The sequence below is a fragment of the Clostridioides sp. LIBA-2809 genome (assembly GCF_056688965.1).
In genome coordinates, this window is the sequence record NZ_CP197004.1 from 1,925,316 (window position 1) to 2,156,001 (window position 230,686).

General features: G+C 27.8%; 220 protein-coding genes, 1 riboswitch and 2 other annotated features (2 of these 223 only partly in view). Of the genes, 139 read left to right on the forward strand and 81 right to left on the reverse strand.

The features are described from left to right. A protein-coding gene (locus ACTG44_RS09250; RefSeq protein WP_479918664.1) for a YjjG family noncanonical pyrimidine nucleotidase crosses the window boundary here: on the reverse strand, positions 1–23 show its beginning. The gene continues 664 nt to the left of window position 1, outside the view; 23 of the gene's 687 nt are visible here — the first part of the coding sequence; the start codon lies at positions 21–23; the stop codon falls past the left edge of the window. A 13-nt stretch (positions 24–36) separates the two neighbouring features. Next, positions 37–582: a helix-turn-helix domain-containing protein gene (locus ACTG44_RS09255; protein WP_021384563.1), complete on the reverse strand. Its 546-nt coding sequence runs from the start codon at positions 580–582 to the stop codon at positions 37–39. Between the two features lie 231 nt (positions 583–813). Here ACTG44_RS09255 and ACTG44_RS09260 point away from each other — a divergent pair, with 231 nt between their 5' ends. From ACTG44_RS09260 to grdF, 5 genes are all read left to right on the forward strand, one after another. Beyond that, positions 814–2,061: a GntP family permease gene (locus tag ACTG44_RS09260; RefSeq protein ID WP_479921624.1), complete on the forward strand. Its 1,248-nt coding sequence runs from the start codon at positions 814–816 to the stop codon at positions 2,059–2,061. An 83-nt stretch (positions 2,062–2,144) separates the two neighbouring features. Beyond that, a complete protein-coding gene (locus tag ACTG44_RS09265; protein ID WP_021384532.1) occupies positions 2,145–4,139 on the forward strand; it encodes an ATP-binding protein in 1,995 nt (664 codons plus the stop codon). Next, positions 4,139–5,461 carry a sigma-54-dependent transcriptional regulator gene (locus ACTG44_RS09270; RefSeq protein WP_479921625.1) on the forward strand — a complete coding sequence of 441 codons (1,323 nt, stop codon included), beginning with the start codon at positions 4,139–4,141 and terminating at the stop codon, positions 5,459–5,461. Before ACTG44_RS09265 ends, ACTG44_RS09270 begins: the two co-directional genes overlap by 1 nt. Before the next feature lie 280 nt (positions 5,462–5,741). Beyond that, positions 5,742–7,028: a sarcosine reductase complex component B subunit alpha gene (grdG, locus tag ACTG44_RS09275; protein ID WP_479918668.1), complete on the forward strand. Its 1,287-nt coding sequence runs from the start codon at positions 5,742–5,744 to the stop codon at positions 7,026–7,028. A gap of 85 nt (positions 7,029–7,113) precedes the next feature. Continuing rightward, positions 7,114–8,421 carry a sarcosine reductase complex component B subunit beta gene (grdF, locus tag ACTG44_RS09280; RefSeq protein ID WP_479921626.1) on the forward strand — a complete coding sequence of 436 codons (1,308 nt, stop codon included), beginning with the start codon at positions 7,114–7,116 and terminating at the stop codon, positions 8,419–8,421. A gap of 692 nt (positions 8,422–9,113) precedes the next feature. On the opposite strand, the gene ACTG44_RS09285 is transcribed toward grdF, so the two are convergent. Continuing rightward, a complete protein-coding gene (locus ACTG44_RS09285; RefSeq protein WP_021384566.1) occupies positions 9,114–9,338 on the reverse strand; it encodes a FeoA family protein in 225 nt (74 codons plus the stop codon). Between the two features lie 97 nt (positions 9,339–9,435). Next, a complete protein-coding gene (locus tag ACTG44_RS09290; protein ID WP_021384560.1) occupies positions 9,436–10,689 on the reverse strand; it encodes a sodium/glutamate symporter in 1,254 nt (417 codons plus the stop codon). Positions 10,690–10,941: 252 nt separating this feature from the next. Here ACTG44_RS09290 and add point away from each other — a divergent pair, with 252 nt between their 5' ends. From add to ACTG44_RS09315, 5 genes are all read left to right on the forward strand, one after another. Continuing rightward, complete coding sequence (gene add / locus ACTG44_RS09295) at positions 10,942–11,931, forward strand: adenosine deaminase (protein ID WP_479921627.1); 990 nt, start codon at positions 10,942–10,944, stop codon at positions 11,929–11,931. 72 nt (positions 11,932–12,003) lie between these two features. After that, positions 12,004–12,744, forward strand: a complete 741-nt coding sequence (locus tag ACTG44_RS09300) for an EcsC family protein (RefSeq protein ID WP_021384533.1) — start codon at positions 12,004–12,006, stop codon at positions 12,742–12,744. A gap of 207 nt (positions 12,745–12,951) precedes the next feature. Beyond that, positions 12,952–14,103, forward strand: coding sequence for a double-cubane-cluster-containing anaerobic reductase (locus ACTG44_RS09305; protein WP_021384521.1), 1,152 nt, complete (start codon positions 12,952–12,954; stop codon positions 14,101–14,103). A 24-nt stretch (positions 14,104–14,127) separates the two neighbouring features. After that, complete coding sequence (locus tag ACTG44_RS09310; RefSeq protein WP_021384549.1) at positions 14,128–14,883, forward strand: acyl-CoA dehydratase activase; 756 nt, start codon at positions 14,128–14,130, stop codon at positions 14,881–14,883. 190 nt (positions 14,884–15,073) lie between these two features. Next, a complete protein-coding gene (locus ACTG44_RS09315) occupies positions 15,074–17,461 on the forward strand; it encodes a cell wall-binding cysteine protease Cwp13 (protein ID WP_479921628.1) in 2,388 nt (795 codons plus the stop codon). 214 nt (positions 17,462–17,675) lie between these two features. Here ACTG44_RS09315 and ACTG44_RS09320 read toward each other — a convergent pair whose 3' ends face one another. Further along, complete coding sequence (locus ACTG44_RS09320; protein WP_021384535.1) at positions 17,676–17,909, reverse strand: hypothetical protein; 234 nt, start codon at positions 17,907–17,909, stop codon at positions 17,676–17,678. Positions 17,910–18,186: 277 nt separating this feature from the next. On the opposite strand from ACTG44_RS09320, the gene ACTG44_RS09325 reads away from it, so the two are divergent. The 13 genes from ACTG44_RS09325 (at position 18,187) to ACTG44_RS09385 (ending at position 28,761) form a co-directional block, all read left to right on the forward strand. After that, positions 18,187–18,777, forward strand: a complete 591-nt coding sequence (locus ACTG44_RS09325) for a TetR/AcrR family transcriptional regulator (protein ID WP_479921629.1) — start codon at positions 18,187–18,189, stop codon at positions 18,775–18,777. A 114-nt stretch (positions 18,778–18,891) separates the two neighbouring features. After that, entirely contained in the window at positions 18,892–19,737 is an 846-nt protein-coding gene (locus tag ACTG44_RS09330; protein WP_021384544.1) for an ABC transporter ATP-binding protein, read from the forward strand. Beyond that, positions 19,734–20,417 (forward strand): fluoroquinolone export ABC transporter permease subunit, encoded by a 684-nt coding sequence (locus ACTG44_RS09335; RefSeq protein WP_021384546.1) that lies wholly within the window; start codon positions 19,734–19,736, stop codon positions 20,415–20,417. The genes ACTG44_RS09330 and ACTG44_RS09335 overlap by 4 nt, the downstream gene beginning before the upstream one ends. Further along, on the forward strand, positions 20,414–21,130 hold the full coding sequence (locus tag ACTG44_RS09340) for an ABC transporter permease (protein WP_479921630.1): 717 nt from the start codon (positions 20,414–20,416) through the stop codon (positions 21,128–21,130). Before ACTG44_RS09335 ends, ACTG44_RS09340 begins: the two co-directional genes overlap by 4 nt. A 96-nt stretch (positions 21,131–21,226) precedes the next feature. Further along, positions 21,227–21,481 carry a helix-turn-helix transcriptional regulator gene (locus tag ACTG44_RS09345; protein WP_021384505.1) on the forward strand — a complete coding sequence of 85 codons (255 nt, stop codon included), beginning with the start codon at positions 21,227–21,229 and terminating at the stop codon, positions 21,479–21,481. After that, entirely contained in the window at positions 21,462–21,917 is a 456-nt protein-coding gene (def, locus tag ACTG44_RS09350; protein ID WP_021384513.1) for a peptide deformylase, read from the forward strand. The genes ACTG44_RS09345 and def overlap by 20 nt, the downstream gene beginning before the upstream one ends. Positions 21,918–21,968: 51 nt before the next feature. Then, the gene (locus ACTG44_RS09355) at positions 21,969–22,430 is read left to right on the forward strand and encodes a pyrimidine dimer DNA glycosylase/endonuclease V (RefSeq protein ID WP_479921631.1); all 462 of its coding nucleotides are present in this window, start codon (positions 21,969–21,971) and stop codon (positions 22,428–22,430) included. Positions 22,431–22,466: 36 nt separating this feature from the next. Further along, positions 22,467–23,369, forward strand: a complete 903-nt coding sequence (locus ACTG44_RS09360) for an SPL family radical SAM protein (RefSeq protein ID WP_021384524.1) — start codon at positions 22,467–22,469, stop codon at positions 23,367–23,369. Positions 23,370–23,722: 353 nt separating this feature from the next. Then, entirely contained in the window at positions 23,723–24,553 is an 831-nt protein-coding gene (locus ACTG44_RS09365) for a class I SAM-dependent methyltransferase (RefSeq protein ID WP_044213380.1), read from the forward strand. A gap of 249 nt (positions 24,554–24,802) precedes the next feature. After that, a complete protein-coding gene (locus ACTG44_RS09370; RefSeq protein WP_479921632.1) occupies positions 24,803–26,029 on the forward strand; it encodes an RtcB family protein in 1,227 nt (408 codons plus the stop codon). A 568-nt stretch (positions 26,030–26,597) separates the two neighbouring features. Beyond that, entirely contained in the window at positions 26,598–27,359 is a 762-nt protein-coding gene (locus tag ACTG44_RS09375) for an EFR1 family ferrodoxin (RefSeq protein ID WP_479920203.1), read from the forward strand. Positions 27,360–27,390: 31 nt separating this feature from the next. Beyond that, the gene (locus ACTG44_RS09380) at positions 27,391–28,173 is read left to right on the forward strand and encodes a PhzF family phenazine biosynthesis protein (RefSeq protein WP_021384550.1); all 783 of its coding nucleotides are present in this window, start codon (positions 27,391–27,393) and stop codon (positions 28,171–28,173) included. Between the two features lie 168 nt (positions 28,174–28,341). After that, complete coding sequence (locus tag ACTG44_RS09385) at positions 28,342–28,761, forward strand: YjdF family protein (protein WP_021384509.1); 420 nt, start codon at positions 28,342–28,344, stop codon at positions 28,759–28,761. A 101-nt stretch (positions 28,762–28,862) separates the two neighbouring features. Here ACTG44_RS09385 and ACTG44_RS09390 read toward each other — a convergent pair whose 3' ends face one another. Next, a complete protein-coding gene (locus tag ACTG44_RS09390) occupies positions 28,863–29,129 on the reverse strand; it encodes a DUF1294 domain-containing protein (protein WP_021384565.1) in 267 nt (88 codons plus the stop codon). Between the two features lie 225 nt (positions 29,130–29,354). On the opposite strand from ACTG44_RS09390, the gene ACTG44_RS09395 reads away from it, so the two are divergent. Then, positions 29,355–30,056 (forward strand): B3/B4 domain-containing protein, encoded by a 702-nt coding sequence (locus tag ACTG44_RS09395; RefSeq protein WP_021384539.1) that lies wholly within the window; start codon positions 29,355–29,357, stop codon positions 30,054–30,056. 77 nt (positions 30,057–30,133) lie between these two features. Further along, positions 30,134–30,742: an NUDIX hydrolase gene (locus ACTG44_RS09400; RefSeq protein WP_044213383.1), complete on the forward strand. Its 609-nt coding sequence runs from the start codon at positions 30,134–30,136 to the stop codon at positions 30,740–30,742. 140 nt (positions 30,743–30,882) lie between these two features. Here the strand turns inward: ACTG44_RS09400 and ACTG44_RS09405 are convergent, their stop codons facing one another. Then, complete coding sequence (locus ACTG44_RS09405; RefSeq protein ID WP_479921633.1) at positions 30,883–32,253, reverse strand: MATE family efflux transporter; 1,371 nt, start codon at positions 32,251–32,253, stop codon at positions 30,883–30,885. A 944-nt stretch (positions 32,254–33,197) separates the two neighbouring features. Here ACTG44_RS09405 and gap point away from each other — a divergent pair. The 21 genes from gap to ACTG44_RS09510 all read left to right on the forward strand — a co-directional run bounded on the left by gap (position 33,198) and on the right by ACTG44_RS09510 (position 59,854). Next, positions 33,198–34,214 carry a type I glyceraldehyde-3-phosphate dehydrogenase gene (gene gap, locus ACTG44_RS09410; protein ID WP_021384519.1) on the forward strand — a complete coding sequence of 339 codons (1,017 nt, stop codon included), beginning with the start codon at positions 33,198–33,200 and terminating at the stop codon, positions 34,212–34,214. 383 nt (positions 34,215–34,597) lie between these two features. After that, positions 34,598–35,767 (forward strand): CD0519/CD1768 family membrane protein, encoded by a 1,170-nt coding sequence (locus tag ACTG44_RS09415; protein WP_479921634.1) that lies wholly within the window; start codon positions 34,598–34,600, stop codon positions 35,765–35,767. A gap of 378 nt (positions 35,768–36,145) precedes the next feature. Continuing rightward, on the forward strand, positions 36,146–40,399 hold the full coding sequence (locus tag ACTG44_RS09420; protein WP_021384527.1) for a 2-hydroxyacyl-CoA dehydratase: 4,254 nt from the start codon (positions 36,146–36,148) through the stop codon (positions 40,397–40,399). Positions 40,400–40,537: 138 nt separating this feature from the next. Then, positions 40,538–41,032 carry a methylated-DNA--[protein]-cysteine S-methyltransferase gene (locus ACTG44_RS09425; protein WP_021384502.1) on the forward strand — a complete coding sequence of 165 codons (495 nt, stop codon included), beginning with the start codon at positions 40,538–40,540 and terminating at the stop codon, positions 41,030–41,032. Between the two features lie 115 nt (positions 41,033–41,147). Continuing rightward, positions 41,148–41,525 carry a C-GCAxxG-C-C family (seleno)protein gene (locus ACTG44_RS09430; RefSeq protein WP_021384548.1) on the forward strand — a complete coding sequence of 126 codons (378 nt, stop codon included), beginning with the start codon at positions 41,148–41,150 and terminating at the stop codon, positions 41,523–41,525. A gap of 220 nt (positions 41,526–41,745) precedes the next feature. After that, the gene (locus ACTG44_RS09435; RefSeq protein ID WP_021384520.1) at positions 41,746–42,189 is read left to right on the forward strand and encodes a hypothetical protein; all 444 of its coding nucleotides are present in this window, start codon (positions 41,746–41,748) and stop codon (positions 42,187–42,189) included. Between the two features lie 561 nt (positions 42,190–42,750). Then, the gene (locus tag ACTG44_RS09440) at positions 42,751–44,058 is read left to right on the forward strand and encodes a YopA family protein (protein WP_479921635.1); all 1,308 of its coding nucleotides are present in this window, start codon (positions 42,751–42,753) and stop codon (positions 44,056–44,058) included. 85 nt (positions 44,059–44,143) lie between these two features. Beyond that, positions 44,144–44,406, forward strand: a binding site (T-box leader). A gap of 126 nt (positions 44,407–44,532) precedes the next feature. After that, complete coding sequence (locus ACTG44_RS09445; RefSeq protein ID WP_479920207.1) at positions 44,533–45,336, forward strand: amino acid ABC transporter substrate-binding protein; 804 nt, start codon at positions 44,533–44,535, stop codon at positions 45,334–45,336. A gap of 37 nt (positions 45,337–45,373) precedes the next feature. Next, positions 45,374–45,985, forward strand: coding sequence for an amino acid ABC transporter permease (locus ACTG44_RS09450; RefSeq protein WP_021384590.1), 612 nt, complete (start codon positions 45,374–45,376; stop codon positions 45,983–45,985). A 31-nt stretch (positions 45,986–46,016) separates the two neighbouring features. Further along, positions 46,017–46,688 carry an amino acid ABC transporter ATP-binding protein gene (locus ACTG44_RS09455; protein ID WP_021384575.1) on the forward strand — a complete coding sequence of 224 codons (672 nt, stop codon included), beginning with the start codon at positions 46,017–46,019 and terminating at the stop codon, positions 46,686–46,688. 286 nt (positions 46,689–46,974) lie between these two features. Then, on the forward strand, positions 46,975–47,337 hold the full coding sequence (locus tag ACTG44_RS09460; RefSeq protein WP_021384572.1) for an arsenate reductase family protein: 363 nt from the start codon (positions 46,975–46,977) through the stop codon (positions 47,335–47,337). 634 nt (positions 47,338–47,971) lie between these two features. Next, positions 47,972–48,673 carry a DUF4253 domain-containing protein gene (locus ACTG44_RS09465; RefSeq protein WP_021384578.1) on the forward strand — a complete coding sequence of 234 codons (702 nt, stop codon included), beginning with the start codon at positions 47,972–47,974 and terminating at the stop codon, positions 48,671–48,673. Positions 48,674–49,060: 387 nt separating this feature from the next. Then, a complete protein-coding gene (larE, locus tag ACTG44_RS09470; protein ID WP_021384585.1) occupies positions 49,061–49,864 on the forward strand; it encodes an ATP-dependent sacrificial sulfur transferase LarE in 804 nt (267 codons plus the stop codon). Between the two features lie 53 nt (positions 49,865–49,917). Then, complete coding sequence (locus tag ACTG44_RS09475; RefSeq protein ID WP_021384593.1) at positions 49,918–51,066, forward strand: THUMP domain-containing class I SAM-dependent RNA methyltransferase; 1,149 nt, start codon at positions 49,918–49,920, stop codon at positions 51,064–51,066. 137 nt (positions 51,067–51,203) lie between these two features. Further along, positions 51,204–52,583, forward strand: coding sequence for a hypothetical protein (locus ACTG44_RS09480; protein WP_021384577.1), 1,380 nt, complete (start codon positions 51,204–51,206; stop codon positions 52,581–52,583). 28 nt (positions 52,584–52,611) lie between these two features. After that, on the forward strand, positions 52,612–53,310 hold the full coding sequence (walR, locus tag ACTG44_RS09485; RefSeq protein ID WP_021384573.1) for a cell wall metabolism DNA-binding response regulator WalR: 699 nt from the start codon (positions 52,612–52,614) through the stop codon (positions 53,308–53,310). Positions 53,311–53,312: 2 nt separating this feature from the next. Further along, the gene (walK, locus tag ACTG44_RS09490) at positions 53,313–54,746 is read left to right on the forward strand and encodes a cell wall metabolism sensor histidine kinase WalK (RefSeq protein WP_021384580.1); all 1,434 of its coding nucleotides are present in this window, start codon (positions 53,313–53,315) and stop codon (positions 54,744–54,746) included. A 21-nt stretch (positions 54,747–54,767) separates the two neighbouring features. After that, entirely contained in the window at positions 54,768–55,505 is a 738-nt protein-coding gene (truA, locus tag ACTG44_RS09495) for a tRNA pseudouridine(38-40) synthase TruA (RefSeq protein ID WP_021384584.1), read from the forward strand. A 113-nt stretch (positions 55,506–55,618) separates the two neighbouring features. Further along, positions 55,619–55,826 (forward strand) — a binding site (T-box leader). A gap of 258 nt (positions 55,827–56,084) precedes the next feature. Then, complete coding sequence (locus tag ACTG44_RS09500; protein WP_479918685.1) at positions 56,085–57,284, forward strand: argininosuccinate synthase; 1,200 nt, start codon at positions 56,085–56,087, stop codon at positions 57,282–57,284. Between the two features lie 245 nt (positions 57,285–57,529). Continuing rightward, positions 57,530–58,582, forward strand: a complete 1,053-nt coding sequence (locus ACTG44_RS09505) for a BtrH N-terminal domain-containing protein (protein ID WP_479920208.1) — start codon at positions 57,530–57,532, stop codon at positions 58,580–58,582. Between the two features lie 108 nt (positions 58,583–58,690). After that, on the forward strand, positions 58,691–59,854 hold the full coding sequence (locus ACTG44_RS09510) for a MerR family transcriptional regulator (RefSeq protein ID WP_479920209.1): 1,164 nt from the start codon (positions 58,691–58,693) through the stop codon (positions 59,852–59,854). A 125-nt stretch (positions 59,855–59,979) separates the two neighbouring features. Here the strand turns inward: ACTG44_RS09510 and ACTG44_RS09515 are convergent, their stop codons facing one another. From ACTG44_RS09515 to ACTG44_RS09535, 5 genes are all read right to left on the reverse strand, one after another. After that, positions 59,980–60,360 carry a DUF4363 family protein gene (locus tag ACTG44_RS09515; RefSeq protein WP_021384574.1) on the reverse strand — a complete coding sequence of 127 codons (381 nt, stop codon included), beginning with the start codon at positions 60,358–60,360 and terminating at the stop codon, positions 59,980–59,982. A gap of 2 nt (positions 60,361–60,362) precedes the next feature. Beyond that, positions 60,363–61,022, reverse strand: coding sequence for a DUF421 domain-containing protein (locus ACTG44_RS09520; protein ID WP_021384595.1), 660 nt, complete (start codon positions 61,020–61,022; stop codon positions 60,363–60,365). A 106-nt stretch (positions 61,023–61,128) separates the two neighbouring features. Continuing rightward, complete coding sequence (locus tag ACTG44_RS09525; protein WP_479920210.1) at positions 61,129–62,100, reverse strand: 3'-5' exonuclease; 972 nt, start codon at positions 62,098–62,100, stop codon at positions 61,129–61,131. A gap of 39 nt (positions 62,101–62,139) precedes the next feature. Then, positions 62,140–62,487 (reverse strand): hypothetical protein, encoded by a 348-nt coding sequence (locus ACTG44_RS09530; RefSeq protein WP_021384581.1) that lies wholly within the window; start codon positions 62,485–62,487, stop codon positions 62,140–62,142. 242 nt (positions 62,488–62,729) lie between these two features. After that, the gene (locus tag ACTG44_RS09535) at positions 62,730–63,689 is read right to left on the reverse strand and encodes an L-threonine 3-dehydrogenase (RefSeq protein WP_021384587.1); all 960 of its coding nucleotides are present in this window, start codon (positions 63,687–63,689) and stop codon (positions 62,730–62,732) included. 446 nt (positions 63,690–64,135) lie between these two features. Between ACTG44_RS09535 and ACTG44_RS09540 the strand changes: the two genes are divergently transcribed. The 3 genes from ACTG44_RS09540 (at position 64,136) to mrpB (ending at position 65,540) form a co-directional block, all read left to right on the forward strand. Next, positions 64,136–64,504 (forward strand): C-GCAxxG-C-C family (seleno)protein, encoded by a 369-nt coding sequence (locus tag ACTG44_RS09540; RefSeq protein WP_021384579.1) that lies wholly within the window; start codon positions 64,136–64,138, stop codon positions 64,502–64,504. Positions 64,505–64,932: 428 nt separating this feature from the next. Beyond that, positions 64,933–65,178, forward strand: coding sequence for an MrpA family protein (locus tag ACTG44_RS09545; RefSeq protein WP_479920212.1), 246 nt, complete (start codon positions 64,933–64,935; stop codon positions 65,176–65,178). Positions 65,179–65,276: 98 nt separating this feature from the next. Next, positions 65,277–65,540 (forward strand): DUF1883 domain-containing protein MrpB, encoded by a 264-nt coding sequence (gene mrpB, locus ACTG44_RS09550; protein ID WP_021384598.1) that lies wholly within the window; start codon positions 65,277–65,279, stop codon positions 65,538–65,540. A gap of 199 nt (positions 65,541–65,739) precedes the next feature. On the opposite strand, the gene ACTG44_RS09555 is transcribed toward mrpB, so the two are convergent. Together ACTG44_RS09555 and ACTG44_RS09560 are read right to left on the reverse strand one after the other, a co-directional pair. Then, positions 65,740–66,687 carry a 4Fe-4S dicluster domain-containing protein gene (locus ACTG44_RS09555; RefSeq protein WP_021384600.1) on the reverse strand — a complete coding sequence of 316 codons (948 nt, stop codon included), beginning with the start codon at positions 66,685–66,687 and terminating at the stop codon, positions 65,740–65,742. A gap of 2 nt (positions 66,688–66,689) precedes the next feature. Beyond that, positions 66,690–68,321: an FAD-dependent oxidoreductase gene (locus ACTG44_RS09560; RefSeq protein WP_479921636.1), complete on the reverse strand. Its 1,632-nt coding sequence runs from the start codon at positions 68,319–68,321 to the stop codon at positions 66,690–66,692. A 129-nt stretch (positions 68,322–68,450) separates the two neighbouring features. Between ACTG44_RS09560 and ACTG44_RS09565 the strand changes: the two genes are divergently transcribed. Next, positions 68,451–69,368 (forward strand): LysR family transcriptional regulator, encoded by a 918-nt coding sequence (locus tag ACTG44_RS09565; protein WP_021384601.1) that lies wholly within the window; start codon positions 68,451–68,453, stop codon positions 69,366–69,368. A 121-nt stretch (positions 69,369–69,489) separates the two neighbouring features. On the opposite strand, the gene ACTG44_RS09570 is transcribed toward ACTG44_RS09565, so the two are convergent. Beyond that, positions 69,490–70,071, reverse strand: coding sequence for a TerD family protein (locus tag ACTG44_RS09570; RefSeq protein WP_021384599.1), 582 nt, complete (start codon positions 70,069–70,071; stop codon positions 69,490–69,492). A 42-nt stretch (positions 70,072–70,113) separates the two neighbouring features. Then, positions 70,114–70,680, reverse strand: a complete 567-nt coding sequence (locus tag ACTG44_RS09575; RefSeq protein ID WP_479918691.1) for a TerD family protein — start codon at positions 70,678–70,680, stop codon at positions 70,114–70,116. 261 nt (positions 70,681–70,941) lie between these two features. On the opposite strand from ACTG44_RS09575, the gene ACTG44_RS09580 reads away from it, so the two are divergent. Beyond that, positions 70,942–71,352, forward strand: coding sequence for an SdpI family protein (locus ACTG44_RS09580; RefSeq protein ID WP_479921637.1), 411 nt, complete (start codon positions 70,942–70,944; stop codon positions 71,350–71,352). Between the two features lie 54 nt (positions 71,353–71,406). Here ACTG44_RS09580 and ACTG44_RS09585 read toward each other — a convergent pair whose 3' ends face one another. Then, positions 71,407–72,267, reverse strand: a complete 861-nt coding sequence (locus ACTG44_RS09585) for a YitT family protein (protein ID WP_479918693.1) — start codon at positions 72,265–72,267, stop codon at positions 71,407–71,409. 148 nt (positions 72,268–72,415) lie between these two features. Between ACTG44_RS09585 and ACTG44_RS09590 the strand changes: the two genes are divergently transcribed. Further along, on the forward strand, positions 72,416–73,306 hold the full coding sequence (locus ACTG44_RS09590; protein ID WP_479921638.1) for an MBL fold metallo-hydrolase: 891 nt from the start codon (positions 72,416–72,418) through the stop codon (positions 73,304–73,306). Positions 73,307–73,585: 279 nt separating this feature from the next. Further along, on the forward strand, positions 73,586–75,331 hold the full coding sequence (locus tag ACTG44_RS09595) for a cell wall-binding repeat-containing protein (protein WP_479921639.1): 1,746 nt from the start codon (positions 73,586–73,588) through the stop codon (positions 75,329–75,331). Positions 75,332–75,416: 85 nt separating this feature from the next. On the opposite strand, the gene ACTG44_RS09600 is transcribed toward ACTG44_RS09595, so the two are convergent. Then, entirely contained in the window at positions 75,417–76,019 is a 603-nt protein-coding gene (locus ACTG44_RS09600) for a flavodoxin family protein (protein ID WP_479918696.1), read from the reverse strand. A 460-nt stretch (positions 76,020–76,479) separates the two neighbouring features. On the opposite strand from ACTG44_RS09600, the gene ACTG44_RS09605 reads away from it, so the two are divergent. Then, positions 76,480–77,691, forward strand: coding sequence for a diaminopimelate decarboxylase family protein (locus ACTG44_RS09605; RefSeq protein ID WP_479921640.1), 1,212 nt, complete (start codon positions 76,480–76,482; stop codon positions 77,689–77,691). A 129-nt stretch (positions 77,692–77,820) separates the two neighbouring features. Here the strand turns inward: ACTG44_RS09605 and ACTG44_RS09610 are convergent, their stop codons facing one another. Next, on the reverse strand, positions 77,821–78,300 hold the full coding sequence (locus ACTG44_RS09610) for a DUF2798 domain-containing protein (protein WP_479921641.1): 480 nt from the start codon (positions 78,298–78,300) through the stop codon (positions 77,821–77,823). A gap of 242 nt (positions 78,301–78,542) precedes the next feature. Between ACTG44_RS09610 and ACTG44_RS09615 the strand changes: the two genes are divergently transcribed. The 21 genes from ACTG44_RS09615 (at position 78,543) to ftsH (ending at position 101,053) form a co-directional block, all read left to right on the forward strand. Beyond that, entirely contained in the window at positions 78,543–78,740 is a 198-nt protein-coding gene (locus tag ACTG44_RS09615) for a hypothetical protein (protein WP_021384623.1), read from the forward strand. Between the two features lie 33 nt (positions 78,741–78,773). Further along, positions 78,774–79,745, forward strand: a complete 972-nt coding sequence (locus tag ACTG44_RS09620) for an MFS transporter (RefSeq protein WP_479921642.1) — start codon at positions 78,774–78,776, stop codon at positions 79,743–79,745. 562 nt (positions 79,746–80,307) lie between these two features. Continuing rightward, positions 80,308–80,685: a BlaI/MecI/CopY family transcriptional regulator gene (locus ACTG44_RS09625; RefSeq protein ID WP_021384626.1), complete on the forward strand. Its 378-nt coding sequence runs from the start codon at positions 80,308–80,310 to the stop codon at positions 80,683–80,685. Positions 80,686–81,172: 487 nt separating this feature from the next. Next, a complete protein-coding gene (locus ACTG44_RS09630; RefSeq protein WP_479921643.1) occupies positions 81,173–81,832 on the forward strand; it encodes a histidine kinase in 660 nt (219 codons plus the stop codon). 421 nt (positions 81,833–82,253) lie between these two features. Beyond that, positions 82,254–82,595 (forward strand): LytTR family DNA-binding domain-containing protein, encoded by a 342-nt coding sequence (locus ACTG44_RS09635; RefSeq protein WP_021384618.1) that lies wholly within the window; start codon positions 82,254–82,256, stop codon positions 82,593–82,595. Between the two features lie 101 nt (positions 82,596–82,696). After that, entirely contained in the window at positions 82,697–83,155 is a 459-nt protein-coding gene (locus ACTG44_RS09640) for a DUF1653 domain-containing protein (RefSeq protein WP_479921644.1), read from the forward strand. A 197-nt stretch (positions 83,156–83,352) separates the two neighbouring features. Continuing rightward, entirely contained in the window at positions 83,353–83,994 is a 642-nt protein-coding gene (locus ACTG44_RS09645; RefSeq protein ID WP_479921645.1) for a histidine phosphatase family protein, read from the forward strand. 23 nt (positions 83,995–84,017) lie between these two features. After that, complete coding sequence (locus ACTG44_RS09650) at positions 84,018–85,271, forward strand: BaiN/RdsA family NAD(P)/FAD-dependent oxidoreductase (protein ID WP_479920223.1); 1,254 nt, start codon at positions 84,018–84,020, stop codon at positions 85,269–85,271. Between the two features lie 48 nt (positions 85,272–85,319). Beyond that, entirely contained in the window at positions 85,320–85,970 is a 651-nt protein-coding gene (gene cmk, locus ACTG44_RS09655) for a (d)CMP kinase (protein WP_021384609.1), read from the forward strand. Between the two features lie 48 nt (positions 85,971–86,018). Next, positions 86,019–86,615, forward strand: a complete 597-nt coding sequence (locus tag ACTG44_RS09660) for a lysophospholipid acyltransferase family protein (protein ID WP_021384627.1) — start codon at positions 86,019–86,021, stop codon at positions 86,613–86,615. Between the two features lie 12 nt (positions 86,616–86,627). Next, positions 86,628–87,467 (forward strand): 4-hydroxy-3-methylbut-2-enyl diphosphate reductase, encoded by an 840-nt coding sequence (locus ACTG44_RS09665; RefSeq protein ID WP_021384615.1) that lies wholly within the window; start codon positions 86,628–86,630, stop codon positions 87,465–87,467. Positions 87,468–87,714: 247 nt separating this feature from the next. Further along, on the forward strand, positions 87,715–88,860 hold the full coding sequence (locus ACTG44_RS09670) for a putative manganese transporter (protein WP_479918699.1): 1,146 nt from the start codon (positions 87,715–87,717) through the stop codon (positions 88,858–88,860). Positions 88,861–89,234: 374 nt separating this feature from the next. Then, the gene (gene ade, locus ACTG44_RS09675; RefSeq protein WP_479918700.1) at positions 89,235–90,932 is read left to right on the forward strand and encodes an adenine deaminase; all 1,698 of its coding nucleotides are present in this window, start codon (positions 89,235–89,237) and stop codon (positions 90,930–90,932) included. Between the two features lie 262 nt (positions 90,933–91,194). Beyond that, complete coding sequence (gene bcp, locus ACTG44_RS09680; RefSeq protein ID WP_021384605.1) at positions 91,195–91,659, forward strand: thioredoxin-dependent thiol peroxidase; 465 nt, start codon at positions 91,195–91,197, stop codon at positions 91,657–91,659. Positions 91,660–91,668: 9 nt separating this feature from the next. Then, positions 91,669–92,412 (forward strand): peroxide stress protein YaaA, encoded by a 744-nt coding sequence (gene yaaA, locus ACTG44_RS09685; RefSeq protein WP_479918701.1) that lies wholly within the window; start codon positions 91,669–91,671, stop codon positions 92,410–92,412. A 126-nt stretch (positions 92,413–92,538) separates the two neighbouring features. Further along, entirely contained in the window at positions 92,539–95,196 is a 2,658-nt protein-coding gene (locus ACTG44_RS09690) for a cation-translocating P-type ATPase (protein ID WP_479918702.1), read from the forward strand. A 53-nt stretch (positions 95,197–95,249) separates the two neighbouring features. Continuing rightward, a riboswitch (SAM riboswitch) is annotated at positions 95,250–95,352 on the forward strand. A gap of 107 nt (positions 95,353–95,459) precedes the next feature. Then, positions 95,460–96,725 (forward strand): O-acetylhomoserine aminocarboxypropyltransferase/cysteine synthase family protein, encoded by a 1,266-nt coding sequence (locus ACTG44_RS09695; RefSeq protein WP_021384635.1) that lies wholly within the window; start codon positions 95,460–95,462, stop codon positions 96,723–96,725. A gap of 21 nt (positions 96,726–96,746) precedes the next feature. Then, positions 96,747–97,637 carry a homoserine O-succinyltransferase gene (locus ACTG44_RS09700; RefSeq protein WP_021384614.1) on the forward strand — a complete coding sequence of 297 codons (891 nt, stop codon included), beginning with the start codon at positions 96,747–96,749 and terminating at the stop codon, positions 97,635–97,637. Positions 97,638–97,807: 170 nt separating this feature from the next. Beyond that, on the forward strand, positions 97,808–98,440 hold the full coding sequence (locus ACTG44_RS09705) for a TetR/AcrR family transcriptional regulator (RefSeq protein WP_479921646.1): 633 nt from the start codon (positions 97,808–97,810) through the stop codon (positions 98,438–98,440). 320 nt (positions 98,441–98,760) lie between these two features. Continuing rightward, the gene (locus tag ACTG44_RS09710) at positions 98,761–99,204 is read left to right on the forward strand and encodes a MarR family winged helix-turn-helix transcriptional regulator (protein ID WP_021384632.1); all 444 of its coding nucleotides are present in this window, start codon (positions 98,761–98,763) and stop codon (positions 99,202–99,204) included. A gap of 31 nt (positions 99,205–99,235) precedes the next feature. After that, positions 99,236–101,053 (forward strand): ATP-dependent zinc metalloprotease FtsH, encoded by a 1,818-nt coding sequence (gene ftsH / locus ACTG44_RS09715; RefSeq protein WP_021384628.1) that lies wholly within the window; start codon positions 99,236–99,238, stop codon positions 101,051–101,053. 154 nt (positions 101,054–101,207) lie between these two features. Here the strand turns inward: ftsH and ACTG44_RS09720 are convergent, their stop codons facing one another. Next, entirely contained in the window at positions 101,208–101,990 is a 783-nt protein-coding gene (locus ACTG44_RS09720) for a MerR family transcriptional regulator (protein ID WP_479921647.1), read from the reverse strand. Between the two features lie 110 nt (positions 101,991–102,100). Between ACTG44_RS09720 and ACTG44_RS09725 the strand changes: the two genes are divergently transcribed. The 18 genes from ACTG44_RS09725 to ACTG44_RS09810 all read left to right on the forward strand — a co-directional run bounded on the left by ACTG44_RS09725 (position 102,101) and on the right by ACTG44_RS09810 (position 125,568). Beyond that, positions 102,101–102,943 (forward strand): ATP-binding cassette domain-containing protein, encoded by an 843-nt coding sequence (locus ACTG44_RS09725; protein WP_479918705.1) that lies wholly within the window; start codon positions 102,101–102,103, stop codon positions 102,941–102,943. A gap of 1 nt (position 102,944) precedes the next feature. Then, on the forward strand, positions 102,945–103,598 hold the full coding sequence (locus tag ACTG44_RS09730) for a hypothetical protein (RefSeq protein WP_021384634.1): 654 nt from the start codon (positions 102,945–102,947) through the stop codon (positions 103,596–103,598). Between the two features lie 13 nt (positions 103,599–103,611). Then, positions 103,612–104,283, forward strand: a complete 672-nt coding sequence (locus ACTG44_RS09735; RefSeq protein ID WP_479918706.1) for a DUF4097 family beta strand repeat-containing protein — start codon at positions 103,612–103,614, stop codon at positions 104,281–104,283. A 255-nt stretch (positions 104,284–104,538) separates the two neighbouring features. Then, on the forward strand, positions 104,539–107,247 hold the full coding sequence (locus tag ACTG44_RS09740; RefSeq protein ID WP_479918707.1) for an ATP-binding protein: 2,709 nt from the start codon (positions 104,539–104,541) through the stop codon (positions 107,245–107,247). Positions 107,248–107,274: 27 nt separating this feature from the next. Next, entirely contained in the window at positions 107,275–107,973 is a 699-nt protein-coding gene (locus ACTG44_RS09745) for a response regulator (RefSeq protein WP_021384624.1), read from the forward strand. 342 nt (positions 107,974–108,315) lie between these two features. Further along, a complete protein-coding gene (locus tag ACTG44_RS09750; protein WP_021384658.1) occupies positions 108,316–109,272 on the forward strand; it encodes a magnesium transporter CorA family protein in 957 nt (318 codons plus the stop codon). A gap of 461 nt (positions 109,273–109,733) precedes the next feature. Continuing rightward, entirely contained in the window at positions 109,734–110,747 is a 1,014-nt protein-coding gene (gene aroF, locus ACTG44_RS09755) for a 3-deoxy-7-phosphoheptulonate synthase (RefSeq protein ID WP_479920232.1), read from the forward strand. Between the two features lie 21 nt (positions 110,748–110,768). Next, positions 110,769–111,833: a 3-dehydroquinate synthase gene (gene aroB, locus ACTG44_RS09760; protein ID WP_479921648.1), complete on the forward strand. Its 1,065-nt coding sequence runs from the start codon at positions 110,769–110,771 to the stop codon at positions 111,831–111,833. Next, a complete protein-coding gene (gene aroA, locus ACTG44_RS09765; RefSeq protein ID WP_021384661.1) occupies positions 111,833–113,146 on the forward strand; it encodes a 3-phosphoshikimate 1-carboxyvinyltransferase in 1,314 nt (437 codons plus the stop codon). The genes aroB and aroA overlap by 1 nt, the downstream gene beginning before the upstream one ends. Next, the gene (aroC, locus tag ACTG44_RS09770; protein WP_479918710.1) at positions 113,124–114,200 is read left to right on the forward strand and encodes a chorismate synthase; all 1,077 of its coding nucleotides are present in this window, start codon (positions 113,124–113,126) and stop codon (positions 114,198–114,200) included. The genes aroA and aroC overlap by 23 nt, the downstream gene beginning before the upstream one ends. A 52-nt stretch (positions 114,201–114,252) precedes the next feature. Beyond that, entirely contained in the window at positions 114,253–115,449 is a 1,197-nt protein-coding gene (pheA, locus tag ACTG44_RS09775; RefSeq protein WP_479921649.1) for a prephenate dehydratase, read from the forward strand. Positions 115,450–115,494: 45 nt separating this feature from the next. Next, complete coding sequence (gene aroE / locus ACTG44_RS09780; RefSeq protein ID WP_021384644.1) at positions 115,495–116,304, forward strand: shikimate dehydrogenase; 810 nt, start codon at positions 115,495–115,497, stop codon at positions 116,302–116,304. A gap of 11 nt (positions 116,305–116,315) precedes the next feature. Beyond that, on the forward strand, positions 116,316–116,849 hold the full coding sequence (locus ACTG44_RS09785) for a shikimate kinase (RefSeq protein ID WP_021384672.1): 534 nt from the start codon (positions 116,316–116,318) through the stop codon (positions 116,847–116,849). An 18-nt stretch (positions 116,850–116,867) separates the two neighbouring features. Next, a complete protein-coding gene (locus ACTG44_RS09790; protein ID WP_479921650.1) occupies positions 116,868–117,707 on the forward strand; it encodes a prephenate dehydrogenase in 840 nt (279 codons plus the stop codon). Between the two features lie 262 nt (positions 117,708–117,969). Continuing rightward, entirely contained in the window at positions 117,970–120,147 is a 2,178-nt protein-coding gene (locus ACTG44_RS09795; RefSeq protein ID WP_154106833.1) for an EAL domain-containing protein, read from the forward strand. Between the two features lie 32 nt (positions 120,148–120,179). Further along, complete coding sequence (locus tag ACTG44_RS09800) at positions 120,180–123,611, forward strand: sensor domain-containing diguanylate cyclase (RefSeq protein ID WP_479921651.1); 3,432 nt, start codon at positions 120,180–120,182, stop codon at positions 123,609–123,611. A gap of 79 nt (positions 123,612–123,690) precedes the next feature. Continuing rightward, a complete protein-coding gene (locus ACTG44_RS09805) occupies positions 123,691–124,374 on the forward strand; it encodes a YdcF family protein (RefSeq protein WP_479921652.1) in 684 nt (227 codons plus the stop codon). An 846-nt stretch (positions 124,375–125,220) separates the two neighbouring features. Continuing rightward, positions 125,221–125,568 (forward strand): cupin domain-containing protein, encoded by a 348-nt coding sequence (locus ACTG44_RS09810; protein WP_021384642.1) that lies wholly within the window; start codon positions 125,221–125,223, stop codon positions 125,566–125,568. A 174-nt stretch (positions 125,569–125,742) separates the two neighbouring features. Here the strand turns inward: ACTG44_RS09810 and ACTG44_RS09815 are convergent, their stop codons facing one another. The 3 genes from ACTG44_RS09815 to ACTG44_RS09825 form a co-directional block, all read right to left on the reverse strand. After that, the gene (locus tag ACTG44_RS09815; RefSeq protein ID WP_021384663.1) at positions 125,743–126,222 is read right to left on the reverse strand and encodes an ABC transporter substrate-binding protein; all 480 of its coding nucleotides are present in this window, start codon (positions 126,220–126,222) and stop codon (positions 125,743–125,745) included. Between the two features lie 46 nt (positions 126,223–126,268). Further along, complete coding sequence (locus ACTG44_RS09820) at positions 126,269–127,774, reverse strand: recombinase family protein (RefSeq protein WP_479921653.1); 1,506 nt, start codon at positions 127,772–127,774, stop codon at positions 126,269–126,271. 198 nt (positions 127,775–127,972) lie between these two features. After that, on the reverse strand, positions 127,973–128,827 hold the full coding sequence (locus ACTG44_RS09825; RefSeq protein WP_021384649.1) for an AraC family transcriptional regulator: 855 nt from the start codon (positions 128,825–128,827) through the stop codon (positions 127,973–127,975). 394 nt (positions 128,828–129,221) lie between these two features. Between ACTG44_RS09825 and ACTG44_RS09830 the strand changes: the two genes are divergently transcribed. The 3 genes from ACTG44_RS09830 to ACTG44_RS09840 all read left to right on the forward strand — a co-directional run bounded on the left by ACTG44_RS09830 (position 129,222) and on the right by ACTG44_RS09840 (position 131,081). After that, complete coding sequence (locus ACTG44_RS09830) at positions 129,222–129,503, forward strand: hypothetical protein (protein WP_021384660.1); 282 nt, start codon at positions 129,222–129,224, stop codon at positions 129,501–129,503. 156 nt (positions 129,504–129,659) lie between these two features. Then, positions 129,660–130,508 (forward strand): sialate O-acetylesterase, encoded by an 849-nt coding sequence (locus ACTG44_RS09835; RefSeq protein WP_044213426.1) that lies wholly within the window; start codon positions 129,660–129,662, stop codon positions 130,506–130,508. Positions 130,509–130,559: 51 nt separating this feature from the next. After that, the gene (locus tag ACTG44_RS09840) at positions 130,560–131,081 is read left to right on the forward strand and encodes a PadR family transcriptional regulator (protein WP_021384675.1); all 522 of its coding nucleotides are present in this window, start codon (positions 130,560–130,562) and stop codon (positions 131,079–131,081) included. A gap of 223 nt (positions 131,082–131,304) precedes the next feature. On the opposite strand, the gene ACTG44_RS09845 is transcribed toward ACTG44_RS09840, so the two are convergent. The 9 genes from ACTG44_RS09845 to ACTG44_RS09885 form a co-directional block, all read right to left on the reverse strand. Further along, a complete protein-coding gene (locus ACTG44_RS09845; protein ID WP_479921654.1) occupies positions 131,305–132,498 on the reverse strand; it encodes an integrase DNA-binding domain-containing protein in 1,194 nt (397 codons plus the stop codon). 15 nt (positions 132,499–132,513) lie between these two features. Further along, the gene (locus ACTG44_RS09850) at positions 132,514–132,663 is read right to left on the reverse strand and encodes a helix-turn-helix domain-containing protein (protein WP_079746985.1); all 150 of its coding nucleotides are present in this window, start codon (positions 132,661–132,663) and stop codon (positions 132,514–132,516) included. Position 132,664: 1 nt separating this feature from the next. Continuing rightward, the gene (locus ACTG44_RS09855; RefSeq protein WP_021384653.1) at positions 132,665–133,072 is read right to left on the reverse strand and encodes an RNA polymerase sigma factor; all 408 of its coding nucleotides are present in this window, start codon (positions 133,070–133,072) and stop codon (positions 132,665–132,667) included. 302 nt (positions 133,073–133,374) lie between these two features. Further along, a complete protein-coding gene (locus tag ACTG44_RS09860; RefSeq protein ID WP_479918722.1) occupies positions 133,375–133,875 on the reverse strand; it encodes a GNAT family N-acetyltransferase in 501 nt (166 codons plus the stop codon). 13 nt (positions 133,876–133,888) lie between these two features. Further along, complete coding sequence (locus ACTG44_RS09865; RefSeq protein WP_021384670.1) at positions 133,889–134,815, reverse strand: hypothetical protein; 927 nt, start codon at positions 134,813–134,815, stop codon at positions 133,889–133,891. 124 nt (positions 134,816–134,939) lie between these two features. Further along, positions 134,940–135,722 carry an aminoglycoside 6-adenylyltransferase gene (locus ACTG44_RS09870; protein ID WP_479921655.1) on the reverse strand — a complete coding sequence of 261 codons (783 nt, stop codon included), beginning with the start codon at positions 135,720–135,722 and terminating at the stop codon, positions 134,940–134,942. 155 nt (positions 135,723–135,877) lie between these two features. Beyond that, on the reverse strand, positions 135,878–136,498 hold the full coding sequence (locus tag ACTG44_RS09875) for a Crp/Fnr family transcriptional regulator (protein WP_009897384.1): 621 nt from the start codon (positions 136,496–136,498) through the stop codon (positions 135,878–135,880). 87 nt (positions 136,499–136,585) lie between these two features. Further along, entirely contained in the window at positions 136,586–136,879 is a 294-nt protein-coding gene (locus ACTG44_RS09880) for a conjugal transfer protein (RefSeq protein WP_021384657.1), read from the reverse strand. Positions 136,880–136,980: 101 nt separating this feature from the next. Next, complete coding sequence (locus tag ACTG44_RS09885) at positions 136,981–137,199, reverse strand: conjugal transfer protein (RefSeq protein ID WP_479921656.1); 219 nt, start codon at positions 137,197–137,199, stop codon at positions 136,981–136,983. 527 nt (positions 137,200–137,726) lie between these two features. Here ACTG44_RS09885 and ACTG44_RS09890 point away from each other — a divergent pair. The 4 genes from ACTG44_RS09890 to ACTG44_RS09905 are packed head-to-tail and all read left to right on the forward strand — an operon-like array spanning position 137,727 to position 141,167. Next, the gene (locus ACTG44_RS09890; RefSeq protein WP_479918723.1) at positions 137,727–138,242 is read left to right on the forward strand and encodes an RNA polymerase sigma factor; all 516 of its coding nucleotides are present in this window, start codon (positions 137,727–137,729) and stop codon (positions 138,240–138,242) included. Then, entirely contained in the window at positions 138,239–139,000 is a 762-nt protein-coding gene (locus ACTG44_RS09895) for a hypothetical protein (RefSeq protein ID WP_479921657.1), read from the forward strand. Before ACTG44_RS09890 ends, ACTG44_RS09895 begins: the two co-directional genes overlap by 4 nt. 38 nt (positions 139,001–139,038) lie before the next feature. Next, positions 139,039–139,905, forward strand: a complete 867-nt coding sequence (locus ACTG44_RS09900) for an ABC transporter ATP-binding protein (protein ID WP_479921658.1) — start codon at positions 139,039–139,041, stop codon at positions 139,903–139,905. 20 nt (positions 139,906–139,925) lie between these two features. Beyond that, a complete protein-coding gene (locus tag ACTG44_RS09905; RefSeq protein ID WP_479918726.1) occupies positions 139,926–141,167 on the forward strand; it encodes an ABC transporter permease in 1,242 nt (413 codons plus the stop codon). A 141-nt stretch (positions 141,168–141,308) separates the two neighbouring features. On the opposite strand, the gene ACTG44_RS09910 is transcribed toward ACTG44_RS09905, so the two are convergent. Next, entirely contained in the window at positions 141,309–141,875 is a 567-nt protein-coding gene (locus ACTG44_RS09910) for an ABC transporter substrate-binding protein (RefSeq protein WP_479921659.1), read from the reverse strand. A gap of 386 nt (positions 141,876–142,261) precedes the next feature. On the opposite strand from ACTG44_RS09910, the gene ACTG44_RS09915 reads away from it, so the two are divergent. Next, a complete protein-coding gene (locus ACTG44_RS09915) occupies positions 142,262–142,996 on the forward strand; it encodes a class I SAM-dependent methyltransferase (RefSeq protein ID WP_021384641.1) in 735 nt (244 codons plus the stop codon). Between the two features lie 115 nt (positions 142,997–143,111). Here the strand turns inward: ACTG44_RS09915 and ACTG44_RS09920 are convergent, their stop codons facing one another. Beyond that, entirely contained in the window at positions 143,112–143,603 is a 492-nt protein-coding gene (locus tag ACTG44_RS09920; RefSeq protein ID WP_021384645.1) for a prolyl-tRNA synthetase associated domain-containing protein, read from the reverse strand. Between the two features lie 351 nt (positions 143,604–143,954). Here ACTG44_RS09920 and ACTG44_RS09925 point away from each other — a divergent pair, with 351 nt between their 5' ends. The 3 genes from ACTG44_RS09925 (at position 143,955) to ACTG44_RS09935 (ending at position 145,531) form a co-directional block, all read left to right on the forward strand. Next, positions 143,955–144,338 carry a PBECR3 domain-containing polyvalent protein gene (locus ACTG44_RS09925; RefSeq protein WP_021384664.1) on the forward strand — a complete coding sequence of 128 codons (384 nt, stop codon included), beginning with the start codon at positions 143,955–143,957 and terminating at the stop codon, positions 144,336–144,338. A gap of 456 nt (positions 144,339–144,794) precedes the next feature. Further along, a complete protein-coding gene (locus ACTG44_RS09930; protein ID WP_021384651.1) occupies positions 144,795–145,178 on the forward strand; it encodes a YtxH domain-containing protein in 384 nt (127 codons plus the stop codon). 2 nt (positions 145,179–145,180) lie between these two features. Then, positions 145,181–145,531 (forward strand): hypothetical protein, encoded by a 351-nt coding sequence (locus tag ACTG44_RS09935; protein ID WP_021384646.1) that lies wholly within the window; start codon positions 145,181–145,183, stop codon positions 145,529–145,531. A gap of 141 nt (positions 145,532–145,672) precedes the next feature. Here ACTG44_RS09935 and ACTG44_RS09940 read toward each other — a convergent pair whose 3' ends face one another. The 5 genes from ACTG44_RS09940 to ACTG44_RS09960 form a co-directional block, all read right to left on the reverse strand. Continuing rightward, on the reverse strand, positions 145,673–146,455 hold the full coding sequence (locus ACTG44_RS09940; RefSeq protein ID WP_021384648.1) for an N-acetylmuramoyl-L-alanine amidase: 783 nt from the start codon (positions 146,453–146,455) through the stop codon (positions 145,673–145,675). A 139-nt stretch (positions 146,456–146,594) separates the two neighbouring features. After that, a complete protein-coding gene (locus tag ACTG44_RS09945; protein WP_021384638.1) occupies positions 146,595–147,032 on the reverse strand; it encodes a deoxycytidylate deaminase in 438 nt (145 codons plus the stop codon). A gap of 151 nt (positions 147,033–147,183) precedes the next feature. Next, a complete protein-coding gene (locus tag ACTG44_RS09950; protein ID WP_021384696.1) occupies positions 147,184–147,318 on the reverse strand; it encodes a hypothetical protein in 135 nt (44 codons plus the stop codon). A gap of 377 nt (positions 147,319–147,695) precedes the next feature. Next, positions 147,696–148,496, reverse strand: coding sequence for an ABC transporter permease (locus ACTG44_RS09955; protein WP_021384690.1), 801 nt, complete (start codon positions 148,494–148,496; stop codon positions 147,696–147,698). Positions 148,497–148,690: 194 nt separating this feature from the next. Further along, positions 148,691–150,289 (reverse strand): recombinase family protein, encoded by a 1,599-nt coding sequence (locus tag ACTG44_RS09960; protein ID WP_479921660.1) that lies wholly within the window; start codon positions 150,287–150,289, stop codon positions 148,691–148,693. 295 nt (positions 150,290–150,584) lie between these two features. Between ACTG44_RS09960 and ACTG44_RS09965 the strand changes: the two genes are divergently transcribed. The 24 genes from ACTG44_RS09965 (at position 150,585) to ACTG44_RS10080 (ending at position 172,433) form a co-directional block, all read left to right on the forward strand. Then, positions 150,585–150,761 (forward strand): hypothetical protein, encoded by a 177-nt coding sequence (locus tag ACTG44_RS09965; RefSeq protein ID WP_479921661.1) that lies wholly within the window; start codon positions 150,585–150,587, stop codon positions 150,759–150,761. A 158-nt stretch (positions 150,762–150,919) separates the two neighbouring features. Further along, a complete protein-coding gene (locus ACTG44_RS09970; protein ID WP_479921662.1) occupies positions 150,920–152,050 on the forward strand; it encodes a 1-propanol dehydrogenase PduQ in 1,131 nt (376 codons plus the stop codon). A 240-nt stretch (positions 152,051–152,290) separates the two neighbouring features. After that, positions 152,291–152,641, forward strand: a complete 351-nt coding sequence (locus ACTG44_RS09975; RefSeq protein WP_021384706.1) for a BMC domain-containing protein — start codon at positions 152,291–152,293, stop codon at positions 152,639–152,641. A gap of 7 nt (positions 152,642–152,648) precedes the next feature. Continuing rightward, positions 152,649–153,098: a EutP/PduV family microcompartment system protein gene (locus ACTG44_RS09980; RefSeq protein WP_479921663.1), complete on the forward strand. Its 450-nt coding sequence runs from the start codon at positions 152,649–152,651 to the stop codon at positions 153,096–153,098. Between the two features lie 130 nt (positions 153,099–153,228). Then, the gene (locus ACTG44_RS09985) at positions 153,229–153,804 is read left to right on the forward strand and encodes an ANTAR domain-containing response regulator (protein WP_021384697.1); all 576 of its coding nucleotides are present in this window, start codon (positions 153,229–153,231) and stop codon (positions 153,802–153,804) included. Beyond that, positions 153,797–155,206: a histidine kinase N-terminal domain-containing protein gene (locus ACTG44_RS09990; protein WP_479921664.1), complete on the forward strand. Its 1,410-nt coding sequence runs from the start codon at positions 153,797–153,799 to the stop codon at positions 155,204–155,206. Before ACTG44_RS09985 ends, ACTG44_RS09990 begins: the two co-directional genes overlap by 8 nt. A gap of 183 nt (positions 155,207–155,389) precedes the next feature. Continuing rightward, positions 155,390–156,823, forward strand: a complete 1,434-nt coding sequence (gene eutA, locus ACTG44_RS09995; RefSeq protein WP_021384700.1) for an ethanolamine ammonia-lyase reactivating factor EutA — start codon at positions 155,390–155,392, stop codon at positions 156,821–156,823. Positions 156,824–156,840: 17 nt separating this feature from the next. Beyond that, a complete protein-coding gene (locus tag ACTG44_RS10000; protein ID WP_479921665.1) occupies positions 156,841–158,205 on the forward strand; it encodes an ethanolamine ammonia-lyase subunit EutB in 1,365 nt (454 codons plus the stop codon). Between the two features lie 12 nt (positions 158,206–158,217). Further along, positions 158,218–159,099: an ethanolamine ammonia-lyase subunit EutC gene (gene eutC / locus ACTG44_RS10005; protein WP_479921666.1), complete on the forward strand. Its 882-nt coding sequence runs from the start codon at positions 158,218–158,220 to the stop codon at positions 159,097–159,099. 19 nt (positions 159,100–159,118) lie between these two features. Further along, entirely contained in the window at positions 159,119–159,772 is a 654-nt protein-coding gene (gene eutL, locus ACTG44_RS10010; protein ID WP_021384681.1) for an ethanolamine utilization microcompartment protein EutL, read from the forward strand. A gap of 9 nt (positions 159,773–159,781) precedes the next feature. Beyond that, a complete protein-coding gene (locus ACTG44_RS10015) occupies positions 159,782–160,471 on the forward strand; it encodes a BMC domain-containing protein (RefSeq protein ID WP_479921667.1) in 690 nt (229 codons plus the stop codon). Between the two features lie 2 nt (positions 160,472–160,473). After that, a complete protein-coding gene (locus ACTG44_RS10020) occupies positions 160,474–161,943 on the forward strand; it encodes an acetaldehyde dehydrogenase (acetylating) (protein WP_021384695.1) in 1,470 nt (489 codons plus the stop codon). A gap of 91 nt (positions 161,944–162,034) precedes the next feature. After that, positions 162,035–162,322: an ethanolamine utilization microcompartment protein EutM gene (gene eutM / locus ACTG44_RS10025; protein ID WP_003423991.1), complete on the forward strand. Its 288-nt coding sequence runs from the start codon at positions 162,035–162,037 to the stop codon at positions 162,320–162,322. A gap of 126 nt (positions 162,323–162,448) precedes the next feature. Further along, positions 162,449–163,210 carry a cobalamin adenosyltransferase gene (locus ACTG44_RS10030; protein ID WP_021384703.1) on the forward strand — a complete coding sequence of 254 codons (762 nt, stop codon included), beginning with the start codon at positions 162,449–162,451 and terminating at the stop codon, positions 163,208–163,210. 12 nt (positions 163,211–163,222) lie between these two features. Next, positions 163,223–163,852: an ethanolamine utilization phosphate acetyltransferase EutD gene (gene eutD / locus ACTG44_RS10035; RefSeq protein WP_021384702.1), complete on the forward strand. Its 630-nt coding sequence runs from the start codon at positions 163,223–163,225 to the stop codon at positions 163,850–163,852. Positions 163,853–163,893: 41 nt separating this feature from the next. After that, positions 163,894–164,619: a TIGR02536 family ethanolamine utilization protein gene (locus ACTG44_RS10040; protein ID WP_479918738.1), complete on the forward strand. Its 726-nt coding sequence runs from the start codon at positions 163,894–163,896 to the stop codon at positions 164,617–164,619. A gap of 12 nt (positions 164,620–164,631) precedes the next feature. Beyond that, a complete protein-coding gene (locus tag ACTG44_RS10045; RefSeq protein WP_021384701.1) occupies positions 164,632–164,904 on the forward strand; it encodes a EutN/CcmL family microcompartment protein in 273 nt (90 codons plus the stop codon). After that, positions 164,897–165,448 (forward strand): BMC domain-containing protein, encoded by a 552-nt coding sequence (locus tag ACTG44_RS10050; protein ID WP_479920255.1) that lies wholly within the window; start codon positions 164,897–164,899, stop codon positions 165,446–165,448. The genes ACTG44_RS10045 and ACTG44_RS10050 overlap by 8 nt, the downstream gene beginning before the upstream one ends. 11 nt (positions 165,449–165,459) lie before the next feature. After that, a complete protein-coding gene (gene eutH, locus ACTG44_RS10055) occupies positions 165,460–166,551 on the forward strand; it encodes an ethanolamine utilization protein EutH (protein WP_021384683.1) in 1,092 nt (363 codons plus the stop codon). Between the two features lies 1 nt (position 166,552). Continuing rightward, positions 166,553–167,026, forward strand: coding sequence for a cupin domain-containing protein (locus ACTG44_RS10060; protein WP_021384692.1), 474 nt, complete (start codon positions 166,553–166,555; stop codon positions 167,024–167,026). Between the two features lie 504 nt (positions 167,027–167,530). Beyond that, positions 167,531–168,052 (forward strand): MarR family transcriptional regulator, encoded by a 522-nt coding sequence (locus tag ACTG44_RS10065; protein WP_021384704.1) that lies wholly within the window; start codon positions 167,531–167,533, stop codon positions 168,050–168,052. A 398-nt stretch (positions 168,053–168,450) separates the two neighbouring features. Further along, on the forward strand, positions 168,451–169,620 hold the full coding sequence (locus ACTG44_RS10070) for a M20 metallopeptidase family protein (RefSeq protein ID WP_479921668.1): 1,170 nt from the start codon (positions 168,451–168,453) through the stop codon (positions 169,618–169,620). 40 nt (positions 169,621–169,660) lie between these two features. Beyond that, positions 169,661–171,199, forward strand: coding sequence for an AbgT family transporter (locus ACTG44_RS10075; protein ID WP_479918740.1), 1,539 nt, complete (start codon positions 169,661–169,663; stop codon positions 171,197–171,199). Between the two features lie 31 nt (positions 171,200–171,230). Beyond that, positions 171,231–172,433 carry a MalY/PatB family protein gene (locus tag ACTG44_RS10080; protein WP_021384689.1) on the forward strand — a complete coding sequence of 401 codons (1,203 nt, stop codon included), beginning with the start codon at positions 171,231–171,233 and terminating at the stop codon, positions 172,431–172,433. Between the two features lie 237 nt (positions 172,434–172,670). On the opposite strand, the gene ACTG44_RS10085 is transcribed toward ACTG44_RS10080, so the two are convergent. After that, complete coding sequence (locus ACTG44_RS10085) at positions 172,671–173,270, reverse strand: ABC transporter ATP-binding protein (protein ID WP_479921669.1); 600 nt, start codon at positions 173,268–173,270, stop codon at positions 172,671–172,673. A 169-nt stretch (positions 173,271–173,439) separates the two neighbouring features. Between ACTG44_RS10085 and ACTG44_RS10090 the strand changes: the two genes are divergently transcribed. The 3 genes from ACTG44_RS10090 to ACTG44_RS10100 all read left to right on the forward strand — a co-directional run bounded on the left by ACTG44_RS10090 (position 173,440) and on the right by ACTG44_RS10100 (position 177,236). Next, a complete protein-coding gene (locus ACTG44_RS10090; RefSeq protein WP_479918742.1) occupies positions 173,440–174,798 on the forward strand; it encodes a hypothetical protein in 1,359 nt (452 codons plus the stop codon). Beyond that, entirely contained in the window at positions 174,791–175,423 is a 633-nt protein-coding gene (locus ACTG44_RS10095; protein WP_479921670.1) for an OmpA family protein, read from the forward strand. Before ACTG44_RS10090 ends, ACTG44_RS10095 begins: the two co-directional genes overlap by 8 nt. A 655-nt stretch (positions 175,424–176,078) precedes the next feature. Then, a complete protein-coding gene (locus ACTG44_RS10100) occupies positions 176,079–177,236 on the forward strand; it encodes a ComEC/Rec2 family competence protein (protein ID WP_479921671.1) in 1,158 nt (385 codons plus the stop codon). Positions 177,237–177,350: 114 nt separating this feature from the next. On the opposite strand, the gene lexA is transcribed toward ACTG44_RS10100, so the two are convergent. From lexA to ACTG44_RS10150, 10 genes are all read right to left on the reverse strand, one after another. Continuing rightward, positions 177,351–177,986: a transcriptional repressor LexA gene (lexA, locus tag ACTG44_RS10105; RefSeq protein WP_009897067.1), complete on the reverse strand. Its 636-nt coding sequence runs from the start codon at positions 177,984–177,986 to the stop codon at positions 177,351–177,353. A gap of 102 nt (positions 177,987–178,088) precedes the next feature. Further along, positions 178,089–179,216, reverse strand: a complete 1,128-nt coding sequence (locus tag ACTG44_RS10110; protein ID WP_479918745.1) for a tyrosine-type recombinase/integrase — start codon at positions 179,214–179,216, stop codon at positions 178,089–178,091. Positions 179,217–179,544: 328 nt separating this feature from the next. Next, positions 179,545–180,384, reverse strand: coding sequence for a hypothetical protein (locus tag ACTG44_RS10115; RefSeq protein WP_021384750.1), 840 nt, complete (start codon positions 180,382–180,384; stop codon positions 179,545–179,547). 29 nt (positions 180,385–180,413) lie between these two features. After that, complete coding sequence (locus ACTG44_RS10120) at positions 180,414–180,785, reverse strand: ACT domain-containing protein (RefSeq protein WP_479921672.1); 372 nt, start codon at positions 180,783–180,785, stop codon at positions 180,414–180,416. A 152-nt stretch (positions 180,786–180,937) separates the two neighbouring features. Further along, positions 180,938–181,198, reverse strand: a complete 261-nt coding sequence (locus tag ACTG44_RS10125) for a stage V sporulation protein S (RefSeq protein ID WP_003424039.1) — start codon at positions 181,196–181,198, stop codon at positions 180,938–180,940. Between the two features lie 188 nt (positions 181,199–181,386). After that, the gene (locus tag ACTG44_RS10130) at positions 181,387–182,331 is read right to left on the reverse strand and encodes an acetyl-CoA carboxylase carboxyltransferase subunit alpha (protein ID WP_479918748.1); all 945 of its coding nucleotides are present in this window, start codon (positions 182,329–182,331) and stop codon (positions 181,387–181,389) included. Between the two features lie 20 nt (positions 182,332–182,351). Beyond that, a complete protein-coding gene (accD, locus tag ACTG44_RS10135; protein WP_021384748.1) occupies positions 182,352–183,206 on the reverse strand; it encodes an acetyl-CoA carboxylase, carboxyltransferase subunit beta in 855 nt (284 codons plus the stop codon). Positions 183,207–183,220: 14 nt separating this feature from the next. Next, complete coding sequence (gene accC, locus ACTG44_RS10140; protein ID WP_479921673.1) at positions 183,221–184,582, reverse strand: acetyl-CoA carboxylase biotin carboxylase subunit; 1,362 nt, start codon at positions 184,580–184,582, stop codon at positions 183,221–183,223. A 15-nt stretch (positions 184,583–184,597) separates the two neighbouring features. Beyond that, a complete protein-coding gene (accB, locus tag ACTG44_RS10145; RefSeq protein WP_021384752.1) occupies positions 184,598–185,050 on the reverse strand; it encodes an acetyl-CoA carboxylase biotin carboxyl carrier protein in 453 nt (150 codons plus the stop codon). A gap of 269 nt (positions 185,051–185,319) precedes the next feature. Continuing rightward, entirely contained in the window at positions 185,320–185,766 is a 447-nt protein-coding gene (locus tag ACTG44_RS10150; protein WP_021384732.1) for a hypothetical protein, read from the reverse strand. A gap of 271 nt (positions 185,767–186,037) precedes the next feature. Here ACTG44_RS10150 and ACTG44_RS10155 point away from each other — a divergent pair, with 271 nt between their 5' ends. Continuing rightward, entirely contained in the window at positions 186,038–186,316 is a 279-nt protein-coding gene (locus ACTG44_RS10155) for a hypothetical protein (protein ID WP_021384709.1), read from the forward strand. A gap of 131 nt (positions 186,317–186,447) precedes the next feature. On the opposite strand, the gene ACTG44_RS10160 is transcribed toward ACTG44_RS10155, so the two are convergent. The 9 genes from ACTG44_RS10160 to ACTG44_RS10200 all read right to left on the reverse strand — a co-directional run bounded on the left by ACTG44_RS10160 (position 186,448) and on the right by ACTG44_RS10200 (position 195,733). Continuing rightward, complete coding sequence (locus tag ACTG44_RS10160; protein WP_479920261.1) at positions 186,448–187,179, reverse strand: hypothetical protein; 732 nt, start codon at positions 187,177–187,179, stop codon at positions 186,448–186,450. Positions 187,180–187,323: 144 nt separating this feature from the next. Beyond that, complete coding sequence (gene trmB / locus ACTG44_RS10165; RefSeq protein WP_021384740.1) at positions 187,324–187,968, reverse strand: tRNA (guanosine(46)-N7)-methyltransferase TrmB; 645 nt, start codon at positions 187,966–187,968, stop codon at positions 187,324–187,326. Positions 187,969–188,106: 138 nt separating this feature from the next. Next, positions 188,107–188,427 (reverse strand): hypothetical protein, encoded by a 321-nt coding sequence (locus ACTG44_RS10170; RefSeq protein ID WP_003424083.1) that lies wholly within the window; start codon positions 188,425–188,427, stop codon positions 188,107–188,109. 366 nt (positions 188,428–188,793) lie between these two features. After that, positions 188,794–189,219, reverse strand: coding sequence for a VOC family protein (locus ACTG44_RS10175; protein WP_021384726.1), 426 nt, complete (start codon positions 189,217–189,219; stop codon positions 188,794–188,796). 169 nt (positions 189,220–189,388) lie between these two features. Then, on the reverse strand, positions 189,389–189,844 hold the full coding sequence (locus ACTG44_RS10180) for a VOC family protein (RefSeq protein WP_021384719.1): 456 nt from the start codon (positions 189,842–189,844) through the stop codon (positions 189,389–189,391). A 35-nt stretch (positions 189,845–189,879) separates the two neighbouring features. Continuing rightward, a complete protein-coding gene (locus ACTG44_RS10185; RefSeq protein WP_479921674.1) occupies positions 189,880–190,713 on the reverse strand; it encodes a helix-turn-helix domain-containing protein in 834 nt (277 codons plus the stop codon). A 241-nt stretch (positions 190,714–190,954) separates the two neighbouring features. Next, positions 190,955–191,641, reverse strand: a complete 687-nt coding sequence (locus ACTG44_RS10190; RefSeq protein ID WP_021384735.1) for an ABC transporter ATP-binding protein — start codon at positions 191,639–191,641, stop codon at positions 190,955–190,957. A gap of 13 nt (positions 191,642–191,654) precedes the next feature. Beyond that, entirely contained in the window at positions 191,655–194,132 is a 2,478-nt protein-coding gene (locus ACTG44_RS10195) for an ABC transporter permease (protein WP_479921675.1), read from the reverse strand. A 197-nt stretch (positions 194,133–194,329) separates the two neighbouring features. Then, positions 194,330–195,733 carry a sensor histidine kinase gene (locus tag ACTG44_RS10200; protein ID WP_479921676.1) on the reverse strand — a complete coding sequence of 468 codons (1,404 nt, stop codon included), beginning with the start codon at positions 195,731–195,733 and terminating at the stop codon, positions 194,330–194,332. Positions 195,734–196,121: 388 nt separating this feature from the next. Here ACTG44_RS10200 and ACTG44_RS10205 point away from each other — a divergent pair, with 388 nt between their 5' ends. Then, positions 196,122–196,982 (forward strand): YitT family protein, encoded by an 861-nt coding sequence (locus ACTG44_RS10205; RefSeq protein WP_021384736.1) that lies wholly within the window; start codon positions 196,122–196,124, stop codon positions 196,980–196,982. Positions 196,983–197,104: 122 nt separating this feature from the next. Here ACTG44_RS10205 and ACTG44_RS10210 read toward each other — a convergent pair whose 3' ends face one another. Then, positions 197,105–197,659, reverse strand: a complete 555-nt coding sequence (locus tag ACTG44_RS10210; RefSeq protein WP_021384710.1) for a GNAT family N-acetyltransferase — start codon at positions 197,657–197,659, stop codon at positions 197,105–197,107. A gap of 189 nt (positions 197,660–197,848) precedes the next feature. Then, positions 197,849–198,736: a LysR family transcriptional regulator gene (locus ACTG44_RS10215; protein WP_479921677.1), complete on the reverse strand. Its 888-nt coding sequence runs from the start codon at positions 198,734–198,736 to the stop codon at positions 197,849–197,851. A gap of 118 nt (positions 198,737–198,854) precedes the next feature. Here ACTG44_RS10215 and ACTG44_RS10220 point away from each other — a divergent pair, with 118 nt between their 5' ends. Continuing rightward, positions 198,855–200,054, forward strand: a complete 1,200-nt coding sequence (locus ACTG44_RS10220) for a coenzyme F420-0:L-glutamate ligase (protein ID WP_021384737.1) — start codon at positions 198,855–198,857, stop codon at positions 200,052–200,054. 172 nt (positions 200,055–200,226) lie between these two features. Here the strand turns inward: ACTG44_RS10220 and ACTG44_RS10225 are convergent, their stop codons facing one another. From ACTG44_RS10225 to ACTG44_RS10245, 5 genes are all read right to left on the reverse strand, one after another. Further along, positions 200,227–202,782, reverse strand: coding sequence for an ABC transporter permease (locus ACTG44_RS10225; RefSeq protein ID WP_479921678.1), 2,556 nt, complete (start codon positions 202,780–202,782; stop codon positions 200,227–200,229). Then, a complete protein-coding gene (locus tag ACTG44_RS10230) occupies positions 202,779–203,465 on the reverse strand; it encodes an ABC transporter ATP-binding protein (RefSeq protein WP_021384753.1) in 687 nt (228 codons plus the stop codon). Before ACTG44_RS10230 ends, ACTG44_RS10225 begins: the two co-directional genes overlap by 4 nt. Before the next feature lie 77 nt (positions 203,466–203,542). Beyond that, complete coding sequence (locus ACTG44_RS10235) at positions 203,543–204,451, reverse strand: sensor histidine kinase (protein WP_479921679.1); 909 nt, start codon at positions 204,449–204,451, stop codon at positions 203,543–203,545. Between the two features lies 1 nt (position 204,452). Beyond that, entirely contained in the window at positions 204,453–205,124 is a 672-nt protein-coding gene (locus ACTG44_RS10240; protein ID WP_021384738.1) for a response regulator transcription factor, read from the reverse strand. Positions 205,125–205,258: 134 nt separating this feature from the next. Next, entirely contained in the window at positions 205,259–205,903 is a 645-nt protein-coding gene (locus ACTG44_RS10245; RefSeq protein ID WP_479921680.1) for a TetR/AcrR family transcriptional regulator, read from the reverse strand. Between the two features lie 292 nt (positions 205,904–206,195). Between ACTG44_RS10245 and ACTG44_RS10250 the strand changes: the two genes are divergently transcribed. The 5 genes from ACTG44_RS10250 (at position 206,196) to ACTG44_RS10270 (ending at position 212,312) form a co-directional block, all read left to right on the forward strand. Next, positions 206,196–207,260, forward strand: a complete 1,065-nt coding sequence (locus tag ACTG44_RS10250; protein ID WP_479921681.1) for a 4Fe-4S dicluster domain-containing protein — start codon at positions 206,196–206,198, stop codon at positions 207,258–207,260. Between the two features lie 158 nt (positions 207,261–207,418). Beyond that, on the forward strand, positions 207,419–208,114 hold the full coding sequence (locus ACTG44_RS10255) for a response regulator transcription factor (RefSeq protein ID WP_021384717.1): 696 nt from the start codon (positions 207,419–207,421) through the stop codon (positions 208,112–208,114). Beyond that, positions 208,104–209,135 carry a sensor histidine kinase gene (locus ACTG44_RS10260; protein WP_021384733.1) on the forward strand — a complete coding sequence of 344 codons (1,032 nt, stop codon included), beginning with the start codon at positions 208,104–208,106 and terminating at the stop codon, positions 209,133–209,135. The genes ACTG44_RS10255 and ACTG44_RS10260 overlap by 11 nt, the downstream gene beginning before the upstream one ends. A gap of 81 nt (positions 209,136–209,216) precedes the next feature. Continuing rightward, a complete protein-coding gene (locus ACTG44_RS10265) occupies positions 209,217–209,882 on the forward strand; it encodes an ABC transporter ATP-binding protein (RefSeq protein ID WP_021384725.1) in 666 nt (221 codons plus the stop codon). Positions 209,883–209,894: 12 nt separating this feature from the next. After that, on the forward strand, positions 209,895–212,312 hold the full coding sequence (locus ACTG44_RS10270) for an FtsX-like permease family protein (protein WP_479921682.1): 2,418 nt from the start codon (positions 209,895–209,897) through the stop codon (positions 212,310–212,312). A gap of 61 nt (positions 212,313–212,373) precedes the next feature. Here ACTG44_RS10270 and ACTG44_RS10275 read toward each other — a convergent pair whose 3' ends face one another. The 15 genes from ACTG44_RS10275 to ACTG44_RS10345 form a co-directional block, all read right to left on the reverse strand. Then, complete coding sequence (locus ACTG44_RS10275) at positions 212,374–213,765, reverse strand: benzoate membrane transport family protein (protein WP_021384708.1); 1,392 nt, start codon at positions 213,763–213,765, stop codon at positions 212,374–212,376. Positions 213,766–213,931: 166 nt separating this feature from the next. Then, positions 213,932–215,230, reverse strand: coding sequence for an acyl-CoA thioesterase/bile acid-CoA:amino acid N-acyltransferase family protein (locus ACTG44_RS10280; protein WP_479921683.1), 1,299 nt, complete (start codon positions 215,228–215,230; stop codon positions 213,932–213,934). 313 nt (positions 215,231–215,543) lie between these two features. Beyond that, on the reverse strand, positions 215,544–216,419 hold the full coding sequence (locus ACTG44_RS10285) for a kinase (protein WP_479921684.1): 876 nt from the start codon (positions 216,417–216,419) through the stop codon (positions 215,544–215,546). Between the two features lie 181 nt (positions 216,420–216,600). Then, on the reverse strand, positions 216,601–217,287 hold the full coding sequence (locus ACTG44_RS10290) for a DUF554 domain-containing protein (RefSeq protein WP_021384712.1): 687 nt from the start codon (positions 217,285–217,287) through the stop codon (positions 216,601–216,603). Between the two features lie 49 nt (positions 217,288–217,336). Continuing rightward, entirely contained in the window at positions 217,337–217,876 is a 540-nt protein-coding gene (locus ACTG44_RS10295) for a prolyl-tRNA synthetase associated domain-containing protein (RefSeq protein WP_479921685.1), read from the reverse strand. Between the two features lie 51 nt (positions 217,877–217,927). Next, complete coding sequence (locus ACTG44_RS10300) at positions 217,928–218,560, reverse strand: cyclase family protein (protein WP_021384730.1); 633 nt, start codon at positions 218,558–218,560, stop codon at positions 217,928–217,930. An 87-nt stretch (positions 218,561–218,647) separates the two neighbouring features. Further along, a complete protein-coding gene (locus tag ACTG44_RS10305) occupies positions 218,648–219,730 on the reverse strand; it encodes an SIR2 family protein (protein ID WP_479921686.1) in 1,083 nt (360 codons plus the stop codon). Between the two features lie 114 nt (positions 219,731–219,844). Further along, positions 219,845–221,191, reverse strand: a complete 1,347-nt coding sequence (locus ACTG44_RS10310; RefSeq protein WP_479918763.1) for a M20 family metallopeptidase — start codon at positions 221,189–221,191, stop codon at positions 219,845–219,847. A gap of 68 nt (positions 221,192–221,259) precedes the next feature. Beyond that, positions 221,260–222,540, reverse strand: coding sequence for a methionine gamma-lyase family protein (locus ACTG44_RS10315; RefSeq protein ID WP_479921687.1), 1,281 nt, complete (start codon positions 222,538–222,540; stop codon positions 221,260–221,262). Between the two features lie 127 nt (positions 222,541–222,667). Beyond that, positions 222,668–222,931, reverse strand: coding sequence for an RNA chaperone Hfq (gene hfq / locus ACTG44_RS10320; protein WP_021384721.1), 264 nt, complete (start codon positions 222,929–222,931; stop codon positions 222,668–222,670). Positions 222,932–223,044: 113 nt separating this feature from the next. Further along, entirely contained in the window at positions 223,045–223,980 is a 936-nt protein-coding gene (miaA, locus tag ACTG44_RS10325) for a tRNA (adenosine(37)-N6)-dimethylallyltransferase MiaA (RefSeq protein ID WP_479921697.1), read from the reverse strand. A gap of 37 nt (positions 223,981–224,017) precedes the next feature. Then, positions 224,018–225,979 (reverse strand): DNA mismatch repair endonuclease MutL, encoded by a 1,962-nt coding sequence (mutL, locus tag ACTG44_RS10330; protein WP_479920419.1) that lies wholly within the window; start codon positions 225,977–225,979, stop codon positions 224,018–224,020. Positions 225,980–225,989: 10 nt separating this feature from the next. Further along, positions 225,990–228,833, reverse strand: coding sequence for a DNA mismatch repair protein MutS (mutS, locus tag ACTG44_RS10335; protein ID WP_021384739.1), 2,844 nt, complete (start codon positions 228,831–228,833; stop codon positions 225,990–225,992). A 165-nt stretch (positions 228,834–228,998) separates the two neighbouring features. Continuing rightward, entirely contained in the window at positions 228,999–229,733 is a 735-nt protein-coding gene (locus tag ACTG44_RS10340; protein WP_479920420.1) for an ABC transporter ATP-binding protein, read from the reverse strand. Next, positions 229,702–230,686: the 3' portion of an ABC transporter substrate-binding protein gene (locus ACTG44_RS10345; protein WP_021384723.1), read on the reverse strand. Its footprint extends 29 nt past the window's final position; the window shows 985 of its 1,014 coding nt (coding positions 30–1,014); the start codon falls outside the window, past its right edge — the gene reads right to left on this strand; the stop codon is at positions 229,702–229,704. Before ACTG44_RS10345 ends, ACTG44_RS10340 begins: the two co-directional genes overlap by 32 nt.

The following is a 230,686-nucleotide window of genomic DNA, read 5'->3' on the forward strand; positions in this document are numbered from 1 at the left end:
AATATAAATTTATATGTTTTCATAAGTTTTATTCCTTTATAAGATAACTGCAAAAATTACTTTGCTTTCACTATCTGAATTATTTTGCCATTTGTGTTTCGTTCCTAAAGGAACTTTAACACTATCGCCTTTAAATAGAGTAAATTCATCATCATCCATAAAAAGTTTGACTTCTCCTTCTAAAACATATGCAATCTCATCTCCATTGTGAGTAATTCTATCTACACAAGAAGAAGTATTTGGAGCTAAATCCATAATTGCAAACTCTAAATTACTACTAGAGTCTGGAATTAAAACTTCATATACAACATCATTGCTTCCAGGTAAAATAACTTTTTTTCTACTATCATGTCTTACTATTAAGCTTTTTTTGTCTACCTCAGATACAAAAAATGTAAATAGAGGAACATTTAGAGAAGAGGCTATAGACTTTAATGAATTTACAGATGGATTAGCAAGGCCTCTTTCTATTTGGCTTAATAATGATGGTGTAACATCAGCTAGTTTTGCTAAATCTCGAATACTTAAATTTTGTTTTTTTCGAACTTCAGCTATTTTTTCTCCTAAATTTAAATCATTCATATGAATATCCCTTCTTTTTCATTTTAAAAAATATTACCCTAAAATAATCAAATAAAAGATTATACAGTATGAAATTATTATAACATATTGAATGGATTTTTGAAAAAATAATGTTCAATCTAATTGAATAAATTAAAATATAATTGACAATAGGATACAGAATACTTAAAATATATTTAAATAAAATTAAATTAAGTAAAAAATAATTAACTTATGATAGGAGGGAGTATTATGCAAATAACAACTTTTGGAGCTATATTTGGCTTATTAGTAGCAATTATTTTAATTATAAAAAAATTTCAAGCTGTTTATAGTTTAATGTTAGGTGCATTTATTGGAGGAATAGTTGGAGGAGCAAACATAACACAAACTGTAGATTTTATGGCAACTGGAGCTATGAATATCTCACCATCAATTCTTAGAGCTTTAGCATCAGGTGTATTAGCTGGAAGTCTAATAAAAACAGGGGCAGTAGATAGGATATCAGAACAGATTGTGAAAATATTAGGTGAAAGGAGAGCTTTGCTTTCAATTGCTGCTTCAACTATGGTACTTGCTGGAGTAGGAGTGAATTTAGATGTATCTATAATAACAGTAGCACCTATAGGCTTATATATAGGTAGAAAATTAAATTATTCTAAACTATCAATACTCTTAGCAATGTTAGGAGGAGGAAAAGCAGGTAATATAATATCACCAAACCCCAATACTATAGCAGTGGCAGGAAATTTTTCTGTCAATTTATCTAGTGTTATGATTGCAAATATAATTCCAGCAATTGTTGGAGTTGTGATTACAGTTATCTTGGCAAGTATGTTAACAAATAAAGGTAATAAAATAGAATCATATGAAATCTTGGAGCAAAGAGAGGATTTGCCAAGTTTATTTAAATCATTATGTGGTCCAATTGTGGCAATCTTATTATTGTTTTTGGGAAATATATCTCCAATAGTCATAGACCCTATGATAGCTCTTCCAATAGGGGGAATAGTAACTTTAATTGTTACAGGAAATTTGAACAATTCAAGAGAGTATTTAGCTTTTGGATTATCTAAGATGCAAGGAGTTTGTATATTATTACTTGGAACAGGAACTATTGCAGGAATTATACAGGTGTCTGAATTGCAACAGAGTACGATAAATATACTACAATTTTTAAATATGCCACAATTTTTATTAGCACCAATTTCAGGTATACTTATGTCATTAGCAACAGCATCATCAACAGCTGGAGCTACTATAGCATCATCAACTTTTTCTGATGCTATAATAAATGGTGGTTTATCGCCTATTTCAGGTGCATCAATTGTAAATGCAGGTTCTAGTGTATTTGAGCAATTGCCACATGGTTCATTATTCCATACTAGTGCAGGAAGTATAAATATGGATATAGGAGAAAGATTTAAATTAATTCCATATGAAGCATTAATAGGTATAGTAATGACTATAGTTTCAACAGCTATTCAATTAATCCTATAATAAATACAAATATTTAATGAAAAAGTAGGATTTTGTTATTAAATATTGAATTTAATAATAAAAAAGAAGATTGGAGTTTTAAAGTGAATAAAAAAAAGATAGTTATTATGGGTATTATTTATTCTTTTTTAGTGGTATTTTCACTTACAAATATGTATGTAAATACGGAATATAATCTAGATGTATTTGAATATATTAAAAAATCACTGCCATTTACAAAAGAAGAAAAAGAATGGTTAGAAGGACATGAGAATTTGATGTATAGCTCTGACCAAAGTTCTCCTCCTTTGAGGTATAAAGGTAATGAAGATGGACAATATAAGGGAATTATTGTTGACTTAATGAATTCTCTGTCAATTCAAATTGGTAGAGACTTTTATTTTAAGCCAAATACTTGGTGGAAAGAATCTTTCGTAAATTCGGTAGATGATAGTATCAAATTCTTTGATTTAATTCCATCAAAGGAAAGGGAAAAGAAATTTATATTTACTGACCCAATATATACTTTGAGTGCAAATATATTAAAAGATAAGAAATCTCAAAATATAAATAGTTACATGGATTTAAAGGGAAAGACAATAGCAATACCAGAAGGTGACTATTCTATAAATTTTTTAAAGCAAAAAGTTGGAAATATAAATATAGTATTAACTCCAGATATAAAGACTGGGGTTAATCATTTAATGTCAGGAAGGGTAGACGCAGTTGTAGGTGATGAGCCAGTATTACAATATTATATAAGCAATTATGGACTTTCAAATAAATACAATATTTTAACTAGTCCTATTTATACTAAAAAGGCTGTTCTTGCTGTACCTAAACAATATGAAGAATTGGTCAGTATTTTAAATAAAGGAATTTTTAAACTTCAAAAAAATGGTGTATATAAAGACTTAAAGAAAAAATGGTATCCTACATATAATGATGTTGATGATGTATTGTATGAGAGAGGAATTGTACCAAGTATTTATCTTTTTATAGGTATAATCTTAATATCAATTTATATATTTTATAGCTATACATATTTATTAAAGATAGAAATAAAAAGAAAAACAGAAGAAGTACTGGAAAATAAAAAAACTTTAGAAGCTACATTTAATAGTATTACAGATATAATAATGCTTATAGATGAAAATTACAACATAGTAGAGTCTAATAAAGTTCTATGTGATTTTGTAGACGAAATAAGTTATAAAAGAGAAGATTTAATTAACATGATAAAGGGAATTATTGAAAATACATTTTCTGACAATGCACATAAAACAAATGAAATTGAATTACATAATAAGATTTTAAAGATAAATACTTTTCCTGTAGAATATAAAAAAAATAATATTGAGTACATAGTGGTTCTCATTAAAGATATAACGAATGATAAAATAGTAGATGCAAAATTACTTAGAGAAAATAAAATGATATCTATAGGGCAGCTAGCTTCTGGTGTAGCACATGAGATAAGAAATCCTTTAGGAATAATAAGAAACAATTGTTATCTTTTAAAAGATAATGTTACAATGGAGGAAGTAAATGACTGTGTAAAATCTATAGAAAGCAATGTAGATAGAGCAAGTAATATAATAACAAACTTGTTAAATTTTGCAAGGATATCAGACGATAATCTAGAAAATATAAATATAAGAAGTTTTATTGAAAATATAGTCAATCTTCAATATAAAATCTTACAGTTAAAGAATATTGAAGTAAAAATAGAGTGTGATAAGAATTTAGTATGCTATATAAATGGAGAATCATTGAAACATGTATTTATAAATTTGATTTCTAATGCAGTAGATGCAATACATGAAAGTGGGAAGATTATTATAGATTGTTATGTAGAAAATGGTTACTTGTTTATAGATTTTAAAGATAATGGTGAAGGAATAAAAGAAAATGCTTTGAAGGATATATTTAATCCTTTCTATACTACAAAGCCAATAGGTGAAGGGACTGGTTTAGGCCTATATATTACTTATAATGAGATTAAAAAGAATAATGGAGATATAAGTGTAAAAAGTAAATTGGGTATTGGAACTTGTTTTCATATAAAGATTCCACTAAATAAAGAGGTGACTATATAATGAAAATACTAGTAGTTGATGACGAGTTAGAGTATGGAACGGTAATGAAAAAAATTCTACAAAAGAATGGATATCTTGTAGATATAGCAATAAGTGGGGAAGAAGCTATAAATATCATTAAAAAAGATAAGAATTATGACTTGGTTTTATCTGATGTTATGATGAAAAATATGGATGGAGTACAGCTATTAGATAGAATTAAATCTATTAATAAAAGTATAGAAGTTATATTAGTTACAGGATATGGAAGTATTGAAAATGCAGTAGATGCTATGAAAAGAGGTGCTCTATCTTATTTTATAAAGAGTAATCCTATTGAAAATTTATTAGAAGAAATTGAAAAGGTAAAAGTAGTGAAAATGTCGTTTTCTACACAAAAGAATAATTTAGAGTTTACTTTAGAATCCAAAAATAGAAATTTTAATGATGTCATAAAAATAGCAGAAAAAGCTGCTTGTAAAGATGTTAATATGTTAATTTTGGGGGAGTCTGGTGTAGGCAAAGATATACTAGCTAGGTATATACATAGTATAAGTCCAAGACGAAATCAGATATTTGTGCCTGTAAATTGTTGTGCTTTTTCAGAAAATTTATTGGAGTCTGAGTTGTTTGGTCATGAAAAAGGTTCTTTTACAGGAGCAGTGGATAGTAGAAAAGGTAGATTTGAACTTTCGAATAAAGGAACTTTATTTTTGGACGAAATAGGAGATATACCTTTAAATGTTCAAGTAAAATTACTAAGAACACTGGAAGATAAATCTATAGAAAGAATAGGAAGTAATAAATCAATTAAAGTTGATTTTAGGTTAATTTGTGCAATGAATAAGGAACCAAAAGTAGAAATATCAAATGGAAGTATAAGAGAAGATTTTTTTTATAGGATAAGTACAATAACAATAACTATACCACCGTTAAGAAGTAGAAGAGAAGATTTAAATACACTTATAGAATTTTTCTTAAATAAGTACCAAATTGAACATGATAAAAAGGTATGTTCAGTTGATAAGGAAGTAATGGATTTTTTATTAAATTATAATTATCCAGGAAATATAAGAGAATTAAAAAATATAATAAATAGGCTTGTAGTTTTAAGTGAAGAAGGTAATTTATCAAAAGATAATTTAAATTTAATATCAAATAATGTGCATATAGATGATAAAATAAGTATTAGGCCTCTAAGGGAGATAAGAAAAGAATTTGAGTGTGAGTATATTGAAAAGGTTTTATCTTTATGTGGAAATAATGTTTCAAACACAGCTAAAAAATTGGAGATTAGCAGAAGACAATTAACTAATAAAATATCAGAATATAATATCAAGTGAGAAAAAAACTTCTCATTAAGTGAGAAAAAAATTTCTCAAACTTTATTAAAAGATAAGCAGAAAAATCTGTTTATCTTTTTTTATTATAATTTTTAAAATTAAGATTTACAATAATTATTGCTAAATTCAATACTTATAAAGATTAGAAATGAAAATATCTATGACATCAATATATATAATATAGATTTTAAATAATTGGCATAGAAAATGCTTTATATATGAATAAACATAATAACAAATACTTTTAATTGCGATTAAATATATTAAGGGGGATTTTCATATGAAGCTAGAGCTAGGGAATATATTTATAAAAAATGTTGAATTTGGAGAAAAGACAGAAGTAAAAAATGGAGTACTATATGTGAATAGTAAAGAAATAGAAAAGATAGCCTTAGAAGATGAAAGGATTGTAAGTGTAAATGTTGAACTTGCAAGACCTGATGAGTCAGTAAGAATAGCTCCAGTTAAAGATGTGATAGAACCTAGAGTTAAAATTGGAGATGACAGTAAAATATTTCCTGGAATTATAAACAAAGTAAAAACTGTAGGGAGTGGAAGAACGCATGTACTTTTAGGAGCCTGTGTTGTAACTTGTGGAAATATAGTTGGCTTTCAAGAAGGTGTAATTGATATGAGTGGGCCTACTGCTAAATATACACCTTTTTCAAAAACAAATAATGTATGTATTGTTATAAAGGCAAAAGATGGTATAGGTACTCATGATTATGAAGAAGCAGCTAGAATTGCTGGATTGAAAATAGGCGCATATATAGGTGAAGCAGGAAGAGAAGTTGAGCCAGATGAAATAATTGTATATGAGACAAAACCATTATTAAAACAAGTAAAAGAATATCCAAATCTACCAACAGTAGCATATGTTCATATGTTGCAATCACAAGGGCTTTTACACGATACCTATTATTATGGAGTAGATGCTAAACAAATAGTTCCTACTTTTATGTATCCAACTGAAATAATGGATGGAGCTATAATATCTGGAAACTGTGTAGCACCATGTGATAAGGTTACCACATTCCATCATTTAAATAATCCAGTTATACATGATTTATATAAAAGACATGGAAAAGATTTAAATTTTGTAGGTGTTATTTTGACCAATGAAAACGTATTCTTAGTTGATAAAGAGAGAAGTTCTGATATGGTAGCAAAATTAATAGAGTTTTTGGGTGTTGATGGAGTACTAGTTACAGAAGAAGGTTATGGAAATCCAGATACTGACTTAATGATGAACTGTAGAAAGTGTAGTGAAGTTGGAGCAAATGTGGTTTTGATAACAGATGAATTCCCTGGAAAAGATGGAAAGAGTCAGTCTATAGCAGATGCTACCAAAGAAGCAGATGCAGTTGTTTCTTGTGGTCAAGGAAACTTAGTGGTCCATTTTCCAGCAATGGAGAAAATTATAGGAACTTTAGAATATGTTGAAATGATGATTGGCGGGTATAAAGGATGCTTAAATGATGATGGAAGCATGGATGCAGAGTTACAAATAATAATAGCTTCAACTATAGCAAATGGTTATAATCATCTGACAGCAAGATATTATTAAATAAATGGTTGAATATAGAGTTTTGTTAGAGTAATCATTGGTCTAATTAATGTAATAACTATAAAGTGATTTGGAGGGTTAAGAGATGAGTAAAATCAGAGTGGTTCATTATATAAATAATTTCTTTGCTGGTATAGGAGGAGAAGAAAAAGCAGATATTCCGCCAGAGAAAAGGGATGGAGTAGTAGGACCTGGAATGGCATTTCAAAGTAAATTTGACGATGATGCAGAGATAATTTCAACTGTAATTTGTGGAGATACTTATTTTGGTGAAAATATTGAAAGTGCAACTCAAGAACTTTTAAAAATGATAAAAGACGAAAAACCAGATTTATTCATTGCAGGACCTGCATTTAATGCAGGTAGATATGGAGTAGCTTGTGGCGCTATTTGCAAAGCAGTTGAAGAGGAGTTAAATATTCCAGTAATTACAGGAATGTATAAAGAAAATCCTGGTGTAGATATGTTTAAGTTAGATTTACACATAATATCTACAGGAAATTCGGCAGCTAGTCTTAGAAAGGTAGTTCCAATAATGACAAAGCTAGGTCTTAAATTGGTTAGAGGAGAAGAAATAGGACCTCCTGAAGAAGAAGGATATATAATGAGAGGAATAAGAAAAAATTTCTTCCACGAACTCAGAGGTTCTGAAAGAGCCATTGATATGTTGGTTAAGAAGATGCAAGGAGAAAATTTTGAGACTGAGTATCCGATGCCTGAATTTGACAGAGTTACACCTATGAAACCTATTAAGGATTTATCTAAAATAAAACTTGCACTAGTAACTTCTGGAGGGATAGTTCCAACTGATAATCCAGATAAAATTGAGTCTTCAAGTGCTACTAAGTATGGAATTTATGATTTAACAGATATGAGTTCTATGTCAAATAAAGAATTTACAACTATACATGGAGGTTATGATAGAGCATATGTTCTTGAAAATCCTAATTTGGTTGTGCCATTAGATGTAGTTAGGGAGTTTGAAAAAGAAGGTGTAATTGGAGAATTAGCAAATTATTTTATCACTACCACAGGAACAGGAACAAGTGTTGGAAATTCTAAAAGATTTGGGGAATCACTTTCTAAGAAATTATTGGAAGATAATGTTGATGCTGTAATTTTAACATCTACATGAGGCACTTGTACTCGTTGTGGAGCAACGATGGTAAAAGAGATAGAAAGAGCTGGTATAGCAGTTGTTCATATTTGTACTGTTGTACCAATATCACTTACAATAGGAGCTAACAGAATTGTTCCAGCAGTAGGAATACCATACCCACTTGGAAATCCTAATTTAGGAGAAGAAGAAAGTAAAAAGATTAGAAAGAATATAGTTTTAAAAGCTCTAAATGCCCTAAAAGAGGATATAGAAACTCAAACAGTATTTGAATAATAAAAATATAACACAACACTTAGATTAAAAAGATATCATAAAATAGTTTTTGAAATTATTTTATGATATCTTTTTTATTATACAAATTGAAAATAGTAAAAATTATTTGTACTGCTTAAATTAAATTTATAAAATGATAAATTAATTTACTATAATCTTGATACACAAATTTAAATTAGATATACTATGAAAAGTGAGGTTATTACATTTCGGAACATCTATTCAACATATTAGAACAGATTAATTGAATAGAAAAAATTAACTTTATATAATAATTAGAATAATAACAAGAAAGAAGGTGTATATATTGATTTCAATTGCAATTTGTGATGATGAATTATATATGCTAAATCATCTAAAAGAAAATATACAATCATATATGAAGTAGAATAATCTATCATATAATATAGATATTTTTGATTAAAAAATAGCTACGCACACTTGTGACTTTAGTCGTGAGTTAGTCAATATAGTTTACTTATAAAAATAGTTTTTATTTTGTACTATTAAGGAATAATATCCATAGATATATTTATTTGTAATTAACATATCTATGGATATTTATATGTAGTTTTATAAGAGTATTATTTATAAGTCTGTATTAATAATTTTTATACTGATGTAGTATCAATTTAAGATTATCTATACACATAAAAAAAGAGATTTTAAAATCTCTTTTTTATTCTTATATATTAATTGTTTTTTAAATTTATATTCTTTGCATCGGATTTTCTAATAGCCAAATCAAATCCTCTAAATCTAATCACTATAGGGTCATTAAGAGGAGCTATCTTTTTAACTTCAACCTCAGTGCCATCTATTAATCCTAAAGCTAGAAGTCTCTTCATAAGTTTTTCATTACCAGCTATATTGTCTATAACTCCCTTTTGTCCAAGTTTCAAATTGTAAACAGTCATTATTAACACCTCCTAATGAAAATCATTATCAAATTCTATATTTATAATATATAACAAAAATAGCAAATTGTCAATATATAACAAAAAAATAAACATACTAACTTAGTATGTTTATGAAAAATAATATGCAGGGGATACTGATAGCATCTAGCAAAAATCCACTTACGAGTGGAACTACTAAAAATGCTTTTGGAGAATCACCATATTTTTGTGTCAAAGAGCTCATATTTGCTAAAGCATTTGGAGTAGCTCCTATCCCATGTCCAATCAAACCACTTATTATGATGGCAGAATCAAAGTCTTTTCCAAGAATTCTAAAGCAAATAAATACTGAAAATAGGATTATAAAAATTACTTGGCAAGTTACGATTAGGAGAATAGGAGGTAATAGTGTAGATAATTCAAATAAATCTATATTCATAAGAGATAAAGTCAAAAAAATTCCCAATGAAAGTTCTTTTAGAAAGTTTATAAGTTTAAAATTTAATTCCAATATATTTATCTTATCGTTTAAATTTCTAAAGATAACGGCTGAGAACATACAAGTTACAACAGAAGGTAGAAGAATATTAAACGTTATATAAAAGATTCTACTTATGATTTCTCCTGTATTTATACAAATAAATATGATAAGTACCTGTTCTAAAAATATAGTTGGAGTTATTGTTTGAGAAAAGTCATTGTTTTTTATTCTATTTTTGCTTCTAAAAAACTTATTACCTAGTCCATTTAATTTTCTGTTGTATTTAGAACTTGATAAATCTATATTTGTTGAGGGTTTTAATTTATATTTATTTATTAAAAATCTAGCTACAGGACATCCTAATATACCACCTATAATAAGCCCTATTGTTGCAGCAGACAGACCAACTCCAACTGCTCCATTTACACCAAGATTTTCTATTGTAAGTCCAAATGCGGCAGAATAACCATGACCACCTTCCATAGATACATTCCCACACATAAGTCCTAAAAGAGGTTCAAGTTTTATAATTTTTGATATTGTAATAGCTAGGATATTTTGACAAAATGCTAACACTCCACATAAAATCCAATATCTAAATAATACACTACCACCTTTTTTTATAAGGTTTATGCTTATTTCAAGTCCTATTGTTGTAAAAAAGAAGGTTATAAAATTTGGCATTAAATTTCCACTTACAGATATATCTGCTATATTAAAATATTTAAGAAACAAATTTAAAAAACAAAATAAAAGACCTCCTATTACTGGAGCAGGTATACAGAAATTATTTAAAAAGTTAATTCTATTCTTTAATAAATTACCAATTAAAAAAAATAACATAGATAGTGTCAGGGTTTGTACCATATCAAAAGTTAAGGTAAGCAAAATAAATCCTCCTTTGTAATTTGAAATATTTATTGTATAACTCAAATTCTTATGTATTAGTTTTTTTATTAAACGTATATTAATAAATGTATATTAAAAAAAATCAGTAGATATAATTAGATAATCATAAATTAAAATATTTTAAATAGATATAACTTTTTTAGCATGAAAAACCTTAGTATATTGATATAATAGAAATAAGATTTAAAAATATGTTGAGAATAGTATTTATAAGTATAGTAGGAGGATAAAATGTTTGAAAATTTACCTAAGATAGACTTACATTGCCATTTAGATGGAAGTGTCAGAGTAGAAACCATGTTTGATATATCTATTAAGGAGAAAATAGATTTACCTTCAAATAATATTGATGAAATAAAAAAACTAGCAAAAGTTTCTTCTAATTGTACCTCACTTGATGAATATCTAGAAAAATTTGATTTGCCTTTAAAAGTAATGCAATCTAGGGAAAATTTAAAAAGAATTGCTTTTGAACTTTTGGAAGATGCAGATAAAGAAAATGTAAAATACATTGAAATTAGATTTGCACCATTACTTCACACACAAAAAGGCATGAGTATTAAAAGCATAATAGAGAGTATAATCGAAGGAATTAGAGAAGCTGAAAGTATTTATGATATAAAAGGAAATTTAATATTAGGATGCATGAGAACAATGACTTCAAAAGAGGCATTATTAGTAATTGAAGAAGGAAAATCATTTGTAAATAAAGGTGTTGTCGCAGTAGACTTATGTGGACCAGAGAAAGAAGGCTTTTGCAAGGAATATGAGGATGCTTTTAAATTGGCAAGAAAATATGGATATAAAGTTACAGTACATGCAGGAGAAGCTGCAAGTGGAGAAAATGTTTTAGATGCTATAAATATTTTAAAAGCTGATAGAATTGGTCATGGTGTAAAAATTAATGAGCATAAAAAGGCGTATAATTTAGTTAAAGATAAAAAAGTATTACTTGAATTATGCCCAACTAGTAATGTACAAACTAAGACGGTAGATTCTTATGAGACACATCCATTTTATGATTTTTATAAAGATAATTTACATGTAAGTATAAACACCGATAACAGAACTGTATCATATATAAGTTTAAATTCAGAATTAAATGTTATATTTAATACATTTAAATTAGGAGTAGAAGATTATAAAATAATGTATAGAAATACAGTAGAAGCCAGTTTTGCAGATAAAGAAACTAAAAAGTATTTAAATAGCTTAATTTAATAGATTAAGCTATTTGAACTTTAAATCTACTTAAATGAATCAATAAAAATATATTAGAGTAGGAGAAAAAACGTGAAAAGTTATGAAGATGTCTCTTATATTAAACTAGCTAAAAAAGAACTTGAAGAATGGAAGAGAAATATATTAAAGAAACCTTCTATATTCGATAAGGCATCAAAGGGTATACAAAATAAATTTAATGGAGTATTGCCAGATAAATACCATGAAGTCATAACTTCTTCAATAAAGGGAATGACAAAGACTGTATTGTTTGGGTACAAATATGCTACAAAATCACCAATCATAAATATGTCATTAGAAGAAAGAGAAAAATTAGTTTTAGAAAAAGCAAAAAATTACAAAACTACAGCAATGATTGAAGGAGCAGGGACAGGAGCAGGAGGAATTCTTCTAGGTCTTTCTGATTTTCCATTACTTCTAGGAATTAAAATAAAATTTTTATATGATGTTGCTTCAATATATGGATATGATGTTAAAGATTACAGAGAAAGAATTTATATATTAAGCATATTGCAATTGGCTTTCTCTAGCCAACAACATATAAATGAAACTTTTAAATTGATGAGTAACTGGGATGAGTATGTAAAGTGTTTACCAGAAGATATCAACGATTTTGATTGGAGGACATTTCAACAAGAATACAGAGATTATTTAGATTTAGCTAAGTTTTTGCAACTAATGCCTGGAATAGGAGCATTTGTAGGATTTTATGTAAATGGCAAATTAATTGATAAATTGCATGAAACTGCTGTATATGCTTATAGATTGAGGATTAGAGAACTTAATTTATAAGTACAACAATAGATAAAAAAGAGATAAAATTGATTATACAATATATCTATATATACTTGGATTTGCATTGATAAAAACGATTATGGATAAAAGGTAAAGCATGATAGAATCTAATGTAGAGACTTGTATTTTAATGGAAAAATTTAGTTTTTACTGTTAAAAATACAAGCTAAACTATGAAGAAAAGTAATTGGGAGGAATATTTTCATGACAAATTTGCCAAAACAATTTGATAGCTTTAATGAAGCTAGACAAAAGGGATTTATAAATGCAAAAGAACTTAAGGAAAGTGGGAAAAAGATGGTTGGAGTTTTCTGTACCTTCACTCCAGTTGAAATTCCAATGGCAGCTGGAGCAACTGTAGTAGGTGTATGTGGAGTTAGTGAAGAGCCAATACCAGATGCAGAAAGAGTACTTCCAAGAAATCTTTGTCCTTTAATAAAATCAAGTTATGGACATGCAATAACAGATACCTGTCCATATTTCTATTTTTCTGATTTGTTAATAGGAGAAACTACTTGTGATGGTAAGAAAAAGATGTATGAAGAACTTGCAAAAGTTAAACCAACTTATGTAATGCATCTACCAAATACCTCAAAAGGTGAATTTGCCTATAAGCTTTGGAAGGATGAAATGATAAGATTAAAAGATGAAGTTGAGAAATCTTTAGGTGTGACTATAACAGAAGATGATATAAGAGCTGCTATAAAAGACAAAAATGAAGAAAGAGAACTTTTAAAAGAATTTTATGCACTTGGTAAATTACAACCATCTGCACTTACAGGACTTGAGCTACATAATGTTTTATATCAAGCAGGTTTTAAATTTGACCGTACAGAACTTAAGCAATCTTTAAGAAAAGTTATAGATGATATGAAAGAAAGATATGAAAAAGGAGAATGTCCAGTTAAAAAAGACAAACCAAGAATATTGATAACAGGTTCTCCTATTGGTGGAATAAGCGAAAAAATAGTTAAGACTTTAGAAGATGCAGGAGCTTCAGTTGTAGCGTATGAACTTTGTGGAGCTATTAGATCAAACGATTTATTGGTTGATGAAGAAATAGAAGACGTATATGATGCTTTAACACAAAAGTATATAAACATAGGATGTTCTTGTATGATGAATAATGATAATCGTATTGAATTATTAGATAGAATAATAGATGAATATAATGTAGATGCTGTAATAGACGTAGTTTTACAAGCATGTCATACATTTAATATAGAAAGTTATAGAATAAAAGAGTTCGTTACAAAAGAAAAAAACAAGCCATTTATGTCTCTTGAGACTGATTATTCCAAATCAGATACTGAACAATTGAGAACTAGATTTGAAGCGTTTGTAGAGATGTTGTAGGAATACATAAAAATAGGAGGAATTATGTTTAGTATAGGAGTGGACTCAGGGTCAGTAGCAACAAAAGGTGTATTATTCGATGGTGAAAAAATTATTAAGAAGATAATTATACCAACTGGATGGAGCCCTAAAAGTACATCTAAACAGGTCTATGAGTTGTTAAGTAGTGAAATTGATAAAAAAGATATAAAAAAAGTAGTAGGTACAGGTTATGGAAGAGGAGTAATGGATTTTGCTGACAAGAAAGTAACAGAAATAACTTGTCATACTAGAGGTGTTTATTTTTTAAATAGGAATATAAGGACTATTTTAGATGTAGGTGGTCAAGACAGTAAAGTTATAAACTTAGATAGAGATGGAAATGTATTTAATTTTATAATGAATGATAAGTGTGCTGCAGGAACTGGTAGATTCTTAGAAATTACTTCTAATCTTTTGGGAAGCGATATAGAAAGCATTGATACATTAGCTCAAGGACATAATCCAGTTAATATATCTAGTATGTGTACAGTTTTTGCTGAGTCTGAAATTGTAAGTCTCTTGGCTCAAAATATTTCTACTGGAGAGGTAGCAGCAGGGATACTTAAATCTATTGCAAATAAATCTACTTCAATGCTTGCAAGAGGTGAGATAATAGACGAAGTTGCATTTACTGGAGGACTTGCAAAGAGTAAAGAATTAGTAAAAATGATAGAAGAAATATTAGATAAAAAAATTTTTATTGCAGAAGATACTCAGATAATGGGAGCATTAGGGGCTGCTGTAATAGGATTTAGATAAAATATATTAAAAATAAAACAAAAACTGGATTTATTTGGTATAAATTCAGTTTTTTATTTTATTTTGTTTATTTCCAAAGGAGAACTTTGGTATAATTGATTTAAATGATTATATATTTATAAATAATTTATATTTAGTCATACATAACATTAAAGTTTTTAAAATTAACTCGAAGTAAGGGGGAGAAAGCGTGAAAAAATTTGCTTCAAAAAAAGCAGCAAGATTTGTTGCACTATTTTTAATATCTATTTTAGTAATGTCAACAATTCCTGTATCAGCTGACAGTAGTAATACATTGAATCAGATAAAAAAAGCAGAATACAGTGAAACCTATAAACAATATCTAAAAGATGCTAAAAATGGACGTACAGAAAAATATAATGGTATTATACCAAACCCATATCAACTGGAAGGTACTCAAATCCGAAGTAAAGGAAGAACAGCTCCAGCATCTTATGACCCTAGAAAATTAGGGATTATGACATCAGTAAAAAATCAAGAGAATCTAGGAATATGTTGGGATTTCGCTGCAATGGCAACTTTAGAGAGTTTCTTGAAGTTAAATAACTATGGAGATTACGATTTATCAGAAGAACACCTAAGATGGTGGGCTTCAGAGGGTGAATATGGATGGACTGTAAATGATATGGATGGTGCTTTAAATTATGAAGCTATGGGGTATTTAACATCTTGGTCAGGTCCTAAATTGGAAAAAGACATTCCATACAATGGTAAAGTGTCTAAAGCACAAGGAGCCACAAAACCAACTAATATGAATACAGCACCAACTGTTTTTAATGTGACAGATGCCGTGTGTGTAAGTAATGATATGAATTCTACAAAAAATGCTATATTACAGTATGGAGCAGTAACATCTGGTTACTATGAAGATATTAAATATCAAAGTGAAAATCAAAATTCATATTATTGCCCAACGAAAAGCTTTAATACTAATCATGCTATTTCAATTGTAGGTTGGGATGATAACTATTCTAAAGACAATTTTAATGCAAACATTAAACCCTCAAAAAATGGTGCTTGGCTAATAAAAAATAGTTGGGGAGATTACAATTCTGAGGATGGATATTTCTGGATATCTTATGAAGATAAAACACTTATGTCTGATATAGACAACTTTTCAATCAAAGGTGGTCAAAAACCAAATGATGATGAGAAAATGTATCAACATGACTATGCAAGTATTGTTCCTTTAATTTCAAATAAGATAACAGCTGCAAATGTATTTGATTTTAATAGAGGTGATGAAACTCTAAAATCTGTAATGTTTCTAACTGAAAGTATAGGCGCAAAATATGAAGTATATTATGCTCCAGTAGTAAATGGTATACCTCAAGAAAATAATATGAAAAAATTAAAAGAAGGTACTGCCCAATATTCAGGATACATAACAGTTCCAATTGATTCTTTTGATATACCAGCAGGAAAGGGAGCAATTGTAGTAAGCATAGAGGCAAAAAATGGAGAGTCAACTATAGGTTCTGAATCAAATGTACCAGGATATGATACATTTAAAGCAAAAGCTAATTTAGGTGAAAGCTATGTTATAGATAGTAGTGGAAAATTCTTTGATATAAATAGAGATAGCAACTTCTATCCATGTAATTTTACTATAAAAGCTGTTACAGAAAAGTCTTCTGGCGAGAGTATACCAAATGAGTCTTTAATTGGTAGTGATAGATATGAAACTGCCATCAAAGTTAGTCAAAATGGTTTCAATTCTTCAGAAAATGTGGTTTTAGTAAATGGAGGTTCAATAGTGGATGCATTGGCAGCAACTCCTTTTACATCTGCTATCAATTCACCAATACTATTAACACAAAAAGAAGCTTTGAATTCAAAGACTAAGGCTGAGATACAAAGATTAGGTGTTAAGAAAGTATACTTAATAGGTGGAGAAAATTCTATAAGTAAAGAAACTGAACAGCAATTGAAAAATTTAAATATATCAACAGAGAGAATATCAGGAAGTGATAGATACAAGACAAGCTTATTATTAGCTCAAAAATTAAATAGTATAAAAAGTGTTTCTCAAATAGCAGTTGTAAATGGAGTAAAGGGATTAGCTGATGCCATTAGTGTAGGTGCTGCTGCTGCAGAAAACAATATACCAATTATACTTGCAAATGAAAAAAGCGAATTGCAGGGAGCAGATGAATTTTTAAATTCATTAAATATAGATAAATCTTATATTATTGGAGGAACCGTATCTTTATCAAGCAATCTAGAGAGTAAATTGAAAAATCCAACTAGATTATCTGGTAGTAGTAGAGATGAAACTAATTCAAAAATAATAGATAATTTTTATAAAAAAGATACTTTAAAAAATGCATTTGTAGTTAAAAATGGAATTAAGAGCCAAAATGATTTAATAGATGGTTTGGCAGTTGGTCCTCTAGGAGCTAAAACTGGTTCACCAGTAATTTTAGTTGGTGATAAATTAGCTGACAGCCAAAAAGAAGTTCTTAAAAATAAGACTTTAGAAAAAGTAACTCAAGTTGGTGGTGGAGCAAATCAAAATGCATTTAAAGAGCTAGTAAAATTAAAGAGTGCTAAATAAAATACTTAAATATTAATATGTATTAGTAATTTTTATTAACAAGAGCTGAAAATAATTATTTTAAATTATTGATGAATAAAAGAATCAATAATTAGAAAATTTTATTTTCAGCTTTAAATTTGTACATTATATGTTTAAAGCACAAATAAAAAGGGTTATTTTATACAGAAAATCTTACATTTTATATATAAATAACCCATATACAATTAACTTTTTATAGTGTTCTAATAGATATTATTGAGCTTAATGGTAAATATAATGTGTAAGTTTCATTTAAAGTTGGATTAGATTCGTCTATATATCTTGAGCAAAGTGTAATTGATAAGCTGTCTGCTTCTATAATTTCACCATATAGAGGACAACTGCTAAAATAAGAATGCACTTCAACATATTTATTTAAGTTTTCTTGAACATAATCTTGAAAACGGTTCTTTGTAGTAGTAGTCATGAAATCAACTCCTTTATTTTTTATTAAAAATGAAATTTTTAAAAAGATGAATATGATTACTTCTATTAGAAACTAAGTTAAAAAATAAGCAAATAGATATGAAAATTAGAATAATATATTATTTATACTTATATTATAACACTATATAATAAAAAAGGCTATAAAAAATTCAGAATCTTCGAAGATTTTCAAGTATATCAATAAAGCTATTGACAGGTAATAAAAAAAGTACTATATTGACTGTATAAAGTATTTTAGTCAAAATGGAGGAGAAAAGATGCCTAAATCATATTCTGATAAAGAAAGAGAGTATATAATAAAAAGACTTAAAGAAGAAGCACGTTTATGTATGGAGCAATATGGTATCAGAAAGACTACTGTTGATGAGCTTGTAAGACGAGTAAAAATTCCAAAAGGAACTTTTTATTTATTTTTTCAATCAAAAGAATTGCTCTTTTTTGAGGTACTTAGAGATATACATGATTCTATACAGAAACAGATTGTGTACGAAATAGAGAGAATAGATGAAAACATTACATGTGAGCAATTGACAGACATATTTATGAAATTTTATAGACTGGTAGATAGAACTACAATTTTAAATATTATGGTAAATGGAGAACTTGAAATATTAATGCGAAAGTTACCAGATTCTATAATAGAAGAACATTTTAAACACGATGATTTTGAGCTTGGAGAGATTATATCTTATATACCAAATTTAAAAAATAAAGATATAGAAAGCTTTAGTGGAGCTTTTAGGGCAGTTTTTCTTACTATGTTATATAAACGAGAAATTGGAAGTGATTGTTTTGAAGATGCTCTAAGATTGATGATACATGGGTTAGTTATACAACTTATGGAGTAGAGTTTAACTTTTGTTTGCTAATTATTTTTGTAAAGAATAATTAACAAACAAAAAAATTGTATTTTATTGACTATATAATTAAAATAGTCAAAAAAGTAGAAAGGATAATATAAAATGATTAAAGTTGATAATTTATCATTTAGTTATACAGATAGAGATTTTTTACAAAATATTAATTTCAAAGTAGGAAAAGGAGAAATACTAGGATTCTTAGGTCCATCTGGGTCAGGAAAATCAACATTACAAAAGATTCTAATTGGTATGATAACTAATTACAAGGGGAGTGTGCTTGTTAATGGAATAGAAAGTAAAAAATGTTCAAATAAATTTTATGAAAACATAGGTGTTGATTTTGAATTTCCAAGTTTGTATGAAAAATTGACTGCAATAGAAAATCTAAAATATTTTGGTTCTTTATATTCAAAAAAATTACTATCTATTGATGAGTTATTAAAATCAGTAGGTTTAGAAAATGAAGCAAATAAAAAGATATCTGAGTATTCAAAAGGCATGAAATCTAGACTAAATTTTATAAAAGCTTTATTACATAATCCAGATATTTTATTTTTAGATGAACCAACAAGTGGTCTTGACCCATCAAATAGTAAAGTTATGAAAGATATAATTTTATCAGAAAAATCTAAGGGTAAAACCATTATCTTAACAACTCATAACATGTTAGATGCAACGGAGCTTTGTGATAGGGTAGCTTTTATTGTAAATGGAAGAATATCTGCACTAGATACACCACATAATCTTATTATGTCAAAAGGAGCTATAAAAATAAAATATACTTATTTTGATAATGGAGAAAAAACTTCTGAATGTTTTCTAAATAATACTAGTAATGATAAAAAGTTGAATATGCTTATTGAAAAAAATAAACTTTTATCAATACATAGTAGTGAACCAACATTAAATGATATTTTTATTGATATAACAGGGAGGAATTTACAATGAGACTAAAAAATCTTATCTTAGGAGATGTAAAGTTTCAATTTAAATATGGTTTTTATTTTTTATACATCATTTTAAGTCTTATATATATCTGTGTTATCAATGTATTTCCTACTTTTATGAGAGAAAAAATAGCTATAATTATGATTTATTCTGACCCAGCAGCAATGGGATTGTTTTTTATGGGAGCTATTGTACTCCTTGAGAAAAGTCAACGCGTTTTAAATTCTTTGGCTGTATCTCCAGTAAAAGTGTCAGAATATATTTTATCAAAGGTGATTTCACTAGGAATAATATCTAGTATTGTAGCTATGTTTATTGCTATATCAGTAAATTTAGATAATATTATAATATCGATTATAGGAACTTTTTTTTCTTCCGTTATATTTTCTTTGATTGGATTAATCGTTGCTAGTAAAGCATCTAGCTTAAATAAGTTTATTGTTTTAACTATTCCTATTGAGATTATATGTTTTATTCCACCAATACTAAATGTACTTATTGATACAAAAACATATGTAGATTTCTATCCTTTTAATATATGTATTTCTCTTATTAGTGGGGATAAAAGTTTTATAATAATTAACATTTTTATTTTAATATTAATGCTAATAATAACTTATTTTGTAACTTATTATTTTGTTCGCAGTAGTTGGAAAAAGGTAGGTGGAGTAAAATTATGACAAAAATTATGAATGCTTTCAAACAAGAGTTTGAGCAAATTAAAAGAGATGCTATGCTTTTTGTGGTATGTGTTTCTCCAATACTATGTGTAGCGCTTATAAGTTTCGGAATACCATTAATACAGGATATATTGTTTGATAAATTTTATTATCAATTAAATTTGAAGCCATATTTCTTAATGTTTGATTTACTTATGGGTTTTATTACACCATTTATGTTCTCTTTTGCTTCTACAATGGTCATACTAGGAGAAATTGATGACAATATTTCAAGGTATTTAATAGTAACTCCACTTGGTAAAACTGGTTATCTTATTTCACGACTTGGAATACCAGCTATTTTAGCATTTATTATTACAGTAGTTTTACTAATGTTTTTTTCTTTAACTAAAATTTCTTTCTTATCAAACTTATCAATTTCTTTAATATCTTTATTGCAAGGAATCATCATATCAATGTTGGTGATTTCTTTATCTTCAAATAAATTGGAAGGAATGGCTATTACTAAATTATCAGGTGTTTTTATAATGGGTATTTTAGCACCATTTTTTATTTTAAATAGAGTTCAATATATTCTATTTTTCTTGCCAACATTTTGGTTGTCAAAAGCGTTTAAAGAGAATAATTATATATATGTGTTTATTTCAATTTTTATATCATTAGTATGGATTTTTCTGCTATTTAAAAAATTTAGTAAAAAAATAATTAAATAAGACAATTTATTGAATGAATGTAAGGTTAACTTGACAGTGAGATTAAAAAATGTTACATTTGAAATGTAAGGTTAACATTACATGAATGGAGTATGTATGAAAAATAAAATAAAGATATTAAGAGAAAGATTAGGTTTAACACAAGAGCAACTAGGTATATTAGTTGGAACATCTAGGCAGGCGATAAATGCTATAGAAACTGGTAAAAACGAACCTTCAATATGGTTGGCATATGATATTTCAAACGTTTTTAATGAGCCAATTGAAAGTGTATTTTTATTTGAAGAAAGTGAAAGAAAATCAAGGGCACAGATAAGTAGGGGGGAACATTATGGCTCTAAGAGAGATTAGAACTTTTGATGATGAAATTTTAAGAAAAAAGAGTAAGTATGTAGAAAATGTAGATAATAAAATAAGAGAGATATTAAATGACATGGCAGAGACTATGTATAACACACCAAATGGTGGAGGATTAGCTGGATGCCAAGTAGGAGTATTAAAACGACTAGTTGTTATAGATTTAGGAGATGGTCTTATTAAGCTTGTTAATCCGGAAATTGTTAAAGAAGAAGGAGAACAAATTGTTGTTGAAGGGTGTTTAAGTTTTCCTGAAATATGGGGAAAATTAAAAAGACCCAAAAAAGTTATAGTACAAGCTTTAAACGAGTATGGAGAAAAAATAGAAATTAAAGGTTCAGGTTTCATGGCAAAATGCCTTTGTCATGAGATAGACCATTTAAATGGTATAGTTTTTACAGATAAAATTATTGAACGTGTAAAATTATAATATAGGTTTAGGATTAAACTTAGAAAATATTTTATAGTAAGGAGTTAAATTATGAGATTATGGCATAAGGATTTAATTGATGTATTACCTAAAAATCAATTAGTAAGTCAATGGAGAGAACTACTTGCTATAAAAGGTTCTATAGATAAAAAAGGTACACCAAATCATCTATTAGTTAATAAGGTGTTGAATTATAGTATAGATGAATTTAAGTTTTATACAAAAGTTATACATGGTGAAATGTTAAAGAGAAATTATAAACCTAATGAACTTAAATATATTAGCATATTAAAATGGGAAAATAACAATTTTTCAAATGATGTATCTAAGGTACATAGTTTAAATTTAGAAAATCTATATAATTCTTGGCATAATAAAATATATTTAAAACAGTGTTTATATAATTTAGAAGAAAAAGCAACCTGTGGAGGAATACCAATGAATGAATGGAATATATTACTTTATAAATACGGTGAAGATTATAAACTATGGTCTGGAAATTACCTACCTTAATTATTGTGATATTATTGTATATAAAGAGGTGATTATTTGTATAACAAGGTGAAATATATTCCAATAAATTGTGAAATAGCTTGTAATAAATTAAAAAGAAGTATGCCCTATAAATGGGATTTAAATATTTATCGAGGATGTGAGCATGGATGTAAATACTGTTATGCTATTTATTCTCATAAATATATTAATTCTAATAATTACTTTGAAGAGATTTATGTGAAAACGAATATAGTAGAAAAACTTGAGAAACAACTTAGAAGTAGTAAGTGGAATAGAGAAGTAATTAATATAGGTGGTGTTACAGATAGTTATCAACCAATAGAAGAAGATTATAAAATTATGCCAGAAATATTAAATCTATTAATAAAGTATAAGACACCAGCTATTATTTCAACAAAATCGGATTTAATCTTGAGAGATTATGATTTGATTGATAAATTGTCTAGGATTACATACATAAATATAGCATCTACAATCACAACCGTAAATAAAGATATACAAAAACTTATAGAGCCAAATGGTGTAGATTCAATGAGACGATTTAATATGTTAAAAGAGTTTAGAAAAACTAACGCATCAATTGGATTGCATATTATGCCAATTATACCGTATATTACAGATGATTTTGATAATATAAATTCTTTATTTACACATGCAAAAGAATGTAATGTACATTACGTTTTGCCTGGTACCTTGTACTTAAGAGGTCTAACTAGAGGTATCTTTTTTGATTTTGTTAAAAAAGAGTTTCCTGAATTATTTAATAAATTATCAACACTATATAGTACGGGGTCAGCTAATAGAGAGTATAAAAATCAACTGTATAAAATGGTCAATGAACTTAGAAACAAGTATTCTTTATCAAGCAGTTATTCTAAGGTAATGAATGAAAAATTAAAAAACTCACGAGATGTACAGTTATCTTTTTTTGATTAATTTTAGATATAAAAAATATTTTTAGTGAAATGATTGTAAACTATTTAAATTAAATTTTATTGACATATATAAATATTAAATATATAATTAATTCATAAAATAAAAATATGAAAGGATGATGTTGTTCGGAGATACTTGATATTATAAAATCGTTGATATAAGTATTTCTGGAAAAGAGTGAATAAAATCAAATTTAATAAGCAAACAAAGTGAAACTACAGTTTTATTGTTGTGCTTAAAAATATTTGGTTCTATTTTACTCTTATTTAAACTCATCTTTTTGAAGTTAAACCACAGAGTAAACTCTGTGGTTTTTTTATTTTAAAAATAAAAATTTTAAGGAGTGGTATGTTTTGTTAAACAAATTATGTATGTATTTAGAAAGACCAGAGCTTTACAAAAGAAGTGAAATTAATTTTTGGAATGACGAGTATATTTCAAAGCAATTATTAAAAGCTCATTTAGATGTTGACTTTGAAGGAGCAAGTAGAAATTTTAACTTTATTGAGGATTCTGTAAATTGGATAGTTACAGTTGCAAGTCCAGAAGAGTATCCTAAATTAATTGATTTAGGATGTGGTCCAGGATTATATGCAGAGAGATTTGCACAAAAAGGCTATAAGGTAACTGGAATTGATTTCTCAAAACGTTCTATTAAATATGCACAAAATAGAAATAAAGAAACAAATTTAAATATAAACTATTTATTTCAAAGTTATTTAAGTATGAATTACAATGAAGAATTTGATTTAGCTACTTTAATTTATTGTGATTATGGAGCTTTATCAACTGAAGACAGAAGATTGCTAATGGAGAAAATTTATAAAAGTTTAAAACCTGGAGGAAAACTGATATTAGATGTATTTACAATAAATAAATACAATGATTTTGAAGAGATTAAGAGCTGGGAAATAAATGAAGATGGGGGATTTTGGAGTAGTGAAAGATATATGTGTATACAAGATAATTGTAAATACAGTGATTATAATACACTCGAGCAAACTCTTGTGATAACAGAAAAACATGAAAATGTATTTTATATTTGGAATCACTATTTTTCAAAAGAAAGTTTCTTATTAGAAATTCAAGATATTGGATTTAAATCTGTTGAATTTTTTAGTAATGTCAAAGGTGAAGTGTATTCTGATGACAGTATGACTATGGGATTGGTTTTACAAAAATAATAGATATTTCTGAATGAATAAATAAAAACTTGAAACCGATAATAATAAAATACCATAAGAAAAGCACACATATTGAAAAATAGGAATTTTTATGTTACTTTTAATACATTATAAATTTACTTATACAAAAGTAAGAGTTAATATTTAGATTGTTATTTCTATATAAAGTTTATTTAGATATCTTTTAAAACAATTAATGCTATTAAAAGTAACATATAGCTTAAAATAGCTAAAAAGGATGTGATATTGATGTTAGAGGTTCAAGGGAAGTGTAATAAAGCAAAAATATTTACAGATAATGTAGATAGTACAACTATAAGTCAGATAATAGAATTATGTAATCAGGAGTTTACAACGAATTCTAAGATAAGAATAATGCCAGATTGCCATGCAGGTTCTGGTTGTGTAATAGGCACTGTCATGACAATACAAGATAAAGTTGTTCCAAACCTTGTTGGAGTTGATATAGGTTGTGGCGTTTTGTGTGTAAATCTAGGCAAAATTGATTTAGATTTAAAAAAAATAGATGATTTTATAAGAGAGAAAATACCTCATGGATTTAATATAAATAAATATAGTAAAGCAAATTATAAAAAAGAGATAGAATCATTATACTGTTTAAAAGATATAGGAAAAGCAACTGAGGAGTATAACAGAGCAATTGGAAGTCTTGGAGGAGGAAATCATTTCATTGAATTAGATGAAGATGATGAAAAAAATAAATATTTAATAATACACTCAGGTAGTAGAAATCTTGGAAATAGAGTAGCAAAATGTTATCAAAAAAAAGCTTATGATTATTATATAAGAGCTAACAATGACTTTGAAGAAGATAGCAAAAAACTTATAGAAAAATATAAAAAGGAAAATAGAGAAGATGAGATTCAAGATACATTGATAAAGCTTAAAAAAGAACATAACTTTACCCCTAAAATACCAAAAGATTTATGTTACTTAGAAGGAAAATTAATGGAGGATTATCTTCATGATATGGATATTATACAAAAATATGCCGAATTAAATAGATATACAATGGCTAAAAGGATAATTGAAGAGTGCATAGGTCTTAAATTTAATGATTTAGAATATTTTCAAACTATACATAATTATATAGAAATTGAAAATAAGATATTGAGAAAAGGAGCTATCGCAGCATATGAAGGTAGAAAATTATTAATTCCTATAAACATGAGAGATGGTGTTATTTTGGGAGTAGGCAAAGGAAATTTAGATTGGGTTAATTCTGCACCTCATGGTGCAGGACGCATACTTTCAAGAGGCGATGCAAAAAGAAGTATAAATATGAAAGATTATGAAGAGTCTATGAAAAATATATTTACAACAAGTGTAAATATTAAGACTATTGATGAAGCACCTCAAGCATACAAACCAATTGATGAGATTGTAGAAAATATAAGAGATACAGTTAACATAATTAATATATTGAAACCTATTTATAATTTTAAATCAAATTAATAATACTTAAGATTAAAATAATATATAAAAGTTAATGTATAGGAAGATTGGATATAAGGAGTACTATAAAAATAGTGCTCCTTTTTTATTAATAATTAATAATAAGACTTTATTTAATAATACAAATAAATTTTCAAATATTTTTTATGGAAAACTTGACAATTGATAAACAATGGGATATTATATAGTCTATTTTTAAAACAATTCATTTATTTAATCGAGAATCAATAAAAGTATTGGAAATAATGTTTTAGTTAATGATAATATTTCATTTATGACATTAGGTATTAAGATTGTAACTGAAATGTTTGCAACAATCATTACTATTACAATGTGGTTTAGAGAAAAATCATTAGAATTATCGTAGAAAAGCACTATCAAAAGAATTATATTGGCACTTTTCTTCAAAAGATGATTTAATAGCATATCTAGAATATTGTATTAAGATAAATAAAATAAAGCGTTTTATCATCTAAATTAATTGCTTAATTTAGATGATAAAATTGCAAATTAAAGAGTGAAACTTTTAAGAATAAAGCTATATAATCTTAGTTATAGGAGAAGATTGATGATAGGAATATATTTTAGTGGAACAGGAAATTCAAGATATTGTGTAGAAAAATTTTTACAAGAATATGATACAACAGCAAATTCTTACTCTATTGAAGATAGCGAACTTTTAAAACACATCCACAATCACGAAGATATTGTTTTTGGTTATCCTGTACAATATAGTAATGTACCTAAAATACTGAAAGATTTTATAATTAGTCATTCAAATTTGTGGAATGGTAAACGTATTTTTATTATTGCAACCATGGCTTTATTCAGTGGAGATGGCTGTGGAGTGTTATCTAGGATGCTTAAAAAATATGGTGCTACTACTATTGGGGGATTACACTTAAAAATGCCAGATAGTATCGGAGATGAAAAGGTACTAAAACATTCTTTAGAGTACAATAGAAACCTAGTAATAAAAGCAGAAAAGAAAATAAATAAATCTATTAAAAAATTGAAATCTGGGATACCACCAAAAGATGGGTTAGGTTTTTTTTGTCATATTGTAGGATTATTTGGACAAAGACTATACTTTATTAACAAAACGAATCTATATACAGACAAACTAAAAATAAATGCTGACGAATGTATTGTATGTGGTAAATGTATTGGTTTATGTCCAATGAATAATTTAGTAATTAAAAATGATAGTATTGTTTCCAATGGGCAATGTACAATGTGTTATCGTTGTATAAATAATTGCCCTAAACAAGCAATCACATTATTAGGTAAAATGGTTGTTGAACAGAGTAATCTGGAGAAATACATATAAGAAAATTTAAATTAGAAAGAGAGGATAAGGAATGGATTATTATATAGTTGATGCGTTTACAAGTAAATTATTTAAAGGAAATCCTGCTGGAGTTTGTGTTCTTGATAAGAAATTGCCATTGGAGTTAATGCAAAAAATAGCAGAAGAAAATAATCTTCCAGAAACGGCTTTTATAGTTAAAAATAAGGAAGGTTATGGATTAAGATGGTTTACTCCTAAAGCAGAAATTGATTTGTGTGGTCATGCAACTTTGGCAGCAGCTTATGTAATTTCAAATTTTATTGATATCAATGTTAAAAAGATAAATTTTTTTACTCAAAGTGGAAATCTTGAAGTTACACGAAATGGGAATCTATACGAAATGATATTTCCAGAACTAATGCCTACTGAAATAGAATTATCACCTCAACAAATTGATTTGATAAGTTGCATACCAAGTGCTATTTACTCTTCAAGGGATTTAATTTTGTTATTAAGTAATGAACAAGAAGTTATAAATTATACACCTAATTATGCAAAGTTACGTAAATTAACAGATTGGTTAGGTGTAATAGTTACAGCACAAGGAAGTAAAGTAGATTTTGTATCAAGATATTTTTGTCCAGAATTGGACTCAGAAGACCCTGTTACTGGTTCATCTCATTGTAATCTTATTCCATATTGGGCTAAAAAATTGGGGAAAAGCAAAATGATTGCAAAACAGCTGTCTAATCGTGGTGGTATAATTCAGTGTGAATTATTAGAGGATAATACTGTAAAAATTTCTGGTGAAGCAGTTTTGTTTATGCATGGAACAATAAAGATTGATATTTAGAGATTAATTGATACCAATGTTGACAAGTACCATTAAAAAATATAATATTTAATTTATAAAGATAAAAACACAGTCTGGTTGGTAGTCCAGACGCAGCAATTGCTGTCAGTAACCTGCCTCCTTGGTTGTCCGTTCTTTTAGAAAGTAACTAAATAGGAGGAACTAGCAATGGAAAAGATTAGTGGAAAATTGACAGTCTTATTTGAAGAACCATTTTGGATAGGTGTATTTGAAAGACAAGATGGTAAAAAATATGAAGCATGTAGAGTAGTTTTTGGAGCAGAGCCTAAAGAGGTAGAAGTATATGAATTTATACTTGAAAGATTTTTCTCGTTAGATTTTGGTAGTATTAAGTTAGAAAAGAATGTAAACAATGACAAAATTGGATACAAAAGAATGCAGAGAATAGTAAAAAAAGAACAAGAAAAAGAAACCATAGGGACTAAGGCTCAAAATGCTCTTAAGCTTCAATATGAAGAAAGAAAGCAGGATAAAAAAATTCTAGCTAAAGATAGGAAAGAAGAAGAAAAAGAAAGACTTTTTAATTTGAAACAAGAAAAGAGAAAAGCCAAACATAAAGGCCATTAATTTTAATTATATGTATTTTTATGAATTGCTAGAAAAAGGTGTATGAAATCAAAAGTTTCATACACCTTAATTTATTGGAAAAATAAAATTTTGTATTCCAATTACTTTAAAATACAAAAATATATTAATAATAATTGTAGAAATATTATAAATGGTATACCAAGCGTAAATTTAATATGCTTAGTTTTATGTCTAAAAGAATACATACCAGTTATAGAACCTATACTGCCTCCAATTACCGCCATAGAAATAAGAGTGGCTTCTTTTATTCTCCATTCATTTTTAATTGCTCTTTTTTTATCTACATACATTGAAAAGAAAGCAATAAAATTAATAACCATAAAATATATCAAAATAAAATTTTTCATAATCTAACCTCCATAAAAATATATTATACATTATAAAGTAAGAGTCATGTTTTTAAAAGCTAAATTTGTAATTAGTACATATAAGCTATTTGGGAAGAGTAAATATAATATTAATTGGAAAATTTAAAAAACTTAAACAATTGATAAATAGGGGGTATATTTATAAGACATAAAGTGATAAAATTTACTTAGAAAATAATGTAAATAACAGGAGGATAAGACAAAATGAAATTTATAGTAGAAAAAGAAGTCTTTGATAAATTAGAAAATGTATGTTTTGGGGTAGTAGTAGCAAAAGGGATAGATAATACTAAAGAAATTGAAAGAATAAGTAATCTTTTAGATATAAGTATAGATAGAGTAGAAGATTACTTTAAAGATAAAAAAGTGAAAGAATCAGAAGAAATCATACCATATAGAGAAGCCTTTAGAAGCTTGGGAATGAACCCAAACAAATTTATGAGTTCAATAGAAGCAATGACAACAAGAGTTGCTAAGAATAAGAAACTTCCTCATATAAATCCTATTGTAGATTTAGGAAATTCTATTTCTTTAAAATATTTACTTCCAATGGGTGCTCATGATATGGACTTTAGAAATGATGATGTGTATGTTAGATTTTCAAAAAAAGGGGATAAATTTGTTCCATTTGGAGAAAATGATGTTGAATTAATGGAAGAAGGAGAATTAATTTATTCTGTTGGAGATATGGTAAAAACTAGAAGATGGATATGGAGACAAGGAGAGGAAGGAAAAATAACTAATAGTTCAAAAAATATATTTTTCCCTATAGATGGTTTTACTGATGCTAATTTAGATAAAGTAATGGCTGCAAGAGAAGAATTAGCTAAGTTGTTAAAAGAAATTTTTGATTGTGAGATTAAAATAGGTTTTGTAGATAAAGATAATCCAGAGATGGAAATATAATAATATAAATTAAATATTTGTTAAGGTATTATATTTATATTTACTTAATGTATTAAAAAAGAGAGGTCGTAGTAAATTTGAAAAAAACTATAATAAAGAATGTAAATCCCTTGATTGAAAGTAAGTTTATAGGACTTTTTGAAATTGAGTATAAGAATAAGTTGAACGAAGATAAGGTCTGGATGGTAGCATCAAGAAAAAGTAATGAAGAGCTAGAACGTATCTATTTAAAGAATGAAGAAGATACTGCAGATGCAGTTGTAATAGTTGCACTTCATAAAAGTAGTAAAAAACTGATTTTAATAAAACAATTTAGAGTACCTATAAATGACTATATATATGAATTACCAGCAGGACTTGTTGATGAGGGCGAATCTATAGATATTTCTGTTGAAAGAGAACTTAGAGAAGAAACAGGACTTGCCCTTTTAGAAATTCAAAAGAATAAGAGTAGTGATAAGGTATATTTATCACCTGGAATGAGTGATGAATCTGTTGCATTTGTCTATTGTATATGTGATGGTGATATAACAGATGAATTTTTAGAACCAGATGAAGAGATTGAGGCGCTTTTAGTTTCACAGGAAGAAGCAAAAGAGATTTTACAGAGCAATCATAAGATAGACACAAAAGCATTTTTAATTTTACAAATGTTTGTAAGTTTAGGAACTAAATTATTTGAATAACTATGTAGACAAGAGATTATATAGATGAGTAAATTATTAAGGTTAATCTTTATGGAAGTTATGGCTAATTATACTAAAGAGGCTAAGAAAATAGAAAGTTGATAATTTTTCTACTTTCTTAGCTTTACACAATTTTGAAGTTATTGATTAGCTTTTATATTAATTAGTTTTTTGTGTATCCAAGATTTTCTCATAAAATAAACTAGTCCAATTATCATTGGTAAAACAGGAGAAAGAGCTTGTCCAAAATATACACCCATAAATCCAAAATTAAATCCAAATGCTAATAGCCAACTAATAGGAAGACGGACTACAGCAGCATCTAAAATAGCATTTATCATTGCTACATTAGCAGAACCAATTCCTATAGCAAAGGAATCAAGAGTATACATTACTGCATAAAATAGGCTATTTATAGAACAACAAATTCGTAGATATAAAATACCATCTCTAATGACATAAATGTTTTTGGGTTCAAACAACATAACAATCGGTTCTGCCAATATTTGCACCAAAATCACAACTTCAAGTGTAATAAAAATATTAAGATAAATACCTGTTTTTGTTATTTTTTTTACTCGTTCAATATTTCTAGCTCCCATGTTTTGACCTACCATAGCAGTAACCGCCTGCCCAATTGCCCAGCATGGCATACCAGCAAATGTATTTATTTTTAAGCCGACTCCAGACGCAGCAGCGACTGAAACACCAAAGTTATTTAACATACCTGTAATTAAAAGATAAGAAACATTTACTATGACCATCTGAATAACAGTAGGCAAACCAACTTTCAAAATGGCACTTAATTTATCTAACTTTATTGAAAAATTTCGTATTTTAAAGTCAAAAACAAAATTTTTATGTTTTAAGTGAATAATAGAAATTATTAGCGAAATTCCTTGTGAAAAAATGGTAGCGTATGCTGCTCCTTTTGTTCCCATTTTAAATGGCCCAACCAAAAGCAAATCTAAAATGATATTTGTAATCGTAGCTATTCCCACAAAATACAATGGGCTTTTTGAATCTCCAAATCCTTTCATAATGGAGCAAATTGAATTGTAACCAAAAACAAAAACTGTTCCATAACAGATAATATTCATGTAATCACAAGCATCTTGTATAGCATCATCAGGAACATTTAAAATACCGAAAAGTGGTTTATAAATAAGTAAACTTATAATGGTAACAATAATAGTGGAAATAAAAGATATTGAAAATAATGTGCCTATAGTTTCACTTTGCTCTCTTTCGTTATTAGCTCCTTTATATTGTGCTATCAGTACAGTTCCACCCATTGTGACACCAATGCAAATAGAATTTATTATAAAGCTAATCATTGAAGCATTGCTAATAGCAGCGAGTCCTGTTTCTCCCACAATTCTTCCAACTACTAACATATCCACAATGCTATAAAAAGATTGAAGTAGGTTTGCTAGCAGAAGTGGAAGAGCAAATAGAATTAGTTTCTTTGTCACATTTCCTGTTGTTAAATCATGTTCTTCTATTTTCATATTTTTCTTCCTCCTAACATTTTTATGTTTTTTCTTACTAAAAAAAGCAGAGAGATAAGCACTTAAAAAGTGTACCCTCTGCTTTGTGCGATATTAGTATTCGCATTCAAATAACAAAAGGCTATAGACAAAACATTGTCTATAGCCTTTTTCACACAATAATATACCTATGAAAAAGTAATATGAAAACTCAAAATAAACTCAGAATCAATTTTTCTTGAGAAGAATTACCATTTCATGAATTTTTATATCATATTAGGCTCCGTACAATGTTTTATAATATACAGCTGTTCGGAGCTATTTTCAATGCAAAATTTACCAAATAATCTCATTGTACTCACCCTTTCATTTTTACTTTTTATACACAATCATTATATTTGACTAGAATCAACTTGTCAATACGTGATTTGGCGTACGTATTTTACAATTTTCAAGTTATACTTGTCCTTTTCTAGTATTTCTGATAACTTCATTGAACTTGTATTCTCAGTTCTATCTTTATACATTCTATTTTTAAGGAGATAAAATAGCTTGTATGTCAAATATAGGGTCAACAAATCCTATATAAGTAAACCAATACAATTTTTTGTAACTTTAATAAAAGCTTGCATAAAGCAAATTATTTCCTAAAATAATTTTTATCAATCTTGTCTTATCATAAATGTACTATATTTTTAAATATAAAGATAGTTTAAAAATTCAAAAAAAAGATGGCGAAATATGTCCCAAGGGACATTGAGTAAAATAAATGACTTCAGACCTCGCATGATAAAAAGTATATACTAAATGAGGGTTAGAATAGATAAAAATGATACACTAATTCTCTTTTGACAATAAAAAAACATAGAATTTAATTATTTAATCAAGAAAAAGTATTGAACAAATGATTTATTTAGTGTACAATAATCATGTAAAAACATAGTAATGGAGGGAGACATTTCATAATGAAAATTAAGGTAGGAATGAACGGATTTGGAAGAATAGGAAGAGCTGTATTAAGAATAGCTCAAGAAGAATTAGGAGATAATATAGAAATTGTAGCCATAAACGCAAGAGCAACAACAGAGTCTTTGGCACATTTATTTACATATGATTCATGCTATGGAACTTTTAGAGGTGAAGTAGAAGCAAAAGATGAAGATACTTTAGTAGTAAATTCTAAAGAAATAAAAATATTAAGATATAATGACCCAGAAGAATTACCATGGAAGGAACTTGGGGTTGATATAGTAATAGAATCAACAGGGTTATTTACACAAAGAGAAAAGGCAGAAAAACATATTAAAGCAGGAGCAAAAAAAGTAATTATAACAGCTCCAGGAAAAAATGAAGATATAACTATAGTTATCGGAGTTAATGAAGAACAATATGATAATGAAAAACACAATATAATTTCAAATGCATCTTGTACTACAAATTGTCTAGCACCATTTGCTAAAGTATTGGACGAAAAATTTGGTATAGTAAAAGGTCTAATGACTACAGTACATTCATATACTAACGATCAAAGAATATTAGATAAGAGCCATAAAGACTTGAGAAGAGCAAGAGCGGCGGCTGAATCTATAATACCTACCACTACAGGAGCAGCAAAAGCTGTGTCAAGAGTATTACCACAATTAGAAGGAAAATTAAATGGTTTTTCACTTAGAGTGCCAACACCAACAGTTTCACTTGTTGATTTAGTGTGCGAACTTAAAGAAAACGTTACAGTTGAAGAAGTAAATTCTGCATTAAAAGATGCTGCTGAAGGAGAATTAAAAGGAGTTTTAGGATATTGTGACAAGCCACTTGTTTCTATAGACTTTAGAGGAGATTCTAGGTCGTCTATTATAGATGCTCTATCCACAATGGCTATAGAAGATAATATGGTTAAAGTAGTTTCATGGTATGATAATGAATGGGGATATTCATCAAGAACAGTTGATTTAGTAAAATATATAGCTGAAAAATTACAATAATACATAACTTTTTGAAAAAAATTTGAAAAAAATTCTATAAAACTAAGAAAAAAGATTATGAAAAATATTGAAGGAAAAATTTTTTCATAATCTTTTTTGTTTCCTGTAAAAGATACAAGTTACAACTTATAGGTGGATATTAGGTCGTTAGAGTAACTTGTGTATAATTAGTAAGGAATCATACTTTTTCTAAAATGAAGGATAAGATGTCGAAAACTTGCATAAATCTGAAAAATTTTTATTATTAAAATACTGATTTTCATTTTAATCATGATAAAAAAATGACAAATAAAGTTGCAAACAGTAATATTTATAAGTATAATTAAAAAGAGAAAAGGTTTTGTTAAACTTTACAACAAAAGAAAAAGAAGGGATGATTCAAAATGGAGAAGTTAACAGACAGGAGACAGGTTAAGGCAGTAAGCATGGAAACTTTTGTTTTCTTAATATTACTAGTAGTTGGTTTTGGGTATGTTGGTAGTATTATGGGAGCAGGAATGATGTTCAAAGTAATAATGAGTACAGCACATGCTTTACTATTAGAGACAGTTTTCTTAATTATGGCTATGGCAGTTCTTGCAGGTGCATTAAGCGCGCTACTTTCAGAGTTTGGGGTAATAGCATTAATTAATAAAATTTTCGCTATATTTATGAAGCCTTTATATGGGTTGCCTGGTGCTAGTATAGCAGGAGCTATAACAACTTATTTATCAGATAATCCAGCTATTATACCTTTTGCTAAAGATAAAACATTCACACAGTACTTTAAAAAATACCAAGTTCCAGCATTATGTAATTTAGGAACAGCTTTTGGTATGGGACTTATCTTAACAACATTTATGATTTCTCAAGGTACAGAATATGTACTTCCAGCGTTAATTGGTAATCTAGGTGCAGTCATAGGTAGTATAATAAGTGTTAGAATAATGTTGACATTTACTAAGAAGTTTTATAAATACAATCCAGAGGAAGATAAAGCAGCAGGAACATTAGAGAAAAAAGCTGAGTTTAGAGAAATCAGAGAAGGAAATGTGTTCCAAAGAGCTTTAGATGCAATTCTTGAGGGTGGTAAAATGGGAGTAGATATGGGAATGGCTATAATACCAGGTGTCCTAGTAGTATGTACATTAGTCATGTTGCTAACTTTTGGACCATCTACAGACCCTGTTACAGGTCAAGAGGTTTATACAGGAGCTGCATACGAAGGAATAAAATTACTTCCAGTTATTGGAGATAAACTTGGATTTATATTAGAGCCATTATTCGGATTTACATCACCAGAAGCAATAGCTTTCCCTATAACTTCATTGGGAGCTGTTGGAGCAGCAATGTCTTTAGTTCCAGAATTTATAAAATCAGGTGCTATAACTCCTAATGATATAGCAGTATTTACAGCTATGGGTATGTGTTGGAGTGGATACTTAAGTACACACATTGGTATGATGGATGCATTAAATGCTAGACAGTTAGCAGGTAAAGCGATTCTTTCTCATACAATAGGTGGTTTATGTGCAGGAGCTGCTGCCCACTTTATATTCATGCTCGTAGGATAAATATAATTAATTAAACAAAAGATAATATACAAAAAAATGGTTGCCAGTGTACAAGAAGGCTTGTACACTGGCAACCATTTTTTGATGAATGAAGATAATTTATAATATATAAATGTTAAGTCTATATTAGAGTTAAGTTATATTTATGTAAAAAGTAACAAAAATCTGTAGAAATTTATGACAAAATTTAGTACACTAACTATATGTTCTTATTTAAAATTTAAGGTTAGGATTAGGAATTACCTAGTAGAGTAAGCTTGATTAATAAAACAATCATAAAATAAAAATATTAGTCATAAAGATTATAGAATAACTTACTTAAAATAAAGCCATAGAACTTACAAAAATTAAAAAAGCATATAAGTATGGAGGGGTACAATGGATGAATTATTTCATATAGGAATTGATGTAGGTTCTACAACGGTGAAGGTTGTGGTACTTAATAATAGTAATAATATAATTCATAAAGAATATAGAAGACATTATTCTGATGTGAAAAAATCGGTTAAAGAAGTACTAAATGGTATATATGAAAAATTGGGAAATATAAATACTAAAATTGTAATAACTGGCTCAGGTGGAATTGGAATATCGAAAAAACTAGGAGTAAAATTTGTTCAGGAAGTCATATCTAGTACAAAATCAATAGAGTATTTCCATCCTGAAACTGATGTTGTTATAGAGCTTGGAGGTGAAGATGCAAAAATAACATATCTAAGTGGAGGAATAGACCAAAGAATGAATGGGATATGTGCAGGTGGTACAGGAGCATTTATAGACCAAATGGCATCACTTTTAAAGACAGATGCAAGTGGATTAAATGAATTAGCAAAAGAGTACAATGTTATATATCCAATAGCTTCAAGATGTGGTGTTTTTGCTAAAACAGATATTCAACCTCTTATAAATGATGGAGCTAAGCAGACTGATATAGCTATGAGTATCTTTAATGCAGTTGTCGTACAAACAGTAAGCGTTCTTTCTTGTGGAAGAAAAATAGAGGGGAATGTAGCCTTTTTAGGTGGCCCATTATACTTTTTATCTGAGCTTAGAGAAGCATTTAAAAGAGTATTAGATTTAAAAGATGAAAATATAATTTTTCCAGAAGATGCACAACTTTATATTGCTATTGGAGCAGGATTATTATCAGTAGATGAGGATAGCATAGAACTAGAATCTCTAATAGAAAAGCTAGATAATATAAAGAATATCGAAGATGGAGAAGTAAATTTATTAGAGCCTTTATTTAAAGATAAAAATGAGTACGAAGAATTTTCAAGAAGACATGAAAAAGAAAAAATAAATTATGTGGATATAAATTCAATCAAAAGTAATTGTTATTTAGGAATTGATGCAGGTTCCACCACTACTAAAGCAGCTCTTATTGATGAAGATGGAAGACTTGTATATTCTTATTACAATAGTAATGAAGGAAATCCATTAAAAACGACTATTAAGGTTATAAACGAAATATATGATATCTTACCAAAAGACATTAAAATATTGAGTTCAACTGTAACTGGCTATGGAGAAGCTCTTATTAAGAAAGCACTGAAAATAGACAATGGAGAAATAGAGACTATAGCACATTATAAAGCTGCTAAATTTTTCAATAAAGATGTAGATTTTATACTTGATATTGGTGGCCAAGATATGAAATGCTTAAAAATAAAAGATGGAGTAATTGACAATATAATACTGAATGAGGCTTGTTCTTCGGGTTGTGGTTCATTTTTAGAGACATTTGCAACTTCTTTATCTATGACAATAGAAGAATTTGCACAGGAAGGTATTTATTCTCAAAATCCTGTAGATTTAGGTTCAAGATGCACTGTGTTTATGAATTCTAGAGTAAAGCAATCTCAAAAAGAAGGGGCAAGTATTGGAGATATATCAGCAGGGCTATCTTATTCTGTAATAAAAAATGCTTTATTTAAAGTAATAAAAATTAGAGATTTGAATGAAATTGGTAGAAATATTGTTGTACAGGGTGGAACATTTTATAATGATTTGGTGCTTAGAAGTTTTGAAAAACTAATTGGAAAAAATGTAATCAGACCTAATATTTCAGGAATTATGGGTGCTTTTGGTTCAGCACTTATAGCAAAAGAAAAGTATGAAAGTGGGTATCAAACATCTTTATTATCTAAGGAAGAATTGAATAATATAAGATTAGAATCAAGTGTAACTAGATGCAAAGGATGCTCGAATCATTGTCTTCTTACTATAAACAAGTTTTCTGATAATGAAATTTTTATTTCAGGAAATAGATGTGAAAAAGGTGAAGCTATCTATGGTGATAAAAAAATAGGACTAGAAAAGAAAAAACCAATAAATTTATTTAAGTACAAATATGATAGGATTTTTAGATATAAACCACTGGAAAAAGAAGAAGCAAAAAACGGAGAGATAGGTATACCAAGAGTGTTAAATATGTATGAAGATTATCCGTTTTGGTTTACTTTTTTCAATACTATGGGATTTAGAGTTGTGCTTTCTGATAGGTCGTCAAAACGATTATATGAAACTGGTATAACTAGTATAGCTTCTGAAACAGTTTGCTATCCAGGGAAATTAGTTCATGGACATATAGAAAACTTGATTGAAAAAGGTATAAAAAATATATTTTATCCAAGCGTAACAAATGAAAATAAAGAGGATTCAAGTGCAGATAATTATTATAATTGTCCTGTGGTAATATCATATTCTGAAGTAATAAAAAACAATGTAGAAAATATAAGAAATAAGAACATAAACTACATAAATCCATTTATAAGTCTAAATGATAAGGAAAAATTGAAAAAGAGACTATATGAAGAATTATCAAGAAGTTTTTCTGATATAAAGATAACTAAAGAAGAAATTAATAATGCAGTTGATAAGGCTACTGATGAACAAAATTCATTTAAAATGGAGATGCAAGCTACGGGAGAAAGAGCACTTAAAGAAATAAAAGAAAGAAATATGAAGGGGATTGTGTTATGTGGTAGACCATATCATATAGACCCAGAAATAAACCACGGCATGCCGGAACTTATAAACTCATTAGATATGGCAGTACTTACTGAAGATTCTATATGTCACTTAGCAACTATACAAAGACCTCTTAGGGTTGTAGATCAATGGGTATATCATTCAAGATTGTATAAAGCAGCAAGCTTTGTGAGAGATAAAAACTATTTGGAATTGGTTCAACTTAATTCATTTGGATGTGGGCTGGATGCAGTAACCACAGACCAAGTTCAAGAGATACTTAATGAAAAATCGAAGATATATACTATTATAAAGATTGATGAAGGCAACAATTTAGGTGCTGCTAAAATAAGAATGAGGTCTTTAAAAGCAGCTATGTTTGAAAGAGAAAGCAAAAATATAGATGTTAGAGATATAAAGGTAAATAGGATACAATATGCTAAAAATAATCGAATAACGAACAAACATACTATATTAGCTCCACAAATGTCTCCTATACATTTTCAATTTCTTGAAAAAGCTGTAAACTTAAGTGGTTATAATATAGAAGTTCTAAAGGATACAGATAGTAATGTAATTGAAGAGGGATTAAGATATGTAAATAATGATGCATGTTATCCAGCTATAATAGTCGTAGGACAGTTAATAACAGCATTAAAATCTGGTAAATATGATTTAAATAACACTTCTGTTACAATAACTCAGACTGGTGGAGGTTGTAGGGCTACGAATTATATTGGATTCTTAAGAAAAGCTATGTATGATGCTGGATTCAAAGATGTTCCTGTAATCGCACTTAGTGTAAATGGAATAGAAGATAGTGGAATAATGGATAATATATCACTGAAATTAATAAATAGACTTTTTATGTCTGTTGTATATGGAGACTTATTGATGAAGGTACTTTATAGGGTAAGACCATATGAAAAAGTTACTGGAAGTGCAAATGCTCTATATGAAAAATGGGTTGATATATGCAAAACTTCTCTTATCAAAGCAAAAATTTCTGTATTTACTAAAAATATAAAAGATATAGTAAAGGAATTTGATAACTTAGAAATACTCGATGTAAAAAAACCAAAAGTAGGATTGGTAGGAGAAATTTTAGTGAAATTCCATCCAATTGCAAATAATAATCTAGTAGATATATTAGAACGAGAAGGTGCTGAAGCAGTTGTACCAGACCTTACAAACTTCTTCTTAAGTTGTGCTTTCAATACTATTTATAAACATACTCACTTAGAGGGAAGTAGAAAGAGTAGAATTATAGGAGAAGCATTTATATACATAACTGGAATATACCAAAAGGTATATAAAAAAGCACTTGATAAAAGTAAAAGATTTTATGCTCCAGGCAATATAAAAAATGTTGCAAAAAATACAGAACCAGTAGTGTCACTAGGAAATCAAACTGGAGAAGGTTGGCTTTTAACAGGCGAAATGGTTGAGTTATTAAATGAGGGTGTAGAAAATATTATCTGTATGCAACCTTTTGGATGTTTACCTAATCATATAATTGGTAAAGGTTCTATAAAAGAATTAAAAAGATTGTATAAAAATGCAAATATAATTCCTATTGATTATGACCCTTCTGCAAGTGAGGTAAATCAGCTTAACAGAATAAAACTTATGCTTTCTAAGGCCTTTAAAAATATATAAAATTGATATTTCAAAGGTTAATAAGTTTAAAAAATATTATATATTAAATAATTATAAATAAAGAGTTATCCTATTTTTAGGGTAACTCTTTATTAGTTAAAAAATTATATGTATACTAGTGTAAAGGGGGGAAGTTATATGAATCTAGTATATGATGTTTATCAATCAGAAATAGGAAATTTGTACATATTGAGTGAAGATGGTTTTATAGTTAGTATAGATATAGGAGATGAGAACTTTAACAAAGTAAAAGATGAATATATCAAAAAAGGAATTGACATAAAAAGAAGTAAGGAAGATTTAAAAGAAGCCATAAATCAGATAGACGATTACTTTAAGGGAAAAAGAAAAGTATTTGATTTAGATATTCGAATTGAAGGGACTGAATTCCAAAAATCGGTTTACAGAGAAATGTTAAAAATACCATATGGGGAGACATTGTATTATTCAGATATAGCACAAAATATAAACAATCCTAAATCTGTAAGAGCAATAGGACAAGCAAGTAAAAGCAATAAAATTCCAATAATAATACCTTGTCATAGAGTAGTTGGCAAAAATAATATTGGTGGATATATGGGAAATCATTCTGATTTAAAAGAGATATTGTTAAACTTAGAAAAAAATATATAATCTAGAAAAAAATGTTTTTATTGTTAATCTTTGATATAATAATGGTAAAAAGAAGTGTTTTTTACAAAAATAGTAAAAAATATATTCTAATTTACAAAGATGAGGAGGAATTTTAATGTGTAATAAAGTTATAGCATCAAAATATCATGAAAAAGGATTTAATTGTGCGGAATCAGTTATAAAAGCATATAATGAGGAATTTAATACAGACATACCAGTTTGTCTAGGAAGTGGACTAGGTTCAGGTTGTGGAGTTGCTAGTTTATGTGGTGCAGTAAATGCCTCAAATATAATAATTGGATATGTAAAAGGTAGAAACCATGAAGATGAAACTACTAAAGCTAAAGTTTATGCTAAGGATTTGACTACAACAGTAAGAAAAGAGTATGGTTCAGAATTATGTATAGATTTAAAAAAAGATTTAGTTGCATGTAGAGAAATAATGGATTTCGCATATGATAATCTAAAGGAAACTTTAAAAAAAGAATTATAAGAAAGAGAAGCTATCAAGTATAGATTATTTGATAGCTTCTTTTTATAGACATCTAAATTAATAGGTTTATAATGATTTTATAGTTATTGCTTGGAAATAAAAATTAAGTGACTTTAGAATAATCTTAGATTTTTATTTAATATAGATGCTTGTTTATATCTATTTTTAGATGTGTTATACTTATTTTTAATAGATGTTTGTCATGAGGGAGATGAGAAGATTGGAAAATATAAATTTACTTATTAATAAATTATATTCAAAAAATCATAATGAAGCATATAAAACTTTTTTGTTTTTAGAAAATGAAAGTCTGAAATCAAATATTACATATTGTTTTTTTGACTCATTCTTAGAGATGACTGATGATAGAAGCTCATATATTCGTTCAAGAGGATTGCTATTAATAGCTGCGAATGCTCAATGGGATATTGATAATAAAATTGAAATGAATATAAATTGTATTTTAAGTCACATCGTAGATAAAAAACCCTCTGTATCAAGAATGTTTATTAAGTCATTACCTAAGATTACAAAGTATAAAAAGAATCTTATACATCGTATACAAATGGAATTAAGTAATGCAGATACAAGTATTTATAATAATAATATGAAACCATTAGTGGAAAAGGATATAAGAGAGGTCTTATCTAATATTAAGGCTTGAGATTATTAAAAGTCTATTAATATAATAATGACATTTTATACATCAAAATAGAATATTTACAGTTTGATGGCAGTTTTGAAATAATAAATTAAAACTGCTATTTTTATTTAAAATACTATTTAGAGAAGGATAAGAGTATTAGTTTCTTAAGTAAATAGATTGCATATGAGGATGTATGTAATATGTTATAAGATATTTGATAAATTAAATGTTTTCTTTGACAATACATATATAGTGGTGATAATATCTAAAGGAATAAAAACTAAGGTAATAAATAGATAATATGAAATTATAAAACTATGCTATAATTACAAGGAAGGATGTAATAAACTGTAGAAATTGCAAGTAAGTAATATAAGTTTTGGAATAATTAAATTTAAAGAAAATACATAATGTATTAAATAAACGATGATACTAAAATAATGCTATTTTTATAGAAAATTATTAAGATACATAAGTAATAAAAATAATATACTAAATTATATAATAGATTGAGTTTTACTAAATAAAAAAGAACTACAATCCCTATGTTATTATACAAAAGCAAAGGTGGGAATAAAAATGAAAGCAATTGATGATGCTATAACATCAGAGTATTTAAGCTATGGTATCAATGAAGATATTAGTATCTATGAAGGTCGGTTTTGCATATACTTGGATAAAAAGTATAGATGTAATGGGAAAATTTATTATAAAATGACACCTCCAATAGCTATAAGTTTTAAGGCAGAGATAGGTTGTATTGAAGAAATAGAAAATGAAGATGAAAATTTAGTTTTGGATTATGACAATGCTATTCTTGAAGTTCACGGTTATAAAATTATTTCTATAACAATAAATACTCTAAGTGATGTTAATGTAGAAGGATATATCAATGATGACTGTATAAAATCTAAAAATTCTTATGTTGAGTATGTAGATTTTAATATAATAAATCTAGATAAAATACCTGGAAAACTCATTAAATATAATGATAAAGTATATGCAGGTAGAATCGAATTTGATATAAATGATTACGTTGTAACTATAGACAAAAGATATGATTATAGAAAAGAGCTTAAATCAGACTTAAGATCTAAATCTGGAGCAATAATAACTCATATAGGCAGAGTTAGAAGAAAAGATGGTAGAATTTTTAGAACAAACAATACAATAAATCTTTTAGATAGAATATCAACAGCGTTGAGTTTTATGTGTGGAAGATATGTTGGATTTTGTTTAGCCAAAGGATATAGAAGTGAAAATGAAGTCTATAGAATATGGAATGAAAATCAGATATCTCCCTTTAGATATGTGCCAACATGGTCTGATACACTTTCAAATTATCATAATATGGAAAAATATATAAGTCTTATGTGTAAAAGATTAGAAGATTTTTATTATGGTTCTGCTATAAAAAGTGTTATTGACTGGTATATAGAATCTCTTGGAAGTGTTACTATGGAAAATAATATAATATCTGTACAAATTGCACTTGAAACTCTATCATATGTAATTCTAGTGGAGCAAAATAAAATACTTACAGATGAAGCTTTTGATTGTAATTTAGCATCTAGAAATATAAGGCTATTACTTGATATATGCAAAATACCATATGGAAAATATGAATTAAATATATTTGACAATACAATAAAAAACAAGTTTGATGATGGGGTAGATTTAGTGATTTATTTAAGGAATAGTATAGTTCATCCGAGCAGGAGAACTCATAGAGCTGTGTTAGAAGTTGAAGATATTTGGAATATAATCTCAATAGGAACGAGATATATTGAGCTTGTTTTACTCTTTATTTTGGGATATAAAGGTGAGTATTCCAATAGATTAGTAGAAAGATGTTATGGTGAAGTAGAAGTTGTTCCTTGGAATTAGATTTTTATATTTATTTTAAAATATATATTGACAGATATTGCCTTATGCTATAAAATCAATATCATAATAACAATTCAAAACAACATTAAATGCTAAGAAAAGAAATAGTAAAAGTAGTTAATCTTAAACAGAGAGTTTCCGATTGGTGAGAGGAGCAATAGATTTTACTTTGAACACATCTTTGAGCAGAACTCTGAAAGAGTAAAGATACTTTATTAGGAGCTTTCCGGAATCCTTGCACCCGTTATAGTGCTAGAGTATAATTATTTTATTGTACTTAAAGAGGTTAGTGTCGTGAGGCATTAATGAACAGAGGTGGAACCACGAGAGTCAACTCCCGTCCTCTAGCAGAAGCTAGAGACGGGAGTTTTTTTTATATAATTTTTTAAGCGCGCAGAGAATTATATTGCAACAGATATACTTTTTAAAAAATAATCAAAATATTTAAAAATTTAAAAGACGAGGGAGAATATTATGAAAAATATATTAAAAAAATTAGGAATATTTACAATTATGTTAGGTTTAGTAAGTGGAATGGCAGGTTGTTCAAAATCGGATGATGAAAAGGGCAAAGATGCTTCAAAAGAAGCAAAAAAAGAAGTAATTGTAGGGTTTGATAATACATTTGTTCCAATGGGATTCTTGGATGAAAAGGGAGATACTGTAGGATTTGACGTAGATTTAGCTAAAGAAACATTTAAGAGACTTGGAATGGAAGTTAAGTTCCAACCAATAGATTGGTCAATGAAAGAAACTGAATTAAATGACTCAAAAACTGTAGATGTATTATGGAATGGGTATTCTATAACAGATGAAAGAAAGAAAATAGTATCATATACAGAACCATATTTACAAAATAAACAGATAATAGTTACTTTAAGTGATTCAAAAGCAAATTCAAAAGCAGATTTAAAAGATAAAGAAGTTGGGACTCAACAAGGTTCAACAGCACTTGATGCAGTAGAAAAGGATAAAGATTTTATGAATAGCTTAAAAGGTGGAGCACCAGTTCTTTATGATACTTATGATAAAGCACTTAGAGATTTAGAGATAGGTAGAACTAGTGCAGTTGTTGGTGATGAAGTTTTAATTAGATACTATATGGGTCAAAAAGGTGAAGATAAATATAAAGTATTAAAAGAAGACTTTGGATTAGAAGACTATGTTGTAGCTACTTCTAAAGAAAATCCAGAACTTTGTAAGAAAATAAATGAAACATTAAAAGAAATGAAAAAAGATGGAGCTTTTGACAAAATTTATGATAAATGGTTTAAGTAAAAGATAGATTAGCTGTTAAGAAGGGGGCACTAAAGGCATGTTACAAGGGTTAGAGATAGTTATAGCAATGTTTTGTATAACATTGATAGTATCAATTCCATTGGGAATTGCAGTTGCATTTTTAAGATTATCAAAAAATAAATTAATAAGTGGTATTACACAATGTTATATATTAATAATGAGAGGGACACCTTTACTTTTACAAATGATAGTCATATTTTATGGCTTACCTCTTTTAGGAATTGTATTTGACAGATTTACAGCTGGAATAGTAGCTTTCTTCTTAAATTATGCAGCATATTTTGCAGAAATATTTAGAGGTGGAATACAGTCAATCGATAGAGGACAATATGAAGCTTCGAAAGTACTAGGATTTGATAAATTTACAATGTACAAGAGAATAATCTTTCCACAGGTTTTTAAAAGAATACTAGCACCTATTTCAAATGAAGTAATCACATTAGTAAAAGATACATCTTTAGTATATATATTAGGATTAAATGATATTTTAAGGATATCTCAAATAGCAATGAACAGAGAAGCAAGTTTATTACCACTATTTGAGGCAGGAGCAATATATCTTATATTTGTAGCTATACTTACTAAGGGATTTGAATTACTTGAAAAAAAATATTCTTATTATAGATAAAGTTACAATATTATAGGAGGAGGTTTTTTATATGTTGAAAATCAGAAACTTAAATAAATCATTTAAAAAAAATAAAGTACTAAAAGATATTTCTTTTGAGTTAGAAGAAGGTCAGATTGGAGTTTTACTTGGCAAATCTGGTGCAGGAAAAACTACAATATTGAGATGTATAAATGGTCTTGAAGAATTTGATAGTGGAGAGATTATAATAGATAATGAGATAATAAAAAACAAGAAAGATATGTCAAAAATACGAGGCAAGATAGGAATGGTTTTCCAAAACTTTAATTTATTTCCTCATATGACAGTTCTTGAAAATATAATTGAGTCTCCAGTTAATGTTTTTAAAGTTCCCAGAAAAGAGGCTGAGGAGAGGGCTAGAGAACTTTTAAGATTAGTTGATTTAGAAGATAAATTAAACTCTTATCCATTTGAATTGTCAGGAGGGCAACAGCAGAGAGTTGCAATAGCTAGGTCATGTGCACTAATGCCAAAGGTTCTTTGTTTCGATGAACCTACTTCTGCACTAGATATAGATACTATTCAAAGGGTAGTCAATATAATGAACAGACTTAAAGATAAAGGCATGACTATACTAATAATTACACATGATGTTGTTTTCTCAAATAATGTTGCAGATAAGATTATAAGTATAAAAGATGGTATAGTAGAAAATGTTCAAATCAAAGAAAAAATTGTTTAATACTTTATAAATGGAAGTTATAGGAACATTTATAATATAAATAGGGGCTAAGTAGAATAAATACACTATGCCCTTTTTTTTATTTGAAAATTTAATCTAATATTGAGTGATTGAGTAGGTTTAATATATTATAAAAGAATAATTTAAATATCTAATATAATTTAATGGTCATTTTAAAATAGAATAATTTTTTATGTTGAAAGCTTAGAATGATTGTGATATAAATTGGTTATAATATACAAATTATGGGTATAAAAATAAAAAATTAGAAAGGATTTTTAACACAATGATTAAATTATATGGATATACAAAGTGTTCTACCGTTAGAAAAGCAAAAAATTGGCTTAAAGAAAATGATTTAGAATTTGAAGATATAGACATGGTTCAGAATCCTCCGAGTAAAGACGAATTGGAGTCAATTTACAAGATTAGTGGATATGATATAAAGAAGTTTTTTAATACAAGTGGTATGAAATATAGAGAATTAGGTCTTAAAGATATTGTAAAGACTGAATCTGATGATAAGCTTTTAGAAATATTAGTGAGCGATGGAATGCTTATTAAAAGACCGTTGCTTTTTGATGGTGAAAATGTACTGTTGGGTTTCAAAGAAGATGTTTGGAAAAGTACTTTATTAAAAGAAGATTAGAAGTATGTAGGTGTATTGATTAAAATAATTGATACACCTATAAATTTATACATCAACTCTGGTTTTTATATATAAATTAGCAAATATATCTATCTAGTTATTAGATTCTATAGAATAGAAGAACTATGTAAGGTTCTATATAAATATATTATTAAATCTAAGTTCTGATTTCAATTTATTGATTCCTGCAATTTTATATGGGATTTTAGAAGACTACATTTAGAATCTAAGTATTACAACAAGATTTATTCTTTTGAGTATATCTGCTAATATTAAAATATTATTCTTAACAAATTTAAATCCAAAAAACTTCATATCAATAAACATATTATTTCTTATACAAAGAATATCATTTATTTTACTTAAAATAGTATAATATATAACGAATTATTACAAAATCACTTATTATTAACCATGAACATGTGTTTTATGCTATTATATTTATATAAGGGAATTGTCATAAAAAACATCTTATTTATACAAAAAAATAAAATTAACCTTTGTCTTATATAAGTATATTTTATAAACTGTATCTATACTTATAATTTTACAAATAATAATAGTATTTAAAAACTTGACAACAAAAAAAGAAAACTTTCAAAAGAATTAAATCTAAAAAGAATAGGAGATAAGTATGAGTATTGAAGATTTATATGGTTTTGAATGTGTTCCTGTGAACAATGATATTGATATTGATGATTTATTTGAAAAAATGAGAGAAGATGGAAAAGAAAATGGATATACACCAATTATAGTTATTGATGAAAAAGTAGGATTATTAAGAGAAAATATAGATATGATTAATAAAGAGTATGGTTCTCTTGAAAACTATAGAAAATATTGCTTAGAAAAATGTAATGAAATTGATGTAAATGAATTCTTCGATTCTAGAAAGTGTGAGATTCCAGAATTGCTAACAGAATTAATGGGTTCTGAGGACACTTTTTATGATTATAAAAATTTCAGCCCAATTACAAATATAGATATATTTCAAGAAAATAACGAAGTTTACATAGCCAAAGTTCCAACAATTAAACCATATGAAGTATTTGCATATATACCAATTGGTGGATTTAATGATTGTCCTAGTGATGAAGAACATGTAGCTGTTGCAAAATATTGGTATGAAAAATACGGAGCATTCCCAATTGCAATTGGATGTGATACAGTTCAATATTCTGCAAAAAATCCAATTGAAGATAATAAAAAATTTGATGATTTGTGTATTGAATTAGTTCTATATTGTGAAGATATTATTGTACAAGGATATGAAACATTAAAAGTTCTTAAAGAAGTATTACAACGCTCCACAATATGGCTTTTTTGGTGGGATTAAGGCAAATACATGTGAGTTATAAGTATTAAATTAAAAGTTTTAGAAAATTCATATGATAGTATCTTTTTTGTGATTTACAATTATAACTTATGGAAAAACAATTATGTTAAAATAAACTCGTGAATTCGGCCATGAGGATGAGCTATTTACACTTCATGGCTTTTAAACATATTACTATATTACACTATTTTATTTTTTATATACAGTGTATTACAGTAATATGTTTAAATTATACAGATTTTAAAAATTATTTGATATTACAATTAATGTGTTTAAAGATAATTCTAGTTTATAAAATAAATACTTTATATGTTATAATCATTAAGAATGTAAAAAATAATATATCGTTTTATAGTTCATATTTTTCTAGATATGGAGGTGGATTTTATGAAGGAAGAAGAAAAATTAGAAAAATTAAAAGAAATACTACTTGAATTAGGAAGTGTTGTAGTTGCTTATTCTGGTGGAGTAGATAGTAATTTTTTACTTAAGGTAGCAAAGGATACATTAGGAGAAAATGTTATAGCTGTAACTATACATGCAATGATGCATTCAAGTAGAGAGATTGAAGAAGCTAAAGAATATACTAAAAATTTTGGTGTTAAACATATCATATTAAATATAGAAAACTTTGACTTAAAAGAGTTTAAAGAAAACGGTGCGGATAGATGTTACCATTGTAAGAAGTATATATTTTCTAAAATAAAAGAGATAGCAAAAGAACATAATATAAAGTACATAGTAGATGGAACAAATATAGATGACTTAGGAGATTATAGACCTGGTCTTAAAGCATTGAGTGAGTTAGGAGTAATTAGTCCATTAAAGGAGAGTAGTTTGAAAAAAGATGAAATTAGGTCACTTTCAAAAAAACTAGGATTAGGTACTTTCAATAAACCATCATTTGCATGTCTTGCAAGTAGAATTCCTTATGGAGTTCAAATAACAGACGAAAAACTAAGAATAGTGGAAAAGAGTGAAGAATACTTATCTGATTTAGGTTTTTCTCAATTTAGAGTGAGAATGCATGGAGATATAGCTAGAATAGAAGTTGGTCAAGAAGAGTTAGGTAAATTTTTTGAAAATAACAATTTTAGCAAAGTTGATACTAAATTAAAAATATTTGGCTTTAAATATGTTACACTAGATATGTCAGGGTATAAAATGGGAAGTATGAATTTAAATATGTAGATTATTTAAAAAATAAATAAATTTTGTAATTAACATAGGAAACAGGAGGTTTTATGAAAAGTTATACATTAATATCGCCATGTTTTTTTGGAATGGAAAAAATGCTGGCTAGAGAAATTACTAATTTAGGATATGAAATAATAAAAACAGAAGATGGAAGAATAACATATAAAACTGATGAGTTTGGAATAGCAAAATCAAATATGTGGTTAAGATGTGCTGAAAGAGTTCATCTTAAAATTGCTGAATTTGAGGCAAAAAGTTTTGATGAATTATTTGAAAATACGAAAAGGATAAATTGGTCTCGATATATACCTTATGGAGCTCAATTTCCTATATCAAAAGCTTCTTCTATAAAATCAAAATTACACAGTACACCAGATGTACAAGCCATAGTAAAAAAAGCTATAGTAGAAAGTTTAAAGAAAAGTTACTTGGAAGATGGTTTGCTTAAAGAAGATAAAGAGAAATACCCTATATTTGTATTTATACACAAAGACAAGGTAACTATTTCTATAGATACAACAGGAGATGCTTTGCACAAGAGAGGATATAGAGAAAAAGCAAATAAAGCTCCAATAAGAGAGACTTTAGCTTCTGGGCTTATTTATTTAACACCATGGAAAGCAGGTAGAGTTTTAGTGGACCCTATGTGTGGTTCTGGTACTATATTGATTGAAGCAGCTATGATAGGTATAAATATGGCACCTGGTTTAAATAGAGAATTTATATCAGAAAAATGGAGAACTCTTGATAAAAAAATATGGTGGGATGTAAGAAAAGATGCTTTTAATAAGATAGATAATGAATCTAAATTTAAGATTTATGGATATGATATAGATGAAGAATGTATAGATATAGCTAGAGAAAATGCTGAAATAGCAGGTGTAGATGAATATATAGAATTTAACATAGGAGATGCGACTCAATTCAAAAGTGAGGATGAGTTTGGATTTATAATTACTAATCCTCCTTATGGAGAAAGATTGGAAGACAAAGATAGTGTCAAACAATTGTATAAGGAGCTTGGTTATGCATTTAGAAAATTAAAAAATTGGTCGTATTATTTGATAACATCTTATGAAGATTTTGAATATGAGTTTGGACAAAAAGCAGCTAAAAAAAGAAAGTTGTATAATGGTATGTTAAAAACCAACTTTTTCCAATATCCAGGTCCTAAACCTCCTAGAAACAATAAATAGCTTTTACATTATTTATGGATAAAAAATATAAATTTTTATTAAAATAAGTAAAACATTATGACGACTTGAAACGTCTAATTATTGTGAGGAGATTTTTGTGAGCAAATTTCAAGATTAATAGGATTAGGAGGAGTTAAATGAAAGTGTTAAAACTTATTACTGTAGTAGCCCTAATGATGATATTTGTTACTGGATGTAATATTAAAACTGAGTCTCCAGAACAATTAGCAAAGATACCTGACTATGATGATACAAAAAAAGTATTGTATGATGGTATTGACCAGTTATTAAAACCAGACTCATCTATGATATTGCCTTCTAATGCAAAAGAAGTAGGAAAAATAAATAAAGTGGATTTAAATGGTGATGGAGTTGATGAGTTAGTAGTATTTGAGCAAAAAGAAGATTTAAGTAATAATGTAACTCAGGTAGGGTTTGTAACTTTAAGCTATAATGGAGAAAAATACGTACTTGGTGACCATTTTCTAGAAAATGGTGAGTCAATAGAATATGCCAATTTTTATGATTTGGATTCAGATGGATATAAAGAAGTCGTTTTATTGATTAAATCCAAGGACAAAACTAATATGCATATATATAAAGTAAAAGATAATGAAATAACAAAGGAGTATGACTTGGATGCGTCATGGCTTCCAAATAAAGAAGATTTTAATGATATGAAAGTGAAAATTGGATATATAGATGGAGATGACAAATTAGACATATTGATGCTTCATTTAAATAATAAGACTAATGAAATGTTTGCAAGTGTTGCGAACTTTGATGGGAGTATGAAAATTAAGGATTATGTTAAGTTTGAAAATGTGAAAAATTTGAGTGAACTATATATAACTTTAGGTAATGTTGCTTCATCTATTGGAAATTCCTCTGCTGCCATAAAAGGAGTTGTACTTGATATTCCTATATTAAAAGATAATAACTATATTACACAGATACTTTATATGAAAGATGGAAAAATTAAAAAGGCTTTTAGTGATTATGATAAAACTATCACTAAATCTTATTACATACCTGTAGATGATATTGACAAAGATAAGATTATAGAAATACCTATAGTAGCAGGTAACAATAGAAACACTTATAGCTCTAAAGCATCTGCAAATATAAGTTGGTATAGATGGAATGGAAAAGAAGATGCCAGTTCAAGCTTAATATTTACAAGTCAGATATACTATAATTATAAATATAATTTTAAATTATTTATTCCAAATAATTTATTTGATAAAATTCTTGTTGAACAAGAATTTGTTGGAGAAAAAGCAGTATTTAAATTTTATTATTTTGACTATTCAGACCGTAAGAATTTGTTTAATATAGTAGTAGAGAGTAAAAATAAACTTGAAGATAGAAAAAATCCAAATACTCAAAATTCTATCGTACTTCAAGAGAGTGATGAATATACTTTCTTGCTAGTTATAAATGATGCAAATGGAATGGATAAGCTAGATATTACTATAGACGCATTAAAAGAATATTTCTCATTAATATATGGTTAATATTATACTCAATTGGAGGTTTTATTTTATGAAGGAAAAGATACTTATACTAGAAGATGAAATTGGTATTAGAAGTTTTGTTAGTATAAACTTAAAAAGAGAAGGTTATGAGATAGTTGAGGCAGGTACTGGAAGAGAAGCTATAGAAAAAATGACAACAGAAAGTGATATTACAATAGCTCTTTTAGATGTGATGCTTCCAGATATAAGTGGAATAGAGGTATGTAAATTTATAAGGGAAAACTTTGACCAAGTAGGCATAATAATGCTTACTGCTAAAGCCCAAGAGGATGATAAAATAGAAGGATTTATTTCAGGAGCAGATGATTACATCATAAAACCATTTAGTATAAAGGAGCTTTTAGTTAGGGTTTCAGCTCTTCTTAGAAGAGTAGCAAAGGATGATTCAAATGTTAAGTCAAGTGAGATAGTTTCTCCTCCATTTATACTTGATATAGATAAAAGAAAGTTATTTAAAAATGGAAAAGAAATTGAGCTTACTCCAACTGAGTTTTCAATAGTGAAATATCTGATATCAAATGCCAAGCAGTCATTAAGTAGAGACCAAATATTAGATGAAGTTTGGGGAACTAATTACTTGTATGATTTTAAAATAGTAGATGTAAATATAAGAAGGATAAGAAATAAAATAGAGGATGACCCATCAAAGCCAAAATATATACAAACTATTTGGGGTTATGGATACTGTTTTAGAAAGGAAGAATAATAGTGTTACATTTTGAAGGTCTGAGAAAGAAAGTAATAAAAAACTACTTTATAATAATTATTATAATGGTTACTCTGTTTGAAGGATTGTTCATGTTTTATATACAAAACTACTACTATGATTCTGTCAAACAACTACTTGAATCTGAAATAAAATATGCTGATGAATATAATGCTATTACAATGGAAACTACAAGCTTTGAGAAAAAAGTAAAAAACATATTTGATAAACAACCATTAACTAAGAACTCAGAATTTGGAATTTCAATAATAGATAAGGATAAAAATATTATATTAGACCAATATGGTTTTAAGAGTAAAGAAAAAGCAAATTATGAAGATGTCAATAATGCACTAAAAGATATAAAGACCAAAAACTTAACACCATATACTTATAGAATACCAGATACAGGAGAACATGTTATGAGTATCTCTCTGCCACTTAAGGTAAATAATATAATAGAAGGTGTTGTTAGATATACAGTTTCATTAGATGCTATTGATAATGCGATATTAAAACAAGCTACATGGCTTATATTAGCTGGAATATTTATACTTATAATAGCTATATTAATAAGTCTTAAATTTGCTGAGACTCTTATAAAACCATTACGAGAATTAAAGAAATTTGCAAATGAATTAGCTGTAGGAAATTATAATATAAAATTAGAAAACATGAAAATTGTAGATGATGAGATTGGTGATTTGGCACAGACATTTGAACATATGGCACATGAGATTGATAAGAGTGAAAAATTAAAAGAAGAATTTATATCTTCTGTATCACATGAACTAAGGACTCCCCTTACATCTATAAAGGGATGGAGTGAAACCTTAGGTTATGAAAGTATAACAAGAGAAGAGTTAGATTTAGGTCTGGGTATTATACAAGATGAAACAGAAAGGCTTATAAAACTTGTGGAAGAGTTATTAGACTTTTCAAGACTTTCTTCAGATAGGATAAAACTTCATGTTGATATAGTTGATGTTGAAGGCTTAGTCGTAGGTGTTGTAAATCAACTTAAAGTTAAAGCTGCTGAAAAAGATATAGCACTTTTGTTTGAATTTGAAAATGAGTTTATAGAGAACATTCAAGGTGATAAGAACCGATTAAGACAAGTTCTTATAAATTTAATACAGAATTCATTTAAATTTACTAGTCAAGGTGGTTACATAAAAGTTGTAGTTTCTCAAAATGAAGATATAACGACCATATCAGTTGAAGATAACGGCTCAGGTATAGAAAAGCAAAATCTAAATAAAGTATTAGATAAGTTCTTCCAAGAAGATTATAATAAAGCTGGTAGTGGACTAGGCTTAGCAATTAGTAATGAAATTGTAAAGCTTCATGGTGGAAGAATGAAAATAGAAAGTGAAAAGAATGTTGGAACAAAAATAACTTTTAATATAAAAAATAAATTTGCTAAACAAGCATAAATTCTTAGAAAGAGGATTAATATGAGAAACATAAAAATGATAGTAGCATATGATGGTTCAAGATATAAAGGATACCAAAAATTAGGTGACAATAATATGACTATACAAGAAAAACTTGAAACTGTCTTAAGTAAAATGACTAATGAAACAGTTGAGATAATTGGTTCTGGAAGAACTGATATGGGAGCTCATGCTAGAGGGCAAGTGATAAATTTTAGAACAAATTGTATGGATTCAGTGGACAAAATTCAAAAATACTTATATGAATATTTGCCAGAAGATATAGTTGTAAAAACTGTTGAAGAAGCTGATGAAAGATTTCACTCAAGATATAATGTAAAATCAAAGACTTATATGTATAAAATTGACAATAACAAATATCATAATCCTTTTATAAGAAGATATGCTACTCATATAAGTAAAAAATTAGATTTAGATAGAATGATAAAAGCAAGTGAATATTTAATAGGAGAACACGATTTTACTAGTTTTGCTTCTTCTAAGTCTAAGAAAAAATCAAATATAAGAGAAATTTATTCAATAAATATAAAAGAAGATGATAATGTTATAGAAATATACATAGAAGGAAATGGATTTTTGTATAACATGGTAAGAATAATAGTGGGTGCTTTGATAGATGTAGGTCTTAAAAGAAAAGCTCCACAAGATATTAAGTATATGCTTGAATCGAAGGATAGAAGCCAATCATCAGATACGGCACCAGCTAAAGGGTTATGTCTTTGGAAAGTAAGATATTAGTTAATTCTATAGAAAATATTCTTGAAATAAAAATAAAATAAATTATATAGTTGACATAAATGGAAAAATAAACTATTATATATTTTATAAGAGAGTTATGAAAAAGTTTATATTTAAATCCTGTGAGAAAGAGAGTAACTTCTATGCGTTTTATAGAGAGCTAAGGATGGTGGAAGCTTAGCAAATGAGTATTGGTGAAAAGAACTTTGGAGGATGCTAATTGAATTTAGTATGTTAGTAGGTAATCTCGCCTTAAGAGAAAGAGTGGATAAGTTTATCTTATCAATTAGAGTGGTAACGCGGATATATTTCGTCTCTTGGTTTTTCCAAGAGGCGTTTTTTAATATATTTAATTACTAATGTTTATATAGTATGTTGAACATTTGCTAATTGATTAGCTAAGTTTATCAATAAGAGTGGTACCGCGGATATTTCGCCTCTTAGTATTTTAAAATACTGAGAGGTTTTTTTAGTATTAAAATGATTTTAAGTGAACTTAAATTCTCAAAATCATTCAATATTAAGAATTTCTATTAAATAAAAAATAAAAATCATAATTTAAATTGGGAGGAATTGAAAATGAAGGAAAAAGTAGTATTAGCATATTCAGGAGGTCTTGATACATCAATAATAATACCTTGGTTAAAGGAAAATTATGAAGACATAGATGTTATAGCTGTTTGTGGAAATGTAGGTCAAGAAGATAAAATGGAAGATGTTTATGAAAAAGCTTTACAAAGTGGAGCATCAAAGGCATATGTGGATGATATAAGTGAAGAATTTGTAACTGAAACTATATTTAAGGCTATAAAAGCAGAAGCTAAATATGAAGGGAAATATTTATTAGGAACTTCTTTAGCAAGACCTATAATAGCTAAAAAACTAGTTGAAGTTGCTCATAAAGAAGGTGCAAAATATATATGTCATGGATGCACAGGAAAAGGTAATGACCAAGTTAGATTTGAAGCTACAATTGCAGCTCTTGACCCAACTATAAAAGTTATTGCACCTTGGAGAATGTGGGATATAAAATCAAGAGAAGACGCTATAGATTATGCTGAAAAACACAATATAAAGGTAACAGCAACTAAAACTAAAATATATTCAGTAGATGCTAACCTTTGGCATGTATCAACTGAAGGTGGAGATATAGAGCATTTACAAAATGAACATAAGAAAGATGTCTACAAACAATGTGTAGACCCAGAAGATGCATGTGATGTGGCTGAATATGTAGAAGTTTACTTTGAAAAGGGTGTGCCTAAAAAGGTAAATGGTGAAGAATTACCTCCAGTTGCATTAATTCATAAATTAAATGAATTAGGTTGTAAACATGGAATTGGTGTTATAGATATAGTTGAAAATAGACTTGTTGGTATGAAATCAAGAGGTATATATGAGACTCCAGGAGGAACAATTCTTTATGAAGCACATAATATTTTAGAAAGTGCTACTCTAGACAAGGATACATTACATTTTAAACAAATGGTATCTTATAAATATGGAGAACTTATTTACAATGGATTATGGTATTGTAAGTTAAGAGAATCTATAGATGCATTTATGGAGCAAACTCAAGACAATGTTACAGGAACAGTAAAAGTTAAACTTTATAAAGGTAATATAAAACCTGCTGGAATATTTACTGAAAATGCTCTTTATGATGAAGGAATATCTTCTTTTGGAAATAGTGAACTTTATGACCACAAAGATGCAGAAGGATTTATTAATTTATTTACTTTACCATTAAAAATCAGAGCTATGAAAGCTGGAAAATAATATAATAAATTGTTTAAGAGCGTATAAAAACTATTTTTAGTTTTATATGCTCTTTTTTTATTTAGATTTATTCTATTATGTAATACACAATAGAGTAAGATATATTATAATTTCAAATAACTTAGTAATATAAAAATGTAATGTCCTTAAATATAAACTTTATAAGTATAAGAGCTATTGACTCTCTCATTGTAAGAGGGTTTATACTAAATCTAATAAAAATTTATAGTGAGGAGATAGACTATATGAGAAAAATAATTGAAATTAAGCATCATTCACATGATTATGAGTGTATGTGGAATGGTATAGAAGATTTATATATAAATAAAACAGGAGAATACCTTCCAAACGATTTTTTCTTTTTGCTATCAGGTTTTGGTTCCTTTTGTTATATGAAAACAAATAAAGCAGAGTTAAAAAGAATGGTAGCTTTGGGAGATGGAAGAACAAAAAAGATGTATGAATTTTTAGCACCAATTGTTGGTTTTGAATACAAACATCATGAGTTTAGAAGATATGAGCAAGCATTAAAAAAAGCGAAGTCTGAAATTGATGATGGGTATCCAGTCGTTTTAGGAGCTTTAGATATGTATTATTTACCATATTATCAGAAGTTATATCATAAAGAGCATATTCCTTTTCATTACATATTAATGGTAGGGTATGACGATAAGGAAGGAAGAATATACTTGTATGATTGTGGAAGAACTGAGTTATTATATCTTTCTTATGACGAATTACGTCAAAGTATGAATTGTAGTTATTTAGGGTTGAGTAAGGCAAATACTATTTGTACAGTTAGAATGAATGGTTCAAAGAATAAATATGAGATTGCAAGAGAAGCACTTGCTATAAAGAGCAATGTGTTTTTAAATCCACCTAAAGGATTTTTGGGATACAAAGGTTTTGAAAAATTTATCAAGGAATTACCACGATGGAAAAATGAACTAGAAAAAGATGATTATGATAAGATATTATCTAATATGGTTATGTTTTTTGGGACAGTGCCAACGATTCCAAATGCAATTAGAGGAATTGAAGGACCAGATAGTGTCAAATTTAAAGGTGGTTTTGATAAAATGAGTAGAATGCTTAATCAGCTTGGAGATGAATATAAAAATGACTCTTTCATACAAGGAGCTGAGATTTTTGATAAGTGTGCTACTATAATTGAGATAATATCTAATATTATAATAGATTATTTAACTCAAAAGGATGATGATACAGAGCAACTTCCTTTACTGTTTTCTGAAATTTTGAAGAATATGAAGACAGTATATTCAATTCTGGACGTATAAAAGATATTTTTATTGACCCTAACATAACGTAATAGTGTAATATGAAAATATAGCTTGAATGTATTAGTAAATATTGATAGCTATAAAATCAAGTTTTGAGGTGTTGATATGAGAACAGTAAAGCAGGTTTCAGATTTGACAGGAATAAGCATCAGAGCATTACACTACTATGATGAAATAGGTCTTTTAAAACCAAATAAAATTACAGATGCAGGATATAGGCTTTATGATGATGAAGCTATTAAGACTCTCCAACAAATTTTATTTTTTAAAGAGATTGACATACCTTTGAGGGAAGTTAAAGAGATAATGTCAAGCCAATACTTTGATAAAGTAGAAGCTTTAAAAAATCAAAAGAAGTTACTCATCTTAAAACGAAAAAGATTGGATGAATTAATAGAACTTATAAATAAAACTATAAAAGGAGAGGGTACTATTAATTTTAAAGAATTTGATATGAGTGAATATTTTAGTGTTCTACAGGAGTTTAAAAGAGAGCATAAAAATAAGATAATTAAAATTTATGGTAATGTAGAAAAATATGATGAATTTATTGAAAAAGTTAAATCTAGTGAAGAAAAAATTGCTAAAATGGCTATAAAGCAATATGGAACTATTGAGAAGTTTGCCAAGGCTATAAAAACAAACTTTAGCAGTGATATATTGAATTTAGGAGAAAAATTTGATATATATAAAAATGATTGTTTAAAAGAAAAACATCCTAAATTAAAAGAATTATATAGAAAACTCGTAGAAGACTTAAATAAGAATCCTTCTTCAAAAGAACTTCAAGAGATAGCCAAAGAAATAACTGATATATCTAAGAAAGATTACGAAATTTTTTATATGGATACTGGAGATGATAATTGGTACTACATGGTACAAAATTATTTGATAAATCCTATGTGGATAAACGATGTAGATGAAAAATATGGAAGTGGAGCAGGAAAGTTTATTGGACAAACCCTAGAGATTTATTTAGGAGATAAAAAGCCTAAAATAAATCTATTGTATGAAAAGCTTGTATCAGATTTAAGTAGAGATTGTTCATCAAAAGAGGTTCAGAGTATTGTTAAAGAAATAGACAATGAAATGAAAAAGAGCAACGATTTTTATAAAATAGATAATGGAGAAAGATATTTTGATTACATGGCAGAACTTTATTTATCAAATTCTACATATATAAAAGTAAATGATAAGAAATATGGTGATGGTGCATCTAAGTTTATTGGAGAAGCTTTTAAAATTTATTTTGATAGTAATAACTTATAAATAAAAGCAATAACTATTGCAAATTTTAGAGTAAAAAATCTGTATATGCTATTAATATGCTTCATAAAAGCAGAAAACAAGGATATAGATTATATTACTTTTATCAATATCCTTGTTTTAAGTTATTAAAATATATAATTGATATCAAATTTGACACTTTCAACAATATTTCCTAAATATGTCTTTATACCTTCAACCTCTTCTAAAGATTTTAATTTATTTTCAGTATAAATTGCCTTATCAAGAATATTAAATCTTAGACCTATTTCATCAAAATACTCATGGTTTAAAACTTTATACCAATGATTTCTTTCTTTGTCCCATCTTGTAGATATGGAATCAGCTTCTTTTTGAGCTTTTTCCCAATCTTCATTTTCTATAGATTTTTCCAAAATAGACATATTATCTTTGTAGCCCTCTGTAAAATCATATAGTTTATTATTAATGTAAAATCCAAATAATAAGAATAAAATAGCCCATATTATAACAAATGTTGTAGATTTCAATATTAATCACCCTTTTTATTTTGAATAAATATTTTGTCGTTTTCGTCTAAAACACAAATAAGAACATCCTTAAAAGTTTCTATGTGGTTAGATTTTAAGATACCCATTAACCAATTAGTGTCTTTTTCAGCTATATCTAAATTTTTATTTATTATCCTACCATCCAATATAAGTGGAATTGGTAAATGATTAAATGCTCTTGGAGGAGTACTATTATAACTCGATGCTGGTACAACACTTAAATTACCATCAGTCTCCAAAATGGCATACTGGACATCTCTTAGATTGAAGTATCCTTGAATTCTCAGTTGTTCTAACAATTCATCTATACTAACTCTTTCTTTTTTAAGTTCTTTATATACAATTTTTCCCTTATCTATTAGTATAGAAGGTTTACCTGATAAAAATGAACTTAATTTTCTACTTTTTAATGATAGGAATGAAATTAGAGTCTGCATAATTACAAGTCCAGTTATTGCTGCAACGCCATTTATAATTGGTATATTATTATTTTCCATTGGAACAGATGCAACTTCCGCAATTAAAAGTGTTATAACTAAATCGAAACAGTTCATCTCAGCTATCTCACCTTTTCCCATGACTCTAAGCGCAATTAGCACTGTTATGTATAATATAATACTTCTTACTAATACTACTGTCATATCTATCAATTACTCCTTTAAAAAATATTTGCATTTAGTTATTATGCCCCGTATAAAAATTTTAATTCAAGATATAAAAACACCTTAAATAACTGAATTCAATTATTTAAGGTGTTCTTGATAACTTTAATATTAAATTTTTTATAGATTTTCTATTGCTTTTATTTATTTTAACAACAGATTCAACAAAATTTTTTTTATCTCCTAATTTTAAGATAAAATCAGGGTATTCTTCAAATTCATTGAGTTTTGTTAATTTAAAAGAAGAAGATAGATTTTTAAAATTAATAATTTTGGTGTTATTTACTAACACACTTCTTTTTTTAAAATAGATTTCTTTTTTACTTATATTTAGTATATTTAATATTTGTTTAAGATATATTATTATATCTTCTGGAGTCTTATCGAATTTAAGTTCGAAATTTTCATCTTCAAAGTATGGGATATAATATAAAGGAGTTTTGATAGGAGGTAATTTATCATATAATTCTTCAAGAGTATTGATATTTTTAGGGTAGTTAAGGTAAAAGCCTTTACATACATTCATTAAATCCATAGCATCTGAAAGTGAGTTATGTTTAATATCTCCTTCTAAAGAAAAAATCTTTTTCATATTCAGTAAAGATAATTGTTTAGATAAGATTCTATTATTGTATGTAATATGTTGAGAGATAAAAGGTTGAATGTCAATCATCATATTAAATAATTCTAAGCATTTACCAGTATATTTATATACTCTAAATGAATTTAGAAGACCAGCAATGTCAAAATCACCCCAATTATATATTGTAATATCATTAAATTTACAAAACCATTTATAAAAATCATCCATAACATATAAAAGATTAGGAGCATTATCAATATCTAATTGGTTTAATTTAGTGAGTTTTTTACATTTATTTGAAAGTATTTCATTATATTTTGGTTTAACTAAAGAATAATAGTCATCCAATATATTAAATTTATTATCAACTAAAACTCCACCAATTGAAATTAATTCAGCTCCACTATATTCTGATTTGTTTTTATTATCATCCAATATATTAAATTCAAAGTCTATAAATAACTTGTATTTCATAAATATAAAGCACATCCTCATGTATATTATTTAGTAAGATTAAGCATCATAAGAATCAATAGATATAATGATTCTAAACATCAAAGGCTCATTACAACTTTTATTTATTTCGTAATTTAACTCAAATAAATCTTTTAGTATGTAATTTATAAGTATCCTTTCCCAGCCCATTTTTAAATTAACTTTAGAGTCTAGCAATGTACTTTCTATTTTTTTAAATATTTCTATATTTGCTGGTATTATACTAAGTTCAATATTACTTTTAAATGGGTTAGACTGCAAATCAGTTATAAGTATGTTCTTTAATTCTTCTGTAAGCTCAGAAATTAAATTATCACCTATATATTTTTTAATTATTTCTTCTCTAATTTCTCTTAAGTTTAGCAATATTAGTCCCTGCTACTTATAATATATTATATAAAGTGTAGTAAAATTCAAGCAAATTTTTTACTACACTTAAAATAGTAGCTTTTCCTTTCCTTTTAGTTTTTACTACTGATTTAATAATAGAATACATTTTTATGAAAATCAATCAAAAGAAATAACCTATCGGTTAGGCTTATATCCTCTACCTCCTATGGAGAGGAAGAGGAATTTCGCCATTATAGGTTACTTGAAGTAAATTATATTTAGAATTTACCTATTCCTTTTTCTGATAATTTTTCTAACATATCTTTAGTCATCTTATCTAAATCGTAATTAAATTTAAAATTCCATTCTTTTACTGCACTACTGCTGTCTAGAGAATTAGGCCAAGAATCAGCGATACTTTGTCTTACAGAGTCTACATCATATTCTATTACAAAGTCAGGAATATATCTTTTTATAGAAGCGGCTATTTCCTCAGGAGCAAAACTCATAGCAGTAATATTAAAAGCATTTCTATGAATAAGTTTATCAGCTGGAGCTTCTATTAAATCTACTATTGACTGAAGTGCATCAGGCATATACATCATATCCATCTTAGTACCTTTTGCTATATAAGATTTATATTTCTTATTTTTTAATGCTTCATAATATATGTCAACTGCATAATCTGTAGTTCCTCCACCAGGGGGAGTAACATAAGAAATAAGGCCTGGGAATCTAACTCCTCTAGTATCTACTCCAAATTTTGAATGATAATAATCACACAATAACTCACCAGAAACTTTAGTCACACCATACATAGTATTAGGTCTTTGTAATGTATCTTGAGGAGTCATATTTTTTGGAGAATTTTCACCGAATGCAGCAATTGAACTAGGTGTGAAAAATTTACAATCTAATTCTCTAGCTACTTCAAGACCATTTATTAATCCATTCATATTTAAATTCCATGCTTCTAAAGGTTTACTTTCAGCAACAGCAGAAAGTAAAGAAGCTAGATGAATTATAGTGTCTACATCGTATTTTTTTGCAATTTCCAAGAAGTGATTTTTATCTGTAACATCTAATATTTCAAATATACCAGATTCACACACAGGATTCCCTTCTTTTATTCTTCTTGAACTAGCAATTACATTTTTTTCTCCATATTCATTTCTAAGTTTTATTGTTAATTCTGAACCTATTTGTCCTAATGCACCTGTTATAAGTATTTTTTTCAATTTGACAACCTCCTCGGGGTTTGATTTATGTAGTATTGCTTATTTTTATTTTAGCAAATCTTTTGTTTAAATACAAAGAATTAAACTCAATAATATATTGCTTAATTTAATAGAGTTTAGTTACTGTCTGAAAAATTATAATTAATACATAAAGGTATATCATATAATACTGGAAAATTAGATTAAATTATTACAAATAGATATAGATTGTGTGACTAAGTCACAGAAACTAAAATAAATTTAAGATATAATAAAAGCATATCATCTGAAAGATTTAATGAAGACAATTTCATAAAAAAGTAATTTAAATTTAGAAAACTATAAATTTATCTATCATAAATATAAGTTAGAGTTTATGGGTATAAAAATATTATATAAAAATATTGATATTATTATATTAAGTAATGATAAAATATGTAAAATAAAATCTGAAAGGAAGTATAAAAATGACAAGACCATCAATATATCATAGCCAAGGATACACTTGTGCAGAGGCATTAATAAAATCATATAATGAAGAACATAACACAGATATACCGATTTCTATAGGAAGTGGTATGGGGGTTGGAATTACTGTTGGAAGTGTATGTGGAGCTGTAAACGCAGCTATTGTTATAATAGGCTACTTAAATGGAAGAAATAGTAATTTGGATGAAAATATGGCAAGAAAGTATTCAAGAGAATTAATGAATAGAGTAAGAGGAAAATACAGTACAGAAATATGTGCATCATTGAAAAAAAATAAAGTAAGTTGTGAAGAAATAATAAATTTCACATACGATGCTTTAAATGAAATGCTAGAAAATCAAAAATAATTATAAAGAACAAGTATTTTGCATTTTATAGAATACTTGTTTTTTTATGTTATTTTCAATAGATAATGATTTTATTATAATATTTAAATCAATCTCATTATATTTTAATTAATATAAATTACTTCAAAAAATAATAATTGACAAGAAAAAATACAAATATAGAAATTAAGAAAATGTAAATTGTTTAATATAAAGTGAGTTGCTATATTCGTCTAGATAAAGCTATATAAACTAGTGAGTAAATTTATAAATTATAAAGAAATATATATTAAAATAAAAGGAATAATTAATATAATATAAAGTAAAAAAACAAAAATTTATATAATTTATTTATGAAATAAAGAAAAAATAGAAATTTTCAATAAAATACAAAGATTATAGCATAATATGGTATAATTAGTAAAAATATAGAGATTGGAGGAATTGATTTGTTTATAGAGGAAGAATTAGAAGGATATATATTAAAATGTAAAATATCTGAAGACTTTAAAGATAAGCCCGGATATAGTGATGAAGAATTTTACGTTACAGTCTATAAAGATGAAAGTTCTGACTCTGGGTATTATGCTTTATTAGAAAATAAAGAAGAAAAAGTAGTATGGGATGGAGAAATTGTTGGCAATAATATTTTTAATAAACTTTGGGTTGTAGTAGACAAGGTTAAAACTGGATAATAATGCAATTGTATAGTATTTATAATATTTTAAATGGATTTTCATATATATGATATGAGTAAATAACAAAGATTATTCGATACTGGAGGGGTAGTTTAATGGAATATAGTTATAGCAAGATGAATCTAAAAAAAGGGGATATTGTAGAAGTGAATTTAGAAAAACAAGCTAACGTAATATTGCTAGATCATATAAACTATGTGAAATTTAAAAATCAAAAAAATTATGATTACTATGGTGGATTTGCTAAGAAAAATTTATGCAGAATGAGGGTACCTAATACAGGGACATGGTATCTGGTTGTAAATCAAGATGGAAATAGTGGGATAGTTAACTTTTCAATTAATACAATTCAAAATTAATAATGTCGGATATTATTAATTATTGTGTATTTTATATAATTAGAATAGAATTAATAAATAGTTATTATAAAATAATAATTTGTAAAGATATAAATAAATATATCTTTACAAATTATTTACAATGATTACTTTTTTAATTATTCTTAACTAAATTTTTTTACATATGTCAATGTTATTTATACAATTAAAACCTTTTTTGTTAGCATAGAGCTCCACCTGTAAGGTGTAAAAGAGCATCAAGTATATCTTCTTTTCTTTCCAAAACATCATCTGATAAAAGCATTTCTATAAATTTATCAACACCAATTCTGTCAATTGTTATTCCAAAACGTTCACCTGTCTTACCTTGTTCTCTAAATAAAAGAATTGCCTTTTCAATTAAAGTCATAAGTTCCTGTTTTGAAAATAATCTATCAATCTGTGTTCCAGGACGAACAGATTTGCCCCATTTTCCTCCAATATATACTTTATAACCAGATTCTTTTTCTTCAATACTGTCAAAATTACAACTTTCTATACATTTACCACAGTTATTACATAGATTGCTGTCTATTTCAAGTTTACCTTCATCTGTTAATTTAGCTGCTTTGACAGGACAGACTTCCATAACAGCACATTTTTTACAACCAACACAAAGTTCAGAGTCGTAATCAGGTACACGTTGACCAACAATTCCAAGGTCGTTTAAGTCGGGTTTAATACAATTGTTAGGGCATCCTCCAACACCAATTTTAAATTTATGAGGTAGCTTTACATCATACCAACCTTTGTAAAATTCTTGATGTATTTCAGCAGCAAGTTCCTGTGTATCAGTTAATCCATGAACACAAACAGTACCCTTACAAGCTACAACAGGACGAACTCTTGAGCCAGTTCCACCTGTGATTAGATTTTCACTAGCAATAAATTCACTTAAAGCTTCAATATCTTCAAATTTTACACCAGGTAATTCTACTGTTAATCTAGTAGTAAATGCTAATTGACCATTTCCAAATTTTTCAGCAGCTTCTGCAATCTTTTTTGCTTGAGCTGTGTTTATTACACCATTTACAGTTATTATACGTGCTGCAAAATGTTCTCCATCTCTACTTGGTAAAAACCCTCTACCTTTTAATTCTTTTTTTTGTTCTGCTGTAATATTACTCATAATTAATCCTCCATTACCTTAAGATTTGGATAAAATAGTATTCCGCCTTCAAGAACTTTTGCATTTGTATAGCCAAATCGTTTTAAACGATTTTGAGCCATATAGCTATTTTTACCTTTTGCACATATAAGAAGAATTTTTTCATCCTTAGAAAGACCTTCAATTTCTCCATTAATCTCACCAACAGGAAGATAACGTAAACTAGGAATAGAAGGAGCTTTTGAAACATCTAGTTTAGTCCAGCTGTCGAAGTCTTCTATTTCATCAAGTAAAACACTATCGAGTTCTCCATTTAGTTTGTTTTGTAAAACATTTACTGATACGACAAATGGATGAATAGCAGTTGAAAAAGGTGGTGCATATGCAAGGTCCATACTTTCTAGTGAATAAAGGTCAGCTCCTAAAGTTATTGCAGTAGCAGAGATATCTACTATTTTATCGACTGCTCCAGGTCCCATAACTTGAACACCTAATAATTTTCTAGTATCCTTTTCAGCAACCATTCTTATAATAAAATTAGAAGCACCTGGATAATAGTGAGCTTTGTCATCAGTCGCTATAGTTACAGAACAAACATTATAACCTTCTTTTTCAGCAGCTTCTTTACTTAAACCTGTCTTACCTACATTGAGTTCAGGCAATTTTACTACAGTTGTTCCAAGAGCACCCTTATAAGTTTTAGATTTGCCAGATATATTTTGTGCACAAATCCTACCTTCATGATTTGCAGATGAGCCCATAGGTGACCATGTAGGTTTATTTGTTAAAGCATTTTTTACAAAAGCGCAATCCCCAACTGCATAGATGTCTTTATCATTTGTAAGCATATACTCATCTGTAATAAGTGTTTTATTTGGAGCAAATTCTAAATCTGTGTCTTTTAGAAAATCTGTGTTAGGACGAATTCCAACTGACATAACTACCAAATCTGTTTTAATAACTCTATTTTTAGTACGAAGCTTTTCGACCTTATTTTGACCTTCAATACCTACAACTTGGTCACCTGTAAAAATCATTATACCTTTATCAGCCATGTGATTTTCAACATATTCAGCAAAGTCAGTATCAAATCCAGGCATAACATGTTCAGCCATATCAATAACACTTACACGTATACCCATTGCAGAAAGGTTTTCAGCAATTTCAAGACCAATAAAACCTCCTCCAATAACAACAGCTCTTTTAACACCATCTCCAAGAGAATCTCTTAGTGTTATAGCATCATTTGGAGTACGCATAAAGAATACTCCAGATAGGTCAATACCAGGTATTGGCGGTTTTATTGGGTCTGCTCCTGTAGCAATTACAAGTTTGTCATAGCATAAATTTTCTTCTGCTCCCGTTGAAATCGTTTTCACGCTTACTTGTTTTGCCTTTCTATCAATAGATGTAACCTCAACTCCACAATGAACTTCTGCTCCTGTTAGCTTCGAAAAACTTTCTGGTGTATTTACAATTAAAGATGATTTATCCTCAATTACATTTCCAACATAGTATGGTAGACCACAACCAGCGTAAGAAATATCTTCACCTTTATTTAGAATCGTAACAGAACAGTTATCACCCATTTCACGTTTTATTTTTGCAGCAGTCTTTGTTCCAGCAGCAACTCCACCTATAATTAATACTTTCACAATATATCACACTCCAATCTCTTTTATAACTCTATGCTAAAATTATAGTCCTTGACAATACATTTGTAAAATACTAAAATATTAATAAAATCATAAGTATTTACTAATGTTTGCTAAGGTTGTGATAATATGACTATTCGCAGTCTTGAGATATTTGTTAAGGTTGCCGAGTGTGGTAAAATGAGTGAAGTAGCAAGAAATATGTATATTACACAGTCATCAGTTAGCCAAGTTATTTCAGAAATAGAAAAAGAGTATGGAGTTAAGTTATTTGATAGAATTTCAAAAAAATTATACTTAACAGAAGCAGGGAAAAAACTTCTTGGATATGGAAGGCATCTTTTATCTATAAATGAAGAAATGAATGATTGCATGAAACACTGTGCAAAAAACATTCGTATAAGAGTTGGTGCTACAGTAACTGTTGGAACATGTGTAATAAGTCCAATAATATTAGAATTATACAAGGTAAATCCCTTGCTAGAACCAGAAGTATTTGTAGAGGATACAAGGTTGATTGCAAAGAAACTACTTAATAGTGAATTAGATATTGCAATTGTAGAAGGTAAAATAAAGCATCCAGATATTGTTACAAAAAGCATTATTAATGACCATCTTGTGCTTATATGTTCTAATAAGCATGAATTTTACAAAAGAGATTACATAAACGTTTCAGAACTTTCAAATCAACCATTAATTATGCGTGAGTTGGGAAGTGGCACAAGAGCACAGCTAGAAAGTCAGCTAAAAGAATTGAAAATACCAATGAATATTAAATGGTCGTGTTATAATTCTGAAGCTATATTGAGAGCAGTTGTAGATAACTTTGGTATTGCAGTTATATCTGAATTGCTTGTTGAAGACTATTTAAAAAAGCATCTTTTATGGTCCTGTGATATTGAAGGTATTAATTTACAGAGAACATTCGATATTGCATATCATAAAAATAAGTTTTTTACAGAAAACATTTCATCGTTTTTTGATATTTCAGTAGAATTTGGAAAAAAACAAATGAGAAAAAAGAATAAAAAAATAAATGTTTTATAATATATTAAAAATATAATAACTAATAAAAAGAAGAGTATATTAATATGCTCTTCTTTTTATTAGTTATTATATTTTTAAATAGCTTTAGTCTAAAAAATATCTTTGCTATTTTAAGTTAATATTAGCCTAAATTAACACCAAAATTTCCACATAATCCTGCAAGACCATCTTCAAAACCAGAGCCTAAAGCATTGAATTTCCATTCTTCATTGTGTCTATACAGTTCTGCAACTACTATTGCTGTTTCTATGCTAAAATCTTCACCTAATTCATATTTAATAAGCTCTTCATTAGTTTCTTCATTGTATATTCTTATATATGAATTTTCAACCTGTCCAAAGTTTTGTCTTCTTGTAATAGCTTCATTTATAGTAACAGTAAAAGATATTTTAGCAATATCCTGTGGTATTTTAGATAAGTCCACATTTATTTGTTCATCATCACCTTCACCAACACCTGTTCTATTATCACCCATATATTCAACTGCTCCAGAAGCATGTTTTAAATTATTATAGAATATAAAATCTCCATCATTTGTAACTTTACCATCGGCACCAGTTAAAAATGCAGAAGCGTCTAAATCAAAATCAAATCCACCATCATACTTGTTAGTATCCCATCCTAATCCTACCACTACTTTTTTAAGACCAGGATTAGTTTTTGTTAAACTTACTTTTTGTCCTTTTGCCAAAGTTATACCCATTTAAAACAACTCCTTATTATAAATTTTTTATTGTAATTATTATTAACTATATATATTAGTTAATTCACGAAGTTCTTCATTTTGACCAATACCTAAAGCATTAAATTTCCATTCTCCATTTCTGAGATAAATTTCACCTGCCAAAACTGTGACTTTACCAGAAAAATCTTCTTGAAGGTTATACTTAAATAATTCTTGTTTAGAATTTGCATCAACTAATCTTATAAAAGAATTATTCATTTGACCGAAATCTTGATTTCTTTTGTTAGCTTTGAATATAGAGACTCCAAAAACTATCTTATGTACATATTCTGGAATATCATCTAAATTAACCATTATCTGTTCATCATCACCTTCACCTCTTCCAGTTAAGTTATCTCCAGTGTGTATGATAGCTTTAGAAGGATGCTTAAGATTACCAAAATAAACTAAGTCACTCTTAGAACTCATCTTATCTTGGCTAGTCAATGCTATCGCAAATGCATCTAGGTCGTAATTTTTTCTACCTATTTTGTTCATGTCCCATCCTAATCCTACAATCACATTTTTTACAGGATTATTGTCTTTTACTAAACTTACTCTTTGTCCTTTTTGTAAACTAACACTCATTTTTAGTTCTCCTTCTGTATTTTAATTTTTATTGGTACTTATAAGTGTAAGAATTATATTAGATATATTATATACATATTTAGACCGATTTGGCTATATATATATTATTTATTATATAATTATGTAAGTTTTTTATAATTTAAATAGATTGCTATTATATGATTTAAAATAAACTGTGGCACTATACAGTTGGATTCAAATTTGATTGTTATAAAATAGAGCAGATGATATAATTAAGGATAATAATTATAAAATTTTAGAATGTTATATTTAAGTTCAAGTACAGCTAGAAAAATTCACATAAAGGCTGGGGGAGTTATGATGGAAATATTTTGGATTATCGATATGATACTACCAATAATGATTATATTAATAGGAATTTCATATAAATATAGAGCTCCAAAAGATATAAATAAATTTCATGGATATAGAACTAAAGAGTCAATGAAATCTGAAGAGGCTTGGGACTATGCACATAGTTATGGGGCAAATATATGGATTATTACAGGCATTATTTTGGCAATTGTTATTTTTTTTAATAAGATGTTTATAGAAATAAGTCCTGAATACTTAAGTTTGATAAATATTATAATTAGTCTAATTGGGATGGTAATTCCAGTACCAATTATTGATAATAAGATGAAAAAGAAGTTTAAAAGCAGGCATAATTAACATATAAAAAGCTCTGTTTATATATGTTAATTATGCCTGCCATTTGTTTTGTACTTATTCTATTTTTTTAAATCCATTACCCAAAGCTTCATGTATATCTGTAATTATAATAAATGCATTGGGGTCGACATTTTTTACTAATTTTTTTAATTCGACAACTTCTTTCTTTTCAACTACCACTAAGAGCACATTCTTATTTTCTCCAGTATAAGCACCTTCGCCTTTTAGAATAGTTGCACCTCTATCTAAATCTTCCATTATTTTTTTACTTATATCTTTTGAAAGGTCAGATATGATAGTGAATGATTTTGAATAATTAAATCCTTCAATAAGTAAGTCACTAACTTTTACTAAAATATATAAAGCTACAGTTGAATAAAGTGCAATTTCAACCTGTCTATTTACTATACCTGATAGAACTACTACGACACAGTCAACAATTCCCATCAAAACAGGTATACTAAATGTAGGAAAATATTTATTTAGTAGGAGTGCCATCAAATCAGTTCCACCTGTAGAGCCATTTATTCTAAAAATAAGACCTTGACCAACTCCCATTAAAATAGAACCAGATATAATTGCAAGATACATATCATTTGTGATATCTAGTGTAGCCATATTTGCAGTAAGTTTAAGTGCTATAGTAAGAAAAATTATTCCTAAAACTGTTTTAAAACAATCTTTCTTTGAAAGTATCTTGTAAGCAAATATGAATAATGGAATATTTAAAATTAAATTGACAATCCAAAGTTCTACACCAAATAATGAGTTAAAAACAACTCCAAGTCCTGTTATACCACCAGCAGCAATTGCATGTGGATTAAAAAACAAGTTAAGAGAAATTGCCATTAATATACAGCCTACAATTAATATTAAAATTTCTGAAAAGGTTATTCTATCTTTTTTCAATAACATCACTCCTTATATATAGATTATAATATATATTATATAGTTTTTCCAATTTTTAATAAAAAAAATAAAAATATATTATAAAAATAATTTGATTGGAATTTTCTGAAAATTAATGATATAATTAAAAATAAATTTAAAGGGAGGTTATAAAATGGCTAAATTAACTCTAGAACATATAAAAGGAAACACATATTATATTCCACTCCCTACAATAGTAGGTGTATATGCAGATGGTAATGATGCGATTTTAATTGATAGTGGAAATAACAAAGATACAGCTAGACAGGTTCTAAGATTATTAGAAGAGCATAATTTAAATCCTAAATTAATAATAAACACTCATTCAAATGCAGACCATATAGGAGGAAATGCATACTTGAAGAATCAGACAAAATGCAAGATTGCTACAACTAAAATGGAAGGATATTTTACAGAAAATCCAATACTAGAATCAGCATTCTTATATGGAGGTTATCCAAGTAAAGCACTTAAAAACAAGTTTCTATTAGCAAAAGAAAGTGAAGTTGATTATATTATACCTTTAAATGGAAAAATTGTAGATACAGAACTTGAAGCAATTTCTCTTCCAGGTCATTATTTTGAAATGATTGGTATTAGAACTCCAGATAATGTTTTGTTTGTTGCAGATAGTCTTACACCAGAAAATATAATTACGAAATATCATTTTTTCTTTCTATTAGATATAGAATCACAATTTAAGACGCTAGATAAAATGAGAACTTTAGAAGCGGATTTTTTTGTTCCAAGTCATTCTGTTAAAATGACAGATATAAAAAATTTAATTGATACTAATAAAAAGAAAATGGAGGAAATAATAGATAATATTAAAAAAGTTTGTTTTGAACCAATTATGATTGATGAAGTTATTGAAAAGATGTGTGATTTATATAATGTCAAACTTGATGCTAATCAATATGTATTAGTTGGAAGTACAATACGTTCTTATATAACATATTTATATGAAAATAATATGGTTGAATATGTATTTGATGGTGGTAAGATGATGGTGAAAACTGTATAAGTATTAGTTAGAAAATAAGATAAAAATGAAATTTATTACTAATTAATTGCTAAAAATAGATAACAGTACCTCTTAAAGCTTATAAAAGTCTTAATTATAAATTTAGTTTTTGCTTTATAGCCAATAAATTTTATAGTGAATAAAATAATTGATATAAAGTGACTTATAATTTTAGAAAAATAGATATTTGATTATAAAATTATGTTATAATTTGTAAATAAGAGGATAAGTTATAAGCAAATTAAAGAATTTAATTTATAGGGGGAAATAGTAGAGATTATGAATAAAAAATTCAAAAAATTCAGTAAAAAAATAAGCATATCAACTTTGGCTTTGACCATGTTTTTTTTAAATAATCTAACTGTAAATGCACAGTTTAAAGAGGATTCAATAACAGGAAATGATAGGTATGAAACAGCAGGACTTATAGCAGATAGGCAGACTTATGATACTGTAATATTAGTTAATGGAGATAAAAGCTTATCTGATGGTCTTTCGTCAAGTGGGTTAGCTGGGGCTATTAATGCACCCATACTTTTAACTAAAAAAAATGAAATACCAAAAGCTACTTCAAACAGACTGGATAATAAGACCTTGAATGCTGTAAAAAAAGTATATATAATTGGTGGTTATAATACTATTGAAAATTCAGTAGAAAAAGATATAAAAAGAAAAGGTATTGAAGTTGAAAGAATAAATGGAAATAATAGAATTGAAACTAGTTACAATGTAGCAAAAAAAATAAATGAAGTAAGTAAGGTAAAAGAAGTCATGCTGACAAATGGATTTGTAGGAGAGGCTGATGCTATGAGTGTAGCACCTGTAGCTGCAAAAAACAAAGGAGCCATAATACTTACAGATGGTAAATCAATTCCATTTAGTGCTAAAGGCTTAAATGTTTATGCTATAGGGGGTAAGTCTGCAATAAATGAAGACTTAGTAGAGAAAACTAATGCAACTAGAATTGGTGGAAATGATAGATTTGAAACTAATAAAAGGGTAATAGAGAAGTTTTATAATGGAGCAACTGATTTTTACATAACAAAGGGTTATCAACTAGTAGATGCACTGACACTATCTCCTTTAGCTAAAGAGAAACCAATTGTTTTAGTTGCTGATGGAAGTAATAAAGGGGTTCTAAAAGGAGCTAAAAGCATAACAAAAGTTGGAGGAATTGATGCTAATACATACAAACAATGTCTAGATGTAGTGGAATATAATGATATGAACATAACTCCTAATATTGTAAAACATCTAACTTCAATTGAAGGGAATGAAGTTTCTCAAGTATCTATAGAGATAGATAATTTAGGTGTAGTTGTTGAAAAGACAAATACTAATAAATTCGAATTTGATTATGTAAGTGTAACTAATGAAAAAAATTGTACTTTTTCTGTGAACAAAGAGGAATCTTCTAATAATATAAAAAGTGGGAAATTGGTTGTAAGTGCTAAGAAAAAAATAGAGAAGCAAGATAGCTCTTTACAAGATATGAATGGCGATAATATGATAAGTGCAAATAAGGATAAAATGGTAAATGTTATAAGGATTGGGATTCCTGATAAAGTGTATTCTAATTTTAACGTAGATGTTGAAAGCGGTGTAGTGCAACTTTATAATATTAAAGGTGGAGCTACAGTTGATGTTAATAATGGAATTGCAAAAATTGTCGATAGTAGTGTAACATACCCTTTTAATATAAATACTAATGATGGTATTTCAGGTGTAACAGCTGAAACTATATCATCTGAAATAAAATTTAGAGTCAATGATGGAATTGTAGATGTAACAGCTACGAACATAAGCGGAGATATAAGTTTATTTGGCAAAGATGGCAAAGATAATTTTGATGGAATCTTTAAATTAAACTTGAAAAAAGAACCAGCAAATTTACACTTGAAGTTGATTGGAAATGGATTAAATAAGTTACCAGATGGTTGGTCTAAAGATTATATTTTAGGAAATGGGCATCCAGTTATTGAAGTTAAAAATAATGGTATAAATAATATAACACTTGGAGAATAAAATATATTAAAATAAAGCTTATATAAATTTTAAATTATATAAGCTTTACTTACATTATTAACATTTTACTTATAGCATTATGTACTTAACAGTTATCTGCATTAGATGAATTATCTAAAACATTATAAATTTGTTTTGCGAATTGACGAGAATGTTCTTCTTTTTCTGTATCCATGAAATTAGGTTTACCTAAGTCACGCTCAACAAGCATTCCTATATATTTTAACTGAGAATGTTTACAATATCTCTTGACACCGTTTTCCCAAATGTCAGCACCTTTTTCAGGTTTATATCCACATGTTGTAATAAGTGCTAATGATTTTCCTGCCCATAGTGCAGGTCCTTTTTCATCACCATAGTATTTGTTCATTCCATACACTAATCTATCAAGTAATGATTTCATTGGTGAAGTGCAGTACCAAGAATAAATTGGAGTTGCAAAAACAATTAAATCACACATAAGAATTTTCTTGAAAATTTTCTGAACATCATCTTCGTGATAACATCCAAATTCGGATAAATTTTTCTGACATTTCTTACAGGCAATACAAGGTTCTATTTTACAATCATATAACCATATTACTTCAATATTTGCATTATAATTTTCTAATTCCTCAATAAAAGGTTTTAGAATAGCAGCAGTATTACCTTTTTTCTTAGGACTTCCCATAAGAATACATACTTCCATATTGACACCTCCATAGTATTTTAAAATAGTTTTTAATTATATAACAATATTTGCATAAAAAACTTTTAAAGACAAGTTACATAGAATGAAGTTTATTTTATCATAATACCTTAAAATCAAGAGTATTAGATAAGCGATTTAAAAAAAACAGCTATATTTGTAACTATATAAAATGATAATAAAATTAAAATCATCCATGTAAAAATATGATTTTTATATGGATATACTTTATTAAGCCTTTTCCCAATACGCACAAGTAAAATGTACATCAAAAAGTATACTAAAAAAACCATTAAGAATTTCATAAATAACCTCACAATTTTAGAGTTTAATATAGTTTTAGGATACTATGATAATGCGTTAACAACAATATCCTTTCCAAACTTGTAATAAATTTGAAATAAATTACTAAAAAACTAAGAAAAGATAACTATAATTTTATAAACTTGGAGGTAAAAATATGTACTCAAATAAAGAAATTCAATTTATAGAAGAACATGCACCTTGTTACATATATGATGAGACTAATATAATTGAAAAGTGTAAAGAGCTAAAAAATAATATTTTAGGTTTTGATTTTTTATATTCAATAAAAACAAATCCATATAATAAAATTGTGAGAAGTATTGTATCACAAGGATTTGGGGCAGATGCTGCTTCAATTAATGAGGTGCTACTTTCATCAGAATGTGGAATTGCCAAAGATGATATATATTATTCATCACCAGGTAAAACGGAATCTGACATAGAAACTGTTTTAGATAAATGTATAATTATTGCAGATAGTATTACAGAAATAGAACTTATAAATAAAATCTCAAAAAAAAGTAATAAGAAAACTAAAATAGGAATCAGAATAAATCCTGATTTTACTATGGATGATGATAATGCTATATCAAGTAAATTTGGTATTGATATAGAAGATATTGACAGTGTTTTCAAGATGTTAAGCATTTGTGATTATATATCTATAGTTGGAATTCATATACATATTAAATCTCAGGTATTGGATTTTGAAAAATTAGGATGCTATTATGAAAAATGTTTTCTTATAGCTTTAAACTTAAATAAAAGTAAATATGTTAATATCGAATTCATAAATTTTGGTAGTGGCCTTGGAGTAGTTTATGATAATCTTAGAGAGAATCCACTTAATCTTAAAAAACTTTCAGAATTAACTGAAAAGATTGCCTTAACTAATTCAAAGACATTGAATGCAAGGCTTCTTATTGAATCAGGTCGTTTCATAGTTTGTAAATCAGGTAATTATTATGTCAAAATTGTAGATATTAAAGTATCAAGAGGAAAGAAATATCTTATTGTAAAAAATGGACTTAATGGATTTATGAGACCTATTATTTCTAATCTAGTTGAAAAGGTTACTTGCGGAGTAGAATTAGAAGGTCAAGAACCATTATATACATCAAACCATGCATTTTCTCTTGCAGTATTAAATAATGTAAAAGAAGAAGAGTATGTAAATGTTGTTGGAAATCTTTGCACTTCATTAGATGTAATAGCAAATAATGTAAAATTGAAAAAAGCAAATATAGGGGATTTGATTTCGATTAATAACGCGGGAAGTTACTCATATTCTCTATCTCCACTATTATTTTCTAGTTATGAGTTTCCTAAACAATATTATAAGAGAAAAGATGGATACATTGAATAAATTATATTTTAAATATTTAATATAGAATAGATATGATTCTTTATGTATAGTACTGGAAATAAATATAATTTTAATTTAGAGTGATAAAAGGTATAGAGAGTACAATAACTCTTTATACCTTTATTTATTTTAAGAGTTTACTACTTCAATAATTGTACCTTCTGGAAATAATGTTCTAAAAATAAATCTTACTAATGGCCCTGCAATTAATAGCTGTAGTGGCAATGCAACAATAAAATTTTTTGCTATATTTATCATCCATATAGTGATAAGTGTATTAGTACTCCCAAGTGATTTAAGAGCTCCAAATAAAGACATACATATGACCATTCCACAAACCATACAACTAGATATAACAATAGCTTTTATAATTTGTTTAGCATCTGGATTTATAATACGGAATGCTACTTTCTTTGCAATATTAGAAACAATAAACCAGTCAAAAACCATAGCTATAACATATGTAGTTGGGAAGTCCAACCATGCACTTCTAAAGGTATCTAATGAGAATTTATCATGTATAGAAATATTATAAACGCTCATAAAAAATACCATAAAAGCACACATAAGTACTGTAAATATTAAACTTTCTTTTTTATTTTGTGGCATATCATTTACCTCCAAGTGTAATTTATTTATATTAGGATTATACATGAAGAAAAATTTTGTCGTAAGTAAATTTTTTTAAATTTGAAATTTATTTTTGAAATAGACATAAATGAATATAAAAAATTTTTATTTTTTAGAGTTATCCATGGAAATTGGTTTTTTTAAACTTTATAATTAATAGTATAAAAGTAATTAAATTATAGTGTTATCAAAAAAATAAAATATAGGGAGGGTAGTTCTATATGGAGTTGTGGAAAAGAAATTTATTTGTATGTTGGATAGGGATGTTCTTTAGTTCTATAGGTATGAGCCAAATAGCACCTATACTTCCACTATATATTAAACAGTTGGGTGTAACTGATGTTGGTTTAATACAACAGTATTCAGGTATAATTTTTGGATGTACTTTTGTAGTAGCAGCATTTTTTTCCCCAATTTGAGGGAAAGCTGCTGATAAATATGGTAGAAAATCAATGCTTCTACGTGCAAGTGTTGGTATGGGAATAGTGATATTTACCATGGCGTTTGTACAAAATGTTTATCAGTTATTAGGGTTAAGGATTCTTCAAGGTGTTTTTACAGGTTATGCTACTGCATGTACTACACTGATTGCAACTCAGACAGATAAAAATCACTCTGGTTGGGCTTTAGGTACACTTGCAACAGCGTCAACTACTGGTTCATTAATTGGACCAACAGTAGGAGGATATATAGAATCAATTTTAGGACTTAAAAGTGTATTTATTATAACAGGAGGATTGTTATTTGTATCATTTATAATATCTATTCTATTTGTAGTAGACAATTTTAGACCTAAAGAAATAAAAGAGTCAATTTCTGTACCTAAGGAACCATTAAATCCATTACCAAATAAGTTTTTAATTGTATCAATTTTTGTGACTACATTTATTACTCAGCTAGCGTTATATTCTATAGAGCCAATTGTAACAATATATATATCACAGCTTACAAATTTTGCATCAAATGTGGCTTTAATAGCGGGGTTAACATTTTCTGCATCTGGGTTAGCAAACTTATTAGCAGCTCAAAAACTTGGAAAAATGTCAGATAAAATAGGTCCTCAAAAGGTATTGCTAATTTCACTTTTATGGGCAGGGGTTATATTTATACCACAAGCTTTTGTAAAAACTGCATGGCAATTGATGTTGTTGAGGTTTTTATTAGGACTATCAGTGGCAGGTCTTAATCCTTCTGTAAATAGCTTATTAAAAAAAATTACACCAGAAGAATATGTTGGAAAAATATTTGGATATAATGCATCTGCCCAGTATATAGGCTGTTCATCAGGAGCTTTTTTAGGGGGACAAATATCAGCTCACTTAGGTATTAGAACAGTATTTTTCTCAACAAGTCTATTATTATTTATGAATGCACTTTGGATGTATAAATTTACTGGATTGTTTACTAGGAATAAAGTAAAATAATTTTTAAATTTTGATAAATAAAGAAGAGTAGTTTTAGTATTATATAAAAAAACGAATTAAGGTTATATATAAAAGAATTCATTTTTATGAATTCTTTTGTTTTTATTAGCCCTAAAATTGTGTTTTTACAATATCCTTGTGCCATTTACTCACCTGTTGTATAATAGTAGAAATTATAAAAATATAGACTTCAGTATATTTTAAATTAGTGTTTTTTATATTTCAATATAACTGTAACAAAAGTTTTATAGAATTCTTTACTATAATGGAGAATATTTTATAGAAGCTTTAACAGTAAGTAAGATACACTTGAAATATATTGCCGATTTCTATTTATGTATTAAAAAATGTTTAAAATTATAATTTTTTATAGTGTAGATAATATTTCTATATTTAATTTCATAATGTAGAATAAACAATTCTTATGTAATTTATTATAGAATTATCTCAAAAAATAGTTTATGGTAAAAATTGGAAAATATTATTATCGACAAAATCTTTGACTTAAAAACTATATTGCGATAGTATTAATTTAATAAAAGTATGAGAGGGGCGTTAGGCTATGACAATTTCAAAAATACCACAAGCAGAATTAAAAGTTATGAAGTTTATTTGGGAAAAAAATGATACTGTAACATCAAAAGAAACTATTGAAGCTATGGAACAAAAATATGGATGGAAACAAACAACTACATTGACACTTTTATCAAGACTTGTTAAAAAACATTTTTTAAATGCAGAAAAAATAGATAGATATACTCATTATACAATAGTTGTTGGACATAAAGAGTATTTAAGTGTTGAGACAAAAGATTTTTTAAGTAATATACATGATAATTCTTTACAGAGTCTGATTTCAGCACTACATGATGATGAAGTCATTGATAAAGATGCATTAGATTTATTTGAAAGTCATTTTAAAGATTTAGAAGAGGAGTAATTAGATAAGCTAAAGCTCTAAACTTTCAATTAATAGATGTCTGAAAAAATCCATAAATGGTATTATTTAATCAGTTACTCACTATTCATAAAGTAATATTAAGTAGGTTCTAATTTAGTAAAATACCTAAAATAATTGGAATAGGGAGTATCAAGTTAAATGATACCACTTATCTTAGTAAATAAAAATTTTTAACATTTAAAATAGTTTTATAACATATCAATATTCCTTAATCTAAATCATTATTTCTATTCAACCATAAATTTGTTTTTGCTATTATAGATGAAGTAAAAGTAAAAAAAATTTATATATTTTAAAATTATCATTAAATATATAGTTGATACTTCATAGGTATTTAAAAAAATTATTAAAAAAATTAGCTAATTATATCAAATTTAATTGTATGTTTATGCTATAATTAGTATGTATTTTTTATTATATTATTTTATAAAAAAAATATAATTTAATCATCTTTGAGGATATTATTATGTTAGATACGCTTATAACAATTGTCTCTTCTATTGTAGAAATATGGGTATGCAAAAAAGTTTTTGATTACACAAGTCAAGCAAAAGCTAATTTAAAAAAATTAAATATATCTTTCTTATTTTCTATTTTTCTTATTATTTCTTCTTTCTATATAAATGTTGGGGCGGATAGTAGAATATGGATATGTATACTTATAACTATTGTTTTTTATAAATCTAATTACAAAGTCAATATATATAAATGTCTGGTAATTTCATTTTTTTATTGGTTGGTATTGATAGGTATAAATGCATTAAGTATGCTATTAGTAATATCAGTAAATAATTTGGATAATATGAACATTTTACTTAGTGGAAATTTATATAGGAATGAGGCTATATTTTTAGGAAAATTAATTTTAGCTATATTGCTTTATATTTATAAAATTTCTCGTAAAAATTTTAAAATCAGTAAAAAAGAAATATACATATGTATTCCTATTATAGCAAATTTATTGTCATTTTTTATACTCTATGATTATATCATCAATCTTGTTAAAATTTCTCCAGAGAAAAGAATTGCTTTTTTAGCAATAGTTTTCTTATTAATATTATCTAATATTTCAATATTTGTATTAATACGTATAATACTTAAGATTAAAGAGAAAAAAATAATATAAATTGCTAGGTATAAAAGGAGATAGCAAATATGTTTAGTTGCTATCTTCTAACAAAATTCATTTTATCTAAAAAATCACTTGTAAATAGACATGTCATATAAATAAATTAAGCTACCCCTTCAAATATAATTTCTAACAAAATTCATTTAAATAAAAAGTTAATAATTACTTCTTTATGTATAATTTTACATAGACTTATAGAAAAGTTATTTTATTAAAGACATATATAAATATATATATAAATATAATCTAAAAAAGTATTTTTAACTTTAAAAAATAATGTGAAAAAGTAAACAGATACTACAATATCAAAAGTAATACTTTAAATATCTTAAATGAGTCAATCTTACATATATTTCCGATAGATTATATTGATAAAAAACACTAAAATTAAATTAATAAAGTACTTGGAGGGATGACAATGAAAGATGAAAATTTTATTAATATTGAATACGAAGATAAACGTTTTTCAATTAATATCAAAGAGATACTATACATAGAAAAGCAAGAATATGAATCAAAGATTTATACAGAAAGTGGCACTTACGAAGTTGGAGAAAATGCTCCTAGTATAAGAAAATTAATGAAAGAAGAAAATTTTTTCAAATGTAGTAATAGTTATATTGTAAATTTAGACAAGTGTGAATTTTATCTTAGCAATAATTGTATTTTTGTAAATAATAATTTTATAAGAGTTTTGGGTTCAGAAAGAAAGAAGAAGTTAAAAAAGAAATTAGAAAAATTATATAATTATGAAGATTAATCTTGAGAGGCTGTATTTTATACGGCCTCTTTATTTATTGTATTATTAATAAATTTGAAGTTATGATAAAATATAAAACAAGTAACTTATTTAAATATAAAATGCTTTTTAAGAGAAAGGAAAGAGATATGAGAGATTATAATAAAATGGTTGAATCAAAAAATTACTTAGATATAAATAAAAGAAAATTAAAATATCCTTGTATCTATAAACATTTTAAAGGAAAGTATTATGCTACAATGGGACTTAGTAAAGCCGTTGATAATAGCAATATAGAAAACATATGCAAACTATACAGTAGAGAAGATTTAATTAAAAATAAATATAAGTTAGTTATTAGACATACTGAAAGAGAAGGCGATATATATGTATATATAGATTTAGATGGGAAGTTTTATCATAAAGAAGAAGAAGACAAGAATGATTTAGTTCTATATAAGACTTTATACGATGATACAGGTATATTTGCAAGACCATTAGATATGTTTTTATCAAAAGTAGATACAGATAAATATTTTAATCCAATTCAGAAATACAGATTTGAAGAATTTTATAAGTAATGTATGAAATTTTTATAGATGTATAAAAATCTTGTTATAGGACAATAACTCGTGTAAATATAAATAATATTTATTGAAAATAATATACTAGATTAAATTATAAAATGGAAACAAAGTAAAGTATTCTATGATATAATTAAGTTTTGAGAAGTAACAATTTATATTTAATAAAAATAGGCATATATTTAGGAGGGCATATGGGAAATACTTTTTATATAGTAAGACATGGACAAACAGATTGGAATCTTTTAGGAAAAACACAAGGTCATGGCAATTCAGACCTTACTCCTCAAGGGGTAGAACAGGCAAAGGAACTATCTGAAGATATAGGCAAATATTCGATTGATTATATTTTTAGTAGTGACTTAGGGCGAGCAATGCAAACGGCTCAAATTTTAGGTGATAAACTTGGCCTTGAAGTTCAAAAAACTGAAGCTCTTAGAGAAATGGGTTTTGGCGTTTGGGAAGGTCTTTTAATAAAAGAAATTCAAAAAGACTATTCAGATATATATTCAACATGGAGAAATGAACCACACTTAGTAAATATACCAGAAGGAGAAACTCTTAAACTTATAAAAGATAGAGTAGATGCCTTTATAAAAGAATTAAATACAAAATATGATAATAAAAATATAATTCTTGTTACTCATTCAATTACATTAAGAGTTATGTTATTGTCATTTTTAGAGTCAGGAATGGAAAACATATATAGAATTAAACAAGATAATACTGCTTTAAATATAGTAGAATTTAAAGATTATGGTCCTGTTATAATAAAAATGAATGATACAAGCCATATAAAAAATCATGTAAAGATAAATAATTCTGCATTAGAGTAGGAATCAATTATAAGGAGAAATTTATGAGCAAAGTTATAGTAGTTGGTGGGGGTGCTTCTGGAATGATGGCAGCTTTATCAGCTTCGAAAAATAATAATGAAGTGATATTAATTGAGAGAAATGGAGAATTAGGAAGAAAACTAAGAGCAACTGGTGGAGGTAGATGTAATTTTACCAATAACAGGGAAATAGAAGATTTTTTTGATAAAGTTGTAAACAATAAGAAATTTCTCTATAGTAGTTTCTATTCATTTACAAATAAAGACCTTATCTCATATTTTGAAAGTAAAAATTTAGAATATAAGATTGAAGAAGAAAATGACCATAAAGTATATACTAAAAATGATAAATCTATAGAAGTAATAGAAGTATTAAATAAAGATTTAATCAACCACAATGTTAAGATAATGTATAACAAAAAAGTTATAGACATTATAACTGAAGAAACCAATGCAAAAGATGATTCTAACAAGGATAAGTTAAAGTATATAATAAAAGGAGTCATTTTAGATAATGGAGACAAGATATTTGGAGATAAGGTCATTATATCTACTGGAGGAGTAAGTTATTCTAAAACGGGTTCAGATGGCTCAATGTACAAGATTCTTCAAAATCATGGACATACATTAAATAGACTATATCCAGCTTTAGTTCCACTTACAATAGAAGAAAAATGGATTAAAAATTTACAAGGAATATCTATGAAGAGTGTAGAAATATCTTGTAAGATTAAGAAAAAGAAAATATCAAAAATAGGAGATATGTTATTTGCACATTTTGGAATAACAGGACCCTGTGTGCTTATAATGTCCTCTTATATTAATAAGATTATTGAAAAAGAAAAGGTAGAATTAAATATAGATTTTTTACCAAATTTAAATGCTGATGAAATCTCTAGTAGAATCAGAGAATTCCCAAATAAAAATATCATAAATAATCTTAAACAAATACTACCTCAAAATTTCTTAAAGGAAATTCTTGCTTTGTTATCTTTGAATGATAAAAAAGCAAGTGATTTATCTAAGGTAGATGAAATTAAAATTATTGAGTATATAAAAAATATGAAGCTGACTTGTAATGGAACCACAGGCATAAACACTGGTATGGTTACTTCTGGTGGCATCTCAGTTAAAGAAATTAACTCTTCCACTATGGAGTCTAAATTAATTAAGAATTTATTTTTTACAGGTGAGGTAATTGATATAGATGCAGAAACTGGTGGATACAATTTACAAATAGCTTTTTCAACTGGATATCTTTCGGGTATTAGTGTATAAGGGTAGTTTTTAATTAATAATTAAATATGAATAAATAGAGGTGTATATATGGGTAATTTAGTTATAGCTGTAGATGGTCCAGCAGGGGCTGGGAAAAGTACAATAGCTAAGATAGTAGCAAAAAAGCTAGATATAAATTATATAGATACAGGTGCTATGTATAGAGCAGTTACTTATAAGTGTTTAAAAAGTAATATTGATGTCAATAATGAGGAAGAAGTTATTAAAATAGCTAAAAATTCTGATATAGATTTTAAGAATAATAATATATACTTGGATAAAGAAGTTATAAATGAAGAAATAAGAACAATAGAAGTAAGTAATAATGTTTCTGCTGTAGCCAAGATAAAAGAAGTAAGACAGTTAATGGTTGAAGTTCAACGAAGAATAGGAACAAAAAGTTCAGTAATATTAGATGGTAGAGATATAGGTTCATATGTTTTCCCAAATGCAGATTATAAGTTCTTTTTAGTAGCTACTCCAGAAGAAAGAGGAAGTAGACGTTATAAAGAACTTTGTAATAAGGGATATAATACTACTTTAAAGGAAGTAATTGAAGATATAATAAAACGAGATGAAATTGATTCAAATAGAGAATTTGCTCCATTAGTGAAAGCTAATGATGCACTAGAAATAGATACTACAGGGAAAACCATAGAAGAGGTTGTAGATGAAGTTGTCTCTAAAATAAATCTTTAGTTTGATGTATCGTGATAAAATATAATGTAGTATTGAAGGGAGATAAACGTGAACTTTTATAGATTTGCAATAACTATTTTTAAAGGTTTTTCTAAACTGTTTTTTAAGTATGAAGTTATAGGTGCTGAGAATATCCCAGATAGAGGAAATATAGTAGTAGCCTCAAATCATAAGTCTAATCTTGACCCTGTATTTTTAGCTGCTGCTATAGAAAATAGAGAAATAGCTGCAATTGCAAAGAAAGAATTATTTAAGATTAAGCCATTAGGATTTATATTAAAAAAATTGCATGTTATGCCTATAAATAGAGAAAAACCAGATGTATCTACAATAAAAACTATTTTAAGGTCTATTAGAGATGGTTATATACTAGGTATATTTCCAGAAGGGACTAGAATTAAAGGCGATTCTTTTGGTAAAGCTAAAGCAGGTCTTTCTGTATTTACAATAAAGAGTAAGTCTAAAGTTGTTCCAGTATCAATAATATCTAAATATAAACTATTTAGTAAAGTAATTGTATATATTGGAGAACCGATATCGTTTGAAGAACATTTTAAAGAAAAATTGAGTAATGATGACCATGAAAGAATATCACAAGAGATTTTAGAAGTAATAAAACAAAATTACTTTAAATATTCAAAATAAGGGGGGAAACTTGTGAATGTAAAAATAGCAAAAAATGCTGGCTTTTGTTTTGGAGTTAAAAGAGCAATGAAAATGGCGTGGGATGAAGTAGAAAAGAATGCTTCTGGCATATATGCTTTAGGACCTCTTATTCATAATAAACAAGCAGTAGCAAAGTATGAAGAAAAAGGTCTTAAGACTGTAGATGAAATTGATATAATACCAAATTATGAAAATATGATAATAAGGTCTCATGGAGTTCCTGAGAAGATATATAAAGAGGCAAAAGATAAAAAATTAAAAATAGTAGATACTACATGTCCATTTGTAAAGAAAATACATACAGTAGTAAGTGAGTATCATAATAAAGGTTATGAAATAATAGTTATTGGGGATATGAAACATCCAGAAGTCATAGGAATAAATGGATGGTGTGAAAATTCAGCAATAATAATAAAGACTGTAGAACAGATGGAAAATATGGAATTGGATAGTTCAAAAAAATATTGTCTTGTTGCACAGACTACAATAAATCCAGATTTATATTCAAGTATAGTTGCTAAACTATCAGATAAACTAGAAGAAATAGTGTTTAATGATACAATTTGTTCAGCTACAAAAACAAGACAAGAATCAGCCAAAGAGTTGGCTAGAGAAGTCGATTGTATGGTAGTTATAGGAGGAAAACATAGCTCTAATACTCAAAAATTAGTAAAAGTTTGTGAAGATTTAGTTCCAACTTTTGCAATAGAAACTAAGGATGAATTGGATGTAGATATGCTTAAAGAATATAAGACTTTAGGTATTACAGCAGGAGCATCTACACCTAATTGGATAATAGAAGAAGTTGTAACATTCATTGAAAATTTATAAATTTAGTAGATAATACAACAGCTGGATATTGTTATAATATAGAACTTATTTATCACATGTGATTTCATATTACATGTGGTAAATAGATAGGCTAATATCAAAAAGTGTGTATCTTAATATGTGAGAAACTAATAATATAAGATGCGCACTTTTTAATATTAGGAATATAAAAGATAAATTGATATTGATTATCAATAACAAATGAAATATAATATAATTATTGTAAAATTAGTAAGGAGGTAAATTAATGGGAATGTTAATATCTGCTTCTGAAGAAGCATTTTTACATGTGGGCTCTATGATTGGGTTTTTTATTTTGTTATTTGGATATATTAACTATAGAACTAGTGGAAATTTTACTAATATCATATCAAAAAACAGAAAACTGCAACCTTTGATAGGAGCTTTAATTGGAGCTATACCAGGCTGTGGGGGAAGTTTAGCAATAATGCCATTATACATAAATGGGAAGTTGAGCTTTGGTGCAATAATTGCAAGTTTAATAGCGAGTATGGGAGATGCTGCATTTGTACTTATCTCAGCAAATATTAAAATGTATTTTTTTGTTACAATAGTTAGTACTATTACAGGAATAATAACTGGTCAGTTAGTGGATTATTTTAAACTTGAAGAAAAATTAGGACTAAAAAAACGAAGAGAATTGGATAAACACAGTATAAATAAAACTAGCTCTAAAGAAGAACATAATCATGATGAAATAATCTTGGACAATCTTGCTAAATCTCATGGGAACACAAATAGACTTGCATTTATAATAACACATGGGAAAGGATATAAAATTTATATAGGAATTATATTAATAGGCTTTATATTTATGTCGCTTGCTCACTCTGGTCTCAATCTTCCTATAATTGAGAAGCTACATTCATTAGAAGAATTGGTAGCAGTTATTGGAATATTATTTTCAATAATTTATATGTGGTGTTTTAAAAAGGTATTTAAAAATTCCAACCAAAAAGAAGAAGAAAATAAAAAGATTTCTCTAAGGGAAATGCTTATACATTCTGTTGGTGAAATATCATTTGTAATTACATGGATTTTTATTGCATATCTTATTTATGATTTGATAATATTAATTTTAGGTGGAGATGAATACTTAGTTAAGTTAGTATTATCAACAGGTGTAATAAGTGTATTCATAGGTGCAGGTCTTGGGCTTATTCCAGGATGTGGTATACAAATTGTACTTATGTCATTCTATTTGAAGGGAACTATACCACTTGGTGCTGTGATAGCTAACTCTATCTCTCAAGATGGAGATGCACTTTTCCCACTTCTAGCAATGGATAAAAAGTCGTCTTTATGGGCTATGATTATTACCACCATACCAGCAATACTTGTAGGTATGATAGTTTATGTATTTTTAGGATAAAGATAGTTATATACAAATAGCGATAAGGGGCTGTTTCAAAATAGAGATAAGCCTCTTTTTTATTGTTGAAATGATAAAAATATATTTGATTTCATACAAAAAAGAGAGCCTCATGAACTAAAAAGTTCATTTGAGACACCTCCTTAATAATGAGTCAATATATAGGAAAAATTTAATACAACTGAACTATTAATGAGAACATGATGAATAATATTATTCCTCATGTTCTCTCTGTTTAAGTAAATGAATAATGGAACAAATTTCAAGTGATACTTTTCATTAAAATTCATATATAATATATATTAATAAATAAAGCTATAATATATAATACGACAAAGTATATTGATATAAAAAACTTAAGAGGAGTTGTAAAAATGAGTATTTTAAAGAGACAGTGTGATGTAGCAAGTGGAAGAGATAAAGCTGACATTGTACTTAAAAATGGAACAATCATAAATGTATTTACAGAAGAACTGATAGTAGGAGACGTGGCAATAGTGGAAGATACTATTGTTGGTATTGGCGATTACAAGGGGAATGTAGAAATTGATTGTAGTGGTAAGTATATATCACCTGGCTTTATTGATGCACATATGCATATTGAATCTACAATGGTAATGCCAATTGAATTATCAAAAAAATTATTAAAATCAGGTACGACAACTATCATAGCTGACCCACATGAGTTGGTTAATGTAAAGGGAGCAAGTGCAATAGATTTTTTATTAGAATCGACAAAAGATATACCACTTAATGTATATATTATGATGCCTTCATCTGTACCTGCCACAAGATTTGAAACTAATGGAATAGGTAAATTTAGTGCAAAAAACATGGAAAAGTACATAAACAATCCTAGGATTTTAGGTTTAGGGGAGGTAATGTGCTTTAATGATGTTATAGATTCTGAAAAAGAAATCTTAGAAAAACTAGAACTTTTTAAAAGTAAAATTGTAGATGGACATGCACCAAATATAAGTGGAAAATCACTTCAAACATATGTGTGCGCAGGAATAGAAAATGACCACGAATGTATAACTTTTGATGAAGTATATGAAAAATTGAGAGCAGGTCTAAAGATTTTAATAAGAGAAGGTAGTGCAGCGAAGAACTTGAAATCCATAGTAAATGGATTGTTAAAGTATAACTTGCCAATTGAAGAATTTATGTTTTGTACAGATGATAAGCATTTAGATGATATAGAAAAACAAGGTCATATAAGATGGAATATAAAATGTGCAATTGATTTAGGAATGGAGCCTATCAAAGCCATAAAGATTGCAACATATAATTCAGCAAAAGTATATGGGCTAAAAAAGATTGGAGCAATAGGAGCTGGTTATAAGGCTGATATTGTTGTGCTGAATAATTTAAATGAAATGGAAGTAGATACTGTCTATAAAGATGGTAAGCTAGTAACTAAAGAAATATTCTCTAATTATAATTATGAAATTAAAGACAAAGAGTTACTTAATACAGTTAAGTTTAAAGATATCAGCAAGGAGAAAATACAGCTAAAATCAAATACAAAAAATTATGTAATGGAAATTGTACCTTATCAAATTTTGACAAATAAATTATATGAATCTATACCAAATGTAGATGGATATTTTGTTCCAAATGAAGATTATTCAAAGCTTTGTGTTGTTGAGAGACATAGAATGACTGGAAACATATCAATTGCTCCACTAAAAGGATTTGGTATAAAAAATGGAGCAATAGCTACTACTGTGGCTCATGATTCTCATAATATAATAGTTGCAGGAGATAATGATGAGGATATAATAATTGCAATAAATTATTTAAAAGATATTCAAGGTGGTTATGTAATTGTATCAAATGGAAAAGTTCTTGCACACTTAAGTCTTCAAGTAGCAGGACTAATTAGTACTCTTCAGGCTGAAGAAGTGCAAGAAACGACTGATAATATGTTGGAGATAGCAAGAAGTATGGGAGTTCCAAAATATGTAGACCCTTTTATTACACTTTCTTTTATGGCACTTCCTGTTGTTCCACAAATAAGACTTACTGATTTGGGTTTGTTTGATGTTGAAGAATTTAAATTTATATAGACTATGAAAATGGTAGTAAATTGACAGTATTTAATATATATTAAATACTGTCAATTTTAATTAATGGATTAGTTAATCTGATTTTAAGTTTAAATACTTTAATCGAGATATTTATGGTATATTTTTAGAATATAAATATTATGAAAATTATATATTGATGAGACTTTATATATAAAAAATAAAAAATTTTATTTATGTACAGATATATAGGGTAATAATATATAATATAAAATTATCAATAAAAACAAAAGGAGAGATATTTATGTTGAGTATAGGAACAAAAGCACCAGAATTTACATTAGAGGATAAAGATGGAAATAAAGTAAGTATGTCTGATTTTAAGGGAAAAAAAGTAGTAGTATATTTTTATCCTAAAGACAATACACCAGGTTGTACACGTCAAGCTTGTGCTTTTAGAAATGCATATGATGGATTTAAAAAGGATGATGTACAAGTTATTGGTATAAGTAAAGATAGTATAAAATCACATCAAAAATTTGCAGAAAAACATGAACTTCCATTTATTTTACTTTCTGACCCTGATTTAGTTGCTATTAAAGCATTTGATGTATGGAAAGAGAAAAAAATGTATGGAAAAACTGCATTGGGAGTTGTGCGTGCAACTTATATCATAGATGAAAATGGAATTATTGAAAAAGTCTTTGAGAAAGCAAAACCAGATACAAATGCACAAGAAATTCTTGAATATTTGGAAAAACAGGAGTAATAAGAATTTATGATTATAATGTTATCACCAGCTAAAAATATGAAGCATATAGAAGCCTTTGATAGAGATTTGAGTTTACCCTGTTTTATAGATAACACAAAAGAAATAGTGGAAAATATAAAGGCATTTAGCATAGAAGATTTTAAAAACAGAATGAAAATCAATGAAAAATTAGCTATATTAAATAAAAATAGATTTGAGAATATTAAGTTTGATACACTTGGAAGCCCTGCAATCTTAACTTATGATGGAATTCAATATAAAAATATAGAGGCAGATAGTTTTACAAAACAAGATGAAGAGTTCGCAGACAATTGTATTCGAATCATAAGTGGATTGTATGGGGTTATAAAACCGTATGACAGTATATATGAGTATAGATTAGAAATGCAGACAAAATTACAGGTACGTGAATTTAAGAATTTGTATGAATATTGGGGAAATAGCATATATGAACAATTAATCAAAGAAAAAAGGGCTATCGTTAATTTGACATCAAATGAATACAGTAAATCCATAGAAAAATTTATTAAAGATAGTGATACATGCATTACATGTACTTTTAAAGTAAGTAAAAATGGTAAATTAAAAGTTGAATCTACACAAGCAAAGAAAGCTAGAGGGATGATGGTAAAGTATATTGTAAAAAACAGAGTAAGAGATACTGAAGAACTCAAAAAATTTAATTTAGGAGGATATAAGTATCAAGAAAATTTATCTGATAATGGTGAGTACATATTTGTAAAAGAGTAGATTTTTATTAAGCATTAAAAAGTATTGTTAAATTTAGGTAAAATATACTTATTGTGTATTGAATTGAACTTGATTTTAAAATATAATTATTCTTAAATCAAAAAAAGAAAGGAGTGATCTTCCAAAATGGAAAATCACAAACAGATGCCTTGGCATTCAAGAGCAACTCATGAAATTTTAGAAAGTCTAGATTCATCAGAGGAGGGGCTCACCGATACCGAGGCGGAAAAACGGATTAAAGAGAATGGTTTAAATGAACTGAGAAAAAAACCACCTAGAACAACTTTACAAATGCTTTGGAGTCAAATTACAGATGCTATGGTTTTAATACTAATAGGAGCAGCCATATTATCCTTGATATTTGGAGAATTTACAGAAGCTTTTGTAATACTAATAATTGTAACAGTAAATGCAGTTATTGGAATTGTTCAAGAAAAAAAGGCAGAGTCATCGTTAGAAGCATTAAAAAATATGAATTCACCTATAGCTCGTGTTATGCGTGAGGGTGAAGAAAGTGTTATTCCAGCAAGTAATCTTGTAGTAGGAGACATTGTTTTTTTAGAGGATGGAGCGATGGTCCCAGCAGACCTTCGTTTGATAGAAACATCGAGTTTAAAAATTCAAGAAGCTTCATTAACAGGAGAATCTGTTCCATCAGAAAAAGATTCAGATACAATCTTATCTGAAGAATGTGTATTAGGAGACCGTAGCAATATGGCTTATACATCCTCAATCGTCACATATGGTAGAGGTGTAGGTGTTGTAGTTGCAACTGGTATGGATACAGAAGTGGGTAACATAGCACATCTTTTAGATTCACAAGATGATTTTGATACTCCTATAAAACGTAAACTTAATACTGTTGGAAAGACATTAAGTGTCATAGGTATTATTGTATGCGTTGTTATATTTGCAATAGGTGCATTTTATCAGAGACCTCTCTTGCCAATGTTTATGATTGCAATTTCCCTTGCCATATCAATTATTCCAGAGGGATTACCTGCAACAGCTACTATTGTAATGGCTTTAGGCGTACAACGTATGGCTAAAAGAAATGCTTTAATTAGAAAATTACCTGCTGTTGAAACATTAGGAGGAGCTACAGTAATATGTTGCGATAAAACTGGTACATTAACTTTAAATAAGATGACTGTTACACATATTGCTGTAAATGGAGATTTTGAGTCTGGAAAAGTTACATCAATAGACACTGCATCTGAAAAACATCCACTAGTATATAAAGAAATTGTTTATGCTGGTGCACTTTGTAATGATGCGTGTATTAATCCAGATAAAACAGATGAAATATTAGGTGACCCAACAGAGGGTGCATTAATTTTTATGGCCAACAAATTTGGAATAGATCAAGAAGCTCTTGAAGAAGAATATCCACGTGTATTTGAACAGCCTTTTGATTCTGATAGAAAATGTATGACAACTGTTCATAATATAGATGGAAAGATTACTGCTTATACTAAAGGTGCAGTAGATGAAATTCTTGACTTATGTACTAAAATATTAACATCAAAAGGCGAAAGAAATATTACCGAAGTGGATAAAAAGAATATACACGAATTATGTCTTACTATGTCTAAAGATGCATTGCGTGTACTTGGTTTTGCGAAGCGTGAGATTTCATCTATACCAAAAGAAGATAATGAAAACATAGAATATGATTTGACATTTATAGGTATGGTTGGTATGATTGACCCTCCAAGAACTGAGGTAATTGATGCAGTAAATACTTGTAAAGAAGCAGGTATAAGAACCATAATGATAACAGGTGACCATAAAGTTACTGCCACAACAATAGCTCATGAATTAGGAATATGGAATGAAGGAAATACTGTTATATCTGGTGATGAACTTGATAATTTAAGTGATGATGAACTAGATGAAGCTGTTAAAAAAGCTACAGTATTTGCACGTGTGTCCCCATTTGATAAACTTAGAATTATACAATCTCTAAAAAGAATTGGAGAAGTACCAGCAATGACTGGAGATGGAGTAAACGATTCTCCTGCCTTAAAATCTGCTGATATTGGTATAGCTATGGGTATAAGTGGTACAGACGTTGCAAAAGATTCTTCTGATATGATTTTAATGGATGATAGCTTTACAACGATTGCTTATGCAATAAAAGAAGGTAGACGTGTATATAGAAATATACAGAAAGTTATACAATTCTTACTTGTTGGTAATATAGCAGAGATACTTACATTGTTTGTTGCAATATTATTAAATTGGGATACTCCACTTCTAGCAGTTCATATTTTGTGGGTAAACCTTGCAACTGCTACACTTCCAGCCCTTGCGCTTGGAGTTGACCCACCAAGTAGAAATATAATGAAGCATCAACCAGTAAAATCAACGACCTTGTTTGAAAAGAACCTTATACAAAGAGTAGTTACTCAAGGTATATTTGTGGCAATAATGACTATTTTAGCATATAAAATTGGTCTTAATATAGAAAACCATGCTGTAGGTCAAACAATGGCATTTTGTGTATTAGCATTTTCACAAATGTTAAGAGCTTTTAGCCAACGTTCAAATACAGATTCCATGTTTAACAAAAATAATGGTAAGAATCCATTTCTTTTAATTTCATTTTTAACTTCTGCGTTACTAATAGCAGTAATACTATTTGTACCTGTTTTTAGAAATGCATTCAGTTTAACTATTTTAAATGGTTCAGAATGGCTTATAACAATTAGTTTAGCCATAATGTCTGTAGTTCAAGTAGAGATTGGAAAATTTATTAAAAGAAAATTTTTAAAAAAATAGTTGACAAAATTAGGAAAAATATATAAGATATAAAACATAGAAAAATTAAATAAATCTTATCCAGAGAGGTGGAGGGACTGGCCCTATGAAACCCGGCAACCAGTATATTTATATACATTGGTGCTAAATCCTGCGGCGAAAGCTGAGAGATGAGTATAATTAAGCTTATACAGAGCCTGAGTTATATACTCAGGCTTTATTTATTTTAAATCTCATCTGATAAATAGTTTAATTTTTTACTAAAATCTAAGGGGGATACAAAAATGTATAATAAAGAGACAATATGTGTGCAAGGAAATTACAAACCAGGAAATGGAGAACCAAGAGTTTTACCTTTATATCAAAGTACAACTTTTAAATATAGTAGTATAGACCAACTTGCTGAACTATTTGACTTAAAAGTTGATGGACATATATATTCAAGAATAAGCAATCCTACTATTCAAGCTTTTGAAGAAAAGATAAGTCTACTAGAAGGAGGAGTATCTTCTGTGGCTGTGTCATCAGGTCAATCTGCAAATATGTTAGCAGTTTTAAATATATGTAAATCAGGAGATAGTATACTTTGTTCTTCAAAAGTATATGGAGGAACATTCAATTTATTAGGACCTAGTCTTAAAAAATTTGGAATAGATTTGATATCATTTGACTTAGACTCAAGTGAAGATGAAATAGTAGCACTTGCAAATGAAAACACTAAAGTTGTGTTTGCAGAAACACTTGCAAATCCAACTCTTGAAGTTATAGATTTTGAAAAAATAGCAAATGTAGCTAAGAGAGTGAATGTTCCATTTATAGTCGATAATTCACTAGCATCACCAGTGCTTTGTAATCCTCTAAAATATGGAGCAAACATAGTTACTCATTCTACTACAAAGTATTTAGATGGCCATGCTTCAAGTGTTGGAGGAATTATAGTAGATGGAGGAAACTTTAACTGGGATAATGGGAAGTTTCCAGAGTTGGTTGAACCAGACCCAACATATCATGGAATAAGTTATACTCAAAAATTTGGAAATGCTGCATATGCAACTAAGGCACGAGTTCAACTACTTAGAGATTATGGAAATTGTTTAAGTCCATTTAATGCATATCTTACTAATTTAAATGTTGAAACACTTCACCTTAGAATGGAGAGACATAGTGAAAATGCACTTAAAATAGCCAAATTTTTAGAAAAACACGAAAATGTAGATTGGATTAACTATCCAGGACTTGAAGATAACAAGTATTATGAGAATGCGAAAAAGTATCTATCAAAAGGATGTAGTGGAGTTTTATCATTTGGAGTAAGAGGTGGGCTAGAAAATGCCAAGAAATTTGTGGAGAAATTACAGATAGCATCTTTAGTTACACATGTTTCAGATGTAAGAACATGCGTTATACATCCAGCTTCAACTACTCATAGACAATTAACAGAAGAACAATTGATTGCATCTGGAGTATTACCTTCACTAATAAGATTATCCGTTGGAATAGAAAATGTAGAGGATTTAATAGCTGATTTAAATCAAGCTTTAAATTTCTAAGAGAAAGAGAAGTGAAAAGATATGGCTTTAATACTACCAAAAGGATTACCTGTTATTAATAAATTATTGGATGAAGGAATAGATGTAATTTACAAAGAAGATTTTAATAAAGAATTAAAATATGAAAAAAGTATAGATACAAAGATAGCTATATTGAATTTAATGCCTATAAAGATGGATACAGAATTAGATTTACTTAGAAGGATAGACAAAACAGGATTCAATGTATCTGTGGAATTTATTAAAATCTCAACAAGAGAAAGTAAAAGAGTATGTAATGAATATGTTAAGGATTTTTATAAAACATTTGATGAAGCCAAAGAAGAGTACTTTGATGGCTTTATAATAACAGGAGCTCCAGTTGAACAAATGGAGTTTGAAGAAGTTGATTATTGGAATGAACTAGAAGAAATTATGGATTATTCTAAAAGAAAAACTAAATCTACATTATATATATGTTGGGCGGCTCAAGCAAGTCTTTACAAATACTACAATGTAAAAAAACTTCCATTAAGTCAAAAATGTTTTGGAGTATTTAAGCATAAAGTAGATAAAAATAGTAAAATAGTAGATGGATTTGAAAAAGAATTTTTTGCTCCACATTCAAGACATACTACTATAAATACTGAAGCTCTAAAAAATAATAAAGAATTAAGTATTGTAAGTCATTCTAAAGAAGCTGGTCCTTATATAATTACAAATTCAAGAGATGTATTTGTAATGGGACATGGTGAATACGATAAGTACACTCTTGATAAGGAATATAAGAGAGATATAGATAGGGGCGATGAAATATCAATACCTCAAAACTATTATATTAATAATGACCCTTCAAAAGAGCCAACAGTCAAATGGAAGAAACATTCTGAGTTATTGTTTAGAAATTGGATAAAAAATTATCTACTACAATAAATTTAGGATAGTATATAAAAACTAATTAAATAAGATATAGAAAGCTATAGGTATAAAGATAATCTTAATGATTCTTTATACCTTATTATTTTTAAAAAATTTGACATTATAGTAGTAGTTTTATATAATAATACTAAACCGACTGACGGTCTAATGAAAGGAGAAAACATATGAGAATAGTAAAAGACCCTGAAGAACGAAAATCTGAAATATTAGATACATCTGAAATGCTTTTTTGCACTAAAGGATATTCAAAAACTACTATAAATGATATTTTAAATGAAATTGGAATTGCAAAGGGAACTTTTTATTACTACTTTAAATCTAAAGAAGAAGTAATGGATGCAATTATAACTAGAATTATAGATAATGATATAAACATGGCAAAAAAAATTGCTTTAAATCCAGAAATTCCAGTACTTGAAAAATTTTTTCAGATATTAATGTCTCAAAGACCTAGTGTTGGAAACAATAAAGAAAAAGTAATTGAACAATTCCATTTACCCAACAATGCAGAGATGCATCAAAAGACAATAGTTAAAACTATCCTAAACTTCACACCAATTTTAGCAGATGTAGTAGAACAAGGTGTAAGAGAAGGAGTGTTCAATACAAAATATCCGAAAGAAACAATAGAGTTTTTGATTGCTTCTTCTGAATGTATATTTGATGAATCAATGTTTAATTGGAACAAAGATGAAATGCTGCAAAAAACAGAAGCTTTCATTTACATTATGGAAACAACATTAGGTGCAGATAAAGGAAGTTTTGATTTTGTACATGATATGATAATAAGAAATTAAACTTTGTACCATTTATTGATTTATCTTTTGATTTTTAGATATATTATATTTTAAACAATTGCTTGTAATGAGGTTAAAAAATGAGAAATCGGTGTAAAATATATACATCGATTTTTTATTAAATTTTATTGTATCAAATTAAACATCAATAAGATAAGAGATTAATAATTGAAGTTACAATATTGTAATTGACAACAAATACTTAATACTATAATATTTAATACATTAAATATTATAGTATTAAGTATTTGCTTGTGAAACACACTTAAACCTAAGGTTAATAGTCAGTAAAATAAAGTATTTTCGTAGGGAGAGTTTGTATGGATGAGATAAGTTTTAAGAAAGAGTTATTGGAATTGACTAGAGATATAAATATAAAATTTGCAACACTATTAAGCCAATTTTACCAACCACTTGGTATTACAGCAGTACAAGCTTTGATTTTGTCAGAACTATGCGAACATGGAGAGAAAAAAATAAGTGATTTAGGAAAAAATTTAAATATGACAAACAGTAATGTATCAGTAATCTGTCAGAGACTTGAAAAAAATGGTTTTTTAAATCGCATAAGAGATATGGAAGACCAAAGAATTGTAAAAGTAAAGGTTACAAATAAATCATTAGACATACAAGAGAGTATTTCAAGCAGTATTTTTGATGATTATTTTGAAAATATGACTAGTGAAAAATTGCAGGATATGGAAGATATAATAGAAGGTTTAGAAAAGTTAAATAAGCTTTTAACTTGCATTGATTGCAAATAACATAAAAAATAATTTAAAGGAGAATAAAATTATGGATGAACATAAACCACAAAAAAGGTCTGGTCTCTATTATTATACGATTATAATAATAGTAGTAATGTTTTTAAATGCTTTAATATTTCCAAGTTTAATGGATAAAAAAATGGTTGAGATTGACTATGGAAAGTTTCTTACAATGTTGGATACAGGAAAGGTCAAATCTGTTGAGATAGAAAATAATAGAATAGCAATAAGCCCATCTAGTAGTAAGGATAAGAATATATACATAACTGGTAGAATGGATGACCCAGAATTAGTAGATAGGTTAAAGAATGCAAAAGTAGAATTTAATAAGGTTATTCCTAAGGAAAATTCACCGCTTTTAAACATTTTACTTACATGGATAATACCTATAGGTATTCTTATGCTATTTGGTAATTTAATGATGAAATCAATGCAAAAGCGAATGGGTGGCAATAGTATGCAATTTGGAAAGAGCAATGCCAAAATGTATGTATCCGCTCAAAGTGGAAAAAGATTTAACGATGTCGCTGGTCAAGATGAGGCAAAAGAAGCTTTAAGTGAAATAGTAGATTTCTTACACAATCCAGAAAAATATAAAAAGATAGGAGCACAAATGCCTAAAGGTGCACTTTTAGTAGGGCCTCCAGGTACAGGGAAAACACTACTCGCAAAAGCTGTAGCAGGAGAAGCAAATGTGCCATTTTTCTCAATATCTGGTTCTGAATTTGTTGAGATGTTTGTAGGAATGGGAGCATCTAGAATCCGTGACTTATTTAAACAAGCAAAAGAAAAAGCTCCATGTATAGTATTTATAGATGAGATTGATACTATTGGTAAAAAGCGTGATAATGGAAGTGGATTGGGTGGAAATGATGAACGTGAACAAACTTTAAATCAGTTATTAAGTGAGATGGATGGTTTTGATGGTGGAATAGGTGTAGTAATACTTGCTGCTACAAATAGACCTGATAGTCTTGATAAAGCATTACTTCGCCCAGGAAGATTTGATAGACGTATACCAGTTGAACTTCCAGACCTTGGAGGACGTGAAGCTATATTAAAGGTACATGCTCAAAATGTAAATGTAAGCTCAGATATAGATTATAATGCAGTTGCTAGGTCTACATCTGGAGCATCAGGTGCGGAACTTGCAAATATTGTGAACGAAGCAGCACTTTTAGCTGTTAAATCTGGTAGGGATGTGGTAGAACAACAAGACTTTGATGAATCTGTTGAGACTGTAATTGCTGGATATCAACGTAAAGGAGCTGTAATTTCTGACAAGGAAAAGAAAATTATAGCCTATCATGAAATCGGTCATGCACTTGTTGCTGCCATGCAAAAACATTCTGCTCCTGTCCACAAGATTACTATAATACCTAGAACTTCAGGTGCACTAGGTTATACCATGCAAGTTGCAGAAGATGAAAGTGTGCTTATGTCTAAAGAAGAAGCAATTGATAAAATAACTACCTTTACAGGTGGTCGTGCTGCTGAAGAAGTTATTTTTAATACTTGTACATCAGGTGCATCAAACGATATAGAACAAGCTACTAAAATTGCAAGAGCTATGGTTACTCGTCTTGGTATGAGTGAAGAGTTTGACATGGTTGCTCTTGAGACAGTAAGTAATCAATATTTAGGAGGAGATACTTCTCTTGCTTGTTCTTCAGACACTGCCGCTAAAATTGATGAAGAAGTATTTAGAATAATAAAAACTTGTCATAAAAATGCAACTGAAATTTTAGAAAACAATATTGAAAAACTTCATGAACTTGCTGAATATTTATTAGAAAAAGAAACTATTACAGGCGATGAGTTTATGGAAATACTTAATTTACAATAAAATAATTATTTAATAGTTTGTAATAAAATACTTTTAGATTGACTAAAAAGTGGTATAGCATTTGTGAATGTTGTACCACTTTTTAATATGGAAAAATATCATTTAACATAATTAGCTTTAATTTTTATGTTTTGCAAGTTCTAAACAAGTTATTTTAATTTAACAATATCTGTATTTGGTAATTCCATTGCAAAATTCCAGTTACAGATATGATGTGTACAATTATATTTGGACATATATTAGATTCCATTTTTAGTTTATGAAGCAATTCTCTTAAAACTATATCTTTATTTTCTTCTGTACAGTTTGCACATAGGTAATCTCCTTCTGGTAATGTAGTCAGTCCTTTTGTAGAGGGATATTTTAAACAAATAGCAAACAGTCTAGATTTTTCAGGCGTTGTAATCATACCTGCCATATCCTCAAATAAAAATTGTGATTCTAATGATGCATCAAGTTGCTTATAAAAATGTTCATGATAGTTCCATAAATTTTTTAATGATGCATGTTCCATGCTATTGGAAATAAGAATAACTCTTTTGGGAATATGCATTACAAAAAAATCATCTTTTTTAGTGTTAATATTATTTAGCTTGTTTTCATAATCTGTGTAAGCACGTTTAATTTTTTCTTTTGCATATTGGAGATAAGCTATTTTCTTGTTTGCATTTTCTTCAGCTTGTTTTAGAGCTTTAATAACTTTATGTAGGTTATCAAGTTGTAATATATCTCCAATTTCTGTTAATGTAAAATCCATTGATTTAAGTAATTCTATAGTTTGTAGTTTTATAAGTTCTTGCTCAGAATAATATCTATAACCAGATGATTCATCTCTGTAACAAGGTTTTACAATACCAATACGGTCATAGTGACGTAGTGTTTCACTAGTCATACCTACAATTTCTGCAGCTTGCTTAATCGAAAAATAATTTTTCATTCATTCACCTCTTGACCTTTTTGTAACACAAAAGTTTATAATACATTATATCATGTGTTGATATAAGTCACAATGGTATAAAAAATGAACATTAGAGAGGTTAACAAGTTATGATAGAATTAAAAAAAATAACAAAGAAATACAAAGATGCAGTTGTTTTAAGAGACTTTACATGTACAATTGAAGCAGAGGGAATATATTGCCTGTTGGGAAGAAATGGTGCAGGAAAAACCACACTTTTAAAATCTATTGCAGGTTATCAGAATATTTCTAGTGGAAATATTTGTGTGAATGGATATTCTATTAGTACAGCAACGATGGATACTAGTGTAAGCTACATTGATAATTTTGCAAAACACTTTAATCTTCCTGTAAAAAAGCTTATTCAAATTGCAGGAAAATTAAATCCTTTTTTTGACAATCAATTTGCTATGGAGATGATGGAACGCTTTGAATTGGATGGAAGTAAAAAATTCAATAAACTTTCATTGGGAATGAAGACTATGGTTTCTACTATTATTTGTCTTTCAAGTAATAAACCAGTAATTCTTTTAGATGAACCAGTACTTGGTTTTGATGCAATTATGCGTGCAGAATTTTATTCTTTATTAACAGAAAGTTTTTCTCGGAAACCAAGAATTATCATTGTTTCGACTCACATAATAGATGAAATTGCAAAAGTTATGCAAAAATTAATTATTATTGATAAAGGTACATTATGTTTTTTTGATACATTACAAGTTATTAAGGATAAAGCATATAGTGTGAGCGGAGCAAAACGAGAAGTAGAAGAAGCTACTAAAGATTTAAATATAATTGGAAATGAGCAAGTCGGTGGATTTTTGACGAGGCATATTTTTGATGCACCTATTAATTCCAATAGCCTTAATATAGAAAAAATGTCTCTTCAAGATTTTTTTATTCATATGGTTGAAAAAAAGGAGGTAATTTAATATGAAGCCAATTTTAACAATTATAAAACGTAATTTTGCGAGTAGCTCTATTGGATTTATTATTACAATTTTAGTAGTACTATTATCCAGTACATCTAGTGATGCAAAAATAGCCATAAGCCGTGGAAATTATACTTACCTTTATATTTTAATAATTCCATTTTTTATTGTATATTTTAATTTTAGCAAGCTAATATATTTAAATGTAACTAAAAAATATTATTTTTGGGGTAGTATGATAACATATATCATTGCTGCTTTCTCAGTATCTTTGATAAATACTTTCATTCACCTTGTAATAGACCCTATTAATCAAACTCAAACTGTAATCAATTTATTAGAGCTATGTGGTTGGTGGGAAAATGGACCATTTATTGCTTTTTTTCAGCAATTTACCTTCCTACTATTAGTAGCTATATTTTTACAGTTATTATTGTCCATGCAAGCTTATTGGTATGGATGGCTAACAGATATCACTCTTATTGCTATCATATGTATATTTGTGCCTATACAACCTTTACGTAATATATTAGTAGATTTTTTTAAGCTTATGATGTTCAATAGCAATTCATTGTTACATATTGGAATTTGTTTATTAAGTAGTTTTATATTGGCGTATCTTTGGTTGATTGTATTAAAAAAGAAGGCTATTTAATTGGGAGATGATAATGAAAAAAAACATTAAAAAATTGTTTAGTATTTTAAGTATATTAATCGTATTATCAAGTATCTTAGCAGGATGTTCTTCTACAGATACTACTTATAAGGAAAAGCAATACTCTATGTTAGATATAGATAATATCACAGTGGATATAAAAGATAGAAAAGTTGAGATTTTTCCATCTTCAAATAAACAAATCCATATTTCTTATTATGAGAGTGTAAAGGAGTATTACATGATTGATTTATCTGAAAAAAATAGATTGTCAATTAAATATATTACTAATAAAGATTGGAACGATTATATAGGTGGGAAAACTTCAATGGAAAACAGAACAATAAAAATATGGATACCAAATGAATCTTTAGAAAATCTAAATCTAAAAACATCTAATGGAGATGTAGAAATATCCCAATTATCATTTTTAAGTTCAGTAGATATAAAGGTGAGTAATGGAAATATTGAATTGGAAGAACTTGATGTAGGAAACACTATAAAACTTGAAACGAAAAATGGGAATATTGGTGGAACATTAATAGGTTCTTATAATGATTTTTTTATATCAAACTATATAAAAAAGGGAAAAAGTAATTTGCCTAATGATAAACATAATGGTTCAAAGAAACTTACAACTTATACAAATAACGGAAACATTCTTTTGGACTTTATTAACGATTAAAACTAAATATCTGAAAATAAAATTGTAAATAAAGCAAAACGCATATCATTCATTTGAAGTGTTTTGCTTTATTTTTTATGTATATTAGACTCTAAAGTTACTAGATACTTGCATTTATTAAACACTTTTACTTTTTAGTTAATAGTACATACTTAAATCTTTACATAATCTTAATCATTAAAAATATATTTTAACTACAATTTTATACCAAAATTGATAATATAATAATAGTGAAAGGTGTAAGGAGGTTGTTTAATGGACAGACCAAATCCTGATATATTGTTACAAAAAATTAAAAGCGAAGAAAATAAATTGAATAGAGGGCAATTAAAAATATTTTTTGGTTATGCAGCAGGAGTAGGAAAGACTTATTCCATGTTGGAATCTGCACAAAACCTGAAAAAAGTAGGCGTCGATGTAGTAGTTGGATATATTGAACCACATACAAGACCAGAAACATTGGCTTTACTTGAGGGATTAGAAACTCTTCCTGTTAAGGAGATAGAATATAAATCTATAAAACTAAAAGAATTTGATTTAGATGCTGCTTTGCAAAGAAAACCAGAAGTTATATTGGTAGATGAGTTTGCACATTCTAATGTTACTGGGTTAAGGCACACAAAAAGGTGGCAAGATATAGAAGAATTATTGTTAGCAGGTATAAATGTATATACTACTGTAAATGTTCAACACTTAGAAAGTCTAAATGACATTGTTGAAATAATTACAAATGTATCAGTTAAAGAAACAATACCAGATAAGTTTTTGGACACAAATACACAATTAGAACTTATAGATGTTGAACCTGATGTACTTCTTGAAAGATTCAATGAAGGTAAGATATATAAGAAAGAACAAGCAATTAGAGCAAAAGACAATTTTTTTATAAAAGATAATCTAGTTGCACTTAGAGAAATTGCCCTTAGAAAGACAGCAGAACGAGTAAATAAAGAAGTACAAATGACTAGATTATCAAAAGGAGGTGTAAGCGTAATACCTACATCAGATACACTGCTTGCATGTATAAGCCCATCTCCATCTTCTGCAAAAGTAATTAGAACTGCATCTAGAATATCAGACAGTACATTTGCAAAATGGATAGCCTTATATGTTGAAACTCCAAATACAGCAAGATTGCCTTTACAGGAGCAAAAACAGTTACAAAACAATTTAAAACTTGCCAAGAAATTAGGTGGTGAAATAATTGTTTTACATGGTGAAGATATAATTGAACAGATACTCAGAATTGCAAAGCTTAGAAATGTAACAAAAATTGTAATAGGTAGAAATCATTCAAATAATAAAAAATTTAATAAGAAATTTAAAAAAGATATAGTTGACAAATTAATAGACGAAGTGGATTATATAGATATACATATAATACCTTACAAATTTGCTTCAGAAGTTAAATATAAACCTAAAAAAGATAAATTATCAATAAAATCAAAATTTAAAGTTAGCAAGATTGATTTTATCAAACTTATGATTGTTACTTTAATGATAAGTGTTTTAGCATATGTAGTGCAAAGTCTAGGATTTATAAGAGAAAATATATTGTTAATATATATGCTGGGAGTAGTTTTAGTTTCAATGTGGACTAAAGGATATAGTACAGGTATAATAAGCTCTGTATTCAATATAATATTACTAAATTATTTTTTTACAGAACCAATATATACATTATCAATAGCTAATTCAAATTATATAGTTACATTAGTGGTGTTTTCAATAGTTGGTATAATAACTAGTACACTTACATCTAAGATACAACATGAAGCAGTAACAGCTGCTAAAAGAGAAGAAAATACAAAAATGATATACCAGATAATCAAGGGATTTTTAAGGTTATCAAATAAAGACGATATAGTAAATAAGGGGATAGAACTTTTATCTCTTAGCTTGAGTAGAGATGTAGTTTGTTATTTAAGTGTAGATAAGTATAAGAAATCAAAGTTATATAAAAAAAATGCTTCTAATAAAGATAAAAATGATTTAGATAGTGATGATGAAAAAGCTGTTGCAAGTTGGGTTTTATCCAATTCAACAGTGGCAGGGAGTGACACAGATACACTTCCAGGCTCAAAGGGATACTATATACCAATTGTAGGTATGAATTTAACTTTGGGTGTTGTTGGGATATCATGTGTTGATTCGAAACTAGATGCAGAAGATATAAATTTAATTGAAACAATAATCGCTCAAATGGCAATAGCTCTTGATAGAGAAATATTGTCAGAGGCAAAAGAAAATACCAATCTTGAAATAGAGAGAGAAAGATTAAGAAGTAATCTTCTAAGAGCAGTATCTCATGACCTTAGGACTCCATTGGCAGGAATATCTGGAGCAGTAAGTACGATTATAAAAAATAAGGGTACTATAGGTCAGGATATAATAGACGAATTACTTAGTGGTGTATATGAAGATACTCAATGGCTAATAAGACTTGTTGAAAATTTACTTAGCATGACTAAAATAGATGAAGGTAAATTAGAAGTCAAAAAACACTCTGAACTTGTTGAAGAGATTATCTCAGAGGCATTGCAAAAAATTAAAAAAAGAATTGAGAATACGATTATAGATATTAACATACCAGAACAGATATTATTCGTTCCTATGGATGCAAAATTGATAGAGCAAGTTTTAATTAATTTAATAGATAATTCTTTAAAATATTCAAAAGAAGATTGTAAGATAAATATAAATGTATATGAAGAAGAAGATTATGTTTGGTTTGAAGTATCTGATAATGGACCTGGTATATCAAAAGAATTGAAAAAGCATGTTTTTGATAGATTTTTTACAGGAGAAGAAGGGTCTAAGGACTCTAGAAAAGGTGTTGGACTTGGATTATCAATTTGTAAATCCATAATTCAAGCTCATAAAGGTGAAATTATGGTAGAAAATAATAGAGATAAAGGTTCAACTTTTAAGTTTAGTTTGCCTAAGGAAAATGAATTGCATTAAATTTTGAGAGTTATTTTGGAGGAAGAAATGAGTAAAAAACTTATATTATTAGTAGAAGATGATAAGACAATAAGAAAATTTATATCTACTGCACTTTTGACACAAGATTATGATGTCAAGGAAGCTATAACTGGTAAGGAAGGAATATCGATTGCTGTTTCATATTCTCCAGATGTTGTTCTCTTAGATTTAGGGCTAGAAGATATGGATGGAATAGAGGTAATAAAAGCTATTAGACAATTTTCAAAGATACCAATAATTGTAGTTTCTGCAAGAGAACAAGATAGAGAAAAGGTAGAAGTATTTGATGCAGGTGCAGATGATTATTTAACAAAACCATTTTCAATAGTAGAATTATTAGCTAGAGTTAGAGTAGCATTTAGACACTCACAGGTGGAATTACATCAAAGAGAAGAAGTAAAGTCTACATTTGAGGTGGATAAATTATTGATTGATTTTGATAAAAGAAGAGTTATTGTTGACGATAACGAAGTCCATTTGACACCGATTGAATATAACATTCTCTCATTACTTGCAAAACATCATGGAAAAGTACTTACTCATAATTTTATAATAAAAGAGATATGGGGTAGTATTATTGGCAATGAAACTAAATCTTTAAGGGTTTTTATGGCAACATTAAGAAGAAAAATAGAAAAGCAACCTGCTGACCCAAGGTATATAATTACGGAAGTTGGTGTAGGATATAGATTAAACGATGAATAGGTTTTATGTATATTTAATTATCAGATTAGATATTTAATATATATTACAATTATATAATTTAATTAAAATAAGAATGAAGTGTATATGTTATTGTCAGTTTAGCATATGCATTTTATTTTTTAGTTTTTTTAGTATCAATAATTTTTTAGTATTAATAATATGAAATATGATTTAAAATAAATATATGGTAAAATTTTTGGTCAAATAATAAAAACATAAGCACTTATCTTATAATAAATTTAATATAAATATTAAATAATAATTATTAAAATAGTGTAAAATAATTACAGTAATGATTATAGAAAATTTTTAAAATGTAAATTGAAATTTAGGAGTAGATGTATGTATATACTGAATTTGAATACAAGAGAGATTATCGAAGATTTTAGAAAAAAATTTTATACAGCAGAAAATTCTTACCTCATATTAAGTGCTCCAAAAAATTTGAAATTACTCAAGGAAATCTTGGATATAGATGAGATAACCTTTAATGATTGTCTTAAATTTGATGAAATAACGAAACTTGACTTATTTGATAATTATGATTTTTTGAGTTTAAATACATTTGAATTAAGAGATGGAGATGCTGTTATAGAAGAAGTTAATATGTATCTATCAGATAATTTTATATTGGTTGTAGTAAATGAGGAACATTTTTTATTTGAATTTGTAAAAAATATTATTTTGAAAAATTCTCAACTTGAAAAAAATCCAGTTATAAACCTATTTAAAATAAACTATTTAATTTTTAGAGAAGTTATAAAAAATGGTTTTGAATCTTTGGAAAAAGTTGAAGAATTAATTCTTCAAATAGAAGATGAGATGATGGATAATATTCATAAAAATCATGTATCTAGAATAAGTGATGTAAGAGGACTAACAAGAACTATAGTTAAAAATACAAGACCTCTTTTATATATTGGTGACAGAATAGTAAAAGAAAATATAAGATATTTGAAATATTCCAATGTAAAAAAATATAATCTTGAAAATTTTCAAGGTATAGATTTTGGAATTGACAAATTATATAATTTTGCATTATCAACACGAGAGTTAGCAGATAAACTCTTAGACATTTACTCCTCTAGAGTAGGTGAAAAAACAAATCATTTAATTACAAAATTAACTTTATTAACAGCTATATCTGCACCACTTACAATTATAACTGGGATATATGGAATGAACTTTAGATATATGCCAGAATTAAATTGGGTCTATGGATATCCAGCAACTTTACTTTTTATGTTATGTATAATTTTTGTTGGAATTGTAATATTTAAAATAAAAAAACTATTATAAATAGCAGATGATTTTTAAACAATTTTATAAAAATGCAACAATTAAGAAACTAATTTAAGTAAATGAAAAAATATTTTAAATTGAAAATATTTATAGAAAATATTGACAATTATATTTTCTTTGCTATAATTATTAAACAAGAAGAATAATAAATTATAAAAATGGAGGATAATACTATGAAAGGAATATTAAAAGAACTAACAGCAAAACTTTATAGCTTTTATTACTTTATGTTCTGGGGCTTTTATTTTAGCGCTGGCTATTTCTTTTACAAAAATACATGTAATTCCTTTCTGGTGAGGCCTTGTTTTAATGATTTTGAGCATAAGTAAATTTTATAAAAATGATTATTTTATATATTTATATAAGGTTTAATGCTTAATAGATTATTTTGGAGAACTCATTAGTGAGTTCTCTTTTTTATTTTAAATATAAAATTATAATATTGGGAGGTAGTAAAAATGATAGTAGTATTAAAAATGGGAGCAGATAAAAGTGAAGTTAAGAAATTAATAGAAGCTATTGGGAGAGAAGGAGTAGAAGTTAATCCCATAGATGGGACAGAACTAACTGTTTTAGGATTAGTTGGGGATACTAGTAAAATAGATGCAAAAAGAATAGAAGCAAATAAGATAGTTGAAAAAGTTATGCATGTAGTAGAGCCTTTTAAAAAAGCAAATAGAAAGTTTCATCCAGAACCTTCTATTATAAATGTTAATGGTGTGGAAATTGGTTCAAAAAAAATTGCCATGATAGCTGGACCTTGTTCTGTTGAAACAGAAGAACAAATAGTATCTATAGCTGAAGATGTAAAAAAATCAGGAGCAGGATTCTTAAGAGGAGGAGCATTCAAACCAAGAACATCACCATACGCTTTCCAAGGATTAAGATACGATGGATTAGATTTATTAAAGAAAGCAAAAGAAAAAACAGGTCTTCCTATAGTTACAGAAATAATGTCAACGCAAGATATAGATATATTTGAAGAAAATGTAGATGTAATTCAAGTTGGAGCTAGAAACATGCAAAACTTCGATTTATTAAAAGAATTAGGAAAAACAAATAAAACAATACTTTTAAAAAGAGGATTATCTGCTACAATTGAAGAGTGGTTAATGTCAGCAGAGTATATAATGGCTGGAGGAAATGAAAATGTAGTCCTTTGTGAAAGAGGTATAAGAACTTTCGAAACATATACTAGAAATACTTTGGATTTAAGTGCTATTTTAGCTGTAAAGAAACTTAGTCATTTACCAGTAATAGTTGACCCAAGTCATGCAGCAGGAAAATCATGGATGGTAGACTCTCTATCTAAAGCAGCAATTGCAGTTGGAGCAGATGGTCTTATAATAGAAGTTCATAATGACCCAGCACATGCACTTTGTGATGGTAAACAATCAATTAAACCAAATGAATATGATGAATTAATAAGTGAATTAAAAACTATCGCATTAGCAGTTGGAAGAGAAATATAATCTATAAAAGGATGGTTAAGTGTGGAAGAAAAATTATTAGTAAATTTAAAAGAGAATAGCTATAACATATTTATTAAAAAAAATATACTAAAAGATATAGGTAAAGAAATTAAAAAAATATATTCTGGGAATAAGATTTTTATTGTAACTGATGAAAATATAGCGAAATTATATTTAAATGAAGTAAAAAATAATTTAAATGAATCTGGATTTGAAACTAAAGCTATAATATTAAAAGCTGGTGAAGAAACAAAGTCATTTAATACTCTTCCTAAAATATACGATAGTTTACTTGACTTTAAGTTGACTAGAAAAGATTTGATTATTACTTTAGGAGGAGGGGTAATAGGAGATTTAGGTGGATTTGTAGCAGCAACTTTTCTAAGAGGTGTAAATTTTGTTCAAATTCCAACATCTCTGTTAGCACAAGTTGATAGTTCTGTAGGTGGAAAAGTTGGAGTTGACCTTGAAAGAGGAAAAAACTTAGTGGGAAGCTTTTATCAACCTAAAGCTGTGTTTATTGACCCAAATGTATTATTGTCACTTCCAGAAAAATTTTATAGAGATGGGATGGCAGAAGTCATAAAATATGGTTGTATAAAAGACAAAACCTTTTTTGATAAGCTTTTGAGTTTAAAAAATAGAGACAAAGTAATGCAACATATAGAATACATTATACATGAGTGTTGCTTTATTAAAAAAACAGTGGTTGAAGCTGATGAAAGAGATTTTGGAGACAGAATGCTTCTAAATTTTGGTCATACATTAGGTCATGCTATTGAGACATATTACAATTTTTCTGGTTATACTCATGGGGAAGCTGTTGGTCTAGGAATGTATAAGATAACTTTAGAGAGTGAAAAAAGAGGAATTACAAAGAAGGGTACATCAGAGCTTATAAAATCAATCTTAATAAATTATGATTTACCTTATGAAATTGAATTAAGAGATAACAAGTCGATAATAGATGTAATATCTCTTGATAAAAAGAATCTAGGTGATACATTAAAAATAATACTTTTAAAGAATATTGGAGAGAGTATTATATATAATACTACTTCTAAATTTTTTCAGGAGGTAAACTGATGGGAAGTTTAAAAATATATCCAAGTAGATTGTCTGGAGATGTAAAAATCCCACCATCAAAAAGTATGGCACATAGGGCAGTTATTTGTTCATCTTTAAGTGATGGAAAAAGTAGAATTTCTAATATAGATTTTTCTGATGATATTATAGCTACTATAAGGGCAATGACATCACTTGGAGCTATTATAGAAAAGAAGGACGACATTTTAGAAATTACAGGTATTTTTTCAAAAGAAGCAATTTTGAATAAAGAAAATCAATTAAATCAACCTAAGTTGACTATAGATTGCAATGAATCAGGTTCTACTTTAAGATTTTTAGTGCCTATATCACTAGCATTTGATGGAATAAAAAGATTTGTAGGTAGAGGAAACCTTGGTAAAAGACCACTTGATACTTATTATGAGATTTTTGATAGACAAAACATAGAGTATAGCTATAAAGAAAATCAACTGGATTTAATCATATCAGGAAAACTTAAACCAGATGAATTTAAAGTAAAAGGAAATATAAGTTCTCAATTTATAACAGGTTTATTATTTATTTTACCTACATTAGATAATGATTCAAAAATAATAATTACAACTGAGCTAGAATCCAAAGGATATCTAGATTTAACTCTTTCAACTATGAGAGATTTTGGAATAGAAATTGTAAATAATGATTATAAAGAATTTATTATAAAAGGAAATCAAATGTATAAAGCTAGAGATTATAAAGTTGAAGGCGATTATTCTCAAGGTGCATTTTATTTATCAGCAGATGCTATTGGAGGAAATATTAATGTACTAGACCTTAAAGAAGATTCTCTTCAAGGCGATAGTGAAGTTATTGATATTTTATCTAGAATGGGTATGGAAATTTTAAGACAAGATGAAAAAATAAAAGGTATAGTTAATTGCTTAAATAGTACTTTAATAGATGCATCTCAATGTCCAGATATAATACCAGTTTTATCTGTGGTAGCAGCTTTAAGTAGAGGAAGAACTACAATAATAAATGCTGGAAGGCTTAGAATTAAGGAATGTGATAGACTTCATGCAATAAGTGTCGAATTGAGCAAACTTGGAGCGAATATAGAAGAAAAAGAGGATAGTTTAATAATTGATGGAGTAAGTAAACTAAATGGTGGAGTAGAAGTATGGAGTCATAAAGACCATAGAATTGCAATGACACTTGCAATAGCTTCTTGTAGATGTGACAAGCCAATAGTATTAAAAGATTTTGAGTGTGTATCTAAATCTTATCCACATTTTTTTAAAGATTTTGAGATGTTAGGAGGGCGAATTGATGAGTGGAACATGGGGAAATAATTTAAAAATATCCATTTTTGGAGAATCTCATGGAAATGCTATAGGTATAAATATAGATGGTCTTCCTGCAGGGATTGAACTTGATCTTGATAAGATTGATAAAGAAATGAAAAGAAGGGCACCTGGAAAAAATGCTATTTCTACCTCAAGAAATGAAAGAGATATACCAGAAATTTTAAGTGGTTATTTTGATGGAAGAACTACAGGAACTCCACTATGTGCAATCATAAGAAATAGTGATACTCGCTCAAAAGATTATGGTGAACTTAAAAATTTGATGAGACCAGGACATGCAGATTATACAGGACATGTAAGATATTCTGGGTTTAATGACTACAGAGGGGGAGGACATTTTTCGGGTAGGATAACAGCTCCATTAGTATTTTGTGGTGCTATATGTAAACAAATTCTATCACGAGAAGGAATAGAGGTAGGAGCACACATAAAAAAAGTTAAAGATATAGAAGATACGAGCTTTGATTATGTAGATATATCAAAACAACAATTAACCAATTTACAAACTTTAGAGTTACCTTTACTTGATTTATCAAAGGAAGAAGCTATGAGGGATACTATTATAGATGCAAAAAATCAAGGAGATTCAGTTGGTGGTATAATTGAATGTGCAGTAGTAGGAATTAATGTAGGAATTGGAAATCCATTTTTTGATTCTGTTGAATCTACTCTATCTCATTTATTGTTTTCTGTTCCATCTGTAAAAGGTGTAGAATTTGGTCTAGGTTTTGGAATTACAGATATGTATGGCTCTCAAAGTAATGATGAAATGTATTATGAAGGTAATCAAGTTAAGAGTAAAACAAATAATAATGGAGGAATCATTGGAGGTATTACAACTGGAATGCCAATAATTTTCAAAGTGGCAATAAAGCCAACACCATCAATTAGTGTTCAGCAGAAAACAATTAATATAAAAGATAAAAAAGATGATATTTTATCTATTAAAGGTAGACATGACCCTTGTATAGTTCAAAGAGCAGTACCTGTAATAGAAGCAGTAACGGCTATTGGAATTTTTGATTTGATTAAAAAATAGCTACGCACACTCGTGACTTTAGTCATGGGAGGTTCAGGAAAGGACGATAATAATGGAGGATTTAACAAGATATAGAAATGAAATTGATGACATAGATAAAGAGCTTATTCAATTATTTGAAAAGAGAATGAATACAGTTCTTGAGATTGCTAAACATAAAATGAAAAATAACACTACTATATTTCAAAAAGATAGAGAAGAAAAAGTATTAAATAAAGCTGTAGATAATTTGAATAATAAATCATATTCACAAGAAACCATACAGTTTTTTAATTCCATAATGAAAATTAGTAGAGGGTTACAAAAGAGATTAATGGATAATGATAGTGAACATAAATTTGAATGTAGCCTGAATTCATCAAATGAGAAAATTGATTTATTGAACATAGATAAATATAAAACCTTAAAATATGAAATTAATAAAAAAAATATCCTAGTAGGGTTTCCAGGAATATCAGGTTCATTTACAGAAGAAGCACTAAATAAATTCTTCAACAAAAAAATATCCAAAAAACAATTTAAAGAATTTGAGGATGTTTTCGTAGCACTTAAAAATAAAGAAATAGACTATGGAATAATACCTATAGAAAATTCATCTACAGGAGCTATTTCTGAAACTTATGATCTTTTAAGAAAATATGGATTTTATATAGTTGGAGAAGAATGTATAAAAATAGACCAAAATTTAATTGGAATAAAAGGTACAAAACTTGAAGATATAAAAGAAATATACTCTCATCCACAAGGAATAGGGCAAAGTAGTGAATTTTTAAAACAGAATAGTAATTGGAAGCTGATACCATTTAATAATACAGCAACAAGTGCTGAACTTGTAAAAAAACTTCAAGACAAAACAAAAGCAGCAATTGCAAGTAAAAAAGCTGCAAATATTTATGAACTAGAAATAATAAGCCCTTGTATAAATGATATTACGAATAATTATACCAGATTTGTGGTAATCAGTAACCAGATACACATTGATGAAGAATCAAACAAGATGAGCATAGTATTTTCTGTTGAACATGAAGCAGGAAAACTGTATAAAGTACTTGGATACTTTGCTGAAAATAATATAAATATGACAAAAATAGAATCAAGACCTATGCAAAATGCTTCATGGAGATATTTCTTTTATATAGATTTTGAATGTTCTATATATAATCCTAAAGTATACAATTTATTAGAATTGATAGAGAATAATACAGCATATTTTAAATTTATAGGTGTATATAAAAATAAGATTGAATAGGGAATAGAATTCTTTATTTGATTGTAGTTATTAGGAGGTACAAAGATGAATTTTTTTGGTCTAGTAGGTGAAAAACTCTCTCATAGTGTTTCACCTCAAATCCATAAACGAATATTTGAGATATTAAATATTGAAAGTGCATATAAAAACTTTGAAATTTCAAAAGAAGATATATCTAAGTTAGGTGGTGCTATAAAATTATTAGGAATACAAGGAGTAAATGTTACTGTGCCATATAAGGAACGTATTATGAAATATTTGGATTTTATATCACCAGAAGCAAAACGTATAGGAGCAGTTAATACAGTTTTACTTAAAGAAAATATATTATATGGCTATAATACGGATTACTTTGGTCTCGACAGTATGTTCAAAATGGCACATATTGATGTACAAGGAAAAGTAGCTGTTATATTAGGAACTGGTGGTGCTTCTAAAGCTGCTCTTACATATCTTCTTGATTCTGGAGTAGATAAAGTTTATGTTTCAACTAGAAAAAAGGATAATAAAAAATTATTAAATGATAAAGCTATATTAATAGACTATGAGGAACTTAAGCATATAAAAGGAAATATAATGTTAAATGCTACACCAGTAGGAATGTATCCTAATATAGGGATATCACCAGTATCAAAATCAATTATACAAAATTTTGATACCTTAGTAGATTTAATTTATAATCCTGGAGAAACCGAGTTTTTAAAAATTGGCAATGATGTAGGTAAAAAAACTTGTGATGGATTATATATGTTGGTAGGTCAAGCAATAAAATCTCAAGAAATTTGGCAGGATAAAAAAATAAATAATGATATTTTAGATGTTATATATAATGAATTAAAATTAGAGTTTTTGTAAGGGGGATTGTTATGATAAATAAATCAAAAGAAAAATTAATATTAATAGGTATGCCAGGGAGTGGAAAAACTACAATTGGTAAACTTTTGTCTCAAGAGTATAGTTGTAGTTTCTGTGACATGGATGATTATATAAGTGAAATTTCTCAAAAAAGTATAGCAGAATTATTTTCAGAAGGAGAATCTGTTTTTAGAGACTATGAGACTCAAGCGTGTAAAGAACTTTCTGTAAGTGATAAGACCGTAGTGTCTACTGGTGGTGGTGTAATAAAGAAAGATATCAATATGGAAATACTAAAAGAAACAGGTATAATTATTTTTATTGATAGACCTGTACAAAAAATTTTAGAAGATATAAATATTAATTCAAGACCTTTATTAAAGAATGGCAAAGATAGATTATACAACCTTTATGATGAGAGAATAAGTCTTTATAAAAAATTTTCGGATATCGAGATTTTAAATGATAAATCATTAAATACTGCTATATATAATATTACGAATGAAATCAGTGATAAATTTAAATTTGAGTTTAAAGAAAAATAATCTGGGGGAGTGAAGCTAATGAATATTGTTATTGTAGGGCTAGGAGTTATAGGAGGTTCTTTTGCTAAAGCACTAAAAAAAGCAGGATATGAAAATGTATTTGGGGTAGATGTAGATTTAGAAACTTTAAAAAAAGCAGAAGAAACAAAAATCATAAAAGAAGGAAGTACTACGGGTAACGAGTTTTTTAAAGAAGCTGATTTAATCATATTATCTATATATCCTAGATTAATTGTGGACTTTTTAAATAATAATAAAGAATTCTTTAAAAAAGGAACTATAATTACTGATACCACAGGAATAAAAGAAGCAATTATTAATGATGTATTAAAAATAATTCCAGATGATATAGATTTTATATTTGGGCATCCAATGGCAGGAAGAGAAAAAAAAGGAATTGATTTTGCAAGTGAAGAGGTCTTTAAGGGAGCGAATTATATAATTACTCCAACTGGTAGAAATAATATAAAGAATTTAGAATTAGTTGAAAATTTAATTTTAGAAATAGGATTTAAAAGAGTAAAAAAATTAACTTCACAGAAACATGATGAGATTATAGCTTTTACATCTCAACTTCCTCATGTTATGGCAGTTGCTCTTATAAATAGTGATGAAGAAGACAGAGATACTGGTAAATTTATAGGAGATAGTTATAGAGATTTAACTAGAATTGCAAATATGAATGAAGACTTATGGAGTGAACTTTTTTTAGGAAATAGAGATAATTTACTAAAATCTATAGAAAATTTTGAATCAGAAGTAAATTTGATAAAAGATGCTATTTTTAATAATGATAAAAATAAATTGGTAGAATATTTTAAAAAATCATCAATAAGAAGAGAAATTCTAGAAAAATAAAGATTGCTATTTAAGGTATATGTAGATGGGTATAGATATAAGTGATAGCATATTAAATTATATTAGTATTTATAGCTTTAATATAATTTAATATGTTATTGATGTATTTATACCCTTAAATATTGTTACCCTATAAATAACATTTTTTTAAATTGCCCTTTATTAACAATTTATGAAACTTAATTGTAAAAAAGAGTTATTAATAGTAAAATAAAGTGAATCAATGAAATTACAATTGGAAAAGAGGGTGAGGTGTAGCTACTTGAAAAATAGTAGGCCAATAGTGAAAAATGTGTTAATTGCATTTATAGTACTATTCTTTTTTAGTATATTTGCATTTTTTTATGTGAGTAACATGGATAATGTGTTAGAATATGAAACAAAAAATTATTTGTCTGAAATTAGTGCAGAAAGTAAAATTGCCATCAATAGTAAATTGAAAAGTAATTTAGACAAATTAGAGAGTATTTCTAAAATTTTAGAAACAGAAGACAGCTTCAATTTAGAAAAAACTTTAAAAATGCTAAAATCATATAACGAAAATAGTAATTATAATAATATTGGTATGATTTTACCAAATGGTAAAGGATATGCTGAAGAAATTTTGGGAATAGATTTTTCAGATAGAGACTATTTTAAACTTGCAATTAAAGGTGAATCTAATATATCAAAACCATTAATAGATAAAGCGACAGGAAAACTTACTGAGACATACGCTGTACCATTATACAATAAAGGTAAAATTGTTGCTGTGATTGCAGCTGATTATGATGTTGAGTTTATATCTGAATTATTATCCATTTCTACATTTAATGGAGAAGGTTTTTCACTTATATGTGATAGCAATGGTAATATAATTATTCCACCATATCATAAAAATTTAAACTCAAATATTACAAATCTATCCCAAATTAACTTTGAAAAAAGATTTAATTTTAAAAATATGAAAATGTCAGACCAAGGCGTAGTACAAGTTAAAAAATTAGATGAAAAATTTTATATGGCATATACATCTCTAGGAATTAATGATTGGTTTATAGCATCCTTTGTTCCAAAAATAGTTGTATCTAAAAAACTGAATAATTTAATGATAGTTACAATTATTGGATGGATTGTACTTTCATTTTTATTTTTAGGTATTATAATGTACATATTATATTCAAAGACAAAGAGTCAAAAAACTATAGAAAAAATAGCATATACAGATTTTGTAACTGGTTATTCAAATTGGAGAAAGTTTGAATTGGATGTTACAAACTTACTGAAGAAAACTTCACAAAATAATAAATATGCAATGATTATATTTGATATCGATAAATTTAAAGCGATTAATGATATATACGGTCATAAAAAGGGAAATTTAATTTTAAAAAATATTGCTAATACTCTATATGAATTAACCAATAATAATGAAACTTTCGCTCGTGTAAGTGCTGATAATTTTAATATCTTATTAACATATGATACAAAAGAAGATATAATAAATACCATCAAAAAGATTATGACGAATAATGAATTTGTAAACTTATCTTTTGGAATTTATGAAATTAAAGATAAAACTTTAACTGTAAGTGTATATAGTGATAGAGCTTCACTTGCAAGAGCTTCAATAAAAAATAATAGTGATATAAACTTTGCTTTTTTTAATGATAAACTAAGAGATAAGTTATTACTTGAAGATAAGATAGAAAAAGAAATGGAATATGCACTTGAAAATGGGCAATTCGTAATGTATTTACAACCAAAATATAATATTAAATTAGATAAATTTTGTGGGAGCGAAGCCTTAGTAAGATGGCAATATACAGAAACAGAAGTCATATATCCAGGAGATTTTATTCCTATATTTGAAAAAAATGGATTTATTAGAAAGATTGATATGTACATATTAGAACAAGCTTGTAAAGAAATTAGATTTTTATTTGATAAAGGTATTTCTCCTTTGCCTATATCTGTAAACTTCTCAAGAGTTGATTTTTTAAAAAAAGATTTTACTTCAAAGATAGTAAATGTATGTGATAGATATAAAATACCATATAGTTTAATAGAAATTGAAATTACTGAGTCTAGTATGTTTGGAGATACTGATACCCTATTTGATGTGAGTAGAAATCTGCAAGACATTGGTTTTATAGTTTCAATGGATGATTTTGGCTCAGGATATTCTTCTGTAAATATGCTTAAAAACATACCATTAAATGTAATAAAATTGGATAGAGGATTTTTTATAGATGATAAAGATATTGATAAGAGCCAGATTGTTATAAAAAGTATAGTTTCTCTTATCAAGCAATTAGGTATAAGTGTCGTTGCAGAAGGAATAGAAACTAAAAGTCAAATAAAAATGTTAAAAGAAGCAAATTGTGATATTGTTCAAGGATATTATTTTTCAAAACCATTACCAGTTAAAGAATTTGAAAAATTAGTCTATAAAATATAGTCAATAAATCTTAAATGGGAGGTGGTAATTAAATGATAAGAGCAAAATCTTTAAAAAGTATACTGAGTATTGTTTTAATATTTTTATTTACAATAATTTCTTTTTCTGATTTTGCATTTAAAACTAATGTTCAAGAAGAAGAAAATAATAAAGTTAACTTAAAGGAGATATCTCTTCAAAGTTCTAATGCTATAAAAATAAAATTGGATAGTTCATTATCATTCATTAAAAGTGTATCAAATATGGTTTCATATTTTGCTACTATAGATAATCCAGAAGTAATTCCATTGTTATCTAGAATATCGAAGGAATCTGACTTTCAAAGAATATCTATTGTATCTCCTAATGGAATAAGTCATACTAGTGATGGGAAAATTATTGATGTATCAAATTATGAATATTTCAAGAAAGCAATTAGAGGAGAAAGTAATATATCTGAGGTTGTAAAATCTCCAATTGATGGAAAAGATACTTTTGTTATAGCTACACCTGTATTTAAAAATAATAAGGTGATTGGTATTTTATATGGTTCTTACTATAATGATAAATTAGCTGAATTTATAGATATAACAAGTTTTAATAGTGAAGGGTATATAGATATATTTGAATCTAGTGGACAATTTGTTCTAAAATCTTCACATACGGACAATCTTATCAAATCAAGTAGTAATATATATGATATATTTAAAAAAGCTTCTTTTGATGAAAGCTATAGCTATAAAAAAATATATGAGGATACGAAGAATAACAAAAGTGGCTTTACATCATACGAATATAAAGGTGAAAAGCGTTATGCCACTTATACACCAATTGGTGTAAATGATTGGTATGTACTTTCTGTGATACCACAATATACTGTAAGAAAAAATATTGATAAAATAAATCAATTAGCATTTTCTCTTATTTTTAAAATATTTTTACTGTTTATTATACTTATAATATATATCTTTTATAAAAACAATAAATCTCAAAAACATATATTAAAAACTAATAAAGAAATATCATCTATTACGAATAGCATTCCTGGAGGCGTACAAAAATGTACTATTGGTGAAACATATGAATTTAATTTTTTAAGTGATGGTTTTATAGATTTATTTGGGTATACAAGAGAAGAAATAAAAACAGTATTTAATAACGACTTTTATAATTTAATACATAAAGATGATGTAAAAAGAATAAAAGAAGAAATTTCTGAACAACTTCATAAAAATAAAACTATTGAACTAGAATACAGAGTTATGACAAAAAGTCGTGATATAGTGTGGGTTTTAAATAAAGGCGAAGTTATAACAGAACCCGATGGAAAAGAGTATCTTTGTTGTGTAACAGTAGATATTACAAAAACAAAACAATTGGAAAAAGAAATGGAACAAAAGAATCTAGAACTTGAAATGGTATCCGAAAATGTTTTAGGTGGTATACTTATAACTGAGTTTAATGAAGATTTTACGATACAATATACTAATGCTGGTTATCTTTCGATGATTGGATATACTCGCAAACAACTAGAAGAAGAGCTTCAATACAAAGCATGTAATCTCGTTTTTTATGATGATAGAAAAAAGACTCTTGAAAATATACAATATCAGTTAGGTGTAAAGGGTATAGCTGTATATGAACATAGGATAAGAAGGCGAAATGGTAATATTATCTGGGTTTCTGTAAAAGGAAAGCTTATTGTTGATAGTGATGGGAGTAAAAAAGGTATTTGGATTCTGACTGATATAACAGATTTGAAAAATGCAGAGCAAAAACTTAAAATTAATGATGAAAGAGTTAGAATTGCATTAAAACAAACATCAAACACTATATTTGAATATGATATAAAAACCAAATCACTTTTAAATGCTAACAAAGAACTTGATAAATACGATATTCCTGATATCACTAAAAATGTTCCATATTCTTTGGTAGAATCAGGAATAATTCATAAAGATTTTAGTGATGATTTTATAAATATGTACGAGAAAATAATAAATGGAGCAAAAATAGCAAGTTGTATAGTTAAGATAAAACTTCCAAATGAAAGTTATATATGGAATAAACTTACTTTAACTACAGTTTTTGATGAAGACGGTATACCCGTAAGAGCAATTGGTATACAAGAAGATATAAGTGAGCAAAAAGAAGCAGAAATAAGATATAACCAAGAAGGTAAATATCATTCAGCTATATTATCAGAAGCAATGATAACTTATGAGATAAATGTATCGAAGGACACTTTTATAAGAGGAAATGAAAACTGGTATAAAGAATTTGGAATTAAGCCTGAGAATAACTATTCTGAAATGGTAAAAACTATAGCAAATAGTATCATTTATAAAAATGATAAAGATGTGTTTTTAAACACATTTCTATGTAAGGACTTATTAGCTGCATACAAGAAGAATATAAGTGAAATAAAGTTGGAATATCGAAGAATGAATCAGGAAAATAAAATGATTTGGGTTATTTGTACAATGCACTTAATAAAAGATTCTATTACAAATGATATAAAAGCTCTTGCTTATGTAAAAGATATTGACAAACAGAAGAATGAGGAAATTAGATTAAAAATAAAAGCGGAAAGAGATACCCTTACAGGATTATATAATAAAGGAACTACAGAAAAACTGATTAATGATTTCTTAGCTTCTGAAGAAGCCAGTCTAGGAATCCATGCATTTTTAATTATTGATATAGATAACTTTAAATCTGTAAATGATAATTTAGGACATGTATTTGGAGATAAAGTATTATTTGAAGTTTCTAAACATTTAAAACCTATATTTAGAAAAGATGATATAGTGGGTCGTATTGGTGGAGATGAATTTATAGTATTCTTAAAGAATATTCAATCTTTTGATAATGCTAAAAAGAAAGCAGAAAAAATATGTGCTATATTTAGAAATTCTTACACCGAAAATAACAAGACATATAAGATATCTGGTACGGTTGGAATTTCATTTGTTCCAGAACATGGAACTATCTTTGAAGACCTTTATCAAAAAGCGGACATAGCACTTTATTATGCAAAAAGTAAAGGTAAAGATAAATATGCACTTTATAGTGATTGTATCTATCAAAATGAAACTAATAATATAGATTATGATAATATAAAAGAAGTAAATGAATATGAAAAATCTAAACCAGTACTTAAAAAAGCACTTGATTCCATTGATAATTATGTATATGTAGTAAATCCGAACACTTATGAACTTATTTTTGCCAATAATAAGATATTAAGTCTAGATTTAGAAATAAAATTGGGAGAGGCTTGTTATAAATCATTATTAAAATCCAACGAACCTTGTAATAATTGTCCTCTCAATGGATTAGAAGAAAATAAACATTCAAAATTCAAAATAGAGACAAATACATTTGGTACAAATATCAGCATAGCAAGTTGGATTAATTGGATAGATGGAGAATATAACTGTCTTATAGAGTGTATAGATATTTCTTTGTACAAAAATAAATAAAAAGGATTATGAGAATATGTTAAATAGTATAAATTTGATATTGGGTATAATATTTATAATTTACTATTTTTATCTTAAAATGGTTTTTGGAGGAATTTCATTTAGTGAAATTTTCTTGGTTGTAGGAATTCTATTAATTGTTTATCAAATATTTAAGAAGAAAATTAAGGAAAAGAAGGTTTTTTATAAAGTGTTAAAGATAATAATCAGTGTTTTCCTAATAGTATTCATAATCACTGAAAGTTTAATTATTTTTTATCCTAAAAATAGTTTTGAGTCAAAGAGTGATTATCTATTGATTTTAGGAGCTGCTGTCAAAAAAAATACACCAAGCACAACTTTAAAAGGAAGATTAAATACTGCCTTGAAATATTTAAGAGTTAACAGTGATTGTGATGTGATTGTATCAGGTGGTAAAGGTAATGGAGAAAATATAACTGAGGCAAAAGCTATGAAAGACTATCTTATAAAAAGTGGTATAGATAAGAATAGAATAATAGAAGAAGATAAATCTACTAATACTTACGAAAACTTTAAGTATTCAAAATTAAAGATAGAAGAACATAGCAAAAGAAAACTAGAAGACTTAGAAGTGAAAATAGTAACAACGGATTTTCATGTTCTTAGGAGTAAGATATTAGCATATAGAAATGGATATAAAAATACTTCTTTTTATGCTAGTAAATCAAAACTTTCATTTGTACCTACTTATTATACAAGAGAATTTTTTGCTCTGTGGAAAACAATTGTTTTTGATAGATAATAAATAAAAAGGCTAGATATAAATTATAAATTTATACCTAGTCTTTCTCTATGTAATAAATTAAAATCTATAAAATTAATGCAAATCAATATAAAGATAATTTTATCATTATACTAATTATTGAAATTATTTATAAAGTTTACATAATAAAAATAAAGTTAACTAAAAATTCTTGTTTTGAGTTTCAATGTTCAATTAGACATTTAAATAGATTTTAAGCTTATTATGCTCTTGAAGGTATAAAACATCAACAAAAAATGTATAAGCTCTTTAAAAACCAAAATAAAAAGCCGTTATTTTGGACGAAATTAAAATTATAAATATTAATTAGAAGGAAAATATCAAAATAATGAAAGTAAATAAGTGGTATAAAACTCAGATAGGTTTTAGCATATATTTTCAAGCTTGTTTTTAATTTGTGATTGTTATGAAGAAAATAAAAATGCCAAGAAGTTTTTGTAATTAAAGTGAAAAATAAATAAAAATGAAACATGTATGGTTTAATCTTAAAACATATCTTAAGAAATTAAGTTTAATTTTTATAATATTTTGTTTGATGTTTTAGAGTATAAAAGTATATTTTTAATATATTTAAATCTAAAAAAGAGGAAAAATAAGAAAAAAATTACTGACATACTACTGACAAATCGTGTTTTTTTCGTTATGAATATATTGAAAATACTTACTTAGTAAAAAACGGCATAAAATAGTATATTTTATGCCGTTTACTATTTTTTAGGAAGATAAGAAAAGAATTTTATTCCTATTATTGATGAGGAGAATACTATTTTTTTATATTGGAATAATAAGAGTAAATCTATAATATAGAAAAGAGGTATTTCTAGTATGCATGAAAATAAAAAGAATCTATTAGATGGAAGTTTAGCTCAATATAATGATGCAGCTGTTCCAAAAATACCAGTATTTGCTGGTAGTGATATAACTTCAGAAGTTTATTATTTTAAACCTAATCAAGTTCTTAAAGCTCATAGACATCCTAATGGCGAGCAAATATTTGTGTTCTTAAAAGGTGAAGGAAAAATGAAACTTGGCGAACATGAATGTGATGTAAAAAATGGTGATACTGTCTTTGTACCAACAGGAGAATGGCATGAGATTACGAATGGAAGCAATGAAGAAATGGTAGCTGTTCAAATTACAAAAATTAATGCTGGAGCAGAATACAGAGGATAGATATATAAGTACAAGTAGTACTTTGATTTCTATTTTTTTATATAAACTTTAATCTCAAAATATAAAAAGAGTCTTTTAAAAGACTCTTTTTATATTTTCATATTTTTTATATAGATTTTTTACTTAAACATTCTACTTAAATAAGAAGTTTTTTAGTTAAAGTTAAATATAACTTTACTTTATATTTTTTATAGCATTCTCAGCAAATTCAGTATTTACAATATCTTTATAAGGAGCTTCTTTATCTAATTCTTTAGCCTCTTTCATAACATCCATTAATTTATTCAAACCTTCTTCTTTTAGTACCGGATTTTGTGACCATGCATCTATTGATTTATATCTATCTACAACTGTTGTTAAGTCTTCTAAAGATATATCTTCAAAGAAAGGTTGCATAGCTTTAGCTATATCTTTACTAGGTGCTTGTTGAACCCATAGTTGACCTTTATAAACAGCATTTGTAAATCTTTGAATTAAATCTTTATTACTTTTCATATATGATCTAGTAGTAGAGTAGGCTGTAAATGGTATCTCTCCAGAATCTTTTCCTATAGACGTAACTATATATCCACTGCCTTCTTTTTCCATAGCTGTAGCCGTAGGTTCAAAAGCTGTTGTGAAGTCTCCTTCTCCACCTGCAAAAGCTCCTGCCATTACACCAAATTGGTAATCAGTTTGATTATAACATCAAAATATGCACTTAATTTTTTGAAATATTAGGGTAGAGTATTAAAGAAAAATCATCAGTTCTTTGATTTGGTTCTTTTTTGTACATGGCATAATTAATTACAGTTTTAAGTAGTATGTTTTTTAAATAAGGTTCTTTATCTTCTGTATATTCATTTAAAACTCTTTCAAGTTGAGGAACAACTTGTGTTTTAACTACTTTTCTTTCTTTTTCCATTTCAATATCTATATTTGTTTTGTTTATAGATTTTCTTATATTTTCTAAACGAGACATAAGTATTTTTGAACGCTGTAGAAATGTATCGCTGTCATAAATCCCTTGTTCTAAAAAATCATGCAATCTCTCTCTTTGTTTTTCTAGGTTATTTAATTCTCTATTTAGACTTACTAAAGTATGTTCTAAATTATCCTTGATTTTAAAATTATCTTTTTCTTCTTTCAAAGATAGCCTATAATCCATTAGCCATTTATTTAAGACAAGTAAGATTTTATTTTCTAATATGTACAATTTCGTAGCTTTATTTTTACAATTAGTACAGACCATGTATTTCTCACATCCACTTGATGTAGTATTAGATTTAGCTACTAAAGTATGATTACAATATCCACATTTTACAATGCCAGCTAAGGGATTAGTTATTTTATTGTTTGGTGTAGGAGAATTGCTACGTTTTTTTCTTATATTCTGTGCTTTATTCCATATATCTTCACTTATTATTGGTTCATGTTTTCCTTTTACTTCAATTTGTTCTTCAATCCCCCTAGTTCTACTAGAATTTCTTTTTCTCTCAACTTTATTCCATACTATATATCCACAGTATACTTTATTTTTTATAATATCTCTAACTCCTTTTTCATACCAAGTTCTACCTGTTGTGGTTTTATAACCAAGTTCATTTAAATAACTAGCTATTTTACATGCTCCATCTCCCTTTAAATACATATCAAAGATTAGCTTAATAACAGTTGCTTTATCTTCATTTATTATAAGTATTCTTTCTTTATTGTTTAAATATTTAATATTATACCCATAAGGAGCTGCTTGAGCTATAAATTTACCTTCTTCAATACTTTTAATTTTTCCTCTTTGCATACGCCTAGATATTAACTTTAATTCTTTACGAGCCATAAAAGCTTCAAATTCGGAATATTCTTCATCAAACTCATCATTTAAATCATAAATTTTTCTAGGAGTAATAATTTTTGTCTTAGATTTTTTAAATGTATCTAATATCAATCCCTGGTCTTGCATATTTCCACGTCCTAAGCGGTCAATATCCATTACCAAAACGGCATCGTAGTTATTATTTTTGACTTCATCTAGTAATTCTATCATCTTAGGTCTATATTCTATACTCTCACCAGAAATAAGTTCCTCTTTAATATCAATAACATTTAAACTCTGCTCTTTTGCTAATTTTAAAAGAGTTGTCTTATGTCTGCTTAATGTTTCAAATTCGCCTCTATGCTCTGCTTCTTCATCGGCTCTACTTTTACGTAAATAAATTGAGACATTCATTAAATCACACTCCTTGAATATATTATATTCAATAGCAATATGATTATATTTAACATATAAAAATAAACCCTCAAAATATAGAATATATTTTACAGGTTTATTTTTATATGTTATTTCTATAATATATTTAAAATCTTATAGTCTAGGTAAATATTTATATTACTAGCTTTATACCTTAGTTATATTTTAAATTTAAAACTATTTTTTTACAACAGGTATCCATACTTCAAACTTAGCATTTTGTGGGTCTGGATTTAAGTAAAGCTCAATATCAGGACCATTATCATATTCATATCCAGAAGTAGGTAGCCATTCTGTCACAATACGCTTTTCTAGTTCTTGGATTGCTTGTGGGCATTGTCCTTCTCCAGAGAATATCGCCCAAGTAAAAGCTGGAATAGTGTATTCATCCAATGTATCATCTGCAGATTTTGTACTTGAAACAGAGATAAAATACTTCCATTCTTCTGAATTGTTACAAATGCTTATACCTAATACACCTTGAGGCTGACTATCCATCATAGGTATTAACTTTTGAAGAGTTCCATCTAAAGCAACCTTTTGCCACATTTGAGGAACAAGCTCAAAATTCTTTTCTAATTCAGTGTGAAGTGGTTGAGATACACCAACTATACGAAATGCTTCTTTTTTTTCAATTCTATAATTCATTTCTTCTGCTCCTTTTATACTAATTTTAAAGCTGATTGGAGGAAAGGCTTTCAAAGTTATTATTTCTCCTCTTTTTATAACTGATGGAGCAACACCATGAATACTTTTAAAAGCACGATTGAATGCTGTCGGAGAAGAGTAGCCATATTTTAAAGCCACATCAATTATTTTTTTATCATCATGCTGTAATTCTACAGCTGCTAAAGACATTCGTCTACGACGAATATATTCAGAAAGTGGTACATCTGCCATATAAGCAAACATCCTTTGAAAATGATATGTAGAGCAACAAGCTATTTTTGCAACTTGTTCATATTCAATTTCTTTTGTTATGTTTTCTTCAATATAGTTAATTGCTTTGTTTAATCTTTCAATCCATTCCATAAAATCAGCTCCTTGTAATTTATATAATATATATTTTGAAATAGTTAATCCTCTCTTTCTATGCACTAATTAACTAGCTTAATAAAGCTTAATAAAGAATAAACATGAGAAAGTATGTAATTAACCACAAAAATGAGTAAATAGTATTGTTTTTCATATTAAAGTATATCACAATTTAATATTTAATTTTATGTAAGATAACAGTTTTAATTTATTGTGAAATTTTTATAATCTTTTAGGTTAAATATTTAATCGTATATAACATTTTATCTATAAGCCCATTCTTTTTAAAGTTTATCATTAATCAAACTAATCTTAGTCAGCCAATTATAAATATTGATTGAGAATAGGACAATTTTTAAGATACATAAAATATAAAAAGGAGGGGATTTAAATGCCAAAGATAGAAAAAGACTTGGATGGTACAACTACTATAACATACCTAAATGATGATGTAGATGTTCCAACAGACGAGAACGGTTATAAAATATCCATGACAGTACTACATGGAAAGACAATATGCCATGTAGTATCTCCTGAAACAATATTAGGAAGAACACTCACACTAGAAGAAAAACAAGAAAAAGATACAATAATATATGAAGCAATAGAAAAAATAATGGTAGATAGACAATTACAAATAAAAAATTCAAATAAAGAAGTTGCTAGTCATTAGCACTTCTTTGATAAACTAAGTAGGACAAGTATTTTATATATATTCTATAATACTATTGACTTATAGTCTAATTAGACTATAATATAAACATAGATAGTCTAATTAGACTATTCTAAAAAAATAAGTACAATAAGAGTTTAAGAAAGGATAATAACAATGATTAAATCATTTTTAATGTTAGGACAGTCCAATATGGCTGGAAGAGGATTCATAAGTGAAGTACCTCCAATTTATAATGAAAGAATACAGATGTTACGTAATGGAAGATGGCAAATGATGACAGAGCCTATTAATTATGACCGCCCAGTATCTGGGATAAGCCTTGCTGCATCATTTGCAGAGGTATGGTGTTGTGAAAATAAAGAGGATAAAATTGGGCTAATTCCTTGCGCTGAGGGGGGCAGTTCATTAGATGAATGGAATATAGATGGTATACTTTTCAAACATGCTATAAATGAAGCTAAATTTGCTATGCAAAGTAGTGAATTGACAGGGATTTTGTGGCATCAAGGAGAAAATGACAGTAATAATGGTAACTATAAATTTTATTATAAAAAATTACTTTCTATTATTGAGGCTCTTAGAAAAGAATTAAATATTCCAGATATACCTATTATTATTGGTGGTTTGGGAGACTTCTTAGGAAAAGTAGGCTTTGGAAAAAGTTGTACTGAGCATGAGTTTATCAATAAAGAGTTGCAAAAATTTGCTTTCGAACAAGAAAACTGTTATTTTGTTACAGCATCAGGTCTGACATCTAATCCTGATGGTATTCATATTGATGCCATATCCCAAAGAAAATTTGGATTGCGTTATTTTGAAGCTTTTTATAAGAGAAAGCACGTTATGGAAGCATTAGTTAACGAAAGAGAATTGATAACATCTAGTAATTCTAAAACATATACAAAAACAGAAAAAATATATATAAATAGTATGGATTTAGCATTAGGAAAGATATCATATGATGAATTTGAATCTCAACTTATAAAACTTAATGATAATTAGATAAAATATCCATTAATATATTCGCAAATTTAGCTTGAAAGAGGTGATTTTTTGATACCATTATTAATTTTAGGATTATTAAAACAAAATCCAAATTCTTATGGATATGAGTTATTAGCATTAATGGAAAAGAAGCATTACAAGTATATAGTAAATTTCACTAAAGGTTCTTTTTATTATAACTTACAGCAACTCGAGGAAAAAAAGTTTATTGAAAAAGTTGAGAATAGTCAACCTAATAAAAATAGGGAAACTCATAACTATATGATTACTGAACTTGGATGCCAAGAATTTGAAAAACTAATGTATAAATATGGTTCTAAGACAGAGTATGTAAATCTATCATTTTACGCAACACTATTGTTTGCAAATGACTATAAAAATGAAAAGTTAATAGAATTATTAAAGATGCAAATCAAGCAAACTCAAGTAAGAATTTCTCTATTAAATGAAGCTATAGAAAATGATAAAACAAATTCACACTATTTTAAAAGGATGTTAGAGAATTCTCGTTCTCATCATTTAGTGAATATTGAATGGTTTGAGAAGTTATTAAATGATATTAAAGATTGATGCTAGTAACAAAAATAAACCTATATATACTTTATATAAATGTAATATAGGTACATAGATTAAAATAAGACAGATAATTTCTATTGGGATATCTGTCTTTTTATTATAAAAACTTATATTAAATTTGATTATCTTTTCATAAGTTGGTAAATGTCGATATATCCTGTATCTACAAGGAGTATCGGCATTTTCTTTTTGGAAGATACTTTGCATAAGTTGGCATTTAACCGTATAAGAATGCCATCAAAAGTAGTAAATAAAATGAACCATGTGCATAATAGCCAAGCGTCATAGTAATGTTTTTATGCCCCATAATATATTGCAATATATTAGGACTCATTCCTTTGTTAGCCATATTTGTACAGAATGTATGCCTAAAGGTATGTGGCGTAATCTTTGGTAGCTTGTCCTCATGGGTCTTGTTATACTTCTTGACTAACGCTCTTAACATGCTTTGATAATGAGTTGCTTGTTTTGGGAATCCATCTTGTTTAAGAAATAGGAAGTTCTGGTAACCATCAACAATGATTGGTTCTGCTTTAGCGTTCTTACGCCGTTCCACGATACGTTCAAATGATTGATAAGCTCTTTCAGTCATTGGAATTTCTCGCTTACCCTGTGTGGTCTTTGGAACTTCTACATAATAGCCAACCTTAGTATAACTCAACAATTGATGGTCTACCATAATGGCTTTATTTTTCATATCCAATTCTAAAGTCAAACCGCATAATTCAGAAATGCTTAGTCCTGTTTCTAAGAGGATAACAACATCATCATAATATTTACAATAAGTCTTATCGCTCTCCATAAAGGATAATAAGCCCATTTCCTGTTCTGGTGTTAGAGCGATTTTTGGTTCTGTTGTATCTTCCAAAACATCACTTAACTGAAAATTAAATGGATTCTTTCTAATACAGTCGTCTTGAATTGCCATGAAAAACGACACTTTCAGTGAACGCTTATAATTGTCAATGGATTTATAAGCACACCCATCTTCACTCATTCGGATAGCCCAGCTTTTAGCGTCTGATAATTTAACCATATCAATGCTTTTCGCACCTAGTGGGTCATTGTTCAGAATCTTCATAAGATAATGGCGTCCTTTTTTAGTGTTAAGTCGGATATTCTTTCTTAGTCCATTCTTTTTAGCGTATAACTGACAAACTGTCATTTTCTTACCAATAGTGTCAATGCTATCATCAAGGTCATTTTGTATTGCTTTTTCCTTATCCCTTAATAATATATCATCACGTTTTCCCTTTGGGGGTTTATCAGTAGGTACAAGTTTCCAAGAGTAAACAAATTGTGGTTTACCAAATGAATCTACATACTTATATGCGTATCTTCCATCTTTTCTCTGGTTCTCTCCAGTTCTTAAAATTCTATCTTTATTATCTCGTCTTTTTTTAGTTGACATGATAAGAAGCTCCTCTCAATAACCGAATTGAGCTTGATACGTCATATGAAAAAGACGAATGATATAGTGTTCAAAATGTTTAAGTATTCCGTTTATTGCATTTACATCGTCATGTACAGCAAGTAAAATAATTGTAAAAGGTAATACTTCTTTAGTAGGTTTCATTTCAATGTTCCTCCATGAGTTCTTTCAACTCTTTTAGTGCATTTGTTTTGTGATAATGTACGGTACTTTCTGCTAAATCCATCAATGTTGCTATGTCAGCATTTGTCATGTTGAGAAAGAATGAAAGTAGAATTATATCTTGTTTTCTTTTTGTAAGTTTTCCGATTGCTTGTGCCATTAATACATCTTCAATTCGTATGTTGTAGTCGTAAGAAACCATACAGATGTAGTTAGAATCATAATCATCTAAAATACTCAATTTACTTAATTCTGCAAGTGACAAAGATTCGAGAGATACCAAATAATCATTTCTGCGTTTATTTTCGTCATAAATATCTCTAGCATAGTTACGTAAAACTGTTTTACAGAAACTGTCGAATTGATATTCAATTGTCTTTTCATCAACCATAAGATTTCACCCCCTTTCCATCACAAGGAGTTAAATAACCTTGCTTACTCCTATCACGGTGGGAGGGCGTTAAATCTTCGATAAATTTCAAAAAAAGAGAAAAAAATACACACTCTGCCTATAGGGCAAAAATGTGTATTCTTTAAAACGTATTTAATTTATATTGGTTGTAAGCCACCACCATATTGATGTATGGAAATATGCATTGGCTAGCTTTTCATAAAAATACAAAGATGCATAAGAAATTAATAGAGGGGAAAAACTTATTCTGTTATTAAAAAGTAGGTTAATTCTAATAAATGCTATTGCGGTCGAATTAAACTATATACATGGCAATCAATCATGTTTCTATTCTTTATTATGGAATTGTGACAGTATTCTTCAATCTTAAAACCACATTTTTCCAATAATTTACTTGACCCTCTATTGTAGGAATATACATTAGCATGAATTTTGTTAAGGTTGTATTTTTCAAAGGCAATTTTGCATATTTCTTTTACTGCATTTGTTGCTATCCCTTTGCCGTTCCTACCAAGCCAGTAACCTAATTCAGCATTTTTATTAATAGAGGTATCTTCTTCAAAGGTTAGGCTGATACTTCCAATAGCCCTTTCTTGATAAAAAATAGCATAGCTAAGTTGTTTAACATCTGGAGTTGCCAAACAAAAACTAATAAAATCTCTAGCGTTTTGCTCCGTATAAGGGTGGGGGAAGTTGTCACGAAGATTCTTTGCAATTTCTTTATCATTCGCAAACTCAACTAAATCGGTAATATAAGCATAATTCCACTCTATAAGTTCCATTTTTCTTCTTCTTTTATGAAACAGCTACAAGAAATCTTTCTAAGCCAATACCACTTATCAAACAGCGTTCTTTCTTATTTCCAAGCATTTGATAAGTCCAGTCAACAAATCCACCGTCAACCATTTCAACGGTTTCATTTCCTTGTTTGACCGATAATTTGAAATTGATACCTTTATAATAATTATTATCAACATCATCATTATGAATTGATAACTCTATATTAGGAAAAATAAGTTTGATAGTTTCAACCATTCTGTCGAAAAATCCGTCATTATCTTTGTATCCGTTTCTTTTGCGTAGAATAATAGAGAAACGAACATTTTCTATTTCACTTAATATATCTTTATAATAGTTTAAGTGCTTTTCTAACAACATTTTTTCACAAGTGTAAGACCCTGTATCTATACCAGATGAAACCATACAATATAAGCCAAAATGTGAATATAAACCTTTACCTACAAAATTTTGTGCTCTTATTGCCCTAGCAGTAGTAGCCATGTGGATAGGTATGGTATTATTTTCTTCTTTTCTTTTTAATTTATCAGCAATAATTATTGCCAACATATTTGAGGGGTCTGCAAGTGTTTCTGTCCCTCGTAGAGCACTTACTACGTTATATTGATCTACGGAGCCAAAAACGCTACAGCTACCTAATGGAGCAGAGGGAGAAAGCATAATCGTCTTGATATCCATATTGAATGCTTTTCTCAATAATTTTGATTCCAAAGCATGAATTTCTTCTGGATCTATACCGCTAGGGATAGTAAATCTATTTAGTTGGTATGACTTTAGAATATCAGTTGCAGTTAAAGTGTTTGCTTGTCTATCAAACACTTCTAATAGAAGTGAGTTCAAATCTGATTTTGATAGAGCTGATAACTTATCAACTATATTCTTATCCCCAATTTTATTTGTAATTCTACTTAAAATATCACTCATAGTTATCCTCCTTACTGTTACTTTCAAAATAATTATAGAATGTTTACAACAACTAATCTAGGTCGTTTGACCAAAAATGAAAAAACACTGAATATTTACTATTCAATATTTTTTTACTTTGGGTTTATTTGATTAAATCTTGAAAATACTGTAATGCAACCCTTTCAGCTTCAACCTTTCGGACAATAGGACTTTGTGATAATTCCTCTCTTAACTCAAGATACAGGTTGATAGTAGCCTGCAATGCATTAACACAGCTTTCATATTCATGGGTAGCAACCGTCTTTTCTAATGCTTCAATATATTGGGGTGCGTCCAATTCAATTTTTCTAACTCCACGAGGTAATTTACCCAAGAGAAGCTGTATTAATGGGGCAAGTACTGATTGTCTTAAAAAAGATAAAAAATCAATTGTTTCAAATAGTTCTCTGCGTCCAATCTTAGTGCAAGCGTAATGAACCCAAATCCAAAATCTATCTTCAATCCACTGTAAGTCTGGAGTTGGGAAGTATGCTTCTTTTTTAGAATAAATTTCTGTTATGCAGTTGTTTTCTTCATAGAGAATATCTGAATCTTCAACCCTATCTAGTAAACCATCTAAGGTTGTAAACTTAAAATCAACATGAAGAACAGGGGAATCATATAGGGAAATTATCAATCTAGGTTCTCCAACGTGTTCGCCAGTAAAAGCAGAAACTAATGTTCCAAACTGTTCCACAATAAGTAATCTCTCTTCGATAACTTCTTCATAGGATTTATCATCTGCTACAATCAGAAAATCCAAATCAGAATATTCATCTAACGATTTTGTGATATAAGAACCACTAATTGCAAGTCCTATTATCCTACTATCTCTTTTTGAAAATTCTAATACGTTTTGTATCATTTCCTGTTGTGCTTTAGTCATAATATAACACCTCTCACTTTCTTTTATTAGCTATCAATCCAACATAATTATACATAGGAGTATTATATAATGAAGAAATAAAAAAAAATAGGTCACTTGACCCGAAATAAAAAAGTATTGAATAATTATTATCCAATACTTTTTTGAAATTATACTTATGTTGTAGGAAGATTCTTTAATACCTCTCGCTGATTAATTACACTAAATCTTTTGTTTTCATAAGCAATTAAATGTTCTTGTACACATTCATTTATAGCACGATTAATGCTTCTAATTGGAGCGTTTACTTCGCTAGCAAGCTGTTTTTTGGTAAGCAGATTTAATTCACTTCTATAATAGTGTAAGGATATACACCTCAGAAGTCGTTCTTTAACACTTAAAGATGATAATTCTTCAATTAATTCAGCATTTACAACTAATTTACTAGATATTTCTCGAATCAGAAATTTTGTAGCTTCAAAATCTCCCCTTAACCAGTTTAAAAAATCATCTCTATGAAGTTTATATACATTACAATCTGTGAAAGCGACAATTTCAACGGGTTTTTTACCATCATTAAATTGTTCCATTTCTCCAAAAAAACTACCACTTCTATAAAGATGAATAGTTGAGATGTTTCCTTTCACATTTAAGATGAATGCTTCTGCAATACCGTCAATCATAAGAATTACATATTCATTTTCTTGCTCAGCAAAAAGAATAGTCTCTTTCTTTTTATACGTTTTTTTAACAAGCTTCTTTTTAATATCTTCATTCATAAAATCAATTAAATGCATATTCATCCCTCCTTACCAAATCTTTGATTAAATTATATCATCTTTCAATTAGTTAGGTAAGATAGTAAAAATATATTTACATAGAAACTATTCCATTATTATTTTCCAGTTGTCATTTTTCTGCAAAGTAAGCTCAAACTGGGAAAGCTGTGTAACTTTGGTTTCCTTATCAAGGTATTTCACTGTTACAATAGCGGTCACTTGATTGTTAACTTGTGTATAAACAGGATTCACAAGTTCCACAAATACATAATCTTTATTAATTACATCAAGTGCTTGATTACTTACATAGTAAGATAGCTCTTTTTCTGTTGCAGTAGGATAGAGCTTGAAGAATGTGTCTAGGAAACTATTAATTTCCTCTGTTGTATTTGCGTCCACCGTTTAGTCACTATCAGAAAGTACAGGCTCATAGCTTGACTTTTGTGGCTTGCTGTCAATGGTAGGGTTCTTAATAATTACCATATTGCCTACTTCATCTACTAGACAGTAACAGTATAGGTGGAAGCGATATTCTTTTTGCTCTCGCCCTCTGAAATCTGTTGTCCTACTGAAAAGAGTACATCATAGGCATTTTCATTGTTCTGTGTCACACTCCATACTTGAAAGCTGTTGACAATAGAACTAGTAGGAATATCCGAGCGAACCATTTCAGTATTCAACTGTTGTAGGTTTTCAGTCAGATTAGTATTTCCTTTCATAGTAATTTTGCATGAAAAAAGACGCTCAATTAAGAACGCCTGCAAATAGAAAAGGAACACCTTTTTTTGTGTTCCATGTTCTATAAAATATTTAGTTTTTTTTGATACAATACTGATGTGTTAATACCATATCTTTGCATTTCTAGGACTTATCAACGTATCAAGGCTCATTCGGTAGTAGTAAATTAGTAGTAAAATGGCTTTGTTAGTCCTGTATATATGCGGATAGGTACTGTGTTCTAGGGGATAATCAGATTTTTAGTATGTTTTTATTATATAAAATGATAAAAGTCATTTGTACTATGCAGACTGGATTTATAAAGATAAAACTATTCGTTATTGAGTTATAAGTACTTAAAATGAAAAGTATAATATTTGACATAATGGAATCGTTTGTGTATTGATTAATAGTATGGGTAATTGTTAGATAGTTGTATTTATAAATAATTATAAAAAATAATAAATTATTTTTTATACTGACTTTTTTATAATTTGAATCGTTATATATAATGACGGAGGTGATAATAGTGAATGATGCTAGGATTATATCACGAATAAAAGCAGGAGAAAAAGAATTGTTTGATACTCTAATAAAAAAATACTATGACAGCATCTATTGTTATTGTTATCGCCATGTAGACAATCAAATGACTGCACAAGATTTAACCCAAGATGTATTTGTAACAGTTATAAAAAACATAAGTGATTATAAACATTATGGTAAGTTTGAAAACTATTTATATGTTATTGCAAAAAACAAGTGTAAGGACTTATGGAAGAAAAAGCAACCAATATATTTAGAGTCATTAGATAAAGAGATGTCAAAGCAAGAATTAGTAGATGTTGAAAACAAAATATTTGTAAAAGAAGCTTTGGTTAAATTGCCAGAAGTAGAATTTGAAGTGATAATTTTAAGGTATTATCATGATTTAAAATTTAAGGATATTGCTAAGATTATGGATTCAAGTGTTTCTGTTACTAAGTACAGGATGAATAGAGCATTAAAAAAACTAAAATTATATCTGGAAGGGGGTAAACTATGAATAATAAAGAAGTTAAAGAAAGTCTATCTAAATATAAGGTTCCAAAATATGATGTTTCGGCATTTGAAAAGACTGTTAAAACTATACATGAGTTAACATTTAATAATGCTAATAAAAGGATGAATAGTATGGAATTTTTCATCTCTCAAATTGGTTTTATACGAAAAAGAACTTGGGTTATTCAATTTTTAGTACTGTGTATAATATGCGTATTTTTATTCAGTGCATCAAGAGATAGTAATTCACTTTACAATACTTTGTCCTTGATTTCTGCGACATTTCCACTTCTTATATTAACTAATATAGAAGAGTTAGCAAAAGTATATAATAGTAGTGTTTTAGAGATAGAATTTTCAACAAAAAATACGCTACATAAAATTATTACTACTAGAATGCTTGTATTTGGGATAAGTGATTTATTGTTTATGCTTATTATCTTGATATCTGCAAAACAAACCATTAATCTAGATATCCTGTACATAATAATTTATATACTAGTGCCTTTTAATCTAATGTGTATAGGATGTATGGAAATTATAAATAGAAACAAAGGTAAAAATACGAATTATTATTGTATGATATATGGCGTATCTCTTGTATCATTAATATTTACACTAGGTACTTTTAGAAAAAGTATATATCAATTTGAAGCAATAAACCAATGGTTAATTGTTTTTATAATCACATCAGTAATCTTAATGTATGAAACAAGAAAAACATGGAGACATATTCGTTCATTTGAAAATATTATTGTGTAAGTAAAAAATAAGAATATACAGTATTGGGAGGAATAAGTATGGAGCTAAGTGTAGAAGGCTTAACAAAACAGTATAATAACAAAATTATAGTAGATAAAATAGAATTTAGATTAAATGAAGGTATATATGGATTTTTAGGAGAAAATGGAGCAGGAAAGACAACTCTTATGAGAATGATTTGTGGGATATTAAGCCCATCATCTGGAGAAGTAAAGATAGATGGGAAAAATAACTTGGATATGGGAGAAGATTTTAGAGATATGATTGGATACCTTCCACAAGACTTTGGATATTATCCGGATTTTACTGCAAAAGAATTTATGCTATATATAGCTTCATTAAAAGGGTTGATACCTAGTCATGCAAAGAAAAAAACACAAGAATTATTAGAAATGGTCGGTTTATTAGGCGTAATCAATAAAAAAATAAAAACTTTTTCTGGAGGCATGAAACAAAGGCTAGGATTTGCTCAGACACTACTTAATGACCCTAAAATTTTAATATTAGATGAACCAACAGCAGGGCTAGACCCTAAAGAACGAGTTAGATTTCGTAATTTAATTTCAGACTTCTCTAAAAAGAAAATAGTTATTTTATCTACTCATATTGTATCTGATGTAGAACATATTGCAGATAAGATTTTAATAATGAAAAAAGGACGATTTATTTTAACTGGTTCAGTTGAAGAAGTAACTTCAAAAATAGAAGATAAAGTATGGAAATGTGTAGTTAATGAAAATGAAGTAGACTATATGTCTGATAAATATTGTTTAGCAAATATTCATCATTCTGGGGGAGTCGTAAATCTTAGAATTATAAGTGATATGAAACCACACGATAATGCATGTAATTTAAAACCAACATTAGAAGATTTGTATTTATATTGTATTAATGAGGTACTATAAATATATATAAGGAGATAGGTATGTCTACACTAATTAAATTTGAATTGAAAAAAATAATAAAAAGAAAGTCTACAATAGCAGTTATTTTAGGAAGTTTAGCCCTAAGCATAATTCTTTTTTCTTTAATGCCACTTCAAGAAAGAGCTAATGACGAGAACGGAAAAGAGTATAGAGGTCTACAGGCTATTGAACTAAAAAAGCAACAATCTAAATTAAATGATGGATACATAACAGATAAAAAAGTAGAAAACTCAGTTAAAGAATATCAAAAAATGTTTAATAATTCAGACAATATTATAAAAGATGAAAATGGTTTTTCAGATTTTAAACCAGATATTTATTGGAAATTCTTTTATCCTAATAAGAGTTTTTACAGTTTTATAATAGAGTCATATAGTAAGCCTAATGATTTTGATTCCTCTATAATTAAAACAATGTCACTAAAAAATGGTGTTGATTTTTATAAGTCTAGAAATGAAAAAATAAATACAATCTTAAATATGGAATATGCAGATGGAAATTATACACAAAAAGAAAAGGACTTTTGGTTATCTAAGAATAAGGAAATAAGCGAACCCTATTTAAATGGATATTATCAAGGTTGGGATTATTTCATATTATCGAGAGATTTACTGATTTTTACTATATTAGCTATTTGTATAAGTATAGCTTCTGTATTTTCAGGAGAATATCAATCGGGTACTGATTCAGTGATATTATCTTCTAAATATGGAAAAAGTAAAGTTATAACAGCCAAAATAATAAGTTCCTTTTTATTTGGGACAATTATTTTTATAATAAACACAATTGTATGTGTTGGGATACTCACTTTGTCTTTTGGAATGGATGGATGGAATTTACCATTACAACTTACAACTAGCTCAGTTCCATATCCATATACACTTTTACAGGCAACCTTACTAAGTATATTAGTTATTTATATTATATTAATAGCATTAATTAGTTTTACACTTTTATTATCCTCTTGCATGAAATCACCTTTTCCAGTTTTAATTACGAATATAATAATACTTTTCGTACCGATATTTTTACAATATAGTGAAACCAACAAACTTTATAATCTGATTTTACGAATTTTGCCATCAAATGCTATTTCATTTTCGTTTGCTAATTATATAGATTACAAGATTGGCAATCTAATAATAGATTTACCAACTATGATTATTTTTACATGTTTAGTATTTGCAATTCTTTTCTTACCTTTTATTAAAAATAATTTTAAAAAACACCAAGTTAATTAAACTATATAATATAAAAAACTCGAGGATACAGAAATAAATTATGGTTAATTTCTGTATCCTCAAGTTTTGAAGTTTTGTATTTAAGTTAAGCAATTATAAAATATGTAGTTTAGGGATTATAAGTTTATGTTATAAACATACTTATTTTTGTACATCAGTTCTTACATTAACATTACCTGCTTTTAGATTTTCTCCAATAGTAAGTCCTTTATCTTTTAGAACATATTCAAAAGTCATAAGTGGAACTCCACCTTTTCTACCACCTAATATTTCTTTTCCTTTTAAATCCTCATAAGAGAAATTAGACATTTTTTTTCTAGCCACTAAAAAACTTCCATCTCTTTTAGTCAATTGAGCAAAGTTTACTGCATAATCATTTTTGTTTTGATTATATACATATATAGATGCTTCAGGACCCATTAGACCTACATTTGCTTCGCCTGAAATCAAAGCAGCCATAGTTTTATCTGCACCTTGAGTATTTATAAGGTCTATTTTTATACCTTCATCTTCAAAAAAACCTTTTGTAATAGCAGCGTATTGAGGAGCATAAAAAACAGAATGAGTAACTTCTGCTATAGTTACTTTATCTAGATTTTTAGATGAAGAAGAGTCATCCTTTTTATCATTAGAATTAAAATCACATCCAGTTAGACATAGCGTGCCTATAACAATAGAACTTGCAATTGCGACTATTTTTTTAAACATAATAAATACCTCCCATAAGACATCCGAATAATATATAGTATTAAATATTTATTATAGTTGTTACAAAAACGTATCTATATTTATTCTATTTCTACAAAAACCTAAAAATAAATTTAAGTTTTATGTTTAAATTTTAAGTAATATATAATCATGGATAAATTATATTGATTATTTATAATTTAAAGGGTAAAATTAAAATACTATCATTTTCATGTATTATATATAAATACTAATTTATTATATATACAAAATAGATTAATTTATATGAAAAGAATTTATATATATAAAGTTATATTATGATTGTTTTTATATGAAATTACCTAACTTTATAGTGCAAATTTAATTGAGAATTACTGAGTAAACATAATAAAAATGGAGGAAATTATATGAAACAAAATAAATATGATAATGACGAATTCTTTGACAAATATAGTAAAATGGAACGTTCTATAAATGGACTAGCAGGTGCTGGAGAATGGCATGTTTTAAAAAAAATGTTACCTAACTTTAAAGGAAAACGAGTTTTAGATTTAGGTTGTGGATTTGGATGGCACTGTCAATATGCAATTGAAAATGGAGCAGAGTCTGCTGTTGGAATTGATATTTCAGATAAAATGCTAAAAGAAGCTAGAAGTAAAACAAAATTTGATAATATAAAATACATATGTATGCCTATTGAAGATATTAGTTTTCCAAAAGATAGTTTTGATATGGTTATTAGCTCTTTGGCATTGCATTACATTCAATCATTTGAAGATATATGTAAGAAAATAAGTGATTGCCTTTCAAGTGGAGGTGACTTTGTATTTTCTGTTGAACACCCTATATTCACTGCATATGGAACTCAAGAATGGTATTGTGACAAGGATGGTAATCATCTTCATTGGCCAGTAGATAGATACTTTACAGAAGGAGTGCGTAAAGCTAATTTTTTAGGAGAAGAAGTTATAAAATATCATAAAACACTAACAACTTATCTAAATACTTTGAATAAAACTGGATTTGAAATATTAGAAATAATTGAACCTCAACCAGAAGAAAAACTATTAGATACAATTCCTGAAATGAAAGATGAGCTACGCAGACCTATGATGTTGCTTGTAGCTGCAAGAAAAAGATAGTAAAAACAGTAGAGTTAACTATAAATAAAATTTCAACTGATAAACTGAAAGGGCAATCGTATTTTTAAAGAAGGCAAAAGTAGTGAGTTCTTTTGCCCTTTCTATCAAGTAATAATTATACTTCTACATAATATATTTCATTTCCATTTTGTTCGATAAGTTTTTTCATATCTTCAAATTTTAAAAACACAGTAGCAGTATTATCATTTGGATGTATACCTATTTTATCCATTTTTAATAAATCTTTATCAAATACAACTTTTACAATAGCCTCTGTATCGTTTAATATACCAAAAGGAGTTACAGCTCCCTTAGTAAGTTTTAAGTATTTTTGAAGTCTTTCTTCTGATGCAAAACTAAGAGGTTTACTATCAATTTGTTGACGAATATCTTTTAAGTCTGCTTTTTTGTCTTTACCTAATACAACTAAAAAATGTTCTTTCCCTTTAGCATCACGAAGAAATAAATTTTTTACAACAAATTCCATATGTAATGTCTTTAATTGTTCCATTTCTTCAATTGTATAGACTGGTGGATGACTCACAGCTTCATAAGGTATATTTAATTCATCCAATTTTCTATATACTTCTTGTTGTTGAGTGTTCATAATATCCTCCTATTGGAAATTTATTTTATATATAAATAATATTATCATAGAAAACTTTAAAAGAAAACGTTTTATAACATGTAAATACTAGATTATTTTCTTTTAGTCAAATAATCCTATAGGAATAATATAAATCTACAAAGCTAAATAAATTTAAAAAATACTTGTAAAAAGGACATTATTTACTATTTATAAATTATATAAAAAGAGATTATATAAAGTCACATATGAAAAAACTATATTATACTATCTTTTCTTTTTGGAATAAACTATACTTTAAATAGATATATTTAATTTTAATAAATTTTACCGTATTAACAGTAATTTATCTTAGAAAGGAACGTGCTTTATATGTCTACAGACAAAGTTGTTGGAATCATAGATGAAGAAATATCAGAACTTGCTGGAATTGAATATACTGGTAAAATTTATGCTTCTTCTGGTGTTATAAAACATATAAAGAAAAAACATAGGTGTCAATTAAGCAAGGATATTGTTAATGATATAATAGATACTATAAAAATGGTACTCAAGTCTCCTGAATATATAGGTAGTCATCCCAAAAAACCTGGGAAAAGTGTAGAGTTTATAAAAAAAATTGATGATTATATTTTAGTAGCTACAGAACTAGATACAAAAAAAGGCTACTTATATGTATCTTCGCTATATGCCATAAAAGAAGCAAAACTAGAAAGTAGAATTAGTAGTGGAAGAGTAAAACAATACGACAGTTAACATAATATTATTATTTTTCCAAAACTATTGAAGAATATTATTAAATAAGTTATAATTATAATATATACGTAGATATTTATTAGTTAGATTTGAGGTTGGAAAAGGCACCCAATACGCTACTATGGAGTAGTTAATAGAGATGCAGGATACGCCGCCCTGCCAAATCTAATTAAATTTAAAAGAGAGGATTAATTCCTCTCTTATTGTTTTTTGAGCTACTAAATAACTTTATATAGAAGAATTAGAGTATAAATATATTTACTTATGTTAAAGATTTTTTTGTATTTTAGCCATCAATGCAATGTAATTTATGGAATGATATGAATAATCTTATCATCATGTGAAAATATATAAAAGAATTTTTATTGGTTTCTAAAAATTTAGTTAGAAACTATATCATTATGGAAAAAAATGTATTATAATATTTAGAAATATTATAATAAGGGGCGATTGGATATGAGTTTATCAAAGAAAATAGAAGATAAAAGAAAAGCTAAACAAAGAGCTGAAAAAATTAAACAAGCCAAAGTTGCTACAGCTGGTGTAGTGCTAGGAGCTGTTACTGGTGCAGTGAGTGGAGTATTGTTGGCTCCTAAGTCAGGCAAAGAGACAAGAGAAGATATAAAAGATGCTTCACAACAAATTGTTGAAAAAATAAACATAAAAACGGTAGATGTAAAAGATAAAATGTCTGATAAACTAGAGGATAGAAAAGGAAATTTTATAGAATCAAAGAAAAAAATAAGAAAGTATATAGATAACAAAAAGAATATTGAACATTCTAATGAGGAAGATAAAGTAATAGATATTGTTGAACCAGTTAGTGTTACTGAGGAATAGGAATGAACAATACAATAACAATTAATATAAGTATAATATATATATTATTAGCTGTACTTGGATGTGTTGCTCTAGTTTATTTAATTATTGTACTTGCTAAATTACATAAGATTTTAAATACTGTTGGTAATATGTTAAATGAAAATACTCAAAATATAAATACAACTTTAAATAATCTTCCTAGTGTTGTAGAGAATTTTGGAGAAGTAGGCGAAAATATGAAAGATGTAACAGAAGCGGTTACTGAAGTTACAGCAGACTTTCTTGTTACTAAAGATAGTGTCAAATCAAATATGGATGTTATAGTTGATATATTGACCATAATTAAAAATATTTTTCTAGATAAAAAATAATATTGGTTTTAATAAGAAAGTTAGTATTAAAACAGAAAATAATTTGTCAATAAAATGAATATGAATAAAGATGTATCTATTAATTAATAAACTAATAATTAGATACATCTTTTATTAGGTTTTTAAAAAATAATTCTTATTTTATAATTTATCTATTTGTTTTAATGCCAATTTAACAGTTTCATATCTATCAGCACCATTTATTACTACATCGCCTTTTACAAGCCTGTTAGCTTCTCCACCTACAACATAAACTTTTTTACCTAAACCTTGCTTATAACTAGATGCTTCAACCATTAAAGCATCTTTTAATTGCCAATATAAAATTTGAGCTGCTACTTTGTCTGCGTCTCCTGTATAAACTATTACATTTTCATACACTTTATTTCCCCCTTGAGAATTTGATATAGATTTGTTTAATATTCCTTCTGCTATCAATTTAGCAACTTTATCTTTATTGTTAATATAGTAATCTGTATCTGCCTTACTATCTACAAAACATACTTCTATCAATATTGCTGGTGCATCAGTATGATTAAGCCAATAAAGACCTCTAACATCAGATTTTGCACCCCTATTTTTGAATACTGTAGCTAATTTAGCATTTACTCTTTCTGCATGTATTTTACCATTAGTAGTTTTATATATTGTTTCTGTACCTTCTGGAGCTGAAGTTGTGACATTTGCATTAAAATGAATTTGAACAGCTAAGTCAGTTTCTTGTTTGTTTGCTATTTTACATTGGTCTGCCAAATGATTATTTGATTCATCAACTCTTCCTGTATAAACAGTAGCTCCTCCTATTTTAAGCCATTTGACAATCAAGTCGTTCATTATTCTTGTTTCTTTACCTTCATTTATATATCCAACAGCTCCTGTACCTTTTCCAGTTAAAGTATGCCCTGGTATTACTACTACTTTCAAATTATGCATCTCCTTTTCAATTAAATTTAACCTCTATTTAATATATGCATAACTTAGAAATTTGTTTCTTTTTATACCTTATAGCTTTAATATAAGATATCTTGTAAATTTATAGAGTATTAGCTAAGAAGTATTAAAGTTATAGTTTTGTATATAAGACATTGCTTGATTGCAATAATTTTATAGCATATTCGTCTATTCTATATCCATTTCTATAATATATATGTTTAATTCCAGATTGAATTATAGCCTTAGTACAATTTAAACAAGGAAAATGAGTTACATAAATGGAACAGTCCTTAACTGCAATACCTTCTTTTGCGCAATAGTAAAGAGCATTTTGTTCAGCATGAATTGTTCTAATACAATGTCCATCTCTCATCTCATGACCAACTTCGCTACAATGCTTATCTCCAGAAATGCTACCATTATAACCAGTAGACACAATTCTATTTTCTGAGTTTACAATTATAGCACCTACATAAGCTCTATCACAAGTCCCTCTTTCAGCTACTGTTTCACACAATCTCATAAAATATTCTTGCCATGAACATCTATTTTCAATTTTATTTTCCAAATTAATCCCTCCAAACTTATGTCTAATATATAAGATTTATACCTTAAAAATAGTATTAAAAACAAATTTATATTATAAATATACTATAAATAAAGTAATTTAAAATAAGAAAACTGTCTCAATAAAATCGAGACAGTTTTATAATCAAGGTTTATAATACAAGTTCATATTTTTCTTTAAATTCTTTTACAGCTTCAGGCCATGCCTTTTGTTCTGTAATTCCTTTTTCTTTAGCTATTTTAATTGCAATTTTTCTTATCATTGCAGCTCCCTCTAATATTCCCATTTTTAATCTCCCTTCAAATATCTTTTTGTACAGAATATAAATAGTGCTAAGATTTATTACATGCTGCATATACACTATTTATACAACATAGAACTTCTAAATTCCTTTTATTTTCATACGTCTTTAACCGACATATAATTATATTCAGTAAGTTTTAAAATTATCACTTAAATAATTACTATTTAATCTTTTTTATTATTTACTTTCTTATTTACACACTAAAAACTGTAGGTAAATTTGTCTTATATCTTCACAAATATTCCTACAGCTTTAATTATTAAAAATGTATCTCTTTAATTTCGAAAAATGATTACTTATAAGAAATCATTCCTTATTATAATCACTAAAATAATCAAATGTCTTGAATAAAATTTTATTTATCTAGAATTGTATATTTTTTCTATAATATTAACTACAGCGTACATTGCCCATGCACAGATAGCCAATACAAATACACCCATCATTACTAAATCTAATTTGAATACTTGAGAGCCGTATACTATTAAGTATCCTATTCCATATCTTGAAACCAAAAATTCTCCAACTATTACTCCTACCCATGCCATACCAATATTAATCTTAGTTAAATTTATCAAGTTTCCTGTATTTGCAGGTAGTATAAGTTTAAAAAGTATTTGAGATTTACTCGCTCCAAAACTTTTTAACATTTTAATTTTCTCTTCATCCATATTTATAAAATAATTATAAGCTGAAAGTATAGTAACAACAACAGAAATAGTTACAGCTGTTACGACGATTCCTTCTATTCCAGCACCTACCCAAACTATGATTATAGGAGCCAAAGCAGTCTTAGGAAGAGCATTTAAAACTACCAAAAATGGGTCTAATATTTTTGATAATTTCTCTGACCACCAAAGAGCAATTGCTACCAAAATACCTAAAACAGTCCCTATAACAAGACCAAGAACAGTTTCATATACAGATATTCCAATATGCTTAAATAATTGACCACTAGATGCATATTGAATAAATAAATTGTAAATATCACTTGGTTTGCTAAATAGAAATGTATTTATAACATTTAAGTCAGCTAAAAGTTCCCAGACTACAATAAAACCAATTAGAATTAATAACTGGTAGAACAATACATTTCTTTTTTCTCTTTTTACACCTTTAACATAGTTTATATATCCTTCAGATCTTTTATTAAGCCTCATGTGTATCTAGCTCCTTCCATAATATGTCGAAATACTTTTGAAAATCAGGAACTTTACGTGTTTTGAGAGGCGTTTTTGTTCCATCCATATTAAGTTCAATGTCGTAAATGTTTTTTATGGTAGCAGGTCTTTTAGATAATATTGCAACCTTATCTGATATGCTTATTGCTTCTACTATCGTTAAGAAAGTGCAACTAATGTTTTAAAGAAACAGAATCATCTATTTCAGCACCCATATAAATAATATTAAGATTTCCTAAGCTACTATCCCAAATAACAGAATCAATAATAGTAGATAACAATAATCTCTTATCATCTAAACTAGTATTATCAACTTCATCACTAAATCTTTTTAAATTGCTAACGATGATGTCTAAATTAAGATGATTACTACTAATATTTACATCTCTAGATTTCAAGTCATTAATTTTACCCTTTAAGATACTAATTTCATTATTTAAGTTTTCAACTTGAGAAATTATATAATCACAAGCAATACTGCCAGTATTTTTTGCAAGTTCTTTAATTAAATTGTTAATAAGTTTCTCTTTATCTGAAACCTGACTTTTAAGTAAATTAGTTTCAGAGTGTAAATCATTAGAAATATTGCAAATTTTAATTTTATTGATATTAAATGCACTTATGATAGACTCTACATTACAGTTTTTAATTTTATCTACAACTAAACTTTCAACTAATGGTCCATTAAGGTTTTTGCAGTTACAACTATCAACACCAAGTGTTTTTTTAGTACCACATACATAATAATATTTTAAATCCTTATCAGTTTTTTTACCTTTATAAGTGATTCTCATATTAGCACCACACTTACCACACTTTATAAGACCAGATAAAAGAGCAGTTTTACCAGTTGCTATTCTTGGTGTCTTATCACGATTTTTATCTAGCTGAATTTGAACTTCAAGCCATATGTCAGGCTCTATGACTCCATGATGTTTTGCAATTGCTGCTATTGAATCAGATGTATTTTTAGCATATGTTAGTATTCCACATCTTCTATCTGGAGTTCCTACAACGTCCATACCATTGTTTCTAAGATATTTTAAAATTTCATCATTAGCTTTTACATATGCTGGATTTCTAAGTATCCTAGATAAAGAACTAGGGTCAAATTTACCACCATGAGGACCTCTTATCCCATTATGATAGACATATTTATATAATTTTGATAAAGACCTAAGTTCTAAGTACTTATTATATATCAGCTTTACAACTTCCATTTGTTCATTATTTACTTGAAGCTTATACATGCTTCTTTCTTTTAGGTTTTCGTCTAAAAAAGTGATTTTTTCACTATTAAATCCATGAGGTGTTTTACCACCAAGCCATCTACCACTACGAGCTAATTCGTACATATTATCTTTTATACGTTCTGCAATTGTTTCTCTTTCTAATTGGGCAAATACACTTGATATAAACATCATAGCTCTTCCCATTGGAGTAGAGGTATCAAATTGCTCTTTAATTGATATGAATGAGATATCTAGTTTGTTTAATTTTTCTATTAAAGTAGAAAAATCAGATACATTTCTCGATATTCTATCTAATCTATAACAAATTAGATGATTGAATTTTTTATCTTTTGCATCTTGCATCATCTTTTTAAATTGAGGTCTATCTATATTACTACCACTAAAACCTTCATCCTCATATATAAAAAAATCTTTTATACCAATAGATTTAGCATAATCCATACATAATTGTATTTGATTTTCTATAGAGTCACCTTTACCAGTAAATCTTGATTTTCTTGAATAAATAGCAGCTTTCAAAATTAAGACCTCCTACAAATTAGGCTATATATTTGAAATCATTTATATAAAGTATTTCAAATGAATATATTAATTGGTTGAATTTATATAATTCTCCTCTTTATAATATATGACTATTTATTTCTTTTATTTCTTTGCCACTAAAATTTCAAATCAATTAGAAATTTTGATACTTAGTTGTATCAGGACAAATCTATAACTTCATAGATTAATATAAGAGGGTCAGAATCCAAATATTTTAAAATATAATTTTTAAAATTAGTGGTTATAACAAAAACATGTAGGAGGCTTGCATATGGAAATCAAGGTTATAGAGACTTTTCCTAAAGATGAAGCTAAAGTTAATGAAGTAGAGATGGCTAAAGCCAACTGGTTTGTGAATATAATAAGTAAAAAATATCCTAAAGAAGTTTTAAGTAATGCTTTTACTGTTTTAGAAAAAGAATTAAATGTAAGTAAAGTTGATACATAAGCTTAGATTATTGATTTTAATATACTATGACTTGACATTATATTAATCAAATAGTATATTTTTAAATATAGCACAACGAAGTGTTAAAAGAGCAATGGAGCTCCATAGATAAAGTCTATGGAGCTTTTTTGCGTATTTAACTTAAGGAGGATGGTAATTTGAATAATTTTGAGATTAAAACCAAAATAAAATTTGGAGAAGGTTCACTAAAAGCACTGCAAGAATTAAAAAACAAAAACGTATTAATAATAACAGACCCATTTATGGTTAAATCAAAAACAATAGATAAAATAACATGTAACTTAATAAATTCAACATATCAAGTTTTTGAAGAAATAGTACCAGACCCACCAATAGAAATAGTAGTAGCAGGAATAGAAGCATTTAAATCTATAAATCCAGATGTAATAATAGCATTAGGTGGAGGTTCTGCAATAGATGCTGCGAAATCTATAATGGATTTTTCTAAAAAAATATTAACAACTGACGAAGTAGAATTTATAGCAATACCAACAACAAGTGGAACAGGTTCAGAGGTAACATCATTTGCAGTAATATCAGATAATCAAAAGGGATGTAAGTATCCATTAGTAAGTGATGATTTGCTTCCAAATATGGCAATACTAGACCCAGAACTTGTAAAAACTGTACCAAACTTTATAACAGCAGATACAGGTATGGATGTATTGACACATGCGATAGAAGCTTATGTATCTACAAATTCTAATGACTTTTCAGATGCACTAGCTGAAAAAGCTATAAAACTAGTATTTAAGTACTTAATAAAGGCATATAAAGATGGAAATGATATAGAAGCTAGAGAAAAAATGCACAATGCCTCTTGTATAGCAGGTATGGCATTTAACCAAACATCACTTGGTATAAATCATTCTATAGCACATGTATTAGGTGGGAAATTTCATATACCACATGGAAGAGCAAATTCAATATTACTTCCACATGTTATAGAATATAATGCATCAATAGTAGGATATACCAATCCAACTTACTCAGATACAGCTATGAAGTATGCACAAATAGCAGAATTAGTAGGGCTTGGGAATGGTAATATAAGAATAGCTGTTAAAAACTTAGTAAATGAAATAAAAAAATTACAAAAAGAGATGAATATGCCAACTAAATTGACACAGTGTAAATTAAGTTTAGGAGATATAATTAATGAAGAAAGAGAAATAGCTAAACTTGCTATAAAAGATACTTGCACATTAACCAATCCTAAAGTAGCAACTGAAGAGGATATAATAAGTATATTAAATAATATTAAATAATTACACTTTATTACATGTAAACATAATATTATACAAATAGGGAAAATGTTTTTAAAAATATAAATAATATATTGACAAATATAAAACATAAAACTATAATGAAAGTATCACAAAGGCGTGATACTTTAGTAAAAAGCAACGGAGCTTCTTAGGAATATTAATACTATTCTTATGGAGCTTCTTTTATTTTAAGCAAATAACTTTTTAGTAAACTATATTTAAAGAAAGTAGGGAATAAATTTGGCTGAAGAATCTAAGCAAAGAGTTATTCAAGAATATGTTCCTGGGAAACAGGTCACATTAGCACATATAATAGCTAACCCTAATGAAGATATATATAAGAAGTTAGGATTGGTACTCGATAAAAAAGATGCAATAGGAATACTTACTATAACACCAAGTGAAGCATCAATAATAGCAGCAGATGTTGCTACAAAATCTTCAAATGTATCTTTAGGTTTTATAGATAGATTTAGTGGTTCTGTAGTAATATCAGGTGATGTAAGTTCTGTAGAATCAGCATTAGATGATGTTTTAGAAGTTTTAGGAAATATGTTAAACTTCTCATCTACAAAAATAACAAGGACATAATAATACAATGAAGAATATAATATTTATGGGAAAGACAGGTAGTGGGAAAACTACTCTATGTCAAAAACTAGACCAATTGGAATTGAAATATAGAAAAACTCAGTCAGTAGAACTCTACAATAATGCAATAGATACTCCAGGTGAATATATGGAAAATAGAAGTCTCTACAATGCATTAATAACAACATCAGCAGATGCTAAAATTATAGCCATAGTGTATGATGCTACACAAGAAGAAAATTATATAGCACCAGGATTTGCAAGTATGTTTTGCAAAGACGTAATAGGGATTATACCTAAAATAAATAAAGCTACTAAAGATGAAGTAAACATAGCTTATGAGAGACTCTCACTAGCAGGAGCAAGCCAAATCTTTAAAGTAGATACAGTGGATAATATAGGGCTTGAAAAATTATTTAAATATCTAGAAAAATCTAAAAATATAGATGAAATTTAAGGGGAAATGTTTTTTTAACTAAAAAATATGATAAAATTATATGGATAGTTAAAGAAAATATAAATTAGTATTTTATAAAAAAATATATAAACTATTCTAAGAAGATTTAATCTTTAAGTGAGGTAGGAACATGGGGAAAAAAATACTATTGGTTGATGATGAACCACTGTTAAGAATGGATACAAAAGATATACTAGAAAGTCATGGTTATGAAATAATAGGAGAAGCAAGTGATGGATTTGAAGCTGTTGAAATGTGCAAAAAACACAAACCCGATTTAGTTATAATGGATATAGAAATGCCAATACTTGATGGTATAAAAGCAGGCAAAATAATATGTAAAGAAAATCTAGCAGGTGGAGTTCTTTTACTAACTTCATTTGAAGATAAAGAATACATAGAAAAAGCCAAAAGTATAGGTGCTTATGGATACTTAGTAAAGACAGCAAGTGAAAAATCACTTATACCAACTATAGAAATGTGTTTAAATAAGGTAAATGAATTTGAAAAAATGAAAAAAGATTTAGAAAAGGTAAATTCTAAATTGAATGAAAGAAAATTAGTAGAAAGAGCAAAAGGTATACTTATAAGAGAGTTTAAAATTTCTGAGGATGAAGCATACACTAGAATAAGAAAATTAAGTATGGATAAAAGAACTACAATGATGGAAATTGCCAAAATGATTATAATAGGATACGATGATTAATACGATAAAAAAAATAGCAACTACACAAACATACTTAAATAATAATGAAATTGAAAAAATTATAGAAGTATCAAAATCCTTAGACTTAATGGCTTCCTTTTATGAAGCTGATGTTTTTATAGATGTACTAAGTAAAATTGATGATGAAGCAATTGTTGTAGCACATAGCAGACCTAAAGAAAAGTCAGTGTACAGTGAAAGTGTTGTAGGTAAAAAGGCTCTAATTGAAAATGAACCAGGAGTTATAAAATGCCTAAAAACTGGAGAAAGAGCAAGAGATATAAAAGCTTTAACACAAGAATACAAGCTGGTTAAACAAAATATTCAGCCAATAATATTAGAGGACAAAGTTCTAGCAGTATTAATCGTTGAAAAAGATATAAGTAGTGAAGTTAAAAACGAATTTGAAACTAACGAAGATGAAGAAAATAAAAGTTTACATCAGTTTATAAAATTGATAGGAAATAATGATTTTTTAGTTGATAATTTAAATTCTGCTATACTTATATTTGATAAAAATGGAAAACTAAAAATTAAAAATCGTATTGCAAATGAGATGTATAAAAATCTTGGATTTGAATGTGATATACAAGATATGCATTATAATGACTTATATATAGAGACTAAAGTATTTGAAGATATAATAATAGATGAAAATTATGATGAAACAAATGAAGTTTCAATAGGTAATATGTTTTTCAAAATAAAAACTATATACATCAAAGACGATGAATTTAAGGTTTGTAAAATAGTACAAGATATAAGTGATTTAAAGCGAAAGGAAGAAGAACTAATTTTAAAAACAGTAGCTATTAGAGAAGCTCACCATAGAGTGAAAAATAATCTTCATACAGTAATATCTATAATAAAAAAGCAAAGTAGATTATCTCAAAACGAGGAAGTTAAACAATGTTTAGATAATATAATAAATAGAGTGTTTGCAATACTTTCAACTCACTATCTATTATCCAAGGAAGTAGATAATAATATATCTATACGAGAAGGTATCAACTTATTAGTATCAAATATTCAAGGTGGTTATCTGTTTAGTAAAGATATAGATATATGCATAACAGGTGAAGATTTTAAAATTAGTGGAGAAAAAGCAACAGCCATACTTTTAGTTATAAATGAAATATTACAAAATTGTTATGACCATGCTTTCGTTGATAGAGAACGTGGCAACATACAAATACTAATAAATAAGGATAATGATTTTAGAAATATAGCTATTATAGACGATGGAGTTGGATTTGATAGTGACAATATAAATAAAAATAGTTTAGGAACATATATAATAGATAGTTATATAACTCAAATGTTAAAAGGAAGTATAAAAAGAAAGAGTAGTAAAAATGGGACAGAAGTATTAATTACTATACCTACACAAATTAATATTTAAATAATAACTCATCTACAAAGTAGTAGTTTTAATTGAGCAAAGAGGCTTAAGGTTATTAATAAATTAAGTTAGTTGAATGTATTTATAAAACTTGTAAATATATATTCAATTTAACAGATATTTATTATAGCTTTAAGCCTCTTTGCTTGTTTAAGACATACTTAAACTTTAGGAGGTGAGAAAATGAGAGAAGAGTTATTAAGTGTTGGTATTGACATTGGAACAAGTACTACTCAGTTGATTTTTTCTAAGTTAATAGTAGAAAATACTGAATCAAATTTTTCAGTGCCTAGGATAAGTATAGTAGACAAAGAAATTATTTATAAAAGTAAGGTTTATTTCACTCCCCTTATCTCAAATAATGAAATAAATGGACAGCAAATAAAAGAAATAGTTGAAAGTGAATATAAAAAAGCAAATATATCTAAAGTAGATATACATACAGGAGCAGTAATAATAACTGGAGAAACAGCCCGAAAAGAAAATGCAAATGATGTGCTTCATACTTTAAGTGGATTTGCAGGAGATTTTGTTGTTGCAACAGCAGGTCCTGACCTAGAAAGTATAATATCAGGTAAAGGAGCTGGAGCTCATATTTATTCAAAAGAACATTCGACTACAATTGTAAATATAGATATAGGTGGGGGAACTAGTAATATAGCCTCATTTAAAAGAGGAGAAGTAACTGATACTGGATGCTTAGATATAGGTGGAAGGCTTATAAAAGTAGATAAAATAAGTAAAGAAATAACGTATATATCACCTAAAATAGATAAAATCATAAAAGATAATAATTTAAATCTTCAAGTGGGAACTGTAGCTACAATAGAAAATACAAAACCAATAGTTAATATAATGGTTGACTTATTAATGGAAAGTATAGGATTAAAAACTCAGACACCTTTATTTGATTTTATAATAACTAATAAATCAATCAATATAGATGAAGATATTAAGAATGTCTCATTTTCAGGTGGGGTAGCTGATTATATTTACTATGATGGAGAAATAAAAGATTATTTTGAATATGGTGATTTAGGAATTTTACTTGGTCAAGCAATAAAAAATTGTGAATACCTTAAAAAAGTGAATATAGTCAAGTCCATGGAGACAATAAGAGCTACAGTAGTTGGTGCAGGTTCTCATACTACTGAGGTAAGTGGAAGCACAATAACATATACTAGTGAAAATTTTCCACTTAAAAACTTGCCAGTTTTAAAATTATCAATGGATGAAGAAGTAGGTACTTCAAAACAAATCAGTGAAGCTATAAAAAATAAACTTAACTGGTTTAAGTTAGAAAATGATTTACAGAAAGTTGCTATAGCTATGATAGGCAAGAAAAATCCAGCCTTTTCAGATATACAAGAATATGCCAAAGGATTTGTGGATGGAATGCAACAAATCATAGAAAATGATTTGCCTTTTGTAGTAATTGTTGAAAATGATATGGCAAAAGTATTAGGTCAAGCAATATATGCATTGTTAAATTATGAAAAAGAAATTGTTTGTATAGACAGTGTCAAGGTCGAAAATGGAGACTATATTGACATTGGGAAACCTATAGTGGAAGGTAAAGTTTTACCTGTGGTAATAAAAACATTAGTTTTTAATTAATAGAAGGAGGTAAGTAAATGATTTTAAAGACAAAATTATTTGGACGTACTTATCAGTTTAAAAGCTTATATGATGTAATGGCTAAAGCTAATGAAGAAAAATCAGGAGATAAATTAGCAGGTCTTGCAGCAGAATCAGCTGAAGAAAGAATAGCAGCAAAGGTTGTTTTATCACACATAAAGCTAGAGGATATAAGAAATAATCCTGCAGTAGCGTATGAAGAAGATGAAGTAACAAGAATAATACAAGATGCTGTAAATGAAAAAGTTTATGAAGAAATAAAAGGATGGACAGTATCAGAACTTAGAGAATGGATATTAGATTCAAATACTACAAGTCTTGATATAAGAAGAATATCAAGAGGATTAACTTCTGAAATAATAGCAGCAGTTGCAAAGTTAATGTCAAATATGGACTTAGTTTATGCTGCTAAAAAAATAAAAGTTACTGCTCATTGTAATACAACTATAGGAGAACAAGGTACATTATCAGCAAGACTTCAACCTAATCATCCTACAGACGACCCAGATGGAATACTTGCATCACTTCTTGAAGGTTTAACTTTTGGTATAGGAGATGCAGTACTTGGCTTAAACCCAGTTGACGACTCAGTTGAAAGTGTTACTAAAGTGTTAAAAAGATTTGAAGAAGTAAAACAAAAATATCAAATACCAACTCAAACATGCGTATTAGCACATGTTACAACACAAATGGAAGCTATAAGAAATGGTGCCCCTGCAGATTTAATATTCCAATCTATAGCAGGTTCTGAAAAGGGAAATGAAGCATTTGGATTTAATGGTGATACTATCGAGGAAGCCAGACAACTAGCTTTAAAACATGGTACAGCTACTGGACCTAATGTTATGTATTTTGAAACTGGGCAAGGTTCAGAACTTTCTTCAGAAGCACATCATGGAATAGACCAGGTTACTATGGAAGCTAGATGTTATGGATTCGCTAAAAAGTATGAACCATTCTTAGTAAATACAGTTGTTGGATTTATAGGGCCGGAGTATTTATATGATGCTAGAGAAGTGGTAAGGGCAGGACTTGAAGACCATTTTATGGGTAAACTACATGGATTACCAATGGGTGTTGATGTTTGTTACACTAACCATATGAAGGCTGACCAAAATGATATGGAAAACTTAGCTATACTACTAACAACAGCAGGATGTACATACTTTATGGGAATACCTCATGGAGATGATGTTATGCTTAACTACCAAACAACAGGATACCATGAAACAGCATCACTTAGAGAAATGTTTGGATTGACTGCAATAAAAGAATTTGATGCTTGGATGGAAAAGATGGGATTCTCTAAAGATGGTAAGTTAACAGAGTTAGCAGGAGACGCATCTATATTATTAGGATAGGAGGTATTTAGTATGAATGAGAAGGATTTAAAAGCATTAGTAGAACAGTTAGTTGGACAAATGGTTGGAGAATTAGATACTAATGTTGTATCTGAAACTGTTAAGAAAGCAACTGAAACTATAATTGATAACGATGCTTTTATAGATGATATAACAGAAGTTGATATAAGAAAGCAATTACTAGTAAAAAAACCTAAGGATGCAGAAGCTTACTTAGATATGAAAGCTAAAACACCTGCAAGATTAGGTATAGGAAGAGCTGGTACAAGATATAAGACAGAAACAGTTTTAAGATTTAGAGCAGACCATGCTGCTGCACAAGATGCTGTATTTTCTTACGTAGATGAAGAATTTATAAAAGAAAACAATATGTTTGCAGTAGAAACTTTATGTAAAGATAAAGATGAATACTTAACTAGACCAGACCTAGGAAGAAAATTCTCTCCAGAAACTATAAACAGTATAAAATCTAAATTTGGAACAAATCAAAAGGTTTTAATATTAGTGGGAGATGGACTTAGTTCAGCCGCTATAGAAGCAAACTTAAAAGATTGTGTGCCTGCTATAAAACAAGGTCTAAAAATGTATGGCATAGACTCAAGTGAACTTTTATTTGTTAAACACTGTAGAGTTGGTGCTATGGACCACTTAGGTGAAAAATTAGGTTGTGAAGTTATATGTATGTTGGTTGGAGAAAGACCAGGATTGGTTACTGCTGAATCAATGTCAGCATATATAGCATATAAGCCATATATAGGAATGGCAGAAGCAAAAAGAACAGTTATATCAAATATTCACAAAGGTGGAACAACTGCAGTTGAGGCAGGTGCTCATATAGCTGAACTTATAAAAACTATGCTAGACAAAAAAGCTTCAGGAATAGACCTTAAATAAAGTCGAGGGAGTGTAGAATATGAAAAACGATATGATTCGTCCTAATATACTAGGAGTTAAAATAATTTCGAATATAAGTCCAGAAATGGCACAAAAACTAGAATTAAAAGCACATCATAAAAGCTTGGGCTTAATAACAGCAGACTGTGATGATGTTACATACACAGCTCTTGATGAAGCAACTAAAGCTTCAGAAGTTGATGTAGTATATGCAAAATCAATGTATGCAGGGGCAGCAAATGCTTCAACAAAACTTGCTGGTGAAGTGTTAGGAATAATAGCAGGACCAAGTCCAGCTGAAGTAAGAAGTGGATTAAATGCAGTAGTTGATTTTATGGAGTATGGAGCAACTTTTATAAGTGCAAATGATGATGATTCAATAGCATATTATGCTCATTGTGTATCAAGAACAGGAACATACCTTTCAGAAGTAGCAGGAATAAGAGAAGGTGAGGCATTAGCTTATTTAGTAGCACCACCACTTGAAGCAATGTATGCTTTAGATGCAGCGATGAAGGCAGCAGATGTTAAAATGTGTGAATTATTTGCACCTCCAACTGAAACAAACTTTGGTGGAGCATTACTTACAGGTTCTCAGTCAGCTTGTAAAGCAGCATGTGATGCATTTGCCGAAGCAGTAAAATCAGTTGCAGATAATCCAACAGGATTCTAGGATAGTTAGATGGAGGCTATAGGTTTAATAGAAGTAATAGGATATGTTGCTGCGATAGAAGCTTCTGATGCTTGTTTAAAATCTGCAAATGTTAACATTGTAAGAATCGATAAGGTTGGAGCAGGTATTGTTACTTTAACAATATGTGGAGACGTTGGTGCTGTTAAATCTGCTCTAGAAGCAGGTGAAATGGCAGCTTCAAGAGTTGGTACATTAAGAGCATCACATATTATACCAAGAATTCATAATGAAGTAACAGATATTTTATTTAAAAAGGAAGAATCTAAAGTGTGCGAAGCTTTAGAAAAGATAGATAGAAATTTTGAAAATACATTAGAAAGTACTATATCAGAAAAAGATAATGTAATTTTAGATGGCACTGAAAATAGTGAAAAAGATAATGAAAAATTATATAGCCATATAGATAAAGTCAACAATGAAATAGAAATAGTTGATGGTAGTTTAACTGAAATTAATAAAGAAAAAATAGAAGATTCTAATTCTAGTAAAGAAATATTAGAACAAGTTAAAATAGAAAATATTGATTTTGATAAAGATGATTTATCAAAAAACAGTGTGAAAAAACTTAAAGCTATGGCTAAGAAGTTAGATTCTTCAATAACTTATAAGGATTTAAATATTCTTAAAAAAGAAGAGTTAATAGACTTAGTTAAAAAGCTTAGCAGAGGGGATAGATAGTTATGACACTTTTAGATAAAGATTTAGTATCTATACAAGAAGTCAGAACTCTTGTAAAAAGGGCTAAAGTGGCTCAAGAGAAACTTTCTAAAATGAGCCAAGAGCAAATAGATAAAATAGTAAAGTCTATTGCAGATGCAGCATTTAATAATGCTACTAAGTTAGCTAAAATGGCAAATGAAGAAACTGGATTTGGAAAATGGGAAGACAAAGTAATTAAAAACACTTTTGCATCTATGGGAGTTTATGAAACTTTAAAAGATACAAAAACTATTGGAATAATTGGCGAGGATAAAAAAGAAAACACTATAGATATAGCTACACCAGTTGGAGTTGTAGCAGGGCTTATACCTTCAACAAACCCAACATCAACAGTAATATATAAAACCATAATATCTATAAAAGCAGGAAATACTATAGTTTTCTCCCCACATCCAAATGCAAAAAAATGCATACTTGAAACAGTTAAAATAATAAATGAGGCAGCTATAAATGCTGGAGCACCAGAGGATTCAATATTATGTATAACTAATCCAAGTATAGTTGGAACAAACGAATTAATGAAGCATAAGGATACAAACTTAATATTAGCAACTGGAGGGGAAGCAATGGTTAGAGCTGCTTACTCTTCAGGAACACCAGCTATAGGAGTTGGGCCTGGAAATGGACCAGCATTTATAGATAAATCAGCAAATGTTAAATTAGCAGTCAAGAGAATAATAGACTCTAAAACTTTTGATAATGGTGTTATATGTGCATCAGAGCAATCAATAGTAGTAGAAAAGTCTATGGAAGAAACTGTTTTAAAAGAACTTAAAAATCAAGGTGCATATCTTTTAAATGAAGAAGAAAGTGAAAGATTAGCAAAATTTATATTAAGAGCTAATGGTACTATGAATCCACAAATAGTTGGTAAAAGTGTTGAAGTAATAGCGAATTTAGCAGACCTTACAAATGTACCTAAAAATACAAAAGTTCTAATTGCAAGAGAAACTAAAGTTGGCCATAATGTAGCCTATTCAAGAGAAAAACTTACACCAATACTCGCATTCTATGTTGAAGATAATGTGGATGCTATTATGAATAGATGTAGAGAAATACTGTTAAATGAAGGTGCTGGACACACTTTCTCAATGCATGCAAATGATGAAGAATTGGTAAAAAGATTTGCTCTTAACATGCCAGTATCAAGAATACTTGTGAATACTCCTTCAGCACTTGGAGGAATAGGTGCATCAACAAACCTTATACCAGCACTAACACTTGGTTGTGGTGCAATAGGTGGAAGCTCAACTTCAAACAATGTGGGTCCACTTGATTTGATAAATATTAAAAGAGTGGCTTATGGAATCAAAGAAATAGAAGAACTTGGAAGAAGTAAATCTCAAGTTGAAAAATCAATGTTTGACTCAATGGACAAAGAAGAATTAATAAATCTTTTAGTTCAAAGATTAGTCAAAGAACTAGCATAACTAAAATAAACAATGAAATTTATAGTTTATAACTATAGATTTCTAAAAATACAAACTATAAAATAATATTAAATTTTTGGAGGATAAGATTATGGCAAGTGCAAATGCATTAGGAATGATAGAAACTAAAGGATTAGTAGGAGCGATAGAAGCAGCAGATGCAATGGTTAAAGCTGCAAACGTGCAATTAGTAGGAAAAGAACAAGTAGGTGGAGGATTAGTTACTGTAATGGTAAGAGGAGATGTTGGAGCTGTTAAAGCTGCTACAGATGCTGGAGCTGCAGCTGCTGAGAGAGTTGGAGAACTGATATCAGTTCATGTTATACCAAGACCACATTTTGAAGTAGATGCTATATTACCAAAAGTATCAGCTGAGTAATATAAACATACTTTTAAAATTTAAATTTTGATTAAAAAAAGAGGCTATCTCAAAAATGAGTCTTACAATAAACTCAATGTATTTTGAGGTAGTCTTTTTTATACATCTAATAGGAGATGTGATAAAATGGGTGTTTTAACAGAAAATGAAGTAAAAAGAAAAATTGGAAAAAACAAAGACAATATAACTGAATTTTATATAGAAAAAGGACAAATAATAACGCCTTCTGCAAAATCTTATTTAGCTGAGAGAAGTATTGAACTTAAATATGTTGATAAACTTTCAGCTATAAATAATGAACCTAAAGAAGTCATAAAAGAAGTAGTTAAAGAGAAAACGTATAAATATACTACTATATTTGGTGCTAAATTGGATGAAAAGCCAGAACATATGACTCAATTATATGGAAATCTTTTAGTTTTTAAAGACCATAAAAGAATAATACTAAGAGGTAAAATAGATTCCCTTGAATCAGAAATACTAAAAACTCAAGTTCTTTGTCAAAAGCTAGATATGCCAAAGCTTGTTAAGGAATTACAAGAGGTATTAGACTTTGTAAGAAATATAATGAGATGTGAAGTTTTGGAAGAAAAACTAGAAGACTTTAAACTTTTAGGATTAACTCCACAAGAACTTAGAGAACAATCTCACTATCCAAAAAAATATTTTGGCATAGGACACGAATTCCCAAGTTATGAAATGGGTGAAGCTGTAGTTGCTATAAATAGTATAAGAAGTAATACACGAGAGGTTGAACTTGCAGCTTATGAAGCTTTTAAAGGTGAGTATGGAAATGTTCATAGAGAAGATTTAATAAGGGCACTTAATAGATTATCATCTGTATTTTGGATAATGATATATAAAATTAGAACTAATAAGTATAAGTAGTTGGAGGATGTAATGGAGAGTCTATTAAACGAAATAGTAGAAGAAGTAATAAATAGAGTTAAAAAGGAAGCGTTTATAGAAGTTGAAGCATCAGGAAGGCATGTTCACTTAAGTAGAGAAGATGTAGATAAGCTATTTGGAAAGGGCTATACCCTTACAAAATTAAAAGACTTATCTCAACCAGGTCAATATGCTTGTAAGGAAAGAGTTACAATAACTGGACCTAAAGGAAGTATAAAAAATGTAGTTGTACTTGGGCCATGTAGAGAAAAAACTCAGGTAGAAATCTCTTTAACAGATGGTTCAACTCTTGGATTAAAAGCTCCTATAAAACAAAGCGGAGACTTAGAAGGTACTTTAAGTATTAAAATATCAACACAACATGGTGAAGTTGAACTTAACAAGGGGTTAATGGTTGCTAAAAGACATATACATATGACTCCTAATGATGCTGAAAAATTCAATGTATGTGATAAAGAAATAGTTGAAGCTAAGGTTATGGGTCAGAGACCTTTAACATTTGATGATGTAGTAATAAGAGTTAGTGACAATTTTAAAACTTACATGCACATAGATTATGATGAGGCCAATGCATGTGGTTATTCTAAGGGAACTGTTGCTAAAATAATAAAGAAAGCATAAATTTAATCTGCTATGTAGATTACCTCTAGGGAGGATTTAATATGAATTATGATAATCTTATAGATTTAATAATGGAAGAAATCTATAAAAAGATAAATAACGATGAACTAAAAGTATCTAATAAGCCTAAAGCTGTAATTGTATTTGAACAGGATATCAGTAAATTCAACGTATTAAAAGATGAACTTGAAATAGTAGAATTTGATAAAAGTGTAAAAGAATGTGAAATAGTGATAGTTTCAAAGCTTTGTATGAGAGGATTATCAAACTTAGCGCTTGGAAATTCAACAAGTGAAGAAGAAAGATTTATACTAAAAATGATTATGAAGGGTAAAAAAGTATATGTCTTAGACGAAGGAATTGAATACAAAAAATATAAAAATACTGCACCAAAAGCATTATATAAAAAATTTATATCATTTGAAGATGAAATATGTAAATTTGGTGTAGAAATTATAAAAGATTTAAATACTGTAGCTAAAAGTAAGTTAAGTACACAAAGTGGAATATCAAGTGATATAGGCTTTGAAAGCGAAAATAAACAAAGTTTAAATAAAGACTCTATAAGTTTAATCAATACAGAGAATACAAATATAGATAATGAATTTAGTTTAGATTTAAGAAATAAAAAGCTTATATCAGAAGCTGATTTAAGAAAACCTACTATAAATGGTGTTAAGAATATATTGGTTAATAAAAAAAGTATAATAACTCCATTAGCAGTAGACTTCATGAGAATACACCATCTCAAGCTAAAGAAAATGTAAGGAGGTAATTTTATGGATATAGGAAAAGTTGTAGGTAATGTTTGGGCTACAAGAAAAGATGAAAAACTGTGTGGTCAAAAACTTTTAGTAGTAAAGATTTTAAAAACTAAAGACACATACAAAGAAGGCTTCATGGTTGCAGCCGATAATGCGGGAGCAGGAAATGGAGACTTAGTTCTTATATCCAAAGGTTCCTCAGCAAGAGAGTCTATTGAAAAAAAGCATGTTCCAGTAGATGCAACTATAGTTGGAGTGGTTGATTCATTTGAGGTATTTGATGAATAAAAGCATAGGTGCTATAGAGTTTAAAAGTATAGCTAAAGGTATAGAAGTATCTAATGAAATGGTAAAAAAATCCTCAGTTGATGTACTATATTTAAAGAGTATTTGTCCAGGTAAATTTTTAATAATAGTAGGTGGAGAAACTTCTTATGTAAATGAATGTATAAATTATGGAATGGAGCTTGGAGAAAGATACATTGTAGATAATTTTGTAATAAATTCAATTTCACAAGAAATATTAAATGGATTTAAAAATAAGTACCAGGCATTAGATAATATAGTCTCTATAGGTGTTGTTGAAAGTAGTAAAGTATGTGCTGGAATAAAAATGCTTGATAAGACTTTAAAATCAGGTGACTTAGTATTGGTAAAACTCCAATTATCTTTTGCTATAGGTGGAAAATTAGTATATATAGTATCAGGAGATTTAAGTAGTTTAGAATATGCATTAAAAGAAAGTGAAAATGTTGTAAAAGAAAAAGAAATAATCTATAAGACTGTAATATCATCAGTAGACAGTCAAATAATAACAAGTCTAATAAAATAATGGGGGGAATTATGAGTATAAACGAAATTATAATCTATGTAATGGTAGTCTTCATGGTACTTGGAGCTATAGATAAATGTATAGGCAATAAATTTGGTCTTGGAGAGCAATTTGAAGAAGGTATAATGGCGATGGGTTCACTTGCAGTTGCAATGGTTGGTGTTATATGTCTAGCACCAGTACTTGCTGATGTATTAAGACCAGTTGTAGTACCAGTATTTGATATGCTTGGAGCTGACCCAGCTATGTTTGCGGGAAGTTTATTAGCTAATGATATGGGTGGTGCACCACTTGCTCTTGAACTTGCAAAAGACCCCAATGCCGGATTATTTGGTGGATTAATAGTAGGTGCTATGATGGGACCTACAATAGTATTTATAATACCAGTTGCACTTGGAATAATAGAAAAAGAAGACCAAAAATTCTTAGCAACAGGAATACTTGCAGGGATAATAACGATACCTATTGGAGCATTCGTTGGTGGATTAGTTGCAGGATTTGAAGTAATGATGGTTCTTAGAAACTTAGTGCCAATAATAATATTTGCAGTAGTTATAGCACTTGGATTATTGAAGTTTGAAAATGCTATGATAAAGGGGTTCACATACTTTGGAAAAGGTGTAGTAATCGTTATAACTCTAGGACTTGCTGCAGCAATAGTTGAAGCATTAACAGGAATAGTTGTAATACCTGGAATGAAACCAATAGGTGAAGGTATAGAAATAGTAGGAGATATAGCAATAGTTTTAGCAGGGGCATTTCCATTAGTATTTGTTATAACAAAAGTGTTCAACAAACCATTAATGGCTTTAGGGAAAGTTCTTGGAATGAATGATGTATCAGCGGCAGGGCTTGTTGCAAGTTTGGCTAACTGTATACCAATGTTTGGTATGATGAAAGATATGGATAATAGAGGTAAGATAATAAATGTGGCATTCTCTGTATCGGCAGCATTCGTATTTGGAGATCACTTAGGATTTACAGCGGGATTTAATGCTAATATGATAACACCAATGATAGTTGCTAAATTGGTTGGTGGTATAACAGCAGTATTATTAGCTATGCTTATCGCAAATAAGACACTAAAAAAGGAGAATGCATAAGATGGATATAGCAAATATAGATAAAAATTTAATTGAAACATTAGTAAGACAAATAATAGAAGAAAAAATAAACGGAACTAAAGATACTGTAGATTTTGTTAGAAATAAAGATATTAGTGGAATAACTTCTATAAAGTTACCAACAGTAAAGGTTAGTGAATCCGATAGATTGGACACAGGAAACCCTAATGATGTAGTTTATACAAAGGATTTATTTACATTAGAGGAAAGTCCTAGATTAGGTTGTGGTATGATGGAAATGAAGGAAACTACTTTTGACTGGACTCTAAACTATGATGAAATAGATTATGTAATAGATGGAACTTTAGATATAGTAATAGATGGAAGAAAGGTTTCTGCTTCTTCAGGTGAGTTGATATTTATACCAAAAGGAAGTAAGATACAATTTTCTGTACCTGATTATGCTAGATTTATATATGTAACATATCCAGCAGATTGGGCATCTCAAAATTAACAAGAAACTAAACTAAGTTAATAATAATCAAATAAATAATTTAAAACACAAACCATCAATAATTAAGGGGTGTCTCAAAGTGAACTTTTTAGTTCATGAGGCACTCTTTTTGTATGAAATCAAATATATTTTCACAATTTCGACAATAAGAAGCTTATCTTATCTTTTAAGACAGCCCCTTTTAATTATGAAGAGTGTATAACTATTTAAAAAGAAGTAGGAAAGTAAATTTGTATCTCCTTATGGTTCAAGGATAATAAACAGTTATTGTCATTCCTAGAGTTGAACACTGTCTTATTTTATAAGAAAATATTTTGTATAGATTACAGAATAAATCTTATGGAATAATTGGTAAATTACATTACTATAAGTTTAAAGTAATAAAAATTTTCCAATAGTTTCCTTTATTGATTGAAATAAAAGTTAATGTGGTATAATATCTAAAAAGAGAATCTTATCAATTAGAATATATATAGAAACAAGTGACTTAAAAGGAGACGCTATATGGAAGAGATAGTAAAGAAAGAACAAGCAAGTATGAATGATATTTTTTTGTATCTTAAAGCGAAATCAAACTCATTATATAAATTTGTAATATTATATAATGATTTTATCAATAAGCCTAAAGATTATGGAACTGGAGAACTTATAAACATGGCTGAGGTACATATGCTAACAGCGATTGAAGAAAATCCAGGAATAAGCCCAACTCAATTAGCTAAAATGTGGAATAGAACTAAAGGTGCAATATCTCAGACTATATCTAAATTAGAGAAAAAAGGTTATATAACTAAAGAAAAGAAAGAAGGAAATGCAAAAACTATATTACTATATCCAACGACATCAGGAGTAAAGTTAAGTAAAGCACATAAGCTATATGATACTATAGATGTTACAAGAACATTTGAATACTTAATCAAAGAATGTACATTAGAGGAAATAGATAGTTTTTATAAAGTAATTGATTTGTTTATTAATTTATTAGAAGAATATCCACAGGAAAATAATGATTCTGAAAAAGAATAGCTAAGATTGAAGCTAAATAGAAAGAAATAGATGATATATAGTTAGTATATGGAGGTAGTTATTAAGTATATATTATATGAAGATAAAAATATAATAGTTATAGAATTAAAAAGTTTAGTGGTTTAAAGTTTAACTGCTAAACTTTTTTGGTGTTTAGAATCTAGTATTATATAATTTGTTACAAATAAAAAAATTTCAATAGATTAAGATGAAAATAGAGATATAAATAGAAAGATGCTGTTATATATGGATTTAATGCAGAGAAAAATAAAAAAGATTGAGAAAAACAAAAATGAAAACGTTTTATATTGACATGAGGAAAAAGTAGTGCTACTATTTAAATATAGTTTAGTATCTAAACTATATTTAAATTATAATAACTATTTTAGGGGGATGTTATGAATTTAAAACAATTAAGTGAAAAATATGAAGACTATGTAATTCAGATGAGAAGAGAATTCCATAAGTATCCAGAATTATCTTTTAAAGAAATAAGAACAGCCCAAAGAATAAGGGAAGAACTACAAAAAATAGGGGTACCTTTTGTATCTATTGAACCAAATATTGTAATAGCTACGATAGAAGGTAAAAAAGAAGGTAAGACAATTGCAATTAGAGGAGATATAGATGCGCTTCCAATGAAAGAAGATTCAGATGTAGAATACAAATCAGAATATGATGGAATAATGCATTCTTGTGGACATGATGCTCATGGAGCTATGTTACTAGGACTTGCACATATGTTAAATGATATAAAAGAAGATTTAGAAGGTAGAGTATTATTAGTTTTCCAAGCAGCTGAGGAAGTTGGTGGAGGACACAATGAGATAATACAGTACTTTAAGGAAAATGGAGGGCCAGATAGATTAATAGCTACTCATGTTTGGTCAAATATTGAAGCTGGTAAAATTTCTGTTGAACCAGGACCTCGTATGGCTGGTGGATCTGGTTGGAGAATAGATATAACAGGTAGAGGTGGTCATGGTTCTAGACCAGATCAAAGTATAGATCCGATAAAGCCAGCTTGCGATATAGTTTTAAAAGTATCCTCTATACCAGTTAATTATGTAAGTGTACTAGAACAATGTGTTGTACATGCATGTGCAATACATGGAGGAACTACAATAGGAAATATTATTCCAAACAGCGCAGAGGTAATAGGTGGATACAGACATTTTACTGAAGAGTCAGGTAAAAAAGTGTTTGATACTATAAAGCAAATAAGTGAGGGTGTTGGACAAGTTTACGGAGTTGATGTGAAGGTTACTCATACTGGAGGTATAGGACCTGTTGTAAATGATGAAGAAGCAGTTAAGATGGCTAAAGAAGTAGTTTCTAATATAGATGGATTAGAGTTAGATCCTTATGAACCAATATGTGCATCAGATTGTTATGGTGAAATATTAAAAGAGTATTCCGGTTTTTATTGTTATCTAGGGGTAGGTAACAATAAAAAAGGAATAATATATGCACAACATCATCCTAAGTACAATATAGATGAAGATGCATTAAAGTTAGGTTTAGAATTTATGGCTAAATATGCAGTTGAATTTTTAAATAAAAAATAATAACTAAAATAAATCTAATTTTATAAATGGGGGGATAAAAATGCAAGGTGCATTAAAGGAAGATAAGAAAAAAAGCGGTGGAGGATTTTTAGGGTGGATTGAAAGAGTTGGAAATAAAATGCCACATCCACTAGCATTATTTACATATATTACATTGATAGTAGTAGCATTATCTGCAATGGCAAGCTTTTTAGGTTTTTCAGCAATAAGCCCTGCTACAGGCAAGTTAGTAGAAGTTATGAACTTAATAAGTGCAGAAGGTTTAATACTATTTATGCAAGGATTTGTTAAGAACTTCCAAAACTTCCCTGTACTTGGGGTAGTTCTCGTTATGGCAGTTGCAACAGGAGTTTGTGAAAAAACAGGATTTTTCTCAACTGCTATAAAAATGAGTTTATCAAAAGTTAAGGGGAATGCGGTTGTATTTATAATAGCTTTTATAGGAGTATTTGCTAATCAAGCTGGTGATGCTGCTTTCGTATTAGTACCAACTCTTGCAGGTGCAATATTTTATGGATTAGGCAGAAATCCATTAGCTGGTATATTCTGTGGATTTGCATCAGTTGGTGGTGGATTTGCAACAGCTGTAATTCCTGGTGGATGGGATGTTACGCTAACACCAATAACTATATCAGCAGCTCAAACTATTCAACCTGCGTTTGATATGACATTATTAGCTAGTTATTATGCACTATTTGTATCTGCATTTATAGTAGCTACAGTATCAACAATAGTAACTGTTAAATTTATAGAACCTAAATTAGGTAAATATACTGGTACGCCAGAAGGCATGGATGATAATCAAGGTTTTGAGGTTACAAAAGAACAAGCAAAAGCAGCAAAGTCAGCAGGTTTTACAGTATTAGCTTACGTAGCATTATTAGTTGCTTTATGTATACCAGCTAATAGTTTTTTAAGAAGTCCAGAAGGATCTTTAATATTTGGGGCACCGCTTATGTCTTGCTTACAGTTCTTTATAGTTATACTATTCTTCTTACCAGGGATTGTGTATGGAATGAAGGTTGGTAAAATTAAGACTGTAAAAGACTTAAATGATATATTATGTCAATCAATGGCAACGATGACACCGTTTATCGTACTTGCAATAGTTATAGGTCAGTTCTTAACACTGTTCTCGGTATCTAACCTAGCACAGGTACTAGCTATAAAAGGTGGAGCATTACTTAACTCATTGCCATTACCACCACAAGCTATAATACTGCTATTCTTAGTACTAGTAGCATTTATAAATATATTTGTTATAAGTGGAAGTACAAAATGGATGATATTTGGACCAGTATTTGTTCCAATGTTAATGCAATTAAACATACATCCAGCATTTACTCAGTTTGTATATAGACTAGGGGATTCTGTAACTAATCATTTATCACCATTAAATGCATTCTTTATAATACTTTTAGCAACAGTTCAAAAATACGATAAAAATGCAGGTATGGGAACTATATTCTCAGCCATGATACCTTACACTATAGGATACTTTGCAGTGCTTGCAGTTTTAGTAGTAGTTTGGATGACAATAGGTATACCAGTAGGAATAGGTGGACAAGTTTGGTTATAAAACATATTTAATAATTTTGGGAGGAAAGAAAATGGAAACAACTGAAGTAAGATACAATTTTGATGAAGTAATAGATAGAAGTGGAACAAACTGCCTTAAATATGATCTTAAGACTCAATTTATGCCAGGCTCTTCAGAAGATGCACTACCACTATGGGTAGCAGATATGGATTTTGCATGTGCTCCTGAGATAATTAATGCAATGCATGAAAGAATAGACAGAAAAATATTTGGATACAGCTCTCAACAAACTGATGATTATTATGAAGCTGTATGCGGATGGTTTAAGAGAAGATTTGATTGGAAAATAGAAAAAGAGAATATGTTCTTTAGCCCAGGGGTTGTACCTGCATTAGGATTTTTCATACAAATATTAACACAAAAGGGTGATGGTATAATAATAGAAAAACCTGTATACTATCCTTTTGAAGCTAAGATAACTAATAATGAAAGAAAGGTAGTCAATAGTCCTTTAAAGTTTGAAGATGGTCATTATTCTATGGATTATGATGGATTTGAAGAGTTAGCTAAAGATGAAAATAATAAGGTTTTTATATTATGTAGCCCTCATAATCCAGTTGGTAGGGTATGGAAAAAAGAAGAGCTTAGAAAAATAGTAGATATATGTAAGAAATATAATTTATGGATAATATCTGATGAAATACATTGTGATATTATTCGTAAAGGTGAAAAGCATATACCATTAGAAGTAGCATGCCCTGATTATAAGGACAGAATAATAACTTGTACAGCTCCAAGTAAGAGTTTCAACTTAGCTGGTATGCAATTATCAAATATAGTAATCAACAATAAAGAATTACAAGAAAAATGGATGCTTGAAACAGATGCTAAATTAGCCATATTCTTACCCAATCCATTTGCAATAGTTGCTACTAAAGTTGCTTATAATGATTGTGAAGATTGGATGAATCAAGTAAATGAGTATATAGATGGCAATATTAAATATGTAGAAGATTTTGTTAATGAGTATATGCCTAAAGTAAAAATGATAAAATCTCAAGGAACTTATTTAGTTTGGTTAGACTTTAGAGGATATGGGTTAGATGCAAAACAACTTGAAGATATAATGTTTAACAAGGCGAAGGTATTGCTAGATGAAGGATACATGTTTGGAGAAGAAGGAGCAGGATTTGAAAGAATAAATGTTGCTTCACCTAGACCAATTATAGAAGAATGTATGAATAGAATAAGAAGTGCATTTGAAGGATTATAATAGTAATATCTAAAAATAATATATTTTCGTATTTTAAAAAAGACTATGTTTTGAAATATTTCAAAGCATAGTCTTTGAACGTTTTGGGATTATTTTAAAAAATTTCAAAGCGTGACTGTTGTTGATAATCTTCACTTAGATATTTATATTAGAAATAATTTTATAGATATATCAAAGTTTGTAGGGGATTTATTAGATTGTAATAAAGAAAAAGCTAAAGAAAAATTATTTATTTTTCTAAAGTTGCACTTTTATACATAGTGCTTCACCAATATCATGTGTAACCAAAATAGTAGACTTATTCTCATTTTTAATAATACTATAAACGTCATCACAAACTAACAATCTCGTCTGATAATCAAGAGCTGAAAAAGGTTCATCTAAAAGTAAAATATCTGGATTTACAGAAAGTGTTCTAATAAGTGCAACCCTTTGTCTCATACCCCCAGATAATTCTTTTGGATACATGCTTCTAAAATCCCATAATCCATAAGTCTTTAAAAGACTTTCAACTCTATCTAAAGATTTTTTATCTTTTTTGCCTTGAATTTCTAAGCCAATAGTTATATTATCCATTATATTTCTCCATTCAAGCAAATTATCTTTTTGAAACATATATCCAATATTTCCAGTAATCTTTACATCTCCACTAGTTGGTTTTAAAAGATTAGTAAGAATATTTAAAATTGTAGATTTACCGCTTCCAGAAGGACCAAGCAAAGTTAATATTTCCCCTTCTTTCAGGTTAAAATTGACATCTTTTAATACTTCAAGCTCGCCTTCCTTAGTGTAGAAGTTCATATTTATATTTTTAACTTCTACTATGTTGTCATTCATTGTGCCACCCCCTATAACTTTTAGCTCGTATATATTATGTTATTAACAATATGACCTATTTGTACCATTTTTCATAAATATAATATAAATATTTTGTTTATTTACGTATTTTCTTAGTAACTTGTACGTATAAATTATAGATAAATAAATTATAAGGTAGGGGATAAAATTGAGTAACATAATAACGAATTTAATAGAGTCAATATTTACTAATCCAATAACTATATTGTTTTTACTTGCAATAACTGTGTATTCTGTTTTTAAGATAATAGAAAATAACAGAGTATACTCATTTGTAAGTTCAAAATTAGAGGAAATCAATAGAAACCATAAAACGAGTGAATTTTATGGAAAGATAAGGAATGATTACTATACATATAGTAAAGAAAATCCTTATTCAGACGTAAATATAACTTCATTTATAGAAGAAGTTGTATCAGATTTAAAACATAATAATTTGCCACTGTTAGAGAAGATTAGAAGCATAAAGAATTCATCTTCAATAAGTATATTGTTAGGAGTTTTAGGTACATTTGTTGGGCTTTCTGCAATGCTTTTATGTGTTGATACTAAAGACATTATAAATTCACTTCCTTCAACTATTAGTAGTATGCAGACTGCATTTACAACAAGCATATTTGGAGTTGTGTTTTCTCTAATTATAGGTTACTTTACAAAGATAAAAGATTGTGAGCATGTCTTAATACAGATAATGTTAAAATGCGAAAATTTACTGACATCTGAGATAACTCATTTTAAATCAGAAAGAATGGATTTAAAGGTAGAAGAGGTAAAAAATACAATAAAACAAATAAGCAAGTCTATAGAGGCTATTGAAAAATTTGATAAAATTTCTAAAGATTTAAATGACTTCAATGATGAATTTATAAGTGGGATAGAAGCTTTAAAAGGTCTTTTAGAAGGTTCTCAAAGTTCTATTAAGACGTTTGACCAAAGCGTAAGAAAATTAGATAAACAGTTTAATATTTTGAATGTAAAATTTGTAAAATTGTTTGATAAGTATGATAATCAAGATAATATAAATAAAGAGATTTTATTCGACATAAAAGAATCTTCAAAAAATATATACAATGCTACTGAAAGCCAGTTTAAAATTAGAGATTATATAAAAAATATAAATGCAGGATTTGCTTTATATGAAAGAAGTGCTCAAGATTTATTAACTAAATTAATGACTCATGAAAATAAAATATCTCAAAACCAAAAAATCCTTTTAGATGAAAAATTTACTCTAGATGATTCAATAAAAAATCTTTCAAGCATTATTGAAAAATTTTCTGATGACCTACAAGTTAAACTGGATATAATGTTTGAGAACTCTTTAGATATTCAAGATAAATTAGATGTTATGTTTAACAACTCTTTTATGCAAGATGAAGTTCCTCTTGATAGTGAAGAGCTATTTAAAAATGATATTGATAGTGTATTTAACCCTTTCAACGAAGAGATTTATGAGATAGAAGATAAAGAAATAAAGGTCATAGGTGAGGATGAGTTAAATGAATAATAAATATAGAAGAACTGTTAATAGAGAATTTGAAAAGAGTAGCTTTTGGCCAACATTTACAGATTTATTATCAACTGTATTGATGGTTGTAATTCTTATCTTATTTAGTTCAGAAAGTATTTCAGGTTCTGTCGAGCAAGATTTAGCTAAAAATGTCAATGCTTCTGTTGAGGAGACCTTAAAAAAAAGTGGTATGCCTGTGAAAGTAGATAAGGCTAATGGTCAAGTAACTTTTGGTGAAAGAACTATGTTTGATGTAGATAGCGATGTTTTAAAACCAGAGGCTAAAGAAATGTTAAAAATGTTTGTTCCAAAGTACATAGAAACTATTTATAAAGATTATGGGGACTATATATCAAAAATAGTTATAGAAGGTCATACAGATGATGTAGGAAGCTATATATACAACTTAGATTTATCTCAAAGAAGAGCATATAGTGTTGCAAAGTATATAGTAGGGGATGAGATTGGTAACTATAAATATAAAGATAAGGTTACTAGACATATTATTGCAATAGGAAGATCAAAAGCTGAACTTATAAAAAATGAATATAAGAGTATAAACAGAGATGCATCTAGAAGAGTAGAGCTAAAATATGAAATAAATATTAATCAAAATAAATAGTTAAATTTTTATAAAAAAAAAGAAGGCAGTTGGTGTGAGCTTTAGGCCTTCTTTAAGGAAAAAGTTTATTTATTTTTGTTGATACTTAACATATTATAGTTTTTGGAAAAAATTTGCAATATATTAAACGTAAATGGGCGTTTAAAATGCATAACTGGGTACTACTGATGTAAAATATTTCATTTTATATAATATAAAACTTATAAGGTGTCAATTGTTCATGTTATGTTTTAAAAGTTGCCATTTAGAATATTATGTAAAAAAATATCATAAAAACGCATATAGTGTTATGATTGTCAGAGAAGTGTACATAAAAGCTATACCTGTTTTCAATTGTAGCAGTTATAGCTTTTTATATTTCTAAAATGTATTCCATAAGGTATAAAGAGAGTAGCTCTTTATACCTTTTTTATTTATTTCCATACTAATTAAGCAAAAAAATCAATTGCGACTTGTTTGAATTGCACATAAGATATGATTTTATTTAGAGATGCGTTTTTTGTCTTTATATATAGTCTAATGTAATTTTATTTTGACAATTTGTATAGAGAATTATAAAATATAGAAATGATAGATGAAAATTTATACAATAAAGGAGGTCTTAAGAGAGTAAACAAAGTAATTATCAACTTATTGTAAAATGGAGGAGTAGTTTGTGACAGAAAGAAATATAAATAATAAAAAAAATTCTAAAGTCAAAGCTTTAGTATTTTTACTGATAATATCTATATCAATTTATTTGACTGGTTGTGATACATCAGATAATGGCAACAATCAATCAAATAACCAAGATTCCTTATCTAGTAGTATATCAAGTGATAAAAATGTAAAAATTCATTTTATCAACACTGGAAATAGTGATGCTATATTAATTCAAGATGGCAAAACTTTTACATTGATAGATGGTGGAGATAATGATGATGAAAATTTAATGGTAGACTATCTTAATAATCAAGGTGTAAAAGATATTAAGTATCTTATAGCTACCCATTCTCATGCAGATCATTTAGGTGGACTTGATTCTGTTGTCAAAAACTTTAATATAGAAAATGTTTTTGTATCTAATGGTTCAGCAGAAACGAAAAGCTATAGAGATTTTATAAATGCTTTGGCAAATAAGGATTTATCTCCAAGCGTGCCACTTGAAAATAAGAAGTTTTATCTAGAAGATTCTTACTTTGAAGTTTTAAATACAAATGGTGGAGATACCACTAATGAACAATCTCTAGTTCTTGTATATACTAATGGTAAGGATAAAGCTTTATTTACAGGTGATGCTGAAGAAAGTACAGAAAAAGAGATATTACCAAAGCTAGGAAAAGTAGACCTTTTAAAAGTGGCTCATCATGGTTCTCGCAGTAGTTCATCTCAAGCGTTTTTAGATAAAGTAGCACCTGAATATGCAGTTCTTTTAGTAGGGAAAGGTAATTCATATGGACATCCACATCAAGAAACAATGAATAAATTAGAAAAAATGGGAGTAAAGGTACATAGAAGTGATGAGTGTTCAGATATAATATTTGAATCCACAGGTGATGGAGTATTTACAAGTTGTAAAGATGGAAGCTATAAAAAGGGTGTTAGAGAAGATGGAAATTATGAAAAATCAAATAATAATACAACAAAAGACGAATCTTTAAATAAAGAACAAAATTTATCAAATACATCAGAAATAGTGTATTTTACTCCAAAAGGGAAGAGTTATCACTCTACAAAAAACTGTAGTGGACTTTCAAGAAGTAAAAAAATATTATCAGGTACAATTGCAGAAAGTAAGAAGAATGACCCCTGTGATATATGTTATGGAAAATAATAAAAAGTATAGATAGCAAATAATAAACTAAATGCATAAAAAAATAAGCTATAATCAATAGATAACATATTTTATCTATACGAATAGCTTATTTTTTTGAGTATTCTTTAATAGCTATTTTATAACTCTAAATACACCAGTTACAATACCTACAATTTCAACTTCTGAGTCATTAAGCATAATTGGTTCCATAAAATCATTTTCTGGCTGAAGTCTTATCAAATTTCCTTCTTTAAAAAATCTCTTAACCGTAGCAGATTCACCATTTATAAGTGCAACTACTATCTGAGAATTCAAGGCTGTATTTTTTTTGTCTACTACAACGTAATCTTCATCTAAAATTCCTGCATTAATCATACTTTCGCCTTTTACTCTTAATACAAAATTATTGCTGCCCTTTACTAAACTGGCAGGGAATGGAATATATTCCTCTATGTTTTGTTGAGCTAAAATGGGTTCTCCAGCTGTTATTTGACCTACTAAAGGAAGTTCTATTATTTCTTGATTAGCTCCAGAAACATCATTTACTTTACTGCGTTCTAAAACTTCAATAGCTCTTGGTTTAGTAGGGTCTTTTCTTATGTATCCCAGTTTTTCAAGTTTATTTAGATGAGAGTGTACAGTTGAAGTAGATCTTAACCCTACAGCAGTACATATTTCTCTTACAGCAGGTGGATAACCTTTTAATATGATTTGAGACTTTATAAATTCCAATATCAAGACTTGCTTTTCAGTTAGATCTAAATACATAACATCACTCATTTCTAAACATATTTTGTTTTTATTTCCATACGCTTTATATTTTTAATTATAACATAATCCATTTATATCTGCAAACATTTGTTCCTGATTTTAATCATCCTCAATCCATTCAAAATTCTTAACTATATCACGTTTTACATTCTTTTTATGAGCTGCATAAAGCTGAGTAGTTGTGACATTGTCATGGTCAAGTAAATTTTGAACATCGTATATAGAAAAACCTGTTTGTATTAGAGAAGTCGCAGCAGTTGCTCTTAATTTATGAGGGCTATATCCATTATCTCTAGTCGTATCTAGTGGAATAGATGTATATTTTTTTACTAGTGTTCTTATAGCTTTTGCTGTAAGTCTCTTATTTTGGAGTGATAAGAATAAAGCATCTTTTTCCTCATCATTTAATAAATCATCTCTTGTTCTTTCATTTTGCAAATAGTCTTTTATTACATGTTCACAAGTATGATTTATGGGCATTAAAACTTCTTTTCCACGTTTTCTATATATTTTAAATTCTCCTCTTGAAAAATTAAAAGATGATATATTAAGTTCTCTAAGCTCATTTAATCTAAGCCCATATGTAACAAACAAAGCCAAAATAGCTTTATCACGTAGTTTAGTTTTTCTCCAATACACCTTTTCTTTTTCTGTAAGACCTTCACCAGTTTCCACTGATTCCAACATTTTAGCAACTTCATCTATTTCAAGACGCTTAATAGCATCTGGTTGAGGTTTTGGAAGTTTTATTGGATTAAACCCATCAGTTATATTATTATCTATTTGAGAGTTCCTGTATAAGAATTTAAATAGAGTAGAGATGGATGATTTTTTTCTTGCCAAAGCTCTATTATTATTTTCAAAAATTAATGTATTTTTTTCTGTATTTTTATAATATCTACTACAATAATCACCTAAGAATAAATTTATATCCCTTGATTTTATTGTATTAAAATCATCTTCTGTAATATCTTTTATACAATCTGCACTTGTTAATTCTTTGGTTTCAATCAAATAGGAACAGAAAAAATTTATATCTTCTAAATAAGCAAGTCGTGTGGAAACTGCGACAGAGCCTTTTAAATATATAAAATAATCCTTCATAAATGTAGGAAGTTTATTTTCCAAAAGTAGACATTTTTCTATGAGTTCATTTTCCTTGATGACGATATTGTCAGGTTTATCTGATTTATTATGTACTTTTATAATTTTCTTATCATTATTCAAAATTAAACCTCCTAAAGTTAAAATATAAATCTTTTATATTATTTTTTATTATCTATATTTGGTATAAATATTTAATTTAATCATTTTTTGTATTTTTAAGAGATTAGTAGTGCTCTAATCAAAGTTACCACTAATTATTCCCTAAATCCACATTTAAAGACTAGTTAGATTTAAGTACTCTTTTTTTATTTCTCAATATATTTATATAAATATATTGAGAAATTTTATGCTCTACTAAAATCTTTTTTATGTAATATTTTTATATGTTTCTAATTAAACTAAATAGATAGTAAAATATGTAACTCTTTAATTAAAATTCAACTAATCTTTAATTTTTAAACGGACTAACCAAACTTAAAATATAAGATATTATGAGCGTTATTATTGAAAAAATAAGCCCTATCGCCATAAAGAAACTTACAAATATATTATATTGGACTATTAAACTTGATATATTCAAGTTATCAGGTCCAAGTAAGTATGTAATTAGACTTATAACAAAAATAACTATGATTATAAAACTCAAACCATTTAAGCTATTTTTTAAATCGGCACTACTAAGTGACATATGTGTAGATATAGAATACATCAAGAACATAAATATAAAATACTTCAACGAATATATACTAGGTGTTAACAACATTACTTTTATAAAATTGAAAATATCATCTAAAATAATGTGTATAAAACCACTTATATTGAAATTATTAATCATACTTACATATAATTTTAAATCTATATTTTGTGTCACTTTCATATAACTCTCTGGCAACAATATATTAAAAAGTAAAATAATCACTATTGTTCCACCTATAATAGGTGCAATTCCTATAAAAAAATTTCCTATGCTTTGATAAAGATTATCTTTTTTATAACTATGACTTACATATCCTAATATGCCATCATTTTTACTTTCTATTGGTCTGAAAAATTTAACTGAATTTATTTTATGCATAAAAATCAAGCACATTACCAAATGACTAAGTTCATGAATAAAGGTTCCTATAGCTCCAGTTACAATAATTCCAGTTTTCCCAAAAGATGAAAATATAAATTTATTGTTTAGATTTTCTGTAATACTAAAAATCAATCCAAACACAATAAATATTCCTAAAAAACAAAAGATATTTATCATACTTATTTTTAAAATTTCGACTATATGAATCATAAATTAAAACCTTATGTAGAAGTATTTAACTACTCTACTTCATATCCATTACAGTTTAAAATTTTACAAGCATTTTTTATATCTTTTTCTTTTATTAAAATATAATCTGTATCATATGTAGAAATTGCAAATATGCTTATTTTATTTTCTGCTAACAAACCACTTAGCTTAGATAAAATTCCTATAAGTGAAAAATCCAAAGGTCCTAATATCTTAAGTATTCTCCATTCTTTTTCTGACTTAACATCAGAAGGAATATTATTATTTGAACATACAATACTTAATTCATCTTCAGTTTTAGTTATAGAGTAAAAATTTTTTTTATCTATCCATGTTGGTATTTTACTATCATTATTTAATCTACATACTGCATACTCTTCTGCAAATAATTTTAATTTCATAATGTACATCTCCTCCAAACTTATTTGTCTACTTAAGATTATACATTAAAAATTATATAAAATAAAACATATAAAGTAAAAAAGGTTCACTATAGTATCCTATTTCTATAGCCAACCTTTAAAACTTAATTAAATTCTAATAAAAAGATATATTATCTAGGCTCAATTATAAGTTTAATGGCTGTTTTCTTATCACCTTCGATTTCTATATCAGTAAATGCGGGAATGCAAACTAAATCCATTCCACTAGGTGCAACAAAGCCTCTTGCTATTGCAATTGACTTTATAGCTTGATTTAGAGCTCCAGCTCCTATAGCTTGTATTTCTGCAATACCTCGTTCTCTCAGTACTCCAGCCAAGGCTCCAGCTACAGAATTAGGATTAGATTTTGATGAAACTTTTAGTACTTCCATTTCAACATCTCCTTGTTAATTTGTTAAAGTATCCATTACCTAAAGTACTAAATCATAATTGCCATTTACTAATTACAATCATCATTTAAAGTATACTTTTATAAAAATATACTTCTATAATTGTTTTAAGAAAACCTTTATTTTTTAAAACCATTTTATAATGAAAAAACTACAAATTTCTTTATATTCTATAAGCATTTTCCAATATTTCTAAATTTAGTATATCTTTGAGTCATAATTTCTTCTTTATTCATATCTTTATAATGATTTAATCTTTCTAAAATATAAGCTTTTATTTCCTTTGAAACAGCTGCTACATCTTTTTGTGCTCCTCCAAGAGGTTCTTTTATAATCTTATCTATTATTTTTAAATCATATAAATCATCACTTGTAAGTTTCATAACATTACAAGCTTCTTTAGCTTTAGAAGAATCTTTAAATAGGATACTAGAAAGACCTTCAGGGGAAATTACAGAATAAACTGAATGTTCTAACATGCAAACATCATTACCTACTCCAATACCTAAAGCTCCTCCACTACCACCTTCACCAATTACAAAAGTGATTACTGGGACAGAAAGTTTACTCATTTCAAGTAAGTTTCTCGCAATAGCTTCTCCTTGTCCTCTTTCTTCTGCCTCTAGACCACAAAAAGCTCCTGATGTATCAATAAACGTTATTATTGGTCTATTGAATTTCTCAGCTTGTTTCATAAGTCTTAATGCTTTTCTATATCCTTCTGGATGAGGCATTCCAAAATTTCTTTTTATATTTTCTTTTGTATCTCTTCCTTTTTGATGGCCAACTATAGTAACATTAAATCTTCCTATCTGACCTATTCCTCCAACTATAGAAGGGTCATCTTTAAAAAGCCTATCTCCATGAAGCTCTAAAAAATTAGAACAAATGTGTTCTATGTATTCCAATGTCGTAGGTCTTTTTATATCTCTACTTAGCATTACCTTCTCATATGGTGATAAATGAGAAAATGCATCTTCTTTAAGTTTTTCTAATTTATCATTAAGTGAATTTATTTTATCGCTTAAATCTATATTATTTGCCTCAGAAATAGTTATTAATTGTTTAATATCATTTTCTAAAACCTTTATTTTTTCGCTATTATTTTCAATCAAAACAGTTCCTCCTTCATGCCCTATTTCTTGTGCATAGCAAGAATTTGATATAATACTTCCTTCATTTTTCTTCTATCTACTATCATGTCAATAAAACCTTTTTCAAGTAAAAACTCAGAAGTTTGGAATCCTTCAGGAAGTTTCTGATTTATTGTTTGTTCTATTACTCTTGGTCCTGCAAAACCTATCAATGTATTTGGTTCAGAAATTATAATATCTCCAAGCATAGCAAAACTAGCAGTTACTCCTCCAGTAGTAGGGTCAGTTAGAACTGATATATATGGTAATGATTTTTCTTCAAGTTTAGAAAGTGCTTGAGAAGTTTTTGCCATCTGCATAAGAGATACCATACCTTCTTGCATTCTAGCTCCTCCTGAAGCAGAACAAATAATTATAGGTAAATTATTTTCGGCAGCATATTCTATTGAATAAGTTATTTTTTCTCCAACAATAGAACCCATACTTCCCATCATAAAATCAGGATTCATTACACAAATAACTGTTTTAATTCCGTTTAATCTTCCATAACCTGTGACAACAGCTTCTGACTCATTCGTTTTTTCCTTATAAGAGTCTACTTTTTCTTTGTATTTAGGAAAGTTTAGTGGATTTTGAAATTCTACATCAGAATTAAATTCCATAAAAGTTCCCTTATCAATCAATAAATTTATTCTTTTTCTTGCTCTTAAGCCATAATGTCTTGAACATTTTGGACATACAAATGAATTTTCTTCTATGTCCTTTCTAAATACATGACTATCACAACCTTTGCAATAAGTCCAAAATTTATCATCTACACTATTCTTTTTAAAGTTGTCATCTAAAGAAATCGTAACATACTTAGATTCTTTTGACGATAAAAATTTTTTTATCATAATCTATTTACTCCTTATAATGTAGCAAATTCTTTATTCATAAAGACATCTTCTATAAATTTGGTATGATGAGTATCTTCTCTAAACTCTCCACTTGTTACAAGTGCCTTTTGGAATTCTACATTTGTATTAATACCTTCTACAATAATTTCATCTAGAGCTCTATACATTCTATTTATACATTCTTCTCTAGTCTCAGCCCAACATATTAATTTACCTATCATAGAATCATATAAAGGTGGTATAGTATATCCTGCATATACAAAAGTATCAAATCTAACGCCAAAACCTCCAGGTAAATTTAATGATTCTATCTTACCTGGTGATGGAGCAAAGTTATTTGATGAATCTTCAGCATTTATTCTACACTCAATAGCATGACCTCTAAAAGCAATATCTTCTTGTTTAAAAGGAATTTCTTCCCCATTAGCTATAGATATTTGAAGTTTTATAAGGTCAAGATTTGTTACCATCTCTGTAACTGGATGTTCAACTTGTATTCTTGTATTCATCTCTATAAAATAAAAGTTTTTATCTTTGTCAACTATAAACTCAATAGTACCAGCACCGATATAACCTACACCTTTTACTATATCTACTGCGATTTTATGAAGTTTTTGTCTTTCTTCATCTGAAAGGTATGGACTTAAAGATTCTTCTATTACTTTTTGATTCCTTCTTTGCATAGAACAATCTCTATCACCTAAATGTATTGCATTTGAGTGTTTGTCCCCAAATACTTGTACTTCTATGTGTCTAGGATTTTCTATGAATTTTTCCATATATAAATCGCTATTAGAAAATGCTGCTAGAGCTTCTGAACTTGCCATATCAAAATTTGAAAAAAGCTCTTCTTCTTTTTTAACGATTCTCATACCTTTTCCACCGCCTCCACTTGAGGCTTTTATCATAACAGGATAGCCAATTTCTCTTGCAACTTCTAAAGCTTCTTCTTTAGTTTTTAAAACAGATTCTGAACCAGGAACAACAGGGATATTTAATTCCATCATAGTTTCTCTTGCTCTAGATTTATCTCCCATCAAAATCATTTGTTCTCTTGTTGGACCTATAAAAATAATATTATTCTCTTCACATTGCTTTGCAAATTCAGGATTCTCTGATAAAAAGCCAAAACCTGGATGAATAGCATCACACTTTAATTTAAGAGCAAGGTATATTATATTTTCTATATTATTATAACTCTTGCTTATATTGTTTGGCCCTATACAAATAGATTCATCAGCTATATATCTATGAAAACAATCTTTATCTATTTCAGAATAGATAGCAACAGTCTTTATACCTAGTTCTTTACATGTTCTGATGATTCTAACTGCTATATCGCCTCTATTTGCAACTAGTATTTTTTTTATCAACTTAAATACCTCCTACTACAATGGTTTTATCTTAAATAAAGGTTGATTATATTCTACTAGTTCTTCATTATCAACTAATACTTCAATTATTTCACCTTTAATTTCACTTGTTATCTCATTCATAAGCTTCATTGCTTCTAATATACATAAAGTATCACCTTCTTCAACTATATCGCCAACTTTGACAAAGCTATCTGCATCTGGACTTGGAGAATCATAGAATGTTCCCATTAAAGGAGCTACTACTACAGATAGATTCTCATTAGATGCTACAGGTATATCATTTACAACTGGCTTTTCTAAAGAAAGATCCACTACTGATTCTTGTTGTACACTTAAAACAGGTGAACTTGAAGCTTGGGCTTTTTTAGATACTTCCAATTTTAAATCGCTACTTTCAAGTTTTACATATTCTAAGTTAGTTGAGTCTATAACCTTTAATAATTCCTTAATTTCATTGATGTTCATGTTGTTACCCCCTTGTATTATTACCTGGTGCTAATATTATATCACAAAAAACAAATTTATAAAAGAAAAAGTGCTGACTAGAGAATCAACACATCAATATATATTTTAATTTTAGATTAACAACAAGTAACTTATATTTGTTTTAATTTTCCATTATTAATATAGATTATAAGTATAAAATGAATAAAATTCAATATTTTTTGCAAAATACAAGGGAATACAAATTAATACCTCGGGGATTTTTAAGACAAATACCAATATTATGCAATTTAGACTTCGCTTTCTTTCAAATTAGTATCATTTTCTTTATTCTTACATAGAATATACTTTAACTTAGTTATTAAAATATTACTATATAGGTTAAAAGTTATTAAAATTGCAGGAATTATAAAGTAAACTCTAGCACCTATAAAGCCAAAAACTACTGTAGTAAATATTAATCTTTTATTTAAAGTAAAAAAAGGTATATTAAAAATACTTTTATCAGATGTTTCTGGTGTATAAGAATATATAATTCCAAAAAGCAAAGTCAACATACAAAGTGGTAGTAATATATAACTTGAAATTATTCCTAAAAAGCCTATACTCTCAAAGTATTTGCTAGCACTATTTGTATAAACAAACATGTATCCATTTAAGTAAGCACATATACACGATATAATGCCAAAAGTTCCTCCTAAGGATTGAGTGTACCAATTAAAAAATTTAGATTCCATATACCTCGCCTCCTAAAACTGTATATATAATGATATGCATTTAAATAATGAAATATATCTTTATATGCTTATGAATAAATTTTTGTTAATTTCATTAATTTATGTTTAAGAAATTTGAAGTATAGTGTAGTATATATTAATGTAGATAAAGTTTTATGATACTCAATTAACTTATCTTATTATGGATTTATCATAGGTTTAAAAATTATTTTAGGGTTTTATATTTTTGTTGAGCTGAAAAATTTATTATAAATGAAGGGATGTTTTCGCTTTGGTAGATACATTAGAATTTGGTCTTAAAATTTTATTTTTTATATTATCAATTATTTGGATGGGTAAAATAATGATTTTAAGAACTGATAAGCAAATAGTAATCAATCCTTTGCTTATTGGTATATCTGCAGTCCTTGTGATGTTGCATACCTCACAAAGTAACATTGAATTTTTTGGACTAGATGTCCAGTATATAAGAGTAGTTTTATATATCGTATATTCATTAATAATATTAATAGGAATATGGGCTACTAACAGAAGAAATGGTATTTTCTAGATATTCTATTTCTAATAGATATCTAAAGGTTGCTAGTAACAAAGCGCTAATAATAGTGCTCTGTTACCAGCAACCTTTATTTTGATTATACATTTAAATTGAAAATTAAATTATTGAGCAAGGACATATATTTATTTTACGTTGATAGTGATTAGAACTTCTTGAGATGTATTTAAATCATTTTTGTCACTTAGTATAACTTTTACTACAGCCTGACCTGTTTTATTTCCTTTAACAATCATATCTTCATATGAAACTACACTTTTATCACTTACAGATACCACAAAATCTAAATCCTTTGGAAGGCTATCAGTAACTTCCCAATACTTATAATAGCTATCAATTTTCTTTGTAATTATTTTTCTCAAATCAATATTTTCACCTTTGGCTATATCAACATTATGATATTTAGAGTCCAGTTTATATTGATTATCTTTTGTATTGATAAAATTCAAATCACAATTTACATCCACACCATTATTAGAAAGAGAATTTACTACACCATCATCAACCAAATAATTATTTGCTAGATTGATTGAATCCATATCCTTTAGACTTAAAGCTTCTTTAGGAACTTCTTTTATATTATTGTTCCAAAAAATAAAATTGTCTACATTTTCAAGATATGATATACCTTTTAAATTTGAAATGTTTTCACCAGTTGCATAAAATTCTCCATCCAAAGCTTTTATATTACTTATAGTCATCTCATCTGGGTTTATATATCGTTTTACAACTGCTCTTAGATTAGCATCAGGAAAAATATTTTTAAGTTGGTTGTCATTTAGAACATTATCATTTGAACTTATTGGATTTAAAGCCGCCGCAGAAATAAGAAATGGTATTAAATTAGCTAAATTCATAGTACCCTCCCACATAAAATTTTTTTATATAGTAATTTAATTTCTATGAGAGGGTTCTGTTTCCTTGTTATATATGCCTACTTTCGTACACTTTATTAATATAAATTAAAATAAATTTCTACTATTAAACTTATAAACATATTACTAGTTACGTTTTTTAGCTTCACATCTAAATATTCGCATACCTTGTGACATAAATTTGTCTTCATACTCTGTTGTAACATTATTTTCATACTCACTATTTCCTAAATCAAGAGAAATATTCTTCAATAGCCAATTATTTGCAGCAATTTCATTTAAACTAAACTCGAATAATTTTTCATTATCTGTTTTAAAGTGAATTTCGCCATTATCTTCCAAAACCTTATTGTACATTTCTAAAAATCCAGAATGAGTTAGTCTTCTCTTACTCCATCTATTTTTAGGCCATGGGTCACAGAAATTTATATAAATTCTTGATAATTCTTTAGCTTCAAAGTAATCTAAAATATTGCTTACATCTCCCCATAAAAATAATATATTATTCAAATTAGAAGAATCAGCTTTTTCAACAGCCTTTAAAAGAACTTCTTCCTTAAGTTCCATAGCAATATAATTTATGTCAGGGTTCTGTTTGGCTAAAGTTGTTATAAATTTACCTTTACCAGTACCAAATTCTACATGTATGGGATTATCATTTCCAAACTTTAAACTCCACTTGCCTTTTATTTTTTCTATATCGTCTCTTAAAACGTATTTTGTATAACTTAAAAGTTTTTCATCTGCACCTTTTTTTCGTCTTCTTCTCACAATAATTCTCCTTATATATAAAAAATTAGTAAAATACATTTTTTATTATACATTATCTGAGCAAAAAATAAAAAAAACTCTCTTAAAATAGAAAATTATTTCTATAAAGAGAGTTCTCAATTTGCTAAAAAGTTAATCTTAGTGGCACCCTGAACAACCAGAGCATCCTCCCCCACCTTGATCTTTCATATTTTCAGGAATAACTCTAAATCCAAATCCTGTATCTTCTATTATTATATCTCCATACTGACTATATTCATCAGAGCTCATTACAAACTGTAATTCTCCAACTTCATAAGTTAAGTCATCTTCTTTTTTCTCATCTAAAGCTAGTCCAAAAGAAGGACCTCCACAACCAACACCTGCAAAGTATACTCTTATATTATTAGGTTTATCTTGATTGTCTTTTAAGATACTTTTCAAAGTATCAATAGCTGTTTCTGGTAAAGTAATTTTCATTAAATCATTCCCTTTCAAATATTTTATTAAAACAATATCTATTATATACCCATATAAGGTACATAATCAATTAGTTTTTGCATATTTTACTAAAACTTCTGCCAAATATTACTTAAAGCTTTAAAATACTTTATATGATATTTTATTTCCTTAAGTAAATACCCTATTGTATGCTTAGTAAACAAATAAAACTTATGCTAAAAAATATAATGATTTTATTTGTTGTTTTAATATTATAACACATTTGATAATGTCCAATTCATATATGCAAAATTTATATATTTGAAAGCTTATCTGTGTACAACAAGCAAAGCATAATGGTGTGTACCATTATGCTTTGTTTGTTGCTATTGAAAAATGGTGTTGCTATAACAATGAAAAATGACTACTCTCGATAACTGATTTCATCTGACATAAGCAGAAAGGATGTCCAGCTGGGTCAAACATAACCTTCCAATCATCGGAAAATTGTTCATCTGCGATTGTTGCTCCACAATGAAGTGCATATTGAACTGCTTTTTCCAAATCATTAACAGCAAAATCCATATGTGCCATTTGCTGTTGAGCTTCAGGCTTTTGCGGCCACACAGGTGGTTTATACTCAGGATTTCGTTGAAATGTTATACCAGGATATGTACCTTGATTTGTTCCTGGAGCACCAACACATGCAAATTCTTCATTATAAAATGGGATTTCCCAATTAAGTAACATAGCATAGAATTTTGCTAATTCATGTGGGTCTTTACAATCCATTGTAAATGAGTACATTTTTATTTTCAATTCATCATACATAACGTAATTACCTCCAAATGTATTTCTTTATCTTTTTATTGATATTTCTTTCTTTTATTTTAAATTCAAATATTGAGTTTGTAAGCTATTTTATGTATTCTTATATTGTGTACTAAATATTTATTTTTTGCAATATAAAGAAAAATTTCTATATTTTAATATTTTATAATTATTGAAACTGCTTAATAAATTCAACAGGATACATCGTGCGTTTTGAAATTTCTTCGATACTTAAATCTTGCTTTAAAAACCTTTTTATGACACTTTCCATATTTTCTGAAACTTCTATAATATTTTTGTCAAAGTCATAGAATCTAAAAGTTCTTTGCCCCCAAGAATATTCCTTTATAGGATGTAAAAATTCGATATTTTCTATTCTATTTATTTTGCTTTCCCACTGTTTGATGTCATCAACTTCAAAATACAATTGAAAACTATTTGATTGTTGATTTATTGGTAATTCATATCCAATTATAGCTTTGTAATTGATTTGTAAGCCAAATCCATTTTCAAATGATACATGCTCTCCTAAATCTAATGTAACTTTTTGTTCCATAACATCTTCATAAAATTTCTTTGATTTATTTATGTCTTTGACAATTAATAATACTCCTCCAAATTTCATATTATCACTATCCTTTCTTTTACAAATATTATAGCTTAAAATTTTGCAATTTCACTGTAAAAATCAGACATATTGGCTCGATATTTTTGAGGAGTTATTCCACAAACAATTTTAAAATCTTTAATAAAATGTGGAATATCATAAAATCCTAATTCATTACATATATAGAGCAATGAAATTTTATTATTGTTTAGAAGTTGTATAGATTTATTAATGCGTACTAAACGTGAAAAAGTCTTCATATTCACACCTAGATATTGATTAAAAAGTCGGTTTAAATGTCTAGAACTATAATATACTTTCTTAGAAATTTCTTCTGAAGATATATTTCCAAAGTTATTAATAATTAACTTAATTGCCAAATTAAACTCATCTGAGTATACAGTTTTAATATTAGAAATCAATAACTCTTCTAACTTTAAAATCAATTCATCTGTAGATAAAGACTCCTTGAATATCTTTTTTATTTCTATATCTAGTAAAGTATTAACTGAGGAAAAGAAAACAACTTTATCCCTAAGTTCACTTTGTTGTACACCTACAATTGGAAAAAAACCAGCAGGTTGAAACTCAATAATTAATATAACCTCACATTTATTAGCAATATTTCCTACTGTTTTTGGTTTAGTAGTTGGACCAAATAATAAACTATGTAATCCTATATCATCGTAAAAAAATACTAAAGTTACACTTCCATGAGGGATAATAGTATAATTATCAGAGATTGTTGTTTGATTTGGAAATGAGATAGTAAAATTTGATATCCAATTTCTTAATTGTATACAAGGGAAGAGATAAACAAAATCCTCTTCATAAATTAGAAGTGACCTATCTTTATTTATAAGACGAATGCTTTCTTTTTTTAACATAAATTATATCCTATCCTGTCATTAATATTTATTAAATAAGAAGTATCATGCTATTTTCATACATCATGAATACTCCTTATATGCTTAGTAAACAAAATAAAAATAAAATAATAAAAAATATATTACTTTTATCTGTCATTTTATATTATAACATATTTGATAGTATCTAATTTATATCTACTTTACATATGTAAAATTTATAGAGTTAAAAATATCTACATCAAAATAGAATAATCAATCATTATACGATTACACCATCTAAAACTGTAATAGTACGGCTACTACTTTTAGTTGCTTCTCGTGAGTGGGTTACCATAATTATAGTTTGACCACTTTCTTTATTTATTTTACTCAGTAAATTTATTATTTCTGTTCCAGTTTTACTATCTAAATTTCCAGTAGGTTCATCAGCAAATAGAATTTCTGGTTTTCCTATTAAAGCCCGAGCTATAGCAACACGTTGCTGTTGACCACCAGATAATTCTCTTGGTGTATGCTTACGTCTATCATATAAACCAACTATATTCAAAATTTCATCTAATTGTTTTTTATAGTCTTTTAAATTTTTACCATCTAATAATAAAGGAAGCATGATGTTTTCTTCCACATTTAGATTTGGTATTAGATTGTAAAATTGAAATACAAATCCTATATTTCTACGGCGTATTATACTCATCTTATCATCATCAAGATGTGATATATCAGTTCCATTCATATACACTTTTCCATTTGTCGGAGTATCCAAACCACCTAAGATATATAAAAGAGTGCTTTTACCAGAACCAGATTGACCCATTATAGAAACAAATTCACCTTTCATTACTTGTAAAGATACATCTTTTAATACTCTCGTTGTTGTATTTCCAATTTTAAATTCTTTAATAATATTTTTTGCTTCTACAGCCAAACTATTACACGCAGTTTTCATATTAACCTCCAAATTATTCGAATTTAATTTCTTCTACCAGCTTCATTTTCTTCCCTTTTACAATGGGTACTATTGAGCCTATTAAGGTTACTGTAATTCCCAATAACCCTGCAATAATAAATGTTTTAAAATCTAAATTTGGTGTCATTGAAATCTTTGGTCCTGCAACTATGAAGATAGTTTGAATTTCCATTATAGATATTACAATCCCAATAACAGCACCAAGTAAACCTGAAGTAAAACCTTCAATCAATGTCATTTTTACATTTTGTTTATCGCTCTGTCCTACCGATTTGTACATAGCTATAAAGCGTCTCTTTTGAATATAATTAATTAGCAGATTATTGATAATACCTACTGTAGCAAGAATAAAAATAAAATAAGTCATTTTATTCATAGGAGATAAAAAACTGCTTATAGTTTTTAAAGCATCATTGTTAAATTCTTCAACAGTACGACTCCAATTAGATGTATCTCCAAATAAGTCTCTTATCTGAATCATAACAGCATCTGGATTAACGGCTGTATATGCTAAAAAACCATAATTAATTTCATCAAAATCACTAACAGCATAATGTGATGGTATAACAGCTTCTACATCACTTACACGAGATTTAAAACTCCCCACTATACTATAAGAAAAATTAGATTTATCATTAGATAGAGTTATGGTATCTCCTATAGACAAGCCTACTTTTTTTAAAGTATCTTCATTCAAAATAATAGAACGTTTATCTTTGAAAGATTCAATCACTTGCTCTTTCATATCATAATTTGTATAATTAATTGCAAGCATAGAACTGTATAATTTTAAATTATCTGTAGCTTCTAATCTTGAAAATATTCTATCGTTACCAGAAATCTTATTATTCATAACATAAGTAGGTAAAACATTTTCAATTCCATTCATATGTCTAACATCTTCAATAAACTCTTCATCCATCTTTCCATCTGCAAAACCCTGTAATTCTGCATCTCGAAATACATCACCTATATAAGTCTTTACAAAACTACCAACAACACTTATTGCAATTACTGCAGAAATACTTATAAATAATAATGTGATATTCTGTGTGATATTTTTATTATTTTTTATATTTCTAGCAGCTAATTTACCCTCATTGCCTAAAATCTTTTCATAAACAAACTCAAAAACTGTAGACATAGTATTAGTAAAAAGTGGTATTAATACAATAGTGGATACAATTAATCCTAGCAATGAAAATCCGCCAGCTACATATAATGTATTTTCAGGCGATATTCCTGGCAGTAGAATAGACAAAATAAGTATAATAGTTCCTATAAAAAGTATAGAACGATTTGAAACACGTTTTTCTTCTACTGTTCCTAATACAATACTTTTGATAGGTAAACGACTAGCTTTTTTAACAGGTATATATGCACTAAGAGAAGAAACAATTATTGCTACTATAACAGAGACAATTACTCCAATAGGAGATATAACTGTTGGGATTGATATTCCTTGTTCAAGAGAGTTTCCAAGTCCATGAAGCATAATATTCAAAACAACTATACCAATAGGAATAGCAATCAATCCTCCAATACTTCCATATAGTATACTTTCAAACATTAAGATATAAATTACAGTTTTTTTATTGGCACCAATACTTCTAAAAGTACCAATAAACGGAAGGCGTTCTAATGTAATCACCTTATAACTACTGTATATAATAAATATACTAAGAGTTAATGCGAAAAAGCTTATTAAAAAGAAAGGCATTGTTTTTTGTCTAGCATCTGCAACTATCTTACTTTCATTTACTGTACTTGATACCTTGAATTTTTCAGTTGAGAGCTCTTCAGATAATTTATTTACTAGACTTTCTGTATTTTCTTCTTTTGATTCTATAAGAACTCTTGTATATCCATTTCCTTTATCTAAAATCTTTGATAGAGTTTCTTTAGGTAATAGTGCATTTACACCTCTTGTATGTCTCAAAAATACTGTATCATATGAAGCAATATCACTAACTTCAAAAGTATAAGTCTTACCATGGATTTGTAAAGTAATAGAATCACTTTTTTTTATTTTATATTTTGATGTAAAACGATTAGGAAGAATAATTTTATTACCAGAAAAGTCATCAATATTATTTCCATTTTCTAATCGTGGTTTGTTGATTTTATTCAGTTGATTTAAGTCTGCTGATATAAGACTAAATGATTCATAATATCCATCCTTATGATAAACAGCAGAACTTTCCAATATCCCAACCTTTGATTTTATGGAGTTTAGATTGGGAATATCTTCTAGACTAGTTAACATATCTGGATTTTTATTTTGAACAGATATAGTTGCACTACCAAACATACCTCTTGCCATCTTTCTCTGCGCACTTTCGTAAGATAATCCAATCGAGAATGAAACAAAAAGCAAAACTGTTGATAAAACTATGGACAATAACATAACTGCTGTCCTAATTTTTCTTTCTCTAACATTTGTTAAAATATACTTTAATATAATCTTCAAATTTACACCTACTTCCTTAATTAAACCTAACCTAGATTTAGATTTAATCCAATCTAGGTAGAATCTCTAATACAACTTTTTCTTCTTCTGTTTTCAACTAAACAAAATCCTAAATAAAAAAGATTGATAAACTATTATATAAACATAATAATCTACCAATCTTAATATATTTTTTAGTTAACCTTAATTAACCTTAATTAAGTAGAAAAACAGATATGAAATGAACTACCTAATCCCAATTCACTTTCAACAGATATATCTCCTCCATGAATTTCAATAATTTGCTTTGTTATTGCCAATCCTAAACCAGTTCCTTCTATTCTTTGCTTTGTATTAGTTCCTCTATAATAACGATTAAATAAATTTGACACTTCTTCTCTTGTCATCCCTTTTCCATTATCTGAAATAGTAATTTCAATTTTTTTATTCAATGCTATATGTACAACAACTTTAGTATCCTTATTTCCATATGTAAAAGCGTTAATTATAAGATTGCTAAAAGCACGTTTTAATAGTATATAATCAAAACTAAAGTCAATAATGTCTATATCATTTTTAAATTCAATTATATTTGACTCATACTCAGGATAGTTTAAAATATCAATGGATAATTCCTTCAAAAACCTTACTAAATCACCATTTTTCTTATTTAAAGGAAGAATTCCATTTTGTAATTGATATGTTAACTTTAAATCACTTATAAGTTTATTTGTATATTCTATATTCTTTAGCATGATTGAAGCGTATTTGTTTATTTTTTCAGATGAATGAGTAATACTACTATCTGTAAGGAGCTCTGCATATCCTTTTATTGGTGAAAGTGGAGTTTTTAAATCATGAGTTATATTTGAAATCCATTCTTCTCGCATAATATCAGTTTTCTTTTGTATCTCGTCACTTTTATGAATTTCTTCATTTAGAAGATTTAAACTATCATATACATCTGCAAAAACTCCTTTAATCTTGATTGGAAAGTAGCTTCTTTTTGCAATATCACTAACAGAAGCTGTAATATTTGAAATACACTTTGTTACCCAATAGCTGTAAGCAATTCCAAAAACCAAAATCATTAAAAATATAATCCCTATGATTGAAAATATAATTGACTTCCCACCTATAAACTTAGTTCCATCAAAAAACATATTCACTTTAGATATATTTAAAGGAAAATGTATAATATAAATAAAATCATTTTTGTTATTTGTAAGAGTATTAAAGTAAACAGTGCCATCACTAGAATTATTTTGGTTAGCTAATGCTAATAATTCAGAATTCGAATAGTAATTTTTATGCTCTTTTGGCTCTGAAAATCCATAAATTATATTTCCATTAGAATCTAAAATTTGTAACCACAATTTATTTTCTTGAAGCTTTTCTAACCCAGATTGTTTTATTCGTGGTTTATTATCTATAAACACTACTTGTTCATCAAAATCTTCTGTAAATTTTTTAGCCCAATCACTACGTACATACTTCCCATTTGGCTGTTGAATAGTAATAAGGGATAAGAAAATACCTATTACAGTAAAAATTAAACAAAGAAAAATTATGAAAAAAATAAGGTATGAACGGAGTATTATTTTATAGCTAGGTTTATGCATTTAATCAACTCTTTTCTTAAACTTGTATTTTAATTTAAAAATATAACTATCTACATAAATTATATTTACATTACTTCATGTTATCAAGGCAGTTGTTGTATTTAATAAACTCACAAAATATCTACATAGCTTAAATAATATAAAGAAATTCTTCATAGAACTGCCTTTATAGGGGATACTTTATAAAAGAACTAAAAAATTATAACATATAAAAATTTTCACAGGTAAATAACAATACTAATAAGAATATTAAAACACTGTATGAAAATTCACAAATATTAAGAATAGTGAAATACTTGAAATTGCTTATATCAAGAAAATTTATATAATATAAATTGGTCAAATATGTTATAATATTAAATTGTGACAAGTTCATGGAGGTGTTTATATGAAAAAACAAAAGTCGCCAATTTTACTTGAGATGTTTGGTCTATTTTTTGGTTGTATATCAATGAGTATTGGTATAAATATGTTTTTAAAACCACATACAATTGCTCCAGGAGGGCTTAGTGGTCTATCGTTAGTATTAAACAAAGTTACAGGACTTCCAGTATCAGCTATCATGTTAATTATAGGTGTACCATTAGTAATACTTGCTTTTAGAATTATGGGTACAAAAAATTCATTAAAAACGTTATTTGGAACAATCGTGTTTTCTGCTATAGTCCAATTAACAGACCCATTATCGAAGTTAAGATTTACTGATGATTTACTATTATCTGCTATAGCAGGAGGAATCTTAGTTGGTATAGGTTTAGGCATAATGTTTAAGTCAGATGCTTCTACTGGGGGAACAGATTTAATTGCACTCATACTTAGTAAAAAATTCCCAGGAATAAAAGCTACAAAATTTATGTCATGTCTAGATGGAATGGTTGTTATATCTTCTGGTATAGTAAATCGTAGTTTAGAAACTGCACTTTACTCTGGTATAGCACTTTGCATATTAATAAAAATAGCAGATATGATAATTGAAGGATTTGACCATTCAAAAGCATTTTTTATTATTTCTGATGAACCTGAGAGTTTAAGACAGGCTATAACTGAAGAACTTGATAGAGGTCTTACTATTCTTGATGGTAAGGGTGGATACACTAGAGAAAATAAAGAAGTCCTATTAGTTGTGGTTTCTAAAAAACAAGAGCTTTATCTAAAGAGATTGGTTAAAAGAACTGACCCTACTGCATTTGTTATAGTTACAGATGTACATGAAGTTCTTGGAGAAGGATTTAAAAACTTAGAGAATTAATTAAAGCATTAATATTTTAATATATTTTAGTTAAAATAAACTTTATATAAAAAGGCATGGGACCCGCAGTTTCCATGCCTTTTTATTAAAATATATTTTAGAATGTTAAATACCTATACCTATTATTTTCTCAATTCATATTGATAACAAGGAACATTTTTTACAATACTACCAGCATGAATTTTTTTAATGTATTTTCCTGTGCATTTGAATCCTAGTAAATCTAATGATTTTGTAGAATTTTGATTTTCTTCGTATGTTATCGCAATAATTTTATTTAAGCTTAATTCTTTAAATCCATACTGTATTACTCTCTTAGTTATCTCAGTCGCAAAATCATGACCCCAATAGCTTGGGTTGATACATATACCGATTTCTGCTTCTAATGCTTTGGGATTTATATTATTAAACCCCATATTTCCAATAACTTTATTATCTTTTTTATATACTATAGCAAAGTGGCCGATTTTTCCTTTTTTATAAGGATTTAGAAAAAAAGATTTTATAAACTTTCTTGTGTCTTCTAAAGATTTATGCTCATTAAATGGTAAGTGTTTTACTACTACTTTATTTTTATAACAGTCAAAAAAATCTTCAACATCATCTAATGATGCAGGTCTTAGTATACAGTTTCTAGTTTCTAAGATTTTCATTTGAGGATATTCAGAATCAGACATTTCTAATCCCCCTTTATACATTAATCTAAATATACTGTTCATATTTAAAATACGATATTAATTATATAAATGTTCTCAAATTAACCTTATTTTTATTTTTAATAAAAACTAGTTTATTATATGAATCTTTCAAACTTACGAATTTATCTCTATTTTTCATATTAATTTACTTGTGATACATACTCTAAATTACATGTTATTTGAAATCATATTTAAAAATTCTTTCGTTGCTAAAGATAAGGATATATCCTTTAGATGGCAGTATCCTATACTTCTCTTAGGTATTGGCTCTTTTATATCCAATTTAAACAATTTTCCGCTTTCCAAATAGTCTATGCTGAATTCTTCTATAACACAAGATACACCTAGATTTATGTACGCAAATTCTAAAAGTAATTCATGAGAACCCAATTCTATGTCTGGATTTAGTTTTATACCTTTTGATAAAAAATATTCATTTACATACAGTCTTGAATTTGCTTTATTTTCCAACATTATTAAAGGCAATGTATTTAATTCTTCTAGTGATATTTTTTGACCTTTGTATTCTATGTAATCATTTGCACATACAAATATATCATGTATTTCAATACATTCAACAATATTTAGTGAGTCATCTTCTATTGGCATATTTATAATTGCTATATCTATATTTCCATCTTTAAGTAGGGATATAAGTTCTCTACTCGTTCTATTTATTGTAGATACATGTATATGTGGATACTTCTTATGAAAAATTTCTAAATATTTTAATAAGAAAAAACGTGCAGCTGTATCTCCTACTCCTATTTTTAGAGAACCATATTCTAATTTTTTAAACTTATTTATTCTATCTTCTCCAGATGCTATTAGCTTTAATGCAGTAGTTACATGTTCACTTAGAATTTTTCCCTCTGGAGTTAATTTTACACCTTTATTATTTCTATAAAACAGTATAGTATCCAATTGTTCTTCTAATTGTTTTATTGACTGACTTACAGCTGGCTGTGACATAAACAATTCTTTAGCAGCAAGAGAAAAACTCTTATTATTTGCAACTGCATTAAAAACCTTATACAGTTCAAGTTTTATATTCATATATAATTACTCCTTATGTCAAATATTAGTATTATTTATTTTACTTATAATCATATTTGAATTATAATATACATGGTACTAATATGACAATATTAATTCTTTAGGAGGATTTTGAATAATGAATAGATTAGTTGGGACTGTTTCAAGAGGGGTTAGAGCTCCTATTATAAGACAGGGAGATGACTTAGTTAAAATAGTTGTTGATTCTGTTTTAAATGCATCAAAAAGTGAAAACTTTGAAGTTAGAGACAAAGATGTAATTGCAGTTACAGAAGCTGTTGTAGCTAGAGCACAGGGAAATTATGCTCACGTTGACAATATTGCAAAAGATGTAAAAGATAAATTTGGAGATGATACTGTTGGTGTTATATTCCCAATTTTAAGTAGAAATCGTTTTGCAATATGTTTAAAAGGAATTGCAAAAGGATGTAGAAAAGTTGTATTAATGTTAAGCTACCCTTCTGATGAAGTTGGAAACCATTTAATAAGTATTGATGAACTTGATGATAAGGGAATAAATCCTTGGTCAGATGTTTTAACAGAGGAAAAATATAGAGAGCTATTTGGCTATAACAAACATACATTTACTGGTGTAGATTATGTTGATTATTATAAGAATTTAATTAAAGATTGTGGTGCAGAAGTAGAAATTATATTTGCCAATAATCCAAAAACTATTCTTGACTATACAACAAGTATTTTAACTTGTGATATACATACAAGACAAAGAACAAAGAGAATTTTAAAGCAAAATGGTGCTAAAAAAGTGTATTCTCTTGATGATATAATGACATCAAGTGTAGATGGTAGTGGGTATAATGACCAATACGGACTTTTAGGTTCAAACAAAGCTACAGAAGAAACAGTAAAATTATTCCCTATAAACTGTGATGAAGTTGTAAACAAAATTCAAGGTGACATAAAAGAAATCACAGGTAAAAATGTAGAAGTAATGGTTTATGGAGATGGAGCTTTTAAAGACCCTGTAGGGAAAATATGGGAGTTAGCTGACCCAGTAGTATCTCCTGCTTATACAAAAGGTCTAGAAGGAACTCCAAATGAAGTAAAATTAAAATATTTAGCAGATAATGATTTTGCTGACTTATCTGGTGATGAATTAAAAGAAGCTATTTCAAAATACATAGTTGAAAAAGATAACAAATCTGATGATTTAACAGGAAATATGGTTTCTCAAGGTACTACTCCAAGAAGATTAACAGACCTTATAGGTTCTTTAGCAGATTTAACATCTGGAAGTGGAGATAAAGGGACTCCTATTATTTACATACAAGGATATTTTGATAATTATACAAAATAATATTTTTTAATGAGATTTTATTTCTCTATATTAGATTTAAAATCTGTTAAAACCTCTTAATTGATATATTTTACTACGTATCAATTAAGAGGTTTATTTAATGACTACAGAAATGACTATAATTAAGATATGTTTGGATTATATAAACATTCTTATTTAAATTTATATAATGCTAACTCTTACTTATTTCTGAAATAATATTATTTTTTAAAATTTGTCTTACTGGAATAATAACTGCAACAATACTAATGACAATATTTAAAACAATCATACCTATATATAGAAAAGTATTTATTTCAAAGATTGGATTTATATATAAATATACGCGTTTTACCATAAAACAAATCATAAATTGTCCAATAATGCTTCCAATTATCATTATAATACTTGCATATAATCCATACAAGAAACCTTCTCTCATCATCATAAGTAAAAACTTATTATCCGTAATACCCATAGCTCTTAAAATTCCAAATTCGTGTCTTCTTGAAAAAACTAAGTAACTTACTGTATTTATAATATGGAACAAACTTATTGCAAGAAGTACAAATACAATACCATATATAAATAAAAGTTTTTGATTTAAATAAGTATTATTTTTTTCAATAGCTATAGTATAATCTGTTACAATACATCTCTTTATATTATTTACAACACTTTTTATATTCTCAGATAATTCTACACTGCTACTTTCTTCTGTCTTTTTTATACTTACTGAATTATAATTTTCAATATCGAAGTTATTCTTCATTTGTTCATTTGTCATAACTATATCCATACCATAATCACCAATAAAATACATGTTATTGGCCATTACACGTTTTACAGTAGCAGCAACTACAAACTCTTTTGTTGTATAATCATTCTTATTTTCTTCTTTAAATTTAACAATTTCACCTGTTGGCTTCATTGTTTTTGGTACTTTAACCTTTATCTTATTTCCTGGTTTTATATCAACTGCATCATACATACCAGTTCCATCCATAGGTAATCTAACTATAACTTTATTATTTTTGAGCATATCATCATGATTAATTTTGCCATCTATAACATAAGAATTTAGCCCTTCTAACATTCCATTGTTATATCCATAGATATTTGTTTTTAAGAGATACCCACCTTCACTTTGCTTTGTACAAATACCATTAAAAAAATTCTTTATTCTATAATCTTTTTCAAGAGGTTTGAAGAAGTTTTTCCAAAATAGTTGTTCTTCTTTAATTTGTATAGCTCCAAACAAATACTTCACTGGATAAACTCGGGATACTCCCTCTACCTCATTGAGTCTTGAAATTTTATCTTTAGGTATACCTACGTCAAAATCTGTTGTTTGCATAGTTATTTGATAATCAGAATTTAAACCATCATCAGCTTTCATTGTAAGCTCATTATTATTTTTAGTAAGCTGTATTGAGTAGCTAGAACATAGAAAAATAATCCCACCAAGTGATAATGAAAATAAAATGCCCATAAACATTCCTTTTTTTTGAGTCATGTATTTGTGAGATAATACCTTTGTCATATTAGAATGTCTTACACTTTCTAAACTTCTTTTTTGCTTATTAGTAACTTTAAAATTTTTCATAGATTCTATGCTAGAGTATTTATTCAATTGATGAACAACACGTATAGTAATTAAAATTAACAGTAATAAAATAAATAAGAATCCCAAATAAATAGATTTTTCGCTTATGAAAAACGCTCCTGGAGCAATATCACTACTCAAAAATATATGCGGAAATTGTTCATATATTGTAGAAGCTATTCCAATACCCAAGATACAACCTATAGGAAATCCAATAATAAAAAGTAAAAATAACTCTAAAAATAGTAAGAATAAGAGTTGTTTATTATTGGCACCTAATACTTCTAAAACTCCATATTGTGATATTCTTTGAAGTATTGAAACATGGAAAATACTATATACTGCTGCTGCACCAAATACTCCAACAAGTAAGATAATTGCATTTGTATTTAGCTCTAGATTTTTCAAAAACTCAAATATATTATATTTTTCTATGCCTTTTGGAGGCTTTACTCCAAATTCAATTGATAAATGCCAGTTTACACGAGCGTTTTCTTTTGATATATTGAATTCTTTCATAAATTTAGAGTTTTGCTTATTTATATTTTTACTTTCATCATACTTTACATAAACTAAATAAGAATCATCTTCTTTAGGCTGTGAATAATCATTTACAAATCCTTGCATACCAGTTTTTGGATTTGAAAGATTTGATAAAATACCACATAATTTATAGGTTTTCCCACTTAATTTAACTGTAGTTTCAATCTCTTTTTTTATATTTAAATTATTTAGTGAATATGTGTCAAGTGCTATCTCTCCATCTTTACTAGGGAGACTTCCCTTTAATAATTTCCTACCTGTCATATCTAGATACGATAAATCTGCATTTAAAAATTCTATAATAAAAGGTTCATCTATCTGAGATTTAGTATTTGTAACGCCAAGTTTGTCTATAGTGTATTTTTTTGACTTTTTATTTTCTTTAATCTTTTCTAGTTGTTCCTTATCTACTTTATAGTAAAAATGAAAATCTCCACTATCTTCCCTTATCTTTTCGATTGTACTTTTGTTTGCACTATGAACTAGAGAACCAATACCTGTCAATAGTGCTACTGATAGTACTATACTTAAAACTATAGATATAGATTGTTTTTTATAATGTTTAATATATTGAATTGCAAATTTTATTAAAGACATCATAGTACTCCACCACCATTATTCACGACAATTCCATCTTCAATGTGTATAATTGAATCACATACCTGGGCTATATTTTCATTATGTGTTACCATAATTATCGTTTGGTGAAATTTTGCACTACTTTCTTTTAATAAACATACTACTTCCATTGTAGTTTTACTATCGAGATTTCCTGTTGGTTCATCTGCTAATATAAGCGCAGGTTTATTTGCTAAAGCTCTAGCAATTGCTACTCTTTGCTGTTGTCCACCAGAAAGCTCACTTGGGAACTTTAAACGCTTATCCCAAATTCCCAATGTATTCATCAGCATTTCAATATATTCATGGTCTACATGATTTCCTTTATCTAACGTAACAGGAAGGGCTATATTGTCATAAGTGTTCAGTACTGGTATTAAACTGTAGTTTTGAAATATAAACCCTATATTTCTTCTTCTAAATATTGTTAAATCTTTTTTGCCTATTTTAGATATGTTCTTTCCTTTAATTATTACATCACCTGATGTTGGATTATCTAATCCACCTATAATGTTTAATAATGTACTTTTACCAGAACCAGAAGTTCCAACTATGGCAGTAAATGTAGCTCGTTCAATTTCTATGCTTACTCCATTTAAAGCTTTAACTGTAGTCTCATCTTTTCCATAGTGTTTTACTAAATTATTCGTCACTAATATACTCATTTAATTTCTCCTTTCAGTACAGATATATGTTCTTATAAGATATTGTAAGTGACGATAATTACACTCATCCTACAAAGTTAATTTAAACTCTTACAATTTTGTAAGAAGATACTAAAACAACTTCCGCTTCCCAACTTAGATTCTACTATAATATTCCCATTTTCTTTTTCCAAAATTAATCTTGCAAGATACAGGCCAATTCCTGTTCCATTTTGATTTTCTACATTCTTACTTCTATAAAACCTTTTAAAAACATCATTTAACTCTTTGTTATCAATACCTATTCCTTCATCTTTAATAGTAATTTTAGTATACAATTCCATTTTTATTACAGAGACAGTAATTATGCTGTTTGATGGTGAGTATTTTATTGCATTTTCTAAAACATTTACAATTGCTTCTGTAGTCCATTTTTTATTATGAATCAACTTTATATCTGAAAATGGTTCTAAATTTATCCTTATCTCTTTGGCTTCTGCTTTATTAAAAACAGTACTGATACTTTGAAGTATAGTATCTTTGATTAATAGTTCTTCTGTCTCAAATTTAATGACTCCATCTTCTAATTTAGTCATCTTAAATAGAGATTGTAACAACCAATCAATCTTAAAGGTTTCATTTTTCATCTTTTGTAAAAACTCTTTCTTCTGTGATGTAGAAATATTCATATTCTCTAGAAGTTCACAATAGATAGTTATATTTGAAAGTGGAGTTTTTAATTGATGTGACATATTTGAGATTAGACTTTTAATTGCTTCTTTTTCTAATTTTGACTGTTCTACTTCTATCTCTATCATGTCTTTAACTTTTTTTACTTGGTGAGAAATTTTTGATAATCTTGTATCTTTGGTATCTGAATAAGTAACTTCTTTACCTTCCAATATTTGATTTAACATTAAACTCAATTCATCATATCTATTTTGATTTTTTTTAGTGATTATTATATATATAGCCACTGTGCATACTATAAAAGCCAATACTAACATCCTATTCTACCTCGTTCCATAGATACCCCATTCCATAAGCTGTTTTTATATATTTTGGATTAGATGGGTCATCTTCTACTTTTATCCTAAGTCTTCTTATATTTACAGACACAATATTCTCATCAACATAATTTTCTTCACTATCCCAAATATGATGTAAAATTTGTTCCTTTAATAATATTTGACCTTTATTTTCAATTAGATAACTTAGAAGTTTGTATTCTACAGAGCTAAGCTCTAAATATACTTCATTTTTATATACTCTAAGTAAGTTTTGGTCTAATTTTATTCCATTAGAATATATTATTTTATTATTTGATTTTTTTCTTATTGCTACTTTAACTCTTGCCTTTAATACAGATAAAGAGAATGGTTTTGTAATGTAATCATCAAGCCCTATTTCTAATCCTTTTACTTCGTCAACTTCTGAGTCTCTTGCAGTAAGCATTATAATTGGTATGTCTGATTTTTCCCTTATTAGTTTACACACATCAAATCCATTTCCATCTGGAAGATTACAGTCTAAAATTATAAGATCTATATTTTTATTGTTAAATACATGCAATCCTTCTTGTCTTGTATAAGCCTTAAATACATTAAATCCATCACTTTCAAACGCATAAAAAAGACCTTCGTTTAAATTTATATCATCTTCAATAATTAATAAGTTCAATTTTACACTCCTTTAAATTTTTTAGATAAATAATTATTTTTGTCTTGTTATAGTTTTAATACACATTTATTTTGCTAAAAAGACTGTAATTAAATTTGTTTTTTCAAATCTAGTTACAGTCTTATACATTGTATTTACACATTCTTAGAATATTCCCTATAAAACATTTTGATTGATTCTAAATTATCATCAGTTATGATAGGTACACCACTTGCACTTAAACACTCAGATAGAAATTCAATACGCCTGAAATATTTTTCTGCACAATCTTTAAATAATACAGGGTCTAGCCAAATATTAATTAAAATTATAAATACTTCAGATACTTCATCTGGATAATCTGTTTTAAAAATACCTTCATCAATACCTTGTTTTATTAAGCAAGATAATAAAGGAGTTACTTCAATAGTAGATGCGCGTATGTTTTTTATAAAAAAAGCTGGTTTTTTTTGACTGCACATATAATCAATCAATTTTTTTCTTATTTCTGAACTAGATATATGTAAGATAAATTCAGATACTTTTCCTCTAACAGTCAATTTAGGATTGTTTAATATTGACTTTAGATTTTCAACCTCTACTCTTAAACTATTTAATATAATCTCTTCAAACAATATTTCTTTGTCTTTAAAATGATAATACACAGCCTCTTTAGATATATCAAGAGTATCAACGATTTGTTGCATAGTTACATCATCATAATCTTGTTCTTCAAATATTTTCCATGCGACTTCTAATATCTGATTTCTTATTTTATCAGAATATTTATTTCTTGACATATAAATTCACTTCTTTCTTTATAAGTTTATACTAATCATTAGTATATTAATTATAATAAGATTCTTTACAATATGTCAACACACTCCATTTAAAGACAACAAAACGTATCTGTTCCTAAATTTTTTAATATTAATATAATTTCCTTATAAAAATATTATAATCAATTATATAGTTATACATTCCTCAATTTAATTACACTTAAATTGAAAATACAACGTTGTTCTTATATAATTAAATTATACAACAATAATGATATATTTTTTAAGTATATTTTTACTAGGGGGAATAGGGATGAAAAGGGTTGATGAAAGAAATACTATGTTTGCAAGAGCAAACTATAAAAAGGATAGTACTGCTTATAATGACTATTATAAAAAAAATCCTGAGAAAAAAGAAATTGATGATAGTATAAGAAGTAGACCAAATTTATGTAGTGAAGGTACAATGACTTACAACAAAGTAAACTCTCCAATGGCAAGTAGTGCATTTGATTTTTTATCTGATATAAAATCCTTATGTGAAGGAAAAGTTTCTGACACAAAAGTAGATGTAGATGCAAAATCAATGACAAAAAAAATAAAGGGTCTTGCAAAGCAATATGGAGCTTCTGTAGTTGGTATAACTAAATTAAGAGACTATCATATTTATACAAATAGGGGGAGACATGAAGAAAATTATGGAGAAGAAGTTAATCTAACTCACAAATACGCCATTGTGTTTGGATGTGAGATGGATAAAGAAATGATAAATAGAGCTCCAATGATATGTGAAGTTATAGAAACATCAAAGTGTTATGTAGATGCTTCTATTGTTGGAATGATTTTAAGTTACTATATAAGAAACTTAGGATATGATGCTAGAAACCATATGGATGCTAATTATTTAGTAATGCCTGTTTTTATAGCTCGTGATGCTGGTTTGGGGGATATTGGAAGAAATGCTATACTTACAAATAAAGAGTATGGCTCTAGAATTAGATTAGGTGTTGTTACTACAGACATCCCACTTTTAGAAGATGAATATGTTGATTTTGGATTAGAAGATTTTTGTAAGGTCTGTAAAAAATGTTCTTTTAATTGTCCTTCTCATTCACTTTCTAATGATATTAAGATTGGTAATGATGGGAAGTATAATTGGGTAATTGAACATGAGACATGCTATATTAAATGGAGATATTTAGGTACAGATTGTGGTATGTGTATATCTGCTTGTCCATTCAGCCAAAATCTTGAAACTATAAAAAACACCACTTCTTTTAAGGGTAACAATGAGCTTATTGAAAAAGCTTTAGATGAGTATACTTCAAAATTTGGTAAACGAATATTTATACCTGGAAATCCTTCTTGGTTAAAATAATTATATTTAGTCAAGAGTCTGTCCTATGATAAATTCTAGGACAGATTTTTTATTAAACATATAAATTGTTAGATATTTTTTCTTATCTATAACAATTCAGCAATATTTTAGGTTTATAATTAATTTTATAAAATGTCAAACATAAAAGGAGTAAATGTATGGAAAAAATACTGGTGGTGGAAGATGATACTATATTAAATAAAACTCTATCATATAACTTAATTGAAGATGGATATATTATTACTTCAAAATTTACAGCTATCTCTGCATTAAAGTCTATTAATGAATGTAAATTTGACTTAATTATTTTAGATGTAAATTTACCAGATAAAAGTGGATTTGAATTATGTAAAGAAATCAAGGTAAATTTTGATATACCAATAATTTTCTTGACTGCTAATGATATGGAATATGATATGATTAAAGGCTATGAACTTGGAGCTTTAGATTATATAACAAAACCCTTTAATATCAATGTATTTAAACAGAAAGTAAAAGCTCTTTTAAATTATATTAAAACAAAACAAAAACGAGATTACTATAATGATGGATATCTTGAAATTAATTTTTCTGAGTTATCGTCCAATATAAATGGAAATCAAATTATATTTACGCCATTAGAATATCGTACCTTAAAACTGTTTATTGAAAATCCTAAAAATATCTTAACAAGAAAAGTACTTTTAGAAAAGCTCTGGGATATAGATGCTAACTTTGTAGATGAGCACACTTTAACATCTGTTATAAGTAGGATTAGAAGTAAGATTGAAAAGGATAATTTTCAATATATTAAAACAGTATATGGCATGGGGTATATGTGGTTAGGAGAAAAAGGAGAAAGAAATGAATTTTAAAAAACTTTCTTTTAAATCTATTTATTTAATAATTGCCATTAGTATAATTTTTACAGCCATTTTATTTAATGTAGTAATTTATATAATAACTTATGATTTAAAACTCGTTGCCTTGTTATTACTATATACAATAGTGCTTTGTGGATTTATAGCATTAATAGTATTTTTACTTCATAAAAAAATAACTGTGTTTTGTTCTGAAATATGTCACACTTTAGATAATATGATGAATAGTGAAGCTAATACTGAAATTGCATTAGAAGAAGAAACCATTTTATCACGCATCAACCATAAATTAGTTAGAATGTATGAGGTTATTCAAGAAAATCGTCATAATATTGCTATGGAAAAAGCTAATTTACAAGAATTAGTTTCTGATATATCTCACCAAATTAAAACTCCTATTGCAAATTTAAAGATGATTAATACTACCCTACTCAATCAAAGATTTAAAACAGAAATTCAAAATGAATTTTTGATGGATATGGAAGGTCAATTAGATAAGTTGGATTTTTTGGTACAGTCTATGGTAAAAACATCTAGGCTAGAAACAGGTATAATTACATTATCAAAAAAGAAGAATTTAATTTATGAAACAATTGCTATAGCACTTAGTGGAATTTTATTTGATGCTGAAAAAAAGAATATTGAAGTTACAGTTGATTGTGACCCAGATTTATATCTAATTCATGATAAAAAATGGACTTCTGAAGCTATTTTTAATATATTGGACAATGCTGTAAAATACACTAATTTTAATGGAAAAATACATGTATCTACAGAATGTTGGGTTATGTATACCAAGATAGATATTATTGATAATGGTAAAGGAATATCAGAAAGTCACCAAGCAAAAATCTTTAAAAGGTTTTATCGTGAGGAAGATGTACATGATATAGATGGTATTGGAATAGGTCTATATCTTTCAAGGAAAATTATATCTTTGCAAGGTGGATATATTAAAGTTACATCAGATATTGGAAAAGGCTCTACATTTTCTATATTCTTACCAAATAAATAATTCTTTAAATATTTTATTTGTGATAATTCTGCAACATTTTGATTTTATACTGTTCTTATAAGATATAAAGGAGGTTTTATGATGAGTATTTTACAAGTAATTGATTTAAAGAAATATTATGGTAAAAATTCAAACATTACCAAAGCTCTCGATGGTGTAAGTCTATCTATTGAAAAAGGTGAATTTATCTCTATTGTAGGTACATCTGGAAGTGGTAAATCAACATTATTAAACATGATGGGAGGGTTAGATAATCCTACATCTGGAAAGATTATTATAAGAGGTAAAGAATTATCAAATATGACTGATGAACAACTTACAATTTTTAGACGTAGAAATATAGGTTTTATATTTCAAAATTATAATCTTGTTCCTTTGCTTAATGTATATGAGAATATTATTTTACCAATAGGGTTAGATGGGGAGACCATAGATAAAGATTTTATACATGAAATTATAAGTATGCTTTCTCTGGAAGAAAAACTATATGATATACCAAGTAATCTTTCTGGAGGACAACAACAACGTGTTGCTATAGCTAGAGCACTTGTAACAAAACCTGCTATTATACTAGCAGACGAACCAACAGGTAATCTTGATAGTAAAACGAGTACAGACGTGTTAGCTTTACTGAAAATGACAAGTGAAAAATTCAATCAAACAATTGTAATGATTACTCACAATAATGAAATTGCTCAACTAACTGATAGAATTATTCGCATTGAAGATGGAAAAATTGATAATTAGGAGGTGTAATATATGTTTAAAAATAATAATCGTGCCTTTATAAGAAAAATAGCTTTAAATGATTTAAAAAGTAATAAACTAAAAACATCTCTTTCAGGTATTATTATAATGATTTCTACATGTTTACTGTTAACAGTAGCCTTAGTTTCATATAATGGTTCTGTAGATTTAGTTAATGCATCTCCATATCATGCTATATATAAATCTGTAAATGAAAAATCAAAGAACATACTATATCAAGATAAAAATTTTAGTGATGTAGGAATATACAAGTTACTTGGAAGTAATAAGAAGACAGATTATATGATGTCAACTATTTATGCAGATGACATGGCAATTAAACTTATGAATTTTCAACCATTGAAAGGTACTATGCCTACAACGAAAAATGAAATTGCTATTTCTAAAAAATATTTACAACAACTTGGTTTAAATAAAGATATTGGAGACAGTATCAAATTAAATTATCGTGATAACATAACAAGCAAAGAAATACAAGATAATTTTATTATTGTTGGTCTCTTAGAAAATTATTATCAAGATAAGGCTAAACAATATTATACAGTTGTTTCAAATGAATATTTTAAGAATACAACTTCTACATCTTTACAAAATAAAAGTAGTAGTTTTGATGAGACAAGACCTGATAGTGTAGACATATTAGTGAGATTATCAAAAGAAAATACAAAGAAAGATTCAGCTTCTATTAAGACACAATTAAAAGATATTGGTTTTTCTTTAGGTATTGAAAAATATAATATATATTTAAATGATAAATATATTGAATCAAATTTAATTGATAATGAACAGATTATTACAGTTTTAGCAGTTGGAATGGTTATTCTTTTTTCTAGTATTTTTGTTATATATAGTATATTTTATGTTTCAGTTGTTAATTTAGTTCAGATGTATGCGAAGTTGAAATCTTTAGGTATGACTTCTTTTCAGTTAAAAAAGATTATTTCTCTACAAGGAAATATTTTATCGGTTATTTTTATTCCATTAGGTGTCATTACCTCCTGTATAATTACTTACATAATTCAACCATTAGCGTGGCAGATGATAGATAATTTATTTATAATCTTAATTTTATCACTAGTAATGTTTTTAACTGTTAGAATTTCTTTACATAAACCAGCTAGAATTATTTCTAAAATATCTGCTATTGAAGCCATGCAATACACAGAAACTAAGGTTAGAAAAAAAATCAAAAATTTTAATTATATAAATATTAAAAATTTAGCATTAAAAAATATTGAATCAAATAGAAAGAAAAACCTAATTGCATTAATTTCATTAAGTATTAGTGGAGTTTTATTTATTTCAATTGCTAATCTTGCTAATTCAATAGATTTCAAAAAACAGTTGTCTCAGCAATTTGTATATAACGAAAATTATATTGTAAGCGTTAAAAGCGATAACTTATATGAGCGCATTACACAAATCCAGCAAAATAACCCATTAACAGATTCTCTTAAAAATGAAATTGAATCTATTTATGGAGTAAAAAAAGTAATTGAATCTAAATCAATTAAAGTTAATATTATAGACCCTTACATCAAAGATAAAGATAATAGACAATTTACTACTTTAATTAAAGGTATTACACCTGAACTTTCAAAATCATTTGAAAAATACATTGTCAGTGGAAAAATAGATTATAAAAAACTCAACTCAGATGATTTAATTATAAATAAGTATAGAACGAAATCCTATGGATTAGATTTAAAAGTTGGAGATACAGTTACATTTGATATTTTTAGTGGAAATGATATTATTAAAAAGCAAATGAAGGTCAAAGGAATTATTGACAATTCTAATTCAGGAAATATGTTTTTTACTTCGGATAAGACCTTAGAATCTCTAACACCATATAATACAAATTTAGATTTTTCTATTTTGATAGATAAAAAGTGCTCTAAAGAAGTTGAAGAAAGTTTATTAAACATCATACAGAAAAATTCAAGTTTAATGATTTATTCATATGAGGATGATTATGAAATGATTACTAGAGCATTTCAATATATAGTTATAACTTCATACATTTTTGTTGGTCTAATCTCCTGTTTTGGTATACTAAATATGACCAATATTCTAATAAATAGTGTTTTAATTAGAAAAAAAGAGTTTGCCTTACTTCAAGCTGTTGGAATGACAAAAAAGCAACTTCGAAAGATGCTTTACAGAGAAGGTCTAAACATAAGCATCAAAGCTGTATGTATTTCAAGTTTATTAGGTTATTTGGGTTCAGGCCTACTTTGTACTTTTATAAAAGATGTAATTAGATTAGATTTTATTAATTTTAAATTTTCTATATTTACTATTTTAATTTTTTCATTTGTATTAATTGGTATACAAGTTTTAACAACTGAATTACTTGTGAGAAATATAGAAAAAAAATCACTTACAGAACGCTTACGTTCTCAATAAAAAACAAAAAATATGAGTTGCCATCAGTCTATAAATAGATAATGACAACTCATATTTTACTTTAAATGCTTTTCTTTTTATCTGATATTTCATATACATAGTCTTCTGTTGAATTAATATTTTTTTCTCTTCTCTTTTTAGAATCAATTAAAACAAAATACAGTATAAAACCTACAACAAGTCCCCATGTTCCTCCTTTAGCAGCAATTACACCTCCCATAAGTCCAATCAATCCTTTCTCTACACCAGTATCACATAGTTCCATTGATAACTTTGTACATAAATAACCTTGAACTAAAAGTGTGACTGATAATGCTAATGGTATAAGAGGAGTAGCAATCTGTGCAATTGGGTAAAAACATATAAAAATAGCTGAAACCCATACTAATGTACCCATGCCACTAAAAATAGACTGCATCGCTTCTTTTCCAACCTTATACCTTTGAGCAACACTTCCAGTAAGTGTTGCAGCCAATGGGCCACACATTGGTATATATGGAGAAATAACTGCCATAATAATGTTTCTTATACCACTTATAACATTAGACCTATTTGAATTGAAATCTATATATTCATCTTTTCTATTTTCACTTTCAGAGAGTACTAAGTTTTCACCTGTTATGAAATCACCAAATGCAATTATGTATATCATAAAAGCCATTGGTAACCCTTGTATAAATAGCATCATGCTCGGAAAACCTATTCCAAAAGGAGACACTGTATTTATAAGTTTTTTTAAGTCTACTATATAAATTATATTATCAAAGCTAAGATTAGGAATTCCTATTTCCTTACTAAATATACCTACGATTAAACTCACTAAAATGGCTGATACTACTCCATATTCTCCTAAATGAAATAAAAATTTATTCTTAACTTTTAGAGTATCAAATCTTTCAGAAAACATTACAAAACATGCAACTAATATTCCTACTGTTATAGCTATTGGGTAAGAATCAAATCTACCTTTAGGGCTAAATTCTGATATTACAGTAGATATACCAACCCCCATTAGTATCCCACCTTTAATAGAATTTGGTATTTTACTAACTAATTTACCAGCTACACCAGTTAATCCCATCAAAATAAATATAATTCCTAAATCTATTTGCAAAGCTGTCAATGCTTGTATTCTTTCAATACCTATGTTGAACTTTAACAAATATGCAGTTGTAAGAGTTATAGAAGCTGTAATCCAACCAGGTACAACTGGGTCTCCCATAAATACATGTAAACAGTATAATATAGAGTTGATTATAGCCATACTCCATGCTACTTCATAAGGTAATCCCAAAATTTGCGTACTAAGGCCAATAGTTCCTAAACTCGTCATACTTGATATTATTCCTTGAATAGCTTCTGGTTTCTCAAATCTGTAATGTATAAATGGAATTCGTATTTTGAACATTCCAAATTTTATATGGGGTTGCTCTCTTCTAGTGAGTCTTTCCATAACTTCACTCCACCTTTCAATAACTCTTATAAATTTACAACCTTATAATTGTTTATAAATTATCAATGTCGTTAAAACTAGTATATAACATGCAAATTACATAAACAATAAATTAAATTTATAAAATTGATAGATTTTGTGCATATATGGAAAGCCATGTATATTTTTAGTTGTTTATATTACTTAATATAGGTTCTTTATAAAACTCAATAGTTCTTTTCCATGATTCAAACTGTCCTTCTGTATTTCCTTCTATAGTCCCACCTGAAGAAAAGATTCCTCCACCCATATTTACACATAATGTCTCTCGTAGAGGTATAATATATGGAATTGGTAATGGATGTCCCATATTATTATATGTTAATAATTCTACTTTATATGGATAATTATTTTCTTCAAGTATTTCTAATGCATCCAAACAAGCATCATAACTATTCCATATATTATCTTTTTTCCCAGCAATCATAAGTATATCTGCTTTAGAATTTTCTATTTTTATTCTAGCATTTTCTTTATTATCTGCCCTTTCAAAACTTTTCTTATAAGTACTAGCAAATCCAAAAGGAATTCCTTTTGATATATCTTTTTCCTGCTCTTCAAAAAATATATCATTATCTACATTGATATATGGAATTGGTTCTCCTTTATATGACCATGATGAAGTATCCTTTCCATTCAGCATTCCATTAAGAGCTTGAAAACAATAAGTATGAGGTTGTGATACTACCACTTTTTTTATTTGTTCATATCTTGAAGCAAGTAAAAGTGCTAATTCTCCACCCTTTGATGTTCCATGTACAAAGATTTCTTTAGTATTAGTAATTTCATTTTCACTAATCCACTTAAATACTTTTTCAAAATATTCTAATGGAACTTCTTCTAACTTATCTGGTAACCCTTCTAAGGCAAAGTATGCAACTGTTAGTACATTGAATCCTCTAGATGCAAGTGGAGCGGCTAAAAGGTCTAAAGCATCTAAACTCCCATCAGAACCACCTAACATTAAAATTGTTTTATTATTAGAGTTTTGTTTATAAAATAACTTTCCTATGAATTCATCAGATATGTCTTTTGTAGTAATATCTTCTGTTTTAAATAATCTCTTCAATTCAACTTCTTTTCTTTCAGTAGTAGTTTCAAATATCATATTCATGATTATTGGTTTATCAATAGATATATTTTCTGCAAAATTTTTACCTTCAGTTTTAGATTTTTCCAGCGAATAAATTAATCCCATACAGTCAGCCTTTTTATAAGTGCCTTCTATAGGTTTAACAGAATCTAAATCTATCTCTCCTTTTTCGTTTGAATAAAATACTCCATAAGATGAGAATTCTTCTCCCTTACACCATGGAAATTCCATTTTCATACTCACTTTGAGTTTAGTATTTGGTGTTAAATCTGAAACCATAATCTTAAGTCTTTCATCTACAAATGATTCTAAATTGTATACATTTATTTTCATAATTCATTTCTCCTTATAATAATTATTTGTTATTTGCATATTTAAAATATTTTATTCAATACAATATGAATCATTAAAATTAAGACATCATATTGACTATTTTATTATACCAATCTACTTTCATTTTGTCAATATGATGTCTTTTACTTTCAATTTAAATTATGTCTGACATACTACTTTTGTTTAAAATTAGCACAAATAAAAACCACTCTTTTTAAAGAATGGTTTTTGATAAATGTTATTTTTTATTTATAAGTTTATTTCTTAATTTAAATTTATATAATTTGATGTTTTTATTTAATATTTAATAAAATTATGCATTTGCAAAAGTATATATAGCATTAATTCTTGCTATATATAAATTCTCATCACTGCATCCAATATATTTAGCATATTTTTCTATCTTTTCTTTTGCATTTTCAACATCACTTTCATCACTCTCCATTAACTCATTTATATAAAGGTCCATTAATGAGGCTTTATAATTTTTTATATCATAACCTAAAAATTCAGTTAATCTCTCAATTTCCTTACTAAAATCTCCATCTTCTTTTACCAAGAATTCGTATACATCTTCTCTATATGGATTTAAAGTTATTATTTGTTTTACAACCTTACATTCGTCAGCCTTCCCAATAAAACCATCTTTATAATTATTAAATAATGCATTAGATTTTTTTATAGACTCTTCATCAATATAAGAATGTACTTCAGTTACTCTATTTTCTATAAGAGCATCCACGACAGCATAATGAATTTTAAAACAATCATTATATAAATAATTACTCATTTTTTTTACGGTTGATTCGATTTCCAAAAAACTAGCATGACCATTTTTTTTATTTTTATTTGGAATAATAAAAGTTTTATTCAAATTATTAAAAAGTCTCTTAAAATCCAAGTATTTTTCGCAATAAATACTTTTAAAGGTATCGATATCTATAGTTATAATTCCAAAACTTACTATAGTTTCAATGCCTTTCTTAAAAGATTCCTCTATATATTTTTCTCCTAAGTTTAACCCTCTATCTGATATTTGTTTTAGGTTTTGAAAATTATTTAAACAATCCCTCTCAAAGTTTTTAGAAATTTCTAAAGCGTATAGTTTAAAGATTTTCCTTATCTTATTATAATTATTTTTCGTATCATCAAATCTGATAATAGCTCCATTTACATCAAAAGTAATCATTGAGTTTTAACCTCCCCATTAGTTTCATCAATAAAATAAATTTAATATAAACTTTATAATCATAATATTAAACTTATTTATACTATAATTATTAATTTGATGATAAAAGCTATTTTCCTTCTAAATAAAAAATTTGTCTAAAGTTTTTAAAAAAATTAGACAAATCTTAGATTATTATTCTTTAAATTATTCCAAATACGCCAAATAATATTGGTATAAATATGGCTGGCAATAAATTTGCTACTTTTATATTTGTTAGTTTAAGTACATTTAAACCAAGGCCTATAATCAATAAACTTCCAGCTGCTGTCATCTCTGTAACTACAGGGTCACTTAAGAATCCATTTAGAAAAGATGCACCTACGCAAATAATACCTTCATATAAAAATACAGAGATTGCAGAAAACATTACACCTATACCTAAAGAAGCAGTAAATATAATAGAAGCTATACCATCTATTACGGATTTTACAAATAAAGTATCATGACTTCCTGTAAGACCACTTTCAAGCGAACCAACTACAGCCATAGCTCCTATACAAAATAATAAACTAGATGATATAAAACCTTCTGCAATAGAATCCTTTTTATTTCCTTTAGAAAATTTGCTTTGTAAAAAAGCTCCTAACTTATTTACCCATTTATCTATATCTATTAATTCTCCTATTAAGGCACCTATAGCTATAGATATTATTGTTACTAAAGTATTTTTTCCTTCTAAAGCTCCTGATATACCAATATACAATACACACAAGGCGATTCCATTCATTATGGTATCACTTACTCTTTGAGGTAATCCTCCCTTGATTATAAGACCTACTATACATCCACCTGCAATGGCTAAACTATTTGCTATTACTCCAAACATTTTTTCTCCCCTCGATTAGCTAATTAAGATTTGCTTCCATTATAAAAACTTAAACATCAATACTTTGTAGTGGATATTTTAAATATTCCAAAAATTCTTCAAAGCCTTTTCTAGATATATTTACAGTTTTAGTATTTATATTTGGATGAAAATTTAAGTAATCTTCTTTAATTACATCCTTGTCTATGTAAAGTTCCACTTTTCTTTCTGTATCATTTATTAATGAAAAAGGATTTACACTTCCAGGAAGAAGTTTAAGTACATTGTATAATCTCTCAGGCGAAGCAAATGATAATCTAGAACTTCCTATCTTATCTTTAAGTGAGTTTAAATCAACCTGTTTTTCTCCTTTAACTACAATAAGGTAATACTTATTTCCTTTAGCATTTCTTAAAAATAAATTTTTACATTGACACCCTTTTGTTATTTCATCTAAAATGACTAGTTGTTCTGCTGTATATACAGCTTCATGTTCTACTACATCATATTCAATATTTAATTTGTCCAAGACATTATATATTTTAGTTTCATTCATATTCACTTCATTTTCATCTTGCTCTTTCATAATTTTGTCTTTTAAATCACTCATATTTCTCTTTTCTCCTTAAATACTTTGTTATCTTTAACCCTATTTGGGATATTACTCTACGATAGCTATCGCTCTTACTGGAGCACCATCGGCATCATTATACTTAAATGGAGCTGCTATAAATAGAAATTTTTCTGGAACATTTTCTAGATTTGTAAGATTTTCTATTATTATTTTTCCTTTTTCAAATAAAATATGATGAACTTCAAAAACTGATGTATCATATCTATCAACTGATAGCATGTCTATACCTATACCTTTTATATTAGTATCAGCTATATAATTTGCAGCTTCTTCTGTTAATGTAGGGTAACCTACATAGTACTGCTTTTTATCCCAAAACTTTGACCAACCTGATTTAAATATTATAAAATCACTACTTTTTATTTCATCTTCATATTTTTTTAGATATTCTAACTCTATATTCCTATTACCTTTTTCAAGTTCTAGTACATAAGCATTTCCAACAAAATTTTCTATATCCAATTTATCTAGGGTCTCACCTTTAGTATACATATGTCTTGGTGAATCCATATGAGTTCCATTATGAGAAAATACACTAATCAGTGTTTCTTGATAACCATTTTCTTCAATAATTGCTACTTTTTTGATGTCTGGTCTATTAGGCTCTGCATATACAGGCATGTCATTATGTGTCACATGAGTTAAATCAAAAACCTTCATCTTTATATACCCCCTATGTTTTTTATTTTATATTATATACCTAAATTCATTTTATTTCTATCAGATTTTATTCCATTATATACCATACTAATATATATTTTTTATAAATTTCAATGGATTTACAGAAAAATCTTGAAAAGAATTATCAGTAAATATAACATCTTCTCCTAAAAAACGTTTGTATCTTCCTTCTTCTTTCTTTAACGTAATTCTTTGTTTCTGTGAATGATTGTTAAAAACCATTATTTTAAGTGGAGATTTTTTTCTATTTGTCTGCACTCTTTTTAACATGTATTTTATGTGCATATCAGCTTCAGGGAATGAATATCCACAAAATATTAAAAGGTCAGTTTCTCTTAAAGTTTTTTCTGTTTCATTCCATACATTACTTAAAAATATATTTGACATATTCTTAAAATATGTTGGTGGAACTATAATAGGTTCTGTTAATTCACCACATTCTAGACATTTTGTCTCTGAACTATTTTCAATAAGTTTCATGACACCACCTTCATGTGGCGTAAGGGTTACACTATTACAAATAGGGCAATAAAGCCAATTTAATGACCCATGCACCTTATATAATTTTATTAGTGGTTCTTTTGGTTTTCTCCAATTTATTTCTTCTTTAAAATTAGTAAATTCTACACCGTAATCAAGCATAATTGGTGAATTATTTTTATCTCTTAAACCAGTGACTGTATTGTCTATATGTATATCATAATTTGCACTAATAAAAGTGGTGTCAAGAAGTAAATCGTTTTCTAAAAGATTTTCAACTAAAAGTTTATGATATTTATTGTCTGTTCTAGGTGTATTATGAATTGCTTCAGCCATTAACAGTATTAAATATTGTCTTAAAAAACGTATACTATCACTTCTGTTATTTAGATTCTCTAAACCAAAGTTTCTAAAAGCCTCTCTTCTTTGTTCTGCTAAATCTAAAAGTCCTAAAACTTCCTCAAAGGTAGGAAAGTTTACATTATCTAGATTATCTTTCACTATATCAATATTGAACATCTGTTTAAAAAAATTATATAATTCTCTATTCATATTGGTATTATAGTTTTTAGGATTTAGCTTTTTAAAGTATTCACTAAATAATTCATTTTGAATAGGTAAATTTTCTGCTGCTGAAGCTCCTGCTCCCAAAAATATAGCTATTTTCATATGATTCCTCCTAATATAAATATTACTACTATTTCATATCATATATTTGATAATACAACAATAAAGCTGTCTTTTCCTAGAAAAAATCCTATTACAAGACAGCCTTATATTATATTAAATCTTTAATAATTCATAAATAGAAAGAGCATATATTTGAGTAGCCTTTACAATATCCTCTACTATTAAATATTCATTAGCTTGATGTTCTGTTTCTGGTTTTCCTGGGAAAATAGCTCCAAATGCAACACAATTATCTAAAGCTCTTGCATAAGTTGCTCCTCCAGATGAAAGTGGTGTTCCATCAAGACCAGTTTCTTCTTCGTATACTTTTCTAAGTGTCTTAACAAGAAGTGTGTCTTCTGGAACATAGATTGAATCTAAGAAATCATACTCCTTATAAGTTAAATTGTACTTATCTGTCATTTTCTTTAATTCTTTTACAAAATCATCTTTTTTGTATGTTACTGGAATTCTTATGTCTATTCCAGCAAATTCTTTTTCACTATCAATAGTTACTCTACCTATATTTACTGTTAGTTTGCCAGATACATCATCTTTACAATTAGAAATTATATTATTTCCATTAGCATCTTCTCCAATGACTTCTGCTAAAAACTTAATTATATTAGAATCTATACCTATATTATTAAGAGCTATACAAAGTCTAGCTACTGCATTTATACCCGTATCACTTGCTGCTGAATGGACACTTTTCCCTATTATACATATTTTATTTCCTTCAACAGTATATTCAAAGTTTAATTTATCAAGTTCTTTCTTTAATTTGTCAGAATATTTTCCAATATAAATTGCTTTCCCTGGAACTGCATTTAAGGCTTTTCCAACTGATAATTCTATGTCACTTTTACTATCACAAGTTAAATGAACTTGTAAAAGACCTTTTTCTGCATTTGTTATTGGGAATCTAGAATCTGGAGTAAATCCGTAATTTGGAATTTCTTCATTGTTTTCTTTATATTTATTTATACATCTCCAAAGATTTTCTTCATCAGCCCCAAAAATAAATCTTATTCTTTTGTTAAAGTCTACATTTAAATCCATAAGAGCTTTTACTGCATAAATTGCTGCTATTGTAGGTCCTTTATCATCTTGTGTTCCTCTTCCATATAAATTGCCATTTTCTAAAACAGCTTCAAATGGAGGATGATTCCAACTTTCTAAATCACCTTCTGGAACGACATCAACATGACCAAGTATACCTATCATTTTTTCACCTTGTCCTATTTCTGCATATCCATAATATCCATCCTTATATACTGTCTTAAATCCTAGAGATTTACATAAGTCTAATATACCTCTTAAAGCCTTATCTACATTTTTACCAAAAGGACAGTTTTCAGTTGCTTCAGATATAACACTAGGTATTTTTACACTTTCTTGTATTGAAGAAATCATTTCATCTTGTAGAGAATTTACTTTTTCTTTAATTTGCTCTTTCATATTATCACCCTTCAATTTTCATCATAATATACTAATAAATATTTTGACCTTTTTAATAAAAAATATGCTTATTTTTTCAGTTTTTTTATAAATTCAATTGCTTTTAAAGTTCCCATTTTTGAATGGTCGAATGTAAGTCCACCTTGGAAATAGACGTTATAAGGAGGTCTTATTGGAGCATCTGCACTTAATTCTATAGAAGAACCTTGGATAAAAGCTCCTGCTGCCATTATGACTTCACTTTCATATCCAGGCATATCCCAAGGAACAGGTTTTACATAAGAATCAACTGGTGCAGCTTCTTGTATCCCTTCACAAAAACTTATTACCTCATCAGCATCATTAAGTCTAATACATTGAATAATATCACTTCTTAAGTCATCGTATTTTGGCAATACATCATAGCCTAATTTTTCAAAAGCTCTTGAACAAAAGATAGCTCCCATTACAGCCTGAGATACTATATAAGGTGCTAAGAAGAATCCTTGAAGTACATTTCTAGTAGTTCCAAAAGTAAGACCACATTCTTTTCCTATTCCAGGAGAAGTCATTCTATAAGATATAAGTTCAATTAAATCTTTTCTACCAGCTATATATCCACCTGTCAATGCAAGTCCACCACCAGGATTTTTTATTAAAGAACCAGCCATAACATCTGCTCCAACATCAGTAGGCTCTTTAGTATCTAAAAACTCACCATAGCAATTATCAACCATTACTATAACTTCTGGTTTGACAGACTTTATTACATCAATAGCTTCTTTTATATCGCTAATTGAAAGTGATTTTCTCCAAGAATATCCTTTTGACCTTTGTATCATAACAAGTTTAGTTTTATCATTTATTTTATTTTTAATTCCTTCGAAATCTAGATTACCATCTTCTAAAAAATCTACATCGTCATATGTAACACCATACTCTTTTAATGAGCCTTTTTCTTCTCTTATTCCTATAACACCCTCTAAAGTATCATATGGTCTACCAGTAACAGACAGAATCTCATCTCCTGGTCTAACTATACCTTGTATACATAAAGTAAGTGCATGTGTTCCATTTACAATTATTGGTCTTACAAGAGCATCTTCTGTATTAAAAACTTTAGAATAGATTTCCTCTATTTTTTCACGACCAATATCATTATATCCATACCCTGTAGTCCAGTTAAAGTGCATATCACTTAGTTTAGATTCTTGCATAGCTTTTAAAACTTTATATTGATTATATTCTCTTATTTCTTTTAGTTCTTCAAACTTATCTTTTATATCTTCCATTACTTCTTGTGATAGTTTAAAAGTATCATTATCTATCCCATAGTAATCTTTTAATAATTCCTTTGTCTCATTAAGCATTTTATCACCTGTCTCTTTATGGTTTTATTTAAACATGTCAAAGGAGACTATTTTACTAAAACAAATAAATCATAGTTTATAGGTTAGTATAAGTCTCCTCTCAATCATTTTAAATTAAATTAATTATCTATCTGTTGTTATTATTATTGTTATTATTATTGTTTTGATTTGTTAGATTAATATACTTTCCAGGTTGTATAGTGGAAACAGCATGTTTATAAATCATGTTTTGTTGTCTATTATCTCCTTCTATTAATATTATATAACTATCAAATCCTTTTACAAGCCCTTTAACTTGCACGCCATTAACTAAATATATAGTAACAGGTATCCTTTCTTTCCTAGCATTATTTAAAAACAAATCTTGTAAATTTAAAACTGTATTTTTCATTAGATTTGTACCCTCCCAAGATTAAATTGAACTTCTAAAATATTCCTACCTTATATTCTATATAAGTTATGATAAATTTTCAATATTAAGTTGTATACTTAAAAAATTATATATTATTTTATAGAATCTTTAATATATAAGATTATTTCATTTTTTAATGTGTCTATGCTTTCATATGTGTCTAAATCAAACCATTTTGCTGTCTCATATCTTTTAAACCAAGTTATCTGACGCTTTGCATACCTTCTAGAATCTCTTTTGATTATTTCGATAGCTTCTTCGTATGTATATTCTCCATCTAGATACTTTAATATCTCTTTATAACCTATACCTTGCATGGATATCATGTCTTTTTTAAACCCCATACTTAAAAGTTTTTTGACCTCTTCAACAAGTCCATTTCTAAGCATAATGTCAACTCTCATATTTATTCTTTCATATAAATATTCTCTGTTTCTATTCAAGACTATTATTATAGGTTCATACTCTTCATTGAATTCTAAATCACTTGAAAAGTCATTCATTTTCTTGCCACTTAGACAAACTTCAAGTGCCCTTATAACTCTTTTAGTATTGTTCTTATGAATTCTATTAGCGGCTTCTTCATCAAGTGATTTTAGTCTATCATGCATGTAATCTATTCCATTTTCAGCAAGCTGATTTTGAAGCTCATCTCTTAATTCATTATTGGCATCTGATTTTGCAAAATCCATATTATATATTAAAGAATTTAAATAAAGCCCTGTGCCTCCAGTTACTAAGACAGATTTTCCCTTTTGATTTATTTCATGTATATATTTCTTTGCCCTTTGTTGAAACTCTGAGACTGAAAATGGATAGTCAGGCTTAACTTCATCTATAAGATAGTGCTTTACTCCCTGCATCTCTTCCTCTGTAACTTTTGCACTTCCAACATCCATATATTTATATATTTGCATGGAATCTGCTGAAATTATCTCTGCATTCATATCCTTTGCTAATTTTATTGACAAATCTGTCTTTCCAACAGCAGTTGGACCTGTAAGTATTATAAGTGGTATTTTTTTCATAATATTCCTTTCCATATATTTTAACTACCCAAATATTTTACATAATTCTTTTAAACATTTTTTCTATTTCTGTCTTAGATATTTCGACCATTATAGGTCTTCCGTGAGGGCATGTAAATGGATTCTCACACTCTTCTAGCTGTTTTAATAGGCTTTTTATTTCAATATCATATATTTTATCATTTGCTTTTATAGCAGACCTACATGCCATAGATGCAAATCGTTCTCCTTTTAAATCATAATTACTCGTAATCTCTTCTATATTATCAATTATTTGGAGTATGAATTTTTCAGTTTCAGGAACTCCAAATATAGTTGGAACACATCTTATCATTATATGATTATTACCAAATACTTCTAGTTCAAAACCAAATTTCATAAATAACTCTAAATTGTTTTCAATTTGAAGCATATCTACATTTGACACTTCAATTACCACTGGGTCTAAAAGTATTTGCATATTGATATCTTGTCTATAGAACTTTTCCATATATCTCTCATACAATATTCTCTCATGTGCAGCGTGTTGGTCCAACAAATACATAGAATCATCTTTACTTAAAATTATATAAGTATTAAACACAACTCCAATTACAAAATATCCATATAAGGAAAACTTACGTTTTGAACTATCTAAATACTTCTCTTCACTATCTCTAACACTATTTTCCATATAATAGTTATCTTCGTTTCTGGAGCCATCAACTTGAAATTCTTCTTGTATATTGTCATTTGCATCATCTTCACTTAGATACTTAGTATTTTTTAATTCATCTTCTACACTTGCATTTAAGACTTCACTTACAGATTGAAATTCATTTGTTGGTCTTTCACTCGATAAAGTTACAACTTCAATAACTTCATCTTTAGTAATATTGTTATTTTGAAGATTAGATTCTAATAAATTATTATTTTTCAATTCACAATCTGTACTTTTTTCTCTGTTATTAATAGCAATTCTAGGTTGTGTTTTTTTATCAGTATAAGTAGCATATTTTCCAATAAGATTTGAATGTATCAATTTGACCTTCAAAAAATCTCTAAGTTCTATATACACTTCTTGTTCTTTTTCAAATTTAATTTCAAGTTTATTAGGATGTATATTTACATCGATACACGATGGGTCTACTTCTATATTTAAGAAACAAACTGCATGTTTACCTATTGGGATTATAGACTTATAACTTTCTGTTATTGCATCTATGATTATTTTGCTTTTTACAAATCTTTTATTTATATAGATATGTTGTAAGTTTTTATTAGAACGATATATATTGTTATTACCTATATATCCATTCATTTTAAAGTAATTACACTTAAACTCCACATCTATTATATTTTCCGTTATTTCTTTTCCATATATGCTTCTAATGGTGTTTACAAGCTTACCATCTCCTGGAGTATTTAGCATTTGTTTATTATTATTTGTATATTTAAATTGAATGTTTGGATTACCTATTGCAAGTTTATTTATTAAATCACTTATATTTATAGTTTCTGCATGAGTAGACTTTAAAAACTTCTGTCTTGCTGGTGTATTAAAGAAAATATCTTTTATAATGATTGTAGTTCCATTAGTAGAACCTATTGGCTCTTTTGATATTATTTTTCCACCCTCAACGTATATTTTAGTTCCTATAATCTCGTCCTTTGTTTTAGTAGTCATCTCTAATTTAGATACAGCTGAAATAGATGCTAAGGCCTCTCCTCTAAAACCAAGAGAATATAAGTCGTATAAATCATCAATTTTTTTAATTTTACTAGTAGCATGTCTTAAAAATGATTTTTCAACTTCACTTGAAGGTATTCCTATTCCATTATCTGTAATCTTAATTAAACTCTTGCCTCCATCAACTATATCTATAGAAATTTTATTTGCACCTGCATCGATAGAGTTTTCAATAAGTTCTTTCACTACAGAAGAAGGTCTTTCTACAACTTCACCTGCTGCTATCTTGTTTATAGTCAAATCATCTAGGATGTTAATTATATTTTTCATTTGTACACCTCTAAGATTTTATTTCTTTTGCTTTTTTTTGAAGATTATAAAGAGAATTTATTGCATCTAATGGAGTCATATTTAAGATATCTAGGTTTAAAATTTCTTCTGATAGTATATCTCTTTTTACACTATCAAAAGATATTTGAGTTAAGGCTACTTCTTTTACAGAATCTTCTTTATTAGTTTTCTCTTTATCATCATTTTCCTTTATTAAAGCAACTTCATCATTTAATAATTTAAATTTAGAATTTAATTTATCGTAATCCTTTTTTATATGTTTATAGTCTTTTACGACAAGTTCATGCTCTATTTTTAAAGATTCATATTTGTTCTTAAAATTGCTTTGATTTACCTTAAGCAATTCTTCATCTAAGTTGATATTAGGCACATTAGTTTTTTCTTTATCTCCATTTATTGCTACACTGTTATAAACATGATTTTTTTCCAAGTCTTTAAGTATATATTTTGCTCTTTCTATAACTTCATCTGGTAATTTAGCTAATTTAGCAACATATATTCCATAACTCTTATCCGCCCCTTGAGGAATTATTTTTCTCAAAAATATTATTCCTTCTCCATCTTCTTTGACTGCTATTGAATAATTCTTAACCTCTTCAAACTCCTCTTCCAAATCAGTAAGTTCATGATAATGAGTTGCAAATAAAGTCTTGCATCTAATATTCTTCTGAATATATTCCACTATTGACCATGCTAAGCTTATACCATCATAAGTGCTGGTTCCACGACCTATTTCATCTAATATAACTAAACTTCTCTCTGTTGCATTTTTTAGTATAAGAGATACTTCGTTCATTTCTACCATAAAAGTAGATTGACCTTGAGATAAGTCATCACTAGCTCCAACTCTAGTAAATATTCTATCTAAAATTGGAATATCAGCATATTCAGCTGGTACAAACGAACCTATATGTGCCATAAGTGCTATTATAGCAGTTTGTCTCATATATGTTGATTTACCAGACATATTAGGACCAGTTATTATGTTAATAATATTTTCCCCACGGTTTAGATATGTGTCATTTGGAACAAAATTTTCCTCACCTACTATATTTTCAACAACTGGATGTCTACCATTTCTTATATCAAGCTTATTATCTTCATTTATTGCTGGCTTTACATAGTTATTTATGTGTGCAACTGTTGCAAGAGATACAAAAACATCTATATTAGCTATAGTCTTAGCTACTTTTTGTATTCTATCTATATTTTTGTATATAGTATCTCTTATACCTACAAATATCTCGTATTCTAGAGACTTAATTTTCTCTTCAGCATGTAATATCTTTTCTTCTATTTCCTTTAATTCTGGAGTTATATATCTTTCTGCATTACTAAGTGTCTGTTTTCTTATATATGTCTCATCTAGTTTTGCCTGTTTAAAGTTAGCTTTTGTTATTTCTATATAGTAACCAAAGACTTTATTAAAACCTATTTTTAATGATTTAACTCCTGTCTTTTCTCTTTCTCTATTTTCTATTTCTTTTACAAGAAAAGCTCCATTTTTAGAAATATCTCTTAATTCTTTAAGCTCATCACTAAAATCAGACTTAATTATATTTCCATCCTTTATAGTTATTGTAGGTTCTTCTAAAATAGATTCATCTATTAAATTGTATATATCATCTAGTTTATCCATTTCTGAAACATACTCTTTTAGTATTGTTGCATTTGATAAATCTATTGTGTCTTTTAAATTAGGTAACTTTTCTATTGAATTTTTTAAATGAATTAATTCTTTTGGTGTTACCCTTTCAAAAGCTATTTTCCCACATATTCTTTCTATATCGTATATATTTTTGAGTATATCATTTAAGTCTTCTCTTAATATAAAGTCATCTTTTATCTCTTCTATTACATCCAATCTATTTTCAATTTTAGATTTATTTATCAAAGGCTCTTCAACATATTTTCTTAAAAGTCTACCTCCCATTGCTGTTGAAGTTTTATCAAGAACATGCAATAATGAACCTTTCTTCTTATTACCTCTTATAGTTTGGGTAAGCTCTAAATTGGTCCTAGTAAACATGTCTAGAACCATATATTCTGATGAATTGTATATATTTATATTATTAATGTTAGATGTTATTTGTTTTTGAGTATTATATATATAATTCAGAAGAATTGATAAGCTTGACTTTATAAGACCTTTATCATCAAACTTTAGTTTTTGTAGATAAACCTCTGGAAAATATTCTCTTAATATGTTTATGTCCAAATAGTTATCACTAAAACTTTCATTTATGTATATATTACTTACAGTAGCTATATCTCTAAGTTTTTCTATAAAGTTTAAATCATTTATAATTATTTCTGTAGGATGGATTTTTGCAATCTCTTCAATTACTTTATCTTCATTCAAACATGTTGCATTGGTTTCTCCTGTACTTATATCGACATAAGTTAGCCCTATATTAGAACCATCCTTATACAAAGATAACAAATAATTATTTTTTTTATTTTCAAGTAAATTTCCATCTAAAACGGTTCCAGGAGTGATGACTCTTATAACCTCTCTTCTAACAATTCCTTTTGCAGTAGATGGGTCTTCCATTTGTTCACCTATTGCTACTTTATATCCATTTTCAACTAATTTTGATATATATGAATTGGCTGAGTGGAAAGGCACACCACACATAGGAGCACGTTCTTCTAAACCACAAGCTTTTCCTGTCAATGCTATTTCAAGAGCCTTTGAAGCTACTAATGCATCTTCAAAAAACATTTCATAAAAATCTCCCAATCTAAAAAACAGTATACAATCTTTATATCTGTTTTTTACTTCAAGATACTGCTTCATCATAGGAGTTAATTTATTCATATCTATTTGCATTATCAAACCTCCTTCTTTTCTAATTAAATATTATATCATAGTAGATGATTATTATTAACATAATATATAAAATTTTGACGTATAACTAAAAAACAACCCAAAATGTATAATTACATTTTGGATTGCTAAGTTTAATACTTATTGAATAAAACACATATAGAATTTCTATAATAAAGATATTATTTCTTTCTTAAGTTTAATGACATTTTCAAGGTTATCTTCATTCAATTCTCTACTATCTATTATAAATTCTTTTTTTATTATTGAGGGCTTTTTTGAAATAACATAAATTCTATTTGACAACATTATAGCTTCATCAATATCATGAGTTATAAGAAGTATTGTTGAATTTACCTTTTTCTTAACATCTAAAAGCCATTTTTGCATAGATGTCTTAGTCAATGAATCAAGTGCTCCAAAAGGCTCGTCTAAAAGCATTATATCATTAGAATTTATAAAAGTTCTTAGGAAATTTGCTCTTTGTCTCATTCCACCAGAAAGTTCTGATGGATATTTATCTTCATATCCACTTAGACCAAAGATTTCAAAATAATGTTTTACCATTTCTCTTGCTTTACTCTTTTTTTCTTTTTTTAAGAGCAGTGGTAGTGACACATTATCTATTATAGTTTTATATGGTAAAAGTAAGTCTTTTTGATACATGTAACTGTATTTCCCATTTATATCTACTTTACCACTATTATAATCTGTAAGTTTAGTTATAATATTAAAGATAGTACTTTTCCCACATCCACTTGGACCTAATATAGAAACAAATTCACCTTCATAGACATCAATACTTATATCTTTTAAAACTTCAACTTCTTTATATGTTTTTGATACATTTTCTATAGATACTTTTATTTTTTTATTGTGGTAAGAATTCATTTGTGTAAGCATCACTTGCCTTCATATCCTTATCTATTAATTTATATTCTTTTAAGAATGATGTGTAGTTATTCCATACACTGTCTTTCATTTCTCCCCATCTAGGTGCATCGTCTTTATATTTACTTGCTAGGTATTCTTGACTCTTTAATGCTAATTTTTCATCTACTTCAGGTGCATTTTTTACTAATATTTTTGCTGCATCTTCTGGATTTTTAATTGCATATTCGTAACCTTTTGTTGTAGCTTTTAAGAATTTCTTAGCTAGTTCTGGATTATCTTTAAGTACAGTTTCATTAGAAATTATAAGTGGTGTATAATAATCTAATCTTTCATCTAAATCTTTTACTGGTATAAAGTTTAAATCATAGTCAATTAAACTTGCCTTAACTGCATCCCAACCTTCAAATATCCATGCAAAGTCTACAGTTTTCATAGCTGCAAAGAAATCATCTTGACCAGTATTAACTATTTTTAACTTATTAAAATCAGCTCCATTTTTCTTCATAACTGCTTTAAAAACAGCTTCTTCTGACGGAGAGCCCCAACCACCATAAGTTTTTCCTTCAAAATCCTTAGCTGTAGTTATATTTTTTTCTTTTGGTGATGCAAACCCAGAAGTATTATGTTGTATAACAGCTGCTACAGCTTTTATTGGAAGTGGATCTTCACTAGTTTTTGCATAAGTAACTTGTTCTTGATAACTTATACCAAAGTCCGCTTTACCTGTTGCAACTAAAGTCTCAGCTCCACTTTCAGGTGGTTGAACTATTTCCACATCTAGACCTTCTTCTTTATAGTAACCTTTATCAAGTGCTACATATAATCCAGTATGATTTGTATTTGGTGTCCAATCAAGTACCATAGTCACTTTTTTAGAAGAATCATCTTTAGCACTACTTTTATCCTTATCATTATTTGAAGAACATCCAGTTATTGTTGCTAGTGTAAAAACACTTACTAAA

Bases quoted from the DNA above. Each gene is read 5' to 3' on its own strand.
- ACTG44_RS09875 (WP_009897384.1), bottom strand. From the start codon at position 136,498: ATGCATTTAATTGATTTTATGAATGAAGATATTAAAAAGAAGCTTGTT.
- ACTG44_RS09720 (WP_479921647.1), bottom strand. From the start codon at position 101,990: ATGAAAAATTATTTTTCGATTAAGCAAGCTGCAGAAATTGTAGGTATG.
- ACTG44_RS09620 (WP_479921642.1), top strand. From the start codon at position 78,774: ATGCTTCTACGTGCAAGTGTTGGTATGGGAATAGTGATATTTACCATG.
- ACTG44_RS09405 (WP_479921633.1), bottom strand. From the start codon at position 32,253: ATGAAAATAGAAGAACATGATTTAACAACAGGAAATGTGACAAAGAAA.
- ACTG44_RS10150 (WP_021384732.1), bottom strand. From the start codon at position 185,766: ATGGAATCTAAATTTTTTAATTGGTACACTCAATCCTTAGGAGGAACT.
- ACTG44_RS09600 (WP_479918696.1), bottom strand. From the start codon at position 76,019: ATGGAAGTATGTATTCTTATGGGAAGTCCTAAGAAAAAAGGTAATACT.
- ACTG44_RS09855 (WP_021384653.1), bottom strand. From the start codon at position 133,072: ATGGTTGATGAAAAGACAATTGAATATCAATTCGACAGTTTCTGTAAA.
- ACTG44_RS09700 (WP_021384614.1), top strand. From the start codon at position 96,747: ATGGCTTTAATACTACCAAAAGGATTACCTGTTATTAATAAATTATTG.
- ACTG44_RS10020 (WP_021384695.1), top strand. From the start codon at position 160,474: ATGACACTTTTAGATAAAGATTTAGTATCTATACAAGAAGTCAGAACT.
- ACTG44_RS09270 (WP_479921625.1), top strand. From the start codon at position 4,139: ATGAAAATACTAGTAGTTGATGACGAGTTAGAGTATGGAACGGTAATG.
- ACTG44_RS09925 (WP_021384664.1), top strand. From the start codon at position 143,955: ATGTCTACAGACAAAGTTGTTGGAATCATAGATGAAGAAATATCAGAA.
- ACTG44_RS09745 (WP_021384624.1), top strand. From the start codon at position 107,275: ATGAGTAAAAAACTTATATTATTAGTAGAAGATGATAAGACAATAAGA.
- ACTG44_RS10210 (WP_021384710.1), bottom strand. From the start codon at position 197,659: ATGTCTGATTCTGAATATCCTCAAATGAAAATCTTAGAAACTAGAAAC.
- ACTG44_RS09590 (WP_479921638.1), top strand. From the start codon at position 72,416: ATGGCTAAATTAACTCTAGAACATATAAAAGGAAACACATATTATATT.
- ACTG44_RS10275 (WP_021384708.1), bottom strand. From the start codon at position 213,765: ATGGAAAGACTCACTAGAAGAGAGCAACCCCATATAAAATTTGGAATG.
- ACTG44_RS10285 (WP_479921684.1), bottom strand. From the start codon at position 216,419: ATGATTACTTTTGATGTAAATGGAGCTATTATCAGATTTGATGATACG.
- def (WP_021384513.1), top strand. From the start codon at position 21,462: ATGGCTCTAAGAGAGATTAGAACTTTTGATGATGAAATTTTAAGAAAA.
- ACTG44_RS10250 (WP_479921681.1), top strand. From the start codon at position 206,196: ATGAAAAGGGTTGATGAAAGAAATACTATGTTTGCAAGAGCAAACTAT.
- ACTG44_RS10030 (WP_021384703.1), top strand. From the start codon at position 162,449: ATGGGTGTTTTAACAGAAAATGAAGTAAAAAGAAAAATTGGAAAAAAC.
- ACTG44_RS09370 (WP_479921632.1), top strand. From the start codon at position 24,803: ATGTTAGAGGTTCAAGGGAAGTGTAATAAAGCAAAAATATTTACAGAT.
- ACTG44_RS09625 (WP_021384626.1), top strand. From the start codon at position 80,308: ATGACAATTTCAAAAATACCACAAGCAGAATTAAAAGTTATGAAGTTT.
- ACTG44_RS09510 (WP_479920209.1), top strand. From the start codon at position 58,691: ATGAGAACAGTAAAGCAGGTTTCAGATTTGACAGGAATAAGCATCAGA.
- ACTG44_RS10190 (WP_021384735.1), bottom strand. From the start codon at position 191,641: ATGAAAACTGCGTGTAATAGTTTGGCTGTAGAAGCAAAAAATATTATT.
- ACTG44_RS09785 (WP_021384672.1), top strand. From the start codon at position 116,316: ATGATAAATAAATCAAAAGAAAAATTAATATTAATAGGTATGCCAGGG.
- ACTG44_RS10125 (WP_003424039.1), bottom strand. From the start codon at position 181,198: ATGGAAGTACTAAAAGTTTCATCAAAATCTAATCCTAATTCTGTAGCT.
- ACTG44_RS10265 (WP_021384725.1), top strand. From the start codon at position 209,217: ATGAGTATTTTACAAGTAATTGATTTAAAGAAATATTATGGTAAAAAT.
- ACTG44_RS09730 (WP_021384634.1), top strand. From the start codon at position 102,945: ATGAAGCCAATTTTAACAATTATAAAACGTAATTTTGCGAGTAGCTCT.
- ACTG44_RS10340 (WP_479920420.1), bottom strand. From the start codon at position 229,733: ATGCTTACACAAATGAATTCTTACCACAATAAAAAAATAAAAGTATCT.
- ACTG44_RS09820 (WP_479921653.1), bottom strand. From the start codon at position 127,774: ATGAATGTCTCAATTTATTTACGTAAAAGTAGAGCCGATGAAGAAGCA.
- ACTG44_RS09800 (WP_479921651.1), top strand. From the start codon at position 120,180: ATGATAAGAGCAAAATCTTTAAAAAGTATACTGAGTATTGTTTTAATA.
- eutM (WP_003423991.1), top strand. From the start codon at position 162,035: ATGGCAAGTGCAAATGCATTAGGAATGATAGAAACTAAAGGATTAGTA.
- add (WP_479921627.1), top strand. From the start codon at position 10,942: ATGTTTGAAAATTTACCTAAGATAGACTTACATTGCCATTTAGATGGA.
- ACTG44_RS09255 (WP_021384563.1), bottom strand. From the start codon at position 582: ATGAATGATTTAAATTTAGGAGAAAAAATAGCTGAAGTTCGAAAAAAA.
- ACTG44_RS09500 (WP_479918685.1), top strand. From the start codon at position 56,085: ATGAAGGAAAAAGTAGTATTAGCATATTCAGGAGGTCTTGATACATCA.
- ACTG44_RS09555 (WP_021384600.1), bottom strand. From the start codon at position 66,687: ATGAGTAATATTACAGCAGAACAAAAAAAAGAATTAAAAGGTAGAGGG.
- ACTG44_RS09705 (WP_479921646.1), top strand. From the start codon at position 97,808: ATGAGAATAGTAAAAGACCCTGAAGAACGAAAATCTGAAATATTAGAT.
- ACTG44_RS09615 (WP_021384623.1), top strand. From the start codon at position 78,543: ATGGAGTTGTGGAAAAGAAATTTATTTGTATGTTGGATAGGGATGTTC.
- grdG (WP_479918668.1), top strand. From the start codon at position 5,742: ATGAAGCTAGAGCTAGGGAATATATTTATAAAAAATGTTGAATTTGGA.
- ACTG44_RS10180 (WP_021384719.1), bottom strand. From the start codon at position 189,844: ATGAAATTTGGAGGAGTATTATTAATTGTCAAAGACATAAATAAATCA.
- ACTG44_RS09935 (WP_021384646.1), top strand. From the start codon at position 145,181: ATGAACAATACAATAACAATTAATATAAGTATAATATATATATTATTA.
- ACTG44_RS09480 (WP_021384577.1), top strand. From the start codon at position 51,204: ATGAAAGTGTTAAAACTTATTACTGTAGTAGCCCTAATGATGATATTT.
- cmk (WP_021384609.1), top strand. From the start codon at position 85,320: ATGGGTAATTTAGTTATAGCTGTAGATGGTCCAGCAGGGGCTGGGAAA.
- ACTG44_RS09610 (WP_479921641.1), bottom strand. From the start codon at position 78,300: ATGCCACAAAATAAAAAAGAAAGTTTAATATTTACAGTACTTATGTGT.
- ACTG44_RS09790 (WP_479921650.1), top strand. From the start codon at position 116,868: ATGAATATTGTTATTGTAGGGCTAGGAGTTATAGGAGGTTCTTTTGCT.
- ACTG44_RS09605 (WP_479921640.1), top strand. From the start codon at position 76,480: ATGTACTCAAATAAAGAAATTCAATTTATAGAAGAACATGCACCTTGT.
- ACTG44_RS09335 (WP_021384546.1), top strand. From the start codon at position 19,734: ATGAGACTAAAAAATCTTATCTTAGGAGATGTAAAGTTTCAATTTAAA.
- ACTG44_RS09565 (WP_021384601.1), top strand. From the start codon at position 68,451: ATGACTATTCGCAGTCTTGAGATATTTGTTAAGGTTGCCGAGTGTGGT.
- ACTG44_RS10260 (WP_021384733.1), top strand. From the start codon at position 208,104: ATGAATTTTAAAAAACTTTCTTTTAAATCTATTTATTTAATAATTGCC.
- ACTG44_RS09520 (WP_021384595.1), bottom strand. From the start codon at position 61,022: ATGACAGTAGTATTAGTAAGAAGTATTATATTATACATAACAGTGCTA.
- ACTG44_RS09650 (WP_479920223.1), top strand. From the start codon at position 84,018: ATGAGCAAAGTTATAGTAGTTGGTGGGGGTGCTTCTGGAATGATGGCA.
- ACTG44_RS09475 (WP_021384593.1), top strand. From the start codon at position 49,918: ATGAAAAGTTATACATTAATATCGCCATGTTTTTTTGGAATGGAAAAA.
- ACTG44_RS10215 (WP_479921677.1), bottom strand. From the start codon at position 198,736: ATGAATATAAAACTTGAACTGTATAAGGTTTTTAATGCAGTTGCAAAT.
- ACTG44_RS09920 (WP_021384645.1), bottom strand. From the start codon at position 143,603: ATGAACACTCAACAACAAGAAGTATATAGAAAATTGGATGAATTAAAT.
- ACTG44_RS10300 (WP_021384730.1), bottom strand. From the start codon at position 218,560: ATGAAGGTTTTTGATTTAACTCATGTGACACATAATGACATGCCTGTA.
- truA (WP_021384584.1), top strand. From the start codon at position 54,768: ATGAGAAACATAAAAATGATAGTAGCATATGATGGTTCAAGATATAAA.
- ACTG44_RS09540 (WP_021384579.1), top strand. From the start codon at position 64,136: ATGACAAGACCATCAATATATCATAGCCAAGGATACACTTGTGCAGAG.
- ACTG44_RS09725 (WP_479918705.1), top strand. From the start codon at position 102,101: ATGATAGAATTAAAAAAAATAACAAAGAAATACAAAGATGCAGTTGTT.
- ACTG44_RS09260 (WP_479921624.1), top strand. From the start codon at position 814: ATGCAAATAACAACTTTTGGAGCTATATTTGGCTTATTAGTAGCAATT.
- ACTG44_RS09425 (WP_021384502.1), top strand. From the start codon at position 40,538: ATGAATCTAGTATATGATGTTTATCAATCAGAAATAGGAAATTTGTAC.
- ACTG44_RS09905 (WP_479918726.1), top strand. From the start codon at position 139,926: ATGTCTACACTAATTAAATTTGAATTGAAAAAAATAATAAAAAGAAAG.
- ACTG44_RS09870 (WP_479921655.1), bottom strand. From the start codon at position 135,722: ATGACTAAAGCACAACAGGAAATGATACAAAACGTATTAGAATTTTCA.
- accD (WP_021384748.1), bottom strand. From the start codon at position 183,206: ATGATAAAAAAATTTTTATCGTCAAAAGAATCTAAGTATGTTACGATT.
- miaA (WP_479921697.1), bottom strand. From the start codon at position 223,980: ATGAAAAAAATACCACTTATAATACTTACAGGTCCAACTGCTGTTGGA.
- ACTG44_RS09635 (WP_021384618.1), top strand. From the start codon at position 82,254: ATGAAAGATGAAAATTTTATTAATATTGAATACGAAGATAAACGTTTT.
- ACTG44_RS09580 (WP_479921637.1), top strand. From the start codon at position 70,942: ATGTTATATTTAAGTTCAAGTACAGCTAGAAAAATTCACATAAAGGCT.
- ACTG44_RS09415 (WP_479921634.1), top strand. From the start codon at position 34,598: ATGGAGAAGTTAACAGACAGGAGACAGGTTAAGGCAGTAAGCATGGAA.
- ACTG44_RS09330 (WP_021384544.1), top strand. From the start codon at position 18,892: ATGATTAAAGTTGATAATTTATCATTTAGTTATACAGATAGAGATTTT.
- ACTG44_RS10310 (WP_479918763.1), bottom strand. From the start codon at position 221,191: ATGAAAGAGCAAATTAAAGAAAAAGTAAATTCTCTACAAGATGAAATG.
- ACTG44_RS10295 (WP_479921685.1), bottom strand. From the start codon at position 217,876: ATGAGTGATTTAAAAGACAAAATTATGAAAGAGCAAGATGAAAATGAA.
- ACTG44_RS09810 (WP_021384642.1), top strand. From the start codon at position 125,221: ATGCATGAAAATAAAAAGAATCTATTAGATGGAAGTTTAGCTCAATAT.
- ACTG44_RS10280 (WP_479921683.1), bottom strand. From the start codon at position 215,230: ATGAAAATAAATGTATACAATTTAGAATCATTTGTAGATGAAAGACTT.
- aroE (WP_021384644.1), top strand. From the start codon at position 115,495: ATGAATTTTTTTGGTCTAGTAGGTGAAAAACTCTCTCATAGTGTTTCA.
- ACTG44_RS09845 (WP_479921654.1), bottom strand. From the start codon at position 132,498: ATGTCAACTAAAAAAAGACGAGATAATAAAGATAGAATTTTAAGAACT.
- ACTG44_RS09640 (WP_479921644.1), top strand. From the start codon at position 82,697: ATGCTTTTTAAGAGAAAGGAAAGAGATATGAGAGATTATAATAAAATG.
- ACTG44_RS09395 (WP_021384539.1), top strand. From the start codon at position 29,355: ATGAAATTTATAGTAGAAAAAGAAGTCTTTGATAAATTAGAAAATGTA.
- lexA (WP_009897067.1), bottom strand. From the start codon at position 177,986: ATGTATTTAGATCTAACTGAAAAGCAAGTCTTGATATTGGAATTTATA.
- ACTG44_RS10095 (WP_479921670.1), top strand. From the start codon at position 174,791: ATGAATAATAAATATAGAAGAACTGTTAATAGAGAATTTGAAAAGAGT.
- ACTG44_RS10305 (WP_479921686.1), bottom strand. From the start codon at position 219,730: ATGAAAATAGCTATATTTTTGGGAGCAGGAGCTTCAGCAGCAGAAAAT.
- aroA (WP_021384661.1), top strand. From the start codon at position 111,833: ATGGGAAGTTTAAAAATATATCCAAGTAGATTGTCTGGAGATGTAAAA.
- ACTG44_RS10225 (WP_479921678.1), bottom strand. From the start codon at position 202,782: ATGATGTCTTTAATAAAATTTGCAATTCAATATATTAAACATTATAAA.
- ACTG44_RS10045 (WP_021384701.1), top strand. From the start codon at position 164,632: ATGGATATAGGAAAAGTTGTAGGTAATGTTTGGGCTACAAGAAAAGAT.
- gap (WP_021384519.1), top strand. From the start codon at position 33,198: ATGAAAATTAAGGTAGGAATGAACGGATTTGGAAGAATAGGAAGAGCT.
- ACTG44_RS09865 (WP_021384670.1), bottom strand. From the start codon at position 134,815: ATGAGTGATATTTTAAGTAGAATTACAAATAAAATTGGGGATAAGAAT.
- ACTG44_RS10170 (WP_003424083.1), bottom strand. From the start codon at position 188,427: ATGAAAATTACTTTACCAGAAACAGCTATTGATACTTTGAAAAGTATC.
- ACTG44_RS10255 (WP_021384717.1), top strand. From the start codon at position 207,419: ATGGAAAAAATACTGGTGGTGGAAGATGATACTATATTAAATAAAACT.
- ACTG44_RS09985 (WP_021384697.1), top strand. From the start codon at position 153,229: ATGGGGAAAAAAATACTATTGGTTGATGATGAACCACTGTTAAGAATG.
- ACTG44_RS09885 (WP_479921656.1), bottom strand. From the start codon at position 137,199: ATGAAAGGAAATACTAATCTGACTGAAAACCTACAACAGTTGAATACT.
- mutS (WP_021384739.1), bottom strand. From the start codon at position 228,833: ATGCAAATAGATATGAATAAATTAACTCCTATGATGAAGCAGTATCTT.
- mutL (WP_479920419.1), bottom strand. From the start codon at position 225,979: ATGAAAAATATAATTAACATCCTAGATGATTTGACTATAAACAAGATA.
- ACTG44_RS09915 (WP_021384641.1), top strand. From the start codon at position 142,262: ATGAAACAAAATAAATATGATAATGACGAATTCTTTGACAAATATAGT.
- ACTG44_RS09955 (WP_021384690.1), bottom strand. From the start codon at position 148,496: ATGAGGCTTAATAAAAGATCTGAAGGATATATAAACTATGTTAAAGGT.
- ACTG44_RS09310 (WP_021384549.1), top strand. From the start codon at position 14,128: ATGTTTAGTATAGGAGTGGACTCAGGGTCAGTAGCAACAAAAGGTGTA.
- ACTG44_RS09385 (WP_021384509.1), top strand. From the start codon at position 28,342: ATGGAAAAGATTAGTGGAAAATTGACAGTCTTATTTGAAGAACCATTT.
- ACTG44_RS10290 (WP_021384712.1), bottom strand. From the start codon at position 217,287: ATGTTTGGAGTAATAGCAAATAGTTTAGCCATTGCAGGTGGATGTATA.
- ade (WP_479918700.1), top strand. From the start codon at position 89,235: ATGAGTATTTTAAAGAGACAGTGTGATGTAGCAAGTGGAAGAGATAAA.
- ACTG44_RS09860 (WP_479918722.1), bottom strand. From the start codon at position 133,875: ATGGAACTTATAGAGTGGAATTATGCTTATATTACCGATTTAGTTGAG.
- eutD (WP_021384702.1), top strand. From the start codon at position 163,223: ATGGAGAGTCTATTAAACGAAATAGTAGAAGAAGTAATAAATAGAGTT.
- ACTG44_RS10175 (WP_021384726.1), bottom strand. From the start codon at position 189,219: ATGTATGATGAATTGAAAATAAAAATGTACTCATTTACAATGGATTGT.
- ACTG44_RS09990 (WP_479921664.1), top strand. From the start codon at position 153,797: ATGATTAATACGATAAAAAAAATAGCAACTACACAAACATACTTAAAT.
- ACTG44_RS09830 (WP_021384660.1), top strand. From the start codon at position 129,222: ATGCCAAAGATAGAAAAAGACTTGGATGGTACAACTACTATAACATAC.
- eutA (WP_021384700.1), top strand. From the start codon at position 155,390: ATGAGAGAAGAGTTATTAAGTGTTGGTATTGACATTGGAACAAGTACT.
- ACTG44_RS10205 (WP_021384736.1), top strand. From the start codon at position 196,122: ATGAAAAAACAAAAGTCGCCAATTTTACTTGAGATGTTTGGTCTATTT.
- yaaA (WP_479918701.1), top strand. From the start codon at position 91,669: ATGATTATAATGTTATCACCAGCTAAAAATATGAAGCATATAGAAGCC.
- ACTG44_RS10235 (WP_479921679.1), bottom strand. From the start codon at position 204,451: ATGTTAGTATTGGCTTTTATAGTATGCACAGTGGCTATATATATAATA.
- ACTG44_RS09980 (WP_479921663.1), top strand. From the start codon at position 152,649: ATGAAGAATATAATATTTATGGGAAAGACAGGTAGTGGGAAAACTACT.
- ACTG44_RS10015 (WP_479921667.1), top strand. From the start codon at position 159,782: ATGGAGGCTATAGGTTTAATAGAAGTAATAGGATATGTTGCTGCGATA.
- ACTG44_RS09630 (WP_479921643.1), top strand. From the start codon at position 81,173: ATGTTAGATACGCTTATAACAATTGTCTCTTCTATTGTAGAAATATGG.
- eutH (WP_021384683.1), top strand. From the start codon at position 165,460: ATGAGTATAAACGAAATTATAATCTATGTAATGGTAGTCTTCATGGTA.
- ACTG44_RS09895 (WP_479921657.1), top strand. From the start codon at position 138,239: ATGAATAATAAAGAAGTTAAAGAAAGTCTATCTAAATATAAGGTTCCA.
- ACTG44_RS09455 (WP_021384575.1), top strand. From the start codon at position 46,017: ATGTTGAAAATCAGAAACTTAAATAAATCATTTAAAAAAAATAAAGTA.
- ACTG44_RS09735 (WP_479918706.1), top strand. From the start codon at position 103,612: ATGAAAAAAAACATTAAAAAATTGTTTAGTATTTTAAGTATATTAATC.
- accB (WP_021384752.1), bottom strand. From the start codon at position 185,050: ATGAACATCAATGAAATTAAGGAATTATTAAAGGTTATAGACTCAACT.
- ACTG44_RS10060 (WP_021384692.1), top strand. From the start codon at position 166,553: ATGGATATAGCAAATATAGATAAAAATTTAATTGAAACATTAGTAAGA.
- ACTG44_RS09440 (WP_479921635.1), top strand. From the start codon at position 42,751: ATGAAAGCAATTGATGATGCTATAACATCAGAGTATTTAAGCTATGGT.
- ACTG44_RS09740 (WP_479918707.1), top strand. From the start codon at position 104,539: ATGGACAGACCAAATCCTGATATATTGTTACAAAAAATTAAAAGCGAA.
- ACTG44_RS09575 (WP_479918691.1), bottom strand. From the start codon at position 70,680: ATGAGTGTTAGTTTACAAAAAGGACAAAGAGTAAGTTTAGTAAAAGAC.
- ACTG44_RS09320 (WP_021384535.1), bottom strand. From the start codon at position 17,909: ATGACTACTACTACAAAGAACCGTTTTCAAGATTATGTTCAAGAAAAC.
- ACTG44_RS10000 (WP_479921665.1), top strand. From the start codon at position 156,841: ATGATTTTAAAGACAAAATTATTTGGACGTACTTATCAGTTTAAAAGC.
- ACTG44_RS09835 (WP_044213426.1), top strand. From the start codon at position 129,660: ATGATTAAATCATTTTTAATGTTAGGACAGTCCAATATGGCTGGAAGA.
- ACTG44_RS10230 (WP_021384753.1), bottom strand. From the start codon at position 203,465: ATGAGTATATTAGTGACGAATAATTTAGTAAAACACTATGGAAAAGAT.
- ACTG44_RS09850 (WP_079746985.1), bottom strand. From the start codon at position 132,663: ATGAAACCTACTAAAGAAGTATTACCTTTTACAATTATTTTACTTGCT.
- ACTG44_RS09645 (WP_479921645.1), top strand. From the start codon at position 83,353: ATGGGAAATACTTTTTATATAGTAAGACATGGACAAACAGATTGGAAT.
- ACTG44_RS09900 (WP_479921658.1), top strand. From the start codon at position 139,039: ATGGAGCTAAGTGTAGAAGGCTTAACAAAACAGTATAATAACAAAATT.
- ACTG44_RS09340 (WP_479921630.1), top strand. From the start codon at position 20,414: ATGACAAAAATTATGAATGCTTTCAAACAAGAGTTTGAGCAAATTAAA.
- ACTG44_RS09595 (WP_479921639.1), top strand. From the start codon at position 73,586: ATGAATAAAAAATTCAAAAAATTCAGTAAAAAAATAAGCATATCAACT.
- ACTG44_RS10080 (WP_021384689.1), top strand. From the start codon at position 171,231: ATGGAAACAACTGAAGTAAGATACAATTTTGATGAAGTAATAGATAGA.
- ACTG44_RS09430 (WP_021384548.1), top strand. From the start codon at position 41,148: ATGTGTAATAAAGTTATAGCATCAAAATATCATGAAAAAGGATTTAAT.
- ACTG44_RS09450 (WP_021384590.1), top strand. From the start codon at position 45,374: ATGTTACAAGGGTTAGAGATAGTTATAGCAATGTTTTGTATAACATTG.
- ACTG44_RS09445 (WP_479920207.1), top strand. From the start codon at position 44,533: ATGAAAAATATATTAAAAAAATTAGGAATATTTACAATTATGTTAGGT.
- ACTG44_RS09805 (WP_479921652.1), top strand. From the start codon at position 123,691: ATGGTTTTTGGAGGAATTTCATTTAGTGAAATTTTCTTGGTTGTAGGA.
- ACTG44_RS09965 (WP_479921661.1), top strand. From the start codon at position 150,585: ATGGAAATCAAGGTTATAGAGACTTTTCCTAAAGATGAAGCTAAAGTT.
- ACTG44_RS09305 (WP_021384521.1), top strand. From the start codon at position 12,952: ATGACAAATTTGCCAAAACAATTTGATAGCTTTAATGAAGCTAGACAA.
- ACTG44_RS09695 (WP_021384635.1), top strand. From the start codon at position 95,460: ATGTATAATAAAGAGACAATATGTGTGCAAGGAAATTACAAACCAGGA.
- ACTG44_RS10120 (WP_479921672.1), bottom strand. From the start codon at position 180,785: ATGAAATTAAAATTATTTGCAGAAGAGTATGCAGTATGTAGATTAAAT.
- ACTG44_RS10245 (WP_479921680.1), bottom strand. From the start codon at position 205,903: ATGTCAAGAAATAAATATTCTGATAAAATAAGAAATCAGATATTAGAA.
- ACTG44_RS09690 (WP_479918702.1), top strand. From the start codon at position 92,539: ATGGAAAATCACAAACAGATGCCTTGGCATTCAAGAGCAACTCATGAA.
- ACTG44_RS10040 (WP_479918738.1), top strand. From the start codon at position 163,894: ATGAATTATGATAATCTTATAGATTTAATAATGGAAGAAATCTATAAA.
- ACTG44_RS09420 (WP_021384527.1), top strand. From the start codon at position 36,146: ATGGATGAATTATTTCATATAGGAATTGATGTAGGTTCTACAACGGTG.
- ACTG44_RS09325 (WP_479921629.1), top strand. From the start codon at position 18,187: ATGCCTAAATCATATTCTGATAAAGAAAGAGAGTATATAATAAAAAGA.
- eutL (WP_021384681.1), top strand. From the start codon at position 159,119: ATGAAAAACGATATGATTCGTCCTAATATACTAGGAGTTAAAATAATT.
- ACTG44_RS09950 (WP_021384696.1), bottom strand. From the start codon at position 147,318: ATGGGAATATTAGAGGGAGCTGCAATGATAAGAAAAATTGCAATTAAA.
- ACTG44_RS09910 (WP_479921659.1), bottom strand. From the start codon at position 141,875: ATGTTTAAAAAAATAGTCGCAATTGCAAGTTCTATTGTTATAGGCACG.
- ACTG44_RS10115 (WP_021384750.1), bottom strand. From the start codon at position 180,384: ATGATTCATATAGTCGAAATTTTAAAAATAAGTATGATAAATATCTTT.
- ACTG44_RS09585 (WP_479918693.1), bottom strand. From the start codon at position 72,267: ATGTTATTGAAAAAAGATAGAATAACCTTTTCAGAAATTTTAATATTA.
- ACTG44_RS10200 (WP_479921676.1), bottom strand. From the start codon at position 195,733: ATGCATAAACCTAGCTATAAAATAATACTCCGTTCATACCTTATTTTT.
- ACTG44_RS09380 (WP_021384550.1), top strand. From the start codon at position 27,391: ATGGATTATTATATAGTTGATGCGTTTACAAGTAAATTATTTAAAGGA.
- walR (WP_021384573.1), top strand. From the start codon at position 52,612: ATGAAGGAAAAGATACTTATACTAGAAGATGAAATTGGTATTAGAAGT.
- ACTG44_RS09375 (WP_479920203.1), top strand. From the start codon at position 26,598: ATGATAGGAATATATTTTAGTGGAACAGGAAATTCAAGATATTGTGTA.
- ACTG44_RS09505 (WP_479920208.1), top strand. From the start codon at position 57,530: ATGAGAAAAATAATTGAAATTAAGCATCATTCACATGATTATGAGTGT.
- ACTG44_RS10070 (WP_479921668.1), top strand. From the start codon at position 168,451: ATGAATTTAAAACAATTAAGTGAAAAATATGAAGACTATGTAATTCAG.
- ACTG44_RS09285 (WP_021384566.1), bottom strand. From the start codon at position 9,338: ATGACTGTTTACAATTTGAAACTTGGACAAAAGGGAGTTATAGACAAT.
- ACTG44_RS09355 (WP_479921631.1), top strand. From the start codon at position 21,969: ATGAGATTATGGCATAAGGATTTAATTGATGTATTACCTAAAAATCAA.
- ACTG44_RS10050 (WP_479920255.1), top strand. From the start codon at position 164,897: ATGAATAAAAGCATAGGTGCTATAGAGTTTAAAAGTATAGCTAAAGGT.
- ACTG44_RS09525 (WP_479920210.1), bottom strand. From the start codon at position 62,100: ATGAAATACAAGTTATTTATAGACTTTGAATTTAATATATTGGATGAT.
- larE (WP_021384585.1), top strand. From the start codon at position 49,061: ATGAAGGAAGAAGAAAAATTAGAAAAATTAAAAGAAATACTACTTGAA.
- bcp (WP_021384605.1), top strand. From the start codon at position 91,195: ATGTTGAGTATAGGAACAAAAGCACCAGAATTTACATTAGAGGATAAA.
- mrpB (WP_021384598.1), top strand. From the start codon at position 65,277: ATGGAATATAGTTATAGCAAGATGAATCTAAAAAAAGGGGATATTGTA.
- ACTG44_RS09570 (WP_021384599.1), bottom strand. From the start codon at position 70,071: ATGGGTATAACTTTGGCAAAAGGACAAAAAGTAAGTTTAACAAAAACT.
- ACTG44_RS10185 (WP_479921674.1), bottom strand. From the start codon at position 190,713: ATGTTAAAAAAAGAAAGCATTCGTCTTATAAATAAAGATAGGTCACTT.
- aroF (WP_479920232.1), top strand. From the start codon at position 109,734: ATGATAGTAGTATTAAAAATGGGAGCAGATAAAAGTGAAGTTAAGAAA.
- ACTG44_RS10160 (WP_479920261.1), bottom strand. From the start codon at position 187,179: ATGAATTTAGCTAATTTAATACCATTTCTTATTTCTGCGGCGGCTTTA.
- ACTG44_RS10270 (WP_479921682.1), top strand. From the start codon at position 209,895: ATGTTTAAAAATAATAATCGTGCCTTTATAAGAAAAATAGCTTTAAAT.
- ACTG44_RS09460 (WP_021384572.1), top strand. From the start codon at position 46,975: ATGATTAAATTATATGGATATACAAAGTGTTCTACCGTTAGAAAAGCA.
- ACTG44_RS09825 (WP_021384649.1), bottom strand. From the start codon at position 128,827: ATGGAATGGATTGAAAGATTAAACAAAGCAATTAACTATATTGAAGAA.
- aroC (WP_479918710.1), top strand. From the start codon at position 113,124: ATGAGTGGAACATGGGGAAATAATTTAAAAATATCCATTTTTGGAGAA.
- pheA (WP_479921649.1), top strand. From the start codon at position 114,253: ATGGAGGATTTAACAAGATATAGAAATGAAATTGATGACATAGATAAA.
- ACTG44_RS09750 (WP_021384658.1), top strand. From the start codon at position 108,316: ATGTATATACTGAATTTGAATACAAGAGAGATTATCGAAGATTTTAGA.
- ACTG44_RS10220 (WP_021384737.1), top strand. From the start codon at position 198,855: ATGAATAGATTAGTTGGGACTGTTTCAAGAGGGGTTAGAGCTCCTATT.
- ACTG44_RS09710 (WP_021384632.1), top strand. From the start codon at position 98,761: ATGGATGAGATAAGTTTTAAGAAAGAGTTATTGGAATTGACTAGAGAT.
- ACTG44_RS10085 (WP_479921669.1), bottom strand. From the start codon at position 173,270: ATGAATGACAACATAGTAGAAGTTAAAAATATAAATATGAACTTCTAC.
- ftsH (WP_021384628.1), top strand. From the start codon at position 99,236: ATGGATGAACATAAACCACAAAAAAGGTCTGGTCTCTATTATTATACG.
- ACTG44_RS09670 (WP_479918699.1), top strand. From the start codon at position 87,715: ATGGGAATGTTAATATCTGCTTCTGAAGAAGCATTTTTACATGTGGGC.
- ACTG44_RS10065 (WP_021384704.1), top strand. From the start codon at position 167,531: ATGGAAGAGATAGTAAAGAAAGAACAAGCAAGTATGAATGATATTTTT.
- ACTG44_RS09390 (WP_021384565.1), bottom strand. From the start codon at position 29,129: ATGAAAAATTTTATTTTGATATATTTTATGGTTATTAATTTTATTGCT.
- hfq (WP_021384721.1), bottom strand. From the start codon at position 222,931: ATGAAAAATACAGTTTTAAATTTACAAGATTTGTTTTTAAATAATGCT.
- eutC (WP_479921666.1), top strand. From the start codon at position 158,218: ATGAATGAGAAGGATTTAAAAGCATTAGTAGAACAGTTAGTTGGACAA.
- ACTG44_RS10315 (WP_479921687.1), bottom strand. From the start codon at position 222,540: ATGCTTAATGAGACAAAGGAATTATTAAAAGATTACTATGGGATAGAT.
- ACTG44_RS09465 (WP_021384578.1), top strand. From the start codon at position 47,972: ATGAGTATTGAAGATTTATATGGTTTTGAATGTGTTCCTGTGAACAAT.
- ACTG44_RS09345 (WP_021384505.1), top strand. From the start codon at position 21,227: ATGAAAAATAAAATAAAGATATTAAGAGAAAGATTAGGTTTAACACAA.
- ACTG44_RS09815 (WP_021384663.1), bottom strand. From the start codon at position 126,222: ATGGCAGGAGCTTTTGCAGGTGGAGAAGGAGACTTCACAACAGCTTTT.
- ACTG44_RS10075 (WP_479918740.1), top strand. From the start codon at position 169,661: ATGCAAGGTGCATTAAAGGAAGATAAGAAAAAAAGCGGTGGAGGATTT.
- ACTG44_RS09930 (WP_021384651.1), top strand. From the start codon at position 144,795: ATGAGTTTATCAAAGAAAATAGAAGATAAAAGAAAAGCTAAACAAAGA.